The organism is Roseococcus suduntuyensis (assembly GCF_014196305.1).
In the GTDB taxonomy this organism is placed as follows: Bacteria; Pseudomonadota; Alphaproteobacteria; order Acetobacterales; family Acetobacteraceae; genus Roseococcus; species Roseococcus suduntuyensis.
On sequence record NZ_JACIDJ010000001.1, the window covers coordinates 500240 to 722057 of the forward strand.

210 protein-coding genes, 2 tRNA genes, 1 pseudogene and 1 riboswitch (2 of these 214 cut by a window edge) are annotated in these 221818 nt (G+C 71.5%); of the genes and pseudogenes, 114 read left to right on the forward strand and 99 right to left on the reverse strand.

What is annotated here, in order from left to right; all coding sequences use genetic code 11:
- From GGQ83_RS02325 to GGQ83_RS02340, 4 genes are all read left to right on the forward strand, one after another.
- Positions 1 to 6421: the 3' portion of a type I polyketide synthase gene (locus tag GGQ83_RS02325; RefSeq protein WP_184381981.1), read on the forward strand. 680 nt of this gene lie to the left of the window's left edge; only the last 6421 of its 7101 coding nucleotides appear in the window; its start codon lies beyond the left edge, outside the window; it ends in the stop codon at positions 6419 to 6421.
- Positions 6422 to 6483: 62 nt separating this feature from the next.
- The gene (locus tag GGQ83_RS02330; RefSeq protein WP_184381982.1) at positions 6484 to 7731 is read left to right on the forward strand and encodes an aminotransferase class I/II-fold pyridoxal phosphate-dependent enzyme; all 1248 of its coding nucleotides are present in this window, start codon (positions 6484 to 6486) and stop codon (positions 7729 to 7731) included.
- A gap of 16 nt (positions 7732 to 7747) precedes the next feature.
- The gene (locus tag GGQ83_RS02335; RefSeq protein WP_184381983.1) at positions 7748 to 8509 is read left to right on the forward strand and encodes a formyltransferase family protein; all 762 of its coding nucleotides are present in this window, start codon (positions 7748 to 7750) and stop codon (positions 8507 to 8509) included.
- Positions 8506 to 9714 carry a capsule biosynthesis protein gene (locus tag GGQ83_RS02340; protein WP_184381984.1) on the forward strand — a complete coding sequence of 403 codons (1209 nt, stop codon included), beginning with the start codon at positions 8506 to 8508 and terminating at the stop codon, positions 9712 to 9714. The genes GGQ83_RS02335 and GGQ83_RS02340 overlap by 4 nt, the downstream gene beginning before the upstream one ends.
- Positions 9715 to 9723: 9 nt before the next feature.
- Here the strand turns inward: GGQ83_RS02340 and GGQ83_RS02345 are convergent, their stop codons facing one another.
- The 3 genes from GGQ83_RS02345 to bcsD form a co-directional block, all read right to left on the reverse strand.
- Entirely contained in the window at positions 9724 to 10152 is a 429-nt protein-coding gene (locus GGQ83_RS02345) for a SufE family protein (protein ID WP_184381985.1), read from the reverse strand.
- Positions 10149 to 10898 carry a CarD family transcriptional regulator gene (locus tag GGQ83_RS20005; protein ID WP_311726995.1) on the reverse strand — a complete coding sequence of 250 codons (750 nt, stop codon included), beginning with the start codon at positions 10896 to 10898 and terminating at the stop codon, positions 10149 to 10151. Before GGQ83_RS20005 ends, GGQ83_RS02345 begins: the two co-directional genes overlap by 4 nt.
- A 486-nt stretch (positions 10899 to 11384) precedes the next feature.
- On the reverse strand, positions 11385 to 11870 hold the full coding sequence (bcsD, locus tag GGQ83_RS02355; RefSeq protein WP_184381986.1) for a cellulose biosynthesis protein BcsD: 486 nt from the start codon (positions 11868 to 11870) through the stop codon (positions 11385 to 11387).
- Between the two features lie 170 nt (positions 11871 to 12040).
- Between bcsD and GGQ83_RS02360 the strand changes: the two genes are divergently transcribed.
- Both GGQ83_RS02360 and GGQ83_RS02365 read left to right on the forward strand, forming a co-directional pair.
- Entirely contained in the window at positions 12041 to 13459 is a 1419-nt protein-coding gene (locus tag GGQ83_RS02360) for an MBOAT family O-acyltransferase (protein ID WP_184381987.1), read from the forward strand.
- Between the two features lie 10 nt (positions 13460 to 13469).
- On the forward strand, positions 13470 to 14573 hold the full coding sequence (locus GGQ83_RS02365; protein WP_184381988.1) for an alginate O-acetyltransferase AlgX-related protein: 1104 nt from the start codon (positions 13470 to 13472) through the stop codon (positions 14571 to 14573).
- A 163-nt stretch (positions 14574 to 14736) separates the two neighbouring features.
- On the opposite strand, the gene GGQ83_RS02370 is transcribed toward GGQ83_RS02365, so the two are convergent.
- The 9 genes from GGQ83_RS02370 to GGQ83_RS02410 all read right to left on the reverse strand — a co-directional run bounded on the left by GGQ83_RS02370 (position 14737) and on the right by GGQ83_RS02410 (position 29742).
- Positions 14737 to 15732: an alginate O-acetyltransferase AlgX-related protein gene (locus GGQ83_RS02370; RefSeq protein ID WP_184381989.1), complete on the reverse strand. Its 996-nt coding sequence runs from the start codon at positions 15730 to 15732 to the stop codon at positions 14737 to 14739.
- A gap of 39 nt (positions 15733 to 15771) precedes the next feature.
- Positions 15772 to 16542: a GDSL-type esterase/lipase family protein gene (locus GGQ83_RS02375; RefSeq protein ID WP_184381990.1), complete on the reverse strand. Its 771-nt coding sequence runs from the start codon at positions 16540 to 16542 to the stop codon at positions 15772 to 15774.
- Positions 16539 to 20528: a cellulose synthase subunit BcsC-related outer membrane protein gene (locus GGQ83_RS02380; protein WP_184381991.1), complete on the reverse strand. Its 3990-nt coding sequence runs from the start codon at positions 20526 to 20528 to the stop codon at positions 16539 to 16541. The genes GGQ83_RS02375 and GGQ83_RS02380 overlap by 4 nt, the downstream gene beginning before the upstream one ends.
- On the reverse strand, positions 20525 to 21220 hold the full coding sequence (locus GGQ83_RS02385) for an ABC transporter permease (protein WP_184381992.1): 696 nt from the start codon (positions 21218 to 21220) through the stop codon (positions 20525 to 20527). The genes GGQ83_RS02380 and GGQ83_RS02385 overlap by 4 nt, the downstream gene beginning before the upstream one ends.
- Positions 21217 to 22212 (reverse strand): alginate O-acetyltransferase AlgX-related protein, encoded by a 996-nt coding sequence (locus GGQ83_RS02390; protein WP_184381993.1) that lies wholly within the window; start codon positions 22210 to 22212, stop codon positions 21217 to 21219. Before GGQ83_RS02390 ends, GGQ83_RS02385 begins: the two co-directional genes overlap by 4 nt.
- The gene (bcsA, locus tag GGQ83_RS20255) at positions 22209 to 26921 is read right to left on the reverse strand and encodes a UDP-forming cellulose synthase catalytic subunit (RefSeq protein ID WP_184381994.1); all 4713 of its coding nucleotides are present in this window, start codon (positions 26919 to 26921) and stop codon (positions 22209 to 22211) included. Before bcsA ends, GGQ83_RS02390 begins: the two co-directional genes overlap by 4 nt.
- Positions 26918 to 27718: a cellulose synthase operon protein YhjQ/BcsQ gene (locus GGQ83_RS02400; protein WP_184381995.1), complete on the reverse strand. Its 801-nt coding sequence runs from the start codon at positions 27716 to 27718 to the stop codon at positions 26918 to 26920. The genes bcsA and GGQ83_RS02400 overlap by 4 nt, the downstream gene beginning before the upstream one ends.
- Positions 27719 to 27731: 13 nt before the next feature.
- A complete protein-coding gene (locus GGQ83_RS02405) occupies positions 27732 to 28574 on the reverse strand; it encodes a hypothetical protein (protein WP_184381996.1) in 843 nt (280 codons plus the stop codon).
- Positions 28575 to 28680: 106 nt separating this feature from the next.
- A complete protein-coding gene (locus tag GGQ83_RS02410; protein WP_184381997.1) occupies positions 28681 to 29742 on the reverse strand; it encodes a glycosyl hydrolase family 8 in 1062 nt (353 codons plus the stop codon).
- A 145-nt stretch (positions 29743 to 29887) separates the two neighbouring features.
- Between GGQ83_RS02410 and GGQ83_RS02415 the strand changes: the two genes are divergently transcribed.
- A complete protein-coding gene (locus tag GGQ83_RS02415; RefSeq protein ID WP_184381998.1) occupies positions 29888 to 30796 on the forward strand; it encodes a fumarylacetoacetate hydrolase family protein in 909 nt (302 codons plus the stop codon).
- Here GGQ83_RS02415 and GGQ83_RS02420 read toward each other — a convergent pair.
- A complete protein-coding gene (locus GGQ83_RS02420; RefSeq protein ID WP_184381999.1) occupies positions 30729 to 31469 on the reverse strand; it encodes a TetR/AcrR family transcriptional regulator in 741 nt (246 codons plus the stop codon). The genes GGQ83_RS02415 and GGQ83_RS02420 overlap by 68 nt on opposite strands.
- A 68-nt stretch (positions 31470 to 31537) precedes the next feature.
- Between GGQ83_RS02420 and GGQ83_RS02425 the strand changes: the two genes are divergently transcribed.
- Genes GGQ83_RS02425 through GGQ83_RS02435 form a run of 3 tightly spaced genes read left to right on the forward strand, consistent with a single transcriptional unit; the run spans position 31538 to position 34493 of the window.
- Positions 31538 to 32656, forward strand: a complete 1119-nt coding sequence (locus tag GGQ83_RS02425; protein ID WP_184382000.1) for an HlyD family efflux transporter periplasmic adaptor subunit — start codon at positions 31538 to 31540, stop codon at positions 32654 to 32656.
- Positions 32656 to 33822 carry an FtsX-like permease family protein gene (locus GGQ83_RS02430; protein ID WP_184382001.1) on the forward strand — a complete coding sequence of 389 codons (1167 nt, stop codon included), beginning with the start codon at positions 32656 to 32658 and terminating at the stop codon, positions 33820 to 33822. Before GGQ83_RS02425 ends, GGQ83_RS02430 begins: the two co-directional genes overlap by 1 nt.
- Positions 33822 to 34493 carry an ATP-binding cassette domain-containing protein gene (locus GGQ83_RS02435; RefSeq protein ID WP_184382002.1) on the forward strand — a complete coding sequence of 224 codons (672 nt, stop codon included), beginning with the start codon at positions 33822 to 33824 and terminating at the stop codon, positions 34491 to 34493. Before GGQ83_RS02430 ends, GGQ83_RS02435 begins: the two co-directional genes overlap by 1 nt.
- Here the strand turns inward: GGQ83_RS02435 and GGQ83_RS02440 are convergent.
- Positions 34480 to 35241 (reverse strand): N-acyl homoserine lactonase family protein, encoded by a 762-nt coding sequence (locus GGQ83_RS02440; protein WP_184382003.1) that lies wholly within the window; start codon positions 35239 to 35241, stop codon positions 34480 to 34482. The two genes, GGQ83_RS02435 and GGQ83_RS02440, sit on opposite strands and share 14 nt — an antisense overlap.
- Before the next feature lie 89 nt (positions 35242 to 35330).
- Between GGQ83_RS02440 and GGQ83_RS02445 the strand changes: the two genes are divergently transcribed.
- Entirely contained in the window at positions 35331 to 36461 is a 1131-nt protein-coding gene (locus GGQ83_RS02445) for an alcohol dehydrogenase catalytic domain-containing protein (protein ID WP_184382004.1), read from the forward strand.
- 253 nt (positions 36462 to 36714) lie between these two features.
- On the opposite strand, the gene GGQ83_RS02450 is transcribed toward GGQ83_RS02445, so the two are convergent.
- The 4 genes from GGQ83_RS02450 to GGQ83_RS02465 all read right to left on the reverse strand — a co-directional run bounded on the left by GGQ83_RS02450 (position 36715) and on the right by GGQ83_RS02465 (position 40377).
- Entirely contained in the window at positions 36715 to 37902 is a 1188-nt protein-coding gene (locus GGQ83_RS02450; protein ID WP_184382005.1) for a vWA domain-containing protein, read from the reverse strand.
- Between the two features lie 3 nt (positions 37903 to 37905).
- Positions 37906 to 38751 carry an AAA family ATPase gene (locus GGQ83_RS02455; protein WP_242534834.1) on the reverse strand — a complete coding sequence of 282 codons (846 nt, stop codon included), beginning with the start codon at positions 38749 to 38751 and terminating at the stop codon, positions 37906 to 37908.
- Positions 38752 to 38929: 178 nt separating this feature from the next.
- Complete coding sequence (locus tag GGQ83_RS02460; protein ID WP_184382007.1) at positions 38930 to 39415, reverse strand: RNA pyrophosphohydrolase; 486 nt, start codon at positions 39413 to 39415, stop codon at positions 38930 to 38932.
- Positions 39412 to 40377, reverse strand: a complete 966-nt coding sequence (locus GGQ83_RS02465; RefSeq protein WP_184382008.1) for a divergent polysaccharide deacetylase family protein — start codon at positions 40375 to 40377, stop codon at positions 39412 to 39414. The genes GGQ83_RS02460 and GGQ83_RS02465 overlap by 4 nt, the downstream gene beginning before the upstream one ends.
- Positions 40378 to 40549: 172 nt before the next feature.
- On the opposite strand from GGQ83_RS02465, the gene GGQ83_RS02470 reads away from it, so the two are divergent.
- Entirely contained in the window at positions 40550 to 41062 is a 513-nt protein-coding gene (locus tag GGQ83_RS02470; RefSeq protein ID WP_184382009.1) for a hypothetical protein, read from the forward strand.
- A gap of 156 nt (positions 41063 to 41218) precedes the next feature.
- Here the strand turns inward: GGQ83_RS02470 and GGQ83_RS02475 are convergent, their stop codons facing one another.
- On the reverse strand, positions 41219 to 42613 hold the full coding sequence (locus GGQ83_RS02475; protein WP_184382010.1) for a S41 family peptidase: 1395 nt from the start codon (positions 42611 to 42613) through the stop codon (positions 41219 to 41221).
- Positions 42614 to 42817: 204 nt separating this feature from the next.
- Here GGQ83_RS02475 and GGQ83_RS02480 point away from each other — a divergent pair, with 204 nt between their 5' ends.
- Together GGQ83_RS02480 and GGQ83_RS02485 are read left to right on the forward strand one after the other, a co-directional pair.
- On the forward strand, positions 42818 to 44365 hold the full coding sequence (locus tag GGQ83_RS02480; protein ID WP_184382011.1) for a serine hydrolase domain-containing protein: 1548 nt from the start codon (positions 42818 to 42820) through the stop codon (positions 44363 to 44365).
- Positions 44366 to 44442: 77 nt separating this feature from the next.
- Entirely contained in the window at positions 44443 to 45084 is a 642-nt protein-coding gene (locus tag GGQ83_RS02485; protein WP_184382012.1) for an acyltransferase, read from the forward strand.
- Positions 45085 to 45088: 4 nt separating this feature from the next.
- On the opposite strand, the gene GGQ83_RS02490 is transcribed toward GGQ83_RS02485, so the two are convergent.
- Positions 45089 to 46300, reverse strand: a complete 1212-nt coding sequence (locus tag GGQ83_RS02490) for a pyridoxal-phosphate-dependent aminotransferase family protein (protein WP_184382013.1) — start codon at positions 46298 to 46300, stop codon at positions 45089 to 45091.
- A 136-nt stretch (positions 46301 to 46436) separates the two neighbouring features.
- Between GGQ83_RS02490 and GGQ83_RS02495 the strand changes: the two genes are divergently transcribed.
- Positions 46437 to 47369: a class I SAM-dependent methyltransferase gene (locus GGQ83_RS02495; RefSeq protein WP_184382014.1), complete on the forward strand. Its 933-nt coding sequence runs from the start codon at positions 46437 to 46439 to the stop codon at positions 47367 to 47369.
- A gap of 3 nt (positions 47370 to 47372) precedes the next feature.
- Here the strand turns inward: GGQ83_RS02495 and GGQ83_RS02500 are convergent, their stop codons facing one another.
- Positions 47373 to 47675, reverse strand: coding sequence for a hypothetical protein (locus GGQ83_RS02500; RefSeq protein ID WP_184382015.1), 303 nt, complete (start codon positions 47673 to 47675; stop codon positions 47373 to 47375).
- 52 nt (positions 47676 to 47727) lie between these two features.
- Between GGQ83_RS02500 and GGQ83_RS02505 the strand changes: the two genes are divergently transcribed.
- Positions 47728 to 48141, forward strand: coding sequence for a DUF3574 domain-containing protein (locus tag GGQ83_RS02505; RefSeq protein ID WP_184382016.1), 414 nt, complete (start codon positions 47728 to 47730; stop codon positions 48139 to 48141).
- 24 nt (positions 48142 to 48165) lie between these two features.
- Here GGQ83_RS02505 and GGQ83_RS02510 read toward each other — a convergent pair whose 3' ends face one another.
- From GGQ83_RS02510 to GGQ83_RS02530, 5 genes are all read right to left on the reverse strand, one after another.
- The gene (locus GGQ83_RS02510; protein ID WP_242534835.1) at positions 48166 to 49251 is read right to left on the reverse strand and encodes a malate/lactate/ureidoglycolate dehydrogenase; all 1086 of its coding nucleotides are present in this window, start codon (positions 49249 to 49251) and stop codon (positions 48166 to 48168) included.
- A 47-nt stretch (positions 49252 to 49298) separates the two neighbouring features.
- A complete protein-coding gene (locus GGQ83_RS02515) occupies positions 49299 to 50399 on the reverse strand; it encodes an ABC transporter ATP-binding protein (protein WP_184382017.1) in 1101 nt (366 codons plus the stop codon).
- 76 nt (positions 50400 to 50475) lie between these two features.
- On the reverse strand, positions 50476 to 51372 hold the full coding sequence (locus GGQ83_RS02520; protein WP_184382018.1) for a carbohydrate ABC transporter permease: 897 nt from the start codon (positions 51370 to 51372) through the stop codon (positions 50476 to 50478).
- Entirely contained in the window at positions 51372 to 52304 is a 933-nt protein-coding gene (locus GGQ83_RS02525; protein ID WP_184382019.1) for a carbohydrate ABC transporter permease, read from the reverse strand. Before GGQ83_RS02525 ends, GGQ83_RS02520 begins: the two co-directional genes overlap by 1 nt.
- A 63-nt stretch (positions 52305 to 52367) precedes the next feature.
- A complete protein-coding gene (locus tag GGQ83_RS02530; protein WP_184382020.1) occupies positions 52368 to 53726 on the reverse strand; it encodes an ABC transporter substrate-binding protein in 1359 nt (452 codons plus the stop codon).
- Between the two features lie 123 nt (positions 53727 to 53849).
- Between GGQ83_RS02530 and GGQ83_RS02535 the strand changes: the two genes are divergently transcribed.
- Genes GGQ83_RS02535 through GGQ83_RS02545 form a run of 3 tightly spaced genes read left to right on the forward strand, consistent with a single transcriptional unit; the run spans position 53850 to position 57072 of the window.
- Complete coding sequence (locus GGQ83_RS02535; RefSeq protein WP_184382021.1) at positions 53850 to 54959, forward strand: NAD(P)/FAD-dependent oxidoreductase; 1110 nt, start codon at positions 53850 to 53852, stop codon at positions 54957 to 54959.
- Positions 54956 to 55924: a threonine ammonia-lyase gene (locus GGQ83_RS02540; RefSeq protein WP_184382022.1), complete on the forward strand. Its 969-nt coding sequence runs from the start codon at positions 54956 to 54958 to the stop codon at positions 55922 to 55924. Before GGQ83_RS02535 ends, GGQ83_RS02540 begins: the two co-directional genes overlap by 4 nt.
- 2 nt (positions 55925 to 55926) lie before the next feature.
- Positions 55927 to 57072: a mandelate racemase/muconate lactonizing enzyme family protein gene (locus GGQ83_RS02545; RefSeq protein ID WP_242534887.1), complete on the forward strand. Its 1146-nt coding sequence runs from the start codon at positions 55927 to 55929 to the stop codon at positions 57070 to 57072.
- A gap of 97 nt (positions 57073 to 57169) precedes the next feature.
- Here GGQ83_RS02545 and GGQ83_RS02550 read toward each other — a convergent pair whose 3' ends face one another.
- Positions 57170 to 57328: a hypothetical protein gene (locus tag GGQ83_RS02550; RefSeq protein WP_184382024.1), complete on the reverse strand. Its 159-nt coding sequence runs from the start codon at positions 57326 to 57328 to the stop codon at positions 57170 to 57172.
- Positions 57329 to 57352: 24 nt separating this feature from the next.
- Positions 57353 to 58669 carry an isocitrate lyase gene (aceA, locus tag GGQ83_RS02555; protein WP_184382025.1) on the reverse strand — a complete coding sequence of 439 codons (1317 nt, stop codon included), beginning with the start codon at positions 58667 to 58669 and terminating at the stop codon, positions 57353 to 57355.
- Between the two features lie 151 nt (positions 58670 to 58820).
- On the opposite strand from aceA, the gene GGQ83_RS02560 reads away from it, so the two are divergent.
- Both GGQ83_RS02560 and GGQ83_RS02565 read left to right on the forward strand, forming a co-directional pair.
- The gene (locus tag GGQ83_RS02560; protein WP_184382026.1) at positions 58821 to 60224 is read left to right on the forward strand and encodes a helix-turn-helix domain-containing protein; all 1404 of its coding nucleotides are present in this window, start codon (positions 58821 to 58823) and stop codon (positions 60222 to 60224) included.
- Entirely contained in the window at positions 60221 to 60934 is a 714-nt protein-coding gene (locus GGQ83_RS02565) for an aspartate/glutamate racemase family protein (RefSeq protein ID WP_184382027.1), read from the forward strand. The genes GGQ83_RS02560 and GGQ83_RS02565 overlap by 4 nt, the downstream gene beginning before the upstream one ends.
- Here GGQ83_RS02565 and GGQ83_RS02570 read toward each other — a convergent pair.
- A complete protein-coding gene (locus tag GGQ83_RS02570) occupies positions 60912 to 61916 on the reverse strand; it encodes an NAD(P)-dependent oxidoreductase (protein WP_184382028.1) in 1005 nt (334 codons plus the stop codon). The genes GGQ83_RS02565 and GGQ83_RS02570 overlap by 23 nt on opposite strands.
- A 125-nt stretch (positions 61917 to 62041) precedes the next feature.
- Between GGQ83_RS02570 and GGQ83_RS02575 the strand changes: the two genes are divergently transcribed.
- Positions 62042 to 62548, forward strand: coding sequence for a GNAT family N-acetyltransferase (locus GGQ83_RS02575; RefSeq protein ID WP_184382029.1), 507 nt, complete (start codon positions 62042 to 62044; stop codon positions 62546 to 62548).
- Between the two features lie 98 nt (positions 62549 to 62646).
- Positions 62647 to 64431: an ATP-dependent nuclease gene (locus GGQ83_RS02580; protein ID WP_260170361.1), complete on the forward strand. Its 1785-nt coding sequence runs from the start codon at positions 62647 to 62649 to the stop codon at positions 64429 to 64431.
- On the opposite strand, the gene GGQ83_RS02585 is transcribed toward GGQ83_RS02580, so the two are convergent.
- Positions 64432 to 64515: transfer RNA gene (locus GGQ83_RS02585), tRNA-Leu, on the reverse strand.
- Positions 64516 to 64646: 131 nt separating this feature from the next.
- Here GGQ83_RS02585 and GGQ83_RS02590 point away from each other — a divergent pair.
- From GGQ83_RS02590 to GGQ83_RS02615, 6 genes are all read left to right on the forward strand, one after another.
- The gene (locus GGQ83_RS02590) at positions 64647 to 65351 is read left to right on the forward strand and encodes a DJ-1/PfpI family protein (protein WP_184382031.1); all 705 of its coding nucleotides are present in this window, start codon (positions 64647 to 64649) and stop codon (positions 65349 to 65351) included.
- Between the two features lie 42 nt (positions 65352 to 65393).
- Complete coding sequence (locus GGQ83_RS02595; RefSeq protein ID WP_184382032.1) at positions 65394 to 66386, forward strand: helix-turn-helix transcriptional regulator; 993 nt, start codon at positions 65394 to 65396, stop codon at positions 66384 to 66386.
- 258 nt (positions 66387 to 66644) lie between these two features.
- Positions 66645 to 67514, forward strand: coding sequence for an SH3 domain-containing protein (locus tag GGQ83_RS02600; RefSeq protein WP_375781508.1), 870 nt, complete (start codon positions 66645 to 66647; stop codon positions 67512 to 67514).
- A 60-nt stretch (positions 67515 to 67574) separates the two neighbouring features.
- Positions 67575 to 68231: a glutathione S-transferase family protein gene (locus GGQ83_RS02605; protein WP_184382034.1), complete on the forward strand. Its 657-nt coding sequence runs from the start codon at positions 67575 to 67577 to the stop codon at positions 68229 to 68231.
- 4 nt (positions 68232 to 68235) lie between these two features.
- Entirely contained in the window at positions 68236 to 70119 is a 1884-nt protein-coding gene (locus GGQ83_RS02610) for a transglycosylase domain-containing protein (protein WP_242534836.1), read from the forward strand.
- Between the two features lie 51 nt (positions 70120 to 70170).
- Positions 70171 to 70563 carry a hypothetical protein gene (locus GGQ83_RS02615; protein WP_184382035.1) on the forward strand — a complete coding sequence of 131 codons (393 nt, stop codon included), beginning with the start codon at positions 70171 to 70173 and terminating at the stop codon, positions 70561 to 70563.
- Here the strand turns inward: GGQ83_RS02615 and GGQ83_RS02620 are convergent.
- Genes GGQ83_RS02620 through GGQ83_RS02640 form a run of 5 tightly spaced genes read right to left on the reverse strand, consistent with a single transcriptional unit; the run spans position 70533 to position 73809 of the window.
- On the reverse strand, positions 70533 to 71093 hold the full coding sequence (locus GGQ83_RS02620) for a hypothetical protein (protein ID WP_184382036.1): 561 nt from the start codon (positions 71091 to 71093) through the stop codon (positions 70533 to 70535). The two genes, GGQ83_RS02615 and GGQ83_RS02620, sit on opposite strands and share 31 nt — an antisense overlap.
- A gap of 3 nt (positions 71094 to 71096) precedes the next feature.
- Positions 71097 to 71864 (reverse strand): hypothetical protein, encoded by a 768-nt coding sequence (locus GGQ83_RS02625; protein WP_184382037.1) that lies wholly within the window; start codon positions 71862 to 71864, stop codon positions 71097 to 71099.
- A gap of 40 nt (positions 71865 to 71904) precedes the next feature.
- Positions 71905 to 72279, reverse strand: a complete 375-nt coding sequence (locus tag GGQ83_RS02630) for a hypothetical protein (RefSeq protein WP_184382038.1) — start codon at positions 72277 to 72279, stop codon at positions 71905 to 71907.
- On the reverse strand, positions 72264 to 72875 hold the full coding sequence (locus GGQ83_RS02635; RefSeq protein ID WP_184382982.1) for an RluA family pseudouridine synthase: 612 nt from the start codon (positions 72873 to 72875) through the stop codon (positions 72264 to 72266). Before GGQ83_RS02635 ends, GGQ83_RS02630 begins: the two co-directional genes overlap by 16 nt.
- A 40-nt stretch (positions 72876 to 72915) precedes the next feature.
- Positions 72916 to 73809 (reverse strand): branched-chain amino acid aminotransferase, encoded by an 894-nt coding sequence (locus tag GGQ83_RS02640; protein ID WP_184382039.1) that lies wholly within the window; start codon positions 73807 to 73809, stop codon positions 72916 to 72918.
- Positions 73810 to 73974: 165 nt separating this feature from the next.
- Here GGQ83_RS02640 and GGQ83_RS02645 point away from each other — a divergent pair, with 165 nt between their 5' ends.
- Together GGQ83_RS02645 and GGQ83_RS02650 are read left to right on the forward strand one after the other, a co-directional pair.
- Positions 73975 to 74259 (forward strand): UxaA family hydrolase, encoded by a 285-nt coding sequence (locus GGQ83_RS02645; RefSeq protein ID WP_184382040.1) that lies wholly within the window; start codon positions 73975 to 73977, stop codon positions 74257 to 74259.
- Between the two features lie 10 nt (positions 74260 to 74269).
- Positions 74270 to 75445 carry a UxaA family hydrolase gene (locus tag GGQ83_RS02650; RefSeq protein WP_184382041.1) on the forward strand — a complete coding sequence of 392 codons (1176 nt, stop codon included), beginning with the start codon at positions 74270 to 74272 and terminating at the stop codon, positions 75443 to 75445.
- A gap of 136 nt (positions 75446 to 75581) precedes the next feature.
- Here the strand turns inward: GGQ83_RS02650 and GGQ83_RS02655 are convergent, their stop codons facing one another.
- Both GGQ83_RS02655 and GGQ83_RS02660 read right to left on the reverse strand, forming a co-directional pair.
- Positions 75582 to 76346 (reverse strand): HpcH/HpaI aldolase family protein, encoded by a 765-nt coding sequence (locus GGQ83_RS02655; protein ID WP_184382042.1) that lies wholly within the window; start codon positions 76344 to 76346, stop codon positions 75582 to 75584.
- A gap of 142 nt (positions 76347 to 76488) precedes the next feature.
- Positions 76489 to 77418: a Bug family tripartite tricarboxylate transporter substrate binding protein gene (locus GGQ83_RS02660; RefSeq protein ID WP_184382043.1), complete on the reverse strand. Its 930-nt coding sequence runs from the start codon at positions 77416 to 77418 to the stop codon at positions 76489 to 76491.
- A 103-nt stretch (positions 77419 to 77521) separates the two neighbouring features.
- On the opposite strand from GGQ83_RS02660, the gene GGQ83_RS02665 reads away from it, so the two are divergent.
- Both GGQ83_RS02665 and GGQ83_RS02670 read left to right on the forward strand, forming a co-directional pair.
- Positions 77522 to 78925 carry an FAD-binding oxidoreductase gene (locus tag GGQ83_RS02665; RefSeq protein WP_184382044.1) on the forward strand — a complete coding sequence of 468 codons (1404 nt, stop codon included), beginning with the start codon at positions 77522 to 77524 and terminating at the stop codon, positions 78923 to 78925.
- Entirely contained in the window at positions 78922 to 80097 is a 1176-nt protein-coding gene (locus GGQ83_RS02670) for an MFS transporter (protein WP_184382045.1), read from the forward strand. Before GGQ83_RS02665 ends, GGQ83_RS02670 begins: the two co-directional genes overlap by 4 nt.
- A 110-nt stretch (positions 80098 to 80207) precedes the next feature.
- Here GGQ83_RS02670 and GGQ83_RS02675 read toward each other — a convergent pair whose 3' ends face one another.
- From GGQ83_RS02675 to GGQ83_RS02685, 3 genes are all read right to left on the reverse strand, one after another.
- Entirely contained in the window at positions 80208 to 80570 is a 363-nt protein-coding gene (locus tag GGQ83_RS02675; protein WP_242534837.1) for a phasin family protein, read from the reverse strand.
- A gap of 214 nt (positions 80571 to 80784) precedes the next feature.
- Positions 80785 to 81492 carry a TetR family transcriptional regulator gene (locus GGQ83_RS02680; RefSeq protein WP_184382046.1) on the reverse strand — a complete coding sequence of 236 codons (708 nt, stop codon included), beginning with the start codon at positions 81490 to 81492 and terminating at the stop codon, positions 80785 to 80787.
- 40 nt (positions 81493 to 81532) lie between these two features.
- On the reverse strand, positions 81533 to 82657 hold the full coding sequence (locus GGQ83_RS02685) for a PQQ-dependent sugar dehydrogenase (protein WP_184382047.1): 1125 nt from the start codon (positions 82655 to 82657) through the stop codon (positions 81533 to 81535).
- 103 nt (positions 82658 to 82760) lie between these two features.
- Here GGQ83_RS02685 and GGQ83_RS20260 point away from each other — a divergent pair, with 103 nt between their 5' ends.
- The 4 genes from GGQ83_RS20260 to GGQ83_RS02705 are packed head-to-tail and all read left to right on the forward strand — an operon-like array spanning position 82761 to position 88403.
- A complete protein-coding gene (locus GGQ83_RS20260) occupies positions 82761 to 83969 on the forward strand; it encodes a TonB family protein (RefSeq protein WP_184382048.1) in 1209 nt (402 codons plus the stop codon).
- Entirely contained in the window at positions 83966 to 84472 is a 507-nt protein-coding gene (locus GGQ83_RS02695; RefSeq protein WP_184382049.1) for a prolyl-tRNA synthetase associated domain-containing protein, read from the forward strand. The genes GGQ83_RS20260 and GGQ83_RS02695 overlap by 4 nt, the downstream gene beginning before the upstream one ends.
- Before the next feature lie 26 nt (positions 84473 to 84498).
- A complete protein-coding gene (lysA, locus tag GGQ83_RS02700; RefSeq protein ID WP_184382050.1) occupies positions 84499 to 85836 on the forward strand; it encodes a diaminopimelate decarboxylase in 1338 nt (445 codons plus the stop codon).
- A gap of 2 nt (positions 85837 to 85838) precedes the next feature.
- Entirely contained in the window at positions 85839 to 88403 is a 2565-nt protein-coding gene (locus GGQ83_RS02705; protein ID WP_184382051.1) for a DUF4175 domain-containing protein, read from the forward strand.
- 4 nt (positions 88404 to 88407) lie between these two features.
- Here GGQ83_RS02705 and GGQ83_RS02710 read toward each other — a convergent pair whose 3' ends face one another.
- The 5 genes from GGQ83_RS02710 to hemE form a co-directional block, all read right to left on the reverse strand.
- A complete protein-coding gene (locus tag GGQ83_RS02710; RefSeq protein ID WP_184382052.1) occupies positions 88408 to 88638 on the reverse strand; it encodes a hypothetical protein in 231 nt (76 codons plus the stop codon).
- A 125-nt stretch (positions 88639 to 88763) separates the two neighbouring features.
- Positions 88764 to 89018 (reverse strand): hypothetical protein, encoded by a 255-nt coding sequence (locus tag GGQ83_RS02715; RefSeq protein WP_184382053.1) that lies wholly within the window; start codon positions 89016 to 89018, stop codon positions 88764 to 88766.
- 25 nt (positions 89019 to 89043) lie between these two features.
- Positions 89044 to 89652, reverse strand: coding sequence for an HAD family hydrolase (locus GGQ83_RS02720; RefSeq protein ID WP_184382054.1), 609 nt, complete (start codon positions 89650 to 89652; stop codon positions 89044 to 89046).
- Between the two features lie 13 nt (positions 89653 to 89665).
- Complete coding sequence (hemH, locus tag GGQ83_RS02725; RefSeq protein WP_311727033.1) at positions 89666 to 90757, reverse strand: ferrochelatase; 1092 nt, start codon at positions 90755 to 90757, stop codon at positions 89666 to 89668.
- Between the two features lie 63 nt (positions 90758 to 90820).
- Positions 90821 to 91858, reverse strand: coding sequence for a uroporphyrinogen decarboxylase (hemE, locus tag GGQ83_RS02730; RefSeq protein WP_184382056.1), 1038 nt, complete (start codon positions 91856 to 91858; stop codon positions 90821 to 90823).
- A 304-nt stretch (positions 91859 to 92162) separates the two neighbouring features.
- Between hemE and GGQ83_RS02735 the strand changes: the two genes are divergently transcribed.
- A complete protein-coding gene (locus GGQ83_RS02735; RefSeq protein WP_184382057.1) occupies positions 92163 to 93053 on the forward strand; it encodes a pyruvate, water dikinase regulatory protein in 891 nt (296 codons plus the stop codon).
- Positions 93050 to 93643, forward strand: coding sequence for a Maf family protein (locus GGQ83_RS02740; RefSeq protein WP_184382058.1), 594 nt, complete (start codon positions 93050 to 93052; stop codon positions 93641 to 93643). The genes GGQ83_RS02735 and GGQ83_RS02740 overlap by 4 nt, the downstream gene beginning before the upstream one ends.
- Here the strand turns inward: GGQ83_RS02740 and GGQ83_RS02745 are convergent.
- Positions 93630 to 95216, reverse strand: coding sequence for an ABC transporter substrate-binding protein (locus tag GGQ83_RS02745; RefSeq protein ID WP_184382059.1), 1587 nt, complete (start codon positions 95214 to 95216; stop codon positions 93630 to 93632). The two genes, GGQ83_RS02740 and GGQ83_RS02745, sit on opposite strands and share 14 nt — an antisense overlap.
- Before the next feature lie 56 nt (positions 95217 to 95272).
- Positions 95273 to 95382: riboswitch (TPP riboswitch) on the reverse strand.
- 97 nt (positions 95383 to 95479) lie between these two features.
- Here GGQ83_RS02745 and GGQ83_RS02750 point away from each other — a divergent pair.
- The 3 genes from GGQ83_RS02750 (at position 95480) to GGQ83_RS02760 (ending at position 98144) form a co-directional block, all read left to right on the forward strand.
- Complete coding sequence (locus tag GGQ83_RS02750) at positions 95480 to 96607, forward strand: Acg family FMN-binding oxidoreductase (RefSeq protein WP_184382060.1); 1128 nt, start codon at positions 95480 to 95482, stop codon at positions 96605 to 96607.
- Positions 96604 to 97050 (forward strand): MarR family winged helix-turn-helix transcriptional regulator, encoded by a 447-nt coding sequence (locus GGQ83_RS02755; protein WP_184382061.1) that lies wholly within the window; start codon positions 96604 to 96606, stop codon positions 97048 to 97050. Before GGQ83_RS02750 ends, GGQ83_RS02755 begins: the two co-directional genes overlap by 4 nt.
- A 98-nt stretch (positions 97051 to 97148) precedes the next feature.
- Complete coding sequence (locus GGQ83_RS02760; protein ID WP_184382062.1) at positions 97149 to 98144, forward strand: MBL fold metallo-hydrolase; 996 nt, start codon at positions 97149 to 97151, stop codon at positions 98142 to 98144.
- Here GGQ83_RS02760 and GGQ83_RS02765 read toward each other — a convergent pair.
- Both GGQ83_RS02765 and GGQ83_RS02770 read right to left on the reverse strand, forming a co-directional pair.
- Positions 98141 to 98653: an OmpA family protein gene (locus GGQ83_RS02765; protein ID WP_184382063.1), complete on the reverse strand. Its 513-nt coding sequence runs from the start codon at positions 98651 to 98653 to the stop codon at positions 98141 to 98143. The genes GGQ83_RS02760 and GGQ83_RS02765 overlap by 4 nt on opposite strands.
- A complete protein-coding gene (locus GGQ83_RS02770; RefSeq protein ID WP_184382064.1) occupies positions 98650 to 99876 on the reverse strand; it encodes a cupin domain-containing protein in 1227 nt (408 codons plus the stop codon). The genes GGQ83_RS02765 and GGQ83_RS02770 overlap by 4 nt, the downstream gene beginning before the upstream one ends.
- A gap of 143 nt (positions 99877 to 100019) precedes the next feature.
- Here GGQ83_RS02770 and GGQ83_RS02775 point away from each other — a divergent pair, with 143 nt between their 5' ends.
- Positions 100020 to 104645, forward strand: coding sequence for an NAD-glutamate dehydrogenase (locus GGQ83_RS02775; RefSeq protein WP_242534838.1), 4626 nt, complete (start codon positions 100020 to 100022; stop codon positions 104643 to 104645).
- Positions 104646 to 104654: 9 nt separating this feature from the next.
- Here GGQ83_RS02775 and GGQ83_RS02780 read toward each other — a convergent pair whose 3' ends face one another.
- Complete coding sequence (locus tag GGQ83_RS02780; RefSeq protein WP_184382066.1) at positions 104655 to 105452, reverse strand: sulfotransferase family 2 domain-containing protein; 798 nt, start codon at positions 105450 to 105452, stop codon at positions 104655 to 104657.
- 72 nt (positions 105453 to 105524) lie between these two features.
- On the opposite strand from GGQ83_RS02780, the gene GGQ83_RS02785 reads away from it, so the two are divergent.
- Entirely contained in the window at positions 105525 to 106778 is a 1254-nt protein-coding gene (locus tag GGQ83_RS02785) for an MFS transporter (protein ID WP_184382067.1), read from the forward strand.
- Between the two features lie 36 nt (positions 106779 to 106814).
- On the opposite strand, the gene GGQ83_RS02790 is transcribed toward GGQ83_RS02785, so the two are convergent.
- From GGQ83_RS02790 to GGQ83_RS02825, 8 genes are all read right to left on the reverse strand, one after another.
- Positions 106815 to 107501, reverse strand: a complete 687-nt coding sequence (locus tag GGQ83_RS02790; protein WP_184382068.1) for a DUF2939 domain-containing protein — start codon at positions 107499 to 107501, stop codon at positions 106815 to 106817.
- 146 nt (positions 107502 to 107647) lie between these two features.
- A complete protein-coding gene (locus GGQ83_RS02795; RefSeq protein WP_184382069.1) occupies positions 107648 to 108298 on the reverse strand; it encodes an ABC-type transport auxiliary lipoprotein family protein in 651 nt (216 codons plus the stop codon).
- Positions 108295 to 109299, reverse strand: coding sequence for an MlaD family protein (locus tag GGQ83_RS02800; protein WP_184382070.1), 1005 nt, complete (start codon positions 109297 to 109299; stop codon positions 108295 to 108297). The genes GGQ83_RS02795 and GGQ83_RS02800 overlap by 4 nt, the downstream gene beginning before the upstream one ends.
- Positions 109300 to 109302: 3 nt before the next feature.
- A complete protein-coding gene (locus GGQ83_RS02805) occupies positions 109303 to 110094 on the reverse strand; it encodes an ABC transporter ATP-binding protein (RefSeq protein ID WP_184382071.1) in 792 nt (263 codons plus the stop codon).
- Positions 110094 to 111185, reverse strand: a complete 1092-nt coding sequence (locus GGQ83_RS02810; protein WP_184382072.1) for an ABC transporter permease — start codon at positions 111183 to 111185, stop codon at positions 110094 to 110096. Before GGQ83_RS02810 ends, GGQ83_RS02805 begins: the two co-directional genes overlap by 1 nt.
- 34 nt (positions 111186 to 111219) lie before the next feature.
- The gene (locus GGQ83_RS02815) at positions 111220 to 111999 is read right to left on the reverse strand and encodes a TrmH family RNA methyltransferase (RefSeq protein WP_184382073.1); all 780 of its coding nucleotides are present in this window, start codon (positions 111997 to 111999) and stop codon (positions 111220 to 111222) included.
- A complete protein-coding gene (locus GGQ83_RS02820) occupies positions 111980 to 112993 on the reverse strand; it encodes an Ldh family oxidoreductase (protein WP_184382074.1) in 1014 nt (337 codons plus the stop codon). The genes GGQ83_RS02815 and GGQ83_RS02820 overlap by 20 nt, the downstream gene beginning before the upstream one ends.
- Positions 112994 to 113055: 62 nt before the next feature.
- Positions 113056 to 114033, reverse strand: a complete 978-nt coding sequence (locus tag GGQ83_RS02825) for a Bug family tripartite tricarboxylate transporter substrate binding protein (protein WP_184382075.1) — start codon at positions 114031 to 114033, stop codon at positions 113056 to 113058.
- A gap of 130 nt (positions 114034 to 114163) precedes the next feature.
- Here GGQ83_RS02825 and GGQ83_RS02830 point away from each other — a divergent pair, with 130 nt between their 5' ends.
- Positions 114164 to 115279 (forward strand): serine hydrolase domain-containing protein, encoded by a 1116-nt coding sequence (locus tag GGQ83_RS02830; protein ID WP_184382076.1) that lies wholly within the window; start codon positions 114164 to 114166, stop codon positions 115277 to 115279.
- Here GGQ83_RS02830 and GGQ83_RS02835 read toward each other — a convergent pair.
- The 6 genes from GGQ83_RS02835 to GGQ83_RS02860 are packed head-to-tail and all read right to left on the reverse strand — an operon-like array spanning position 115269 to position 121055.
- Complete coding sequence (locus GGQ83_RS02835) at positions 115269 to 116120, reverse strand: ParB/RepB/Spo0J family partition protein (protein ID WP_184382077.1); 852 nt, start codon at positions 116118 to 116120, stop codon at positions 115269 to 115271. The two genes, GGQ83_RS02830 and GGQ83_RS02835, sit on opposite strands and share 11 nt — an antisense overlap.
- On the reverse strand, positions 116117 to 116935 hold the full coding sequence (locus tag GGQ83_RS02840) for a ParA family protein (RefSeq protein WP_184382923.1): 819 nt from the start codon (positions 116933 to 116935) through the stop codon (positions 116117 to 116119). The genes GGQ83_RS02835 and GGQ83_RS02840 overlap by 4 nt, the downstream gene beginning before the upstream one ends.
- Positions 116922 to 117530, reverse strand: a complete 609-nt coding sequence (gene rsmG / locus GGQ83_RS02845) for a 16S rRNA (guanine(527)-N(7))-methyltransferase RsmG (protein ID WP_184382078.1) — start codon at positions 117528 to 117530, stop codon at positions 116922 to 116924. The genes GGQ83_RS02840 and rsmG overlap by 14 nt, the downstream gene beginning before the upstream one ends.
- Positions 117517 to 119394: a tRNA uridine-5-carboxymethylaminomethyl(34) synthesis enzyme MnmG gene (gene mnmG / locus GGQ83_RS02850; RefSeq protein WP_184382079.1), complete on the reverse strand. Its 1878-nt coding sequence runs from the start codon at positions 119392 to 119394 to the stop codon at positions 117517 to 117519. Before mnmG ends, rsmG begins: the two co-directional genes overlap by 14 nt.
- 18 nt (positions 119395 to 119412) lie before the next feature.
- The gene (gene mnmE / locus GGQ83_RS02855) at positions 119413 to 120705 is read right to left on the reverse strand and encodes a tRNA uridine-5-carboxymethylaminomethyl(34) synthesis GTPase MnmE (RefSeq protein ID WP_184382080.1); all 1293 of its coding nucleotides are present in this window, start codon (positions 120703 to 120705) and stop codon (positions 119413 to 119415) included.
- Entirely contained in the window at positions 120702 to 121055 is a 354-nt protein-coding gene (locus tag GGQ83_RS02860; RefSeq protein WP_242534839.1) for a (2Fe-2S) ferredoxin domain-containing protein, read from the reverse strand. Before GGQ83_RS02860 ends, mnmE begins: the two co-directional genes overlap by 4 nt.
- A gap of 129 nt (positions 121056 to 121184) precedes the next feature.
- Between GGQ83_RS02860 and GGQ83_RS02865 the strand changes: the two genes are divergently transcribed.
- Both GGQ83_RS02865 and GGQ83_RS02870 read left to right on the forward strand, forming a co-directional pair.
- Positions 121185 to 121655 (forward strand): methylated-DNA--[protein]-cysteine S-methyltransferase, encoded by a 471-nt coding sequence (locus GGQ83_RS02865; RefSeq protein ID WP_184382082.1) that lies wholly within the window; start codon positions 121185 to 121187, stop codon positions 121653 to 121655.
- On the forward strand, positions 121652 to 122626 hold the full coding sequence (locus tag GGQ83_RS02870) for a quinone oxidoreductase family protein (protein WP_184382083.1): 975 nt from the start codon (positions 121652 to 121654) through the stop codon (positions 122624 to 122626). The genes GGQ83_RS02865 and GGQ83_RS02870 overlap by 4 nt, the downstream gene beginning before the upstream one ends.
- 61 nt (positions 122627 to 122687) lie before the next feature.
- Here GGQ83_RS02870 and GGQ83_RS02875 read toward each other — a convergent pair whose 3' ends face one another.
- Complete coding sequence (locus GGQ83_RS02875; RefSeq protein ID WP_184382084.1) at positions 122688 to 123059, reverse strand: hypothetical protein; 372 nt, start codon at positions 123057 to 123059, stop codon at positions 122688 to 122690.
- 74 nt (positions 123060 to 123133) lie between these two features.
- On the opposite strand from GGQ83_RS02875, the gene GGQ83_RS02880 reads away from it, so the two are divergent.
- On the forward strand, positions 123134 to 123643 hold the full coding sequence (locus tag GGQ83_RS02880) for an AAA family ATPase (RefSeq protein WP_184382085.1): 510 nt from the start codon (positions 123134 to 123136) through the stop codon (positions 123641 to 123643).
- A 22-nt stretch (positions 123644 to 123665) separates the two neighbouring features.
- Here the strand turns inward: GGQ83_RS02880 and GGQ83_RS02885 are convergent, their stop codons facing one another.
- Both GGQ83_RS02885 and GGQ83_RS02890 read right to left on the reverse strand, forming a co-directional pair.
- The gene (locus tag GGQ83_RS02885; RefSeq protein ID WP_184382086.1) at positions 123666 to 124085 is read right to left on the reverse strand and encodes a CBS domain-containing protein; all 420 of its coding nucleotides are present in this window, start codon (positions 124083 to 124085) and stop codon (positions 123666 to 123668) included.
- A gap of 119 nt (positions 124086 to 124204) precedes the next feature.
- Positions 124205 to 124687: a peroxiredoxin gene (locus GGQ83_RS02890; RefSeq protein ID WP_184382087.1), complete on the reverse strand. Its 483-nt coding sequence runs from the start codon at positions 124685 to 124687 to the stop codon at positions 124205 to 124207.
- Positions 124688 to 124797: 110 nt separating this feature from the next.
- Between GGQ83_RS02890 and GGQ83_RS02895 the strand changes: the two genes are divergently transcribed.
- Positions 124798 to 125394: a YqgE/AlgH family protein gene (locus GGQ83_RS02895; protein WP_184382088.1), complete on the forward strand. Its 597-nt coding sequence runs from the start codon at positions 124798 to 124800 to the stop codon at positions 125392 to 125394.
- A gap of 113 nt (positions 125395 to 125507) precedes the next feature.
- Here GGQ83_RS02895 and GGQ83_RS02900 read toward each other — a convergent pair whose 3' ends face one another.
- On the reverse strand, positions 125508 to 126374 hold the full coding sequence (locus GGQ83_RS02900) for a TIGR01459 family HAD-type hydrolase (RefSeq protein ID WP_311727049.1): 867 nt from the start codon (positions 126372 to 126374) through the stop codon (positions 125508 to 125510).
- Entirely contained in the window at positions 126371 to 127417 is a 1047-nt protein-coding gene (locus GGQ83_RS02905) for a quinone-dependent dihydroorotate dehydrogenase (protein WP_184382089.1), read from the reverse strand. The genes GGQ83_RS02900 and GGQ83_RS02905 overlap by 4 nt, the downstream gene beginning before the upstream one ends.
- A gap of 105 nt (positions 127418 to 127522) precedes the next feature.
- On the opposite strand from GGQ83_RS02905, the gene GGQ83_RS02910 reads away from it, so the two are divergent.
- Positions 127523 to 128398, forward strand: a complete 876-nt coding sequence (locus GGQ83_RS02910; protein WP_184382090.1) for a DMT family transporter — start codon at positions 127523 to 127525, stop codon at positions 128396 to 128398.
- Here the strand turns inward: GGQ83_RS02910 and GGQ83_RS02915 are convergent.
- From GGQ83_RS02915 to GGQ83_RS02925, 3 genes are all read right to left on the reverse strand, one after another.
- Entirely contained in the window at positions 128371 to 128727 is a 357-nt protein-coding gene (locus GGQ83_RS02915) for a DUF952 domain-containing protein (protein ID WP_184382091.1), read from the reverse strand. The two genes, GGQ83_RS02910 and GGQ83_RS02915, sit on opposite strands and share 28 nt — an antisense overlap.
- Before the next feature lie 178 nt (positions 128728 to 128905).
- On the reverse strand, positions 128906 to 129382 hold the full coding sequence (locus tag GGQ83_RS02920; RefSeq protein WP_184382092.1) for a cell wall hydrolase: 477 nt from the start codon (positions 129380 to 129382) through the stop codon (positions 128906 to 128908).
- Positions 129379 to 129687, reverse strand: coding sequence for a hypothetical protein (locus GGQ83_RS02925; RefSeq protein ID WP_184382093.1), 309 nt, complete (start codon positions 129685 to 129687; stop codon positions 129379 to 129381). The genes GGQ83_RS02920 and GGQ83_RS02925 overlap by 4 nt, the downstream gene beginning before the upstream one ends.
- Before the next feature lie 72 nt (positions 129688 to 129759).
- On the opposite strand from GGQ83_RS02925, the gene GGQ83_RS02930 reads away from it, so the two are divergent.
- The gene (locus tag GGQ83_RS02930) at positions 129760 to 129990 is read left to right on the forward strand and encodes a hypothetical protein (RefSeq protein ID WP_184382094.1); all 231 of its coding nucleotides are present in this window, start codon (positions 129760 to 129762) and stop codon (positions 129988 to 129990) included.
- 244 nt (positions 129991 to 130234) lie between these two features.
- On the opposite strand, the gene terL is transcribed toward GGQ83_RS02930, so the two are convergent.
- Positions 130235 to 131647 (reverse strand): phage terminase large subunit, encoded by a 1413-nt coding sequence (gene terL, locus GGQ83_RS02935; protein ID WP_184382095.1) that lies wholly within the window; start codon positions 131645 to 131647, stop codon positions 130235 to 130237.
- Entirely contained in the window at positions 131631 to 131831 is a 201-nt protein-coding gene (locus GGQ83_RS02940) for a hypothetical protein (protein WP_184382096.1), read from the reverse strand. Before GGQ83_RS02940 ends, terL begins: the two co-directional genes overlap by 17 nt.
- A 369-nt stretch (positions 131832 to 132200) precedes the next feature.
- Between GGQ83_RS02940 and GGQ83_RS02945 the strand changes: the two genes are divergently transcribed.
- Positions 132201 to 132854 (forward strand): S24 family peptidase, encoded by a 654-nt coding sequence (locus GGQ83_RS02945; protein WP_184382097.1) that lies wholly within the window; start codon positions 132201 to 132203, stop codon positions 132852 to 132854.
- Positions 132855 to 132870: 16 nt separating this feature from the next.
- On the opposite strand, the gene GGQ83_RS02950 is transcribed toward GGQ83_RS02945, so the two are convergent.
- Complete coding sequence (locus GGQ83_RS02950; RefSeq protein WP_311727054.1) at positions 132871 to 134784, reverse strand: lysylphosphatidylglycerol synthase domain-containing protein; 1914 nt, start codon at positions 134782 to 134784, stop codon at positions 132871 to 132873.
- A 10-nt stretch (positions 134785 to 134794) separates the two neighbouring features.
- A complete protein-coding gene (locus tag GGQ83_RS02955) occupies positions 134795 to 136417 on the reverse strand; it encodes a lysine--tRNA ligase (protein ID WP_184382098.1) in 1623 nt (540 codons plus the stop codon).
- Between the two features lie 181 nt (positions 136418 to 136598).
- Here GGQ83_RS02955 and GGQ83_RS02960 point away from each other — a divergent pair, with 181 nt between their 5' ends.
- The 4 genes from GGQ83_RS02960 to GGQ83_RS02975 all read left to right on the forward strand — a co-directional run bounded on the left by GGQ83_RS02960 (position 136599) and on the right by GGQ83_RS02975 (position 139201).
- Entirely contained in the window at positions 136599 to 136799 is a 201-nt protein-coding gene (locus tag GGQ83_RS02960) for a DUF4089 domain-containing protein (RefSeq protein WP_184382099.1), read from the forward strand.
- Positions 136796 to 138199 carry an AtzE family amidohydrolase gene (locus GGQ83_RS02965; protein ID WP_184382100.1) on the forward strand — a complete coding sequence of 468 codons (1404 nt, stop codon included), beginning with the start codon at positions 136796 to 136798 and terminating at the stop codon, positions 138197 to 138199. Before GGQ83_RS02960 ends, GGQ83_RS02965 begins: the two co-directional genes overlap by 4 nt.
- Complete coding sequence (gene hpxZ / locus GGQ83_RS02970; RefSeq protein WP_184382101.1) at positions 138192 to 138578, forward strand: oxalurate catabolism protein HpxZ; 387 nt, start codon at positions 138192 to 138194, stop codon at positions 138576 to 138578. The genes GGQ83_RS02965 and hpxZ overlap by 8 nt, the downstream gene beginning before the upstream one ends.
- An 83-nt stretch (positions 138579 to 138661) precedes the next feature.
- Positions 138662 to 139201 carry a glycine zipper family protein gene (locus tag GGQ83_RS02975; protein WP_184382102.1) on the forward strand — a complete coding sequence of 180 codons (540 nt, stop codon included), beginning with the start codon at positions 138662 to 138664 and terminating at the stop codon, positions 139199 to 139201.
- Between the two features lie 36 nt (positions 139202 to 139237).
- Here the strand turns inward: GGQ83_RS02975 and GGQ83_RS02980 are convergent, their stop codons facing one another.
- Entirely contained in the window at positions 139238 to 140476 is a 1239-nt protein-coding gene (locus tag GGQ83_RS02980) for an RsmB/NOP family class I SAM-dependent RNA methyltransferase (RefSeq protein ID WP_184382103.1), read from the reverse strand.
- A gap of 149 nt (positions 140477 to 140625) precedes the next feature.
- Between GGQ83_RS02980 and GGQ83_RS02985 the strand changes: the two genes are divergently transcribed.
- Positions 140626 to 141231, forward strand: a complete 606-nt coding sequence (locus tag GGQ83_RS02985) for a DedA family protein (RefSeq protein WP_184382104.1) — start codon at positions 140626 to 140628, stop codon at positions 141229 to 141231.
- On the opposite strand, the gene GGQ83_RS02990 is transcribed toward GGQ83_RS02985, so the two are convergent.
- The 4 genes from GGQ83_RS02990 to GGQ83_RS03005 are packed head-to-tail and all read right to left on the reverse strand — an operon-like array spanning position 141201 to position 144629.
- Positions 141201 to 142106: a metal ABC transporter permease gene (locus tag GGQ83_RS02990; RefSeq protein ID WP_184382105.1), complete on the reverse strand. Its 906-nt coding sequence runs from the start codon at positions 142104 to 142106 to the stop codon at positions 141201 to 141203. The two genes, GGQ83_RS02985 and GGQ83_RS02990, sit on opposite strands and share 31 nt — an antisense overlap.
- Positions 142103 to 142942, reverse strand: coding sequence for a metal ABC transporter permease (locus GGQ83_RS02995; protein ID WP_184382106.1), 840 nt, complete (start codon positions 142940 to 142942; stop codon positions 142103 to 142105). Before GGQ83_RS02995 ends, GGQ83_RS02990 begins: the two co-directional genes overlap by 4 nt.
- Complete coding sequence (locus GGQ83_RS03000) at positions 142939 to 143679, reverse strand: metal ABC transporter ATP-binding protein (RefSeq protein ID WP_184382107.1); 741 nt, start codon at positions 143677 to 143679, stop codon at positions 142939 to 142941. The genes GGQ83_RS02995 and GGQ83_RS03000 overlap by 4 nt, the downstream gene beginning before the upstream one ends.
- Positions 143676 to 144629, reverse strand: a complete 954-nt coding sequence (locus tag GGQ83_RS03005; protein WP_184382108.1) for a metal ABC transporter solute-binding protein, Zn/Mn family — start codon at positions 144627 to 144629, stop codon at positions 143676 to 143678. The genes GGQ83_RS03000 and GGQ83_RS03005 overlap by 4 nt, the downstream gene beginning before the upstream one ends.
- A 98-nt stretch (positions 144630 to 144727) precedes the next feature.
- On the opposite strand from GGQ83_RS03005, the gene GGQ83_RS03010 reads away from it, so the two are divergent.
- From GGQ83_RS03010 to GGQ83_RS03050, 9 genes are all read left to right on the forward strand, one after another.
- Positions 144728 to 145054 (forward strand): ArsR/SmtB family transcription factor, encoded by a 327-nt coding sequence (locus GGQ83_RS03010; RefSeq protein WP_184382109.1) that lies wholly within the window; start codon positions 144728 to 144730, stop codon positions 145052 to 145054.
- A 288-nt stretch (positions 145055 to 145342) separates the two neighbouring features.
- Complete coding sequence (gene coxB / locus GGQ83_RS03015; RefSeq protein ID WP_260170362.1) at positions 145343 to 146149, forward strand: cytochrome c oxidase subunit II; 807 nt, start codon at positions 145343 to 145345, stop codon at positions 146147 to 146149.
- Positions 146150 to 146184: 35 nt separating this feature from the next.
- A complete protein-coding gene (gene ctaD, locus GGQ83_RS03020; protein ID WP_184382111.1) occupies positions 146185 to 147774 on the forward strand; it encodes a cytochrome c oxidase subunit I in 1590 nt (529 codons plus the stop codon).
- Between the two features lie 28 nt (positions 147775 to 147802).
- A complete protein-coding gene (locus tag GGQ83_RS03025; RefSeq protein ID WP_184382112.1) occupies positions 147803 to 148780 on the forward strand; it encodes a heme o synthase in 978 nt (325 codons plus the stop codon).
- Positions 148777 to 148926, forward strand: coding sequence for a hypothetical protein (locus tag GGQ83_RS03030; RefSeq protein ID WP_184382983.1), 150 nt, complete (start codon positions 148777 to 148779; stop codon positions 148924 to 148926). Before GGQ83_RS03025 ends, GGQ83_RS03030 begins: the two co-directional genes overlap by 4 nt.
- Positions 148926 to 149561 carry a cytochrome c oxidase assembly protein gene (locus tag GGQ83_RS03035; RefSeq protein WP_184382113.1) on the forward strand — a complete coding sequence of 212 codons (636 nt, stop codon included), beginning with the start codon at positions 148926 to 148928 and terminating at the stop codon, positions 149559 to 149561. Before GGQ83_RS03030 ends, GGQ83_RS03035 begins: the two co-directional genes overlap by 1 nt.
- Before the next feature lie 96 nt (positions 149562 to 149657).
- On the forward strand, positions 149658 to 150494 hold the full coding sequence (locus GGQ83_RS03040) for a cytochrome c oxidase subunit 3 (RefSeq protein WP_184382114.1): 837 nt from the start codon (positions 149658 to 149660) through the stop codon (positions 150492 to 150494).
- A 58-nt stretch (positions 150495 to 150552) separates the two neighbouring features.
- Positions 150553 to 151278 (forward strand): SURF1 family protein, encoded by a 726-nt coding sequence (locus GGQ83_RS03045; protein WP_184382115.1) that lies wholly within the window; start codon positions 150553 to 150555, stop codon positions 151276 to 151278.
- Positions 151275 to 152753: a carboxypeptidase M32 gene (locus GGQ83_RS03050; protein WP_184382116.1), complete on the forward strand. Its 1479-nt coding sequence runs from the start codon at positions 151275 to 151277 to the stop codon at positions 152751 to 152753. The genes GGQ83_RS03045 and GGQ83_RS03050 overlap by 4 nt, the downstream gene beginning before the upstream one ends.
- 9 nt (positions 152754 to 152762) lie before the next feature.
- Here the strand turns inward: GGQ83_RS03050 and GGQ83_RS03055 are convergent, their stop codons facing one another.
- Together GGQ83_RS03055 and GGQ83_RS03060 are read right to left on the reverse strand one after the other, a co-directional pair.
- The gene (locus GGQ83_RS03055) at positions 152763 to 153425 is read right to left on the reverse strand and encodes a class I SAM-dependent methyltransferase (RefSeq protein ID WP_242534842.1); all 663 of its coding nucleotides are present in this window, start codon (positions 153423 to 153425) and stop codon (positions 152763 to 152765) included.
- 96 nt (positions 153426 to 153521) lie between these two features.
- On the reverse strand, positions 153522 to 154307 hold the full coding sequence (locus GGQ83_RS03060) for a creatininase family protein (RefSeq protein ID WP_184382118.1): 786 nt from the start codon (positions 154305 to 154307) through the stop codon (positions 153522 to 153524).
- Positions 154308 to 154373: 66 nt separating this feature from the next.
- Between GGQ83_RS03060 and GGQ83_RS03065 the strand changes: the two genes are divergently transcribed.
- From GGQ83_RS03065 to GGQ83_RS03085, 5 genes are all read left to right on the forward strand, one after another.
- Positions 154374 to 155906 carry a cryptochrome/deoxyribodipyrimidine photo-lyase family protein gene (locus GGQ83_RS03065; RefSeq protein ID WP_184382119.1) on the forward strand — a complete coding sequence of 511 codons (1533 nt, stop codon included), beginning with the start codon at positions 154374 to 154376 and terminating at the stop codon, positions 155904 to 155906.
- Positions 155907 to 155968: 62 nt separating this feature from the next.
- On the forward strand, positions 155969 to 156394 hold the full coding sequence (locus tag GGQ83_RS20035) for an antitoxin Xre/MbcA/ParS toxin-binding domain-containing protein (protein ID WP_184382120.1): 426 nt from the start codon (positions 155969 to 155971) through the stop codon (positions 156392 to 156394).
- Positions 156391 to 156873 carry an RES family NAD+ phosphorylase gene (locus GGQ83_RS03075; RefSeq protein ID WP_184382121.1) on the forward strand — a complete coding sequence of 161 codons (483 nt, stop codon included), beginning with the start codon at positions 156391 to 156393 and terminating at the stop codon, positions 156871 to 156873. The genes GGQ83_RS20035 and GGQ83_RS03075 overlap by 4 nt, the downstream gene beginning before the upstream one ends.
- Before the next feature lie 37 nt (positions 156874 to 156910).
- A tRNA-Gly gene (locus GGQ83_RS03080) sits at positions 156911 to 156985 on the forward strand.
- 364 nt (positions 156986 to 157349) lie between these two features.
- A complete protein-coding gene (locus GGQ83_RS03085) occupies positions 157350 to 157958 on the forward strand; it encodes a DUF4145 domain-containing protein (RefSeq protein ID WP_184382122.1) in 609 nt (202 codons plus the stop codon).
- 40 nt (positions 157959 to 157998) lie between these two features.
- Here GGQ83_RS03085 and GGQ83_RS03090 read toward each other — a convergent pair whose 3' ends face one another.
- From GGQ83_RS03090 to GGQ83_RS20265, 3 genes are all read right to left on the reverse strand, one after another.
- On the reverse strand, positions 157999 to 162030 hold the full coding sequence (locus GGQ83_RS03090) for a chromosome segregation SMC family protein (RefSeq protein WP_311727056.1): 4032 nt from the start codon (positions 162028 to 162030) through the stop codon (positions 157999 to 158001).
- A gap of 80 nt (positions 162031 to 162110) precedes the next feature.
- Positions 162111 to 162722, reverse strand: coding sequence for a DsbA family protein (locus tag GGQ83_RS03095; RefSeq protein ID WP_184382123.1), 612 nt, complete (start codon positions 162720 to 162722; stop codon positions 162111 to 162113).
- 90 nt (positions 162723 to 162812) lie between these two features.
- Positions 162813 to 163427: an Ada metal-binding domain-containing protein gene (locus GGQ83_RS20265; RefSeq protein WP_184382124.1), complete on the reverse strand. Its 615-nt coding sequence runs from the start codon at positions 163425 to 163427 to the stop codon at positions 162813 to 162815.
- A gap of 68 nt (positions 163428 to 163495) precedes the next feature.
- On the opposite strand from GGQ83_RS20265, the gene GGQ83_RS03105 reads away from it, so the two are divergent.
- Entirely contained in the window at positions 163496 to 164395 is a 900-nt protein-coding gene (locus tag GGQ83_RS03105) for a DMT family transporter (protein WP_242534843.1), read from the forward strand.
- Positions 164396 to 164419: 24 nt separating this feature from the next.
- On the opposite strand, the gene GGQ83_RS03110 is transcribed toward GGQ83_RS03105, so the two are convergent.
- A complete protein-coding gene (locus GGQ83_RS03110; protein ID WP_242534844.1) occupies positions 164420 to 164902 on the reverse strand; it encodes a DUF721 domain-containing protein in 483 nt (160 codons plus the stop codon).
- A 1-nt stretch (position 164903) separates the two neighbouring features.
- Here GGQ83_RS03110 and GGQ83_RS03115 point away from each other — a divergent pair, with 1 nt between their 5' ends.
- From GGQ83_RS03115 to GGQ83_RS03155, 9 genes are read left to right on the forward strand one after another with little or no spacing between them, the layout of a single operon-like run.
- Positions 164904 to 165944, forward strand: coding sequence for an A/G-specific adenine glycosylase (locus GGQ83_RS03115; RefSeq protein WP_184382927.1), 1041 nt, complete (start codon positions 164904 to 164906; stop codon positions 165942 to 165944).
- A gap of 52 nt (positions 165945 to 165996) precedes the next feature.
- On the forward strand, positions 165997 to 167058 hold the full coding sequence (locus GGQ83_RS03120) for a flagellar motor protein MotB (RefSeq protein ID WP_207017891.1): 1062 nt from the start codon (positions 165997 to 165999) through the stop codon (positions 167056 to 167058).
- Positions 167055 to 167921 (forward strand): flagellar motor stator protein MotA, encoded by an 867-nt coding sequence (motA, locus tag GGQ83_RS03125; protein WP_184382126.1) that lies wholly within the window; start codon positions 167055 to 167057, stop codon positions 167919 to 167921. The genes GGQ83_RS03120 and motA overlap by 4 nt, the downstream gene beginning before the upstream one ends.
- 32 nt (positions 167922 to 167953) lie before the next feature.
- Positions 167954 to 168412: a PaaI family thioesterase gene (locus GGQ83_RS03130; RefSeq protein WP_184382127.1), complete on the forward strand. Its 459-nt coding sequence runs from the start codon at positions 167954 to 167956 to the stop codon at positions 168410 to 168412.
- A gap of 59 nt (positions 168413 to 168471) precedes the next feature.
- Positions 168472 to 170079, forward strand: a complete 1608-nt coding sequence (locus GGQ83_RS03135; RefSeq protein ID WP_184382128.1) for an ABC transporter substrate-binding protein — start codon at positions 168472 to 168474, stop codon at positions 170077 to 170079.
- Between the two features lie 4 nt (positions 170080 to 170083).
- Positions 170084 to 171124, forward strand: coding sequence for an ABC transporter permease (locus GGQ83_RS03140; protein ID WP_184382129.1), 1041 nt, complete (start codon positions 170084 to 170086; stop codon positions 171122 to 171124).
- Positions 171121 to 172047 (forward strand): ABC transporter permease, encoded by a 927-nt coding sequence (locus GGQ83_RS03145; protein WP_184382130.1) that lies wholly within the window; start codon positions 171121 to 171123, stop codon positions 172045 to 172047. The genes GGQ83_RS03140 and GGQ83_RS03145 overlap by 4 nt, the downstream gene beginning before the upstream one ends.
- Positions 172044 to 172871: an ABC transporter ATP-binding protein gene (locus GGQ83_RS03150; protein ID WP_184382131.1), complete on the forward strand. Its 828-nt coding sequence runs from the start codon at positions 172044 to 172046 to the stop codon at positions 172869 to 172871. Before GGQ83_RS03145 ends, GGQ83_RS03150 begins: the two co-directional genes overlap by 4 nt.
- 4 nt (positions 172872 to 172875) lie before the next feature.
- Entirely contained in the window at positions 172876 to 173649 is a 774-nt protein-coding gene (locus tag GGQ83_RS03155) for an ABC transporter ATP-binding protein (protein ID WP_184382132.1), read from the forward strand.
- A gap of 37 nt (positions 173650 to 173686) precedes the next feature.
- Here the strand turns inward: GGQ83_RS03155 and GGQ83_RS03160 are convergent, their stop codons facing one another.
- Entirely contained in the window at positions 173687 to 174622 is a 936-nt protein-coding gene (locus GGQ83_RS03160; protein ID WP_184382133.1) for a glucokinase, read from the reverse strand.
- Between the two features lie 165 nt (positions 174623 to 174787).
- Here GGQ83_RS03160 and GGQ83_RS03165 point away from each other — a divergent pair, with 165 nt between their 5' ends.
- Positions 174788 to 176815, forward strand: coding sequence for a PhoX family protein (locus tag GGQ83_RS03165; RefSeq protein ID WP_184382134.1), 2028 nt, complete (start codon positions 174788 to 174790; stop codon positions 176813 to 176815).
- Between the two features lie 46 nt (positions 176816 to 176861).
- Here GGQ83_RS03165 and GGQ83_RS03170 read toward each other — a convergent pair whose 3' ends face one another.
- The 3 genes from GGQ83_RS03170 to GGQ83_RS03180 form a co-directional block, all read right to left on the reverse strand.
- Positions 176862 to 177821, reverse strand: a complete 960-nt coding sequence (locus GGQ83_RS03170; protein WP_184382135.1) for a Bug family tripartite tricarboxylate transporter substrate binding protein — start codon at positions 177819 to 177821, stop codon at positions 176862 to 176864.
- Positions 177822 to 177912: 91 nt separating this feature from the next.
- Complete coding sequence (locus GGQ83_RS03175; protein ID WP_184382136.1) at positions 177913 to 178863, reverse strand: acetamidase/formamidase family protein; 951 nt, start codon at positions 178861 to 178863, stop codon at positions 177913 to 177915.
- 75 nt (positions 178864 to 178938) lie between these two features.
- On the reverse strand, positions 178939 to 179949 hold the full coding sequence (locus GGQ83_RS03180; protein WP_184382137.1) for an MBL fold metallo-hydrolase: 1011 nt from the start codon (positions 179947 to 179949) through the stop codon (positions 178939 to 178941).
- 102 nt (positions 179950 to 180051) lie between these two features.
- On the opposite strand from GGQ83_RS03180, the gene GGQ83_RS03185 reads away from it, so the two are divergent.
- Positions 180052 to 181065 (forward strand): zinc-binding alcohol dehydrogenase family protein, encoded by a 1014-nt coding sequence (locus GGQ83_RS03185; protein WP_184382138.1) that lies wholly within the window; start codon positions 180052 to 180054, stop codon positions 181063 to 181065.
- Positions 181062 to 183479 (forward strand): ATP-dependent helicase HrpB, encoded by a 2418-nt coding sequence (hrpB, locus tag GGQ83_RS03190; protein ID WP_375781501.1) that lies wholly within the window; start codon positions 181062 to 181064, stop codon positions 183477 to 183479. Before GGQ83_RS03185 ends, hrpB begins: the two co-directional genes overlap by 4 nt.
- Positions 183480 to 183547: 68 nt before the next feature.
- Here hrpB and GGQ83_RS03195 read toward each other — a convergent pair whose 3' ends face one another.
- Positions 183548 to 184561, reverse strand: a complete 1014-nt coding sequence (locus tag GGQ83_RS03195) for a TerC family protein (protein ID WP_184382139.1) — start codon at positions 184559 to 184561, stop codon at positions 183548 to 183550.
- A gap of 339 nt (positions 184562 to 184900) precedes the next feature.
- On the opposite strand from GGQ83_RS03195, the gene GGQ83_RS03200 reads away from it, so the two are divergent.
- The 25 genes and pseudogenes from GGQ83_RS03200 (at position 184901) to GGQ83_RS03320 (ending at position 207692) form a co-directional block, all read left to right on the forward strand.
- Entirely contained in the window at positions 184901 to 185176 is a 276-nt protein-coding gene (locus GGQ83_RS03200) for a twin-arginine translocase TatA/TatE family subunit (RefSeq protein WP_184382140.1), read from the forward strand.
- 40 nt (positions 185177 to 185216) lie between these two features.
- Positions 185217 to 185831, forward strand: a complete 615-nt coding sequence (locus GGQ83_RS03205; protein ID WP_184382141.1) for a methylthioribulose 1-phosphate dehydratase — start codon at positions 185217 to 185219, stop codon at positions 185829 to 185831.
- Positions 185832 to 185856: 25 nt separating this feature from the next.
- Positions 185857 to 186396 (forward strand): 1,2-dihydroxy-3-keto-5-methylthiopentene dioxygenase, encoded by a 540-nt coding sequence (locus tag GGQ83_RS03210; protein WP_184382142.1) that lies wholly within the window; start codon positions 185857 to 185859, stop codon positions 186394 to 186396.
- Positions 186396 to 187085 (forward strand): acireductone synthase, encoded by a 690-nt coding sequence (gene mtnC / locus GGQ83_RS03215; RefSeq protein ID WP_184382143.1) that lies wholly within the window; start codon positions 186396 to 186398, stop codon positions 187083 to 187085. Before GGQ83_RS03210 ends, mtnC begins: the two co-directional genes overlap by 1 nt.
- A 54-nt stretch (positions 187086 to 187139) precedes the next feature.
- Positions 187140 to 188114: a magnesium transporter CorA family protein gene (locus tag GGQ83_RS03220; RefSeq protein ID WP_184382144.1), complete on the forward strand. Its 975-nt coding sequence runs from the start codon at positions 187140 to 187142 to the stop codon at positions 188112 to 188114.
- Between the two features lie 139 nt (positions 188115 to 188253).
- Positions 188254 to 190530 (forward strand): hydrogen gas-evolving membrane-bound hydrogenase subunit E, encoded by a 2277-nt coding sequence (gene mbhE / locus GGQ83_RS03225; RefSeq protein WP_184382145.1) that lies wholly within the window; start codon positions 188254 to 188256, stop codon positions 190528 to 190530.
- Between the two features lie 3 nt (positions 190531 to 190533).
- Complete coding sequence (locus tag GGQ83_RS03230; RefSeq protein ID WP_242534845.1) at positions 190534 to 190932, forward strand: MnhB domain-containing protein; 399 nt, start codon at positions 190534 to 190536, stop codon at positions 190930 to 190932.
- 4 nt (positions 190933 to 190936) lie between these two features.
- A complete protein-coding gene (locus GGQ83_RS03235) occupies positions 190937 to 191371 on the forward strand; it encodes an NADH-quinone oxidoreductase subunit K (protein WP_184382146.1) in 435 nt (144 codons plus the stop codon).
- On the forward strand, positions 191371 to 192885 hold the full coding sequence (locus tag GGQ83_RS03240; RefSeq protein WP_184382147.1) for a Na+/H+ antiporter subunit D: 1515 nt from the start codon (positions 191371 to 191373) through the stop codon (positions 192883 to 192885). The genes GGQ83_RS03235 and GGQ83_RS03240 overlap by 1 nt, the downstream gene beginning before the upstream one ends.
- Positions 192882 to 193235 carry a Na+/H+ antiporter subunit E gene (locus tag GGQ83_RS03245; RefSeq protein WP_184382148.1) on the forward strand — a complete coding sequence of 118 codons (354 nt, stop codon included), beginning with the start codon at positions 192882 to 192884 and terminating at the stop codon, positions 193233 to 193235. The genes GGQ83_RS03240 and GGQ83_RS03245 overlap by 4 nt, the downstream gene beginning before the upstream one ends.
- Positions 193232 to 193522 (forward strand): monovalent cation/H+ antiporter complex subunit F, encoded by a 291-nt coding sequence (locus GGQ83_RS03250; protein ID WP_184382149.1) that lies wholly within the window; start codon positions 193232 to 193234, stop codon positions 193520 to 193522. The genes GGQ83_RS03245 and GGQ83_RS03250 overlap by 4 nt, the downstream gene beginning before the upstream one ends.
- Positions 193515 to 193808 (forward strand): annotated as a pseudogene (gene mnhG, locus GGQ83_RS20380) (monovalent cation/H(+) antiporter subunit G); the annotation flags it as partial. The gene GGQ83_RS03250 and the pseudogene mnhG, both read left to right, overlap by 8 nt.
- 106 nt (positions 193809 to 193914) lie before the next feature.
- Positions 193915 to 194715: a hypothetical protein gene (locus tag GGQ83_RS20055; RefSeq protein WP_260170363.1), complete on the forward strand. Its 801-nt coding sequence runs from the start codon at positions 193915 to 193917 to the stop codon at positions 194713 to 194715.
- Between the two features lie 54 nt (positions 194716 to 194769).
- Positions 194770 to 196194, forward strand: a complete 1425-nt coding sequence (locus tag GGQ83_RS03265; protein ID WP_184382152.1) for a sensor histidine kinase — start codon at positions 194770 to 194772, stop codon at positions 196192 to 196194.
- A complete protein-coding gene (locus tag GGQ83_RS03270) occupies positions 196191 to 197501 on the forward strand; it encodes a sigma-54-dependent transcriptional regulator (protein WP_184382153.1) in 1311 nt (436 codons plus the stop codon). The genes GGQ83_RS03265 and GGQ83_RS03270 overlap by 4 nt, the downstream gene beginning before the upstream one ends.
- Positions 197502 to 197510: 9 nt before the next feature.
- A complete protein-coding gene (locus tag GGQ83_RS03275; protein ID WP_184382154.1) occupies positions 197511 to 198494 on the forward strand; it encodes a calcium/sodium antiporter in 984 nt (327 codons plus the stop codon).
- 20 nt (positions 198495 to 198514) lie between these two features.
- Complete coding sequence (locus GGQ83_RS03280) at positions 198515 to 199846, forward strand: TrkH family potassium uptake protein (protein ID WP_242534846.1); 1332 nt, start codon at positions 198515 to 198517, stop codon at positions 199844 to 199846.
- Positions 199839 to 200507 (forward strand): potassium channel family protein, encoded by a 669-nt coding sequence (locus GGQ83_RS03285; protein WP_184382155.1) that lies wholly within the window; start codon positions 199839 to 199841, stop codon positions 200505 to 200507. Before GGQ83_RS03280 ends, GGQ83_RS03285 begins: the two co-directional genes overlap by 8 nt.
- Positions 200508 to 200704: 197 nt before the next feature.
- Positions 200705 to 201667, forward strand: a complete 963-nt coding sequence (locus tag GGQ83_RS03290) for a Bug family tripartite tricarboxylate transporter substrate binding protein (RefSeq protein WP_184382156.1) — start codon at positions 200705 to 200707, stop codon at positions 201665 to 201667.
- Positions 201668 to 201675: 8 nt separating this feature from the next.
- Complete coding sequence (locus GGQ83_RS03295) at positions 201676 to 203013, forward strand: hydrolase (RefSeq protein WP_184382157.1); 1338 nt, start codon at positions 201676 to 201678, stop codon at positions 203011 to 203013.
- Positions 203010 to 203627, forward strand: a complete 618-nt coding sequence (locus GGQ83_RS03300) for an HAD family hydrolase (RefSeq protein WP_184382158.1) — start codon at positions 203010 to 203012, stop codon at positions 203625 to 203627. The genes GGQ83_RS03295 and GGQ83_RS03300 overlap by 4 nt, the downstream gene beginning before the upstream one ends.
- A gap of 118 nt (positions 203628 to 203745) precedes the next feature.
- On the forward strand, positions 203746 to 204765 hold the full coding sequence (locus GGQ83_RS03305) for an ABC transporter substrate-binding protein (RefSeq protein ID WP_184382159.1): 1020 nt from the start codon (positions 203746 to 203748) through the stop codon (positions 204763 to 204765).
- Between the two features lie 77 nt (positions 204766 to 204842).
- Positions 204843 to 205523, forward strand: coding sequence for an ABC transporter ATP-binding protein (locus tag GGQ83_RS03310; protein WP_184382160.1), 681 nt, complete (start codon positions 204843 to 204845; stop codon positions 205521 to 205523).
- A 40-nt stretch (positions 205524 to 205563) separates the two neighbouring features.
- The gene (locus GGQ83_RS03315; protein ID WP_184382161.1) at positions 205564 to 206358 is read left to right on the forward strand and encodes an ABC transporter permease; all 795 of its coding nucleotides are present in this window, start codon (positions 205564 to 205566) and stop codon (positions 206356 to 206358) included.
- Positions 206355 to 207692 (forward strand): cytosine deaminase, encoded by a 1338-nt coding sequence (locus tag GGQ83_RS03320; protein WP_184382162.1) that lies wholly within the window; start codon positions 206355 to 206357, stop codon positions 207690 to 207692. Before GGQ83_RS03315 ends, GGQ83_RS03320 begins: the two co-directional genes overlap by 4 nt.
- Here the strand turns inward: GGQ83_RS03320 and GGQ83_RS03325 are convergent.
- From GGQ83_RS03325 to GGQ83_RS03340, 4 genes are read right to left on the reverse strand one after another with little or no spacing between them, the layout of a single operon-like run.
- Positions 207681 to 208262: an NAD(P)H-dependent oxidoreductase gene (locus GGQ83_RS03325; protein WP_184382163.1), complete on the reverse strand. Its 582-nt coding sequence runs from the start codon at positions 208260 to 208262 to the stop codon at positions 207681 to 207683. The genes GGQ83_RS03320 and GGQ83_RS03325 overlap by 12 nt on opposite strands.
- Positions 208262 to 209659 carry an FAD-binding oxidoreductase gene (locus GGQ83_RS03330; protein ID WP_184382164.1) on the reverse strand — a complete coding sequence of 466 codons (1398 nt, stop codon included), beginning with the start codon at positions 209657 to 209659 and terminating at the stop codon, positions 208262 to 208264. Before GGQ83_RS03330 ends, GGQ83_RS03325 begins: the two co-directional genes overlap by 1 nt.
- A complete protein-coding gene (locus tag GGQ83_RS03335) occupies positions 209656 to 210465 on the reverse strand; it encodes a creatininase family protein (RefSeq protein ID WP_184382165.1) in 810 nt (269 codons plus the stop codon). The genes GGQ83_RS03330 and GGQ83_RS03335 overlap by 4 nt, the downstream gene beginning before the upstream one ends.
- Before the next feature lie 18 nt (positions 210466 to 210483).
- On the reverse strand, positions 210484 to 211764 hold the full coding sequence (locus tag GGQ83_RS03340) for an O-antigen ligase family protein (RefSeq protein ID WP_184382166.1): 1281 nt from the start codon (positions 211762 to 211764) through the stop codon (positions 210484 to 210486).
- Between the two features lie 146 nt (positions 211765 to 211910).
- Here GGQ83_RS03340 and GGQ83_RS03345 point away from each other — a divergent pair, with 146 nt between their 5' ends.
- The 4 genes from GGQ83_RS03345 to GGQ83_RS03360 are packed head-to-tail and all read left to right on the forward strand — an operon-like array spanning position 211911 to position 215872.
- Positions 211911 to 212852 carry an NAD-dependent epimerase/dehydratase family protein gene (locus tag GGQ83_RS03345; RefSeq protein WP_184382167.1) on the forward strand — a complete coding sequence of 314 codons (942 nt, stop codon included), beginning with the start codon at positions 211911 to 211913 and terminating at the stop codon, positions 212850 to 212852.
- The gene (locus GGQ83_RS03350; protein WP_184382168.1) at positions 212849 to 213805 is read left to right on the forward strand and encodes a glycosyltransferase family 2 protein; all 957 of its coding nucleotides are present in this window, start codon (positions 212849 to 212851) and stop codon (positions 213803 to 213805) included. The genes GGQ83_RS03345 and GGQ83_RS03350 overlap by 4 nt, the downstream gene beginning before the upstream one ends.
- Positions 213802 to 214953, forward strand: coding sequence for a Gfo/Idh/MocA family protein (locus tag GGQ83_RS03355; protein ID WP_184382169.1), 1152 nt, complete (start codon positions 213802 to 213804; stop codon positions 214951 to 214953). Before GGQ83_RS03350 ends, GGQ83_RS03355 begins: the two co-directional genes overlap by 4 nt.
- Entirely contained in the window at positions 214943 to 215872 is a 930-nt protein-coding gene (locus GGQ83_RS03360) for a DUF6492 family protein (RefSeq protein WP_184382170.1), read from the forward strand. Before GGQ83_RS03355 ends, GGQ83_RS03360 begins: the two co-directional genes overlap by 11 nt.
- Before the next feature lie 144 nt (positions 215873 to 216016).
- Here GGQ83_RS03360 and GGQ83_RS03365 read toward each other — a convergent pair whose 3' ends face one another.
- Positions 216017 to 218140 carry a GumC family protein gene (locus GGQ83_RS03365; RefSeq protein ID WP_184382171.1) on the reverse strand — a complete coding sequence of 708 codons (2124 nt, stop codon included), beginning with the start codon at positions 218138 to 218140 and terminating at the stop codon, positions 216017 to 216019.
- Complete coding sequence (locus GGQ83_RS03370; protein ID WP_184382172.1) at positions 218140 to 219411, reverse strand: MATE family efflux transporter; 1272 nt, start codon at positions 219409 to 219411, stop codon at positions 218140 to 218142. Before GGQ83_RS03370 ends, GGQ83_RS03365 begins: the two co-directional genes overlap by 1 nt.
- Before the next feature lie 104 nt (positions 219412 to 219515).
- On the opposite strand from GGQ83_RS03370, the gene GGQ83_RS03375 reads away from it, so the two are divergent.
- Complete coding sequence (locus tag GGQ83_RS03375) at positions 219516 to 220457, forward strand: glycosyltransferase family 2 protein (RefSeq protein ID WP_184382173.1); 942 nt, start codon at positions 219516 to 219518, stop codon at positions 220455 to 220457.
- A gap of 7 nt (positions 220458 to 220464) precedes the next feature.
- Here GGQ83_RS03375 and GGQ83_RS03380 read toward each other — a convergent pair whose 3' ends face one another.
- Together GGQ83_RS03380 and GGQ83_RS03385 are read right to left on the reverse strand one after the other, a co-directional pair.
- Positions 220465 to 221553 carry a BMP family ABC transporter substrate-binding protein gene (locus tag GGQ83_RS03380; RefSeq protein ID WP_184382174.1) on the reverse strand — a complete coding sequence of 363 codons (1089 nt, stop codon included), beginning with the start codon at positions 221551 to 221553 and terminating at the stop codon, positions 220465 to 220467.
- Between the two features lie 60 nt (positions 221554 to 221613).
- Positions 221614 to 221818, reverse strand: partial view of an ABC transporter permease gene (locus GGQ83_RS03385; protein ID WP_184382175.1) — the end only. The gene runs 710 nt beyond the window's last position; only the last 205 of its 915 coding nucleotides appear in the window; its start codon lies off the right edge, out of view — the gene reads right to left on this strand; the stop codon is at positions 221614 to 221616.

The window sequence follows — 221818 nt, forward strand, 5'->3', positions numbered from 1 at the left end:
CGCGCGCGGCCGCTGTCAGGCCTTCGGCGCGGGCGCGGATGGCTATGTGCGGGCCGAGGGCGGGGTGGTGCTGGTGCTCAAGCCACTCGCCGCCGCGCTGGCCGATGGCGATGCGGTGCGTGGCGTCATCCTCGCCAGCGGGGTGAACGGGGCGGGGCGCACCAATGGCATCTCCCTGCCCGATGCGGGGGCGCAGGCGGCGCTGATCGCCTCCGTGCTGCGGGCGGGGCGCGTGAAGCCCGCCCAGCTTGGCTATTTCGAGGCACATGGCACCGGCACCCCGGCGGGCGACCCCATCGAGGCCGCGGCCATCGCCCAGGCGCTGCCGGGGCGGCGCGGGGTGCTGCCCATCGGCTCGGTCAAGAGCAACATCGGCCACACCGAGGCGGCGGCGGGGCTGGTGGGCCTGCTGAAGGCGCTGGTGGTGCTGGAGACGGGGCGCATCCCCGCCACGCTGCATTGCGAGACGCCCAACCCCAACATCCCCTTCGACCGGCTGGGGTTGATACCCGCCACGCAGCCCATGCCCTTCGCGGGCGGGGCGGTGGCGGTGAATTCCTTCGGCTTCGGCGGCACCAATGCCTGCGCCCTGCTGGGCGCCGCGCCCCCTGCCCCCGTGGCGCGCGCGGACAGCGGGGAGGCACCGCCCCTGATCCTCTCGGCGCAAAGCGCCACCGCACTGCGAAGGCTGGCGGGCGACTGGGCCACGCTGCTGGCCAAGGCCACGCCCGCCCGCGCCGCCGCGCTGGCGCGCGGCCAGGCCCGGCACCGTGCGCTGCGCCCGCATCGCCTCGTGCTGCGCGGCCCGCGCCCCGCCCGCGCCCTGGCCAGCTTCGCGCGCGGCGAGGAGGTTCCGGGCCTCGCCACCGGCAAGGCCGGGCATGGGGCGGGGCTGGGCTTCCTCTTCACCGGCAATGGCGCCGCCTGGGCCCGCATGGGCGCGGCCGAGATGCGCGGCAGCGCCCCCTTCCGCGCCGCCGTGGAACGCGCCGATGCCGCGCTGGCGCCGCATCTCGGCTGGTCCGTCGCCGCCCTGCTGGAGCGCGGCGTGACGAAGGCGGAACTCGCCCGCACCGCCATCGCCCAGCCGCTGCTCTTCACCATCCAGAACGCCATCGTCGCCGCCCTGGCCGAGGAAGGCATCACCCCCGCCTTCTGCCTCGGCCATTCGGTGGGCGAGGTGGCGGCGGCCGAGGCGGCAGGGCTGCTCTCGCTGCGCCAGGCCGCCCGCCTCATCGCCGCGCGCAGCCGCCACCAGGAGGCGCGGCGCGGCGTGGGCCGCATGGCGGTGCTGGGCGCCTCGCCGGAGGACGCGCTGCCTGTCCTGGCCGAATGTTCCGCCGGCGAGGACTGGCCCATCGAGATCGCGGCGGTGAACACGCCCACCTCGCTGACCGTGGCCGGGCCGGAACCCGCCCTGGCGCGGCTGGCCGAGGCCGCCGCCGCACGCCGCTGGGCCTGGCTGGCGCTCGACCTCGACTACGCCTTCCACTCGGCGGCCATGGACCCGGTGCGGGCCGACCTGCTGCGGGATTTGCGCGGGCTGCGCGGCCGGGAGGGGGGTGTGCCCCTCATCTCCACCGTGACGGGCCAGGCGCTGGACCCCCACGCCTGCGACGCCGCCTATTGGTGGCGCAACCTGCGCGAGCCGGTGCGCTTCGCCGATGCCATGGCCACGGGGCTGGCCCGCAACCCCGCCCTGCTGGTGGAGATCGGGCCGCGGCCGCTGTTGCAGGGCTATCTGCGCACGCTGCTGCGCGCGGCGGGGCGCGAGGTGCCCAGCATGGCCACGCTGCGCCCGCACCGCGCCCGCCAGGCAAACCCCTTCCCGGCCCTGACCGACGCCGCCACGGCCCAGGGGGCCGATCCGCGCGCCAGCCGCGCCTTCCAGGGCCCCGCGGAATTGCGCGCCCTGCCCGCCCTGCCGCTGGAGCCCCAGCCGCACTGGCTGCCGCGCAGCGTCGAGACCCGCCCCCTGTTGCACACGCCGCCCGAGGGCGGGCTGCTCGGCTACCGCCATGGCGAGGCCGGGGAGGAATGGCGCAACACCCTCGACACCTCCGGCGCCCCCTGGCTCGCGGACCATGCGCTTGGCCATCAGCCCATCATGCCCGCCGCCGCCATGGTGGAGATGGCGCTGGAGGCGGGTTTCCTGCGCCATTCCGCCACCCCCTGGCTGGAGGTGACGGATTTCACCATCCTCCGCCCCCTGCCGCTGGTGCCCGATGCACTGCGGGAGCTGCGCACGCGGCTCGACGAGGAAGGCACCTTCCGCCTGGAATCCCGCCGACGCCTGGGCACCGAGGCCTGGGCGCTGCACGCCACCGCCCGCCTCTCCGCCCTGCCGCCCCCGCCCGAACCCGAAGGCCCCACCGAAGCTGTTGGCGAATGGCAGGACGGCGCGGCGCTGACCCAGGCCGCCGCGCGGCTCGGCCTCGACTACGGCCCGGCCTTCCGCCCCGTCACGCGCTTCGCCACCTGCCGCGAGACGGGCCAGGTGCGACTGGAACTGGACCTGCCCGCCACCGCCCCGCCGGACGACGCCTTCCACCTGCACCCGGTGCGGCTGGATGGCGCGCTGCAAGGGCTGCTCGGCCTGCTGGGCGGCGCGGAGGATGGCCCGGCGCGCGACGGCTTCCTGCCCGTGCGCTTCGGCCGGGTGCTGGCGCGCCGCGAGGGCGGGGTGGCCGTGGCGGCGGAGATCGCCATCACCGCCCCCGGCGAGCGCGGCGTGGCCGCACGCATCACCCTGCGCGACGCGCTGGGCCGCGCCGTGGCCCGGCTTGAGGAAGCCACCTTCCAGCGCGTGCCGCTCGGCGAACGCGCCGCGGCACCTCCCGTCTTCCACGGCGAATGGGTGCCCGCGGCGGTGCCGCTGGGCTGGCCCGAGGCGGCCCCCGCGCTCGACCCCGCCGCGCTGGACCTGCCGCCCGCCGGCGCCCCGCTGGAGGAGGCCGCGCTGCTGCTCTCCGCCCATGCGGTGGCGGCGGCGCAGGAGGCCGGGCTCGCCACCGCCGAGGGCCCGCTGGCCATGGCCCTGCGCGCCCATCTGGGGCCGGCCGCGCAGGAACTGCCCGCCGCCCATGCCATCTGGCAGCAGGTGATGCTGGACGCGCCCGCCCTTGCCCAGGAACTCGCCACCCTGGCCGAGGCGGCGGAGGCCCTGCCCGCCGCGCTGCTGGGCCTGCCCATGCCGCCCGCGCGCCTCTCGCCCGATGCGGAAAGCCTGCACCGACTCGGCGCGGCCCTGGCCCATGGCGCGGCCCGGCTGCTGGAGGGCTGGCCCGCCGCCCGGCCCTGCCGCGTGCTGCTGGCCGGCGCCACGGAAGGCCCGCTGCTGCCCGCGCTGCGCGCCGCCCTGCCGCCCGCCGCGCGCCTCATCGCCACCCACCTGCCCGGCCAGCGCCCGCCGCCCGTGCCGCCCGGCGTCGAACTAGCGGAATGGGACCCCGCCGGCCCCGACGCCCCGCCCGCCGAGGCGGAACTGGTGCTGGCCCTCGCCCTCTCGCCCCGCCGCGCGGGCGGCCAGGCCCTGGCCGAGGGGCTGCGCCGCGCCGCCGCCCCCGGTGGCGCCCTGCTGCTGGCCGAACCCCTGCCCGCCCTGTTCTGGGACATGACCGAGGGGCTGGCCGCCGAGTGGTGGACCACGCGCCGCCTGCTGGACGCGGCAGGCTGGAACGCCGCCCTATTGGGTGGGGGCTGGGACCGGCCGCGCGTGCTGCCCCTGCCGCCCTTGCCCTGGCCCGCCGCGCTGGTGGCCGCCGCCATGCCTGAAAGCGGCCAGTTGCTGCCCGCCGCCATGGGCCGGCATTTCGCCCTCTGGAACGGCCCGGCGAAGCAGGAATGGGCCAATGCCCTGGCCGAGGCGCTGGCCGCCGCCGGCGCACGCGTCACCCGCCTGCCCGAACACCCGGCCCCCGCCGCGCTGCGCGGCGCGACCCTGCTGGCCTGGCCGGAACCCGGGCCGGAGGGGCTCGCCGCCGCCGCGCAGCTCGCCGCCACGGCCGAGGGCGTGGCGGAGGGGCTGCACCTCATCACCCGTGGCGCCACCACACGCCCGGGTGCCGCGGGGCTGCTGGCGCTGGGCCGCGTTCTGGCCAATGAGATGACGGGGCTGCGCCCGCGCCGGCATGATCTGGATTTGGGGCTCGACCCCCAAGCCGCCGCCCGGCGCCTCGCCGCCACCCTGCTCACGCCCCCCGACGCGGAGGCCGAGCAGCTTCTGACCCAAGCCGGGCGCCTGGTGCCGCGCGTGGCCGCCGGGGTGCCCGCCCCGCCGCCGCCGCCCGGCCCGCTGCGCCTTGGGGTCGGCGTGCCGGGGCAGCTCGGCACGCTGGGCTGGCAACCGGCGCCGGAGGTGGCCGCCCACACGCTCGGCCCCGGCGAGGTGCGGATTTCCGTGCAAGCGGTCGGCCTCAATTTCCGCGACGTGATGTGGGCGCAGGGGTTGCTGCCCGAGGACATTCTCCGCGCGGGCTTCGCCGGGCCGGGCCTGGGCATGGAACTGGCCGGCGTGGTCGAGGCGGTGGGTCCCGGCTGCGCCCTGGCGCCCGGACAGGCCGTGCTGGGCGTGGCGCCCCGCGCGCTGGCCACCCGCGCCGTGACGCGGGAAGAGGCGCTGGTCCCCCGCCCCGGCTGGCTTCCGCCCGAGGAGGCGGCGGGCCTGCCCGTGGCCTTCCTCACCGCCGTGCACGCGCTGGAGGAACTCGGCCGCATCGGCCCCGGTGATCGCGTGCTGATTCATGGCGGGGCCGGCGCCGTGGGGTTGGCCGCGTTGCAGGTGGCACTCGCCGCCGGCGCGCGCGTGGCCGCCACCGCCGGCACCGAGGCCCGGCGCGCCCTGTTGCGGGCGGCGGGCGCGGAGGTGGCGCTGGACAGCCGCTCCGCCGGCTTCGCCGAGGAACTTCGTGCGCATTGGCCGGCACCGCCCGGCGAGGGCTGCGTGGACCTCTGCCTGAACTCCCTCTCCGGCGAGGCGATGGAGCGCAGCCTGTCGCTGATGGCGCCCTTCGGCCGCTTCCTGGAACTGGGCAAGCGCGACTATGCCGAGGCGCGCCGCGCGCCCCTGCGGCCGCTGCGCCGCAATGTCAGCTATTTCGCGGTGGATGTGGACGAGCTGGCCCGCGCCCGCCCGGCCCTGGCCCGCCGCCACCTGGAGAGCTTCATGCGCCGGCTGGAGGAGGGGGTCTTCCGCCCCCTGCCCGTGCGTGTCCACGCGGCCGCGACGGTGGAGGACGCCTTCCGCCGCCTCCAGGCGGGCGGGCATGTGGGCAAGCTCGTCATCCGCCCGCCGGAGGAAGCCATCGAGGCCAGCGCCCACCCCGCCTGGACGCCCCTCCAGGCCCGCATGGGTGATGGCTGGGTGCTGGTGGTCGGCGGCACCACGGGCTTCGGGCTGGAAGCGGCGCGCTGGCTGGCCGGGCAGGGCGCGCGGCGCCTCGCGCTGCTCTCGCGCCGGGGCGCGGCGGCGCCGGGTGCCATGGAGGCTGCCGCGAGCCTCGGCCCCATGACACGCCTGCTCGCCTGCGACGCCACCGATGCCGAGGCGCTGTCCGCCGCGCTCGACACGCTGCGCGCCGAGGCGCCCATCACGGGCGTGGTCCATGCCGCCGCCGTGCTGTCGGACGGCGTGGCCGCGCGACTCGACATCCGCGCCGCCCGCGCGGTGTGGGACGCCAAGGTGACGGCGGCCGAACACCTCGACCGGCTGACCGAAACCGATGCCCCCGGCCTGTTCCTGCTGTTCTCCTCGGCCACCGTGCCCATCGGCAGCCCGGGCCAGGCGGCCTATGTCGCGGCCAATGCGGGCATGGAGGCGCTGGCCCGCCGCCGCCGCGCCCAGGGCCGCCCGGCGCTGGCCGTGCAATGGGGCCCGATCTCCGATGCCGGGATGCTGGCCGGCCAGGAGGCGCGCGCCGAGGGCCTGGCCCGCCGCCTGGGCGCCGTGGCGCTGACCGCGCGCGAGGCGCTGGACCGCCTACCGGCCTTGTTCGCCTCCGGGGTCGCGGTGGCGGGCGTGGCGCGGCTCGACTGGCCCGCCGCCCGACGCAGCCTGGCTTTGCTGGCCGAACCGCCCTTCCTGGCCCTGGCCGGGCAGGTGGGGGCGGAGGGCGATGTGGAGGAGATCACCCTCCCCGCGCTGCGCGCCATGGCGGAAGATGCCGCACGGGAGGCGATTCAGCGTATGGTGGGCGTCGAAATCGGACGGATCCTGCGCTTGCCCGCCCATAGCATCTCCCTCGACGCGCCGCTCGCCGGCCTCGGCCTCGACAGCCTGGGCGGGCTGGAACTGCGGACGGCGTTGGAACGGCGCTTCTCGGTGTCATTGCCCCTTCAGGGCGTGGGCGAGGGGCTGACGGTGCAGAGGGTGGCGCAATTGCTGCTGGATGGATTGAAGCCCGGCCGCGAGGCGGCGGAATGAGCGGCGGTCCCCCACGCCGCCGCGGCCTTTCCCCGCAGGAGCGCACGGCGCTGCTGGGGCGCATGAACACGCCCACGGCCGCGCCCAGCGGCACCAGCAGCAGCACCAGCGCCCGCGACTTCTCGACGCTGCCCGCTTCGCGCGAGGTGGCGGCGGTGCGCAACCTCTCGCGCCAGACCGGCATCAGCAGCCCCTATTTCCACAGCCATGAGGGCATCGCGGGCGCGCATACGCGCATCGCGGGGCGGGAGATGATCAACTTCTCCTCCTACAACTACCTCGGGCTGAACGGAGACCCGCGCATCCATGCGGCGGCGGCCGCGGCCATCGCGCGCTATGGCGTCTCGGCCTCGGCCTCGCGCTACGTCTCGGGCGAGCGGCCGGTGCATGCGGCGCTGGAGGCCGCGCTGGCCAGGCACCATGGGGTGGAGGATGCGGTGGCGATGGTCTCGGGCCATGCCACCAACGTGACCACCATCGGCCACCTGGTGGGGCCGGCCGACCTGATCCTGCACGACGCGCTGATCCACAACAGCGCGGCCGAGGGCATGCGGCTGTCCGGCGCGCGGCGCATGGCCTTCCCGCACAATGACGTGGCCGCCGCCGGGGCGGTGCTGGCGGCGGAGCGCGGGCGGCACAACCGCGCGCTGATCCTCATCGAGGGCCACTACTCCATGGACGGCACGGTGCCGGAGCTGGCCGCCTTCGTGGCCCTGGCCCGCAAGCATGACGCCTGGCTGATGGTGGACGAGGCGCATTCGCTCGGCGTGCTGGGCGCCACCGGCCGCGGCATCGCCGAGGCGCAGGGCGTGGACCCGCGCGAGGTGGATATCTGGATGGGCACGCTGTCCAAGTCGCTCGCCTCCACCGGCGGCTACATCGCGGGCAGCCACGCGCTGGTGGACATGCTGCGCCACACGGCACCGGGCTTCGTCTATTCCGTGGGCCTGCCGCCCCCGCTGGCCGCGGCGGCCGAGGCGGCGCTGGGCCTCATCGCGGCCGAGCCCTGGCGGGTGACGAAATTGCAGGCCAATGCGCGCCGCTTCCGCGACCAGGCGCGCGCGGCGGGCTTCGACGCCGGGCAATCCACAGGCTTCGGCATCGTGCCCATCGTGCTGGGGGATTCCTATACGGCCATGCGCGTGGCGGACCGGTTGGTGGCGGCGGGCATCAATGTGCAGCCCATCTGCTTCCCCGTGGTGCCGGAGGGCCAGGCACGGCTGCGCTTCTTCCTCTCCTCCGAGCACAGCGAGGCCGATCTCGACCGCACCATCGAGGTGCTGCGCGCCGCCGCCCGGGAGGCGGCGTGAGGAATTGCGGGTCGCGTTGTTCACCCTGGAGGGCGCCGCCAGCGCGGAGGCCACGTTGCGTTTCGCCGAAAGCCTGGGCCCGCGCCTCGTGCTGGTGGGGCACTCCTCCCCCTTCCGCGCCACAAGCGCGACCTGGCGCGCGCTACGGCGGGGCGGCCTGGGGCTGCTGCCCTATCTGATGGTGAACCATGCCCTGCCCATGCTGGGCGGGGCCTTGCGAAGGCCGCCCCGCCTTTCCGCCCTCTGCGCCGCGCGCGGCATTCCCGCGCTGCGCCTGGACGCGCCCGCGGCGATGCGGGCGGCGCTGCGCGCCTCCGGGGCGGAGCTGCTGGTCTGCTACCACCTGGACCGCATCCTGGACGCCGAGACCTTGGCCCTGCCGCCGCGCGGTGCGATCAACGTGCATCCTTCGCTGCTGCCGCGCCACCGCGGCCCCATCCCCGCCTTCCACGGCCTGGCCGAGGGCGCCACGGGCGTCAGCATCCACCAGATGGCACCGCGCATTGATGCGGGCGGCGTCTGGGCCCAGCGCGCCGTGCCGCTGCCGCCCGGCACCAGCGCCAGTGCCGCCGCCCGCGCCCTGCACCTGGCCGCCCTGCCGCTGCTGGAAGAGGTGCTGGCGCGCATCGCCGCCGGCGAGGCCCCGCCCGCGCCGCCGCAAACCCTGCCCTATCGCGGCTGGCCCAGCCCCACCGCCCGGCGCGTGGCGGGCGTGAAGCTGCTGGGAAAGGGTGATGCCGCCGCCGCCTGGCGCGCCCCGGCCGGGGGGTGGCGGTGAAGCGCTTCCTCTTCCTGCAAGGCCCCATCAGCCCCTTCTTCGACCAACTGGCGGCGGAGCTGCGCCGGCGCGGCCACGCCACCCACCGCATCAACCTCTGCCTGGGCGACAAGCTGTTCTGGCGCGGGCCGGGGGCGGTGGACTTCACCGGCACGCTGACCGACTGGCCGCGCTTCGTCAGCGATTTCCTGGACCGCGAGGCCATCACCGACCTGGTGCTGCTGGGCGAGCAGCGGGTCTATCACCGCATCGCCATCGGGGCGGCGCAGGCGCGCTCCATCCCGGTCGCGGCCACCGACTACGGCTATCTCCGGCCGGACCGCATCATCCTGGAGCGGGACGGGCACAACGCCATGTCCCATTTCCCGCGCGAGCCGGCGGAGATCCTGCGGCTGGCGGAGGCCTCGCCGCCGCTTGCCACCCCCTCGCCCTTTCGCGACAGCTTCGCGCGGCAGGCCAGCTGGGACATGGCCTTCCACATGGCCAACCTGCTGCCCTGGCCCTTCCGCCATTTCGAGACGCATCTGCTGAACTCGCCCATCCCGATCTATCTGGGGACCGGGGTGCGGCTGGCGCTGCGGCCACTCGCGCGGCGGCTCGGCCAGCGCCTGCTGGACCGGCTGCCGGCGGAGGCACCGCTTTTCGTCTTCGCCATGCAGATGGAGATGGATTTCTCGCTCCGCGCCTATTCGCCCTTTCCCGACCAGGACACGCCCATGCGCGAGACGGTGGCGAGCTTCGCCGCCCATGCGCCGCCGCATGCCCACCTGGCCTTCAAGGTCCATCCGCTCGACCCCGGGCTGAAATGGTGGTCGCGGCGGGTGGCGCGCATGGCGCGCGCGGCCGGCGTCGCGGGGCGGGTGCACTTCGTGGACGGCGTGCCGCTCGGCGCCCTGCTGGCACGGTCGGCGGGGGTGATCACGGTGAACAGCACCGCCGGCATGAACGCGCTGGAGGCCGGCAAGCCCCTGCTGGCACTGGGCGAGGCGGTGTATCGCGTGCCGGGACTGACGCATGAATCGGGCCGGGACCGCTTCTGGACCGCCCCCGAAGCGCCCGACTGCGCCTTGTTCCAGGCCTTCCGCCGCGCCATCAGCCATCATCTGCATGTGGTCGGCGGGTATTACGATGACGAGGCGCTGCGCCACGCCATCCAGGGCACGGCCGACCGGCTGGAGGCGGGGCTGCCGCTGCTGGGGGCGTGACCGTCGCCTTCAGCCCGCGGCCTCGGCCCCCATGCGCTGCGCCGCGGCCTGGATGCGCCCGACCACCGCGGCCGCCCCGTTGCGGCGCGACATGCTCAGCGCCTCGTCGAGGCCGAGGCGGCCCAGAAATTCCGGCCCCGTGGCCATGATCTCGGCGGGGCTGCGGCCGTCATAGACCCGCAGCAACAGGGCCAGGATGCCCTGCACGAAGGCGGCATCGCTGGCGGCGCGCAACCGCAGCCGGCCGCCCTCCGCGCGCGTGGTCAGCCACACGCGGGACTGGCAGCCGGAGACGCGATTGGCCTCCACCATCTCCTCGGGCGCCAGCGGTTCCAGCTCGCGGCCCAGTTCCATGAGGTAGCGGTAGCGGTCCTCCCAGTCGTCGAAGAGGGCGAAGCCTTCCTCGAGTTCGGCGATGACCTCCTCCGCTGCGCTCATGCGCTCGACTTGGCGAAGGCCACCAGGCGGTCGCTGGCCTCCAGCCGATCGATCTTCTCGATGGCGGCGTATTCGGCGGCCAGGCGCTCCAGCGCCTGCTCGTAGATCTGCCGCTCGCTGAAGGACTGGTCGGGCTGGCCGGCGTTGCGCTGCAGGTCGCGCACCACCTCCGCGATCTGGATGGGGTCGCCCGAGTTGATCTTGGCCTCGTATTCCTGGGCGCGGCGCGACCACATGGTGCGCTTGATGCGCGCGCGTCCCTTCAGCGTATCGATGGCCTGCTCGAACTCCTTGGGGGTGAACAGCTTGCGCAGCCCGGCCGTCGCCACCTTGGTGACGGGCACGCGCAGCGTCATGCGGTTTTCCTCGAAGGTGACGACGACCATCTGCAAGGCATGGCCCGCGGCCTCGATGGTCTCGATGCCCTGCACCATGCCCACACCGTGCGTCGGGTAGACCACATGGTCCCCGGCCTTCAGCTCGATCTTGGCGGCGGGCGGGCGCGGGGCGGGGTTCTGCCCCTCGGCGAAGCCAGGGCGGCCCGGGCTGCGGACGGCGAAGGAGGGCGGCATGTTCGGCCGCCCCGCCGCCGCGCGCGCGGCCATGGACCCGCCCCCGCGCGAGGGCGTGTCGGTCGGCGCCGCGATCACGATGGAGGGCCGGGGCGTCGCCGGGGCCTCCGCGGCCGGCTCGGAAGCGGGGCTGTTGGTGTCGGGTGCGGTGGTGGACGCCTTGGACTTGGTCACGGGACGGGATGATACCTTGCTGTGGGATTCGACGGGGCGCTGGGGCTGCGCTGGCGGCGCCGCGGGCGCCTTGACTTCGGGGGCCCGGACTTCGGGGACAGGGACTTCGGGGGCCGGGGCTACCTTCGCAACCCTTGCCCGGGGCGGTGGTTCCTTCGCGGCCGGGGCCGGCTTGGTCTTGGCGGCCGTCTTGGCCGGAGGGGACGTCACGGGCGCCGGCTTCTTGGCCTTTGCCTGGGCCTTCGCCTGGGCCGCTGGCGCCTTCGGCGCGGGAGGTGCGGTGGCCGGCTTGCCGCGGGAAGGGGTGGCCATGGCGTTCGCTGCTCCTGCCGTCCGACAGATATGGCAGCGTCACCGACCTCAGCCTGCGCCCCGGGCACTTAACATCCGGTGCATCAGGCCCTGGCGCACGCCGACCATCCTCACGAATCTTGGAACCCTAGCACAAAAATGGCGCGCCGTCACGCGCGCCCCCGATGGAGCGCCTTACGCCGCCTGGGCGTAGCGCAGCACCACCAGCGCGCCCTCATGCGCGGCCTGGCGCACGGGCACGCCCTCCACCGCGCCGGGCTGGGCGTCGAGCCAGGCCTGGTAGAGCCCCTCCAGCACCGGGATGATCCAGGCGCCGGCGGGATCCTCGGGCAGGGAGACCAGGGGGGCGGCGGCGTGGCGCAGCACCATGGCCGCCTGCGCCTCGTCCAGCGAGACCTCCACATAGCCCCATTCGGCCTCGGCCAGGGCGGCGTTCATCGCGGCCTCCAGCGCCGAGAGGCTGTCGCAGGGCGGCAGCGTCATCTCCCGCGCCATTCCCTCGCCCAGGGCGCGCAGGAAGGTCTGGCGCGCCTCACCGGGCAGATGCGCCTGCGCGATCCCCATCAGGGCACGGACGAAGCCGCGCCATTGCGGCGAGACGCCCCGCCGCGCGAGGTAGGAAAGCGCACCCTGGTCCGCCATCTGCAGCTTCACCTTCACGCCCGCATTCCCGCTATTTCCTTGCGACAAGTTCATCATAGGCTGCCCGCGCCGCGGGGTCATCAACGATTGCGGCGCGCGGCGTTCTGTTCTAGCCCAAAACCCCAGGTTTTCCGAGGCCGGACCCCACCCATGCGCCCCCCTTTCCGCCCCGTGCGGGCCCGCCGCGCATGATCTTCGCCTCCTTCGAGTTCCTGTTCCTGTTCCTGCCGGCCTTCCTGGTCGCCTATTTCCTGAGCCCCACCCGCGCGCGCAACGCCGTCATCCTGGTCTTCTCCTGGGGCTTCTACGCCTGGTGGCGGGTGGATTTCCTGGCGCTGCTGGTGGGTGTCACGCTCTGGAGCTTCTGGCTGGCGCAGGCCATGGAGGGCCGTGGCGAGGCCGCGCGCACCCGGCTGATGGTGCTGGGCCTTGTCGGGCAGCTCGGCGTGCTGGGCTGGTTCAAATACGCCAACTTCGGCGTGCAGACCTTCAACGATGCGGTGATGGCCTTCGGCGGCACGCCCATGCCCTGGGCGCAGATCATCCTGCCCGTGGGCCTGTCCTTCTACGTGCTGCAATCGGTCAGCTACCTGGTGGACGTGTATCGGCGCGACGTGCCCGTCAGCCGCGACTTCGTGGCCTACGCGGCCTACAAGGCCATGTTCAGCCAGCTCATCGCCGGGCCCATCGTGCGCTATGCCGAGGTGGCGGAGGATCTGCGCGCCCGCAGCCACTCCTTCGAGAAATTCGGCCTGGGCGCGCGCCGCTTCATGGTGGGCTTCGCCATGAAGGTGCTGGTGGCCGACACGCTGGCGCCGCTGGTGGATGCCGTCTTCGCCCTGCCCGCCGCCACCACCACCGAGGCCTGGGTGGGCGCCATCGCCTACACGCTGCAATTGTTCTTCGACTTCGCGGGCTATTCGGCCATGGCCATCGGGCTGGCCATGATGTGCGGCTTCCGCTTCCCCGAGAATTTCGACAACCCCTACCTCGCCGGCAACATCCAGGAATTCTGGCAGCGCTGGCACATGACGCTGAGCCGCTTCCTGCGCGACTACCTCTACATCTCGCTCGGCGGGAACCGGCACGGCCCCGTGCGGACCTATGCGAACCTGCTGCTGACCATGGTCATCGGCGGGCTGTGGCATGGGGCGAACTGGACCTTCATCGTCTGGGGCGTCTGGCATGGCGCCCTGCTGGCGCTGCACCGCTTCTGGCGCGCCTCGGGCGGCGGGCCGCTGCCCTGGCTGCTGGGCCACGCCCTGCTGATGCTGGCCGTCATCCTGGGCTGGGTCGCGTTCCGCGCGCCGGATTTCGCCACGGCCTTCGCCTTCTACGCCGCCATGTTCGGCGCGAACTGGGGCGGCATCTCCGATGCGCTGGCCTGGCAGGTCACGCCGGACCAGTGGTGGTTCCTCTGGCTGGCGCTCGGCCTGGTCTATCTGCCGCTGCTGTCGGGGCGCCTGCCCTTCCTGCGCCTGCACCCCACGGGGCTTTCGGGCCTGTCGCGCCCCGTCTGGATGTGGTGGCCCTTCCTGGCCTTCCTGCTCGGCCTCGTGCTGCTCTACAGCCGCGCGGCCGTGCCCTTCCTGTATTTCCAGTTCTGAGGGGGCGCCGATGCAAAGCTGGACCCGCACCCCCGCCACCGCCCTGGCCCTGCTGACCACGGCGCTGCTCGGCTGGGGCGTGTACCAGGGCGTGGCGGCCCTGCGCTCCGATGCCGGGCAGGCGCGCCTCGCGCCCACCTTGAACCTGGAGGCCTTCCTGGACGGCCGCACCACGGCGGCCGTGAACCACGTCCTCGCCCACCACCTCCCGGCCGACCCCTGGGTGCGCGCGGCGGGCGGGCTGTTCCGCTGGGGCCTGTTCAACTCCGGCGGGCCGGCGGTGCGGGTGGGCTGCGAGGACTGGCTGTTCCTGACGGAGGAACTCCGCCCCTTCGACGGCGCCGAGACCGCCATGGCCGAGCGCGTGGAGGCGCTGCGCCGCATCCAGGCCGCGCTGGCCGCGCGCGGCATCGCGCTCGTGCTGGCCGTGGTGCCCGACAAGGCGCGGGTGCATCGGGACATGCTCTGCGGCGCCCCCCGTTCCGCCCAGGCCGAGGCGCGGCTGGCGGCGCTGGAGGCCGCCCTGTCCGGCCTGCCCCAGGCGCCCCTGCTGCCGGCGCTGTCCTCCCTCGCCGCGCGCGAACCCGCCTATTGGCGCACCGATACGCATTGGAACCAGCAGGGTGCCACCGCCGCCGCCGCGGCCATCGCCGAGGCCACCCGGGCGCTGCCCTTCGAACGCCGCGTCGGCATCGCCACCACCCAGGCCCCCACCGAGACCGAGGCGCCGGCCGACCTGCTGCGGCTGATGGGCCTCGACCTCCTGCCCGACCCCTGGCGCCCCCACCGCGACCGCCAGCACGACGCCACCACCACCGTGCCGGCGGCCGAGGGCGGCGGCCTGCTGGACGAGGCGGTGCCGGAGGTGGTGCTGCTCGGCTCCTCCTATTCGCTCAACGCCAACTTCCATGGCGCCCTGCAACAGGCGCTGGGGGCGGCCATCACCTCGCTGGCCCAGGCGGGCGGCGGCTTCCACGGGGCGGCGGCGGCCTTCTTCGGCGGCGCGACCTTCCGCGAGACGCCGCCGCGCCTCGTCATCTGGGAATTCCCGGAGCGCGTGATGGGCCAGCCCATCACCCCGGCGGAACGGGCATTCCTGGACGGGTGGCGATAGCGCCACGGCGTTGCCAAGCGGCTGATTCACGCCTTTGGTATCCACCAAAGGCGATCAGACGCTGCCGCGCGGCTGATTCACGCCTTTGGTATTTACCAAAGGCGATCAGACGCTACCGGGCGGCTGATTCACGCCTTTGGTATTCACCAAAGGCGATCAGACGCTACCCGCCCAACGCGGCCCGCACCCCGCCCAGGAAGGCGTCCGTGCTCATGGCGTGCTGCGGAAATGCGGAGCGGTTGCTGGGCAGCAGGACCATCGCGCCCTCCAGCAGGCTCAGCACCAGCAGCAAAGGCCGCTGGCGCTGGAAGGTCTGGGAGCGCAGGTAGGACAGCAGCGTCTCGTAGGGGCCGAAATTCGCCGTCTTCCAGTCCAGCGCGACCGGCCGGCTCAGCCCGGCCGAGAGTGCAGCGGCGAAGTTGAACTCGGGCGCCAGGAAGCTGCTGCCCACAACCGCCACATCCGAGCGGTCCTCCTGCACCAGCGTCGCGCCCCCGCGCGGCACGGGCGCGCGGATCAGGAAGGATTCGGCCGGGAAGGCGCGGCGTTCCTCGGGCGGGACGAAGTCCAGCAGGTCGTTGCGGCCCCTGACGCGCTGCACCGGCGGCCCCAGCCGCTCACCCGGACCGGGACTGGCGGGAAAACGGAACGCCGCCTGGATGGCCGAGGCCATGACCCCCGCGGCCAGTTCCGCGCCGGCCGGTGTCCAATGCGTGTCGGCCTTGAAGAAGAGGCGCGGTTCGGGCCGGGCGGCGGCCTCGCGCGCCATGGGCGTCATCAAATCCGGCACCAGCCGCACGCCCCCCTGGGTCAGGGCGGCGCGGGCGGCTTCGTAGCGCCGTTGCGCCACGGGCGAGGGCGCCATGCCAGGCGGCAGCATGTTCCGATAGACCATGGCCTTGGACGGGATGAGGGTGATGACCGTCTCGACATGGGCCGCGCGCAGCATCCCCACCGCCTCGGCCAGGATTTCGCAAACCCGGGGCAGGTTGGTGGTGTCGGCCTGCTGCACATTGTCCCAGGGCGCGAAGAGCCACCCATCCCGGCCCCGGATGGCCGAAAGGCGCTGCGCTTGCGCGGCGGGCGCGGCCAAGGCGGTGCCGGCCGCGAGTGCCACGAGGCCGCGGCGCGTCAGTACAGGCGTGGGCGATGGGTTCATTGGTGGCGCTTCCCCTCGTGATGGACCTCGGATGCCGCCCTACCGGGTGGCCGGCGCGGGCACCTCCAGGGCGGCGCGCAGGGCGCTTTCCAAGGCGGTGGAAAGTATCGCGTAACCATAGGGCGTCAAATGCAGCTGGTCGTAGGACACCAGCGAGGTCAGGCGCTGCCTGCCATCGAGCAGCACATCCGCGGCATCCAGCCCGAACAGCGTGCGCCCATCCGGGCAGGGGGCCAGGAAGCGATTCACCTCCTGGTTGAACGTGCGCCCGGTGTCGTCGGGCTCGGTCCCGCGGGGCAGCAGTCCGACCAGCACCACATGCACGCCGGGGGCACGCGCCCGCACCTCCTCCACCACGCTCAGGATGGCCTGGGCCGTGGGCAGGGCATGCCAGCCGAAGCCCGCATTGTTGGTGCCCACCAGCACCACCACGGCGCGCGGGCGCAGCGCGGCGGGCCAGCCGCCCTGGCGCAGGCGCCACAGCAGCGTCTGCGTGGTGTCGCCCGCGACGCCCATGTTCAGTGCCCGGCGGTGGCCGTAGAAATGCTGGAACAGGGCGGGCGTCCAACCCGCCACCAGGGAATCCCCCAGGAAGACCAGTTCCACCTCCTCCAGCCGCGTGGCCGAGAGCCGCCGCGACAGCGCCCGGTTCAACTCCGCCCATTGCGGCCAGGGGTGGGGCGCGGGCCGGGCCTCTGGCGGCAGGGTGCGCATGTCCAGCGGGCCGGGGCAGGACGCCAGCGCGGGAGGGGCCAGCGCCGCCAGCCCAGTCAGGACCAGAAGGGCGCCGACGGCGCGAAGCCAACTCACCATACGGGACGGGTCGCGCCCGAGGGCATCCGCACCAGTTCCGGCGCGCCGGCGCGATAGCTGCTCACCATCGGGTCGTTCACGTTGGGATAGACGGTGGGCGCGCCCGCGAACAACGGCTCCAGGTCGGCGCGCGGCCGGTCAAGCCGGTAGCGCAGATAGAAGAAGCCCGCCGTGTCCGCGAAATTCCCCACCCGCTCATACCGGGCCGCCGCCCCCAGGCGCAGGTTGGGCGTCATGGCGTATTCCAGATTGGCGAAGATGCTGCCCGTGGGCCCGCTGCTGCGCTGCCCGCCGATATGCGTGTCGAAGACGCCCGGGTTGGCCGCCGCCTGCGCCTCCAGCGCCGCCTGGTAGCCCCGGTTGGTCGGGAAGACGGGGGCCAGCGCCGTGCGGAAGCTCTGCCACCCCACCGCGCCGATGCCGCGGAAGGTCCAGTCGCCCCATTGCGCCCGATACTCGCCCTGCAAGGAGCCGACGAAGGACCGCGCGGGGCTGAAATACCCACCATGGCCGAAGGTGAAGCCGCCCGCGTTGCGCGAATGGCCCGTGTGGCGCAGGTCCACGCCCACCGTCACCTGCTGCCCCGGCTGGCGCAGCACGGCGTAGTAGACGCCGCCGAACACCTCCCACCGCGTGTTGTCCACCACATTGGTGCCGCGCAGCATGTGGGCGCCGCCGCCACCATAGAAGCCCAGCCGGTCGCTGGTGGAATATTCCAGCGTGACGCGCCCGCCCGTGCGCGTCACCGCGCCCCAGAAGGGCCCGTGCGAAGGCGATTGCTGGTAGCCCGCGTAGGAGAGCATGGAGCTGGTCTCGGGCGTGCGCTCCGCCGTCAGGCGCAGGCGCAGCCCCTCCGTGATCCGCGGCACCGCCTCCAGCATCCCGGTGAAGGTGGGCCGGTGGAAGCCGAGCGGCGTGGAACCCACCTCCGCCCGCATGTTCTCGCGCAGCCAGGTCATGCGCAGGGCCACGCCGTCGATGTTGCCCTGCGGCCGCTGGAAGGCGGGCGCGGTGACGTCCCGCTGGAGAAAGAGCGGGTTGGTGCCGAAGGATTGCTGGTCCCGGAAGCCCGAGCCAAGCCGCCCCGATTGCAGCGCCACCATGTCCGCGCCCAGCGTCAGCCGCCCCCCCACGCCCGGCAGCGGGGCCGAGACCTCGGTCGGCGCCGTCAGCGTGGTCAGGCGCGAGGTGCCGCCCGAGCCGGGCCGGGCATGGATCTGCAAGCCGCTCTGCAGCCACACCGCCGCCTCGTCCCGCGCGCGGATCAGCTCCTGCGCGATCTGTGAGGTCAGCGCATCGGTCAGGCGCACGGCGCGCGCGGCCCCCGCGCCGGGGCGCATGGCCTCGGCGGCCGCGGCGGCGGCCCCCACCTCGCCATCGGCGCGGAGTGCCGCGAGGCGCCGCGAGGCCGCGGCCTCCATCAGCCGCAGGGTCGCGGCCTGGTTGCCCTGGGCGCGGTTCAGCCGCGCCTCGGCCAGCGTCATCCGCAAATCGCCGGGCGAGAAGAAGGCGCCTTCCACCAGCGCGGCATGGGCGGCGGCCCAGTCGCGCTGCTCGACGGCGATGTCCACCAGGGCGATGCGCGCCTCATGGTTCCGCGGGTCCTCGCGCAGGATGTCCTCCACGATGCGACGCGCCTCGGGCAGGCGGCGACGCGCCATCAGCAGCCGCACCATGGCGAGGTTCTGGTTGCGCGCGGCGGGTGCCGCGCCGCGCTGGGCGTCGCGGGCGGTCAGCGCGGCCTCGGCCTCGGCGAAGCGGCCCCGCAGGGTGGCATCGTCGGCCACGGCCATGGCCTCGAAATCCAGCACGGCGTTCAGCTCGCGCCGCTCCTCCGCCGTCAGGTTCTGCGCGCGCGTGAGCGGCGAGGTGATCTCCTGCGCCACCGCCGGCCGCTTGGCCTGGATCAGCGCGCCCGCGATCAGGATGCGCGACATCACGCTGGCATCGGGGTTGGCGCGCAGCGCGGCCTGCGCCGCCTCCACCGCCGCCTGCGGTTCGTCGAGGCGCCCCAATGCCCGGATCACGGCCGGCGCCAGCAGCCCGCCCGGGTCACGCTGGCCGGCGGCGGCGACCATCGCGCGAAGCGCGTCGGGCTGTGAAGCGCGCAGCGCGTCGGGGGGTGAGGCGCGCCGTGCGTCGGGCTGCCGGCCGCGCGCATCGGGCCGGCGGGCGCGCACCGCGTCCTCCAGCTGCTGCACCTCGAATTCGCGCCGTGTCAGCGCCGCGATGCGCGCCATGTCCGGGTTGCGAAGGCGGGCCGGCACGCGCTCGAACAGCGCCAGCGCATCGCCGAAGCGCTCGTCGTCGAAGGCCAGAAGGGCGGCGGCCATGGAGGATTCGGCGTCGGTGCGCGCCTCCAGCCCGCGCTCCAGCCGGCGCGCCTCCTCAGCCTGGCCGAGTGTCTTGAGGCGCCGCACCAGGTCCACCGTGGGCCAGGGATTGGCGGGGTTCAGCGCGATGGCCGCGCGCAGCTGCTCCAGCGCCTGCTCGGGATGGTCGAGGCGGCGCGCATTCTCCACCAGCGCGCCGGCATGGGCGACGCGCGCGGCCTGGCTGGGGGCGAGGCCCGTCTCCCGCCGCAGGCTTTCGGCCTCGGCGAAGCGGTTCTGGCGTTGCAGGGCGGTGTAGAGGCCCTGCAGCGCGTCCTCCTGCCGCGGGCGCAGGGCCAGCACGGCGCGGAAGCGCTGTTCGGCCGCCGGCAGGTCGCCGCGTTGCAGCGCGATCGAGCCCAGGATCAGCTCGCCCTGGATGCGCTCCTCCCCGCGCTGCCGCGCCGCCACACGGGCCAGCCGGTCGGCGCGGTCCAGGTCGTTGCGGGCCATGGCACGCCAGGCCAGCACCGAGGCCGGCACCGGCGGCGGGCCCTGCCGCACGCCCACCTCCACCGGGTCGAGGCTGCCCACCGAACGCTCGAACTCCTCCTGCCGGTCGGGGGCGAAGGCGATGGCGCGGTCGAGGAATTCCCGCGCCTCGGCGAAGCGGTTCTGGATCTTGCGGATGACGGCGAGGCCCACCAGCGCCTCGGCATCCTCCGCGTCCTCCAGCAGGGCGCGCTCGAACTGCACCTCGGCATCCATGAGGCGCTGCTCGGTGATGCGGGCCCAGGCCAGCGCGCGCGCCTCCTGCCCCGGCGTCACGCCGGCGTCCTGGATGCGTTCCAGCTTGGCGTCCAGGTCGCCATCCTGGCCCGTGAAGACCAGCAGGTAGGCGTTGATGCGCGCGGCCGTCTCGGGGTCGTCGCCGCTCCAGAGCAGGGCCTGGCGCCAGGGGTTGCGCGTGGCGTCACGGATGCCCGGCCGCGCCGAGAGGTACTGCATGCGGTCTATGCCCTCCGACCGCGTGTCCTCACGATAGGTCAGCAGCTCGGCCAGCAGCAGGGCGAGGCGGCTTTCATTGGGGTCGGCCGAGACGCGGTCCTGCAATTCCGCCACGGCGGTGCGGTAGCCCTGCTCCGAGGTGGCGGCCAGTGCCTGGTAGTATTCGTTGGCGATGGCCACCGGCACCGCCCGCCCGCCGGCCAGCTGGCGGTAGCGCTCCACCGCCTCCGCCTGGCGGCCGGCGGTGGCGAGCTGCCGCGCCGCGATCAGCGTCGCGGCGTCGTCGGAGAGCAGGCGCGCCACCTCCTCCGCCGTGGCCAGCCGCGGGTCGCCGGGAATGAGGCGGCGCATGCTGTCCAGGTGCCGCTGCACGGTGGCGGGCTGCGCGGCCAGGGCGGCGGCCTCGATGCTGGCCACCATCGCGTCCACATTGTCGGGCTCGACCAGCAGGATGCGGTCCAGCGTCTGCAAGGCGCGCTCGGGCTGGTTCTGCGACAGCCAATAGAGCGCCTGCTCGAACAGGGCGGCCGTGGCGCCCAGCGTGCCGCTCAGCCGGTTGTCCTCCGGCCGCTGCGCCTGGGCGCCCGCCACGGGCATGAGCAGCGCGAGGCCCAGCGCGGCCATGGCGCGGCGCATCCGGCGGCGGGGCGCGGCGCGGGTCATCGGCGGAAGGGCGCCGTGCTGTCGCGCAGCAGGAAGGCGAGCGGCGCGGCGCCGGGGCCCGGCACCAGCCAGATGGAATACATGCCGCCCGCCTCCAGCCCGTGCAGGCCGAATTCGGGCGAGACGCGTTCGCCGCAGACGGCCCGCACCTGGGCCTGCACCGGGTTCACGCTGCGCGCGCGGTTTTGCAGCGCGGGCACGTCGCTGAACACGGCCTGCCCACCGGGCAGCAGCGCCAGCCCCGCCGCCGGGCAGTCCGGCAGGGCGTTGTAGAAGGCGATGCGGGCGCGGGCGCGGTTGAAGTCCGTGTCCTCGACCAGCGCCGTCATGGCCGGGTTGCCGCCCGGCCCGCGATGCACCAGCACCGTCACGAAGCTGCCCGGCGCCACGGTCAGCGTGCCGCTGCCCCGCCGCGACCCTTCCGTGAGTTCGAGGCGCAGCGTGCGCCCCGCCACGTTCTCCACCACCGTATAGGCCGTGACGCGCTGGTGCGGCAGCGCGACGCCCAGCCGCTGCGGCGGCAGGAAGTCGGGCCGCACCGCGACCTCGGCCGGCAGCGTGTTCATCAGCCGCACATAGGCCGAGCCGGGCGGCGGCGCGGGCTCATAGACCTGGCCCTGGGCGCGGGCCTCGTGCGGCTGCGCCAGGGCCAGCCCCAGCGCGGCCAGGAGGGCGAGAAGCGGGCGCCTCATGCCAGCACCGCCTGCCGCAGGCCATTGAGGAAGCTCTCGGCGTTGAGGCCCGATTGCCGCCAGTTCGGGTTGTTGATGGGCGTGGACATGTCGCTCTCGAGGTGGTTCCAGACGATGACGCGCGGGCGGCGCTGGCGGAACTCGCTGCCCCGCACATACTCCAGCAGCGCCGCATAGGGGCCGACATTGTTCGGCAGCCAGGACAGGCCCACCGCGCGCTCCATCTGGTTGGACAGCACGGGCACGAAGTTGAAGCGCGGCTGGACGTTGCTCGTGCCCACCACCTGCATGTCCGAGGCATCCTCCTCCAGCAGCGCGGCCGCGCCGGCGGTGGCGGGCAGCACGTTGCGGATGGGGCTTTCCTCCGGCCCGAAGGCGCCGCGCTGCTCGGGCGGCAGGTATTGCACCAGGTCGCCCACCGCCAGGCGCAGCATGCGGATGCTGCCCAGCCGCACCCCGGCCTGCGGCGGCGCCGGCAGGCGGAACTGCGCGCGCATGGCCGTTGCCAAAGCGACCGCGCAGGTCTCGGCGCCCACCGGCGTCCAGTGGGTGTCGCTGCGGAAGAAGACCGGCCAATGCGGGTCGATGGCGGAGGCCTGGGCCATCACCTCCGCGAGGTCCGGCGCCAGCGCGCCCGCCGCCCGCAGCGCCGCGACGAGGTTGGAATAGCGCCGCTCCACCACCGGGGCGAAGCGCCGCCCGGCCGGCAGGAAGCGGCGATAGATGCGCGCCTTCATGGGAATGAGGCAGTAGGCCACCTCGATGTTGCCGCGCTTGAGCAGGGCGATCACTTCCGTGTGCAGGCCCAGCACTTGGCGCATCGCCACCTCGTCCAACTGGGTGAGGTTGTCCCAGAAGGGAAACAGCCAGCCTTGCTGCCCAGCGAGCACCAGGGAATCCCCGGTGCCCTGGGCCCAGGCGCTCCGGGCGCGCGTCGCGCCGGCGGCCAGAACCAGGGCGGGCGCGGCCAGCAGGGCGCGGCGCGGCGTCACAGCGAACGCTCCCTCAGGCGGCGCGCGGCGCGGCGGCGCAGCACCCAGTAGAGCGGGGCCGCCAGCAGGATCAGCGCCAGGGTCGTCATCAGCACCAGCGTCCAGGGGTTGTTGCCCAGGTAGTATTCCGGCCAGAGCCAGGGCGGCAGCAAGCCCACCGTATAGGTCGGGCCGATGCGGAAGGCATCCACCCGCCCGCCCGAGAGCAGTGCCAGGTCCCCCTGCACGCGGGGCAGCTGCTCGCGGTCGCGCAGCGCCACGATCATCGCCTCCACCCCTTCCTGGCTGGAGCCCGTCAGCGCCACCACCGAACGGCCGGCGCGCAGCGGGCTCTGGAAGCCGATCAGCGCGCCCAGCGCCTCGCCGGGGGCGGCGAGCTGGGCGGAGACGCGGTCCACCATCTCCTGCCGCTCACCGCCGAAGATGTGCCGGAAGGCGGGCAGCCCGTCATTGACCCGCACCGTCAGCCGGTTGCCTTCCATCTGGATGGGGCCATCGGCCAGCAGCCGCGCCAGGGCGGGCTGGCGGGAGAGCTCACCGAACACCAGCAGGTCGCGGTCGGCCAACGCCTGCAGCCCGTCGGGTCGGGCCACCTGCATGCCGATGGGCGGATAGCCCACGATGGCCGACAGCTTGCCCATCAGGGTGAAGACCGATTCCAGCTCGGCCGCCGTGGGGCGTTCCGGGATGACGGCCGCCGTCTGCGCGAAATCCGCGAGCCGCGTGAAGGGAAAGCCCGAGCTGACGAAATGCGCGAGGTTGGGCAGGGTGGCGAAGCGGTGCGCCCGCGTCAGGTCCAGCGTGCTGTCCGGGTCCACCGCCGCGCGGATGTCGCCCGGCACGGCCACGCAGTCGCCGCGGTGCAGCGGGCGCATGTCGAAGCGCAGCTGCAGCTCGTTCTGGCCGAACATCAGGTAGGTGGGCATGCCCACCGTGGACTGGCCGCGATCGGTCGAGAAGAACTGCTCGCGCACCCAGCTCAAAGGCCAGCCCGGATCGGAACCCGCCAGCGGGACCGAGCGGAGGAAGACGTCGTTGATGGCGACATCCATGCGCGACACCGCGACATCCAGGATGGGCCCGGGCGGCGCGCGGAAGCGGATATCGGCCTGCAGGGGCCGCCCGCGCCAGGTGTAGAGGTCGGGCGCCGTGCGGAAGGGCACCTGAATGGGGCCGGGCACATAGCCGAAGGCCTGGAGTTCCGACGGGTCCATCAGCTCGCCGAAGCGCACGGGGCGGTCGGTGCGGACCCAGCGCGGCGCGTCATAGGGAAGGCGCGCCGGGATATCCTGCGCGCTGACCAAGGCGAGTTCGCCCGTCAGCGCCTCGCGGCCCGCGCCCAGCGCCGTGGCGGCGGCCACCATCTCGATGCCCGTGCGCCCCGCCACCACCAGCAGCAGCCCGAGCGGATCATTGGGGTTGTCCACCACCGCCAGCGTCGGGCCATCCAGGCGCGGAATGGCCAGCCCCGGCACGCTGTCCAGCCCCGCCAGGAAGACCACCGCATTGCCCTGCATCGGGATCTCGGAGGCCACGGGGAAGGTGGCGCCACGATAATCCGCCTGGATGGCGAACCAGGATGAGACGATGGCCCCGGCGCGGATCATGTCGTCGGACGGCGCGCCGGGCATGATGATGGGCAGGACCAGCGGCTCGCGCAGCAGGCGCGGGTCGAAGAAGGGCTCGGGCAGGCGCGCCAGGTCGCGCACGGTGGGCAGCCGCTCCAGCGTCAGCGTCAGCGTGGAGTTATTGGAGATGGAGGCCCAGAGCAGGCCGGAGACCGGGTCGTTGCACTCGATGGCGTAGCGGCCGGAGAAGCGGAAATTCAGCCGGTTCGCGTCCGAGAAGAAGGCCGGGTTGATCGGGAATTCCAGCGGGCCGAAGGCCGGGCGGCCGCGGTCGGGCTGCACCGCGCCCACGAACTGCTCGTTCATGGTGATGGCGATCTGGCTGAGCTCGGGGATCAGCGCGGGCGAGGTGGCGCCTTCCAGCAGCAGCACCGCCTGCGTCACCACCTCGTCGCCGCGCACGCCGAAGAGCACGCCCTGCAGGTCCGACACGCCGCGCAGCTGCATGGGCCCGGCGAGGCCGAGCTGGCTCAGCGTGCGCGTCTCCTGCCGGATGCCCGTGGCGGGCGCCGCGCCGAACAGGCCGGGCAGGCCGAAGGGCTGGGCGGCGGGCGGCGGTTCGGACGGGGCGGCGAAGGGCTGGGCCGCGGGCGGCGGCGCGGCCAAGGGGCCGCCGAGGGGTATGGCCGGCGCGGAGGGGCGCGGCACCAGCGTCAGCGGTGCGGCCGGGGGCGGGACGGGCGCCAGGCTCGGCGCCGGCGGGGGCGCGAGGCTGGGCGCCGCGGGCGGCGCCGCCTGCGGGCGGGTGGCGCCCGGCGGGGGCGGCAGGGGCGCCAGCGGCGGCGGCGCGCCCTGGGCCAGCGCGAAGCCCGGCACCAGCAGCCCCAGCACCAGCGTGGCAGTGGCGGCGGTGCGGTGCCAGAAGCGGCGGCGGCGCGGCGGCGGGGCCTCCTCCTCGTCCTCCTCCTCCTCCTGGAAGGTGGCGACGGGCGGCGCGGCCTGGACGGGCTTGGCCGCAACGGTGCGCGGGCGGGAGAACTGGGATTCACCGGCGAAGAGCCCGCCGATGGTGAAGACCACGTCGCGCAGCGAGCGCAGGGGGCGGTCGGCCGGCACGTCGTCCCAGTCCACCCAGGCATCGGCCCGGCCCAGCACGACGCGCACGATGGCGCCCTCGTCCCGCATGTCCTGGGGGGCGAAACGCACCTGCAGCCGGCCTTCCTGCCAGCGCAACACCTCGGCCGGCACGCGGGTGCGGTCCATGCCGGTATCCACTTCGATGGTCACGAGCGCGTCATCCTCCACGCCCTCCGGGCGGTCCAGGCGCAGGGCGGCACCGCCCAGGGAAAGGTCTTCGGTCACGCCCTCGACGCGGCGGCCATCGGGCAGGATGGCGGTGGCCAGAACGGTGGCGCGCACCCGCGCGCGTTCGCGCAATTGCCGCCGCTCACGCCCCACCGCGATGCCGGCCAGCACCGAGATGAGGCACAGCAGCGCCCAGAACACGTTCAGCGCGTAGGCCTGGAATTCCAGGCTGGCCGGCGGGTTGGTGGAGAGGCCATAGACCCCCAGCATCAGCCCCGTGATCAGCGCCAGCGCCAGGATCATGCTGGGGCCGACGGCGCGGATGTCGAAATAGCCTTCCTCCAGCGTGCCGCCCTTGTCGGTCACGTTGAACTTGCCGCGCTTCGGGTCGAGCAGCGTCGCGAGCATCACGGGCAGGAGATAGACGGTCAGCACCGTCTCGTAGATCTCGGACCAGAAGGAATGGCGCGTCGTGGTCTGCATGCGCGAGGCGGTCACGATGGAGTGGATGATGTGCGGCCCCGCATAGGCCACGATCGCGAGCGGCGAGGCCGCGATGACGTTCTCCTGGAAGATGAGGAAGGCGAGCGGCGCCGTGAGGAACACGAAGCGCGGCAGAGGAAAAAGGTAATGAATGGTTGACAAAAAATAGCAGATTCTCTGCGGAAGGTTGAGACCCCGGGCAAATAGCGGGTTCTCGATCCGCAGGATCTGAATCATGCCGCGCGCCCAGCGCATGCGCTGGCCTATGTGCAGCACCAGGCGCTCCGTCGCGAGGCCCGCCGCCAGCGGCACGCGGAGATAGGCCGTGCGCCAGCCCGCCATCTGCATCTTGAGCGAGGCGTGGCAATCCTCGGTGACCGTCTCGGTCGGCACGCCGCCAATCGCTTCCAGCGCCGTGCGCCGGATCACGGCGCAGGAGCCGCAGAAGAAGGCGGCACCCCAGAAGTCGTTGCCCTGCTGGATCAGCCCGTAGAAGAGCAGGCCCTCATTGGGCACCTTGCGGCCGACCACGAGATTCCGCTCGAAGGGGTCGGGGCTGTAGAAGTGGTGCGGCGTCTGCACCATGGCCAGGCCCTTGTCGCGCAGCATCCAGCCCATGGTGAGCTGCAGGAAGCCGCGCGTCGCCACGTGGTCGCAGTCGAACACCACGATGTATTCGCCATCGGTCTGCGCCATGGCGTGGTTGATGTTGCCGGCCTTCGCGCCCTTGTTGTCGGGGCGGATGATGTAGTTGCAGCCAGCCTCGGCGGCGAAGCGCCGGAACTCCTCGCGTCGTCCGTCATCCAGCAGGTGGACGCGCAGCTTGTCGGCCGGCCAGTCCATGGCCAGGGCGGCGAAGACGGTGGGGCGCACCACCTCCAGCGCCTCGTTGTAGGTGGGGATGAACACGTCCACGACCGGCCACTCGTCCGGGTCGTCCGGCATGGCGGCGGGCTTGCGCTCCAGCGGCCAGACCAGCTGGACGTAGGACAGCACCAGCACCACCAGCGCATAGAGTTCCGCCAGCACCAGCCCGGTGCCGAGGAAGGTCTGCCAGAAGCCCGTGAAGTCCAGCGTCTCGGTGATGCGCCAGTAGATGTAGCGCAGCGACACCAGCGCCGAGAGCACCGCCAGCATGATGGTGACGGTGCGGCCCGGCAGGCGGTTGAAGATGAGGAAGACCAGGAAGCCCAGCAGGCCGAACACCGCCTGCTGCTCGGCCTCCATCGGCACGACGATGACCAGCAGCGCGAAGACGCCGCCAAACAGGGCCATCAGCGTGCCGAACAGCTTCGTGCGCGCCAGCGGCAGCCGGGCGAGCCATTCGGACCTGCGGGAAGGAGCCGCGCTCAACGCGCGCCCCAGCCGGCGCTGAATGGGTCGGGCCCGCTGGGCAGCGCGGCCTCGATCCCGCGCGCGATCTCGCGCAGGTCCTCGGCGGCCTGACTGGTGGGCGCGAGGTCGAGCACCAGGCGCTGCGCGGCCAGCGCCTCCGCCACCAGCTCGTCGCGCGCCACGGCGCCTAGCAGGCGGGGGCCGATATGCCGCGCCACCGTCTCGGCCGCCGCGCGCGAGAGGCGGGCATTGGGGTCCACCGCGTTCAGCACCACGCGCAGCCTTCCGGCGAACAGCGTCGCCATGGTGCCCGCGCCGAGGAAACGACCGCTCTCGATGTCCGGGATCAGCGCCGCACTGGTGGCATCGGGCAGCAGCACGGTGCAGACCAGGCTCGCCATGGGCGCGATGATGTTGAGCGCGTGCGAGGCGCCCGGCGGCGTGTCCGCCACCACCAGCAGGTTGGGGTCGCCCAGGATGGAGCGCATGGGTGCCGCCAGCAGCTCCGGGTCGCGCTCCAGCGCATGGGCGAGGCCGAGCGTGCCGCGGATGTCGCCCGAGCCGTGCGGCAGCAGCATCACGCCCGAGGCGGTCTGCCGCACCAGGTCGCGCCAGTCCGGCCGCTTAGGCAATTCCACCATGAAGCCGCCCGTATCGGTCAGCGGCACGCCGAAATGCAGGCGCAGCGTGTTCTGCGGGTCGAAATCCATGACGAGCACACGGCGCCCCTGGCGGCGCAGCGCATCGGCGATATTCGCCGCGAGCGTCGTCTTGCCGACACCACCTTTGGGCGAGGCGAAACAGAGAAGGGGCATGGAGGCTCCAGGACTAGCGTGCGGGGGGTGCCATGGCGGCACGCGCATCCTGCCTTGCGGCGAGCCCCTCGGCTATCATTCGCATCACCTCCGCGAGCGGCGTCGTGACCTCGGCCGCGGGCAAGGGTTCGGGCGGCGGCGGGGGCGGGGGCGCGTCCTCGGCCGCCACGGCGCCACGCAACAGGGCCAGCGTGCTGCGCGGGGCGGGAGGAGGCGCGGGCGCGCCCATGTCCTGGCTCGACAGCGCATCCAGCAGGGAGAAGCCGCTGCTGGTGGGCGTGGGCGCCGGGACCGGCGTGGGACGAGGCGGCGGCGTGGCCATGACCTGGACCGGAGGGGATGGCTGGGGCGGCGGCGGGGCGGGCGCGAGGTCCAGCAGCGGCGGCGGGGGCGCGGGCGGCACGGCGTTGGCGACCGGGTTGGCGACTGGGGCGTTGGCGACTGGGGCGATGGAGACCGGGGCGATGGGGGGCGGCGACGGCGCGGGTTCAGGCTCGGCCGCCGCCGCGGCGAGTGCGGCCCAATCGATCATGGGTTCGACCATGGGCTCCGGCGCGACGGGAGGGGCGGCCAGTTCGACCACGGCGGCAGGCGCGGTCTCGGACGGCGGCGGGGCGGGCTCGGCATGGGCGAGCGGTCCGAACGGCCCCATCCCCGCGCCCACCGGACCAAAGGGGCCCATGGCGGGACGCGGCTCGGGCATGGTTTCGGAAGGCCCTTCCGCATTCGGGGCGGGCACGGTCTCGGCGGGAGGCGGGGCCTCGGGCTCACCGCGCACGGGTTGATTGCCGAAGCTGCGATACTTCAGCCCAGGGGTATTCAGGGCCGCGCGAATACGGGCGACGTCATTCTCCATGGCGATGCTGGCTTTCGAACCCTCGGTGCCCGTCTAACATGGACGGGAAACCCCCATCGGGAAACAGCAATTTTCGTCATCTTTGCACAAAAATGTTGACGTTTGATCAGCATAGGCCCGAATCCCTTGCAGTCAATGCAACCAACAAGGACAGCGAGGCGGAGTAATAATCGGAAACAGCGCCGCCTTCTTGTACAGGGCACGCCTGGATTGTGGCTGGTGATCGCAACACGCGGATCAGTTGCGCGACCGCCGCGATGCCGGGCGAGGCCGCATAGGGCGATACAACATCATTGGTGAGATCGGCCCAGGCAGGAAGATGCCGGTGCGTCCGGTCGGACCAGAAGCGCGCCGCCGCGGTCAGCGCCGGCTCTTCGGTCAGCCCCACCCAGGCGAAATAGAGCGGCACCCGCACCGCGTCGTAGGAAAAGCGGGGCGGCCAGCCGGAAGCGGGGCGGAGCCGCCCATTCTCCCGCTCCAGCTTCAGCCAGTCGGGCGGCAGGCCCCAGCGGCCGAAGCGCGCCCGGCGCAGCAGCCCGAGCCCGTCCGCCGCCAGCCGCAGCCAGGCGGGGTCCGGCACGGCGGCGGCCAGGGCGCGGATGGCGGGGAAGGCATAATAGGATGGGTTCAGCACCACATGCGCCTGGTGCTCGAAGCCGCGCAGGCCGGGCATCAGCACCAGGTGCGCCCCTACCATGCGCACCAGCCGCCGGAGGATGTCGCGCGCCAGCGCCGCGCCCTGCGCCGCATGCCCCGCATCGCCCCAGCGCGCGCCGGCCTCCAGCAGCGCCCAGGCGATGAACAGGTCGCCGTCGGTCGCGTTATTCGCGTCACTCACCGGCGTGGCGAGGGCGGGGGCATAGCGCCAGGAAAACAGCTCATCCTGCGGGCGCTTCAGCACACGCATGGTCCAGCCGTGCAGGCGGTGGAAGCTGATGGGGTCATCGGCCCGGACGGCGCAGAGCATGGCCCAACCCTGCCCCTCGGAGTGGGAGACGCCGCCATTGCCCGTGTCCACCACCCGGCCCTCCGGCGCCATGAACTGGTCGCGGAAGCGGGACCATTGGCTGCGCAGGGCGTCCTCCGGGTTGGCCACGGCCTGGCGGGCGAGCAGCAGCGGGCCCGCTTTCAGCACGGCACGCCGCGGGGCCAGGAAGCGCGAGGTCATGGGCTGGCAGCTCCTTGGGGGCGGGAAGATGTCGGCCACGCCCTTCCTGCGCGCCCCGCCTTGCCAATCCATGAACACCCCCCCGGCTTGCCAAGCCGCGCCGGGCGCGTCCCTATTCGGGAAACCCTTCCGGAAGGATCACGACATGGCGCTTCGTCTCGTCACCTTTGCCCCGCATGGCGCCCCTTTGGGGGGCGGCCCGGCCCGCGCCGGCGCCCTGCTCAATGACGGCGAGGTGCTGGATTTCGCCGCCGCCGGCCTGCCCTATGCCGAGATGACGCAGGTGATCGAGGGGGGCGCCGAGGCGCTTTCCGCCATCCGCGCCGCCATGGCCGCCCCCGCCGCCACCGCCCGGCTGCCGCTGTCGGAGGTCACGCTCTGCGCGCCCATCCCGCGCCCGGCGCGCAACGTCTTCTGCGTGGGCCGCAACTACATGGACCATGTGGCCGAGGGCGACCGGACCCGCGGCATCACGAACAGCGAGCTGCCGAAATTCCCGCAATTCTTCACCAAGGCGCCGGACACGGTCATCGCCCATGGCGCCACCATCCCGGACCACGGCGCCACCGGCATCACGAAGTGGCTGGACTATGAGGCGGAGCTGACCATCGTCGTCGGCACCGCCGGCACCAACATCGCACCCGAGGACGCGCTGAAGCACATCTTCGGCTGGACCATCGCGAATGACGTGACGGGGCGCGACCTGCAGCGCCGCTACGGGCAGTGGTTCAAGGGCAAGTCGCTGGACGGCTCCTGCCCCATGGGCCCCTGGATCATCCCGGCCGATGAGCTGGACGCCTCCGACATCGCCATCCAGCTCTGGGTGAATGACGAGATGCGGCAGTCCTCGCGCACCAGCAAGATGATCTTCGACGTGGGGCAGATCATGCACCACCTCTCGCTCGGCTTCACCCTGCGCCCCGGCGACTTGATCATGACCGGCACGCCCGAGGGCGTGGGCTATGCCATGGACCCGCCCCAGGTGCTCAAGACCGGCGACGTGGTGAAGATCGCGGTGGAAGGCATCGGGGAGCTGGTGAACCCGGTGGGCTGAGGTCTTGTTCCTTCGCGGCTGATCCGTCGGGGCCAGCAGGTGGCCTCGGCGCATCGGACGCCAGCGCGCCGAACACCATCTCGAGGTGCCCCTCCAGCAGGGCCTGGCGGGGCACGGGGTCGAGCCGCTCGAAGTTCAGCCGCCACATCGCGGCCATCAGCGCGGGCGCCATGATCAGCATGGGCGCCCGCAGCAGGGCGCTGTCCCGGAACTCGCCCGCCGCGACCCCGCGGGCGAGCACCCGCTGGATCACCTCCTGGCCGCGCGCCATGGACAGGCGGTGATAGGCCTCCAGGAGTTGCGGGAAGCGCGGCCCCTCGGTCAGGACCATGCGCATGATCAGCGGCATGTCGCTGTCCATCACGCCGCGATGCGCCTCGATGATGAGGGCGCGCAGCATCTCCGTGGCCGTGCCGGGGGGGTCGGCCAGGGCCGCCTCGGCGCCGGCCAGCACGGGGGCCAGGCGCGACTGCACGGCGGCCTCGAACAGCGCCTCCTTCGTCGGGAAATAGCGGAACACGGTGCCCTTCGCGACGCCGGCGCGGCGCGCGATGTCCTCCATGCGCGCCGGGCCGAAGCCACGCTCGGTGAATTCGGCGAGGCCCGCCTCCAGGATTTCACCCGGCCGCGCCTCCTTCCGCCGGCGACGCGGCTTTGCTGACCCGTCGGTCATTAATGCTTCCCCTCACGCCCGCACCATGATAATGACCAGAGGGTCAATATCGCAAAGGAACATGGTGCGTGGCCCTCGATACCACCCGTGACGGCGACTTGCCGATGGAGGTGGCGCGTCCCCTCGCGCGCCGCCGCCTCGGCTGGCTCGGCGGGCTGCTCGCGGCGCTGGCCGTGGGCGCCGTGGCCGTCATGGCCTGGCCACGCCCCGCCCCCCCGCCCGCAGCCCCCGCTGCGGACAGCGGCCCAGCCCGGTCCGTGGAGGGCGGGCCCTCCCCCGTGCTCGCCATCGGCAGGCTGGTGCCGCGCAGCCGCGTCATCACCATCGCTCCCCCCTTCGGCGGTGGTGATGCGCGGCTGGCGGAGCTTCGGGTGCGCGAAGGCGACACGGTGGAGGAGGGCGCCATCCTCGCCACGCTCGACAGCGCGCCTTCCCTCGCCGCCGCCCTGGCCGCCGCCGAGGCGCAGCGCGCCCAGCGCGAGGCGGCGCTGGCGCAGACCCTGCTCGCCGTCGCCACCAGCCTGGCCGAGGCGGAGGCCGCCCTGGCCCGCGCCGAGGCCTCGCTCCCCGTGCTGCGCCGCGACCTGGAGCGCGCCGAGGCCCTGGCCGCGCGCGGCGCCACCCCCGCCCAGACGCTGGACCAGCGGCGCCTGGCCCACGCCCAGGCCGAGCAGGACGCCGCCCGCGCCCGCGCCGCACTGGCCCGCCACGCCGGCCCGCCCGAGGCGCAGCCGGATATCCTGCTGGCGCGCCGCAACCTCGACACCGCCGCCGCCGAGCGCGACCGCGCCGCCGCCGACCTGGCCCGCGCCACCATCCGCGCCCCCAGCGCGGGCACGGTGCTGACCCTGCACGCCCGCCCCGGCGAGCGGCCGGGCAATGCCGGGCTGATGACCTTCGCCCGGCTCGACGACATGATCGCGGAGATCGAGGTGCATGAGGACCGCGTGGCCCGCCTGCGCCCGGGCGCGCCGGTCACGCTGGTCTCGCCCGCGCTGGAGGCGCCTCTGCACGGCACGCTGGACCATCTGGGCCGCGAGGTGCAGCGCCAGACCGTGACGGACCCCAGCCCCGCCGCCGCCACCGATGCGCGCGTGGTGCGCGCCGTGGTGGCGCTGGAGGGCGAGGCGGCCCGGCGCGCCGCAACGCTGGTCAACCTCCAGGTCACGGCGCGGATCGGGCCGTGATGGCGCTCGCCACGCGGCTGCTGGGGCGGCTGCCCATCGGCTGGCTGCAGCTCGCGCACCGGCGCGGGCGTTTCCTCGCCGCCATCCTGGGCGTGGGCTTCGCCAACCTGCTGGTCTTCATGCAGCTGGGCTTCATGGGCGCGCTGACCAGCACCGTCGGCCTTCCCTATGCTGCGCTGGACGCCGACATCCTGATCCAGGCCCCCGACGCAAACACGCTGACCGATGGCAGCCCCCTGCCGCGCCAGCGCATGCTGGACGCGCTGGCCGTGCCCGGCGTCGCCGCCGCCGCGCCCGTCTTCATGGGCAAGCTGGAATGGCGCTCGGCCGATGGGTCGGCCCGCTCGCTCGACGTGATGGGGGTGGACCCGCGCCTGCCCTCGCTGCGCGCGCTGGAGGGGCGGCGCGACGTGCTGACGCTGCCCGGCGCGGCCTTCATCGACCGCGCCACGCGCAACGTCCCGCCCGAGGTCTTCGCCGGCCTCGATGCCGGCACGCCGCAGCGCTTCGAATTCCAGGGCCGCGGCCTGACGCTGCACGGCAGCTTCACCATCGGCGGCAGCTTCAGCGGCGATGGCTGGCTGGTGATGTCGGACCAGAGCTTCGTGACCCTGTTCCGCAATCGCTCGCTCCCTGCGCCGAACCTGATCCTGGTGCGCGCCGCGCCGGGGCAGGACGTGCCGGCGCTGGCCGCGCGGATCAACGCGGCCCTGCCCGGCCCCGACGCGGTGGCCCGGCCCATCGCCACGGCGCTGGCGCGCGACCAGGCCTTCCAGACCACGCAGCGCCCGGTCGGCATCATCTTCGGCATGGGCGTGCTGATGGGCGCGCTGGTGGGCATCATCATCGTCTACCAGGTGCTGTCCTCGGACGTGGCGGACCATCTGCGCGAATACGCGACGATGAAGGCGATGGGCTACCGGCAGGGCTTCTTCCTCGGCATCATCATGGAGCAGGCGGTGGTGCTGGCGAGTCTGGGCTTCATCCCCGGCAGCCTCATGGCCTACGGCCTCTACGCGCTGCTGACGGCGGTGACGGGCATTGACGTGCTGATGCCGCCCGAACGGCTGCTGGGCGTCTTCGCGGGCACGGTGGTGATGTGCGTGGCCTCCGGCGCCCTCGCCACGCGGCGCCTGGCCCGCGCCGATCCGGCGGAACTGTTCTGATGGAACCGGCCATCATGGTGCGCGGCCTCGACCACCATTTCGGCGCGGGCGAGGCGCGGCGGCAGGTGCTGTTCGGCCTCGACCTGGACATCGCGCGCGGGGCGCTGGTGGTGCTGATGGGTGCCTCCGGCTCCGGCAAGACCACGTTGCTGACGCTGCTGGGCGGGCTGCGGTCCGTGCAGGCCGGCTCGGTGCGGGTGCTGGGGCGCGAGATGGCCGGCGCCTCCGCCACCGCGCTGGCCGGGGCGCGGCGCCGCATGGGCTTCATCTTCCAGGCGCACAACCTGCATGAGAGCCTGACGGCGGTGCAGAATGTCCGCCTCGCCCTCGACGTGCACGGCGCGGTGCCGCAAGCCGAGGCCGCCGCGGCCCGCGCCCTGTCGCTGGTGGGGTTGGAAGACCGCCTGCATTACCACCCGGCCCGGCTTTCCGGCGGGCAGAAGCAGCGCGTGGCGGTGGCGCGCGCGCTGGCCGGCAGCCCCGAGATCATCTTCGCCGACGAACCCACCGCCGCGCTGGACGCGGAGAACGGCCTGGCCGTGGTGGCGCTGCTGAAGCGGCTGGGCGCGGCGCGCGGCACCACCACGCTGATGGTGACGCATGACAACCGCGTGCTGGACCTGGCCGACCGCATCGTGACGATGCGCGACGGGCGGCTCATGCCAGCCTGACGATGCCCGGCGCCACCTCCTCGTGCCGCGCCATCACCTCCGGGTCATGCCCCGGGATGACGTGTTCGCCCAGCCTGGGCAGCAGGGCCAGCGCGTCGAGGTAGTCCTTCACGTTCACCACCACCGGGAAGGGGTTCCCGGTGCGCGCATTGGCCGCGAAGTGCATGGCGTCCGAGGCCAGCACCACCCAGCCCTTCCGCGTGTGCACCCGCACCACCTGCAGCCCCGGCGCATGCCCGCCCACCTGGCGGACGGTGATGCCGGGCGCGACCTCGCCCTCCTGCTCGTGGAAGCACACGCGGTCGGCGTAGAGCAGGCGGACGAAGCCCACCACATGCTCCACGTCATAGGCGCGGCGCAGGAAGGGTTGGCACATGCAGGGGCCGGTGGCGTGCGCGATTTCGCAGGGCTGGGCGTGGAAGCGCGCACGGGGAAATTTGCCGAAGTTGCCGGCGTGGTCCCAGTGCAGGTGGGTGGAGACCACATCCTCCACTTGCGTCGCGTCCACGCCGATGGCGGCCAGGCTTTCCGCCGGGCAGCGCAGGAAGTCATTGCCGCGCGCGGCGCAGGTGGCGGCGTCGGCGCCGCTGTCCACCACCACCGCGCGCCCATCCTTCACCGCGCACCAGATGAAGAAGTCCATCGGCATGGCGGCGTCATGCGGATCACCGCTGGCGGTGATGAAATTGTCCCGCGCAAGCCGGCGCGGGTTTGTGGCGTAGCGGATGGCGTAGAGGTCCCAGGTCATTGGCGCGTTCTCCCCACATGTCTCCCTGGGCGTGATGCTGGACAGCCGGGCACTCGACGTCCAGCCTTGTGGGCAGGAAGGAAACGAACATGCGAATGAAGGCCGCCGTGCTCTATGCCCAGGGGCTGCCACGCCCCTATGCCGAGACCCATCCGCTTTCCGTCGAGGAGGTGGAACTCGCACCCCCCGGCCCCGGCGAGGTGCTGATCGAGATCGCGGCCGCCGGCCTCTGCCATTCGGACCTTTCCACCATCGAGAACCAGCGCCCGCGCCCGCTGCCCATCATCATCGGGCATGAGGGCGCGGGCATCGTGCGCGAATGCGGGCCTGGCGTGACGGGCCTCCAACCCGGCGACCATGTGGTGGCGCTGTTCGTCACCAGCTGCGGCGAATGCCGGGACTGCGCGCGCGGCAAGCCCAATATCTGCGGCGCCTCCTTCGACGCGCGGGCGCGTGGCACGCTGATGTCCGGCGCGCGGCGCCTGGCGCGGCTGAACGGCGGGGCCGTGAACCACAATTCCGGCCTGTCGCTCTTCGCGCAATATGCGGTGGTGATGCGCGACAGCCTGGTGAAGATCGACCAGGACATCCCGCTGGAGGACGCCGCCATCTTCGGCTGCGCGGTGATGACCGGCGCGGGGGCGGTTTTCAACACCGCGCGCCTGCGCCCGGGCGGCGAGGTCGCCATCGTCGGCCTGGGCGGCGTGGGGATGAGCGCGCTGCTGGGTGCCGTGGCCGCCGGGGCCGCGCGCATCGTGGCGGTAGACCGCAGCCCAGCGAAGCTGGCGCTCGCACGGCAATGGGGCGCCACCGACGCCTTCCTGGCGGATGACGACTGCGTGGCCACGGTGCGCGAGGCGACGCGCGGCGGGTTGGACACCGTGATCGAGACGGCCGGCGTGATCCCCGCGCTGGAACTCGCCATGGCCATCACCGCGCGCGGCGGCGAGACCATCACGGCCGGGCTGCCCAATGTGAATGCGCGCCTCTCCGTCGCACCCGCCGCCATGGTGAGCGAGGAACGCAGCCTGCGCACCAGCTACATGGGAAGCTGCGTGCCCAAGCGCGACCTGCCGCTGATGCTGGACCTCTACCGGAGGGGGAAGCTGCCGGTGGACCGGTTGCGGTCGGGCTTCGTCACGCTGGAAGGAATGAACGAGGGCTTCGATCGGCTGGCGGAGGGGAGTGTGCTGCGGCAGATCCTGCGGCCGAACGGGTAGTTGTTCTGGACTTTCCCGCGCGCGCGGGGGCATGGTGACGGCCGCGAATGGGCGCGCTGCGCCCGCCGCGACCATCACGGGTAAGATGGTAAGATGGTAAGATGGTAAGATGGTAAGATAGTAAGATAGTAAGATGGTAAGGCGCGGCCGGCGCTATCGCAGCGGCCGATTCACGCCGCCGGCTGCGCCAGCGACGATCGGACGCTACCGCAGCGGCCGATTCACGCCCCGGCTGCGCCGGCACGATCGGACGCTACCGCAGCGCCCGCGCCACCCCATCCAACCCCTCCAGCGTCATCGGGAACATACGCCCCTCCACCGCGTCGTGGATGAGGTTGATGGAGGTGGTGTAGCCCCAATGCTTCTGGGGCGTCGGGTTGATCCAGGCGACGCGGCGGAAGTGCGACGTGATGCGATGCAGCCAGACCTTTCCCGCCTCCTCGTTCCAATGCTCCACGCTGCCGCCCGGCTCCACAATCTCATAGGGCGCCATCGAGGCATCGCCGACGAAGACCACGCGCCAGTCGGGGCCATAGGTGCGGAGCACGTCCCAGGTCGTCACCGTCTGCTCGGCGCGGCGGCGGTTGGACTTCCAGAACCGCTCATAGGGGCAGTTGTGGAAGTAGAGGTGGACCAGGTGCTTGAACTCGGACTTGGCCGCGCTGAACAGCTCCTCGGACGCCATCACGTGGTCGTCCATGGACCCGCCGATGTCCAGCAGCAGCAGCACCTTCACGGCGTTGCGCCGCTCGGGCCGCATCTTGAGGTCGAGCGTGCCGGCATTGCGCGCGGTGGCGCCGATGGTGCCGTCCACGTCCAGCTCATTCGCCTCCCCCTGGCGGGCGAAACGGCGCAGCTTGCGGAGCGCCAGCTTCATCGCGCGCGAACCGAGCGCGGCCTCGTCGTCCAGGTCGCGGAACTCGCGCTTGTCCCAGACCTTCACGGCGCGGCGCTGGCGCCCGCCCTCCTGGCCGATGCGCACGCCCTCGGGGTTGTAGCCCTCGGCACCGAAGGGCGAGGTGCCGTTCGTGCCGATCATGCGGTTGCCGCCCTGGTGGCGCTTCTTCTGCTCGGCCAGGCGTTCGCGCAGAGTCTCCATCAGCTTCTCGAAGCCGCCCATGGCCTTGATCTTGGCCATCTCCTCGGCGGTGAACATGCGCTCGGCCAGCTTCTTCAGCCATTCCTCGGGCAGTTCGCGCTGGATGACTTCGCCGGTCAGGGTGGTGGGCGGTTCGAGGCCCTTGAACACCTCACCGAAGACGCGGTCGAAGCGGTCCAAATGCCGCTCATCCTTCACCAGCGTGGTGCGCGCCAGATAGTAGAAATCATCAATGTCGTAGTCGGCGACACCCGCCTTCATCGCGCCCATCAGCGCCAGCCATTCCGTGATGGAAGCGGGCAGGCCGGCCTTTCGCAATTCCAGGATGAAGGGCGCGAACATGGCCTATCTCCGCGCGCGGGAGAGGAAGGCCAGCCGCTCGAACAGGTGCACGTCCTGCTCGTTCTTCAGCAGCGCGCCATAGAGCGGCGGGATGGCGACCTTCGCATCGCTGGTCCGCAGCGCCTCGGGGGGCATGTCCTCGATCATCAGCAGCTTCAGCCAGTCCAGCAATTCGCTGGTGGCGGGCTTCTTCTTGAGTTCGTTCACCTCGCGGATCTGGAAGAAGACGTTCAGTGCCTCGCGCGCGAGATCACTCCGCAGGTCGGGGTAGTGCGAGGCCAGGATGCGCTCCATCGTCTCGCGGTCGGGGAAGCGGATGAAGTGGAAGAAGCAGCGGCGCAGGAAGGCGTCCGGCAGCTCCTTCTCGTTGTTCGAGGTGATGATGACGATGGGCCGGTGCCGCGCCACCACCGTCTGCTTCGTCTCGTAGACATGGAACTGCATGCGGTCGAGTTCGAGCAGCAGGTCGTTCGGGAATTCGATGTCCGCCTTGTCGATCTCGTCGATCAGCAGCACCACCGGAGTCTCGTACTCGAAGGCCTCCCAGAGCTTGCCCTTGATGATGTAGTTGGAGATGTCGCGCACCCGCTCATCGCCCAGCTGCCCGTCGCGCAGACGGCTCACGGCATCGTATTCATAGAGCCCCTGTTGCGCCTTGGTGGTGGACTTGATGTGCCACTCGATCAGCGGGATGCCGAGGCTGCGCGCCACCTCCTGCGCCAGCACGGTCTTTCCCGTGCCGGGCTCGCCCTTCACCAGCAGGGGGCGTTGCAGGGCCACGGCGGCGTTGACGGCCACCTCCAGCTCGCGCGGGGCGATGTAGCGCTCGGTGCTCTGGAATTTTTGCAAGGCGGGGCGTCCTTCAGGCTTCGCCCCCATGTTCGCGCGTTGCGCGGCGGCCGCAAGTGCCGGCCTTATCCAAGCGACGGATTCACCGCTCCGGCGTGGCCGCCTCCGCGGATCCGGCGCTACGCTGTTTGAGCGACGGATTCACCGCTCCGGCGTGGCCGCCTCCGCGGATCCGGCGCTACGCGGCAAACCGCGCGAAATCCACCGCCAGCCGCTCATAGATCGCACGCTTGAAGGGCACCGCCATGGACGGCAGCTCGGCCAGGGGCGCCCAGCGCCAGGCGTCGAATTCCGGGTGCGGGTCCAGGTCGAGGCGGATGTCCGCATCCACCCCCAGGAAGCGCAGCGCGAACCATTTCTGCTTCTGCCCGCGCCATTTGCCGCCCAGCGCCTTGCCCAGCAGCTCGGGCGGCAGGTCATAGGTCAGCCATTCGGGGTGCTCGGCCAGGATTTCGGCATGGGCGGTGCCCACCTCCTCCTCCAGCTCGCGCAGGACGGCCACGGCGGGGTCCTCGCCCTCGTCCATGCCGCCCTGGGGCAATTGCCAGCCGCCGGCCGCGCCCTCGGCATTGGGCATGTCGGCGCGGCGGGCCACCAGGATCAGGCCCTGCGGGTTGAACAGCACGGCGCCCACATTGGGGCGGTAGGGCAGGCTCACGGTCAATTCTCCGGACGGGGCGGCAACATCAGCGCCGAGGGCGGCACCAGCACAAGCCCCCGCGCGGCCACGGCCGCCGCCCAGGCCGAGACACGCTCCACCGCCACCGGCGTCGCCTCGCCCAGATAGCCCATGGCCGAGCCCCGCTCGCGTGCCGCGCGTTCCAGCTGGGACAGGCGCAGCTCGATCTCGGCGCGGGTGGAGGGCGCGTCCAGCACCACATCCACGCTGCGCCCCCAGACGAGGGGCGGGGCCGGCTGGCCCGGGCGCGGGTCTATGTAGAGAAAACCCGCCGCCTCCACCCCGCGCTGCATGGCCTCGAACTGGTCGGGCAGGGCGGCGAAGCGCTCGCCGCGCAGGGGGCCCAGCGCGCCCACCACCCCCACATGCCCGCCATGGCGCCGCAGCAGCCATTCGAGGCGCTGGGCATTTTCGGCGCGCGGGAGGCCCGTCAGCAGGGCGCGGGGGCCGGGGTCGTTCAGGGGGAAGCCGGTGGGCTCAAGCGGCAGGGCCAGCAGCGTCTCGAAGCCGCGCAGCCGGGCCTGCTGCAGCAGGGGCCCTGGCTCGGTCGCATAGGGGCTGAAGGCGAGGCCCACCGCCACGGGCAGGGACTGGATGGCCTGGGCCGTGACCTCCGTGCTCATCCCCAGGCCGCCGGCGATGATGGCGACCGGAATGCGCCCCTGGGCGGCGGGGGCGGGGCGCGCGAAGGCAAGGCGCGGCGGCGTGGCGGGCGGGGCCGCGACGGGGGGTGGGGGTGGCGGCTCGGGCGCGGCCTCCGGCGGCGGCTCCGGGGTCATGGTGTCCGGCGGCGACTCGGTGACCACCTCCTCCCCGGCCGGCGGGGGGCCGAGCGCGACCAGCACCACCCCGCCGCCCAGCAACGCCACCAGAAGGGCGGCCCAGAACAGGCCCAGCAGGCGCCAGCCCGATGTGCGGCGCGCCACGGGTTCCGGCCCTTCAGCCACGGCGCGGGTCGGGCGGGGTCAGGAGTGGGCGCATGGGGCTGGATTCACCGGATTGCGTGAAGATTTTCGCAACGGCGGCGCTGAAACACCAGCCCGGCGGCCCGCCCATGATATCGTTCCATGACACGGAGCCACGGCGCCGGGCCACCACCGGCGCCTGATCGGAACGCCCATGGACCCGCAGATTTTCGCAGACGCCCTGCTCTCGCCCGCGCCCCATGCCGGGATTCCGCGGGACCAATGGATCTTCGAGCCCTTCATCGGCAGCTGGGCGCTGGAGGTGCGGTGGTACGGACCCGACAAGGCCCTGATCCGCGAGGAGGAGGGCGAGTGGCATTTCGCGCGGGTGCTGGAAGGCCGCGGCATACAGGATGTCTGGGTCGTCCCGCCGCGCGGCCAGCGTGAGGTCAGCGCCTATGAATACGGCACCAGCCTGCGCTTCCATGACCCGGCCCTCGGCGCCTGGCGCTCCACCTGGATCGGCCCCATGCACGGCGCCGTCCTGACCTTCACGGCCCGGCGAAACGGCGATGCCGTGGTGCTGGAGACGACGCCGGACGTGGCACCCGCCCGCCGCTGGAGCTTCCGCGACATCACACCCTCCGCCTTCACCTGGGTGCATGAGGCGCTGGAGGGTGGGGAATGGCGCCTGGTCCAGAGCTTCGCGGCGCGACGCACGGCTTAGGGCGCCCGCTTCACGCCCCCGGCGAATGCCGAAGGCAATCGGACGCTTGCCCTGCGGCCGATTCACGCCTCCGGTGATTCCACCGAAGGCGATCGGATGCTGGCCTCGCGGCCGATTCACGCCTCCGGTGTTCCACCGAAGGCGATCGGACGCTGGCTAGCGCTGCGCCCGGCGCGGCGGGTTGGCCACCAGGCCGCGCACCAGAACCAGCCCCTGCTGGAGCTGGAAATCCGTCTCCGGCCGGGTCAGGTCCAGCGTCGGGAAGCCCTCGGGCGGCTCGCGCTGGATGCGGTCGGCCAAGCCAGCCGGCAGGTTCAGCGGTGCCGGCTGCACGGTGGGCGGGGTGGCGGGCGTGGTCGTCTCGGCCCGCAGCGCGCGGCGCAGGTTGGATTCCCGGTCGCGCTCGCGCTGGGGGTTGGCCTCGGCCGTCGTGGTGGCGGCGCGGCTGGCCAGCACCTCCACATCCGGCTCGATCCCCGTCGCCTGGATGGAACGGCCCGAAGGCGTGTAGTAGCGCGCGGTGGTGATGCGGATAGCGCCGTTGTTGCCGCCCAGCGGCATAACGGTCTGCACCGAGCCCTTGCCGAAGCTGCGCACGCCCAGGATGACGGCGCGGCGGTGGTCCTGCAGCGCGCCGGCCACGATCTCGCTGGCCGAGGCGCTGCCGCCATTCACCAGCACCACCATGGGCAGGCCGTTCGCGATGTCGCCGCTGCGCGCGTTCCAGCGCTGCGCGTCCTCGCTGCGGCGGGCGCGGGTGGAGACGATCTCGCCCTGGTCGAGGAAGCTGTCCGTCACCTGCACCGCCTGGTCCAGCAGCCCGCCCGGATTGTTCCGCAGGTCCAGGATCAGGCCGCGTAGGTTGTTGCCGGCCTGCTGGCGCAGGGTGGACAGGGCGCGGCGGACATTGGCCTCGGTCTGCTCGTTGAAGGAGGTGACGCGGATGTAGCCGATGTCGTTCCCCTCCATCCGGAAGCGGACGATCTGCGGCCGGATCACGTCGCGGACGATGGTGAGCTCGATGGCGGTGGGCGTGTTCTCGCGCCGGATGGTCAGGCGCAGCGAGGTCCCGCGCTCACCGCGCATGGTGTCCACGGCCTCCTGCAGGGTCATGCCCTGGGTGGAATTGCCGTTGAGGTGGGTGATGTTGTCGCCGGGACGGATGCCCGCGCGCGCCGCCGGCGTCTCGTCGATCGGCGAGATGACGCGGATGTAGCCGCCCTCCTGCGTCACCTCGATGCCCAGGCCGCCGAACTCGCCGCGCGTCTGCACCTGCATGTCGCGGAAATTGCGGGGGTTGAGATAGGCGCTGTGCGGGTCGAGCCCAGTCAGCATCCCGTTGATGGCGTTCTCCACCAGGTCCCGGTCCTGCACGGGCTCGACATATTCGGCGCGGACGCGGGCGAAGACGTCGCCGAAGAGCTGCAACAGCCGGTAGGTCTCGGCCCGGCCGCCATCCGGCTGCGCGATGGCGCCCACGAACGGCCCGGCCAGGATGCCGGCCGCGAAGGCACCCGCGAGGGCGGTGGCAGTGCGCAGCTTCAACTTCATCGGGCAGGCCCCATTTCTTCCGTGAACACGACGGTCGGTGGGCAGGATATACCTCCGGGCCGGTGGCGGGAACGGCGCAGTTGCAGGCAACCCTCCGCCGCAGCATGTGGCCCGGCGGTCCGGGCGCACAACCCCGCCGTGTTTCCGCCATGGCGCGTGTGGCGGGAAACATTGTAAGGATTTGTTGCCTGGGAGTTTACATGAATGCGTGATCTCGACCTGCTGCGGCTGGAGCGGCGCGTCGGTCAAATGCTGGTGCCGCTGGTGGAGACGCCGGGCGCCACGGTGGGCGTCTCGCGCGACGGCATGCTGCTGCTGCGGCGGTCCGCGGGCCTGGCTTCGCTGGAGCTGCATGCGCCCATCGGCATCCCCACCACCTTCCGCATCGCCTCCGTTTCCAAGCAGTTCACCTGCGCCGCCATCCTGATGCTGGCGCGCGATGGGCTGCTGCGGCTGGACGACACGCTGGGCAGCCACCTGCCCTGGCTGCCCGCCGCACTCGGCGCCGTGACGCTGGACCAGGCCATGCGCAATGCCGGCGGGCTGCGCGACGTGCTGGAACTGGCGCGGCTGGGCGGCGCGGACCTGGCCACGCCGGTGACCGAGGTGGAGCTGGACGCCCTCATCGCCCGGCAGGAGGGGCTGAACTTCGCCCCCAACACCCGCTTCCTCTATTCCAACACGGGCTTCCGCCTGCTGGGCCAGGTGGTGGAGCGCGTGGCGCGGCAGTCGTTGGCGGTGTTCCTGGAACGGCGCATCTTCGGCCCGCTGGGCATGACGCGCACCCGCCACACGCCGGACCTCGCGGTGCCCGTGCCGGGGCTGGCCACCGGTTACCTGCCCGATGGCGCCGGGGGCTGGCGCCGCGCGCCGCATGGCTTCCCGCTGGGGGGCGAGGGCGGCCTGGTCTCCGGCGTGGAGGATCTGGCGCTCTGGGCGCGCTGTCTCTCCCTCGGTTCGCTCCAGTCGGAGCTGGAGGGGATGATCGAGGAGACGGCGCCCTTCGCCAATGGCGCCATGAACCGCTACGCGCGCGGGCTGGAGGTGGAGAACTGGCGCGGCATCCAGACCGTCAGCCATGGCGGGCTCTGGCCCGGCTACAAGACCGCCTTCCTGCGCGTGCCGGAACGGCGGCTGACCGTCATCGTCATCACGAACAATGCCTCGCTCGATCCGCACCACATGGCCCTGCAGGTGCTGGAGGCCGCCCTCCAGGGCGACCCCGCCCTGCGCCCGCCGCCGCCGCACATTCCCAGCGACGGCATGGCCGGGACCTGGCTCTGCGAGGAGGCGGGGCTGTCGCTGGACATCGCGGCGGACCTCCAGGCGCGCATGCATGGCGTGTCCTTCACGCTGATTCCGGGCGAGGATGGCCGCTTCGTCGCGCGGCGCGGCGCCTTCCCCTTCCACGTGGCACCCCCGCGCGACGGCGTGCTGGAAGTCGAGATGGATGCCGGCCAGGTGCTGCGCTTCCGCCGCGCCGAAGCCGCGCCCCTGCCCGCGCTGGACGGCGACTGGCATTGCGCCGAACTCGGCGCGCGCTGGTGCATCGAGGGCGAGGCGCTGCACGCCCATGGCCCGCTGCGCAATGCCGGGCCGTGGCGCCTCTCGGCGCTGTCGCCGCGGCATCTGCGGGTGCACATGCCCTCGGTGCTGTTCGAGGGCTGGGCGGATGCGGTGCTGGCCGCGGATGGCCGTTCGCTGGTGGTGAACACCGCCCGGACGCGCGGCCTGGTGTTCGAACGCCGCTGAGCGCCCGCGGGGGCGTTTCCCCGGACGCGAAGCTTCGCTAGGTTGTCCGTGTGGCCGACCTAGACGCCTTCAAGTTGATGTCTCGCCCGCCCCTTGTTCGGCCGCGCGCCCGCGCGTGGCTGCCCTGGCACCCGGCGGTGCTGCCGCTGCGCGGCAACCGGGTGCGCGGGCCGGGCCTGGGCCCCTTCCTGCTGCGCGCCGCCACCCTCTTCGACCATGGCGCCACGAACAACCGCATCACCGTGGGGCCCGGCTTCCACAACCGCGGCCTGGTGGTGATGGTGGTGGGGCATGGCAACGAGTTGCGCATCGGCGCGGACGTGGCCTGGGGCGGCCTCATCAGCCTCTATGGCGACGGGCTGGTGGTCGAGATCGGCGACCGCTGCGACGCCAAGGGCGTGCGGCTGATCGCGCACCATGCCGATGTGCGGATCGGCGCGGATTGCCTGTTCGCGAAGGGCATCGAAATCCGCTCCTCCGACATCCACAAGCTGCGCGACCGCGCCAGCGGTGAGCGGCTGAACCCGCCCGCGCCGGTGGCCATCGGCCGGCAGGTGTGGGTGGCCGGCGGCGCCTTCATCGGCAAGGGCGTCACGGTGCCCGATGGCTGCGTGGTGGGCGCCCACGCCGTACTGACCCGCCCCTTCACCGAGCGGGATTGCGTGCTGGCCGGACAGCCGGCGCGCGTCGTGCGGCAGGGGGTGGTCTGGGAGCGGTGAGGCCTCAGGCCGACTTCGCGTAGACCTCCAGCGCCACCTGCACGCCGCCCTTGGCGTGCGGCACGCCGGCGATCTCCATGGCCATCTCGACCGCGCCCAGCGCGCCGATCACCATGGGTTCGTTCAAATCGCCCAGGTGGCCGATGCGGAAGACGCGGCCGCCCAGCTTGCCCAGGCCGCCGCCCAGCGAGACGTTGAAGCGTTCGAGCGCCACGCGCCGCAGGTCGTCGGCGTTGTGGCCCTCGGGCATCAGGATGGCGGTGACGCTGTCCGACCAGCGCTCGGGGTTCTGGCAGAAGAGCTGCGGGCCATTGTTGCCCGACCAGTGCTGCACCGCCGCGCGCACGCCGGCCGCCAGGCGCGCATGGCGGGCGAAGACGTTCTCCAGCCCTTCCTCCTCCAGCATCAGGCGCAGCGATTCCTGCAGGCCGTAGAAGAGCGTGATGGGAACGGTGCCGACGAAGCTCTTGTGGCGGCGGCCGAGCATCTCAGTCCAGTCGAAATAGTGGCGCGGATGGGTGCTGGCGCGGTGCGCGGCCAGGGCCTTTTCCGAGGCGCCGTTGAAGCTGAAGCCGGTGGGCAGCATCAGCCCCTTCTGGCTGCCGCCCACGCAGACATCCACGCCCCATTCGTCCATCCGGAAATCATAGGAGCCGAGGGAGGAGATGGTGTCCGCCATCAGCAGCGCCGGGTGGTTCACGCGGTCCATGGCGGCGCGGATCTGCTCGATGGGCAGGCGCGTGCCGGCGGCGGTCTCATTGTGGACGGCGCAGACGGCCTTGATGCGGTGCTGCGTGTCGGCGGCCAGCGCGGCCTCGATCGCCGCGATGTCGCAGCCGCGGCGCCAGTCGGCGGCCACCATCTGCACCTCGAAGCCCAGCGTGCCGCACATCTTGGCCCAACTGTCGGAGAAATACCCCGTCTCCGGGATCAGCACGAGGTCGCCGGGCGACAGCGTGTTGACCAGGGATGCCTCCCAGGCGCCATGGCCCGAGGCGGTGTAGAAGAAGATGTGCTGCTCGGTCTTGAGCACCTTCTTGAGGCCCGCCACGCAGGCGTCATAGACGGCGAGGAAGTTCGGGTCGTTGAAGTCCATGCTGGCCCGCGCGGTGGCGAGCAGGACGGAATCGGGGATGTTGGTCGGCCCCGGATTGGCGAAGAACAGGCGCCCGCGGGCCGTGGGGCGCGCGGGCTTGTGGGGGGTGCTTCCGTCCATGGGGGCTGTTCTTTCTGCGTGCGGCGTTCCGCCCAGTTAAGGACGGAACGCGGGCCGGTTCAACGGCCGCCTACCTGCTTCCCGTCGGGTGCGAAATACTTGGCGCGGGCCGGCCGCTCGCCTGTAGGCTCAACTTATGGTCACAGATTCGCTTGCCCATCCTCGCCTCTATGTCTCCCCGGAAGACGATGCCCGCCAGGACATCGAGGTGGGCGATTTCCGGGGCCGTTCGCTGCTGCTGGCGCAGCCTGGCGCGAAGGTGCTGGAAATCGGCGCGGGCTACGCGCCGCTGTTCCGGAAGGCGGACGGGTATGACGTCCGCATCATCGACCACCTTCCCACCGCCGCGCTGATCGAGAAGTATCGCGGGCTGGGCGTGGATACCTCGCGCATCGAGCAGGTGGACCATGTGTGGCATGGGGAGCCCATTCCCGAACTGGTGGGCGGCCGCCGCTTCGACATCGTCTACGCATCGCATGTGGTCGAGCATTCGACCGACCTCGTGGCCTTCCTGACCGGGGCGATGGAGGTGCTGGAGGAAACCGGCGCCATCGTGCTGCTGGTGCCCGACAAGCGCTATTGCTTCGACTATTTCCAGCCGATGACCGACACCGCCAAGGTGCTGGCCGACGCGCACCGCAAGGCCACGCGGCACAGCTTCGAAAGCCTCTACCGCGAGGAGATGCAGGTCGTCGCGCAACAGAGTGGCGCGCAGCACATCGCCTGGTGGCCGGGCCCGGTGAGCGATTTTCAGCTGATGCGGTCGGACCCGCGCGCGCGGCTGGCTTCCACGCGCGCGCATGTGGCGGGCACGGACTACGTCGACGCGCACGAGTATTTCTTCATCCCGTCCACCTTCAACCTGATCGTGGACGAGCTGAACTTCCTGGGCGTGCTGCCGCTGCGGCTCTCGCTGCTGACGCGGGCGCGGGGCTGCGAGTTCATGGCGGTGCTGACCCGCGCGCCGCTCGGCCGCATGACGGCCGAGGAGTTCCTCGCCGCCAAGCGGATTCTGGCCCTGCGCGCGGTGCGCGAGCAGCTGGAGGCCTTCCGGGAGGTCTCCGGCTGAAGCTCAGCGCTCCAGCCGGATGCCCGTCTGGGCCACCACGGCGCGGTACTTCTCCAGCTCCGCCTGCAGGAAATCCCGCGTGACCTCGGGCGTGTTGGGGCCGGTCCAGGGCGCCACGCCGGCCTGGATGAGGCGCGAGGCGATGTCGGTGGACCCACCTGGCGCGAAGCCCACCGAGATGGAGACCGGGCGTTCGGGAAATGCCTGCGCGGCCGCCACGAGGGGCGTGAGCAGCAGGGAACAGGCGAGGGCCGCGCGGCGCAGCAGCATGAAGGTTTCTCCCTTGGTGATTTCTTCTGTCCGCACCAAAGCGCGGGATGGTGGGCGGGGCAAGCCTGGACGCGCTAGGCTGCCGGCCATGACGCCCTTCCGCTGCCTGATCCCGCTGCTGCTGCTGGCCGCCTGCGCCACGCCGCAGCCCCCTGCCGCCTGCCCGCCCGGCCTGCAACAGGCCACGGTGGCGGAGGCCTATTTCGGCCGCACCTCGCCCGCCCGCGCCGAGATCACGGAGGAGGAATGGCGCGGCTTCCTGGCCGACACCGTCACCCCCGCCTTCCCCGACGGGCTGACGGCGCTGGACGGCGCGGGCCAGTGGCGCGACGCCCGGGGCCGCATCCTGCTGGAGCGCAGCAAGGTGCTGGTCCTGGTGCTGCCGGGCACCGACCCGGCCGCCGCACGGGCGCGGCTGCTGCCCGTGGAGAATGCGTGGAAGGCGCGCTTCAACCAGCAATCCGTGTTGACGGTGCTGCGCGGGGCCTGCGTGTCGTTCTGACGCGCCGCCCCGAACGGGGTGGATTTACGGCCCGTTGATGCCCAGCCCCGCCGCCGTGTCGAGGATGCTCTGCCAGGTCTCACGCGTGATGGGCACGCCGCTCACCATGCGTTCCGCGCGGCGGGTCTTCTCCGGCTCGCCGGGGGCCAGCACGGGGGCGTCGGCGTCAATGGGCCGGCAGGACTTCACCCAGTCCAGGTAGTTCTGCGCGGCCTCGTGGAAGGCGGCTTCATCGGCGAAATGGCTGGGCGAGAGGTAGATGGACAGCATCCCGTTCGCGATGCGCCCGCGCTCCGTGATGGGGCCGGAGCAGCCGCCGCCCGTCAGCGCGCCCGCCAGCAATTCGCACATGAAGGCGAGGCCAGACCCCTTGTGGTCGCCGAAGGCGCGGATGGCGCCGGTGCCGCCCGAGGGGTTGCGCGGGCCGACCTCGGGGTAGTCGCCATAGAGGGTGTGCGGGTCGCCGGACATCCGCCCATCGGCCGTGACCAGCGCGTTCTCCGGCAGCGCCTTGCCGCCATTGCTGGCCACCAGCACCTTGCCCTCGGCCACGAAGGAGGTGGCGAAGTCCAGGATCACGGGGCCGGAGGGCAGCTTCACGCCCACGCTGAAGGGGGCGGTCGAGAAGCGGCGTTCCGCGCCGCCGAAGGGCGCCACCAGCACGCTGCCCGCCACGTTCACGAAATGCACCGAGATCAGGCCCTGTTCCGCCGCCATCTCGGCATAGTCGCCGGTGCGGCCGATATGGCCGGCGTTGCGCAGCCCCACGATGCAGCAGCCCTGGGCCAGCGCGCGCGCGATGCCGAATTCCGCCGCCTGCTGCGCCACCGTCTGGCCGAAGCCGAACTTGCCATCCAGCAGGGCGAAGGCGCCGCCATCGGTCACCACCTCGACCTTCTGGCCCGCGACGACATGGCCCGCCTTCTGCCATTCGACATAGCGCGGCACGCGCACCACGCCGTGGCTGTCATGGCCCGAGAGGTTGGCGCCCACCAGGTGGTTCGAGATGCGCGCCGCCTCGGTGGCGCTGCAGCCGGAGGCCGCGAAGATGCGCGTGACGAAGCCTTCCAGCTCCTCCACCGGGATGTACATGTAGTCGGGCTCGGCCATGGGTGTTTCCTCCTGCCGCGGAGACTGCGCCGTGCAGGGTTGCGGGTCTAGACCACCCGCCCGCTCTCCGGGTCCAGCAGGTGCATGTGCGCCATGTCGGCCGTCAGGCGCAGCGGCGCGCCGGGGCTGGCGCTGAGTGTGGGGTCGATGCGCGCGCAGAGGTCGCGCGCCTCGCCCATGTGGAAATGCACCAGCGTCTCCATGCCCATGGGCTCGATCACCTCGGGCTGTATGGCGATGTCGGCATAGGTGCCGCGGCCCTCGCGCGGTTCGGTCAGGTGCTCGGGGCGCAGGCCCAGCAGCACGGCGCGGCCGGCATGGGGCTTGTAGCGCGCGGTGCGATCCTCCGGCACGGGCAGCACGCTGCCATCGGCCAGCACCAGGTTCAGCGCCGCTGCGCCATTCTCCAGCCGCGCGGGGATGAAATTCATCGCCGGGCTGCCGATGAAGCCGGCCACGAAGCGCGTGGCGGGACGGTGATAGAGTTCCTGCGGCGGCCCCACCTGCTCGATGATGCCGTGGTTCATCACCACCACGCGGTCCGCCAGCGTCATCGCCTCCACCTGGTCGTGGGTGACATAGACGGTGGTGGTCTTCACCGTCTGGTGCACCTTCTTGATCTCTGTCCGCATCTGCACGCGCAGCTTGGCGTCGAGGTTGGACAGCGGCTCGTCGAACAGGAACACCTTCGGGTCGCGCACGATGGCGCGGCCCATGGCCACGCGCTGACGCTGCCCACCCGAGAGCGCCTTGGGCTTGCGGTCCAGCAGCACCGTGATGTCGAGGATGCGCGCCGCTTCCTTCACGCGGCGGTCGATCTCGGCCTTGGGAAATTTCCGCAGCAGCAGGCCAAAGGCCATGTTGTCGTAGACCGACATGTGCGGATACAGCGCGTAGTTCTGGAACACCATCGCGATGTCGCGGTCACGCGGCGGGATGTCGTTCACCACCGTGCCGCCGATGGAAATCTCGCCGGAGGTGATCTCCTCCAGCCCCGCGATCATGCGCAGCGTGGTGGACTTCCCGCAGCCGGAGGGGCCGACCAGCACGCAGAACTCATGGTCCGCGATCTCGAGGTCGATGCCCTTCACGGCCTGCACGTCGCCCTCATAGGCCTTGACGATCTTTCGCAGCGAAACCTCAGCCATGGAATGTCCCTATTCTTGCGCCGGCCGATTCACGCCTCCGCGCCATGCGGCGCTATGACGATCGGACGGCAGACGCTCAACCCTTTGTCGCGCCGGCCGTCAGGCCCGCGATGTAGTAGTCCATCAGGAACGCGTAGATGACGACCGGCGGCAGCGCCGCCATCAGCGCGCCCGCCATGATCTGCCCCCAGGCGAAGGTGTCGGCGCGCACCAGCTGGGACACCACGCCGATGGTCAGCGGCATCTGGTCCGGCGTGGTGACGAAGGCGGTGGGATAGACGAAGGCCGCCCAGGACACGGTGAAGGCGAAGATGGTGGCCGCGATGATGCCGGGCAGCGCGACGGGGATGAAGATCTTGATCAGCATCTGCGGCCAGGTGGCGCCATCAATCAACGCGGCCTCGTCCAACTCCTTCGGGATGGAGGCGAAGTAGCCGATCATGATCCAGGTGCAGAAGGGCACGGTCAGCGTCGGATAGACCAGCACCAGCCCCCAGATGGAGTTCAGCAGCCCCAGCCCGCCCACGATCTGATAGAGCGGGATGAACAGCAGCGTGTCCGGCACCAGGTAGGTGAGGAAGACGCCCGTCGCCAGCGCCTGGCTGCCCCAGAAGCGCATCCGCGCCAGCGCGAAGGCCGCCAGCACCGAGACCACCATCGTGATCGCCACCACGCAGCCCGTGATGATGAGGCTGTTCAGCATGAAGCGCTGGAACATCGGGCTGGTGAGGATGGCGACGAAATTGTCCAGCGTCGGGTTCCGCACCAGCCATGGGCTGCCCGTCATCCCCGCGATCTCGGCGCTGCCCTTCAGGCTCGTGATCAGCATGTAGAAGGGCGGCGCCAGGAAGATGATCGCGGCCACCGTCAGGCTGGCATAGGCCACCCACAACGCCCAGCGCCGCTCCGCCCGCAGGCTGCCGGCCTTGTGGTAGATGCCGGGTAGTTCCCGGTTGGCGGCGGTGGCCGACATCACATCTGCTCCTTGTTGCGGCGGACCACGCCGCGCAGGACGAAGAAGGCGCACAGCGCCAACAGCGGCAGCATGAAGAGCGACACCGCCGCCCCACGCGGGATGTTCCCCGACAGGATGCCCACCTGGAAGGCGTAGGACGCAAACACGTGTGTCAGGTCGCGCGGGCCTCCATTGGTCAGCACGCGCACGATGTCGTAGTTCGCGAAGGTGACGATGAGGCTGAACAGCACCGTGATGGAGATGATGTTCGCCATCATCGGCAGCGTGACGTAGCGCAGCCGCTGGAAGCCCGTGGCGCCATCTATGGCCGCCGCTTCATAGAGCTGCTCCGGCACCGATTTCAGCGCGGCCAGGTACATGATCATGAAGAAGGGCGCGCCGATCCAGACGTTCACCATGATGATGGCGATGCGCGCCCACCAATGGTGGCCCAGCCACGGCACCTCCGGCACCGAGATCACGGCCAGCAGCCAGTTGATCGAGGAGTAGGAGGGGTCGAACATCCACCACCAGCCCAGCGTGGACAGCGCGGGCGGAATCACCCAGGGCACCAGCAGCATGCCGCGCCACTTGCGCTGCCCCTTGTCGGGGATGTCGTGCAGCATGTGCGCCAGCCAGAAGCCGATCAGCGCCTTCAGCAGCACCGCCGTGATGGCGAAGAAGCAGGACTGGAAGGCGACCATCCAGAAGGTCTCGCTTTCCAGCAGGATCTCGTAGTTCAGCGTGCCGACGAACTCGGTCATGCGCCGGTTCAGCATGGACAGGTAGATGGCGTAGAAGGCCGGATAGGCGACCAGGCCGATGATGATGACCAGCAGCGGCGTGGTCATCAGCAAAGCGATCGAGGAGCGTCGCCGCGCGAAGCGCTGCAGGCTGTTGGGCGCGCCGCGCCGAAGGGCCACGCCGGCCAGGCTGCCATCGGCTGCCATGCTCAATTCCCCTTGCTGCTGCGGGGGCGCGGGCGGGCCTGTCCCGCCCGCGCCATGGGGCACTCAGCCGCCGCGGCGGATGGTGTTCAGCTCGCGCTCCAGCCAGGCCAGCGCCTGGTCCACCGTCTCGCCGCCCTGGTTCACGCGGGCCACGACCTTGGTGTTCAGCGCCTGCTGGTAGGCCTGCACCGCGAATTCGGCGGGTGCCGGCGCCTGGGCCACGCTCGCGCGCGCGTTGTGGTGCTCGCGCAGCGGGTAGTTGTAGACAGTGCCGACGGGCGGGCCCTCATTCGCCCACACCGCGAAGTCGCTCATGCTGCTGAAGGGCGGGATGTCATACCCGTTCGAGGTGTTGGTCTGCTTCTCGGCCGAGGACCGCTCGCTCAGGAATTCCAGCAGTTGCTTCGCCGGCCCCTTGTTGCGGCTGAAGGCCCAGATGCCCCAGAAATACGGCAGGTAGGGCACGAAGCGGCCCTCCGGCCCGGCCGGCATCGGCACCGTCCAGCACTTCTCGGCCACCTGCGGCGCGTCGCGCTTCGCCACCGCCCAGGCCGAGGGCGGGTTGAAGATCAGCGCCGAGCGGCCGGAGATCAGCGCGCGGTTGTTCGCCCCGTCATCCCAGGCCCAGACATCGTTGGGCAGGAAGCGCGACAGGCGCACCAGGTATTCCACCGCCGTCTTGAGCTTGGCGTTGCCCCGCACGGTCACGTTGCCGCGCGCATCCATCATGGACGCCCCAAACGAGGCGAGGATGGCGCCCACCGTGTCCACCGCATCGGTGAAGCTGCCCATGGGCATGCCGAAGGGCACGCCGGCCGCGTGGCATTTCTCGGCGGCCGCCAGGAAGGTGTCCCAGTTCCAGCTGTCGGCGCCGGGGCCGCGGCGGTTCTCGGCCGGCCACATGGCGCGGATGTCGATGCCCGCATGCTGCTCCAGCAGGTCGAAGCGGACGCAGGCGGGCTTCATCTGCGTGCCCGAGACGGCGGGGATGGCGCGCCAGGTGCCGCGGATCTTGCCCAGGTATTCCGCCGCGTCGTTCACCGGGCCGTATTTGCCGATGAGGCGGCCCATCACATCGTCCACCGGCTCCAGCAGGTCCGCCTTCGCGGCCGGCTCCCAGGTCGGGAAGGAGAGCAGGTCATGCCCCGAGCGGCTCTGCGCCTGGGCCGCGATGGTCAGCAGGTTCTGGTTGCCGACCGAGGTGATGAAGTCCACCTGCACGTTCACGCGGTTCTGCTGGCCCCATTCGGCGCAGAGCTCACGGATGGCGCCATTGCCGGCGGGCACCCAATGGTCCCAGAAGCCGCAGCGCAGCGTGGTGGTGGGCTGGGCGAAGACGGCGGGCGCAGAGAGCGTGCCCGCGGCAAAAGCAGTCGCACCCGCGCCCAACAGGGCACGGCGCGACAGATCCTTGTCTGCCATCTTGAACTCTCCTCCAGTGCTTTTTCTTCCGCGGTCTTCGCCGCTGGAACGAAGCCTAGTCATGCCGTGATCCCCATTGCAACGGCTTGCTGCAATTTCATGGTCCGACCAGGATGCGCGCCCATGAGCACCCTGTTTTCCGACGCGCTGGTCATCGGCGCGGGCATCGCCGGCGCGACCGCCGGCGCGCATCTCGTCGCCACGCACCGCGTGGCCCTTCTGGAGGCGGAGGAGGTGGCGGGCTACCACACCACCGGCCGCTCCGCCGCCATCTGGATCCTGAACTATGGCACCGCGGATGCGCGCATCCTGACCGGCGCGTCCCGCGCCTTCTTCGAGGCGCCGCCGGAGGGCTTCGCGGACGCGCCCCTGGCCCATCCCCGCGCCATCCTGAACCTGGCCGACGCCGCGCAGCTTCCCCACCTGGAGGGGACGCTGGCCGAGGGCATCGGCCTGGAACGCCTCAGCGTGGATCAGGCCCGCGCCCTGGTCCCCGCCATCCGCGCCGACTACGCGGTCGCCGCCACCATCGAGCGCGATGCCTTCGACATTGACGTGGCCGCGCTGCACCAGGGCTTCCTCAAGCAGATCAAGGCGGCGGGCGGGGTGCTGGCGTTGCGGCACCGCGCGGGCCGCATCTGGCGCGCGAACGGCCTCTGGCATGCCGAGGCCACCACCGGCGAAATCCACGCCGCCCCCGTTCTGGTGAACGCCGCCGGCGCCTGGGGCGATGTGGTGGCGGGCCTCGCCGAGGTCGCGCCCATCGGCCTGCAGCCCAAGCGCCGCACCGCGCTGATCGTGGACCCGGGCCAATACGACAGCACGCAGTGGCCGCTGGTGGGTGATGTGGGTCACAGCTGGTATGTGCGGCCCGAGGCACGGCGCAAGCTGATGGTCAGCCCTGCCGACGAGACCGACACCGAGCCCTGCGACGCCCAGCCCGACGAACTCGACGTCGCCATCGCCGTGGACCGGATGCAGCAGGCGCTGGACATTCCCGTGCACCGCGTGGAGCACCGCTGGGCCGGGCTGCGCACCTTCACGCCCGACCGGGGGCTGGCCATCGGGGCGGGCGCTGCGCCCGGCTTCTTCTGGCTGTGCGGGCAGGGGGGCTATGGCATCCAGACCGCGCCCGCCGCGGGCCGCCTGCTGGCCCACCTGGTGCGCGGCACGGAGCCCGAGCCCGACATCAAGGGCGCCATCCGCCCCACCGACCCGAGGCGCTTCGCATGAGCCTGCCCGAATTCTCCGACGTCCAGGCCGCCGCCACGCGCCTCGCTGGCCGCATCCGCCGCACCCCCATGCTGCGCCACCGCGCGCTGGACGAAGCGGCGGGCGGCGTGATGCTGGTGAAGCCCGAACCGCTCCAGATCACGGCCAGCTTCAAGCTGCGCGGCGCCACCAATGCCGCGCTGCAACTGCCGGAGGGCGCGCGCGGCGTGGTGACGCATTCCTCCGGCAATCACGGCCAGGCGACGGCGGCGGCGGCGCATGCGCTGGGCCTGCGGGCGCTGATCGCCATGCCCGCGGACGCCGCGCAGGTGAAGGTGGACGCGACCCGCGCCTGGGGTGCGGAGATCCATCGCTTCGACCGCCACGGCACGGACCGCGAGGCGATGGTGGAGGAACTGGCGCAACGTCACGGCCTGCACATCATCCCGCCCTATGACCACCCGCATGTCATCGCCGGCCAGGGCACGGCCATGCTGGAACTCATCGAGGATGCTCGGGCGGCGGGCCTCACGCCCGAGCAATTCGCCATCTGCACGGGCGGCGGGGGCTTGCTGGCGGGTAGCGCGCTGTCCATTGCCGCGCTGTGCCCCGAGGCGCGCATCTTCGCGGTGGAGCCGGAGGGGTGGGATGACACCACGCGCTCGCTCCGCGCCGGCCAGCGCCTGCCCAATGACCTGCGCGGCACCAACTACTGCGACGCGCTGCTGGCGAAGGAGCCGGGCGTGCTGACCTTCGCCATCAACCAGCGCCTGGTCAGCGGCGGGCTGGTGGTCAGCGAGGCCGAGGTCCGCGCCGCCATGCGCTTCGCGTTCACGCACCTCAAGCTGGTGGTGGAGCCGGGCGGGGCGGTGGCGCTGGCGGCGGTGCTGGCCGGGAAGCTGCCGACGCAGGGGAAGACCACCGCCATCATCCTCAGCGGCGGCAATGTGGACCCCGCCGTGTTCAGCGAAGCGCTGGCGGCGTGAACATGCGCATCGCCGCGCTGGACTTCCTGGGCGTGGCGGTCACGCCCAAGACCAACTGGTGCTTCATTCTGCTGCGGACGGAGGGCGGGCTGACGGGCCTCGGCGAATGCACGCTGTCCGGCCAGGAAGCCCTGCTGGCGGCGGAGGCGGCGCGTCTCGCCGCCGAGGTGGTCGGCCAGGACGCGCTGGCGCGCAACCGCCTCGCGCGGCTGTTGCCGCACGCGCCGGGTGGGCTTGTCACGCATACGGTATTGTCCGGTTTCGAGCAGGGGCTGTGGGATGTGGCGGCGCAAGCGGCGGGCGCGCCCCTCCATGCGCTGCTGGGCGGCGCGCTGCGGGGGCGCATTCCGCTCTACGCCAACATCAACCGCGGTGTGGCACCTCGCACACCGGAAGGCTTCGCCGCCGCCGCGCGGCGGGCCGTGGCGGCGGGCTTCGGCGCGGTGAAGCTGGCGCCCTTCGACCCGATCATCTGGGAAGACCATGAAGGCTGGCGCGCGGGCTACGCGCAGGGCCTGGCGCGCGTCGCGGCCGTGCGCGACGCCATCGGACCCAAGGTCGCTCTGATGGTGGACGCGCATTGGCGCTTCTCGCCCGGGGCCGCGGCGGCGCTGATCCGCGACGTGGCAGGGCTCGACCTGTTCTGGCTGGAATGCCCGGTGGCCGAGGCCAACCATGCCGAAATCCGCCGCCTGCGCTCCATGGCCAATGAGCGCGGGATGCGGCTGGCCGGCGCGGAAACGCTGTCGGGCCTGGCCGCCTATCGGCCGCTGGTGGAGGGCGGCCTCTATGACGTGCTGATGCCCGACATGAAGCATTGCGGCGGACATGAGGAGATGCGGCGCATCGCCGCCCTCGCGCTCACGGCGGGTGTGGAAATTGCGCCGCACAACCCCACCGGCCCTGTCTGCCACGCCCATTCCCTACACGCCTGCGCGACGCTGCCGAACCTGCTGCCGCTGGAGGTGCAGTTCGGCGAAACGGAGCGGTTCTTCAGCCTCTGCGAGGGGGCCTCGCTGCACTTCGACGCGGGCGCGGCCGATGTGCCGGTCTTGCCCGGCCTCGGCGTGGTGCTGGACGAAGAAGGGGCGCGCGCCACGCCCTGGCAGGCGCAGCGCGTGCCCTGGCTTGACCCCCGGCTGGGGTAGCCCGCCGGGGAAACCCCCGGCGGGCGGTGCGGCCCGGGCCGGTGGGAGGGGCATCCTCCACGCCCACCCCCGGCGATGTCATGGGCCGCCTGGCGTATCAGTGCGCGGGGCGCCCGCGCTCGCCACAGGCGTAGTTGTGCGCGTGGACCAGCCCGTCGTCGAAATCCTCGGGGTGGTGGACCATCGGGCGCTCGGCCTGGCCACGCATCTCCTGGCGTTGATGGATGGGGGTGTCGTTGCGGGTGTCGGGGTTCATGGTTCGGTCCTCCTTGTGTGGGTTTCAGGCGTGGTGGAATTGGGCCGCCTCGGTGCTGTCCTTCATGGCGGTGGTGCTGGCGGTGCCGCCGCTGGCGGCCTGCGCGACGGCGTCGAAGTAGCTGACGCCCACCTCGCGCTGGTGGCGCACGGCGGTGAAGCCTTCCGCTTCCGCCGCGAACTCGGCCTGCTGCAATTCGCTGTAGGCGCCCATGCCGCGCTCGGCATAGCCGCGGGCCAGCTTGAACATGGACAGGTTCAGGCTGTGGAAGCCGGCCAACGTGACGAACTGGAACTTGTAGCCCATGGCGCCGATCTCGCGCTGGAACTTCGCCGCGGCCTCGACACCCATCTTCCGCTGCCAGTTGAAGCTGGGCGAGCAGTTGTAGGCCAGCATCTTGCCGGGGAACTGGCGATGGATGGCCTCGGCGAAGTCGCGCGCGTCCTGGAGGTCGGGGTCGGAGGTCTCCCACCACAGCAGGTCCGCGTAGGGCGCGTAGGCCAGGCTGCGCGCGATGGCGTACTGCTTGCCCATGCCGGGGCGGATGCGGAAAAAGCCCTCGGGCGTACGGTCATTGCCGATGAAGGGGCGGTCGCGCTCATCCACGTCGGAGGTGAGGAGTTGCGCGCTCTCGGCATCCGTGCGGCAGAGCAGCACGGTGGACACACCCTCCACATCCGCCGCCAGCCGCGCCGCGTTCAGCGTGCGGATGTGCTGGCTGATCGGCACCAGCACCTTGCCGCCGAGATGGCCGCACTTCTTCTCACTCGCCAACTGGTCCTCGAAATGCACGCCGGCAGCGCCCGCCTCGATCATCGCGCGCATCAGCTCATAGGCGTTCAGCGCGCCGCCGAACCCCGCCTCGGCATCGGCGATGATGGGCGCCATGTAGTGCGTGGCGTCATCGCCCTTGCCGTCCAGGCGTTCCATGGTCGCGATCTGGTCGGCGCGGCGCAGCGCGTTGTTGATGCGGCGCACGACGCCCGGCACGCTGTCCACCGGGTAGAGCGACTGGTCGGGATACATCTGCCCCGCCGAATTCGCATCCGCCGCCACCTGCCAGCCCGAGAGGTAGATGGCCTTCAGCCCCGCCTTCACCTGCTGCAGCGCCTGCATGCCGGTCAGCGCGCCCAGCGTGTTCACGAAGGGCTCGGTGCGGAGCAGGTGCCACAGCCGCCGCGCGCCCATCTCGGCCAGCGTGTGCTGCGTGCGGAAGCTGCCCGAGAGGCGCACCACATCGGCCGGCGTGTAGTCGCGGCGGACACCCTCGTAGCGGCCAGGGTCGCGGTCACGGCCGCCGCCGCCATCGGGGGCGAGGTTCGGGGTGGGGGTGGGGCGCATGGGCGTGTCTCCGTGGGTGCTGTTCGCTGTGTGAATAATTGACATTGCGCCCGCCGAAATCACGCGCAGAATGGCGCTTTACACGGCAAGACTGTGAAGGCCGCGACGTGACATCCCGCAAACCCGTGAAGCTTGTGAAGGACCGCGCCCCATGTCCCGCCCGCTGATCGGCCGCACGGCCCGCCGCCTCCGCCTGGAGATGGGCCTCACCCAGCAGGCGCTGGCCGCGCGGCTGGGCATCTCGGCCAGCTACCTGAACCTGATCGAGCACGACCAGCGCGCCGTCACCGCCACCGTCCTCATCAAGCTGACCGAGGCGCTGGGCGTGGACCTGGCGGCCCTTTCCGGCCACGCCGAACGGCAGCTGGAAGCGGGGCTGCGCGAGGTGCTGTCCGACCCCATGCTGGGCCTGGAGGTGATGCCCGAGAACGAGGTCCAGGCCATCGCCGCCAGCGCGCCCAATGCCGCGCGCGGCGTGCTGGCGCTGTATCGCGCCTGGCGCGTGGCGCGCGAGGATGCGTCCGGCATCGCGCTGCCCTCCGGCCGCCGCCTGCTGCTGCCGAACGAGGAGGTGCGCGACTTCTTCCACGAGCGCGGCAACCACTTCGCCCGCATCGAGACCTTCACCGAATCCCTCGGCGCCGAGTTGCAGGCGAGCCCGGCCGAGATGAACCACGCCATCGCCCAGCGCCTGCGGCAGAAGCACAACGTGACCGTCACCGTCACCGCCATGCCCGAGGCCGACCGCCGCTATGACCCCCGCACGCGCGAGCTCTGGCTGGCGGAATCCCTCCCGCGTGAATCCCGCGGGTTCCGCATGGCCTTCCAGCTGATGCTGCTGGAGGCGCGCGAGGCGGTGGACGCCACGCTGGCCGACACCAAGCCCAGCACCAGCGAGGCCGAGCAGCTCATCCGCATCGGCCTGCTGAACTACGCCGCCGCGGCGCTGCTCATGCCCTATGCGCCCTTCCTGCGCGCGGCGCGGGAGTTGCGGCACGATGTGGAACGCCTCGCCGCGCGCTTCGGCACCAGCTACGAACAGGTGGCGCAACGCCTCTCCACCCTGCAGCGCGAGGGGGCGCGCGGCCTGCCCTTCTTCTTCCTGCGCGCCGATACGGCGGGCAACGTCACCAAGCGCTTTTCGGCCGCCGGCTTCCCCTTCGCCCGCTTCGGCGGAAGCTGCCCGAAATGGATCGTGCACCACGCCTTCGCCACGCCAGGTGTCACGCGCGTGCAGGCGGCGGAGCTGCCGGATGGCGCGGCCTTCCTCTGCATCGCGCGCGCCATGCACGGCACCTCGCCGCGCTGGGGCGAGCCTCCGCCCACCCATGTCGTCGCCATCGGCTGCGACATCACGCGTGCGGAGGAGGTGGTCTATGCGGACGGGCTGGACCTGATGGCCGCACGGGTGGGTATCGGCCTCTCCTGTCGTCTCTGTGACCGGGCCGATTGTCGCAGCCGTGCCTTTCCGCCATTGGAGCACCGCCTGCGCCTCGACGCGAACGAGGACAGCGCATCCCCCTGGCGCTTCGACCGCAAGGACCCCCCGCGTTGAAACTGCTGCTGCTGAATGGCAACACGGACGAGGCCATCACCGCGCGCCTCGCCACCGCCGCGCGCGGGATGTGCGCGCATGAGATCACGCCCGTCACCGCACCCTTCGGCGCGCGCTACATCGCCAGCCGCGCCGCCGTGGCGGTGGCCGGGCATGCGGTGCTGGAGGCCCTGGCGCAGCACATCGGCCCCGACAACGCGGCGGGCTATGACGCCGCCATCATCGGCTGCTTCGGCGAACCCGGGCTGGACGCGGCGCGCGAGACCTTCCCGCTGCCCGTGCTGGGCATGGCCGATGCCTCCATCCGCGTGGCGCTGCGCGCGGCACCATGCGTCGCCGTGCTGACCGGCGGCGCCGCGTGGGTGCCGATGCTGGAGGAATTTTTCCTGGTGCGCGGGCTGACGCGCGACCAGGTGCGGGTGGCCGCCATCACACCCACGGGCGATGCCATCGCGCGCGACCCCGACGCCGCCGCCCTGCTGCTGGCCGAGACGGCGCGCGCCGAGATCGCGCAGGGCGCCGGCGCCGTGCTGCTGGGCGGCGCCGGGCTGGTGGGCCTGGACGCGCGGCTGCAACCACTGCTGCCCGTGCCCGTGATCTGCGGGCTGCGCGCCACGCTCGACACACTGCCCGGTGCGCGGGTGCCGCGCGGGGGTGTGGCGCCGAGTGTGGGCCTTTCCGCCGCGCTCAGTCGCTGTCTGGCGGGATGACGTTGGTGTCGAGGCCGCGCAGCAGCACGTCGCGCATGGTCTCGATGCCCTTGAGGCGGATGTCGTCCCAGGCCTCGGGGCTGTGGAAGGCGGCGTGCGGCATGATGACCAGGCGGCCGCGCAGCCACTCCTCCCGCGCGCGATAGGCGGCGAGCAGCGGCGGTTCCGGCACGGGCGGTTCCACCGGCAGCACGTCGAGGCCCGCGCCCGCGATGCGGCCCGAACGCAGCCCGGCCTCCAGCGCGTCCAGATCGAGGATCGGCCCGCGCGCGGTGTTGATCACCACCGCGTTCTCCGGCAGCGCGGCCAGCGCCGCCGCATCCACCAGGCCGCGCGTGTGGCGCGTCAGCGGGCAATGGATGGAGAGCACGTCGGATTGCGCCATCAGCGCGTGCAGGCTGTCCGCGCGGGCGATGCCCAGCGCGCGGTCGGCGCCCTTGGGCAGATACGGGTCGAAGAACGTCACGCGGAAGCCCAGCGCCTTGGCGCGGAGTGCGGCCGCCGTGCCGATGCGCCCCAGCCCCAGCACGCCGAAGCCCTGCACATCGAAGCGGCGCACGATCTTGTTTTGCAGCACACCCCAGGGGCAGGGCGGGTTGTCGCGCATGGCGTCGTGGTAGAGCACCATGCCGCGCCGCAGCGCGAGGGCCATGGTGATGGCGGTGTCCGCGACCTCGGCCGTGCCGTAGTCGGGGACGTTGCAGACCTTGATGCCGCGGCGCGCGCATTCGGCGCGGTCCACGCGGTCATAGCCCACGCCCATGCGCACCACGACCTTGAGCTTCGGAAACTTCGCCAGCGCCTCGGCGGGGACGGCGAGGCGGAGCGTCATGAGGCCGTCCACCTCGGCGCAGAGTTCGTCCGGCAGTTCCAGCAGCGATTTTTTCGCATTGCCTTGCAGGAGGCGCACGCCCTCGCCGACGATGCGGCGTTCGAGGGCGGTGTCGGGGTAGAGGGATTCGGGTTCGAGGATGGTGGGCATGTTGGGGCGCTTCCTCCGGTTGTTGCCGCCATCCTGCCCGAGGCGGGGGCGAGGGCAAGCCGCACCCCCTGACAGGCCGCGCCACCGGGCCTAGGCTTTTCCCCGCAAGGCATCGGGACGGCACCATGGACGCGCTGCACATCCGGCAAGGCGAAGCCCGCGACCTTCCGGCGCTGGTCGAGATCTTCAACCACTACGTCGCGCACGGGCATGTCACCTTCACGACCGTGCCGCACACGCTGGAATCCCGGACCACCTGGTTCGCGACCTATGGCACGGGCCGGCACCAGTTGCTGGTGGCGGAGCATGAGGGCGCGGTGGTGGGCTGCGCCTATAGCAGCCCCTATCGCCCCGGCCCCGCCTTCGACACGACGGTGGAAACCAGCATCTACCTGGACCCGGAGCGGCGCGGGCTGGGCGCGGGGAAGCGCCTCTACGCGGCGCTGCTGGAACGGTTGGCGGCGCAGCCCGTGCACCTGGCGGTGGCGGGGGTGGCGCTGCCCAATGAGGCCTCGCTCGCGCTGCACCGGAAGATGGGGTTCGAGGAGGTGGGCACCTTCCGCGAGTATGCGCGGAAGAATGGGGTGTGGATCAGTTCGACCTGGTTTCAGCGGAGGGTGGGGACGGCGTAGAGTGCGATCCGCGGAGGCGGAATTGTCATGTTAGCCGCGAAAATTACGGTGCGGCAGACCATTAATATTTAGCGAACGCGACCGAAGGAAATAAAGATATGATACTACATCTAAGAATAACCAATTTCAAAAGATTTGACCGATATCATGTGAAACTGACAAATGGAAATATTTTGGTTGGACCCAATAATTCAGGTAAATCTTCTGTTTTAGATTGTTTCAAGATTTTGGATTCTGCCCTGAGATATGCTAAGGGAGCTTCTCCAAAATTAAAGTCTATTGAGGGTAAAGGCGTGGTTTCTTATTTTGAGCTTCCAATGAGAATTGTTGACTTTCTAAATGATAATTTAAGTAATAATTATAGTGAAGATGATTCTATATTAGAATTTACGCACGCCAATAAGAATAAAATTGTGATTACTTTTTCAGAAACAAGAGCGCCTATAATGCATATGGAAACTAGTGCGCGTCTCCCGCGGAAGAGTTCCGAATTTCGGTCGCTTTTTCCAGTTGATCTTGTTATTATCCCTCCTATTTCACCTCTCGAAGAAAACGAAATTTATCTGAAAGATGAAACAGTAAAAGCAAATGCTCGAACTCGCCTCGCAAGTCGATCTTTTCGTAATTTCTGGCTTAGGCAGTCGGAAGAAGATTTTCAAAAATTTAGAGCTGATGTTGAGAGGGTGTGGCCAAACATAGTGGTGCAGTTTCCCAATCAACCTACTATTACAAGCAAAGTTGTAACTATGTATTTTGAAGAAAGAAGGATTCCACGAGAAATTTATTGTTCTGGATTTGGTTTTCAAATTTGGCTTCAGCTAATGACGCATCTTCAAAATTGTACATTAAATAGTATTCTCGTTCTTGATGAACCAGATGTATACCTTCATCCTGATCTTCAGCGCGCTCTATATCGACTCATAAAGGAACGTTGTGGTCAATTTGTTATTGCCACCCATGCAATTGAAATAATAAATGAGGCCGATACCGAGGAAGTTGTTACAATAAATTCCTCATATAGGGCAGCTCGGCGCATCAGTTCGGAAGACGAATTTTTAGCCCTTCACCGCTATCTTGGCTCACATGAGAACGCTGAATTTGCTCGCATCGCAAAATCTCGGCGAATAATTTTTGTTGAAGGCAAGGATGGTAGGCTGTTACGGAAATTTGCGCAAATACTTGGCTTAGTTATGCTTCACGAAACTAATAATGTTCCAATTATGAAGCTGGGCGGCTTTTCTGAATGGCGCAAAGCCCAAGCGGCGGTCTGGGCATTTCAGGAAATTATCAAAATAGAAATGGATGCGTTCTGTGTTTTTGATCGTGACTTCAAATCTGACGCAGAAGTAGCCGATTTTTTGGCTGAGTTTGATGCACCACGTTTAAAAGTTCGAATTCTAGAAAGGAAAGAAATAGAAAATTATTTATTAATTCCTGAAGCTATTGCTGCCGCCGCGAATTTACGCCTGCGCGAGCGAACCTTACCTGCCTCAGTTTCTGCCACTATGATCAGGGATATGTTAAGAAAGATCGCGTCTGAACTTGAGACAGAGGTTGGTAGCCAACTGTCGTCGCAAGAAATTAGATATAGATCCAGGCGTAAGAATAAATACGATGAGTCGACAGTAATTAAAATTTCTATGAATTTGGCTAGAAAAATGACGATTGATGACGATTTATTGCTCCGTCTTCTCCCGGGAAAAGAGGCTCTATCTAGACTCTTTGAGCGCCTCAAGTCAGATACGGGCGTGTCCCTCACCGAGGCTATGATTTTGTCTCAAGTTCGTATCGGGCAGGTCGCTCCTGATCTCGTAGAGATTTTATCTGCGATTGACGCGTTTTGTAACTTGGCCGTTTGTAACTTGGCCGATGGAAAAGAATAATACGGGCGGCGGGACTCGAACCCGCACGGTCCCAAGGACCGAGGGCTTTTAAGGCCCTTCCGTCTACCATTCCGGCACGCCCGCGCACGCCCGCGCACGCCCAACCGCAGATTACGCGGGCGCAACCCACCCCGTAAAGCAGGCTGCCGCAGCTATTGCACCGGCGCGCCCATCCGCGAACATGGCGACAACACCCCGTCCAGGAAACACCCGCCATGTCCCAAGCCACCAAGACCGCCGGCCTGCTGCTCTTCCCCGGCCTGACGCAGCTCGACCTCACCGGGCCCTATGAGGTGCTGGCCAATCTCCCCGGCTGGAAGGTCGAGATCGTGGCGAAGCAGGCCGGCCCAGTCCGCACCGCCAAGGGCATGGTCATCCACGCCGACCAGGGCTTCGACACCGCGCCCCAATACGACCTCTTCGCCATCCCCGGCGGCCCCGGCACCGATGACGCGCTGACCGATGAGGCGACGGTGGAATTCGTCCGCCGCCAATGCGAGGGCGCCGAGAACGTCTTCGGCATCTGCACCGGCTCGCTGCTGATCGGCGCCACCGGGCTGCTGCGCGGCCGCCGCGCCGGCTCGCATTGGGCGGCGCGGCACCTGCTGGCCCGCTTCGGCGCCGAGGTGCGGGATGAGCGCATGACGAAGGACGGCAAGTTCTACACCGCCGGCGGCGTCACCTCCGGCATCGACATGGCGTTGCGGGTGGTGGCCGACATCGCGGGCGAGGAGGCGGCGCAGCAAATCCAGCTCCAGATCGAATACGACCCGGAGCCGCCCTTCCGCAGCGGCACGCCCTTCACGGCAGCCCCGCACATCCTGGCCCGCGCCCGCGCGGCGGGCGAGGCGCGCCGCCCCATCCGCGAGGCGGCGGTGGAGGCGGCTGCGGCACGGCTGGCTTCTGGCACTCCTGGTTGAGCGAGGCTTGCCCCCTATAACTATTGCACTATCATGCAACCCATGGCGGAACGGCATGCGAAGCTTGCGGACGGCCTGCGCCTCATTCTGCTGCTGACGGGCACCCGCACCGGCCGCACGCTGAATGAGCTGGCCGAGGAAATGGGCGTCGGGCGCCGGACGGTCGAGCGCATGCTCGCCGCCATCAAGGAGGTCTGCGGCGGCCTGGAGCAGGTGCCGACGGATGAGGCGCAGAAGCGCTGGCGCCTGCCGGCCTCCACCCTCTCGCGCGTGAAGCCGCTGACGGCGGCGGAGGCGGCGGAGATGGACCTCGCCGCCCGTCGCCTGGCCGCCGAGGGGCTGGAGGAACGCGCCGCCCTGCTGCGCAACGCGGCCGAGAAGCTGCGCGCCGCCATGGACGCCCGCGCCCTGCAACGCGCCGAACCCGATGTGGAGGCCATGCTGGCGGCGGAGGGCCTGGCCATGCGCCCCGGCCCGCGCGTGCATGTGCCCGAACGCCTGATCGCGACGCTGCGCGAGGCCATCCTCGCCAACCGCCGCATCCGCCTGGCCTACCGGCCCAGCCGGGGCGCGCTGCGCGAGCATGTGGTGGAACCCTACGGGCTGCTCTACGGCACGCGGCCCTACCTGCTGGCCGCACGGGTGGACAAGCCCGATGCGGCGGTGTGGCGGCTGGACCGCGTGCTCTCGGCCGAGCCGATGAACGAGGCCTTCTCCCCCCGCCCCGGCTTCACCCTGCCCGCGCTCGCGGCGCAGAGCTTCGGCGTGTGGCGCGAGGCGCCGCACCAGGTGGTGCTGCGCTTCACCGGCAGTGCCGCGGTGGAGGCGCGCCACTGGGCCTTCCACCCCACCCAGCGCTTCGAGACGCAGCCCGATGGCGCCCTGGTGCTGCGCTTCGAAGCGGGGGGCCTGGACGAGATGGCCTATCACTTCGCCACCTGGGGCGAGGCGGTGGAGGTGCTGGAACCCCCCGCCCTGCGCGAACGCCTGGCGGCGCTGGGCGCGGCGCTGGTGAGGCGCCACGGCGCGCCGTGAGGCGGCCATGGTGGCGGCCGATCGCCGGCACCATGCGGGAGACATCAGGGATTCCTCCGCGGCGGCGCGAAGTGCCGCAGGAAAGCGCGCCGCGCCGCGCTTTGCACGATGCAGCGCCGCGGGAGGCTTGACCCGCACGCCCCCGGCTTGGCATCGAAGGGCATGCGCGTTGCCCTCCGCCTTGTCGCCCTGGCCGCCCTCCTGACCGGGGCGGCCGAGGGGCGCGCCGAAACCGCCCCGACCGGGGGGCGGAACTTCATGCTGGCGCAATCCTCGCTGGGGGGTGCGGGATCGCTGCCGCCCCCCACGCCGCCGCGCGCCGCCACGCCGGCCCAGCGCCCCACCAGCCAGGGCCAGGCGCGCCCTACCCCCGCGCAGCGGCCCGCCACGCCGCAGGCCCAGCGCCCGGCGCAACGGCCGGCCGGCCAGGCCCAGCGCCCGCCCGCACAACGCCCGCCCGCCCAGCGCCAGCCGCCCACCGTGCAGCGCCCCGACGCCAACCGGCCCAATGCGGTGCGCCCGCCGCAGCGCCCCGCCCCGGCGGCAGCGACCGCCGCCGCTGCGGCCGCGGCGGCTGCGGCGGCCGCTGCCGCAGCCGCCGCGAATGCCGCGCCCCCCACCCCGCCGCCGCCCGAATGGCCCGCCCCCGGCACCGGCACCAGCACCGGCCTGCCCCTGCCGCGCTTCACCGCGCTCGCCTCCAACCAGGTGAATTTGCGGGTGGGGCCGGGCCTGCGCTTCCCGGTGGAATGGCGCTACCAGCGCGCCGACCTGCCGGTGATGATCGTCCGCGAGCATGAGGAATGGCGCCGCGTCCGCGACCCGGACGGCACCGAGGGCTGGCTCGCCGCCTCCACCCTGCGGCCTGGGCGCCGCACCTTCATCGTGCGCCAGCCGCAACCGGGCGTGACCCAGGCCAATACCTCCGCAGTGGCGGGAGAGGTGCTGCTGCGCCGCCGCCCGGAGGAGGGCGGGGCCGCCGTGGCGCGCCTGCAGCCCGGCGTCATCGGCCGGCTGCGGCTCTGCGAGGCCGGCAGCGAATGGTGCGAGGTGCAGGTGCAGAACCGCCGCGGCTATGTCCGCCGCGCCGAGATCTTCGGCGTGCTGCCCGATGAGGAGTTCCGCTGACCCGTTGACGCCGCGCCCCGGCCGTGCGGAGCATTCGCGCGTCCAGGAGAACACCGCTTCATGCTGACCATCTATGGCTGCTTCCGCTCCCGCGCCTCGCGCAACATCTGGCTGGCCTATGAGCTGGGGGTGGATTTCAAGCACATCCCCGTGATCCAGGCCGGGCGCCTCGCGGACCCGCTGGCGACGACCGCGCCGATCAACACCAAGTCGCCGGAATTCCTGAAAGTGAACCCGAACGGGCTCATCCCGGCCATGGAGATGGATGGGCTGGTGCTGGCCGAATCGCTCGCCATCAACCTGTTCATGGCGAAGAAGTTCGGCGGCGACCTCGCCCCGCGCGACCTGAACGAGGACGCGCTGATGACCCAATGGGCCATCTGGGCCATGACCGAGGCCGAGATCCACACGATCCAGATCCTCTACCACAAGGTGATGTTCCCCGAGGCGGCGCGCGACCCCGCGCGGCTCGCCGAGGCTGTGGCGGCGCTCGCGCGGCCCTTCCGCGTGCTGGACGAGGCGCTGGCCGCGACGGGCTATCTCGTGGGTAGCCGCTTCACCGTGGCCGACCTGAACATGGCGGAGGTGATCCGCTACGCGCAGCCCGTGCCCGAGCTGTTCGAAGCGGCACCCCGCGTGAAGGCCTGGCTGGCCGCCTGCCAGGCGCGCCCCGCCTTCCAGAAGATGGTGGCGGGCCGCAACGCCGAGCCGGCGTGATGTGATGCGTGGGCCCGCCCGCCTGCTGGCCGTCCTGGCCCTGCTGGCGGGCGGCGCCTGGGCGCTGGACCGCGCCTTACCGCCCAATTTGCTGCGCTACGAACTGCGCGCGCGCGAGGTGCCGGCGCGCGATGGGCGGCTGCTGGCCGTCTGGCCCGCGCCGGGTGGCGTGTGGCGCATGCACACGCGCGCGGCCGACGCGCCGCCGCACCTGATCGAGATGCTGATCGCCGCCGAGGATGGCCGCTTCCACCACCACCCGGGCGTGGACCCGCTGGCCATCACCCGCGCGGCGGCGCAATGGGCGCGGGCGGGCAGGGTGGTCTCGGGCGGCTCGACGCTCGCCATGCAGGCGGCGCGGCTGCTGGAGCCACGGCCGCGCACCCTCCGCAGCAAGATGATCGAGGCGGCGCGCGCCTTGCAGCTGCAATGGCGGTATGGCCGTGCGGGCGTGCTGGACATCTGGCTGACGCTGGCGCCGCAGGGTGGGAATATCGAGGGGCTGCGCGCGGGGGCGCTGGCCTGGTTCGGGCGGCCGCTCTCCACGCTGGACCCGGCGGAATCCGCGCTGCTGGTGGCGCTGGCCCGGCGCCCCGAGGCGACGCGCCCCGACCGTTTCCCCGACGCCGCGCGGGCCGCGCGCGATGCGGTGCTGCTGGCCCGCGCGCGCGGCGTGGCAACACAGGCCGAAATCGCGCTGGCGGGCGAGGTGCCCAGCCAACGCCACGCCCTGCCACGCCACGGGCCGCATTTCACCCGGGATGAGGCGGCGCCGCCCACGCTCGACCTGGACCTGCAGCGTTCCATCGAAGCACTCGCCGCGCGCGCGCTGCACGGGCTGCCGCCGCGCGTCTCGCTGGCCATCATGGTGACGGACATCGCCACGGGCGAAACCCGCGCCGCGTTCGGCGGCGACTGGATGGCGGAGGGAAGGGCGGGCGCGCTGGATCTGACGCGCGCCGTGCGCTCGCCGGGCTCGGCGCTGAAGCCCTTGGTCTATGCGCTGGCCTTCGAGGCCGGCGTGGTGCGCCCCGACACGCTGCTGGAGGACCTGCCGCGCCGCTTCGGCACCTACGCCCCCGAAAACTTCGACCGCGAATTCCAGGGCCGCCTGCGCGTGGCCGACGCGCTGCGGCAAAGCCTGAACCAGCCCGCGGTGGCCCTGCTGCAGGAGGTGGGGCCCATGCGCCTCGTCACCGCCATGAAGGCGGGCGGCGCCCTGCCGCGCCTGCCACCGGGCGCGGAACCCGCGCTGCCGCTGGCGCTGGGCGGGGTGGGGGTGACGCTGCGGGAGATGGTGGGGCTCTACACCCTTCTGGGGCGCGAGGGCGGTGGCGCCATCGAGGCGCGGGCCGCCCGCACCACCGCACGCCTGCTGGTGCAGCCCCTGCCGGGTGGCGGCCCCTCCGGCATCGCCTGGAAGACGGGCACGAGCTGGGGCGGGCGCGATGCCTGGGCCATGGGGCTGGACGCGCGCCATGTGGTCGGCGTCTGGGTCGGGCGGCCCGATGGCACGCCCATGCCGGGGGCCACGGGCGCGCGGCTCGCCTTGCCGCTGCTGGCGCAGGTCTTCGCCCGGCTGCCCCCGGCGCCGTTGGAGCCCTGGCCGCTGCGCCCCGGCCCGACCGTCGCGGCGGCCGCCCCCCGCGCCGACCCCGTCCGGCTGCTGTTTCCACCGCCCGGCGCCACCCTGCCCGAGGCTGGGCGCGTGGTGCTGCGCGCCGCCGGCGGCCAGCGCCCGCTGACCTTCCTGGTGGATGGCGCGCCGCTGGCGCTGGACCGCGCGCGGCGCGAGGTGGGCTGGGTGCCGCCGGGGCCTGGCTTCTACCGCATCACCGTGCTGGACGCCGAAGGCACCAGCGCGGGGGTGGAGCTGCGGGTGCGATGAGCGTCATGCGGGAGGCGTGCGGGCGATGAGTCGTGGGGGAGCCGCGCGGGCATGAGTCGCGAACTGCGTGCCGCCCTGGTCTATGTGCTGCTGGCCTTCGCGCTCGGCTTCGTGCTGGGCCCGGTGCGGGAGTTGCTGCTGGCCCCGGCGCTGGGCCGCGTGGGCGCACTGCTGGTGGAGTTGCCCCTGCTGCTGGCGGCCTGCTGGTGGCTGGCCCCGCGCGTGATGCGCCGCGTGCCGCCGGGCGTGGGGCGGCTGCGCGCGGGCTTCGCGGCGCTGGCACTGCTGCTGTTCCTGGAATTCACGCTGGGGATGGTGCTGCGCGGCTGGGATTTTCCCACCTGGCTGGAGAGCTTCTGGACCGCCCATGGCGCGGTGACGCTGGCGGGCTACTGGCTCTTCGCGCTGATCCCCTATTGGCGGGGGGTGGGCGCGCGCGGCTGAGACAGCGCCGCCAGCACCGCCGCGCGCAGGGCGGCATCGCGCGTCGCCAGTTCGGCGAAGTCGCCATCGGTGCCGGGGCGCAACAGGCCGGTGCAGGCGGCGGGCAGCGCTGCCGGCGGGTCCTCTTCCATGGTGGCGAGGATCTCCGCATCGGCGCAGGGCGGCGCATCGGGCGGGAAGAGCCACACCATCTGCCCGCGCTGCGTCCAGTCGAAGCCCGGCTGGTCGAAGAGGGTGGCGATCAGGGCCGGGTCACGCGTCCGCACCAGGCCGATGACGGCGGGCGCGCCCTGGCGGCGCAAGGACCAGGGCGCGGGCAGGCGGCGCGGCGCGGCGGCGGCCTCGGCCAGGAAGAGGGTGTCGGCCACCGCGCCCAGCGCCGCGGCCAGCGCCGCCACCGTGGCCGCCGGCGGCCCCGCCTCGCCATCCGCGCGGCGCGGCCAGAGCAGGTGGTCGCATCGCCAACCCGGCAGTTTCAGGGGCCGCCAGGCGGGGTCGGGCGGGTTGTCGGCGAGGGTGATGGCTTCCATGGCCTATTGCGCCCGCCCCGCGCTGGGCACGGCCGAGCCGCTGCTGGGCCGGGGTCCGCCCAGGGGGGAATTGTCGCGGTATTCGCGCGCGGAGATTTCCTCGACGATGCGGCGGACCACCTCCTCGCCCAGCTCGATGGCCTCGGTGGTGAGGACCTTGCCGGCCCAGTAGCCGCTGGCGCCGCCGACCAGGCAGCCCAGCAACCCGCCCACCGCGGTGCCGCCGCCGGGCTTCACCAGCGTGCCGCCCGCGGCACCCGCCGCGCCCACCAGCTTGCACCCCGCCCAGGCCCCGGCCCAGCCGCCGGTGACGATGGCGAGCTGGCGGAAGGGCCGGTCCGACACCACCACGGAATAGGTGTCGGCCGCCACGCCCACCACCATCAGCAGCCGGCCCGCATGGCGGAAATAGCGCGCGCCGTGGTAGAGCGCCCCACCCCCCGGCCCGGCCGGCGCGTGGTTGCCCAGGCCGAATTGCTGCGCCACGCCCTTCTGGTTCCAGTGGAAATCCACCCGCCCGGTCGCGACGTTGTGCCCGTAGTCCAGCCGCAGGTGCCGCCGCCCCGTCGCATCCTGGATGAAGAGAGTGGAGGTGGTTCCGCCCCTTGGGCGCCAGCCGCGCGGCGTCAGCTCGACGGCCAACCCATTGGTGCCGGGCACCGGGATACGAACCGTCGCCGCCATGCCCGCCCCCACCGGGACCGAACCCGTGATCTCGCCACCGGCGTCAATGATCGCGCCCGCGGCCTCCCATTCCACCAAGGTGTCCATCTGGCCCTCCCGGAAGGGGGAAGGATAGCGAATAGCGCGCTCAGCGGCAGCCCTGGCGGTCCATGTGTCCCTGCGCCATGGAAATCCGGAACCGCGCCTGTTCCTGCATGGGCGCGATCTGCGCGGCGCTGGTGGCGCCCGTCATGTTGGCGGCCAGCCCCGCGGCCTCGGCGGTGTGGGCGGCCAGGGTGGCGCAGCCGCAGCCGATGAAGACGGGCACGGCGGCGCGCAGGCGGGTGGACATCTCCTCGCCCCGGGCGCGGCCGTCCAGCAGGCCGGGCGGAGGCAGGGCGGCGAGGCGTGCGGCATCGCGCAGCGCCTCGACGCCCGCGCCGAAATCGCAACGCGGGCGGGGCAGGCCGGATTGCGCCATGAGCAGTGGCGAGAGCGCCAGCAGGATTAGACCACGCCGCATCGCGCCAGGGTCTCCGTCATGTGGGGTGGGATGGCGGCTGTCGCGGCACGCGGCGGGTCGAGCGGCAGGGTCAGCGCGCGCGCCAGCAGGTGCAAGGCGCCCGCGCCGCCGCCATAGCGCGCATCGCCCAGGATGGGGCAGCCCAGATGCGCCATGTGGACGCGCAGCTGGTGGGTGCGGCCGGTGCGGGGTTGCAGTTCCACCGCCGTCAGGTCGCCGTCGCGGCCCAGCACGCGATACTGCGTGCGCGCGGGCTGGCCGGCCGGGTCCACCACCATGCGCCAGCCCTCGGCCTTGGTGCTGCGCTTGAGCAGGGGGGCGTTCACTTCGCCGGCCAGCGCGGGCGGGGCGCCGCGCAGCACGGCCCAATAGGTCTTTCGCGCACGGCCTTCCGCGAAAAGCGCGCCCAGTGCAGCCAGCGCGGGCTTGGTGCGGCCGAGCGCCAGGCAGCCCGCCGTGTCCTGGTCCAGCCGGTGCGCCGGCTGGGGCAGATGCCGCTTGCCCTGTTGCAGCAGGGGGAGCCAGCCTTCCAGCGAGGCACCACCGCGCGGGCCGGCATGCACCGCCAGGCCCGCGGGCTTGTCGAGGATGATCACCTCGGCATCCTGGTGCAGGATGCGGGCCAGCGGGTCCGTTCTATTCAGCCGCCGCCGCCGGAATTTTGGCCGGTTGGGGCTCCACCACGCGCGGCTGGCTGCGCATCCAGGCGAAGTAGAGGTCGCGCGCCTTGGTAGTGACCGGCCCGATGGGCAGGTCGCGGCCATTGTAGCGCGTGCAGGGCTGCACCTTGCCGTAGTTGCCGGTGGAGAAGATCTCGTCGGCCGCCTCCAGCTCCTCCGGGCGCACGGCGCGTTCCTCGACGGGGATGCCCGCCTCGGCCAGCAGCCTGATGACGCGCTGACGGGTGATGCCGTTGAGGAAGGTGTGGTTCACCGCCGGCGTGATGGCCACGCCATCCTTCACGAACCAGAGGTTCGAGCTGGCGAATTCGGCGATGTTCCCCGCCACGTCGCTCATCACCGCCATGTTCGCGCCCCGCTCCACCGCCCAGGCCGTGGCGCGGGAGCCGTTGGGGTAGAGGCAGGCGGCCTTGGCATCCGTCGGCGCCATGTCGGTGGCCGGGCGGCGGAAGGGCGTCAGCATGGCCGAGAAGCCGGCCCATTCGGGCATGGGCGCGTCGTAGAGGGAGAGGATGAAGTCCGTGCTGTCCGGATCGGGCCGCGCCGCCCCCAGGCCGCGGCGGATGAAGAACATCGGCCGGACGTAGAGGGTGGCGCCCGCGCCCATGCGGCGGATGCCTTCCTCGCAGAGTTCCTGGATGCGCTCGGCCGTCACGCTCGGCTTCATGCCCATGACGTGCGCGGAGCGGATGGCACGGGCGCAGTGGCGGTCGAGGTCCGGCGCCCAGCCCTCGATGGCGCGGGCGCCGTCGAAGATCACGGAACCCAGCCAGAAGGCGTGGTCCATGGGGCCCAGGATCTTGGGCTCCTCGGTGAACCATTGCCCGTCATACCAGAACACGCCCGCCATGGTGGCCTCCTTCGCAAGGCATGAGATTGCCACGGCGACGGGCCGGCTTGAACCCCCGTGCTTGAACCCGCGTGCTTGACCCCCCTCATGGGCAACCCCTGTTGTAGGGGAATGGGGCGCGGTCTAGCCTTCCTGCCATTGCGAATTGAGGGAGGTACCCAACAGATGACGATCCATTTCGTCGTGCATGACGAGGGGGATTCCGTGGGGGTCGTGGTGGTGGAGGGGCTCAAGGCCTCCAACCGCATCAGCGGCTGGATCATGGACCAGGACAAGATGATCGACTTCGACGCGAAGTCCGATATTCCCATCGGCCACAAGCTTGCCGTGAAGCCCATCAAGGCCGGCGACGCCATCATCAAGTATGGCGTGGACATCGGGAAGGCCATCGCGGACATCGCCCCGGGCGAGCATCTGCACGTCCATAACGTCAAGACGAAGCGTTGGTGAGGGCAGCCACATGGGCATCAATCTGAAGGACGCCAGCTTCGAAGGCTGGCGCCGCGAGAACGGCCGGATGGGCGTGCGCAATTACGTGCTGATCCTGCCGGTGGACGACATCTCCAACGCCGCCGCCGAGGGCGTGGCCCGCAACATCCAGGGCTGCCTCGCCATCCCGCACGCCTATGGGCGCTTGCAGTTCGGCGCGGACCTCGACCTGCACTTCCGCACCATCATCGGCACGGGCTGCAACCCGAACGTGGCGGCCGTGGTCGTCATCGGGATCGAGCCGGGTTGGACGGGCAAGGTGGCCGAGGGCATCGCCGCCACCGGCAAGCCCGTGGAAGCCTTCTCCATCGAGCAGAATGGCGACATCAACACCATCGCCGCCGCCTCCCGCGCCGCCTACCGCATGGTGCGGCACGCGACGGGGCTGAAGCGCACGCGCGCGCCGCTGCAGGACCTCTGGGTCTCGACCAAGTGCGGCGAGAGCGACACGACGAGCGGCCTCGCCTCCTGCCCCACGGTCGGCAACAGCTTCGACAAGCTGTGGGAGAACGGGAACACGCTGGTGTTCGGCGAAACCTCCGAAATCACGGGCGGTGAGCACCTGGTGGCCGCGCGCTGCAAGACGCCCGAAATCCGCGCCGAGTTCATGCGGATGTTCGACCGCTACCAGGCGGTGATCGAGGCCAACAAGACCAGCGACCTGTCCGAAAGCCAGCCCACCAAGGGCAACATCGAGGGTGGGCTGACCACCATCGAGGAAAAGGCCCTCGGCAACATCCAGAAGATCGGCAAGAAGTGCACGGTGGATGGCGTGCTGGACAAGGCCGAGATGCCGACGCACCCCGGGCTGTGGTTCATGGATTCGTCGTCCGCGGCCGCCGAGATGGTGACGCTCTGCGCGGCCTCGGGCTTCGCGGTGCACACCTTCCCGACGGGCCAGGGCAACGTGATCGGCAACCCCATCGTGCCGGTCATCAAGCTGACGGCCAACCCACGCACCATGCGCACCATGTCCGAGCATGTGGACGTGGACGTGACGGGCCTGCTGCAGAAGACCATGAACATGGACGATGCGGGCGAGGCGCTGCTGGACTGCATCCTCCGCACGGCCGATGGGCAGGCGACGGCGGCGGAAATCCTGGGCCACCGGGAATTCAGCCTGACGCGGCTCTACGAGAGCGCGTGAACGAAAAGGGGCGGCGCCTTCCAGCGCCGCCCCACCTTCTACGCGGCCGATTCACGCCCGGGCTGACGCCGGGGACGATCGGACGCGGGCTGCGGCCGATTCACGCCCCCGGCTGACGCCAGGGGCGATGCGCGGTTCAGCCCCGCGCCACCTTCACCGCATTCTTCGACGCCGCCACCATCAGCCCGACTTCGTTGGCGATGGTCACCAGCTTGAAGCCCATCTTGATCATCCGGTTCGCGTATTCCGGCGTGCCGTTGTGCAGCCCCGCCGCGATGCCGCGCTTGGACGTCTCCTTCAGCAGCTTTTCGTAGATGTCGAGGATGAAGGGGTCCTCCACATCCAGCTTCGGCGTCAGCCCATAGCTGAAGGAGAGGTCCGAAGGTCCGATGTAGATGCCATCAATGCCCGGCACGTCCAGGATGGCCTCGATGTTCTCGATGGCCTGCTTCGTCTCGATCATGGGAATGACCAGGATCTCGTCATTCGCCGTCGCCTGGTAGCCGCCAGCGCTGCCATAGGCGCCGGCGCGGATGGGGCCGTTGCTGCGCGTGCCGGCCGGCGGGTACTTGGCATACTGAACCAGGTTCGCCGCCTCCTGCGGCGTGTTCACCATGGGGCAGATCACGCCGTAGGCGCCGGCGTCCAGCACCTTGCCCACGATGCCCGGCTCGTTCCACGGCACGCGCACCATGGGCGTGGCGCCGGAGCCCGAGGCCGCGATGCCCTGGAAACACGCCACGCAAGACAGGTAGTCCTGCACGCCATGCTGCATGTCCACCGTGACGCTGTCCCAGCCGCACTGGCTGTACATCTCGGCGGAGAAGGCGTTGGGAATGGCCAGCCAGCCATTCACCACCGCCTTGCCGGCCTTCCACGCTTCCTTGACCTTGTTGGGCATCGTGCGCTTCCTCTCCCGCGTTTCGAAGGCGAGGCTAGAGCGGTTTCCACGGGCGTGGAACCCGCTCCAGCTTCTCTCGCCGGAGCATCTTCACGCGCCCGCAAGCGGGCGCGATCTGCTCCGAGCGCGCCGCCCTTCGCCATCAATCCCCGGGGCGGATGCCCGCATCGCGCATCACCACGCGGAACTTCTCCAGCTCCGTGTCGCGGAAGGCGCGGAAGGCGGCGGCGTCGCGATAGACGATGGGCGTCGCCAGCCGCCGGAAGCCCTCGATCACGGAGGGCTGCTGCAGGGCGCGCTGGCACGCCGCATCCATGCGCGCGATCACCTCGGGCGCCGTGCCCGGCGGCGCGAAGAGGCCGGACCAGATGCTGTAGACCAGGTCCGTCCCCAGCTCGCGCAGCGTGGGCGTGTCGGGGAATTCCGACGAGCGCTGCTCGGCGAAGATCGCGATGGGGTGCAGGTTGTTGGCGCGCAGCGTGCCCGGCTGGTCGGCGAAGATGCCCACATCCTGGCGCAGCAGGCTCACCACCGCCTCGGCATTGCCGCGATAGGGGATGTGCGTCATCTCCGCACCCATCGCGCGCGCCATCGCGACGGTGGCGATGTGCGGCATGGAGCCTGGCCCGGTCGAGGCGAAGTTGAACCGCCCCTGCGCCTCGCGCGCGCGGGACGCCACCTCGGCCAGCGTGCGCGGGCCACCCGGCGCCGACATCAGCACCACCGGCGTGTCCGCCACCTGGCAGACCGGCACCAGGTCATGCGGGCGATAGGGCAGGTCGTTGCGGAAATTGGGCTGGATGGCCATGGCGCCGATGGGCGAGAGCAGGAAGGTCTGCCCATCAGGCCGGGCGCGCGCCACCTCCGCCGCGCCGATCACACCCGCGGCGCCGGCGGAATTCTTCACCACGATGGGTGCGCCCAGGATTTGCGAGAGCTCGGGCGCGAGGAAGCGCGCCATCAGGTCCGACGGGCCGCCCGCCACGAAGTTCACGACGAGGGTGATGGGGGCCTGCGCCCGCGCCGGCAGCGCGAGCAGCACGAACAGGCCGAATAAGGCCAGCACACGCATGGTGTTTCCTCCGGTTCATTTTTTGTCCGGACAGGTTAGGCAGCTTCCGCGACCAGGGACAACCATTCCCGCACGCCGCCATCGCGCGCATGATGGGGGGGCCATGAACACCCTCGCCCCCCGCGCCCACGACCACGTCATCACCGCCGCGCGCGCCTTCCTGGGCGAGCGCATCACGCTGAACGACGCCATCCGCCAGCAGCACAGCCGCGGCGAGGACACCACGCCGCCCACCATGCCCGATGCCGTGGTCTTCGCGGAAACCACGGAGGAGGTGAGCCGCCTGCTGGCGCTGTGCCACCAGCACGGCGTGCCGGTGACGCCCTTCGGCGCCGGCACCAGCCTGGAAGGCCATGTGAACCCGGTGCGCGGCGGCATCTCCCTCGACCTCAGCCGCATGAACGCCATCGAGGAGGTGAACGCCGCCGACATGGACTGCCTCATCGGCCCCGGCGTCACGCGGCAGCAGCTGAACGAATATCTGCGCGACCAGGGGCTGTTCTTCCCGGTGGACCCGGGCAGCCACTGCACCATCGGCGGCATGTGCGCGACGCGCGCCTCCGGCACCAATGCCGTGCGCTACGGCACCATCCGCGAGAATGTGCTGGGCCTGGAAGTGGTGCTGGCGGATGGCCGCGTGGTGCAGACGGGCGGGCGCACCCGCAAGGCGGCCAATGGCTATGACCTGACGCGGCTGTTCATCGGCAGCGAGGGCACGCTGGGCGTCATCACGCGCATCCGGTTGCGGCTGCACGGCATTCCCGAAGCCACCAGTGCGGCAGTGTGCCAGTTCCCGGACCTCGCCTCGGCGGTGAACACCGTCATCGCCACCATGCAGCTCGGCGTGCCCGTCGCGCGGATCGAGCTGCTGGACGAGGTGCAGATGGCCGCCTGCATCGCCTATTCGAAGCTGGAGGGGTTGGCGCCGGTGCCCACCCTCTTCCTGGAATTCCACGGCACCGAGGCCGGCGTGGCCGAACAGGCCGAAAGCGTGGAGGCGCTGGCCACCGATCATGGCGGCTCCGGCTTCGCCTGGGCGCGCGATGCCGAGGCGCGCAACAAGCTGTGGAAGGCCCGGCACGACGCCTACTGGGCCGGCATCGCCTGGCGGCCCGGAAAGCGCGGCATCACCACCGATGTCTGCGTGCCCATCTCGCGCCTCGCCGAAGCCCTGCTCGGCGCCAAGGCCGACATCGAGGCGAGCGGCTTCGAAGCGCCCATCGTCGGCCATGTGGGCGACGGCAATTTCCACACCATCATCCTGGTGGAGGAAGGCAATGCCGAGGAGATGGAACGCGCCTGGGCGCTGGACCGGCAGATCGTTCGCCGCGCACTGGCACTCGGCGGCACCTGCTCGGGCGAGCATGGCGTGGGCCTGGGCAAGCGCGAATTCCTGCGCGAGGAACATGGCGAGGCGGCGCTCTCCGTCATGCGCGCGCTCAAGGCCAGCATGGACCCCAAGGGCATCCTGAACCCGGGCAAGATGTTCCTCGACACCAATACGTGACCACCGCGCCCTTCGTCCTGCCCCTGCTGGCGCTGACGCTGGGGCATGTGTTCTCCAACGCCGTCCGCACCCTGCCCGCCGTGGCGGCGGACGTGCTGGCGGCCGACCTCGCCATCACGCCCGAGACGCTGGCCGCCATCACCGGCGCCTTCCCGGCCGCCTTCGCGCTCGCCATGGTGCCGGTCGGCGTGGCGCTGGACCGCTACGGGGTGCGCCCGGTGGCGCTGTGGCTGCTGGCCATCGCGGGCGTGGGGGCTGCGCTTGCCGCGTTGGCGCCCTCGGCGGGCACGATGCTGCTGGCGCAGATCGTCCTGGGCGCGGGCTGCTCGGGCATGCTGATGGCGCCCATGACCCATGCGGCGCAGGTGCTGGACCAGAAGCGTTTCGGCCTCTGGTCGGGGCTGATCCAGGGCATCGGCAATTCGGGGATGCTGCTGTCCGCGAGCCCGCTGGCCTGGCTGGTGGAGGTGGCGGGGTGGCGCGCCGGCTTCTGGGCCTGCCTTGGCCTGGGGGCGCTGGCCTTCGCCGCGGTGGCGCTGACGCTGCGTGCCCGCCCGCCCCTGCCCCAGCCCGGCCGCACCATCCTGGGCGACACGCGCGCGGTGCTGGGCTTCGCGAGTTCCCCGCGGCTGATGGGCATCTTTGCCCTCGCCTTCGTCTCCTTCGGCGCGGTGCTGGGGTTGCGCGGCCTCTGGGGCGGACCCTGGCTGATGGAGGTGAAGGGCATGGCCCGCATCCCCGCCGGGCATGTGCTGCTGCTGGGCACCTTCATGCTGGTGTTGGGGCCGGCGTTGGCCGGTTGGGTGTCTTCGCGCATGGGCCGGCTGCCGGCGTTGCTGGCGGCGGGGCATCTGCTGGCGGCGCTGTGCATCCTGGCGCTGCTGGCGGGCGGGCCGCTGGGCACGCCGGCCTGGGCGGATGCGGGGCTGATGGCCCTCTTCGGCCTGGCCATCAGCTTCCAGGTGCTGTGTTTCGCCATGCTGCGCGCGCGCGTGCGAGCGGAGGAGAGCGGACGCGCCCTCTCCGCCATGAACATCTATTTCTTCGGGGGGGCCGCGGTGCTGCAGGCCTTGAGCGGCCTCGCTTTCGCGGCGGGCGGCGTGGGTGCCGCCCTGCTCACCTTCGCGGTGGCCCTGGTGGTGGGCACCGCGTTGTTCTGGCGGTGGCGCTAGAGCATGCTGCGTTCACATGCGTTCACGCCGCCTGCTCCAGCCATCCTTGAGAGCGGGGTTCAGCGTTTTCGGTGCTTCCACCTCAACGCATCCCGCTCCAGGGAAGGGGGCTACGCGCCCTTCTTCACCATGGACTGCATTTCCTCCAGCGCCTCGGCGAAGCGACGGTTCAACACTTCCAGCGCCTCGCCATTGGACTTCTGGATGAGGTCCGCCAGTTCCTTCATCGAGGCCACGGCGCGCTCGTAATTCGCCTTCATCAGCTCGGCCTGCTGGGCGGCCTTGGTGGCGGGGTTGCCATCCATGGCGGTCAGGCCGCGCATGGCCTCGCTCATCTCCGCCATGGTCTGCTGCATCAGTTCCATGTTGCGGCGGGCGACGGCCTGGGCGCCTTCCATGGCCACGCGGTTGGCGGCGGCCATGGCTTCGAGGTTCCGGCGCTGGGCCTCGGCCAGGGCTTGGAAGTCCATCATGTTCGGCATCTTCATGCTGCTGAACATCCGCATCATGTCTTCAGGGTTGAAGCCTTGGCCCGACATCCGTGATCTCCCGGGGGGTGATTCGCTCGACCCTACAGGCGCGGCCGTGGCGGGGTCAAACGCCGTTTCTGTTGCAGTCGCAACAGTTTCCGCGGCCTCGTCCAGCGCGGCTTGCAGCGCGCGCGGCAAGGGTTCCGCCTGGGGGGGCTCAGGTGGGCTGGGTTCCGGCGGGGGCGTCGGTTTCGGGGTCAATTCGCGGGCCACCTTCAACGCCACTTTCGGAGCCGGCTTCGGGGGCCTCGTGGTCGGTGTGCGTGCCATGTCGCCCTGTCTCCTCGCGCCCAAGGCCCAGGCTGCGCGCCGCCTTGTCGGCCTGATCCAATGCGCGGTCCAAAGCGGCCATGGTGGCCGAGAGGTCCTCGCTCTCATCCTTCTCCCAGGCCCGCAAAGTGGCCAGCCAGATCACGCCAAGGCCATGGGCCCGCAGCGCGCCCTTGGGCCCCGTCGCCTCCAGCCCGGCCGCCTCCAGCATCCAGCGCATGGTGCGCGGCTGCTCGGTGGCGAGCCAGAGCGCCAGGAACGGGTCCCGCGGAAGGTCGTGCATGAGGCGAACCACGCCGGCGCGGTTTGGTTGCAGCATGTCCAGCCGGCGCATCAGCACGTCGAACAGCCGGTCGCGCGCGGTGGAGGTGTCGTCCTCCATCGTGCCTTCGATCACGGCCGCATCCACCGCCGCCGCATGCGCGCGCAGCATCTCCAACGGAGAGGCGAAGCGCGCGCGCAATTCAGCGAGCGTGATGCCCGCCTCCGCCGCCACGGCGCGCATGGTCAGCGCGGACCATCCCCCCCCGGCAAGCACGCGCCAGAAGGCCTGGAGGGCGGGGTCGTTCATATCGGGGGCGCTGGTGCTGCTCATCCTTTCCAGATTGGCGCAACGGCGGCCCGTGGGAAGGGGATCATGCGGCGGTGACGCGCAGAATCCGCCCATCGCCCCGGTCGGTCAGCAGCCACAACGCGCCATCGGGGGCGAAAATCGTGTGACGGATGCGGTCCTCGTCCCACAACAGGCGCTCTTCCTCGCCGGGCGTGTCGCCCTGCATGGGCAGGCGCAGCAGGCCCATGGGGTTCAGGCAGCCCAGGAAAAGACTGCCGCGCCAGGGGGCGGGCGCGTTGCCGGGCGCGAAGGCCATGCCGGAGGGGCTGATGGCCGGGTTCCAGTGGCGCAGGGGTTGTTCGAAGCCCGGGCCCTCGGTGCGGCCGCCGGCAATCGCGGGGCCCCAGTATTCGCGGCCATAGGTCACTTCCGGCCAGCCATAGTTCAGCCCGGGGCGGATCAGGTTCAGCTCATCCCCGCCACGTGGGCCGAATTCCGCCGAGAACAGCGTCCCCGTCGCCGGGTTGAAGGCGATGCCCTGGGGGTTGCGGTGGCCATAGGACCAGATTTCCCCACGCGCGCCCTGGCGGTTCACGAAGGGGTTGTCGGCCGGGATGCGGCCATCCCGCGTCAGGCGGATGATCTTGCCCGCCAAATCGTCCAGCCGCTGGGAGCGCTGGCGGTCCACGTTGCGGTCGCCCGTGGTCAGGAAGATGTGCGCGCCATCGGGGCCAAAGGCCAGGCGCCCACCGAAATGGTGCCGGCCGCGCGATTGCGCCGGCGTGCAGTCCAGCACCGGCGTCACGTCGCGCAGCGCGCCGTCCACCAGCCGCGCGCGGGAAAGGCGCGTCAGCGCGCCGCCCTGCACCAGCGTGGCGGTCACGAAGAAGATTTCCTGGGTGCGGGCGAAATCGGGCGCGGGCTGGATGTCGAGCAGCCCGCCCTGGTTCGCGGCCTCGACCGGCGGCACCCCCTGGAGCGGCGCCGAGACCCGGCCCTCGGGCGAGACCAGCCGCGCGCGGCCCGGCCTTTCGCTGACCAAAAGGCGGCCATCGGGCAGGAAGCCGCCGCCCCAGGGGTGTTCCAGCCCCTCGGCGAGGGTGCTGACCCGGAATTGCCCGTCGCGGGCACGAAAGCCCTGGGCCCCGGCCGGCAGGGCCAGCAGCAGGGCAGGGGCGGCGAGGAGGGTGCGGCGTTCCATCGTCATGCCCACGCATGTGGGGGCGGCGGCGCCCCGCTCAACCGTCCACCCCCTTTCGCCCCCGCGGGGAAGTGCGGTAAGGCGCCCCCATGCCCGGCCGAACGGCGCCATGAGCGTCCCGCACCACCGGCCCGCCTCGGGGCCTCCCGGGCCGCTGCCACGGTTCGGCCGGCGCCGGCAGGGCGCGCGCCGGACCCCCCTGCCGCCCACACCCCCGCCGCCGCGACCGGCGGGCGCCAGCCATGGCCGCTGGGCGCTGACCCGGCCCTCGGCCCGCACGGTACTGGCCTGGCTGCTGGGCTCGCTGCTGCTGCACGGGCTGATCCTGGCGGTGCTGCTGGCCTGGCCCGACCCCCGGCCCCGCCCCCCGGCCGAACTGCCCGCGCCGTCCTTCGACATCGTCTTTGACGGCGCCTCGCCGGAAGCCGCCTCGGGCGAGGCGCCGCCCGGCGAGGAGGTGGCGCCCAGCCAGCCCAGCGAACCCACCCCGCCACCACCCCAGGCCGAGGTGCCGCCCACGCCACCCACGCCCACGCCGGCGGCCCCACCCGCCCCGGAACCACCCGCCCCGCCGCCGCCCGCCCCGGCCCCGGCGCCCAGCCCGGTGGCGCCGCCGGCCGCGCCGCCACCGCCGGTCACGGCCGCGCCACCGCCGCCCTCTCCCCCGCTGCGCGCGGAAATCCCTGCCCTGCCCGCGCCGCCCCCGGCCCCGCCGCGCCCCGAGACGCCGCCGGCCGAGGCCGCCCCCACGCGCTTGCCCGAGGCCGAGGAATTCCTGGCCCCGCCCACCGACCTCCGCCTGACCGAACGCTTCGCCCTGCCCCTGCCGCCGGCACAGACCCCGCCCCAGCCGCCTCAGGCACGTCCACTGCCCGGCATCATGCTGCCCCAGGGGGCGCAGCTGGGCGGCGGCGCGCCTTCACCCGCGGGCCGGCCGCAGGGCAGGGGGCTCGACCTCTCGGTGGACCCGCGCTTCGCCGAGGGCGATGCCCGCACCGACCCCTCCGTGCGCGTCCAGGGCGCGCAGGTCGGCGCCAATTGGCGCGCCGCCTTCCGCCGCTGGCTGGAGCAGAACATCCGCTACCCGCAGGACGCGGCGATGCGCGGCGAGGACGGGACGGTGCGCGTGCAGATCCTGGCCAACCCGGACGGGACGGTGCGCTCGGTCCGGATGATGCTGCCCTCGACCTCGCCCTCGCTGAACTACGCCACCACCTTCCCGTTCCAGGGCGCGCAGATCCCGGCCTTCCCGCCGCCCGCCGACCCCAATGGGGTGACGGTGGACCTCACCGTGAACTATGTGCTGCGCCGGAGATGACCCCCGAGACCCTGCTGCAAGCCCTGGCCGATTTCGGCATCGAAGCCCGAACGATCCACCATCCGGCCGTCTTCACGGTCGCGGAATCCCGGGCGCTGCGCGGCGAATTGCCCGGCGCGCACTCCAAGAACCTGTTCCTGCGCGCGGCCAAGGGCGAGGGCTTCTTCCTGGCCGTGCTGGAGGAACACCGCCAGGCCAGCGTGAACGCGCTGGCCCGCGCCGCCGGCTGGCCGAAGGTGCGGATGGCGAGTGCCGAGGAGCTCCGCGCCACGCTGGGCGTGGAGCCGGGCAGCGTCACGCCCTTCGGCCTGGTGAACGCCCCGCCCGGCGGCGTGGGCGTGGTGCTGGACGCGGCGCTGGCCGATGCGCCGGGCCTCGCCTGGTTCCACCCGCTGGTGAACACGGCCAGCACGGGGCTGCGCCCGGCCGACCTGCTGCGCTTCCTGGCCGCGCGCGGCCATGTCGTGCGCGTGCTCGATCTGGACGCGCCGGCCTTGGCGTGAGGCCACGCCATCCCTTATCTGCAGGGATGGCCGCACCCGCCCCCGTCTTCGACACGCCCGACCCCGGCTTCGCCGACCTCCTCGCGCAGCGCCCCGCCCTCTCGCTGGACCCCATGGCGGGGCTGATGCTGGAGGAGGTGCCGCTGGCGCGCATCGCCGCCGCGCATGGCACGCCCGTCTGGGCCTATTCCGCCGCCACGCTGCGCCGGCGCGCGGGCATGCTCAAGGCTGCGCTGTTCAATGCCGGGCTGGACGCCAGCATCCATTTCGCCACCAAGGCCAACCCCTCCCTGGCGGTCGTGAACCTGCTGGCGGGCGAGGGCCTGGGCGCCGACGTGGTCAGCGAGGGCGAACTCCATGCGGCGCTGGCGGCCGGCGTGCCTGCCTCCGGCATCGTCTTCTCGGGCGTGGGCAAGACGCGGGGCGAGATGCGCCGCGCGCTGGAAGAGGACATCCTCCAGCTCAACATCGAAAGCGCCGAGGAGGCCGCCATCCTGAGCGAGGTGGCCGTCTCCATGGGCCGCCGCGCCCGCTGCGCGCTGCGCGTGAACCCCGATGTGGACGCGCGCACCCACGCCAAGATCACGACCGGCCTGACCGAGAACAAGTTCGGCGTGCCCATCGCCATGGCGCCCGACCTCTACGCGCGCATGTGCGCCATGCCCGGCCTCGAACCCGTGGGCATCGCGGTGCATATCGGCAGCCAGATCACGCAGGGCGTGGCCTCCTATGCCGCCGCCTACCAGCGGCTGGGTGACCTGGTGCGGGAACTGCGCGCGGCTGGCCACCCGGTGCTGCGGGTGGATTGCGGCGGGGGCCTCGGCATTTCCTATCGCGACGAGACGCCGGCCTCGCCCGAGGCGCTGGCCGGCGCCATCCGCGCCGGGCTGGGCGGGCTGGATGTGCGGATCATGCTGGAACCGGGCCGCTGGATCTGCGGGCCGGCGGGGGTGCTGCTGGCGGCGGTGGTGATCGAGAAGCAGTCCAGCGACCGGCGCTTCGTCATCCTGGACGCGGCCATGAACGAATTGCTGCGCCCGGCCATGTATGATGCCTGGCATGGCATCCTGCCCGTGGCCGCCGCGGCCTTCCACGCGCCCGTCTCGCCGGCCGACGTGGTGGGGCCGGTCTGCGAAAGCAGCGACACCTTCGCGCGCGACCGCGCGCTGCCGGCGCTGCCGCCTGAATCCCTCGTCGCATTTCTCGATGCCGGGGCCTATGGTGCCTCCATGAGCAGCACCTACAACGCGCGCCCCCTGGCCGCCGAGGTGATGGTGGACGGCGCCCGCTTCGCCCTGATCCGCGAACGGCAGGACCACGCCGCCCTGCTGCGCGGCCAGCGCCTGCCCGACTGGACCGGCTGAGCATGGCCCCACCCCCCGCCCTGCACCGCAAGCGCCTTCTGGCGCGGATGGCGCTGTGGTGGGAGGGGGCCTGGCCGGCGCTCTGGCCCACCCTGGGCGTCCTGGGGCTTTTCGGCGTCTTCGCCCTGTTGGGCGTGCCCGCCCTGTTGCCGGGCTGGCTGCACGCGCTGGTTCTGCTGGGCTTCGTGCTGGCCCTGGTGCCGGCGCTGCGGCATGCGGCGCGCGGGCTGCGCGCGCCAGCCCTTTCGGCGGCGGACCGGCGGCTGGAGGCCGCCTCCGGCCTGAAGCACCGCCCCTTGGCCGCCTTGCAGGACCGCCCGGCCACCACGGGCGCGGAGGGCGAGGCGCTCTGGGCCGCGCATCAGGCGCGCATGGGCGCGCTGATCACCCGGCTGCGGGTGGGGCTGCCGCGGCCCGGGCTGGCGGCGCGCGACCGGAAGGCGCTGCGCGGCGGCCTTCTGGTGGCGCTGGGTGCCGCCCTGGGCGTGGCCGGGGCCGATGCGCCCGCGCTGCTGGCGCGCGGCCTGACGCCGCAGCTGATGGGCAGCGCACCGGCCGCGCCCCTGCGCGTCGAGGCCTGGATCACCCCGCCCGCCTATACCGGCGCCCCGCCCATCTTCCTCGACACGCGTGGCGGGCAGGTGATGGCGCCGCTGGGCAGCCGCTTCCAGGCGGCGGTCTCGGGCGGGACGGGCGTGCCGGACATCAGCGGCCTACCGGGCGCGGCCTTCGCCCCGCTGGGCGGCGGCAGCCATGGCGCCCAGGCCGTGCTGGACACGGCCGGCCGCGTCACCCTGCGCCAGGGCGGCCGCGAGGTGGCCAGCTGGGAGATCGGCGTGCGCGCGGATGCCCCACCCAGGGCCAGCTTCACCGAAACCCCCGCCCGCGCCCCGCGCGGCCTGGCGCTTCGCCTGCCCTGGGCGGCGGAGGATGACTGGGGGGTGGTGGGCCTCCAGGCGCGGCTGCACCTGGACGTGCGGCCGGACGAGGCGCCCATCACCCTCGACATCCCGCTCCCCTCGGCCGCCCCGCGCGAGGCCACGGGCCTCTCGCAGCCCGACTTCTCGGCCCATCCCTGGGCGGGGCTGGAGGTGCGCGTCAGCCTGGAGGCGCGCGACGGCGCCGGCCAGACCGGCCAATCCGAGACGGTGCTGCTGACCCTGCCCGAGCGCAGCTTCACCCACCCCGTGGCGCGGGCGCTGATCGAGCTCCGCCGCGTGCTCTCGCGCGATCCGGGGGCGCGGATGGAGGTCATGCGCGGCCTCGACGCCCTCGCCGCCGACCCCGAGGCCTTCGAGCACGACTTCGCGACCTATCTGGGCCTGCGGGTGGCGCGGTCCTTCCTGCACCGCGACCGCCGCCCCAGCGCGGTCGCCGAGGCCCAGGCCGTGATGTGGGAAACCGCCCTGGCACTGGAGGAGGGCCGCGACAGCCGGACCGCCCGTGCGCTGGCCGAGGCCCAGCGGGCGCTGCGCGAGGCCCTGCAGGAGGCCGAGCGCAACCCCGAGGACGAGGCCGCCCGCCAGGCCGTGCAGGAACGCATCCAGGAGCTGCGCGAGGCCATCCGCCAGCACCTCGAAGCCCTGGCCGAACGCCTGCGCCAGGAAAACGCCGAAGCCCTGCCCTACGACCCCCAGCAGCGCATGCTGGACCAGCGCGACATGGAACGCCGCACCCAGCGCATGGAGCAGGCCACGCGTGAGAACCGCATGCAGGATGCCCAGCGCGAGCTGGCGGATCTGGAGGAGATGCTCCGCGCCCTCCAGGAAGGCCGCATGGCCCGCGGTGAAAGCCCCGAACGCCAGCGCCAGCGCGAGCGCGGCCAGCAGCAGATGGGCGCCGTGCAGGACATGGTCCGCCGCCAGGCCGAAATGCTGGACCAGGGCCAGCGCCGCGCCGAGCAGGAAGACCAGCGCCGCGCCCAGGAACGCCGCCTGCAATCCCCCTGGAGCCAGCGCCCCACCCAGCCCGGCCAGCCCACGCCGGAGTCACGCGAGCAGGCGCAGGCGGAAACCCGCCAGCAATCCGAGGCCGAGGCCCGCATCCAGCGCGCCCTGCGCCGCGCGCTGGGCGAACTCATGCAGCAATTCGGTGATTTGACGGGCGAAGTGCCCGAGGCCCTGGGCCAGGCCGACCAGGCCATGCGCGAGGCCATGGAGGCCCTGGGCGCCGCCCGTGACGCCCGCCCCGCCCAGCAGGAGGCCATCCGCCGCCTGCAGGAAGGCGGACGCCAGATGGCCCAGCAGATGCAGCGGCAATTCGGCCAGGGCCAAGGGCAGGGCGAGGGCCAGGGGGATGGCGAGGGCGGCCCCGACGCCAATGGCGAATTCGGCCAGGGCCAGGACGGGCAGGGCGGGGAGCTGGGGATGGGCGAAGGGCGTGACCCCTTGGGCCGCCCGCGCGATGCCGCCGGCCAGGCCGAGCATGGCAGCGACACCCGCGTGCCCGACGAGGCGGAACTGCTCCGCACCCGCCGCCTGCAGGAGGAACTCCGCCGCCGCGGCGCCGAACGCGAGCGGCCGGTGGAGGAGCTGGACTACATCGAAAGGCTCTTGCGGCGGTTCTGACCCGTCACCGCATATCGGCGCGGAAGCGCATCTGCTGGCCGAGCAGGTGACGCCGCGCGGCCCAGAAGGCCCCGCTGAACAGCAGCAGCAGCGCCACCACGCCAAGGATGGCCACCTTGCTCCAGACCGAGGCCACGGTCAGTGCCGCCACCATCACCACCAGCGCCCAAAGCCCGCGCCGTGTCCGTGCCTGATGGGCGCGCAGCGCCTCGCGCGCGGCCCGTCTGTCTGTCATGTCCATGTGGAAATCGCCCCGGCGGGCGGCGCCCGGAATAGGGCTGGGCCGCTTTCGCCTCTTGGCCTGGACATGGGCCCGGACGGGCGGGGTGCCAGATCCGGAACGGCGGCGGAAGAAGCGGCTCAGCCCAGCTTGGCGCGGGCCGCGCGGGAACGTTCCAGCCGAGCCATCGCGATGCCGTAGCGCTTGCCGCCATAGATGATGACGCCGGCGACGACGAGGATGAAGGCCACGAAGCCGCCGATGGGCACGCCATAGGCGATGGCGGCCCAGGTCAGCCCCAGCGCGGCGGCGAAGAGCGCCAGCATGGCCAGGAAGGCGCCGCGGATGGCGCGTTGTTCCGCCTGCCAGAGGGGGTCGTTCGCATCCAACATCATGGCCCCCAGATGGGGCGGCATGCGCTCAATGGAAGGTGTGCAGCCCCACTACCGGCACGCCGAGCCCGGGCAGCAGGCCCACCACCTGGCAGCCGGCGGCCAGCCCGGCGGCCACGCCCGTGGCGCTGTCCTCCACCACCAGGCACTCCGCCGGCGGCAGTCCGCAGGCGGCGGCGGCGTGGGTGTAGAGGTCGGGCGCGGGCTTGGGGCGGGGCACGTCCTGGAAGCTGAAGACCCGGCCCTCGAAGAAGGGGGCGAGGCCCAGCACGGTCATCTTCATGGCCAATTCCTCCCGCCCGGAATTGGAGCAGACGGCCATGGGCACGCCCCGTGCCGCCAAGGCCGCCACGGCCTCGATCGCGCCCGGCATGGGACGGACGCTGCGGGCCAGTTCGGCGGTGATCCGCATGGCGACGGCCTCCGGCCAACCGGGGGGCACGAAGGGCACCCGGGCCGCGATGCGCGGCAGCATGTCGGGCAGGGAGACGCCCAGGAATTCACGTTCGGCCGCATGCGGTGTCAGCGCCCAGCCGAGTGCGGTGATCTCCTCCGCCACGATGGTGTTGGCGATGCTCTCGCTGTCCGCCAGCACGCCGTCGCAGTCGAAGAGGACGGCCCTGAAGGGGGGTAGCATCAGGGCGGCAGCATCAGGCGGAAACGGGCATGCCGGCGGGCCTCGCCGGGGCGTCGGCGCGGGCGCGGGCATGCGGGCAATCGCCGTGCTGCTTCGGGCATTGCCGGGCGCCGGCGAAGCTGCACAAGGCGCGGCCGCCATTCCGGGCGCGCAGCACCAGGTCCGTCAGCGCCGTGATGAAGGCGAGGTCGCTGTTCTGCGCCGGCACGCGGAAATACCCGGGAATGCCGAGCTTCTCGGCCTCCTCGCGGTATTCCACGTCCAGCTCCACCAGGGTTTCCGAATGCTCGGAGACGAAGGCGATGGGGCAGATCAGGATGGCGGTCTTCTCATGCGCCGCGCGTTCGATCTCGTCCTCGGTGGAGGGGCTGATCCATTTCTGCGGCGTCACGCGCGACTGGTAGCAGACCACGCTGTCCAGCTCGGGCATGTTCAGCTGGCGCAGCACGGCTTCCACCGTCTGTTCCACCTGCCACTGGTAGGGGTCGCCGGCCTTCACGATGCTCTCGGGCAGGCCATGGGCGGAGAACAGCACGCGCAGCGGCACGCCGAGTGGCAGGGTGTTGCGGGCATCCTCGATGGATTGGCGCACCAGGCGCGCGGTGGCGGCGGCGAAGCCCTCATCCGAATGGAAGCAGCACAGCGTGGTGGTGGGCAGCGAAAGCCCGATCTTCGCCGCGGCCTCGTTCCAGGCGATGATGGAACTGCCCGTCGTGGTGGTGGAGAATTGCGGGTAGAGGGGCACGAGAAGCACCTCCTCCGCGCCCCAATCCTTCACCGCGCGCGCGCATTCGTCGGACATCGGGTGCCAGTAGCGCATGCAGACGAAGGATTTGTACTCGGCCGAGGGGTCGCGCGCGGCCAGGATCGCGTCCAGCGCCTCGCCCTGCGCGATGGTCAGTTCCAGCAGCGGGGATTTCCCGCCCAGCACCGCGTAGTTCTCCATGGCGGGCGCGGTGCGCCGCCAGGCGATCAGCTTGCCGAGCCAGGGGCGGATGAAGCCCGGCACGCGCAGGATGGCGGGGTCGGTGAAGAGGTTGACCAGGAAGGGGCGCACGCTTTCGGGGGCGTCAGGCCCCCCGAGATTGAACAAGACCACCGCCACGCGCCGCGCCATACCTGAGTTCCCCGGTTCCGTGCCCCCGACATGCCCTCGATTGGCGTCGAATCAACCCGCGCGTAGCACGTCCATGAGTTGCGCGACATGCTCGGGCGGCGTGGGCGGGACAATTCCATGGCCCAGGTTGAAGATGAAGGGCCGCCCGCGCATGGCGGCCAGGATGGCGCGGGCCTCCTCGTCCAGCGCCGGGCCGCCGGCCACCACGGCCTGCGGGTCCAGATTGCCCTGCAGCGCCATGTTGGGCGGCACATGGGCGGCGGCCCATTTCGGGTCCATGCCCGTGTCCATGGCCACCGCCTGGATGGGCATGGCGGCCGCGTATTCCTGGAGCAGCGGGCCCGCGAGGCGGGGAAAGCCGATCAGCGGAATGTCCGGCCGCGCGGCGCGCAGCGCCGTGGCGAGCCGCACCGAGGGCTCGATCACCCAGCGCCGGAACCCGCTGGGCGAAAGCAGCCCGGCCCAGCTGTCGAACAGCATCAGCGCCTCAGCCCCGGCATCGGCCTGGGCGAGCAGGTAGGTGAGGGTGGCGGCCTCCAGCTTCGCCATCACGGCGGCGAACAGCTCGGGGTTGCGGAAGGCCATGCGGCGGGCCTCGGCGAATTCGCCGCCGCCGCGGCCCTCCACCATGTAGCAGGCCACCGTCCAGGGACTGCCCGCGAAGCCGATCAGGGCGGTGTTGGGGTGGTCGGCCTCCAGGGCGGCACGCACCCGGCGCACCGTCTCCATGATGGGGGCGGCGCGTTCCGCCACACCCTCCAGCTGCAGGGCGTCCAGACCCGCCTGGTCCCGCACGGGGTCCAGCAGTGGGCCCTCGCCTTCGGCGAAGCGCAGCCCCTGCCCCATGGCCCAGGGCACCATCAGGATGTCGGAGAAGAGGATGGCCGCGTCGAAGCCATAGCGCCGGATGGGCTGCAGCGTGACCTCGGCCGCCGCTTCCGGCGTGGTGCAGAGCTTGATGAAGCCGCCGGCCTCGTTCCGCACCGCGCGGTATTCGGGAAGGTAGCGCCCGGCCTGGCGCATCAGCCACACGGGGGGCGGCCAGACGGCCTCGCCAGCGAGAGTCCGGAGGAAGGGCTTTGTCGTCATGCCCGAACCATCACACCAAAAGGAAAAGAGAAGAAGAGGCTGTGGTGGTTGTAGGGCCTGTGAATCACGGGGAGGCAGCCTGTCCCGGAAATATCCACAGCTTTTCGCCGGGGCTGGACAGCGCCGCGACTCGCGCACCCGCCTGCCCCCGGCGGCGCTATCCTCCGCGCGCACAACCATGGCCCCGGATTTCTCCCCTGTGCCGGCTGCTGTCCGCTTCATCCCCGCTGTGGATGTCCGGGACGCTGGCGGGGGCGGTTCATCCCCGTTATCCCCTGTGTGTCCAGGAACGGTCCACAGATCCATGCCCATCCGGAACACCAACCTGCACCTCGTCTCCGACAGCACGGGCGAGACGCTGAACAGCATCGCCCGCGCGGCGCTCGCGCGGTTCGAGCAGCCGAGCGTGATCCAGCACCGCTGGTTCCTGGTCCGCTCCCGCCTCAACCTCGACCGCGTGATCGAGGGCATCGAGCATGAGCCTGGCCCCGTGATGTTCACCCTGGTGGACCGCAGCCTGCGCCTCGCCCTGGAGGAGACCTGTTCGCGCCTGGGCATCCCCGCGCTCTCGGTGCTCGACCCCGTGATGGAGATGCTCCAGATGGAGATCGGCACCACGGCCAAGGAAAAGCGCGCGGCCCAGTATGTGATGGACGCCGACTACTTCCGCCGCATCGACGCCATGCACTATGTGCTGAGCCATGATGACGGGCAGGGCACGGCCGGCATCATGAACGCGGACGTGGTGCTGGTGGGCGTCTCGCGCAGTTCCAAGACACCGACCTGCTTTTATTTGGCGAACCGTGGGGTCAAGGCGGCCAATGTGCCGCTGGTACCCGGCGCGCCCCTGCCGCCCGAGCTGGACACCGCGCCCTGCCCCATCGTCGGCCTGACCATAGACCCGCTTTCATTGCTGGAAATCCGGCGGCACCGGCTGCGCATCCTGGGCGCCGAGGGCGTGCGGATGGGCGAGAACGACTATGTGGACGCCGATGCGGTGAAGGCGGAAATCCTGGCCGCGCGGCGGCTGTGCACGGCCAAGGGCTGGCCGGTGATCGACGTGACCCGCCGTTCCATCGAGGAGACGGCGGCCACCGTCATCCAGCAGATGGAGCTGTGGCACCAGCGCCAGGGCACGGCCCGCGCCGTGCCGCCGCATGACCCGGCCGCACCCATCCTGGGGGCGAAACGATGAGGTTGGTGCTGGCCTCGCAAAGCGCCTCCCGCCGGGCGCTGCTGGAAGCGGCGGGCCTCACTTTCGAGGCCCTGCCCGCCGCGGTGGACGAGGCCACCATCAAGGAATCCGCCCGCGCCGAGGGCATGGCGGTGGCCGAGGCCGCCACCCTGCTGGCCGATGCCAAGGCCGCGCGCATCGCCCGCAAGCACCCGGAGGCCGTCATCATCGGCGCCGACCAGATCCTGGTCTGCGAGGAGGAATGGTTCGAAAAGCCCGAGGATGTGGAGGGCGCCCGCGCCCATCTGCGCCGCCTTCGCAACAGGCCGCATGAGCTGGTGACGGCCGTGGTGGTCTGGCGCGAGGGCGAGCGGGCCTGGCACCATGTGGCCCGCCCGAAACTTGTGATGCGCGACTTCTCCGACGCCTTCCTGGACGACTACCTGGCGCGCGAGGGCGGCTTCGTCACGCAGAGCGTGGGGGCCTATCGCCTCGAAGGGCTCGGCCTCCAGCTCATGCGCGACATCAAGGGGGAGCACACGGCCATTCTCGGCCTGCCCATGCTGCCCCTGCTGGCCTATCTGCGGGACAGCGGCGTCATCCCCGCCTGAGGTTCCACAGCATCGGGCTCGGCGCCTGGAGCACCCCCGTCAACTCGCGGCGGAAGGCGGTGCGGAGGCGGAACAGGCCGGTGGGGGCGAAGGGGACGGACTCCCAGGCGGCGTCCTGCAGCTTCGTCATCGCGGCCTCCTGCCCCGCGCGGTCGGGCGCGGCGAGCCAGGCCTGCACCTGTTCCTCGATGGCGGGGTCTTCCGGCCAGCCGAACCAGGCGCTCGCGCCATGCGCGCGGATGATGGGGCTGAGGCCCGGATTCGCGATACCGGGCGAGGGGAAGTTGGTGTTGTGCAGGCTCCAGCCGCCCTGGGTGGGAGGGGCCCGGTTGGCGCGGCGCGCGACGATGGTGGCCCAGTCGCTTTCCACCGCCTCGATGGTGACGCCGAGGCGGCGCATGAGGTCCACGGTCAGGCGGCCCTGCTGGGTGACGGCGGGGAAGTCGCTGGGGTTGATGTGGACCAGGGTTTCGCCGCGATAGCCGGCTTCGCGCAGAGCCGCGCGCGCGCGGTCCATGGCCGCGGCGTTGCGCGGGGCAGCCTCGAATTCGCGGATGCCCGGCAGGCTGCACGGGAACATGGCGTGGCATTCCTGCCAATCGCCCGGGATGGCGACGGCGGACATGAAGTCGCTCTGCACGATCAGGTCGCGGATGGCGCGGCGCACGCGCACATCGTCGAAGGGCTTGTGCAGGTGGTTGAAGCGCAGGAATCCTAGGAAGCCCAGCGGATCATAGATCTGGGTGCGGGTGTTGCGGTCGCGGTCCAGCACGGGAACCAGGTCCGGCAGGGGGTATTCGATCCAGTCGATCTCACCGGTGCGGAGTGCCGCGGCGGCGGTGCCGCCATCCGGGATCCAGACCATCTCCAGCCGGTCGAAATGCACACGCTTGCCGCCGGAGGAGAGTTCCGCCGGTTCGTCGCGCGGGATGTAGCTTTCGTTCTTCGCATAGGCCGCGAAGGCGCCGGCGTTGAACTCGCCTGGCAGGAAGCGCCAGGGGCCGGAGCCGATGATCTCGGTGATCGCGCGGTCGGCCGGGGTGGCGGCGATGCGCGCGGGCATGATGAAGCAGGGGATGGTCATGATCTTCGCCAGCCCGTCCAGCAGGCTGGGGAAGGGGCGGTGCAGGCGGAAGATGATGCGCCTGTCGTCGGGCGCTGACAGTTCGGCGGTGGCCTGCATCAGCACCTGGCCGAAGCCGTCGCGCACCGCCCAACGGCGGATGGAGGCCACGCAGTCCCGCGCCAGCACGGGTTCGCCGTCATGGAAGCGCAAACCTTCGCGCAGGGTGATGGTCCAGGTGAGGCCATCGGGCGCGACCTCATGCCCCGCCGCCATCTGCGGCCGCGGGCGCAGCTGCGCGTCCACGCCATAGAGCGTGTCGAAGACGCAATTGCCGTGCGTGGAGGTGATGGTGGTCAGGTTGAACACCGGGTCCAGCGCGGCGAGGCCCGCCTGCGGCATGAAGCGCAGGGTGCGGGCGCGGGCATTCTGGGCGGTGGCGGGGGCGGCCAAGCCGGCCGCCAAGGGCGCGGCCAGGACGTGACGGCGATTGAGGCGAAGGGCGTTCACGCATTTCCTCCATGCGGCCCGGAACGCACGCAGGAAGGGGGTCGCGCGGCGGGATGCCGCGCCTCGTCCACCGCTCCCTTCGCCGGTCCGAACCGGATCAGGTTCCAAGGCTCGCGGGATGCATCCCGCCTCTCAGCCCAGCGTCAGGGCTCACCCAGGTGACGGAATGAGGTTTGCGCCGGTTGCGGGCGGGCGACAAGAGGCTTGCACGAAGTTAGATGTCGAACTAGATAGTAAGATATCGAACGAAAGGAGCCTGCCCCATGTCCCCCACCCGTCGCTGTTTCCTGGCCGCCTCCGGCGCCACGCTGATGACCCTCCAAGCCGGGATGGTCCGCAGCCAGCCCTTGGTCGGGCCGCTCGCGCCCTGGGCCGTCGCCGGCGCCACCGCCGCCGACCCGCGCGTCGCCGCCATGGCCTGGGCGGTGCTGGCCCCCAACCCGCACAACCGCCAGCCCTGGGCTCTGCGGCTGGTCGGTGAGAACAAAGCCCTGCTGTTCTGTGACCTGGACCGCCGCCTGCCCGCGACCGACCCCTTCGACCGGCAGATCGTGATCGGCCTGGGCTGCTTCCTGGAACTCTTCCGCATGGCGGCGGCCGAGCGCGGGCTGCATGCCGCCCTCACCCCCTTCCCCGAGGGCGAACCCGCCCCGCGCCTCGACGCCCGGCCCGTCGCGCGCATTACCCTGCGGCCCGGCGGCGCGAAGGATCCGCTGTTTGCCGCCGTGCCCCAGCGCCGCAGCGCGAAGCAGCCCTATGACGTCGCGCGGCCCCTGCCCGAGGGCACCCAGGCGCGCCTCGCCACCGCGCTGCTGGAACCGTCGCGGCTTGGGCTGGCCGATGGCGATGTGGCGGCCCTGCGCGACCTCACCTGGCGCGCGTGGGTGATCGAGGCGAACAGCCCCGAGGCCTGGGGCGAAAGCGTGGAACTTTCGCGGCTTGGCTCAGCAGCAGTGGCGGCCCGGCCGGACGGCATTTCCCTCTGGGGTCCGCAATTCGACGCCATGCTGGCACGGGGCGAACTCAGCCATGCGGCGATGCGCCCCGGCCAGCCCGGCCACGCCTTCGCCATGCGGCAATACGAGGCGATGCTGGGTGCCACCAACGCCTATGTCTGGCTGACCACGCCGGGCAACAGCCGCGCCGAGCAACTCGCCGCCGGCCGTGACTGGCTGCGGCTGAACCTGGCGGCGACCGCGGCGGGCCTCGCCATGCAGCCCGTCAGCCAGGCCTTGCAGGAATTCCCCGAGATGGCGGAGCCCCATGCCGAGATGCCGCGCCTGCTGAACGCCACCGGCACGGTGCAGATGCTGGGCCGCGTCGGCTTCGCCACGCGTCCCGCCCCCCCCACCCCCCGCTGGCCCGCGGAATCGCGTATCCTGCCTGGGTGAATGACCAGGACCCCGCCCTCTTCGCCCTGCTGAACGAGATCGGCATCATCGAGCAGCTGGCGCGCAACCGCTTCGAACGCGCGCAGCCCGACGGGCTGCGCCTGCCCCACTTCACCGTGTTGAACCACATGGTGCGGCTGGGCGATGGGAAGACGCCGGGCCAGCTCGCCCGCGCCTTCCAGCTCACCAAGGCCACCATGACCAACACGCTGCAACGGCTGGAGGCACGGGGTTTCATCCGCCTCGAACCCGACCCGGACGACGCGCGGGCCAAGCGCGTCTTCCTCACGCCCGAGGGTCGCGCCCGGCGCGAGGAAGCCGTGGCCTTCACCGCCACCGACCTCGCGGCGCTGGCGCAGCGCGCCGATATTCGGGCCGACGCCCTGCTCGCTCCGCTGCGCGCGCTCCGCACCGCGCTGGACCGGGACCCGCGGCGCAACTGAAACAGGCGCCATCATGCGCGCAATGGTGGCAAGTCTTGCCTGATGATTGATAGGCTCCCCCGTCGGCCCCGGAATGAGGGCCGCTCGGGAGAACGTCCATGACCTTGTCTCGTCCCACCCTGTCGCGTCGGGGTGCCTTGGCCCTGCCCGCCCTGCTGGGCCTGCCCACCCTCGCCTCGGCCGCCGCGCCGCCGGTCGGCACGCAGGTGCCGGCCTGGTATCGCTTCCGCATCGGCAGCTTCGAGGCGACCGTCATCTCCGACGGCCATTTGCCGCTGGGCAAGCCCGCCGACGGCTTTCCCACCGCCCCCCCGCAAGAACTGGCGCAGGTGCTGCAGGACGCCTTCCTGCCCTCCGAGTCCGTGGTGCTGGAACAGAACCTGCTGGTGGTGAACACCGGCACCCAGATGGTGCTGTTCGACACCGGCATGGGCGAAAGCATGGGCGATGCCAGCCGCATGTTCGGTCCCACCACCGGGCGCATGGTGGCGAACCTTCGCGCCGCCGGCATAGATCCCGCGCGCATCGACATGGTGGTGCTGACCCACGCCCATTGCGACCATTGCTGGGGCCTGGTGGACGCGCAGGGCGCCAAGGTCTTCCCCAACGCCCAGGTGGCCCTGCACGAGGCGGACCTCTCCTTCTGGACCAATGACGCGAACAAGCGCGGCCCGGCCTTCATGGAGGTCTTCATCGAGGGCGCGAAGCGAAACCTCAACGCCTATCGCGACCGCATGGTGATGCTGCGCAACGAACAGCCGGTGCTGCCCGGCATCATCGCGCTGCACACGCCGGGGCACACGGTGGGGCACACCACCTTCGCCATCTCCAGCGGCGGGCAGACGGTGGTGAACTGGGGGGATCTGGCGCACCACCACGCCATCATGCTGCGGCATCCGGGCTGGGAATTCGCCTATGACACCGACGCCGCGCAATCGGCCCGCAGCCGCACCCGCATGCTGGACCGGCTGGCGACCGACCGGCACGCGGTGCTGTCCTACCACTTCCCCTGGCCGGGGCTGGGGAACATCGCGCGGCAGGGCAATGCCTTCGCCTGGGTGGCGGCGCCGATGAACGTGACGGGGGTGGGTTAGGGCGAGTAGCGGATGGGAATGCCCGGGTCTGGTTCCGGCGCCGGCGCAGGCGCCGGTGCCTCCGGCCGCGCCGGGCGGTCGAGGCTCGGCAGCACGATCACACGCACGCCGGCCTGCCGGTCGCCACGGCCAGGGGTGAAGCCGCGGGTGCGCGCCTCGGCGCGGATGCGGTCCCGCTCCACGCCCAGGCGCGAGAGTTCCTCCGCCACGGCCCGCGCGCGGCGGGCGGCCAGGCGGCTCGCGGTCTGGGCGCCACCCTCCTCGGCGGCGGCATAGCCCAGCACGCAGATGTTGCGGTGATGGTCCTCGCGCGCCGCCTCGGCCAGCGGCGCCAGGGCGGCGGCGGCGCCCTCCGGCAGCCGGTCGGCGTTGCGGGCGAAGCGCAGGCTGGCGGTGTCCTCCTCCAGCTCCTCCACGCCCACGCAGCTGAAGTCGCGCGGCTGGGCGCCCAAAGGGGTGACGCCGGAGCCGGCCAGCAGCAGCAGGGCCAGCGCCAGCCGCAGCCTCATGTCGGCACCAGCAGCCCGGCCTCGCGCAGGCGGGAGAGAAGGGCGGGCGCATCGGCGCCAGGATGGGCGCCGCGCAGCTCGGCCTCGGTCACGTCGGGGCGGCCCAGCAGCCATTGCGCGGCCTCGGCCTCGGGCGGTGTCAGCGGCATGACGCCCGCGCCGGTCTTGAGCACCCATTCCGCGCCGCGCCGCACCGGCTTCGCGCCACCGGCCACCACGCGGAAGGCGCCGCCCTCCTCGGCGGCGCCGGCGCCGCTGGAGGCCGCGGCCAGGCCGCGCCAGGCCAGCAGGTCATTGCCGCCGCGGTGGAAGCGGTAGTTGGCGACGAAGCCTTCCAGCACCTCCATCACCTTGGGGTCCTTGGCGAGTTCCGCGAGCCGCGCGCCCAACTGTCCCGCGCGCTGCGTCAGCGCGAATTTCGCGGGGGCCGAGCCATCCTGGCGCGGCAAGGGCTGGCGGAAGAGCGGTTCGTAGAGGATGCGCTCCATCAGGATGTTCAGGATGTCCATGCCCACCGGCGCGTGCGCGCCATAGGCGACATGGACGCTGGTGGGCGCCTCGGCCAGGGCGTCGTGATACCAGCCGCGCGGCAGATAGAGCAGGTCACCGGTCTTGATGGTGACCTTGGCGCGCAGCTTGCCCTTGGCCTTCTCGTGGTGCTCCTGCGGCTGGCCCCGGAACAGCGGGTGGGCGATGGGCCATTCGGCGCGGCCTTCCCAGATGTTCCAGGCCTTCTCGCCCTCCACCTGCACGGCCCAGACGTCATGGGTGTCGTAATGGGCGTGGAAGGCCTTGTGGCTCTGCCAGGAGATGTAGACGTTTGCCTGGGCCTTCCCCAGCCCCGCGCCCTCGATCGCCTCGCTGACCGAAGCCAGGCCCGGCGTCAGGCTGTCCACGTCGTTCATCACGACCGAGGCGCCCTTGGCCACCCAGTCGCGCACCTTGGCGGCGACGGGCTGGAGAAGCTGCTGCGGGGTGTCGCGGGCGGTGGCCGGCGTGCAATAGGCCTCGGCCGGGATGGAGCCGCTGTCCAGCACCAACTTCAGGCTCTGGCTGGTCCAGATATGCGTCATGTCCAGCAGCCGGTTGATCTGCCGCCAGGACAGCACCGAGGCGAATTTCGCCGGGTCCCCGCGCAGGTGCAACGGCTGCTTGTCGTGATATTCGGCGAAGAACTGCTCCACGCTCATCGGCGCCAGCAGCTGGGCGAGGGTCATGGTCATGCGGGCAGGATAGACCATCCGCCCCGCATCGCGCCATGCCGCCACCGGGAGGGTTGCAGCCCGGGGGGCGGCGGCCAAGATCAGGGCTGTTACCGGCCAGCCGGCCGCAAGAACGGGCCAATCGCGCCCAGGAAGGAATGCATATGCCAGAAGCGCCGCACACCCCGGACCCGGTGCGCGAGGAGGTCTTCCATGGCGCGCTGGGGGTGCTGCATGGCGCGCCACGCGGCGCCCAGCCCCTGCTGCGCCCGCTCTTCGAGGGCATCCCCACCGCCGAACTCGCCGCGCGCTCGCCCGAGGCGCTGGCGGCTGCCGCCGCCTCCCTGGCCGGCCTCGCCGCCCAGCGCGCCCCAGGCGAAATCCGGCTGCGTCTCTTCCCGCCCGGCGGCGGGCGCGGGCCGCATGCGGTGGTCGAGATCGTCAATGACGACATGCCCTTCCTGGTGGACAGCGTCCTGGCCTCGCTGAACCGCTCCGGCCGGGTGGTGCGGGAATTCCTGCACCCCATCCTGGCCGTAACGCGCGACGGCGCCGGCGCCCTGCACGCCCTGGGCGAGGGCGAGGCGCGCGAAAGCCTCATGCGCGTCACCATCGCCGGGACGCCCGCGCACATGCTGCCCGGCACCGAGCCCGGAGACTGGGCGGAGGTGGAGGCCGCGCTGCGCCGCACCCTGGCCGACACCCAGCTCGCCGTGCGGGACTTCCCCGCCATGCTCTCCCTGCTGGACCAGGCGGCCGAGGAGGTGCGCGGCCATGGCGAGGCGGCGGAATTCCTGGGCTGGCTGCGCGACGAGAACTTCGTGCTGCTGGGCCACCGCCGCCTGATGCTGGACGCGGATGGCGCGCGCATGGTGGCCGAGGAAAATCTCGGCCTGCTGCGCGACATGACGCTGCCCGTCTTCGACGCGCTGCGCGGCCTGCCCGAATTGCCGGAGGCCATCCGGACCTCGCTGCTCGGCGTGCAGGCCGTGCGGGTGGCCAAGGCCAATATGCGCAGCACCGTGCATCGCCCACAGCACGCCGATGTGGTGGCGACGCGCATCCAGGATGCGTCAGGGCGCGTGCTGGGCGTGCGGCTCTTCGTGGGGCTGTTCGCGGCGGCCGCCTACAACCGCAACCCGCGCTCCATCCCGTTGCTGCGTGGCAAGGTGGAGCGCATCCTGGACGCCTCCGGCATCCGGCCCGACAGCCATGACGGCCGCGCGCTGCGCAACGCGCTGGACACCTGGCCGCGCGACGAACTGTTCCAGGCGAGCGAGGAGGCGGTGCTGGAAGGCGCACGCATCGCACTCGACCTCGCCATCCGGCCGCGTCCGGCGCTGTTCACGCGGCGCGACCCCTTCGGGCGCTTCGTCTCCATCATCGCCTGGCTGCCGCGCGAGGGGTTCGACACGAAGCAGCGCGAGAAGGTGGGCGGCATCCTGGCCCGCGCGCATGGCGGGCGGTTGTCCGCCTTCCACATTGCGCTCGGGGATTCGCCGCTGGCGCGCATCCACTACATCGTGGGCACGGACCCCGCCCATGCGGTGATGCCCGACCACGCCGCGCTGGAAGCCGCGATCGCCCAGGCCGTGCGCGCCTTCCCAGACCGCCTGGCCGAGGCGCTGAGCGAGGAGCTGGGCGAGGCCCGCGCCACCACCCTGCTGGGCCGCTGGGGCGATGCCTTCCCGGCCTCCTACCGCGATGGCGTGACCGCCGCCCAGGCCCTGGCCGACCTGCATCTGGCCGAGGCCGCGCTGGCCGCGCAGCGCCCGCGCGCGGAGCTGCACCACCTGCCCGGCGAAGGCCCGCGCCGCCTCACCCTGCGCCTCGCCAGTCCCGGCCATGCGCTGGCGCTGGCCGACGTGCTGCCGCTGTTCGAGAGCCTCGACCTGCGCGCCATCGAGGAGCAGCCCTATCGGCTGGCCCCGCGCGGGGTGGAGGGGCTGGTGCTGCACATCTTCCAGCTTGAGGCCGGGGCGGATTGCCCGGAGGAACGCTTCGCGCCCCTGCTGGACGCGCTGTCGGCCCTGCTGGAGGGCCATGCGGAGACGGATGGCTTCAACCGCCTGGTGCTGCGCGCGGGCCTGTCCTGGCGGGAATGCTGGGTGCTGCGGGCGATGTTCCGCTGGCTGAAGCAGGTGGGCTTCGCCTTCTCGCAGGGCTCGGTGGAGACGGCGCTGGTGGCGAACCCGCAGGCGGCGCGGCTGCTGCTGGAAATCTTCGCCGCGCGCTTCGACCCTGAGGCCGCCGCGCGCGACGAGGCCGCGCTGGAAACCCGGTGGGACGCGCTGCTGGACGCGGTGGCGGACCCCGATTGCGACCGCATCCTGGCCCGGCTGCGGCACATGCTGGACGGCATGCTGCGGACCAATTTCTACCAGGGCAAAGCCTACCTCGCCTTCAAGCTGGACAGTGCCGCGGCGGGCGACATGCCGCAGCCCCGCCCCTGGCGGGAAATCTTCGTGCATTCGCCGTCCATGGAGGGCTGCCACCTGCGCGCCGGCCCCGTGGCGCGCGGCGGCATCCGCTGGTCCGACCGGCGCGAGGATTTCCGCAGCGAGGTGCTGGACCTGATGAAGGCGCAGCGCCTGAAGAATGTCGTCATCGTGCCCACGGGTGCGAAGGGCGGCTTCGTGTTGAAGGGCACGGTCCCGTCCCAGCGCGAGGCCTTCATGGCCACCGGCATCGCCGCCTATTCCACGCTGATCCGCGGCATGCTGGACGTGACCGACAACCTGCACGGCACGGAGGTGGTGCCGCCGCCTTCCGTGGTGCGGCGCGATGGCGACGACCCCTACATCGTCGCCGCCGCCGACAAGGGCACGGCCACCTTCAGCGACATCGCCAATGGGCTTTCCGCCGAATACGGCTTCTGGCTGGGCGATGCCTTCGCTTCCGGCGGGTCGGCGGGCTATGACCACAAGGGCATGGGCATCACCGCCCGCGGCGCCTGGGTGATGGTGGAACGCCATTTCCAGGAGGCGCTGGGCCGCTCCATCCACGATGCGCCCTTCACCTGCGCCGGCGTGGGCGACATGTCGGGCGACGTGTTCGGCAATGGGCTGCTGGTCTCGCGCCAGACGAAGCTGGTGGCCGCCTTCGACCACCGGCACATCTTCCTCGATCCCGACCCCGATCCGGCGCGCAGCTTCGAGGAACGCGAGCGGCTGTTCCGCCTGCCGCGCTCCTCCTGGGCGGATTACGACACCGCGCTGATCAGCACCGGCGGCGGCGTGTTTCCGCGCGGGGCGCGGAGCATCCCGCTTTCCCTCCAGGCGCAGCGCCTGCTGGGGCTGAAGATGGACCGCGCGGAGCCCGCGCTGGTCATGCAGGCCATTCTCCGGATGGAGGTGGACCTGCTCTATTTCGGCGGCATCGGCACCTATGTGAAGGCCGGCACCGAAACCCAGGCCCAGGCGGGCGACCGCGCCAATGACGCGCTGCGCGTGGATGGGCGGGAACTCCGCGCCCGCGTGCTGGGCGAGGGCGCCAATCTCGGCATCACCCAGGCGGGCCGCATCGAGGCCGCGCATGCCGGCGTGCGCCTGAACACCGATGCGCTGGACAATTCGGCCGGCGTCAGCACCTCCGACCACGAGGTGAACATCAAGATCCTGCTGGCGGCGGCCGAGGCGGAAGGCGGCTTGACCCGCCGCAGCCGCGACGCCCTGCTGGCCGAGATGACCGACGAGGTCGCGGCCATGGTGCTGCGCGACAACGCGCTGCAATCGGTGGCCGTCTCGCTGGAGGCGCTTTCCGGCGCGGCGGGCCTGCCCGGCCAGGCCACGCTGATGGCGCGGCTGGAGGCGGAAGGGCTGCTTGACCGCCAGCAGGCCGTGCTGCCCGGCGCCGAGGCGATGGCGGCGCGCGAGGCCGAGGGCGCGGCCCTGACGCGGCCCGAGATCGCGGCCCTTCTGCCGGTGGCCAAGCTCTGGCTGACCGACGCGCTCGCGGAGAGCACCCTGCCCGACGCGCCCGTCTTCGCGCCCCTGCTGGAGGCCTATTTCCCCACGCCGCTCCGCGTCCCGCCTTTCGCGGAGTTCCTGGCCGGCCACAAGCTGCGCCGCGACCTGACGGCCACCGCCCTGGCCAACCAGGTGGCGAACCGGCTGGGCTGCGCGGCACTCGGGCGCCTGACCGCCGAGGCCGACCCGGTGTCCGTGGTGGGCGCGGCCTGGCTGGCGAGCGAACTCTACGGTCTGGAGGAGCGTTTCGAGGAAGCCGAGGCCGCCGAACCCGGCCCGCGTCTCGACGCCCAGCGCGTCCTGCGGGACCTGCTGGAGGCGGCGACGGTCGAACTGCTGGAGGGCGGGGACATCGCGGAGCGCCTCGCCGCGCTGCGTGAGGGTGTGGGCGCGCTGATCGCCGCCGAGACCGCCCTGCCCGACGACGCCCATTGCCGCACCGACCTCCCCGCGGGGTTGGCGGCCTTCGTGGCGGCCGCGCCGCGCCTGGCCTCGGCGCCCAGCATCGTGGCCCTGGCGGCGCGGGCCGGCGTCACGCCCGGCGAGGCTGCCCAGGCCTGGGCCGAGGCAGGGCATCGCTTCGCCTTCGAACCCCTGCGCGAGGCGCTGCGCCGCCTGCGCATCGGCGGGCCCTTCGGCGACCGGGCGCGGGCCGCGCTTCTGGCCGACCTGCGCGCCACGCAGTCGCGGCTGGCGGCGGCCATCCTGGCCGGGCAGAAGGTCGAGGGGCCGCAGGCCGTGGCGCTGGCGCGCGAGGCGGCGCGGCAGGCGGACCTCGCCTCGGCCACCGTGGCGGCGCGGGCCCTGGCCGCGCTGGCCTGAGGGGCGCCTTCAGGGCGTCCAGACGATGTCCTCGCCCGCCCGGGCGAGGGCGTAGTCCCAGACCCGCCGGTCGAGCCGGGTGACGCGATCCAGCTCCACCTGCGTCTCGGGCGGGATGGGCTCGTCCGGGACGGCGTAGAGCCCCGGCACCTCCTGGTCATGGCCGTTGGTACGGGGCAGGCGCGCGGGGCCGGACCAGCCCATGCGGTCGCAGACGGCGGCGTGGAAGCTGTCCAGCGCGCCGGTGAAGCCCACCAGGTCGAAGCTGGAGAGGTTGCGGCAGGCGGTCTCGACGATCGCCTCCTCCGCCAGGGGCGCCCGGTCGTTCCAGGCCCAGCGGGTGTAGAGGCCGGGCGAGCGGGCCCGGCAATCCCCCGCCAACTGCCGCGCCAGGGCGTTGTCGAAGGCTTCCAGCACCTCCAGGTGGTCCGAGCGCAGGAAGTCCCGCAGGCCCAGCTCCTGCGCCAGCCGCACGCCTTCGTTCTTTTCCCCGGCTGATGGCCAATGGCGGCGCCAATGCTGCCAGAGGGACACGACCCGGGCGCGGGGCTCCCGCAGGACCGTGACGGTCACGCGCGGCGTGGGCGTCAGCGCCAAGTGCTCGAAGCGGTAATGGCCGGAGAAGAAACGGTAGCGCGCGAGCTTGTCCGCCGGCAGCAATTCCAGGCGGTTGAGGCGCATGGGGCAGATCTCGTCTGGCGCATGGTGTCGGGACAGGGCCTCATGCAGCGTGGTGCCGCCGGTTCGGGGCAAATGGAGAAAGACGAGAATGGCAGGGTGCTCGCGCAGCAGGTCCGGGGCGGTCATGCATTCTTCCGCTGGGGTGGGGGGGCACAATCGGCAGAGGCTTCGCGCCGCGTCAACTCGGAGGCCCGTGGCATGAACCGGCGCGAATGGGCCTGGGCGAGCTATGACTGGGCCAACAGCGCCTTTCCTACCGTCATCTCCACCTTCGTCATCGCGGCCTATTTCACCCAGGGCATCGCGCCCGACCCCGTGACGGGCCAGGTGATGTGGGGCTGGATGCAGGCGCTGGTGGGGCTGGGCATCGCCGTCCTGTCGCCGCTGATGGGCGCCATCGCGGATGCGGGGGGGCGCAGGCGGGCCTTGCTGGCCATGAGCACGGTGCTGATGGCGGCCTTCACCGCTTCCATCTGGTTCGCTGAGCCCGCGCCGGGCTACGCGCTCTGGGCGCTGGCCTGCGTGGCGCTGGCCACCCTGGCCTTCGAGGTCGGCACCGTCTTCTACAACGCCATGCTGCCGGATGTGGCGAGCCGCGCGCGCATCGGCCGTGTCTCGGGCATCGGCTGGGGGCTGGGCTATGCGGGGGGGCTGGCCTGCCTCGTGGCCTGCCTGGTGCTGCTGGTGCAGCCGGACCCGCCCATCCTGCCGCTCGACCGGGGCGCGGCCGAGCATGTGCGCGCCACGGCGCTGCTGGTGGCCGTCTGGATCCTGGTCTTCGCCTGGCCGGTGCTGGTCTGGGTGCCCGACCCGCCGCGGGTGCGCCGCGGCTGGGGTGCGGCCGCGCGGGCGGGGCTGGCGGAACTGCTGGCGCTGATCCGCCGCCTGCCTGCCCGCCCGCCCGTGCTGCGCTTCCTGCTGGCGCGATTGTTCTACACGGACGGGCTGAACGTGCTCTTCGTCTTCGGCGCGGTCTTCGCCGCCGGCGTCTTCGGGATGGGGTTCGAGGAGATCCTCCTCTTCGGCATCGCGCTCAACGTCACGGGCGGCATCGGCGCCGTGGCCGGCGGCTGGGTGGAGGAGCGCATCGGCGCCAAGCCCACCATCCTGGCCGCGCTGCTGGCGCTGATGGTGGTGGGCGGGGCCATGCTGACGGTGGAGAGCAAGGCGGTGTTCTGGGTGCTGGGCGTCAGCCTGGGGCTGTTCTTCGGGCCCGCCCAGGCAGGGTCGCGCAGCCTGATGGCGCAGCTGGCGCCGCCGGCCGAGATGGCGGCGCATTTCGGGCTGTTCGCCCTGTCGGGCCGCGCCACCAGCTTCCTGGGCCCCGCCGCGCTGGCCATCGTGACGGAGGCCACCGGCAGCCAGCGCTGGGGCATGGCGGTGGTTCTGGTTCTGCTGGGCGTGGGGCTGGCCCTGCTGCTGACGGTGCGTGCCCCGCCGGTCGCGCGGTGATCAGGGCGGGGTCCGCTAAGGTCAGGGCCGCGAAGGTCAGGGCCAGGGCCCCAGCCGGCCGGGCAGTTCCACCGCCACCACGGCCCATTGCAGCGCCAGCGGGTCCGTCAGGCGCAGCGTCAGCCGGACAGGCTGGTGCGGCGCATGGGGCGAGGCGAGGCTCACCTGCCACAGCCCGGGCGAGATGGGCCGCGCCTGCCGCATCGCCTGGCCGAAGCCCGTTCCGCCCTCGGGCGGCAGGTGATGGGCCAGGACGCGCGCCAGCCCCTCGGGCGAGGCCAGCCGGTCCGCCAGCGAGGATTTCAGCTCCTCCAGGAAGGCCGGCGGCGGGCCGCTGATATGCGTGGACGCGATCTCGGTCAGCCTTGCCTCGATGCCGGGGCGCAGCAACGACCAGTCCACCCGTGAGGCCAGGGTGGCCGGGTCGGCGCGTTGCACCGCGACGGCGAACTGCACGGCCGAGGCGATGGGCGAGCCCAGATAGAGGCAGACCAGCGCCACCAGGGCCAGGGCCGAGCGGCGCCAGCCCCAAAGACGGCGCGGGATGAAGTGTGAGAGGAGGCGCCAGGGCCGGCGGGGCGCGGCCGGGCTTTTCGGGGGGGTGGATGGCCTGGGCGTGGGGGCGCTGGGCCGATGCGGCGCACCATGGACGGCCGCGCGCCGGTCATAGTCATTCCACACCTCGTCCCAAAGGCTGCGATCCGGACGGATATCCGCCGTCATGCCCCCATGCCCGCCTGAGACAGGCGCCGCGAAAGGTCAGCCCACAAGGGGCTGGCAGGCACTTGGGTCCTGTCAGACATTCACGTCTCTCCGGTGGAGGATTGTCTCGTCCGGTGAGATTTAGGGTGGGAATCCTGACGTATTCGTTAACGCCGTCTCGATTCCGGAACGGCGGCGGTGATCCAGGCCTCCATCTCCGCGAAGACGCGGCCCAAGGCGGCGGTCATGGCGGCCGCCTGGGCCAGGCCTGCTTCCTCTGCCGTGCTCGCGGCCAGGGGGGCGGTGGCGACGAAGCTGCGCTGGGCCAGCACCTGGGCATCGGCCAGGGCGCCCGTCTCCCGCAGCAGCAGCGCGGCGACGCCGGCCCGGGCCTGTCCTTGGGCGGGCAAGGCTTCCAGCGCGGTGAGCTCCGCCTCCAGCACGAGTGGCGTGGCCAGCCGCGTGCCGGGGGCGGCCACCGCGGAAAAGCCACCACCGGCGATGAGCCATTGCCGCAGCGCTGCCTCGGCCAGCTCGGCGGGCGGGGCCAACCATTCCTCGTAGAAGGCGATGTCCAGTGTGCCGTTGGCGGCGATGCGGCGCAGCCCGCGGACCTCCTGGCCCGGGGCGGCGCGCACCGTGCGCAGCAGCAGCACCTGGCCCGTCGCGTGCGGGCGCGGCAGGCCGGCCGGGCGCTCGGGCGAGAGGGCATGGCGGCGCGTGGGCACGAAGGGGCGGTCGGGCAGCACGGAACACCCGCCGAGGCCGACCAGTCCCAGCAGGGCGCCACGGCGCGGGAGGGAGAGGTGGCGCGTCATCGGGGGGGCGGCGCGCCAAGGAGGGTCTGGGATGGCGAGCGGCGCAAGGCTTCCGTGGTCTCCCGCAAATTGCTGGTGGTGGAGCGCAGGTCGCGCAGGATGGGGGCGAGTTCGGCCTGCAGGTCGGTGGTGGTGCCGCGCGCGGCGCGCAGCGTGGCCTGGATCTGCGTGATGGTGGCCGGCAGGCGCTGTGTGGTCTCGCGCAGGGCGGCCGTCGTTTGCGTCAGCGCGGCCAGCGTTGCGCGCAGTTCCTCGCCTTCCAGGATGCCGCGCGTGGCGGTGGTGGTGGCGCGCAATTCCTGCATGAGGCCAGGAACGTCGCTGGCGGTCACCACGTTGCGTGCCTCACGGACCAATTCCTGCAACTCGGCCATGGCCGGGCCCACATCCACGCCCTGGGCCACGCGGCGCAGGTCGGTCAGCAATCCGTCGACGTTGGACACGAAGCCCACGATATCCACGTTCTCCACCTGGCGCATCACCAGTTCGAGGGTGGATTGCGCCTGGGCCACGGTGGAGGGTGTCGCGGGGATGAAGTCGAAGCGCGGCGTCCAGGGCAGCGTCGGGACCGGGGAGCGCGTGGGGTCCACGAAGTCCATCTCGATATAGACGACGCCCGTGATGCCCTGGCTGGCCAGGCGGGCGCGCAGGCCCTGGGCCACGGCGTCGCCGATGCTGGGAATTTCGCCCACACGTTCGAGGCTGACGGCGAAGCGCACCACCACCAGCTGGAAGGCGCCGGCGAAGGGCTGCCCCTCCGCCCGCCGGTATTCGGAGGAGGCGAGGCGGATTTCCGTCACGCGGCCGATGGCGACGCCGCGGTAGCGCACGGCCGAGCCCACTTCGAGGCCCTGCACGCTCTCGCGCAGATAGGTCTCGAACAGTGCGTCCTGCGAGCGGATGCGGTCGCGCGTGAGGAACAGCACGAAGCCGACCGCCAGCACGAGGCCGGTCAGGACCAGCAGGCCCACGGAGAATTGGGTGCGGCGGGACTGGGGCATGCGTCAGACCCCCGCCCGCGCCTCGCGCCGGAAGAAGGCGCGGACGGTGGGGTGCTCGCTCTGGTCGCGGAGATGCTTGGGGTTGCCCTCGGCGATGAGGCCGCGGGCCTCCTTGTCCAGCATGATGCAGCGGTCCCCTATAGCCAGGATGGATTGCAGTTCGTGCGTCACCACCACGAAGGTGGTGCCGGTCTCCCGCGCGAGTGAGAGGATCAATTCGTCAAGCCCCGCCGAGGTGATGGGGTCCAGCCCCGCGCTGGGTTCGTCCAGAAACAGGATTTCGGGGTCCAGCGCCATGGCGCGGGCGATGCCGGCGCGCTTGAGCATGCCGCCCGAGATTTCGGCCGGCAGGCGATCGGCCGCGTCGGAGAGGCCGACTAGGCCGAGCTTCGCCATGGCGATCATGCGCCGGGCCGCCTCGGGCAGCTTGGTGTGGGCCTCGATGGGCAGCATGACGTTCTCGGCCAGCGTCAGGCTGCCCAACAGGGCGCCCGACTGCCACATGACGCCGATGCGGCGCAGCAGGTCGCGGCGGGCGGCGCCTTCCAGCTTGGCCATCTCCTCGCCCAGCACGGTCATGGTGCCGGCGGAGGGCGGCATGAGGCCGATGAGCAGCTTCAGCAGGGTGGATTTGCCGCAGCCCGAGCCGCCGAGGATGACGAAGACCTCGCCGCGTCGGACCTCGAAGGTCACGTCCTGGAAGACGGTGTTGGTGCCGAAGCGCATGGCGACGCCCTCGGCGGTGATGACGACATCCGTCTTCGCAGTATCGGCCTTTACGACGTCCTGGGCCATCACCAGCCCAGCCGGAAGAAGAGCACGGCGAAGATGCCGTCCAGCACCACCAGGGCCACGATGCCGCCGACCACGGCCGAGGTCGCGGCGTCGCCCACCGCGCGGGGACCACGCCCGGCCGACAGCCCCGCATGGCAGCCGATATAGCCGATGACCAGTCCGAAGCAGGCCGCCTTGCCCAGGCCCCCCATGATGTCGCCGACCGACATCCATTGCACCAGCTGGTTCATCACGGCCGTGGGCGGGAAGCCCAGCAGCGCCATGACGAAGCCCATGCCGATGAGGCCGGTGATGTCCATGACCAGCGCCAGCACCGGCATGACCAGCATGGCCGCCAGCACGCGCGGCAGCACCAGCCAGGCCATGGGGTCGAGGCCCATGGTGCGCAGCGCGTCCACCTCCTCGTTCACCCGCATGGTGCCGAGTTCGGCCGCATAGGCCGAGCCGGTGCGCCCGGCCAGGATGACGCCGGCCAGCAGCGGCCCGAGTTCCCGCGTGAGCGAGATGCCAACCAGCTGCGGGATGAAGATTTCCGCGCCGAATTGCCGCATGGGGATGGAGGACTGGAAGGCCAGGATCACGCCGATCAGCACGCCCAGCAGCATGCACAGGCCGAAGGCGCGGGTGCCGGCCTCGTCCAGGTGGCGCAGCACCTCCACCCAGCGCAGCCGCCAGGGACGGGGAGCGAGGGCGGCGGCGGTCATAGTGGTCTCGCCCAGGAAGGTCAGGCGGGTGCGCATGTTGCGGACCATGCCCAGCACGGCGCCGCCGAGGCTGGTGATGGGCCGGAAGGGGGCGGCGGGCTTGGCCGGGCGGGGTTCGCCCAGGCCGGAGCGGAAGCGGCGCAGCACGCCGGCGGCGCCCGCATCCTCCGGTTCGCGCCATTCCGCCTCGTTGCCCGCCACGGAGACGAGCAAAGCGGCCCCCGCGGAGTCGAGCTCCGTCACGCCGCTCGCGTCCAGCAGGAGGCGGGATTGGCCGCGGCTTGCCTTATGCGCCTCGTTCCAGAGGCGCGCGGCGTCCGCGGCGCTGAGGCTTCCGGTGAAGCGGAGCCTGGTGGCGCCGTCCGTGCTGTCGGCCTCGAAACTCATTCGCAGGTGCAAATGGGGCGTGGAGGGCGCCGGATCAAGCTTTGGGGGCCATCAGGGCATGCATCAGCACGGCCGTGGCGGCGGCCACGTTCAGGCTTTCCACCAGGCCGCTGCCCGAAAGTGTGACGCGGGCCTCGCAGCAGGCCAGCACCTCGGGCGAGGGGCCGCTCTCCTCATTGCCCAGCACCAGCGCGATGGGCTTGCGGCGCGGCAGTGCCTCGGGCCGCTGCCCGCCCGCCGCCACGGCCGCCGTGACGAGCAACTGGCCCGAGAGGCGGCGCAGCAGGCTGGGCAGATGCTCGGCGCGGAAGACGGCCATGTGCTCCAGCCCGCCCTCCGAGGTGCGGTAGGCGGCATCCGACAGGTCCGCCTGGCGCGAATCATCGGACAGGATCATGGCCTTGGCGCCGAAGAAGGCGGCACCCCGGGCGATGGCGCCGAGGTTGTGCGGGTTGCCGATGCCGTCCAGCACCGGCAGCACCGGCCCGGCGAAGAGGATGGGCGGCGGCGGGTTGGGCATGGGGAGCGCCCGGCGCGGCTCGGCGAGGGCGACGATGCCGCCATGGTGCTCGGTGCCCGCGATGCGGGTGAGCTCGTCGTCCAGCACCTCGCGATAGGCCTTGTGATGGCGCGCGAGATAGCGGCAGAGCGGGCCGGCCACGGGGCGGCGCTCGGCCAGGTAATGCAGGCGGATGACCGCCTCCGGCCGGCGGATGAACAAGGCGCGCACGGCATTCACGCCACAGATGCGGGCGGGTTCCGGCCGGCGGGGACGGGGCGCCTCGCCCCAGCCTTCAGGAATTTGCGAGGGCATGGAGTTGATCCAGCACGGGCTGGGGCACGGCCAGGCCCTGGGTGACGGCGTTGGCGCGCAGGATTTCGCGCCGGGCGCCGGGCAGGCGCACGCCCTCATCCCCCAGCATGGCGGTGATCAGGGCCTCCACGCGGTCCAGATAGGCGGCGTGGCCGGCCAGCGCGCCCGGGTCCACCGCCAGCAGGGTGTGGCCGAGGCGCGGCGGGTTGGAGGAAGGGGCGAAGAAGCTGTCGGCCTCGAAGCCGAAGGCGGCGGCGCCCAGCGAGACGCAGAGGAGTTCCACCACCAGGGCCAGCGCCGCGCCCTTCGTGCCGCCCATGGCCAGCATGGCGCCGTCCAGCGCGGCCTTGGCGTCGGTGGTGGGGTTGCCCTCGGCGTCCAGCGCCCAGCCCTCGGGGATGGGGCGGCCTTCCTTGGCGGCGACCATGATCTTGCCGCGTGCGACCTCGGACAGCGCCAGATCCACCAGCAAGGGCGGCCCCTTGCGGCGCGGGAAGGCGGCGGCCACGGGGTTGGTGCCCAGCAGCGGGCGCCGCCCGCCCGGCACCGGCATGGCGTAGGGCGAATTGGTGAAGGCCAGCGCCACCAGCCCGCGCTCGGCCAGCCGCCGCACGGGCAGCGACATGGCGCCCGCATGGTGGCTGTTGGTGACGGTGACGAAGCTGACGCCATGGGCGATGGCGCGGGCGGCCGCTTCGGCCTCGGCCAGCGCGAGCGCGGGGTAGGCCAACCCGTTGCCGGCATCCACCAGGGCGGCGCCGCCACGCTCGGCCGTCACGCGCGGGGTGGCGTCGCCCTTGGCGCGTCCCTCGCGCAGATAACCCGCATACATGGCCACGCGGGAGAGGCCGTGCCCGCCCTGCCCCTCCGCCTCGGCGGCGACCAGGGCGGCGGCGGTGAGGCGGGCCATCTCGGGGTTCGCCCCCGCGGCGGAGAGCGCGCGGGCGGCGAGGGTCTCGGCTTCGCCGAGGCTCAGGCGTGGCTGGTCATTCATGCGCTTCCTTGAAGCGCGGATGGGCCGCCGCGTCCATCACGGCGGCCCGGAGCGTGGCGGTGTCAGGCGTCCACGCGGATATTCGCCTCGCGCACCAGCTGCGCCCAGCGGTCCACCTCCTGGGCCATGAAGCCCTTGGAGCGGTCGGGGTCCCAGCCCAGCACGTCGAAGCCGCCTTCCTCGGCGCGGCGGCGGGTGTCGGCGTGCTGGATGGCGCCCTGGGTGGCGCGACTGATCTCCGCGAAGACGGGCGCAGGGACGGCGGCGTTGGTCAGCACCGCGGTCCAGTTGGTCATGGTGAGTTCCGGCGCGCCGGCCTCGGCCACGGTGGGCACGTCGGGGATGAGGCGGTGCCGTTCCGTGCCGGTGGTGGCCAGCGCGCGCAGGCGGCCGCCCTGGATCTGGCCCAGGCATTCGGGAAGGTTGGAGACGATCAGGTCCAGGTTGCCGCCGGCGAGGTCCGTCACCGAGGGCGCGCCGCCGCGATAGGGCACATGGGTGATGTTGGTGCCGGCGCGCGAGGCCTGGCGGAACAGCTCCAGCCCCAGATGCGGCGGGGAGCCATTGCCGGACGAGCCGCCATTCATGGTGCGCGACCGCGCCTGTTCCATCAGCTCGGCCAGGGTGCGGGCGGGATTGTTGGCGTTCACCACCACCACCAGCGGCAGCGAGCCCAGCACCGAGACGGGCGCGAAGTCTCGCATCAGGTTGTAGGGCGCGTTGGGGAAGAGCGAGACATTGACCGTGTGGGTCATGGTGATGGCCAGCAGGGTGTGGCCATCGGGCGGCGACTTGGCGGCGGCGTCGGCGCCGATCAGCGCGTTGCCGCCGGCGCGGTTCTCGACCACCACCGGCCGGTTCCAGGTGTCGGACAGGCGCTGGGCCACGAGGCGCGCCATGATGTCGGTCAGGCCGGCCGGCGGGAAGGGCACGATGTAGCGCAGGTTGCGGTCGGGGAAGGCCTGGGTCTGGGCCTGGGCGGCGAGGGGCAGGGCAGCGAACGGCAAGGCCGACAGCGCCATGCGGCGGGTCAGGGACATGAATTCCTCCATTCACGGCGCTTGCTGCGCCGCATTGCCGCTGAGCATGGCAGGGGGGGATGGGGGCGCCAAGCCCAAAGACTTCCCGCCGGGCCGCCGCGGGTGGAGGATGGCGGCCGGAGGATGATCAATGACCGTGCCCTTTCCTTTGCCAGACGCCAGCCCCGCCGAACTCGGCCTCGACCCTGGGCGGCTGGAGGCGCTCTGTGCCCGCATCGAGGCCGATATCGCGGCCGAACACCATTCCGGCGCGCAGCTCGCCATCGCGCGGCATGGACGGCTCGCGTTGCACCGCAGCTTTGGTGAGGCGCGCCCTGGCGTGAAGGCGACGGCGGAGACGCTGTGGCTGCTCTATTCCAACACCAAGGTGCTGACGGCGGCCGCCCTGTGGCTGCTGGCCGAGCGGGGCGCGCTGCGCTTGAGCGACACCGTGGCCGAGCACCTTCCGGGCTTCGAGACGGGCGGCAAGGGTGCCATCACCTTCATCGAGCTACTGACCCACCAGGCGGGTTTCCCCAGCGCCGAAGTGCCCGCCGAGGCCTGGGAGGACCCCGCCAAGCTGCGCGAGGTGGTGTGCGATTTCAGCCTGGAATGGGCGCCTGGCAGCCTGGTGCGTTACCACCCTGCCGCGGCCCATTGGGTGGCGGCGGCGGTGATCCGCGCCGTGACGGGCGAGGATCACCGCGCCTTCCTGCGCCGCAACATCATCGAGCCGCTGCGGCTGGAGCGGGAACTCTTCGTGGGCCTGCCCGAGGCCGAAGCGCCCCGCGTGGCCGACATGCGCGACGTGGACGGCAGCGTGCGGATGCCCGAGGGCAGCCAGGCGCACCGCGCAGCGGGCATCCCGGGCGGGGGAGGCTATGGCACGGCGCGCGCCATGGCGGCCTTCTACCAGGCGCTGTTGGGTGGGGGTGCCTTGGCGGGGCGGCGCATCCTGTCGCCGCGCAGCGTCGAATATGCCGTACGGAACTACACGGGTGACCGGCCGGACGAATACAACGGCATGCCCATGCACCGGGGCCTGGGGCCGCATCTGCGGGGCACCACGCCTGCCATCCGGGGGCTGGGCGCCATCGCACACCCCTCCACCTTCGGGCATGGCGGCGTGGGGTCGTCCTATTGCTGGGGAGACCCGGCTTCGGGGGTGAGCTTCGCCTTCCTGTCGAACACGCGGCAGAGCGAGGAATTCCATGGGCCGCGCATGGACACGCTCAGCACCATGGCGCACGCCGCCATCATTTCGTGAGGAGGCGGACGATCCCGTCGAGCTGGTCGAGGTCCTTGTAGGACAGCACCACCTGCCCCCCGCGCGGCCCGTGCTTGATGGCGACCTTGAGGCCGAGATGCGCGATGATCTTCTGCTCGATCGCGCGGGTGTCGGCGTCCGAGCGGGGCGCGCGCGGGGCCGGGGGCAGGTTGCGGCTGGCGGCCAGCGCCTCGGCCTGGCGCACGTTCAGGCCGCGGTCCACCACCTGAAGGGCCAGGCCGACCGGGTCCTTGGCGGTGAGCAGGGCGCGGGCGTGGCCGGCGGTCAGCGCGCCCTCTCGCAGCAATTCGCGCACACGGTCGGGCAGTTGCAGCAGGCGTAGCGTGTTGGCGATGTGCGGGCGGCTCTTGCCGACGGCGCGGGCAAGGGCGTCCTGCGTCAGGCCGAACTGCTCGACGAGGCGGCCATAGCCTTCGGCCTCTTCCAGCGCGTTGAGGTCCTGGCGCTGGAGGTTTTCCACGAGGCCCGCGGCCATGGCTTCGCGGTCCGACAGGTCGCGCACCAAAGCCGGCACCTCGTGGAGGCCGGCGGCCTGGGCGGCGCGCCAGCGACGTTCGCCACCGATGATCTCGAAGCGCTGGCCGCGGCTGGATTTCAGCGGGCGCACCAGGATGGGCTGCAGCACGCCATGCTCGCGGATGGAGCCGGCGAGTTCGGCCAGGGCCGCTTCGTCCATGGCCTCGCGCGGCTGAAAGGCGCCGGGTTCGATGGACGCAACGGGGAGGTGGCGCAGGCCTGGGGTGTTGGCCCCGGTACTGGCAGCCGCGGCATCGCCCAGCAGGGCCGAAAGGCCACGGCCCAAGGCGGGGGGCTTGCTCATGTGGTGGCCTCCTGGCGGAGCCGCGCGCGATGGCGGCGGAGGAATTCGGCGGCAAGGCGGGTGTAGGCATCGGCCCCGGGCGAGCGCGGGTCATACAGCGTCACGGGCAGGCCGTGCGAAGGCGCCTCGGAGACGCGGACGTTGCGCGGAATGACCGTCTCATAGACCTGCTGCTTGAAGAAGCCGCGGACATCGTTCTCCACCGCCTCGGAGAGGTTGTTGCGGCGGTCCAGCATGGTCAGCACGATGCCTTCCAGGCGCAGCGCGGGGTTGAAGCCGCCGCGCACCCGCTCCAGCGTCTGCATGATCTGGGACATGCCTTCCAGCGCGTAGAATTCTGCCTGGAGGGGGACCATGACGGCCTCGGCCGCCACCAGCGCGTTCAGGGTCAGCAGGCCGAGCGAGGGCGGGCAGTCCAGCAGCACCCAGTCCACGCCGCGCAGACGTTCGGCGCCGGCCTCGATCGCGGTCTTCAGGCGGGATTCACGGCGGGAGAGGTCGGCCAGCTCCAGCTCGGCACCGGCCAGGTCCTGATCGGCGGGCACGAGATGGAGGTTCTTCACGGCGGTGGGACGGATGACCTCGGCCAGGGGGCGGCCATCGATCAGCAGGGCGTAGCTGCCCGCGCCACGATCCGCCCGTGCCACGCCGAGGCCGGTGGAGGCATTGCCCTGCGGATCGAGGTCGATCAGCAGCACCTTCTGCCGCGCGGCAAGGGCGGCGGCCAGGTTCACGGCGGTCGTGGTCTTGCCCACGCCACCCTTCTGGTTGGCGAGGGCGAGGATGCGCGGCGGCGGGGTGTCAAACGACTTCAGGGCGAATCTCGCTCAGCCGGAAAATGGTGGCGGCAGCGTCCGTCCGGCTCGCGAACCGCTCGACCCGCATAAACCAATGCGGCGCGGCGGCCGTCAACTCCGCTTCAGCGGTTCTGCCCTTTGGAAAGACCGCAACGCCGCCTGGGGCCAGCAGGCGCGCGGCGTGCGGCAGCAAATCCGTCAGTGGCGCAAGGGCGCGGGCGGTCAGGACGGTGAGTGGCGGCAGTTGCGCGGCCTCGATGCGGCGTGCGTGGACGCGCACATGGGGCAGGCCAAGCTGGCGCGTCGCCTCCATCAGAAAGGCGGATTTGCGCCGATCCGATTCGACGAGGTGCGTTTCCTGCGCGCGCCCTATGGCGATGACGAGGCCTGGCAGTCCGCCACCGGAGCCGAGGTCCGCCAGGGGGCCGTCGGGTAGGAGCGGAAGAAGTTGCCAGCCATCCAGGATGTGGCGCTGCCACAGCACCTCTTCCGGCGCGGCGGCCACGAGGTTGATGCGGCCGTTCCATTCCAACAGCAGGCGCAGATATGCACGCAGCCGCGCTTCTGTTTCACGTGAAACAGGGTGCTCCGGGGGCGGGTCAGGCTGTTTCACGTGAAACACGCATTTGGCGCCGGAGGTGGACGGCAAGGGCCGCGAGGGCTGCGGGCGTCACGCCCGGGAGGCGGCCAGCGCTGCCCAGGGTGGCGGGGCGGGCGTGGTGCAGACGGTCCCGCATTTCGTTGGACAGGCCGGCGATGGCGGCGAAGTCAATGTCGGCCGGGATCGCGAGGGCCTCCTCCCGTTCCAGCATCGCGCGCTCCGCCGCGTGGCGGTCGAGGTAGGGGGCATAGAGGGCTTCCGCCTCCAGATAGGCGCGGACGCGCGGTGGCAGGTCGGTCAGCCAGGGGAACAGCACTTCGATCGCGGCTGCCGCGGCGGCTGGCAGCGCCAGCACGTCGAAGAGGCTGCGCCAGCGGCCGTCCTGGTTGATGGGCATGCCGGCAGCCAGATACTGCGCGGGGGTCGCGCCTTCAGAGCGGGCGCGGGCCAGGGCGTCCTCCACCGCCCGCGCGAAGCTCCGGTGGGCGGCGGCGCGGGCCGGGCCGATGCAGCCCCAGGCCAGGCCATGGGCGGTCAGGCGCATCCCCGCATTGTCCGCCCGCAGGCTGAGCCGGTATTCGGAGCGCGCGGTGAGCATGCGGTAGGGTTCGCTGACGCCATGCAGGGTCAGGTCGTCCACGAGCACGCCCAGATAGGCGTCGGCCCGCGTCAGCGTTGCCGGCGTATCCCCGCCGCCCGCGCAATGCGCCGCGTTCACGCCGGCCAGCAGCCCCTGGGCCGCGGCCTCCTCATAGCCCGTGGTGCCGTTGATCTGCCCCGCCAGGAACAGGCGCGGCAAGGCGCGGCATTCCAGCGTGGGCCATAGCGCACGCGGGTCCACGTGGTCGTATTCGATGGCATAGCCGGGGCGCAGGATGGTGGTACGCTCCAGCCCCGGAATGGACGCCACCAGCGCGGCCTGGACCTCCTCAGGCAGGCTGGTCGAGATGCCGTTGGGGTAGACGGTGGGGTCGTCCAGCCCCTCGGGTTCCAGGAAGATCTGATGGCGCGGCTTGTCGGCGAAGCGCACCACCTTGTCCTCGACCGAGGGGCAGTAGCGCGGGCCCACCCCCTCGATCCGCCCACCATAGACAGCCGAAAGGTGCAGGCTGCCGCGGATGATCTCATGCGTGCGGGCGGTGGTGTGGGTGATGCCGCATTCCACCTGGCGGTTGGTGATGCGCTCCGTCATCCAGGACAGAGGCTCCGGCTCCGCATCGCCCGGCTGAGATTCGAGGGCGGCCCAATCGATGGTGCGGCCATCCAGCCGCGGCGGTGTGCCGGTCTTGAGGCGCGCCAAGGGCAGCCCCAGCCGCTCCAGAGCAAGCGCCAACCCCACCGCCGGCGCCTCGTCCACGCGCCCGGCCGGAATGCGCCTCTCGCCGATATGGATCATGCCGCGCAAGAAGGTGCCGGTGGTGATGACCAGCGCGCCACAGCCGATGCGACGGCCGGAGGCAGTCAGCACGCCAGTCAGCGCGCCATCTTCCAGCAGCGGGTCCTCGGCGGGATCACCCAGAACGCTCAGCCCCGGTGTTTCGGCCAACAGCGCCCCCACCGCCTGGCGATAGAGCTTGCGGTCCGCCTGGGCGCGCGGCCCGCGCACGGCCGGGCCCTTGCTGCGGTTCAGCAACTTGAAGTGGATGCCGGCGGCATCTGCGGCGCGGCCCATGATGCCGTCCAGCGCGTCCACCTCGCGCACCAGATGCCCCTTGCCGATGCCGCCGATGGCGGGGTTGCAGGACATCTCGCCCAGCTTGGCGGGATCATGGGTCAGCAGCAGCGTGCGGGCGCCGCAGCGCGAAGCGGCCGCCGCCGCCTCGCAGCCGGCATGGCCGCCGCCCACCACCACCACGTCATAGCGCATGTCGAACATGCGGGGGCTATAGCACCGCTACTTGCCGATGCAGAACTCGCCGAACACCAGGTCCAGCACCTGCTCCACATCCACCCGTCCCGTCAGGCGCGACAACCCGCGCAGCGCGCCGCGCAGCGCCTCGGCGCGCAACTCGGGCATGGGGGCGATGGGCAGGCGGTCGAGCCATTCCACCGTCTCGCCCAGGGCGGCGCGGTGGCGGGGGCGGGTCAGGCCGGCGGCTTCCGAAAGCCCCGCCCTGTCCCGCACCGCCGCCTCCAGCGCCGCGCGCAGCGCGGGCAGGCCGGCACCTGTGTGGGCCGATACGGCCAGCGCGCCCATCATTGTCGTCCCACCCAGATCAGCCTTGGTGGCGACCAGGATGGCGTCCGGCCCTTGCAGTGCCAGGGTGGCGGAATCCGGCGCCGCGTCGCTTGCGAAGGCCAGCAGGCGCAAATCGGCTGCCTCGGCGCGGGCCAGAGCGCGGCGCACCCCTTCGGCTTCGATCTCGTCCGCCGTTTCGCGCAGCCCGGCCGTGTCGGCCAGCGTCACCGGCACGCCGCCCAGTTCGAGGCGCACTTCCACCACATCGCGCGTGGTTCCGGCGCGGGCGGAGACGATGGCGGCCTCGCGCTCCGCCAGCGCGTTCAGCAGCGAGGATTTTCCCGCGTTCGGCGCGCCCAGTATGGCCACGGCCACGCCTTCGCGCAGACGTTCGCCGCGCGGCGCCTCGGCCAGCAGGGCGGCCATTTCCTCGCGCAAAGCCAGGGCATCGGCCGTGACCTGGGCGTCGAGGTCCGAAGGCAGGTCCTCCTCCTCGAACTCGATGAAGGCTTCCTGTCGCGCCAGCAGCCGGGTCAGCCGAGCGGCCCATTCCGCATGGCGCGCGGCCAGCCCGCCCTCGGCCTGGCGCAAGGCCTGGCGCCGCTGCGCTTCGGTCTCTGCGGCGATGAGGTCCGCGATGCCCTCCGCCGCCGTCAGGTCCAGCTTGCCGTTCAGGAAGGCGCGGCGCGTGAATTCGCCCGGCTCGGCCGGGTGCATGCCCAGCGCCACCAGGGCATCCGCCACCGCCGCCACCACCGCCGGCCCGCCATGCAGGTGCAACTCCGCGCTGTCTTCGCCGGTGTAGGAGGCCGGGCCCGGGAACCACAGCACCAGCGCCTGGTCCAGCACCACGCCGCCATGCCGCAGCCGCCGCAGGCTGGCCATTCGCGGTGTCGGGAGCCGGCCCACCAGGGCTTCCAGCACCGCGCCCGCCCCAGGCCCCGAGACGCGCATCACCGCCACCGCTGCCCGCCCCGCCCCGGAGGCGAGGGCGAAGATCGTCCTCACGACTTCGGCGGCGGCACGTCCTTCTCGGTCAGCATCAGCCGCGTGGCGCGGCCGCCCGCCACGAGATGCGCCGAGAGGATCTCATCCACATCCGCTTCCGTTTGCGGGCGATACCAGACGCCCTCGGGATAGATGACGACGGCCGGGCCGAACTCGCAGCGGTCCAGGCAGCCCGCCATGTTCACCCGCACCCGCTTGAGGCCGAGTTCCTTCGCCCGCGCCTTCATGTAGTCGCGCAGCTTCTCGCTGCCCGCGGCCGCGCAGCTGCCGCGCCGATGGCCCTCCGCGCGGCGGTTGCAGCAGACGAAGACATGCGCGTCGAAGTAGAGCGGGGGATCGGCCTCGGCCATGGCAAGCTCCTGCATTCCCCCATGCATGTAGCGGCGCCATGGCCCTGCGCCCAGGGGCTTGAAAACCCCCGCTTGACGCGCGCCCCCGCGGGGTGCTGCATCCCTCCCGTCACTGCAATCTAGGGAAACATGCCTCAGCTCTCGCTGATGACACCGCTGGGTGAACTCACCCTCTCGGAGGAGGACGGCGCCCTTGTCGCCCTCGACTGGGGGCGGGGTCGGGACCAGTCGGCGACAGCGCTGCTGCGCGAGGCAAGGGACCAGCTGCAAGACTATTTTGACGGGCGCCGCCTGCACTTCCAGCTGCCGCTGGCGCCGCACGGCACCCCCTACCAGCGCCGGGTCTGGGCCGCGCTCACCCGCATCCCGCCCGGCGAGACCCGCAGCTATGCCGACATCGCGCGCGAGGTGGCCTCCGTGGCCCGCGCGGTGGGCCAGGCCAATGGCGCGAACCCCATCCCCATCCTGATCCCCTGCCACCGCGTCGTGGCGGCGGGCGGGAAGCTGGGGGGCTATTCCGGCCTCGACGGCCCCAACACCAAGCGCTTCCTCCTCGACCATGAGGCGCGCCATCTCAATCCAGGAGCTTCCGCCCCGTGAACCACAGCATCCGCATCCATGAGCATGGCGGCCCCGAGCAACTGGTGTGGGAGGAGGTGCCGCTCCCCGCGCCCAAGCCCGGCGAGGCGCTGGTGCGCCACAAGGCCGTGGGCCTCAACTTCATTGACGTCTATTTCCGCACCGGCCTCTACAAGCTGCCCAGCCTGCCCGCCACCATCGGCATGGAGGGCGCCGGCATCGTCGAGGCGATCGGCGAGGGCGTGACCGAGGTCGCGGTCGGCGATCGCGTGGCCTATGCCTCCGGGCCCGTCGGCGCCTATGCCGAGGCCCGCACCATCAAGGCCGACCGCCTGGTGAAGATGCCCGACGCCATCGGCTTCGAGGACGCAGCCGCCATGATGCTCCAGGGCATGACGGCGCAATACCTGCTGCGGACCACCTACCGCGTGAAGGCCGGCGAGACGATCCTGGTGCACGCGGCGGCCGGTGGCGTCGGCCTCATCATGTGCCAATGGGCGAAGCATCTGGGCGCCACCGTCATCGGCACCGTCAGCACCGAGGCGAAGGCCGAACTCGCCCGCGCGCATGGCGCCGACCACGTCGTTCTGACGGGCGAGGACCTGCCCGCCGCGGTGAAGAAGATCACCGGCGGGGCCATGCTGCCCGTGGTCTATGACAGCGTGGGCCGCGACACCTTCATGCCCTCGCTCGATTGCCTGGCGCCGCTGGGCTACATGGTCAGCTACGGCAATGCCTCGGGCCCCGTGCCGCCGATTGATATCGGCGTGCTGGCCGCCAAGGGCTCGCTCTACCTGACGCGCCCCACGCTGGCCTCCTACACCGCCAAGCGCGAGGATCTCGTGGCCGTGGCCGAGGACCTGTTTGACGTCGTTACCAAGGGCGCGGTGAAGATGAACGTGAACCAGCGCTACCCGCTGAAGGAGGCCGCCCAGGCGCATCGCGACCTGGAGGCGCGCAAGACCACGGGCAGCACCGTCCTGCTGCCCTGAGCGTCTGATCGCCTTCGGCGCTCCGCGAAGGCGTGAATCAGCCGCCCGACAAAGCCGAAGGCTATGCCTCGGCGCGCTTCGCCGCGCGCCGCAGCACCGCGCAGAGCCGCGAAAAGCTTAGCCAGAAGGCGCCATGGCCCGGCGCATCGTCGGCGCGGCCATTCACCAGCGGCTCGCCCCGCCGCAGCATGCCCAGCCGCGCCTCGACGCGGCCGCGCATGTTCTCCAGGAAGGCATCGGTCGCGGAGAGATACTGCTCCAGCACCTCCGCGGTGATCTCGATCTCGGCATTGGAGCGGCCGGCCGTGGTGAAGCGCTTCAGCGCGCGCGTCTCGGCCAGCAGGGTCAGATGCAGCTTGTGCAGCTCGGTCAGGTGGCGGGTCAGGCGCATCCGGGCCTCCCGCACCTCCTCCGCCGTGGCGTCGCCGGTCATGCTGTCCTCCATTCCCCCGCGAGGGTGCGGCAGCAGGCTTAACGGATGCTTATGATCGCCCCAGGAACACCATCATGCTCATCGTCTTCAGCGGCCTGCCGGGAACGGGCAAGACCACGATCTCGCGGGGGATCGCGCGTCGTCGCCATGCGATGCACCTCCGCATCGACGTGATCGAGCAGGCCATCCGCAACGCCGGGGTGTTGGCTGGCGAGGTGGGCACCGCAGGCTATGGCGTGGCCAATGCCCTGGCCGAGGCCAACCTCGCCGCCGGCCTCGCCGTGGTGGCGGATTGCGTGAACCCCGTGCGGGAAAGCCGCGCCGGCTGGCAGGCGGTGGCCGCGCGAAGGAGCGTTCCGCTGGTGCAGGTGCTGGTGGTCTGTTCCGACGTGGCGGAACACCGCCGCCGGGTCGAGGAGCGGGTCTCGGACCTGCCGGGCCTTGTCCCGCCGGACTGGCACTCTGTGACCCACCGCCGGTTCGAGGCCTGGGAGGGGCCGCATCTCCGCCTCGACACGGCCATGCTCAGCCCCGCCGAGGCCATCGAGCGTGTCGAGGCCCATATCGCGGCCTTGCGGGCGTGACGATCGCGGGGCTGCTGCGGCGCTACCGGATCACCTCGAAATACCCCGTCTCCTCGTCCATCCGCCCATGCTCTTCCGTGCGGAAATCGTAGCGTGACACGATGCCCAGCACCCGGCCTTCTTCCACCACCGGCAGGTGACGGAAGCCGCCATCATTCATCAGGCGCAGCGCCTCTATGGCGCGATCCTGTGCGCGGAGCGTGGTGGGGGATTTGGTCATCACCTGGCCGAGCGCGGTGCGGGCGGGGTCCATCTCCCGCGCCAGGCAGAGCACGGCGTCACGCCCGGTGAAGACGCCGGCGAGCTTGCCGTGCTCCACCACCAGCACCGCGCCCACGCGGCGGCGGTGCATGGCGATGCAGGCTTCCTGCACGGTGGCGCCCGGTGGCATCGCCAGCGGGTCCTGGTGGCGGACCATCTCCGCCATGGTGCGCGTCTTCATGTCTTGGCCCTCCCGAATGCACTGTCCGGAAGGATAACATGACAGGCGCGTGAAGGTTCTTGCGTTGCCGCAAGACCCCCACCGCTTTTCAATTCCAGCGCATGAAGCGCTGGATGCGCTCAGAGCGCGGCGAGAACCGCCTCGGCGCTGCTGACCTCGAAGGCGCCCGGCGCCTCCACGGCCACATGCGTCACCACGCCGTTCTTCGCCACCAGCACGAAGCGCTGCGCGCGCACGCCCAGGCCGCGGGCCGTCAGGTCGAACTCGAGGCCCATCGCCTTGGTGAAGGCGGCGCTGCCATCGGCCAGCATGGCCACGTTCTCGCCCACGCCCTGGTCCTTGCCCCAGGCGCCCATGACGAAGACGTCGTTCACCGCCATGCAGGCCACGGTGTCCACGCCCTTGCCCTTGATGGCGGCGATGTTGGTCACGAAGCCCGGGAGATGCTTGGCCGAGCAGGTGGGGGTGAAGGCACCCGGCACGCCGAACAGGACCACGGTCTTGCCGCCGAAGAGCTCCTCGGTGGTCACCTCCTTGGGGCCTTCGGCGCTCGCCATCATCAGCTTGGCCGAGGGGATGCTGTCACCGACCTTGATCGTCATGGGGGATTTCCTCCTGTGCGGAGTGGCCCGTTTAGAACAGAACCGGCGCCAAGAGAATGCGGCGCCGCCCGCGGCTTGCAGCCGGCCCGCCCGCGCGCCATCTCTGTGCCATGGCACAGCAGGACTCCCTCGACCCCCTAGACCCCGTTGGCGGCGACACCCTCTCTGGGCAGCTGCTCATCGCGATGCCCTCCATGCGCGACAGCCGCTTCGCCCGCAGCGTGATCTGCATCTGCGCCCATTCGCCCGAGGGGGCCATGGGCCTCGTCCTCAACCGCCCCATCCAGAAGCTCAGCTTCGATGCGCTGCTGCGCCAGGTGGGGGTGGAGGCGGTGCCGCCGCAGCGCGACATCCGCCTGCTGAATGGCGGGCCGGTGGATGAGGGGCGCGGCTTCGTGCTGCACACCAATGAATGGCGCGAGGAGGGCTCGCTGCCCGTCGAGGGCGGCTTCGCCATCACCGCGAACGTGGACATCCTGAAGGCCATCGCCGAGGGCAGCGGCCCGCGCCAATGCGTGCTGGCGCTGGGCTATGCCGGCTGGGGCCCGGGGCAGCTCGACGCCGAGATCGCGGAAAACGCCTGGCTCATCGCGCCCCCGGACGAGGCGCTGCTGTTCGACACGGAACTCAAGACGAAGTGGGACCGCGCCATGTCGAAGCTGCGCGTGGACCCCAGCCGCATCGTGGGCGCGGCCGGGCACGCCTGACCGCGTCCGATCCGTCGCGGCGCAGGCGCGGCGGTAAAGCGGCCGCGCAAAAGCCCGTCCGATCCGTCGCGGCGCGGCCGCGGCGGTGAATCGGCCGCGCAGAAAGCCCGCCCCTACCAGCGCAGGCTGCGCAGCGCCCCCAACGGGCGCACGCCCTCTTCCTCCGCCACGCGCGCCAGGACCTCCGACGACGGGTCATCGCCATGGGCATTGGCCGTCAGGCCCGTCATGGCCCAGAGGCTGTCCATCCCCGCCGCGGCGGCGCCGGCCAGGTCGGTGTGGGGCGTGTCGCCCACCGCCACCACGCGGGCGCGGTCGGTCATCTCCAGCGCCTCCATGACGGGGCCATAGACGGCCGGGTCGGGCTTGCCGACCTCGAAGACATCGCCACCCCAGCCCAGGTAGATGTCGGCCAGCGCGCCCGCGCAGATCAGCTTGTCCGTGCCCACCATCACCGCGCGGTCGGGGTTCACGCAGACCATGGGCAGCTTGGCCGCGAAGCAGCGTTCCAGGGCGGGGCGATAGGCCTCGACGGAATGCGAGCCGCGGTCCGGGTCGGGGCCGGTGTTGAGCAGGAAGTCGGCTTCCTCAGGTGTGGCGACCAGCTCGGCCGCGCCGTCCTCGGCCACCGAGAGATCGCGCTCCGGCCCGATGTGGAAGCCGCGCGGGCCGAACTTGCGGAACCAGCCCTCCGGCCGGTGCTTCAGCCAGAGCCAGGAGACCTCGCCCGAGGAGATGATGCCGTCATACAGCCCGCGCTCCAGCCCCATCTTGTCCAGCATGCCCTGGATGAACCAGGCGCGGCGCGGCGCGTTGGTCAGGAAGACGATGCGCTTGCCGCGCTGCCGCAGCATGGCCAGGCATTCAGACACGCCCGGGTAGAGGGCGCGGCCATCATGCACCACGCCCCAGAGGTCCAGCACGTAGCCGTCATAGCGGTCGGCCAGGGGTTCCAGGCCTTCGTAGATCTTGATCGTCACGCGTCCACTCCCACGGCATCGGCCACGCGCGCGAAACCGTCGCGCGCCAGCAGCCCCGCCAATTCCCGCTTGATCCGTCCCACCAGGGCCGGGCCGCCATAGGCGAAGCCCGTGTAGAGCTGCACCAGGGTCGCCCCCGCGCGGATCTTCGCATAGGCCTGTTCGCCGCTGGCCACGCCGCCGGCGCCCACCAGCACCAGCCTCCCGCCCGCCAGCCGCCGCACGGCCCGCAGCACCTCGGTGGAGCGCTGGAAGAGCGGCGCGCCGGAGAGCCCTCCCGCCTCGCCCCTGGCCGCGCCGCGCAGCGTCTCCGGCCGGGCGATGGTGGTGTTGGAGATGATGAGGCCCGCCACACCCGCCGCCACGCAGACCTCGACCAGCGGCCCCAGGGCATCGTCGGCAAGGTCCGGCGCCAGCTTCACCAGCACGGGCTTGCCCAGCGTCGGCGGCGCAACGGCGGCGAGGATGGAGGCGAGCCTCGCCTCCCCCTGCAAATCCCGCAGCCCGGGCGTGTTGGGGGATGAGATGTTGATGGTGACGTAGTCCGCCAGCGGCGCCACGGCGCGGCAGAGCGCGGGGTAGTCGCGCTCCGGGTCCGCGCCCTCCTTGTTCACGCCCACATTGGCGCCCAGCACGCCTGGCAGTGGGCGCGGCAGGGCGCGCAGGCGGCCCAGGTAGGCGTCGAGGCCCCCGTTGTTGAAGCCCATGCGGTTGATCACCGCCGCGTCCTCCGCCAGGCGGAACAGGCGCGGGCGCGGGTTGCCCGCCTGGGGGCGGGGGGTGACGGTGCCGGCCTCCACGAAGCCGAAGCCCAGGCGCAGCAGGGGCAGCACCGCCACCGCATCCTTGTCGAAGCCCGCCGCCAGCCCGATGGGGTTGCGGAAATCGAGGCCCAGGGCCTGGACCGCCAGTGACGGCGCATCGGGCGCGGAATCCGTCCCCGCCAGCCCCGCCGCCAGCCCGCGCAGGGCGAGGCCATGGGCGGTCTCGGCGTCGAGCAGCCGCAGCGCGGGGGTCAGGGCGGAGGCGAGGGCGGGTGTCATGTCGCGGGGCAGATACCGCAGATCCGTGCGTTGACACAGGGGCAGGCGGGCCGGACATGCTGTCCTTCACACGGCAGGAAGGAACGGGATGTGAAGGGGCCGGTCATGCTCATGACCGGGATCGCGATGTTCGGCGTGCTCGACGCCAACAGCAAGATCCTGTCGGCGGAATACAGCGCGGCCCAGGCCATTTTCCTGCGCCATGTCACCCTGCTGGCGCTGCTGCTGGGGCTGCGCGCCCTGTGGCGCGAGGCGGGCGGGTCGCTCCGCACGCGCCACCCCTTCCTGCACGGGCTACGGGCGGTGGCCATGCTGTTCTCGGGCCTGCTGTTCTTCCTGGCCTTCCGGCATTTGCCGCTGGCGCTGGGCTACCTGGTCTTCTTCACCGCCCCCTTCCTGACATTGGTCATGGCCGCGCTGTTCCTGCGCGAGGAAGTGCCGCGCGCGGCCTGGATCTGGTCCGGCGTGGGGTTCGGCGGCGTCATCATCGCGCTGGTGCCGCAGATCGGCGGAGGGGCGAGCCTGCTCGGGTTGGGCTATGCGCTGTTGGGCACGGTCTGCTACGCCACCAACATCACCATCAACCGGGGCCTGCGCGCCGAGGCGGGGCTGGCGCGGCTGATCTTCTGGCCCTCGCTGCTGGGGCTGCTGGCCATGGCGCCCTTCGCCTGGGGCGCCTGGGTGCCGCCCGATGCCGAGGGCTGGGCGCGGCTGACGGTGAACGGCGTGATCGCGGGCGGCGCGACGCTGCTGCTGGCGCTGGCCTTCCGCCATGCCTCGCCGGCGCGGCTGGCGCCCTTCGAATTCATCGCCCTGCCCTGGTCGGTGGTGCTGGACTATGCGGTGTTCGGCAACACGCCGGGGCTGGCCGTCATCCTGGGCGGGGCCGTGGTGGTGCTGGCCTGCCTGATGAGCGAACGCGCGGTGATCGCGGCCGCGCGAAGGCCGTCGCGTCAGGGAACATCCTCCGGGAAGGCGTGACGGCCTTCCGCGTCCAAGGGCACATGCAGCGCCCGCCGCACGGCCGAGAGCGGCAGGGGCGCGTAGAGATGCGGGAACAGGCCGGGGCGCGAACTGCCGGAGGCCGGCTCCCAGCGCAGCGCATCGCCGAGCGCCGCGCATTCGGCCTCGATCATCCAGAGATCCGCCTCGCCCGCGCGGTGCTTGGCGGCGGTGGCGCGGAGCTGGGCGGCGGTGGAGAAATGCAGGAAGCCGTCCCGCCGGTCATCGGCGCTGCCGCGGTATTCGCCGTGCGTCTCCGCCTCACGCCAATCGGCGCCGCGGATGAGGGTGTAGATGAAGCGTTCCATTCGCGCCGATTAGCGTCTGATCGCCTTTGGCGGAACGCCAAAGGCGTGAATCAGCCGCTTGGCGAGGTCTGATCGCCTTTGGTGGAACGCCAAAGGCGTGAATCAGCCGCTTGGCGAGGTCTGATCGCCTTTGGTGGAACGCCAAAGGCGTGAATCAGCCGCTTGGCGACACAACAGCTCATTCGGCCTCCGCGTAGAAGCACAGGCCCCCCGTCGCCAGCCGCGGCACGCGCCCCATGGCCCAGCGCGGCAAGACTTCCTCGGCATGCCACAGCACCGCACCACCCGTCGCGTCCGGCAGGGTGCCCGCCATGGCGCGGCGCGCGATGCGGCGGCAGACGGCCAGCGCCGGGTCCGCCTCGGGCGGGGCCAGGAAGCGCGCATGGTCCGGGTGGTGTGGGTGGCGCGTGGGGAACTGGAAGGGTGCCCGCAGCACCGCCAGCAGGGCGCGGGCGGTGCTGGAGGGGTGTTCCCCGCCGGCATAGCGCAACGCGGCGTCCGGGCAGGCCAGGGCAAGCCGCGCGCGGGTCAATGCCATGGCGGCCAGCGCCTCGATGGCGCGCGCCGGACGCCCGCCCGCCTCGGCGTAGAGGATGCGCGCCAGCAAGGCTTCCGCGGCCTCGGTCGCGGTCATGGCGGCGGGGGCGGCGCTCATCGGCCGAACCCCCCGTCGCGGCGCAGGTCCTCCAGCTTCTCCTCGATGCGGAGGAGCTGTTCCGTCAGCCGCTGGTCCACGTCGCGGATGAGGGAGAGGGGCACATAGGTCCGCGCCACCTCCAGCTTGAAATCGGTCAGTTCCTGGCGCGTGCGGGCCAGGCCGTCCATCTCGCGCCGGTCGCCATGTTCGATCCGCTGGTCGAGGTCGCGCTTGATGCCCAGGACCAGCCACAGCAGCAGGACCGAGACCGGCGCCTCGGCCAGGCGAAGCAGCATGTGCGGCTCCAGTTCGAGGATGTTCATGACATCTCCTTGCGGTGGGCGCGGGGCCGCCCCACAACGGGGCGGACCCCGGAGAGGGGGTATGGAGGGGCGATGTGGAACGAGCCGTATCTCGAGACCTGCTGCCGCTCGGCCCTGCACCGGCTGACGCTGGTGCGGCAGCACGGCCGCCCGCCGGGCCTGGCGGACGAACCCTGCCTGCGACGGCTTTCCACGATGGGGCTGGCCGGGCTGGGGCCTGACGGACGCTTCGCGATCACGCCCGCGGGGCGGGAGCGCCACGCGAGTGAAATTCTGAAGACACCCCGCGCCCGATCGGCGTAGGCGCGGCCGCAGCCGTGAATCGGCCGCGTGGCAAAGCGCCCGATCGGCGTAGGCGCAGCCGCAGCCGTGAATCGGCCGCGCGGCAAAGCGTCCGATCGGCGTAGGCGCGGCCGCAGCCGTGAATCGGCCGCGCGGCAAAGCGTCCGATCGGCGTAGGCGCAGCCGCAGCCGTGAATCGGCCGCGCGGCAAAGCGTCCGATCGGCGTAGGCGCAGCCGCAGCCGTGAATCGGCCGCGCAACACACCTAACCGCGCCAGCTCGGCCCGCGGGGTTGCGGCGGCAGGGCCGGCATCCGCACCGGTTCGGCCAGGATGGCGCCGGCCACGGCGTCCAGCGCGTCGTCGCGCGCGCCCTTCGCGTCCGGGCGCCATTCCGCCATCTCGCGCGCGAAGGCCGAGGTCATCACGCCCTCATGCGCGTAGAGGCGGCGGGCGGCCAGCAGCGGGTCGAAGGCGGCCAGGATGCGCTCCGCCTTGGGGCGGTGGCTGGCGTGTTCCAGCACCTGGCAGGCGGCCCCGGCGCGCGCCATCTCACGCTTGAGCAAGGCGGGCAGGAAGCGGCCCAGCCCGTTGGTCTCGACCCGCACCACCGGCAATTGCAGGTCCCGCGCCAGCGCCGCCACCTGGCGGCACTGCTGCGTGGCGGGGTCGTCCGGAGCGTCGGCACGCTGGGTGATCCACTCCACGCGATGGATGAAGTGGTGGTTCTCCCCATCCATGTAGGTGGCGGCGAGGACGGAGCCGTCGCCCCCCTTCTCGCGCCCGAAGGCCGGGTCCCAGAAGCCGCCGCCCGAGACCATGCGCCGCCCGAGCAGCCAGAGCTGCGGGCGGCCCTGCGCCTCGACATATTCCGTCTGCTCCGCGTAGCGCAGCAGCAGCGCGGGATCGAGCCGCGCGGCCGCGGCGGGCACGGGTTGCAGCAGCATCTGCCGGGCGAAGTGCATGGGACCCACGCGTCGGCGGATGGCGGCGATGGCGGGCTCGGAAAAGCGCTCGGGCCAGGCGCTGCGGCCCTCGGCGTCCAGGATGGGCACTTCCAGCCGGGCATAGCCGCGCAGGAAGTCGTCGCCGGGGCGGTAGAGGCTCTCCTCCGTGTGCGGCGTGCCGACGTAGAGGATGGCGCCGCCCGGCGTCAGGATGAACTCGGTCTCCGCCAGGCGTTCGCGCAGCTCGTGGCGCTTGCCGGGCGTGTCGCAATTGCCCGGCACCTCCACGTCGTCGCAGATGATGAGGTCCGCGCGCGCGCCGGTGATGTTGCCCTGCAGCCCCTGCGCGAACATCGAGGGGTCGCGCAGGGCGGAGCGCCGCGATACGGTGAAGCGGTCGGTGGCCCAGGCCTCGCCGTCCTCGGGCAGAAGCGGGCGGCAGAGCGGGTGGCGCTCCAGCACGCGGCGCACATGCGCCACCATGCGCGCGGCGAGCGACTGTTCGGCCGCCAGCACCATGATCCGCAGCTCCGGGTTGCGATACAGCGACCAGGCGCAGAGCAGCCCCACCAGCGTGGATTTCCCGCAGCCGCGGAAGGCCATCAGCAGCATGCGGTTCGACGGCCGGCCCTCCAGCCAGAGCAGGATGCGGCGGTGGAGGGCGGGCGTCCTCAACTCCTGGGCGCGGTTCCACATCCAGGTGAATTCCAGCAGGTCAGCCGGCTTCTCCATCGCGTGCGGTGTCCTCCCCCGTGTCGCTGTCCTGGTCCATCTGGTGGCGGGCTTCGTGCAGCAGGTTCTCGGTGTCGGCCTCCGTCGTCTCGGCGGGTGTGTCGGCGAGCTTGATGATCTGTTCGATATGCGACAGCGGGGCATGCCGCGCTCGCCCCAGATGCGGAGGATGCGCGCGTGGCACAGTTCGATGCGCCGCTGGCGGTAGAGGCGGTCGAGGCATTTCACCACGTCATCCGGGTCGCAGGGGCGCAGCGCCGCGCCCTTGCCGGGGCTGATGCGCGCGCCGTCGCGCCGGGCGGTCAGGGCGGCCATGATCCAGAACCAGGCCTCCTCCGCGCAGCGAAAGGGTTCGGCCTTGGCGAGGCTGGCGAAGACGGGCGAATACCCTGGACGGGGGGGAGGCGGACATCAGCGACACATCCTTCTTGGAGGGAGGCTTGGGGGCGTGCAGCGCCATCGGCCATGCACACTCAGGGTTGTGACTCACCTCCCCGACAGAAAGCAAGATTTTCCTATTGCATCCGGACCAACGACCTAACATGTTTTGTATATGCGACACGATGACATTTGGCGGGCGCTCGATTCGCTCGCCGCCGAGAACGGGCTCTCGCCCTCGGGGCTCGCGCGTCGCGCAGGGCTCGACCCCACTGCCTTCAACCCCTCCAAGCGGGTGGGGCCGGATGGGCGGGCCCGATGGCCCTCCACGGAGAGCATCGCCAAGGTGCTGGCCGCCACGGGGGCAGGAATAGAGGCCTTTTCCAGCCTGGTCTCCGGCAGCGCCACCCTGCCCAGCCAGTCACGCGGCGGGCGGGGCGTGGTGCGGCGCGTGCCGCTGATCGGCCTCGCCCAGGCGGGCAGCGAGGGATATTTCGACGATGGCGGCTTCCCGGTGGGCGGCAGCTGGGACGAGATCAGCCTGCCCGAAATCGGTGACCCCAACGCCTATGCGCTGGAGATCTCGGGCGATTCCATGTCGCCGGTGTTCCGCGACGGGGATGTGGTCATCGTCTCGCCCGCCGCCCCCATCCGGCGTGGCGACCGCGTGGTGCTGCGAACCCGTGCGGGCGAGGTGATGGCGAAGGAACTGCGCCGCCAAAGCGCCAAGCGCATCGAGGTGGCGAGCCTGAATCCCGCCCACCCCGACTACAGCTTCGACCTGCAGGACGTGGCCTGGATGCACCGCATCCTCTGGAGCAGCCAGTAGCCGGCAGGCGCGTCCCTCAGGCCGCCTGCACCACCTCCAGGTCGCGCTGCGCGTCGCAGGCGAGATAGCGGCCGGGACGCTTGGCGTCGGGGAAGGTTTGCAGGCCGGTGTCCGCGTAGACGCGCAAATTCTCGGGGCCGATGTCCACGAAGGCCGGGCGCGCGCCGTTCCGCTCGCACAAATCACGGAAGCGCCAGATGGCGGAGACGGCGTCACGCGCCTCGCCCGCCGGGTCCCCATGCGCGATCCAGACAGGGCCGTGCCGGCTGAAGGCAAGGCCCGCGCGCTCGGCCTCGCCCCAGAGCACCGCATCGGCGGTCGCGGGCGGGCGGGCGCCGAAGTTGGCGAGGCGTTGCCGTGCCTCGGCATTCCAGGCCAGCGCCTCGATCCGCGCCGGGCGCAGAAGCTGCACCATGCCGGCCAGCAGCAGCACGGCAGTGATCCCGACCGTGAAGCGCAGCTGCGGCGTAGCGTCTTCCATCAAGACGATCTGCCACCAGCTCTCACCCTGGAGCTGGCCGGCATTGGCCAGCAGCGCCAGCGTGAGGCCGCAGATGGATGTGGCGGCCAGCGGCAGCAGGATTTCGTTGGACAGTGGTTCACGCCGCAGCCGGCTGCCGCGATAGAAGGCCGAGCGCATGGTGGCGAGCAGCACCGACACCACCAGGAAGATGCCCCAGGTCCACCAGGCTTCCTCACGCAGCCAGCCGATCAGCGCGCCGTTCAGCAGCAGGATCAGCCCGCCCCACCAGGCGATGGCCAGCCGCCGCGCCAGGCCGAAGGCCATGACGATCAACAGCGAACCCACCACCGATGCGGCGAACTGCGACGCCACGGCCGCCTCGTAGCCCGCCCATTCCTTCAGAACGGTGGCCGAGGTCGGCAGCCCGCCCAGGAAGATCAGCATCGCACCGCAGATCGCGACCAGCCCCGTCAGCGCCGGTACCTCCAGCGGCATGGCGCCTCGGCCGATGGCGCCGAAGCGCGACAGCAAGTCGCTGCGCTGCGTCACCTCGAAACCCGCGAAGAGCCCACCCGCGATGAAGAGGGGCACGATGTAGTAGTAGAGGCGGAACACCAGCAGCGCCCCCACCACCTCCGCCGCGCCCATGTAGGGCGCGAGGCCCAGCAGGATGGCGCCGTCGAAGACGCCGAGGCCCCCCGGCACATTGGCCGCGATGCCCGCCGCATAGGCCGCGAGGTAGATGCCCACGAAGAGCAGGAAGGTGAGGCCGGGGGCGTCAGGCAGCAGCACGTAGAAGATGGCGGCCGTCACCGCCACGTCCACCGTGGCCAGCAGGGTCTGCACCATGGCCATGCGAACGCCAGGCAGATTCACCCGATGGCCAAAGACGCGGATGTCGCGACGGAACTTGCTGAGCAGCACATAGCCCAGGACCAGGGCGAACATGGGCACGGAGATGAGTTGCAGCGCCCAGCGCGGCAGGTGGTCGCCCGCCCAGGGCAACACCTCCGGCTCGAACAACAGGACCATGCCGCCCAGCGCCAGCCCGCCCAGCCCGAAGGTGAGCGAGGTGAAGCCGATGATCTTGCCGATCTCGATGGGCGAATAGCCCCAGGCCGAATAGAGCCGGTAGCGCACCGCGGCCCCGGACACCGCCGCGAAGCCGATATTGTGCGCGAGCGAATAGCCGCAGAAGGAGGCCAGCAGCGCCCGAGGCCAGGAGGAAGGCCGCCCCGCATAGCGCGCCCCCAGCCAGTCATAGATGGTCAGCACACCATAGGCCGCGACGGTCAGCCCCGCCGCGGCCAGCAGGCCGGACATGGGCAGGGCCGCCAGCGCGGCGCGCACATCCGCCATCGAGAGGTTGCGGAATTCGCGCTGCACCACCCAGATGGCGCCCACCAGCACCACCAGCCCGAAGACGGTGGCGCCATGGCGGCGCACGAAGGGCCACAAGGTCTTCACGGCAGGCGGGTCAAGCGGGCGCGGCCTCACGGGCCAGGGCCGTCTCGATCAGGGCGCAGGTTTCGTCCACGCCCATGATGGCGACGGTGCCGCCGAAGCGCGGCCCCTCGCTCTTGCCCAGCAGCACTTCGTACAGCGCCTGGAACCAGGCGCGGCCGACGCCGAGCGAGCCGTCCTTCTTGTTCACCACCGCGAAGGGCTCGCGCCGGCCGGCGTCGTAGACGGCGTTCTGGATGGCGGCCTCCCGCTCCGGCCCAGCGGGCAGGGCGTCGAACTCGGCGCGCCGCTCGCGCAGCAGGCGGACCAGTTCGCGCATCGCCACGGCTTCCTCGGGCGTGGCGGGGCGGAAGTGGCGCTTCGGCGCCACCCAGTCGCGCCAATAGGCGCAGGCGTTGCGGACCAGGCGGTCCAGCATGGGCTCATGCTCCGGCGCGGCGTCCGGATAGTATTTGCGGATGAAGGCCCAGAGCCGCGCGGGGTCGTCGGTGTTGGCGATGCCCGCCAGGTTCAGCAGCGTGGCGTAGGAGATGGGCGGCAGTTTTTCGTTGGGCGCCACGCCGCCGTGGATGTGCCAGGCGGGGTTCGCGGGGTCGCGCTCGGTGCGCAGCTTCTCCATGCCCGCCATCCAGTCATCCACGGCGCGGGGAATCACTTCCTTGTGCAGGCGCTTGGCACTTCCGGGCGAGCCGAACATGAAATGGGCCAGACTCTCGGGCGGGCCGTATTCCAGCCATTGCTCGATGGTCAGGCCATTGCCCTTGCTCTTGCTGATCTTCTGACCGTTCTCGTCGTTGAACAGCTCATAGGTGAAGGTGACGGGCGGCTCGCCGCCCAGCACACGGCAGATGGCGGAACTCAGCCGCACGCTGTCGATCAGATCCTTGCCGGACATCTCGTAATCCACGCCCAGCGCATACCAGCGCAACGCCCAGTCGGCCTTCCACTGCGCCTTGCAGGCGCCGCCGGTGACGGGGGTTTCGAAGCGTTCGCCGGTCTCGGGGTCGGTCCAGACGATGGTGCCCGCCTCGGGCCGCGTCTCCTCCACCGGCACCTGCATGACGATGCCGGTGCGCGGATGGATGGGCAGGAAGGGCGAATAGGTGGCGCGGCGTTCGGCGCCCAGCGTGGGCAGGATCACCTGCCGCACCTCCTCGTGCAGCGAGAGCATCCGCAGCAGCGCCGCGTCGAAGCGGCCCGAGGCGTAGTAGTCGGTGGAGGAGGCGAACTCGTATTCGAAGCCGAAGGCGTCCAGGAAGGCGCGCAGCCGGGCGTTGTTGTGCGCGCCGAAGCTGGGGTGGGTGCCGAAGGGGTCGGGGATGCGCGTCAGCGGCTGGCCGAGGTGCCGCGCCAGCAATTCCTTGTTGGGAACATTGTCCGGCACCTTCCGCAGCCCGTCCATGTCGTCGCTGAAGGCGATGAGGCGGGTGGGCAGGCCGGTCATGGCCTCGAAGGCACGGCGGACCCAGGTGGTGCGCGCCACCTCACCGAAGGTGCCGATATGGGGCAGGCCGGAGGGGCCATAGCCCGTCTCCAGCAGCGCCTCGGTTTTGCGCGCCGCGGCCAGGCGGTCGGCGAGCTTCGCCGCCTCCTCGAAGGGCCAGGCGCGGACGGAACGGAGGGCAGGGTCGGACATGGGCCTTGGGATGGCAGGGGGCGGGGCGCCGGTCAATGCGGAAGGGGCGGGCTTTGCACAATCCCGCGCCACCTTGCCGAGCAGGGGCGCAGCGGGCGCATGGCGGGCCATGATGCCCCCTGCGCGCCCTCTTGGCGCGCCGGCACCTCCCGGCCGAAACAGGCGGGCTGGAGGTGCCGCCATGCCGGAATTCGACCCCGAAGCCTATGCCCGCCAGGCCGCGGCCGCGGTGGGGCTGCCGCTGCACGAGAAGCATCTGCCAGGGGTGGTGATGAACCTCGCCCTGGCCGCGCGCATGGCCGGGCTGGTGGCGCAGATGCCCCTGACCTCGGCCGACGAGGCCGCGCCCGTCTTCACCCCCGCCCGGACGCCGCCCAAGTGAGCGCGGCCGCCCTCGCCGCCGAAATCCGCGCCGGGCGCCGCCGCGCCATCGAGGTGGTGGAGGCGCACCTCGCCGACATCGCCGCCCGCGACGCGCGCTTCAACGCCTTCACCGAAGTCACCGCCGCCCGCGCACGCGCCGAGGCCGAAGCGGTGGACGTGGCCGTGGCGGCGGGCCAGGACCCCGGCCCGCTGGCCGGTGTGCCCATCGCCGTGAAGAACCTGTTCGACCTGGAAGGCGTGGTGACGCTGGCCGGCGCCAAGATCGAGCGCGACAGCCTCCCCGCCCGCGCCGACGCCTTCCTGGTGCGGAAGCTGCGCGAAGCGGGTGCGGTGATGCTCGGCGCGCTGAACATGGACGAATACGCCTATGGCTTCACCACCGAGAACGCCCATTTCGGCCCCTGCCACAATCCGCACGACCTGACGCGCATCGCCGGCGGGTCCTCGGGCGGGAGTGCCGCGGCGGTGGCGGCGGGGCTGGTGCCCATCACGCTGGGCAGCGACACCAATGGCTCCATCCGCGTGCCGGCCTCGCTCTGCGGCATCTGGGGGCTGAAACCCACCTATGGCCGGCTGTCCCGGCGCGGGGCCTTTCTCTTTGTCGGCGCGCTGGACCATCTGGGGCCGTTTGCCCGCGACGTGGCGGACCTGGCGCTGGCCTACAACGCGCTCCAGGGCGACGACGCCGAGGACCATGCCCAGGCCTGGCGCGGGCCGGAGCCGGTGTCGCTGGAGGGTGGCGCGGAGGGCCTGCGCATCGGCATCCTGGACGACCATTTCGCCCGCAACGGGCACGCCGAGGCCTTCGCGGCCGTCGCCGCCGTGGCCCGCGCACTGGGCGCCACCCACCGCGTGACGCTGCCCGATGCCGCCATCGGCCGGGCGGCGGCCTTCCTCATCACCATGGCCGAGGGGGCGAACCTGCATCTGCCCAACCTCCGCGCCCGGCCCGATGATTTCGACCCCGGCACGCGCGACCGCTTCCTGGCCGGCGCCCTGCTGCCCGCCACCTGGGTGCAGCAGGCACAGCGGGTGCGCGCCGCCTATCGCGCCCGCGCCCTGGCCCTGTTCGACGAGTTCGACGTGCTGATCGCCCCCGCCACACCCTATGTGGCACCCCCCATCGGCCAGGAGATGATCGAGGTGGACGGGCAGATGATCCCGGTGCGGCCCAACCTCGGCGTCTACACCCAGCCCATCTCCTGCATCGGCCTGCCGGTCATCGCGGCCCCCGTCGCGGGCGTGGCGACGCCAGGCAACCTGCCCATCGGCGTCCAGTTGATCGGGGCACCCTGGGCCGAGGACAAGCTGTTCCGCCTGGCCGCGCATCTCGAACGCATCGGCGCCTGCCGCGCCCCCGAACCAAGGAATGCCCCCAATGGGAACCCCCATGCCTGAGATCAACAACCCCGAGGCCCTGGCCGAGCTGACGGCCGCCTTCCGCCGCTACGAGGTGGCGCTGACCACCAATGACGTGGCCGTGCTGGACGAGCTGTTCTGGGTAAGCCCCCACACCGTCCGCTACGGACCGGGCGAGAACCTGCACGGCCATGCCGAGATCGCCGCCTTCCGCGCCGCCCGCCCCGGCCCCTTTGGCCGCGAGCTGCTGCGGACCGTGCTGACCACCTATGGAAGCGACTTCGGCACCGCCAACACCACCTTCCGCCGTGAGGGCAGCCAGCAGATCGGCCGGCAGTCGCAGAGCTGGGTGCGGATGCCGGAGGGTTGGCGCGTGGTGGCGGCGCATGTCTCGCTGCTGCCACCCGGTGTGGGATGATGGGCGTGGGGGAAGTGTAACGAACCCTGGCATTGGCCGTGGGTGGCGCCCAAATCCCGTCCGCAAGGAATTGGGAGAAGCATATGGGCAGGAAAGGCATCGCGGCCTGTGCCGTGGCCGCCTTGGGGCTGGGGGCATGCGCCATCCCGCCCCCCAGCGGGCCGAGCGTCACGGCGCTGCCGCCCGCGGGGAAGGATTTCGCGCAGTTCCAGCGCGAGGATTTCGCCTGCCAGCAGACCGCCTTCCACGCCATCGGCGGTGGTGGGCCGCAGGTGGCGGCCAACCAGGCGGCTTTGGGCTCGGCCGTGGTCGGCACGGCGCTGGGCGCCACGGCGGGCGCGCTGCTGGGCGCGGCCACGGGCAATGCCGGTGCGGGCGCGGCGTTGGGTGCCGGGGTGGGGCTGCTGGGTGGCTCGGCCGTCGGCGCCAACCAGGCCCAGGCCGGCGGCATGGGGCTGCAACACCGCTATGACGTGGTCTACGCGCAATGCATGGCGGCCGCCGGCAACACCATCCAGGAGCCGCGCGCCGTGGTCACGGTGGTCGAGCCCGTGCCCTACTACTATGGCCCCCCGCGCTGGCGCGGCTATTACGGCTATGGCGGCGGCGTGTGGGTGTGGTGAGGAAGCCTTGCTGGCCGGCTGATCCACTGCCTCGGATCAGCCGCCAACCCTGGCCAGCCGCATGACGAAGAACCCGTCCATGCCGCCTTCCGGCCCCTGATCAGGCCGGGTCCGCAGCGCGCCCTGGGGGGTGATGCAGCCCTCCAGCCCTGGCAACTCCTCGGGGCGGATGGGGTCGAGGCGCATCCCCTCGGGCAGGGCGGCCAGGTGCGCCTCGCCCTCCTCGGCCTGGAGCGAGCAGGTGGCGAACACCATCCGCCCGCCCGGCCGCAGCATCCGGGCGGCGGCGTGCAGCAGGCGGCGCTGTTCCTGCGCCAGCTTCGACACATCCTTCGGCCGGCGCAGATGCGGCAGGTCGGGATGGCGGCGGATGGTGCCGGTGGCGGTGCAGGGCGCGTCGAGCAGCACGGCGTCCAGCGGCGCGGCGGGCTGCCAGCGTGCCATATCCTCGCAGACCAGTTCGGGGGCGATGCGAAGCCGCAGCATATTCTCGCGCAGGCGCCCCATCCGGACGCTGTCGCGCTCCACCGCCACCACGCGGGCGCCGGTCAGGGCCAGTTGCGCCGTCTTGCCGCCGGGGGCGGCGCAGAGGTCGGCCACATGTTCGCCCTCGCGCGCCGCCAGCAGGCGCGCGGGCAGGGCGGCGGCCATGTCCTGCGCCCAGAAATCGCCCTCGGCGAAGCCGGGCAGTTCCGTGATGCGCGTGCCGGCGGGCAGGCGGGCGGTGCCGGTGGGCAGCAGGGTGGCGCCCTCGGGCGGGGTGGCGCCGGGGCGCAGGCTGAGGTCCAGCGGCGCCTCCACCCGGTGCGCGGCGGCGATGGGGCGCACCGCCTCGCCATGGGCGGCGTGCCAGGCGGCCCAGAGCCAGGGGGGTGTGTCCAGCCGCTCGGCGTCCAGGCCGTCCAGCGCGGCGGGCCCGGCCTCGGCCAGGCGGCGCAGCACGGCGTTGACCAGCCCGGCCAGCGGGCGTGGGGCCAGCGACACGGCCGAGGCCACGGCGGCATGCGGCGGCGTGCCCAGCAGCAGCAGTTCAGCGGCACCGATCCTGAGGGCGCGCAGGGCGGGGGCCGGGGGCGCGCGGCGCAGCCAGGGCTCCATGGCTGCGTCCAGGCTGCCCAGGCGGCGCAGTACGGCTGCGGCGATGCGGTGGCCGGCGGCCTTGTCGCGCGGGTCCATGGGGGGCACGCCGTCCAGCGCCTCCTCCAGGGGGCGCTGGGCCTCCAGGACGGTTTCAAGAAGATGGGAGGCGGCGCGGCGGGCGGGTGAAGCGGACATCCGCCGGTTTATGGCCGCCCTGCCCCGCCCGTGCTAGAGCGTGATGCGTTGAGGCGGAATCGCCGAAAACGCTGAATCATCCTTTCAGAAAAAGGCTGGGCCAGGCGGCGTGAGCGCAAGCGAACGCAGCATGGTCTGGACGCCGCGCCATGGTGGACATGATCACGGAATGGGTGTCGGCGGCGGGCTATGCCGGCGTGCTGGCGCTCATGTTCCTGGAGAACCTGTTTCCGCCCCTGCCCTCGGAACTCATCATGCCCTTCGCCGGCTTCGCCGCCGCGCGCGGGGAATTGTCGCTGACGGGCGTCGTCATCGCGGGCGTGGCGGGCACGGTCCTGGGCAATGCCCTCTGGTTCGAACTGGCCCGAGCCTTCGGCGCCGACCGCGCCAAGCGCTTCTGCGAACGCTTCGGCCGCTACGCCGGGGTGACGCGCGAGGACCTGGACGCCGCCGAATCCGCGCTTCGCCGCTGGGGGCCGATGGCGGTCTTCATCGGGCGGATGATGCCTGGCATCCGCACGCTGATCTCCGTGCCTGCGGGGCTGATCGAGATGCCGCGCCACATCTTCTATGCCTGGACGCTGGCCGGCACCTTTCTCTGGGTCGGTGGCCTCGCCTTGCTCGGCTACATGCTGGAGGACGCCTACACCCGCATCGAGGAGAGCATCGGCGGCGCGGGCAAGATCTTCGTGGGCCTGGGCGCGCTTCTGCTGGTGTTCTACGGCTACAGAGCCTGGAAGCGCCGGCGCCGCTGAAGGGCGACGGCCACCGTCAGCCCCGCCAGCGTGCCGATCAGCCCCGCCGCGCTCAGGGCGAAGTCCAGCCCCAGCGCCGCCGGCAGCGGCCCGGCCAGCAGCACGCCCGCCGCCCCCAGCCCGGCGCCCAGCGCCGCTCCGCCCCAGACCTGCACGTTGTAGCGGTCGGTCATCAGCCGCAGGGCGGCGGCGGGGCAGACCAGCAGCGCGATGACGAGGATGCTCCCCACTGCCTCGAAGGCCGCCACGGCAGCGGCGGCGATCATCAGGTTCAGCAGGATTTCCCAGCGCCCCACGCGCAGCCCCAGGCTGCGGGCGAAGTCGGGGTCGAAGCAGAGCAGCTTCAGGGGCCGCCAGAAGGCCGCGACGAAGAGGCACGCGGCTAGGGCCACGCCGGCCAAAAGCCCCAATTGGCGTGGCAACCCGGCCAGCGCCGCCGGGTCCAGCAGCGAGGCCAGGCCCGCCGCCTCCAGCCAGACCAGCGTCTCCAGCTGGCCGAACAGCACGCAATCAATGTCGAGGTCGGCATTGCGCGCCCCCGTCACCTCCAGCAGCACCAGGCCCAGGGCGAAGAAGCCGGTGAAGACCAGGCCCGTGGCCGCGCCGGCCTCCATCCGTGCCGCGCGGCGCACCCAGGTGATGGCGAGCGTCGCCAGCAGCGCCGCCCCCAGCGCGCCCAGCAGCATGGGCCAGGCGCTGCGCAACCCGGTCAGCGCGAAGCCGACCACGATGCCGGGCAGCACGGCGTGGGAGAGGGCATCGCCCAGCAGGCTTTCCCGTCGCAGCACCAGGAAGCTGCCCAGCAGCCCGCAGGTGCCCCCGGCCAGCATGGCGGCCAGCAGGGCCGCGAAGTCGAGGCGGAGGAAATCGGTCATGCGCGCCGCAGCCGCGAGACACCCAGCGCACCCGCGAAGAGCACCAGCCCCCCCAGCACCACCGCCGCCCCGGTTGGGATGCTGGCGAAGCGGGTGGACACCAGCGCGCCCCCCGCCCCTGCCACGGCGCCAAAGACCGCAGCCAGGGCAAGCATTCCCGGCAAGCGCGCCGCCAGCAGCCGGGCGGCGGCGGCCGGCACCACCAGCAGCGCCACCACCAGCACCAGCCCCACCGCGGGCAACCCCGCCACGCAGACGGCCAGCAGCAGACCGAGCAAGGTGAGATCCAGCGCCCGCACGGGCAGGCCCTGGGCGCGGGCGAAGGCCTCGTCGAAGCAGAGCGCCCGCAAGGGTTGGAACAGCGCCACGGCCACCGCGACGCAGCCCAGGGCCAGCGCGCCGGCCAGGATGGCGTCGCTCTCGGTCAGGGTGGCCGCCTGGCCCAGGATGAAGCTGGACAGCCCGGCCTGGGCCACGCCCGGCAGGGTCTGGGCGATGGAAAGCCCCACCGTGCCGAGCGCATAGAAGGAGGACAGCACCACGGCGATGGCCGCATCGGGCCGGATGCGGCCAGACGCCGTCAACCGCCGCAGCGCCAGCAGGCCCAGCACGCCGGTCAGCGCCGCGCCCAGCAGCAGCGGCGCCAGCGCCCGGCTTTCGCCGCCCAACAGCGAGACGATCATGGCGGCCAGCACCACGCCGGGCAGGGCCGCGTGGCCGATCGCATCCGCCAGCAAAGCGCGGCCGCGCAGCAGGGCGAAGCTGCCCACCACGCCCGCCGCCACCCCAAGTGCGGCGCAGCCCAGCAGCACCACCAGCGTGTTGTGGCCGATCACGCCGCCGCCTCGGTGGGCGCGCGGCCGGGCAGGCCGCCGAAGGCGCGGGCAATGGCGGGTTCGGTGAAGGCCTCCTCCACCGTCCCGGCGGCCACCACCCGCCCGGCCAGGATCAGCACCTGGTCGAAATGCGCCTGCACCAGCGAGAGGTCATGATGCACCATCAGCACCGACTTCCCCGCGCGAACAAGGCCATGCAGCACGGCGAGGATGGTCTGCTCGGTCACCACATCCACGGCGGCCAGCGGCTCGTCCATCAGGAAAAGGTCCGCCTCCTGCGCCAGGGCGCGGGCCAGGAACACCCGTTGCTGCTGCCCGCCCGAGAGCCGGCCGATCTGCCGGTCGGCGAAATCCGCCATGCCGACGGCGCCGAGCGCGTCGCGGGCGGCCTCGCGCTCGGCGCGCGGCAGGCGGCCGAACCAGCGGGTGCGCGGCAGCCGGGCCATTGCCACCACATCCAGCGCGCTCGCTGGAAAATCCCAGTCCACGCTGGCCCGTTGCGGAAGGTAGGCGAGGCGCGGGCGCGCCTGTTCCAGCGGCAGCCCGAAGAAGCGCACCTGGCCCTCTGCCGTTGGGATCAGCCCCAGCGCGGCCTTGAGCAGGGTGGATTTCCCGGCGCCATTCGGCCCCAGGATGGCGGTGAGGCCGGGCGCGGCTGTCCAGCTCACGCCGGTCAGCGCCGCACGCTCGCCATAGCGGACGGTGAGGCCCTGGATCTCGACCGGGGGCGCGCTCACAGCCGGTTGTTCAGGCCGCGCGGCGGTGGGTTGCCCCCCAGCGCGCGCGCGATGGTGGTGATGTTGTGGTCCATCATGCCCTCATAGGTGCCGGTATAGGTGCCTGGGCGTCCCATCGAGTCGGAGTACAAAACGCCGCCCATGGCAAGACGCTGCCCGCGCGCGCCCGCGCCCTCGATCAGCGCGCGCACCGCGCGGTCCGGCACGGAGCTTTCGGCGAAGACGGCGGGGATGCGGCGCTCCACGATCAGGCGGACCATGGCCTCGATGTTGGCGAGGCTGGCTTCGGCCTCGGTGGAAAGGCCCTGGATGCTCTCGACCTCCAGCTCGTAGCGGGCGCCGAAATAGGCGAAGGCGTCATGCGCCGTCAGCAGCACGCGGGAGGCGGCGGGGATGGGCGCCAGCGCCTCGCGCGCATAGGTGTCGAGCCGGGCGAGCCGCAGTCGCGTGGCCTCGACGCCGCGGCTGAAATCCTCGCCGGGGCGCAGCCGCGTGAGGGTGCGGGCCACGGCGGGCGCGCATTCGGCCCAGAGCGTCGGGTCCATCCAGACATGCGGGTCCGCGGCGTCGGGGTAGTCGTCATTGGGGCGCAGGCGCTCACGGGGCAGGGTCTCGGCCACGGCCAGGATGGGCCGGCCTTGGGTGGCCGCCCGTTCCAGCACCTCGGTCATGCGGCCTTCCAGCCGGTGGCCGTTGTAGAAGACGGCATCGGCCCGCAGCAGACGGGCCACGTCGTTGCGGGTGGGACGGAAGAGGTGAGGGTCCACGCCCTCGCCGATCAATGTCTCGATGTTGAAGCCCTCGCCGGCCACGCCGCGCACCAGGTCGGCCACCATTCCGGTGGTGGCGAGCAGGGTGGGCCGGGGGCCGCGCTGGGCCAGGGCGGGGCTGGCGAGCAGCGTGCCGGCGGCGAGCAGCGCCCTGCGCCCAATAGCTGCATAGCTGTTCATGTCTTCATTTATCCGTTTAAAATCAATCCATTAGTGATGCATGTTGCGTCGGCGCGCGGAAACGTCAAGGTTGATGTGGCGTTGGAGGCGCGGTTGGCATGAAGGCAAGGCTGCGCATCAACGAGGATGAGGTCGTTGAACTCGCGGAAATGTTCCGCCTGATGAGCGACCCCACGCGCCTCAAGATCATCCTCGCCTGTCTGGACGAGCCGGCCTCGGTGGGCGCCATGGCGGACCGGCTGGAAATCTCGGCCAGCCTGGTCTCGCACCACCTGCGCCTGCTGCGCGCGGCGCGGCTTTTGCAGGCCGACCGGCGCGGGCGGATGGTGTTCTACGTGGTGGGCGACCCGCATATCCGCTCGATGCTGACCGACATGGCGGACCACGTGGCCGAAGAGGTCGAAGGCGAGATCGAGCCGGGCTGACGGAAACCGCGCACGAGCGGCCCATAAGCGCACGCTGACCCTTGCCGCGCCTTGGGCCGGAGACTATGGTCCGGCCGCCCTGCCGGGTGTGGGACCTTCGGGAAAGATGCCGCGGGCAGGCGCGCAAAAAGGCGGCCATGGGGCTGCCGGACAGCGCCCCCAGCAGGGTCTGTCTCCAGGTTCGAGGGCAAGGTGCGGCGCGTGATTGGGCGTATCGGACGAATCATCATGATGGCGGCGGTGCTTCTGGCAGGCGCCGGAACCGCATTCGCGCAGACGGCCCCGGCGATGGAGCCCATGGTCGGCGCGCCGGTGCCTTGGGCGATGGGGCTGCAGGCCTCGGGCGGTCCCATCAAGGACGCCATCGGAAGCTTCAACACGCTGGTGTTCAACATCATCGTGGTGATCACGATCTTCGTGGCGCTGCTGCTGGCCTGGTGCATGTGGCGCTACAGCGCCAAGCGCAACCCGGTGCCGTCGCAGACCAGCCACAACACCTTCCTGGAAATCGCCTGGACGGTGGTGCCGGTGCTGATCCTTGTGGTCATCGCCATCCCGTCCTTCCGGCTGATCTATTACCAGGACCGCGCGCGCGACGCCGACTTCACGATCAACGTGACCGGCCACCAGTGGTACTGGAACTACCGGATGCCGGACCACGGCAACTTCGCCTTCGACAGCCGCCCCGTCTTTGACGAGGACCTGACGCCAGGCCAGTTCCGCAACCTGGAAGTGGATGAGCCGCTGCTGATCCCGGTGGGCGCCACGGTGCGCGTGCTGACCCAGGGCGCAGATGTGATCCACAGCTTCTTCATCCCGTCGCTGGGCGTGCAGCGCTACAACATCCCGGGCCGCACGCTCGAGACCTGGATGCGCGCCGACCGTCCCGGCACCTTCTACGGCCAGTGCAACCAGATCTGCGGCACGAACCATTGGTTCATGCCGATCGTGATCCGCGCCGTGCCCCAGGAGGAGTTCAATGCCTGGGCCGAGGCCGCGCGCACGCGCTTCGCCCACACCATTCCGGGGAACAACGCGCCGGCCCTTGCCATGCCCGCCGCCAACCCCATCCGTACCGCAGCGGCCCAGCAGTGACCGCGTAGGCTGAGAAAGAGAAAGGCGACCGGACAATGGCATATGCTGCGGACGCGCATGGTCATGACGACCACAAGCCGAACTTTGTGAATCGCTGGCTGTTCAGCACGAATCACAAGGATATCGGCACCCTCTACATCATCTTCTCGCTCTTCGCCGCGCTGGTCGGCGTGGGGCTGTCCTTCCTGATGCGTCTCGAACTGCAGTCCCCCGGCCTGCAGATCTTCGCTGACGGGCAGATGTGGAATGCCTATGTCTCGGCCCACGGGCTGATCATGGTGTTCTTCGTGATCATGCCCGCGCTGATCGGCGGGTTCGGGAACTGGTTCGTGCCCATCATGATCGGCGCGCCGGACATGGCCTTCCCGCGCCTGAACAACATCAGCTTCTGGCTGCTGGTGCCGGCCTTCCTGCTGCTCGGCGGCAGCCTCTTCGTGGGCGGCGGCGCCGGCGCGGGCTGGACCATCTACCCGCCGCTGTCGGACAGCACCTACCAGCCAGGCCCGGCCATGGATATGGCGCTGTTCGCGCTGCACCTGGCGGGCGCCAGCTCCATCCTGGGCGCGGCGAACTTCATCACGACCATCTTCAACATGCGCGCCCCGGGCATGACGCTGCACAAGATGCCGCTGTTCGTGTGGTCCATGCTGGTGACGGCCTTCCTGCTGCTGCTGGCCGTGCCCGTGCTGGGTGGCGCCATCACCATGCTCATCACGGACCGCAACTTCGGCACGGCCTTCTTCGACCCGGCCGGCGGCGGTGACCCGGTGCTGTTCCAGCACCTGTTCTGGTTCTTCGGCCACCCCGAAGTGTACATCATGATCCTGCCGGCCTTCGGCATCGTCAGCCACGTCATCTCCACCTTCAGCCGCAAGCCGGTCTTCGGCTACCTCGGCATGGCCTACGCCATGGTGGCCATCGGCGTGGTGGGCTTCGTGGTGTGGGCGCACCACATGTACACCTCGGGCATCGACGTGGACACGCGCGCCTACTTCATGGCGGCGACCATGGTCATCGCCGTGCCGACGGGCATCAAGATCTTCTCCTGGATCGCCACCATGTGGGGCGGCTCCATCAAGATGGACACGCCGATGCTCTTCTCGGTGGGCTTCATCTTCCTGTTCACGGTGGGCGGCGTGACGGGTGTGGTGCTCGCCAATGCCGGCATCACGCAGATCCTGCACAACACCTACTATGTGGTGGCGCACTTCCACTACGTGCTGAGCCTGGGCGCGGTGTTCGGCATCTATGCCGGCATCTACTACTGGATCGGCAAGATGAGCGGCCGCCAGTACCCGGAGCGCCTTGGCAAGATCCACTTCTGGCTGACCTTCGTGGGCGTGAACCTGACCTTCTTCCCCATGCACTTCCTGGGCAACCAGGGCATGCCGCGGCGCTACCCGGATTATCCGGATGCCATGACGGGGTGGAACATGGTCGCCTCAGTGGGCTCCTACATCGCGATCGCCAGCTTCCTGTTCTTCTTCTACGTCATGTGGGTCACGCTGCGCCGTGGCGAGCAGGCGGCGCCCAACTACTGGGGCGAGGGTGCCACCACCTTGGAATGGCAGGTCAGCAGCCCGCCGCCCTTCCACACGTTTGACGAACTGCCCCGCATCCGCTGAGCGGGGGAACTGAAACCGGGACCCCGCCATGAGCGATGCGACCATGAGCCGAACGGGGGGGGCGAAAGCCCCCCTCGCCATATCAGCGCCCGCCGCCGACGACCTCATGGGCTCCGAGGTGCGGGACTGGATCACGCTGCTCAAGCCGCGGGTCCTGTCGCTGGTGGTGTATTCGGGCGTGGCCGGGCTGCTGGTGGCGCCGGGCGTTGGCGAGATGCCGCTGGTGCTGGCGCTGACGGCCGTCCTCTGCATCACCATCGCCGCCGGCGCGGCGGGCGCCATCAACATGTGGTATGACCGCGACATTGATGCGGTGATGCGGCGCACGCAGAAGCGGCCCATCCCCTCGGGCCGCATCAGCGCCGATGGCGCGCTGGCCTATGGCGTACTGCTGGCGGTGGGTTCGGTCGCGCTGATGGGGCTGGCCACGAACTGGCTGGCCGCCGCGGTGCTGGCGGGGTCCATCCTGTTCTATGTCGTGATCTACACGATGTGGCTGAAGCGTCGTACGCCGCAGAATATCGTCATCGGCGGCGCGGCGGGCGCCTTCCCGCCGCTCATCGGCTGGGTGGCGGTGACGGGCAGTGTCGAGGCGCTGCCACTGGTGCTCTTCGCCATCATCTTCATGTGGACGCCGCCGCATTTCTGGGCGCTCTCGCTCTGGGCCCATCAGGACTACCAGCGGGCCGGCGTTCCCATGCTGCCGGTGGTCTCGGGCGCGCGGGAAACCCGGCGCCAGGTCGTGATCTACACCGTTCTCCTGGTGCCGCTGACGCTGGTGCCCTGGCTGATGGGCTTCAACTCCTGGGCCTATGGGCTTGCGGCGGCGGTGCTGGGGGCCAACTTCCTCCGCCACGCCTGGGCCGTCTGGCGCGATGCGCAGGATGCGGCGGGCGTGTCCCAGACGCAGGACATGCCGGCCAAGCGCTGCTTCAAATACAGCATCTCCTACCTGTTCCTCCTGCTCGGCGCCCTGGTGGTGGACCGGCTGTGGCTGGTGGCATGACCGCGCCGCTTGACCGGCCGATGACGCCGGAGGAGCGCGCGGTGTTCGACCGCCGCCGCCGTGCGCGGAACTGGGCCATCCTGGCGGCCCTGATGGGGTTGGTGGTGCTGTTCTTCTTCATCTCGACCGCAAGGCTGCTGCGCTGATGCGAATCGAACGCCCCGACCCCGCCATCCTCGCGCGGAAGAACAAGCGCCTCGCCGTGGCCTCCTTTGGCTTCGTGGCCTTCATGGTGGGCGTCTCCTTCGCCGCCGTGCCGCTCTATGACCTGTTCTGCCGGGTCACGGGCTTCGGTGGCACGCCCATGATCGGCCAGGCCGCACCCGCCGCCCCGGGCGAGGCCACCATCACGGTGCGGTTCAACGCCAACACCCAGCCCAACCTGCCCTGGCAGTTCGCCGCCGAGACGCGCGCCATGACGCTGCGCGTGGGCGAGGAGGGCCTGGCCTTCTACACCGCCCGCAACACGGCGGATCGGCCCGTCACCGGCATCTCGACCTACAACGTGACGCCCGAGATCGTGGGCCGCTACTTCCACAAGACCGCCTGCTTCTGCTTCGAGGAGCAGACGCTGGAGCCCGGCCAGCGGGCGGACATGCCGCTGACCTTCTGGGTGGACCCGCGCATCGCCGAGGACCCCGCGACGCGCGACATCCGCACCATCACGGTCAACTACACCTTCTTCCGCAGCCTGCATGATGCCGAGCGTGCCGGAGCCCTGGCGAATGCCGGCCCGCATGTCGGGCCCCAAGGCGGAGCGAGGACCACCACCACCCGCTGAAGCCCGGCCGCGGACTTGATCTTCCGCGGCTTTTCCGGGATTGATGCGGACCATCCAGCGCGGGAACAAACCCGCCGAACGGGTCAGGATTGAGCGATGGCAAGCACCGGCCAGGGCGGCAGCCCTTACAAGCACCCCTACCACCTGGTGGACCCTTCGCCGTGGCCGCTGCTGGCGGCCTTCGCGGCCGGCCTGCTCGTCACCGGCATCATTCTCCAGGCCCATTACGGCATGGTGTGGCCCCTGGTGCTGGGCGCGGCGGGCACGCTGGTCTGCATGTTCGGCTGGTGGCGCGACGTTCTCAAGGAAAGCATGACCCCGGGCATGCACACCTCCGTGGTGCGGCTGGGCATGCGCTACGGCATGATCCTGTTCATCGCCTCCGAGGTGATGTTCTTCGTGGCGTTCTTCTGGGCCTATTTCCACTTCGCGCTGTATCCGGAGCATGTCTCGGGCGCCACGCAGGCCATCTGGCCGCCCCAGGGCATCAAGACCTTCGACCCGTTCCACCTGCCCTTCCTCAACACCATGATCCTGCTGCTCTCGGGCTGCACGGTGACCTGGGCGCACCACGCGCTGCTGCATAATGACCGCAAGGGGCTGATCGTCGGCCTCGCGCTCACGGTGCTGCTGGGCATGATCTTCACCGGGCTGCAGGCCTGGGAATACGCGGTGGCGCCCTTCCCCTTCGTGGATGGCGGCGTCTATCCCTCCACCTTCTACCTCGCCACCGGCTTCCATGGCTTCCACGTCATCGTGGGCACCATCTTCCTCGCGGTCTGCCTGTTCCGCGCCATCGCCGGCCACTTCACGCCGGAGAAGCATTTCGGCTTCGAGGCGGCCGCCTGGTACTGGCACTTCGTGGACGTGGTGTGGCTGTTCCTCTTCGTCTCCATCTACTGGTGGGGCGCGGGCGAGATCGCGCCGCATTGATCGGCGCTTCGCGCACAATCCGGACGGCGCGCCCTCACCGGCGCGCCGTTTTCGGTTCATGACCGGACGTCCCTGGCAGAGGCTCATCCTGCCCTCCTTCCTCGCTCTGCCGGTGCTGGCCCTGCTGCTGGGGCTGGGCAGCTGGCAGGTGCAGCGGCTGGCCTGGAAGAACGGGCTGCTGGCGGACCTCGCCGCCGCCCAGGCCGCCGCGCCCATCCCGGCCCCCCTGGCGCCAGAGCCCTTCGCCCACATCATCGCCACCGGGCGCTTCCGCCCGGGCGCCGAGGCGCTGCTGGGCCTGGAGGTGCGCGGCCCCGTGCTGGGCGCCAGCCTGATCGCGGTGCTGGACCGCGAAGGCGCGCCCCCGCTGCTGGTCGAGCGCGGCTGGGTGCCGATGGAAGGCGGCGCCATCGAGCGCCCGGAGGGCGAGGTCACCCTCACCGGCTTCGCCCGGCCCAGCGAGCGCCGTACCCTCTTCGCCGCCGCCGATGACGTGGCCGGCCGGCGGTTCCTGAACTTCGACGCGCCGGCCATCGCCACCGCGCTGGGCGTGCCGGAGGCGCCGCCCTACGCCCTGACCGTCATCCGCCCGGGCGCGCCGCGCGGGCCTTCGGGCTTTGGCGCCGCGCCGCCGCCCTCGCGCGGGCCGCTGCCCGAGGCCGCCACGGGTTTCCCCGCGCCCAACAACCCCCATCTGGGCTATGCGCTGACCTGGTTCGGGCTGGCCGCGGCCTGGGTCGCCATCTTCGCCCTCTGGGCCAGCCGTCGCATGAGGTCCCCATGAACGCCGCCTATCAGCGCCTGGCCGCCCGCGCCGCCCGCCTCGCCGCCCTGGGCGAGGCGCAGTCCATCCTGCACTGGGATGCCAGCACCATGATGCCGCGCGGCGGTGGCGCGGCGCGTGGCGAGCAGCTGGCGGCGCTGGCCGGCCTTGGCCATGAGATGATGACGGCACCGGATGTGGCCGAGGACCTTGCCGCCGCCGAGGCTGAGGGCGAATGGGCCAGCGCCAATCTCGCCCTGATGCGCCGCGCCCATCGCCGCGCCACTGCCCTGCCCACCGCCCTGGTGGAGGCCACCACCCGCGCCAACGCCGCCTGCGAGAAGGTGTGGCGCGACGCCAAGGCGGCCTCCGACTTCGCCCTGGTCCGCCCCTTCCTGGAGGAAGTGCTGCGCCTCCAGCGCGAGACCGCCCAGGCCTACGCCGCCGCCACCGGTCTCAGCCCCTATGACGCGCTGATGGAAGGCTACCAGCCCGGCGTGACGGCGGCGGAGGTGGAGCCCGTCTTCACCGCCTACGAAGCCTGGCTGCGCGAGGCCCTGCCGCGTGCGGAAGAACTCCAGGCCCGTCGCGGCGCGCCCATCCCCCTGCCGGGCCCCTTCCCCGTTTCGGCCCAGCGCGACCTCTGCCGGCGCCTCTCCCTGCGTGTGGGGCTGGAGGCGGAGCATTCGCGCCTCGACGAAAGCCTGCACCCCTTCTGCGGCGGCACGCCCACCGATGTCCGCATCACCACCTTCTACAGCGACAAGGACCCCGCCAAGGCGCTGCTGGGCGTGCTGCACGAGACGGGCCACGCTCTCTACGAGCGCGGCCTGCCCGCCGCCCATGCCCGCCAGCCCGTGGGTGAGAGCGCCGGCATGGCCGCCCATGAATCGCAAAGCCTGATCGTGGAGATGCAGGCCTGCCGCTCCGACGCCTTCCTGGCTTTCCTCGGGCGCGAGCTGCACAAGGCCTTCGGCGGTGACCCCGCGCCCTATGCGGCGGGGAACCTGGCCAAGCTGTGGCGGCGCGTGTCACGCGGCTTCATCCGCGTGGATGCGGACGAGATGACCTATCCCGCCCATGTCATCCTGCGCTTCCGGCTGGAACGCGCCATGATCGGCGGCGACCTGGCGGTGGCCGACCTGCCCGGCGCCTGGGCCGAGGGGCTGAAATCCCTGCTGGGCATCACCCCGCCCGACGACGCCCGCGGCTGCCTGCAGGACATCCACTGGCATGACGGCGCCTTCGGCTATTTCCCCAGCTACACCCTGGGCGCCATGGCGGCCGCGCAGCTCATGAAGGCGGCGCGCAAGGCCGAGGCGGGGCTGGATGCGGCGTTGGAGCAGGGCGACCTGTCACCCCTGCTGCGCTTCCTGCGGGCGAATGTGCACGCCCATGGCGCGCGTCTGGGCTTCCAGGACCTGATGCGGGCCGCCACGGGCAAGCCGCTCGACCCCGCCGATTTCACCGAACACCTGACCGCGCGCTACCTGTAGCGCGGGGGGTCAGCCCTCGTTGCGGACTTCCACCAGGGTGAAGAGCGCGATGGGGGGGCAGGCCTCCATCCGCTCGATCTGCGTCTCCGGCGTGAAGATGTCGGACAGCTTGAAGTCCGGGTGCCAGCCCAGGATGCGCGCCAGCGGCGAGGTGGTGCGCTCCAGCCACCAGCGGAACCCGTCATCGGCGGCGAAGTGGTTCACGAAGAGCAACTGCCCGCCAGGTCGCACCACGCGCGACATCTCGGCGAACAGCTTCTTCGCGTCCGGCACCACCGAGGCGGTGTACATGGCCACCGCGATGTCGAAGCTGTCATCGGCGAAGGCCATGGACTCCGCGTCCATCTCCATCAGCCCATGGACGGCGGAGAGCTTCTCCTCCGCCACCCGCTTCTTCGCCTTGAGCAGCATGTCGCGCGAGAGGTCGATGCCGACCACCTCCAGCTCAGGCTTGTAGTCGGGCAGGGCGAGGCCCGTGCCCACGCCGACCTCCAGCACCCGCCGCCCCGCCGTCTGGGAGAGGCGGTTGACGGCGGCCACGGCGCGGCGACGGCCAGGCGCGGAGACGCCACCGAACACCACGTCATAGATACCGGCCCATCGGCGATAGGCATCGCGGACGGAGGCGGCATCAAGCGCGGCGCGGGGGTGGGCGCGATCGCCTTCGGACATTCCCAAGCTGGACATCGTGGCGCGGGCGCCTTCTGGTGGAATGGGGGGGTTAACCCGCCCCGTGCCACAGCGCAAGGCAGAGATGACGGCCGCGTTTCATTCTTGGGAAGGTTTCCAGACGGGCTCGGGCGTCGTCCAGAGCACCGGGTCGCGCATGGCGGCGGCAATTCGGGCCGCCAGCGCCGCCATCATGGCCTTGCCCTTCTCGGCCGTGGCGGCGCGCGGGTCGCCGCGGACGCCGGTGCGCGGGGCGCGTTCGGCGAAGGAATAGAAGCGCGAGAAGCCGGGCGGAGCCTGCACGCCCTCATTGTTCGCGCCGGCGGCTTCCTCCAGCCGGTCCATCCGCACCTGGGCGGGGTCGAGTGCCATCCACAGCGCCGTCTCGCCCTCGCAGGCGTGCATGATGCGCGGCTGGGTGGTGAGGATGGCGGCGATCTCGGCCGGCGCGGCCTGGGGCCAGGTGGTGGTCACGACGGGCATGCCGAATTCATGCGCCAACTCGCGCACGGAGACGCCCAGCGGCTCGATATTGCCGCCATGCCCGTTCACGATCAGCAGCCGCTGGAAGCCCTGCGCCTTCAGGCTGCGGACCACGCAGCGCAGCACGGCGTGGAAGGTGGCGTAGTCCAGCGTGATGGTGCCGCCGAAGGGCAGATGATGCTCCGACAGCCCGGTCCAGAGCGGCGGCAGCACCAGCGCCGGCACATCCGTGGCACTTTCCGCCGCCGCCACGGCCACCTGATGCGCGATGAAGCTGTCGGTCCAGACGGGCAGATGCGGCCCGTGCTGCTCCAGGCTGCCGATGGGCAGGATGGGCAGCGCGCCCTCCGCCGCGCGGGCCTTCAGTTCGGGGCCGGTGAGCTTCTCCCAGCGGACTTCCATGGCGTGCCTCCTCTTGCGATCCGGCCGCAAGCTGACATGTCCGGGCGTGATGATCGAGCCAGCGTCATGATCGAAGTCGTCTGGTTCAAGCGGGATCTGCGCGTGGAGGACCACGCGGCGCTGGCCTCCGCCCAGGGGCCGGTGCTGCCGCTCCATGTCGTGGAGCCCGAGTATTGGCGCGGCGAAGACGCCTCCCCCCGGCAATGGCGCTTCACGCGCGATGCGCTGCTCGATCTGCGCGCGGCGCTGGCGGGCATCGGCCTGCCGCTGGTGGTGCGGGTGGGCGATGTGGTGGAGGTGCTGGCCGACCTCCATGCGCGCCATGGCATCCGCGCCCTGCACAGCCATGAGGAGACGGGCAACCTCTGGACCTATGCGCGCGACCGCGCGGTGGGCCGCTTTTGCCGCGCCCATGGCATCGCCTGGACCGAGCACCGGCAATTCGCCGTCTTCCGCCGCCTGGACAGCCGCGACCGCTGGGCCGCCCGCGCCGCCGCGCACCATGCCGCACCGCTGATCCCGGCGCCGCGAGGACTGATGGCGGTGCCGGAGGTGGCCGAGGGCGCCATCCCGGACCAACCCCGCGCCTGGAACCCCGAGGATGGGCTGCTCCGCCCCCAGCCTGCCGGGCGCGCCGCCGCGCTCTCCCTGCTGGACGGTTTCCTCGCCGGGCGCGGGGCGGATTACCGGCGCGGCATGTCCTCGCCCCGCACGGCCCCGCGCGCCTGCTCGCGCCTGTCGCCGCATTTGGCCATGGGCAGCGTTTCCATGCGGGAGGTGATGCAGCGCCTCGCCGCCGCCCGGCAGGACCTGGCGGCCATGGACCCACGCGAGCGCCCCATCCCGCTGGGCGCCGCCGATTCCCTGGCATCGCGCCTGCATTGGCACTGCCACTTCATCCAGAAGCTGGAGAGCGAGCCCGAACTCGAACGCCGCGCCGCCCACCCCGCCGCCGAGGCCGCCCGCCGCCCCACCGCCCCCGACGACCCGCTGCTGCTGGCCTGGGCCGAGGGCCGCACCGGCCTGCCCTTTCTCGACGCCTGCATGCGCAGCCTGATCGCGACCGGCTGGCTGAACTTCCGGATGCGCGCGATGGTCCAGGCCGTCGCCAGCTATCACCTGGCGCTGGACTGGGCCGCCAGTGGGGCGCGGCTGGCGCGGCTGTTCACCGACTACGAACCCGGCATCCATTGGCCCCAGGTGCAGATGCAGTCCGGCGCCACGGGCATCAACACCCCGCGCATCTACAACCCGGTGAAGCAGGGGCTGGACCAGGACCCGGAGGCCAAATTCATCGCCCGTTGGGTGCCGGAGGTGGCGCACCTGCCCTCCGCCCTGCGTCACATGCCCTGGAAGTTGGACGCACCGCCGCCAGGCTACCCCCCGCCCGTGGTGGACGTCACCGCCGCCATGCGCGCGGCCCGCGACCGGCTGACCACGCTGCGCGCCACGCCGGGCTTCGAGGCCGCCGCGCGCGGCGTCTATCGCAAGCATGGCAGCCGCGCCCGCCGCTTCCGCCAGGACGACCCCGCCAGCGAACGCGCCAAGGCCGCCGCCCGTGCCGCCAAGGCGGGGCGTCAGTTGCGGCTGGACGTGTGAGGGCTGGTTTTCCTGGACCCTCTTGCCCATTTGAGCATAGAGTTTGCTCAAAGGAGCCGACCATGACCTACGCCGCCATCTACCACGCGCCCGTGACGGCCCGCATCGGCCGCATCCGCGAGGGCGTGGCCGCGACCGAGGCGAAGGATTGGCTGGACCTGCCCGACCTCGGCCGCAACGCCACCCTCAAGGCACTGGACCTGGCCGTGGCCACCTTCAACCGGAAGGTGAAGGAGCGCGCCAACCTCTCCCCGGCCGAGAGCGAGCGCGTGCTGGGCCTGGCGCGGCTGGTCGGCCAGGTGGAGGCCATGGTGCGCGACGCCGGCGGCCCGGCGGATTTCGACGCCCGCGCCTGGCTCTCCCGCTGGCTGCAGGAGCCGCTGCCCGCGCTGGGCCATGCCCGCCCGCTGGATTTCTTGAACACCATGGAGGGCCAGCGCCTGGTCTCCGACACCCTCGCGAAGGCAGTCAGCGGCGCCTACGCGTGAGCGTCACGGCCTGGCGCATCGCCAGCGACACGCGCGGCTGGGCGGCGGATGACCTTTCGGGCGCCGGCGCCGACGCGACCGGGGGGCGCTGGAACCCGCCGGGGCAGGCGGTGGTCTATGCGTCCATGAGCCGGGCGCTGGCCTGCCTGGAGACGGTGGTGCACCTGAACGCGGGCGGGCTGCCGCTGAACCGCTATCTGGTGGAACTCACCATCCCCGACGCGCTGTGGAAGGCCGCGCGGCGCGAGACGCCGGACAGCCTGCCCGTGGGCTGGGACGCGGAGCCGGCCAGCGCGACCAGTGAGCGCCTGGGCGGGGAATGGCTCTCGGGCGGGGCGAGCGCGCTGCTGCTGGTGCCCTCGGTGGTGGTGCCGGAGGAGTGGAACCTGTTGCTGAACCCGCGCCATGCCGGGACGGCGGGGGTGAAGGCGCGGAAGGTCAGGAAGTGGCTGTATGACCCGCGGCTGCGAAGGGCTTGAGGTGGCGCGGCTGCTCCGGTATCCATGTGCCCCAGGCGCGGGCGTAGTTCAGAGGTAGAACGTCAGCTTCCCAAGCTGAATGTCGTGGGTTCGATTCCCATCGCCCGCTCCACTCTGCTGAAGCCGTAAATGGTTTTAGGAGCGTTTATCGGCGGGCTCGAACGCCAGTCACTAGTGTAATCGTGCGGACGTACCCAGTGACGCGGTGCAATCGCATTTGCGACTAGTTTGGCGTAATCTGCGGGTTACGTTAGTCTGATGCTGGCATCGTGCAGCAGTCAAGAATGGCAAACACCCCGGATCATTGGCGTGAGTGGGTCACTCGGCTCCCAGCGTGGATATGTCCTCGCTGCAAGGAAGGCCGGCTAAAGCCGGCAGAAAATGCCCCGGTTGAGGTGCCTACTGCATCCACGAAGGCAGGCCGGCAAAGCCCCGATTGGGAGCCGGATTGGGATGAGGGCGTTTTTTCGGCCATAATGATTTGCGACAATGAAAAGTGCGCTGAAGCTGTAACTGTCTCAGGGCGCACTTCTGTTGATGTGGATTTTAATCACGAAGGGCATCCTTTTTTAAGTACGTACTATAAGATTTTATTTGCATTTCCCTCGCCCGTGCCAATTTCTATGCCAATACATACGCCAGATGGAGTGAAGTCGGCATTAATCGCAGCAGCAGGTCTTCTTTGGGCGACGCCTGACGCCGCAATGAATAAGTTGCGACAGGCTGTTGAGGCGTTCCTTTCGGCTGAGAAGATTCCATCAACGACAACAAAAAAGCCACGCGGGCGAGTTAGGTTAAGTTTACATTGCCGAATCACTCGATACGGCGAGACTCCAAAGGGTCTGCCGTTGGCGTCGGCTTTACTCGCAGCTAAATGGCTAGGAAATGCTGGCAGCCACGATGATGGAAGCGCCTCGGTGACTCGCGATGACGTGCTTCTTGCATTTCAGGTTGTGGAGCATGTCCTTGACGAACGTTATTCTGATCGCCGTCAGAAATTGCTCCAACAAATAACAGCAGTGAACAAGAAGAAGGGTCCAGTTCGCCCAACAAGGAGAAAGACGAGGGTGAAGCCGCCCTTCTAAGGCCCGTGAGTGGTTTGTCTCGCTTTGCCACTTAATCCCCTCACCCCTCCGCCATCGCCACCGCCTCCCCCAAATCCACGCTCAACAACCGCGACACCCCGCGCTCCTGCATCGTCACGCCGAACAGCCGGTGCATCCGCGCCATGGTCAGCGCGTGGTGGGTGATGATGAGGAAGCGCGTCCCCCCCGCCACCCGCGTCTCGCCATCCGCCGCGTCGTCATCCACCTCGGGCGGGCGTGACATCACGTCCAGCAGGTCGCACAGCCGCTCCACATTCGCGTCGTCCAGCGGTGCGTCCACCTCGTCCAGCACGCAGACGGGCGCGGGGTGGCAGCGGAACACGGCGAAGATCAAGGACAGCGCCGTCAGCGCCTGCTCCCCGCCCGACAGCAGCGACAGCGCGGACAGCTTCTTCCCCGGCGGCTCCGCGTAGATTTCGAGGCCGCCTTCCAGCGGGTCCTCGCTGCCCACCAGCGCCAGATGCGCCCGCCCGCCCCCGAACAGCCGCGTGAACAGCGCCCGGAACTCCCGGTCCACCTGGTCGAAGGTGGCGCGCAGCCGTTCCCGCGCCTCGCGGTTGAGGTGCCCGATCGAGCCGCGCAGCTTCGCGATGGCGGCGCCGATCTCCTCGCGCTCGCGCAGCAGGGTGGCGATGCGGGCGTCCAGCTCCTCCAGCTCCACCTCGGCGCGGAGGTTCACCGGCCCCATCTCCTCGCGTTCACGGGCCAGGCGCTCCGCCTTGCGGCGCGCGCGGTCCTCGGCGGCGTCGGAGAGGTCTTCGGGCGGGTCGGGCAAGGCCGGCTCCTCGCCCAGCCGTTCGGTGATGCGCTCGGCCAGCGCCGCACCGGCGCGCAGCGCGGCCTCGCGCGCCGCTTCGGCCCGCAGCGCGGCCTCGCGCGCGGAAGCCAGCGCCATATCGGCCGCGCGCCGCGTCTCCTCCGCCGCGCGGGCGCGGCTGGAGGCCATCTCCAGCGCCGCCACCGCCGCCACATGGGCCGCCTCCGCGGCGGCGAGGCGTGTGGCGGCTTCCTCGGTCAGCCGCGCCGCCTCCTCGGGGCGGCGGGCCAGTGCCTCGCGGCGTGCGGCGGCCTCGGCCACGCGGGCTGTCAGGGCCTCGCGGCGGGTGGTGGCCTCCGACAGGCGCTGCGCCCAGGCAGCGCGTTCCGCCAGCGCGGCCTCGCGGCGCGCGGCAAGCCCCTCGCGCTCGGCCCGCAGCCCGGCGGCGCGGCCGCGCGCTTCCGCTTCGCGGCCCCGCACATCCGACAGCGCAAGCCGGGCCGCGTCCACCCCGGCCCGCGCCTCCACCAGGTCCGGCAGGGCGGCCCGCGCGGCGCGGGCGGTAGCGAGCGCGGCCTCGGCCTCCGCCAGTTCCGCGCCCAGCCTTTCCTCCTGCGGTGCCAGCGCGGCAAGCTGCGCGGCGGCGGCGGCCTGGCGTTCGGTCAGGCGCTGCAATTCGGTGCGGCGGTTGGCCAATTCGCCCTCGGCCGCGGCTCGGGCGCGGCGGGCGGCCTGTTCGGCGGCCTCGGCGCGAGAGGCGGCGGCGGCTTCATCTGCGGCGCCGCGCGGGGCGGGCAGGGCGGCCAGCGCGGCTTCGGCCTCGCGCAGGGCGGCTTCGGCTTCGTCGCGCTCGGCCTTGGCCCGGCCGGCCTGGGCGGCGGTTTCCGCGAGGCGGCGTTCGGCGGCGTCGAGGTTGGCGGCGAGGCGCGCGGCGCGGGTCTCGGCCTCGCGCGCCTGTGCCTCGGCGACATTTCGGGCGCGGCGGGCGGTTTCCTCGGCGGATTGCGCGGCGCGGTCGGCGGCGACGGCCTCGGCGCGCGCGGCCTCCGCGGCGCGGGCGAGGGGCGCGGTCTCGGCCAGCTTCGCCTCGGCCTGGCGCAGCCGGGCCAGCGCCTGCAGCCGCGCCGCCCCGGCCTGCGCCCCGCCCGGGGCCAGCACATAGCCATCCCAGCGCCACAGCGCCCCGCCGCGCGAGACCAGCGCCTGGCCCGGGCGCAGCGCCGCCTGGTGGGGCGCGCCATCCTCCGCCAGCCCGATCTGCGACAGCGCACGGGCGAGTTCCGGCGGCGCCTCGACCAGGCCGGCCAGTGACGTGACACCGGAAGGCAAGGGCGGCGCCTCGGCCAACGGCGGCAGGGTGCGCCAGAAGCGGTTGCGCCCGCTGCCGCGCCCACCCTCCAGGCCTTCGCCCAGCGCGGCCCCCAGCGCGGCTTCCAGCCCGGCGGGGACGCGCAGGGTGCGGGCGATGGGGTTCGCCTCGGTGGTATCACCCGTGGCGGCCTCCAGGCCTTGAAGCTCGGCCTTCAGGCGGGATTCGGCGGCCAGCGCGGCGGTTTCGGCGGCGCGGGCCTCGGTGGCGCGACGGGTGGCGGCCTCGCGGGCGGGCAGGGCTTCGGCCAGGGCCGCCTCGGCGGCGCGCAGCTTCGCGGCGGCGGTCTCGGCGGCCTCGCGCGCCTGGGCGGCTTCGCCAGCGTCGGGGCGCGCGGCGTCGAGGCGCGCCTGTTCTCCCCGCGCCGCATCGTCACGCGCGCCGGCGGATTGGGCGCGGCTGGCGGCGGCGGCGCGGGCGCGTTCGGCGGCGGCGCGCTCGATCTCGGCGGCGCGGGCGGCGCGGCTGGCTTCGGCCGCCTGTTCGGCGGCGTGGCGGCGGGCGCGTTCGGCGGCCTCCAGCGCGGCGCGGGCCTCGGCCAGGGCGGTTTCGGCGGCGGACAGCGCCTCGGCCGCGGCGGCGCGGAGGGGTTCGGGGACGGATTGCGCCTCGGCGGCCTTCCGCTGGGCATCCAGTTGCGCGCGCTGCTCCTGCAGGCGCCGCGCCCGCTGCTCCGCGAAGTTCAGTTCGGAAGCGAGCTGGTTGGCCCGCGCAGCCAGTTGCGCCGCCGCCTCCGTCGCCTCCTGCAAGCGGACCTCGCTGGTGGCGACCTCGGCGGCGAAGGCATCCGCACCCGCTTCCGCCTCCGCGATGCGGGCGGGAAGCTGGCCCTCGGCGCCGGCCAGCCCGGCGGCCTCGCGTCCGGCACGGGTTTCGGCGGCGCGGGCGTCCTCTTCCAGCTTTTCCGCATCGGCCACGTCGGCCCGAAGCTGGGCGAGGTTGGCCTCGGCCTCGCGCAGCGCCTCGGCGGCGCGGGCGGATTCGGCGGCGAGATTTTCCGCCTCGACGCGCCGGCGTTCCAGCAGGGTGCGGGCCAGGCCTTCCTCGGCGCGGGGCGCCTCGACAGCGGCGGAAAGCGTCTCGGCGGCGCGGGTGGCCTGGCTGGCCTCCGCCTCGGCCCGGCGCAGGGCGTCGCCGCGCTCCTCCAACGCTGCGCTGGCCTGCTGGATGGCGGCCTCGGCACGTGCGACGAGCAGGGCGAACCAATCCCCCTCCGCATCCCGCACCAGGCCCGAGAGGTTGCGGTAGCGCGCCGCCTGCCGCGCCTGCTTCTTCAAGGATTCCTGCTGGGTGGTCAGGCTGCCGAGCAGATCCTCGCTGCGGGCCAGGTTGTTCTCCGCCTGGCGCAGCTTCAGCTCCGCCTCGTGCCGGCGGGCGCGCAGGCCGGCGATGCCCGCGGCCTCCTCCAGCACCGAGCGCCGTTCCTCGGGCTTGGCGCCGATCAGCAGCGCCACCCGCCCCTGGCTGACCATGCCCGAGGCGCGCGGGCCGGAGGCGAGGTCGGCGAACATGGTGTTCACGTCCCGCGCCCGCACCTCGCGCCCATTGATGCGGTAGGAACTGCCCGAGCCCCGCTCGATTCGGCGGATCACCTCCAGATCGGCCGCGCGGTCCATGGGGGCGGGGGCCACGCCCAGCGCGTCCTCCAGGCGCAGCACCACCTCGGCCAGGTTGCGGGCGGGGCGGGTGGCGGTGCCCGCGAAGATGACGTCGTCCATCTCGCCGCCGCGCAAGGACCGCGCGTTGCTCTCGCCCATGGCCCAGCGCAGCGCCTCGACCACGTTGGATTTGCCGCAGCCATTGGGGCCGACAATGCCCGTCAGCCCGGGCAGGACGGGGACCTGCACCGGCTCGGCGAAGCTCTTGAAGCCGGCGATGGAGATGCCCGTGAGCGTGGCGGAGAGGCGCCGCCGCCCCTCCTCCACCGCTCCCGGTTCAGGCGTGTCGGGTCCGGGCGTTTTTGGCCCAGGCGTTTCTGGCCCAGCCGTTTCAGGCGTGGTCTCGCTCACGTGCGCGGGGCGCTGCGGACCTGCCGTTCGAACTCCGCGAAGGACAGTCCGCCCGTGTGCAGCCGCCCGTTGAAGGTGAAGCTGGGCGTGGCGCGGATCTGGTATTGCTGCTCCGCCGCCAGGCGCTGGGACAGGATGCCGCGATGGAATTCCTGGTCGGTGGCGACGGCATTGAAGGCCTCGCGGTCCATGCCGGCCAGGGCCGCGATGCGCGCCAGCTCCTCCGCCTGGCGGCCCTGGGCGAAGGCCCAGCGCGCCTGGGTCTGGAACAGGGCGGTCAGGAAGGCCTCGTAGCGGTCGGCCGGCATGGCGCGCGCCACGGCGGAAGCGAGCAGCGCGATGCCGTCCAGGGGGAAGTCCCGCCACACCATGCGGATCTGCCCCGTCTCGACCAGCTGGCGGCGCACTTGGGGCCAGATGTCATTGTGGAAATTGGCGCAATGCCCGCAGGTGAGGGAGAAGAATTCCTGCACCACCACGGGGGCGTTGGCCTGGCCCGTGCTCCGTTCCGCGAGGCGCGGGTCGGTGGGGGCGGGGGTTTGGGCGAAAGCCGGCGTGGCAAGGACGCCGCCGCCCAGCACGCCCAGATGACGACGCGAAATCCGCATGGAACCAGGTCTCCTGATGCTTTGGGCGGAGTTTACCCGCCGCCGCGCCTGGGCACAAAGCGTCGGCGTGGTGTGAGACAGATTGTGACATTAACCCGTGACGACCGGACCTCGCAGCCGGACGGCACTGGGCGGCCGGCGGTAGGCGGCCGCGAAGGCGGCGTTGAAGCGGCGCAGGCTGCCGAACCCCGCCTGCGCCGCGATGTCCGTCATGGGCAACGTCGTCGTGTCGAGCAATCGCTGCGCGCGCCGGAGGCGGGCCGTGCGGGCGGCCTGCGCCGGCGAGGCACCGACATGACGCGCGAACAGCCGGGCCAGATGCCGCGCGCCGACGCCGAGGCGCGCGGCCAGCGCCCCCACCGTCGCGCCCTCGCCATCCAGCGCCCCCTCCTCGATCAGCCGCAGGGCACGCGCGACCGTCGTGGCCGAACCATTCCAGGCCGGGCCGAAGGGCGCCGTCTCCGGGCGGCAGCGGAGGCAGGGGCGGTAACCCGCGGCCTCGGCCGCCGCCGCGGAGGCCGCGAAGCGCACATTCTTTCGCAGAGGCAGGCGCACCGGGCAGACGGGCCGACAATACACGCCGGTCGTGCGCACCAGGATGAAGAACCGCCCGTCATAGGCCGGGTCGCGCGCCAGCCACGCGCGCTCGCATTCGGCGTCATCGAGGGGGAGGACGGAGTCCGGTTCCGGCGAGCGGGAGGGCACGGCGCGACGCTATCCCACAGCCCATGCGCGATGTGAACGCAAAAGCGATGGGCCCTGTGGAGTGGGCCATGCTCCTTGGCCTCTCCATTCTCTGGGGCGGGTCGTTCTTCTTCGCCAAGATCGCGGTCGCCGAGCTGCCGCCGCTCACCCTCGTCCTCGGCCGCGTCGCCCTGGCCGCGCTCGCGCTGCATGTCGTGGTGCTTCTGTCCGGGCGGCGCATGCCCATCACCCGGGAGGCGCTGCTCGCCTTCGCCGTCATGGGGGTGCTGAACAACCTCATCCCCTTCGCGCTCATCTTCTGGGGGCAGACGCGCATCGCCAGCGGCGTCGCCTCCATCCTCAACGCCACCACCCCGCTGTTCACCGTCATCGTCGCCCATCTCCTGACGCGCGAGGAGAAGGCCAGCGGGGGGCGCCTCGCGGGGGTGCTGCTCGGCATCGGCGGCGTCGCCGTGATGATAGGGCCCGGGGCGATCGGATCACTCGGCCGGGATGGCGCTGCGTGGGGTGAGCTGGCGGTGCTTGGTGCCGCGCTCTCCTATGCCTTCGCCGGCGTCTGGGGGCGCCGTTTCCGCGCTTTGGGCCTGGATCCGCTTGTGTCGGCCTGCGGCCAGCTTTCGGCCAGCGCGCTGCTGGCCCTGCCGGTCATCCTCCTGGTGGATGCGCCCTGGACGCTGCCGCCCCCGGGTGGGGCCACCTGGATGGCGCTCCTGGCGCTCGCCCTTGCCAGCACGGCGCTCGCCTACGTCATCTTCTTCCGTGTGCTGGCGGTGGCGGGGGCTACCGGTATTTCCCTGGTGACGTTCCTCATTCCTGTCAGCGCGATTCTTCTTGGCTTCCTCTTCCTGGGCGAGCGCCTGGAGGGGCCGCATGTCGCGGGCATGGCGCTGATTGGCCTCGGCCTCACCGCCATTGACGGCCGGCCATGGCGCCTGCTGCGGGCTAGGTGGGCGGGGCCTCCCGCCTGACCTGTGCTCGGCGACGGCGCCCCGTCACCCTTTGGCGAAGACGCCCTGTGCCATGCGCTCCAGCGCGGCGCGCAACTCGCCCTCCGGCAGGGTGTCGAGCCGCGCGACGGTGCCCTGGGGCAGTTCGGCGGGCGGGGGCGCGGGTTTGCGGGCGGGCAGGGCGCGCGGGGCGCGCTGGCGGAAGGACAGGCGGCTGACGGCCACCCGGCCCAGATGGGCGTTCACCCGGTCCATCACCACCGGCCCCAGAAGGCTGAGTTCCATGGCCGCCGGCCCGGTGCAGGCGAGCGTCAGCGTGCCGGCCGAGAGCTTCACCGGCTCGGCCATCGCGGCCAGCTCGGGCCCCATGATGGCGGGCCAGTCGGCGATGATCTGGGCCGCGGCGGCGCTGCGGCGGCGGAAGGCCGGGCGGGCCAGGCGCGGGATCAGCGCGCCCAGCTCATGCGGGCCGCGATATGCGGGCGCCGGGCTGGACAGCGGCGCCGGCGCCCCTTCCTTCTTCGTCATGATGAAAGCCTCCGCCCAGGACCTGCTGGATTGGTATGACCGTGGCGCCCGCCGCCTGCCCTGGCGCGGCACGGCCGACCCATACCGCATCTGGATCAGCGAGGTCATGCTGCAACAGACGACGGTGGCGGCGGTCGGGCCACGTTATGCGCGTTTCCTGGCGCGCTTCCCCGATGTGGCGGCGCTGGCGGCCGCCGAATGGGCGGAGCTGGCCGAGGAATGGGCGGGCCTTGGCTACTATGCCCGCGCGCGCAACCTGCACGCGGCGGCGCGCGCCATCATGGCCGGCGCAATACCCGCAACGGTGGAGGGCTGGCGCGCCCTGCCGGGCATCGGCCCCTATACGGCGGCGGCCATCGGCGCCATCGCGCTGGGCGCGCCGGTGGTGCCGATGGATGGCAATGTGGAACGCGTTGTGGCCCGGCTGCACGCGGTGGAGGCGCCGCTGCCGGGCGCGCGGGCGGAGCTGGCGCGGCTGGGCCAGCTTTTCACCACCCAACCCGCCATGCGCGCCAGGCCGGGCGACTTCGCCCAGGCGCTGTTCGACCTGGGCGCCACCATCTGCACCCCCCGCAACCCCGCCTGCGCGCTCTGCCCTTGGCGCGAGGCCTGCCGGGGCTTCGCGCTGGGCCTCGCACCCAGCCTGCCGCGCAAGGCGCCGAAAGCCGCGCGGACGCAACTTCATGGGGTGCATTTCGCGCTGCTGGACGGGCAAGGCCGCCTGCTGCTGCAACGCCGGCCGGAAAGCGGCCTGCTGGGCGGCATGCTGGCCCTGCCCGGCACCCCCTGGCGCGCGCAACCCTGGACCGCCGAGGAGGCCTCGCCCCACGCCCCCCTGGCCGGGGTGAACTGGCGCCCCCTGCCGGGCGAGGCGCGCCATGGCTTCACCCATCGCGACCTGACCATGACGCTCTGGGCCGCCCGCACGCCCCGCCTGCCCGAGGGCGCGGAGGCCCTGCCGCTGGAGGAAGCCCTCCGCCACATGCCGAGCGCCATGCGCAAGCTGCTGGCGCTGCTGGGCCCGGGATTCACGGCCCCTTAACCGGCCGGCGGCAGGATGCCCGCGCGGCAGAAGGCCGCGGACGGGGATCATCTTGGCCAAGCGCGGCAAGGACAAGGGCGGCACGATCGTCATCAAGAAGATCGAGGAAGGCGGCCATGGGCATCATGGCGGCGCCTGGAAGGTCGCCTACGCCGATTTCGTGACCGCCATGATGGCCTTCTTCCTGCTGATGTGGCTGCTGAACGCGACCACCGAGGAACAGCGCCGCGGCCTGGCGGATTTCTTCAACCCATCCAATGCCCTGGCAACCGGCCAATCGGGCATCGGCATGCCCTTCGGCGGCATGACACCGCACAGCGTCGGACAGATGACGGCCGATACGGGCTCGGTCCGGATCGAGCGCGGGCCCCGCCCCACCCAGTCCGATGCCGATGAGGACCAGGAGGAAGTCATCCCGCCCATCGCCGACCAGTCCAACCCCAACGCCCCGCCCGGCGAGGAGAACAGCGCGCCCCCGCGCCGCGTGGCGGAGGGCGAGGCTGGCAGCATCGAGGGAACGGCCGAACCGGGCGCCGGCCCCATCACCGAACTGGGCACGCCCGGCACCGATGGCGCGATGGGCGAGGCCGCCGCCGCCGCGCGCGAACGTCAGATCGCCGCCGTGGAGGCCGAGCAGGTGTCGCTGGAGGAAGCCGCCGACGCCCTGCGCGCCGCCTTCACCGCCGACCCGGCGCTGGCGGAACTGGCCCGGCAGATGCTGGTCGAGATCGTGCCCGAGGGGCTGCGAATCCAGATGCTGGAGAGCGACGGCACGCCCATGTTCGGCACCGGCGGCGCCACGCCCAATGACCGCACGCGCCGCGCCATCCGGGCCGTGGCGGAAGCGGTGGCGGCCCTGCCCAACCCGCTGACCGTGACGGGCCATACCGACAGCACGCCCTTCCGCGGCGGCACCCGCACCAACTGGGACCTTTCCGCGGACCGCGCCAACGCCACCCGCCGCCTGTTGATGGAGGGCGGCGTGGCCGAGGCGCGGCTGCGCGGCGTGATCGGCATGGCCGACCGCGAGCCCCTCCTCCCCGAGGATCCCCGTGCGGCGGGCAACCGTCGCGTGTCCGTCACCCTCCTGCGCCAGGCGGAGATGCCGCGATGACCACGATCGGTGGCTTCATCTTCCTGCTCATCATGGTGTTCGGCGGATATCTGATCGCCGGCGGGAAGTTCGACATCATCATCAAGGCGCTGCCCTTCGAGATGATGATGATCGGCGGCGCCGCCGTCGGTTCCTTCCTGATGGCCAACTCGATGCACGACGTGAAGCACACGCTGGGTGGCATCGGGAAGATCATCAAGGGCGGCAAGTTCAAGAAGCAGGACTACACGGACCTGCTTTCGCTTCTCTACTTCTTCGTGCGGCTGGCCCAGACCAAGGGCGCGATGGCGCTGGAGCCGCATATCGAGAAGCCAAGCGAAAGCGCCGCTTTCGCCAAGTTTCCGCGCATCCTGGCCGATCACCACGCCACCGATCTGATCTGCGACTACCTCCGCATGGTGGGCATGAATGCCGATGACCCGCACCAGATCGAGGACACCATGTCGCGGGAGCTCAAGAAGATCAAAGAGGAGGAACTGCACTCCTCCCACGCGCTCCAGAGCGTGGCCGATGCCTTCCCGGCGCTGGGGATCGTCGCGGCCGTGCTGGGCGTCATCAAGACCATGGCCTCCATCGACCAGCCCCCCGCGGTGCTCGGCAAGATGATCGGCGGCGCGCTGGTCGGCACCTTCCTGGGCGTGCTGCTGGCCTATGGCCTGACCGGCCCCATGGCCTCGCGGCTGAAGGGCGTGGTCGAAGAGGAGTCCTACTATTACGAGGTGATCCGCGCCGTCATCGTCGCCCACCTGCACGGCAATGCCCCGCAGGTCTCGGTGGAGACGGGCCGCAAGGTCGCTCCCACCCAACACATGCCCAGCTTCGCGGAAATGGATGCCGCCCTTCAGGAACTGACCATCACTTGACGGAAGGGCGGGCCGCCCCTCCCCTTCCGGCCATGGACCTGCCCGAACATTTCCGCGCCCAGGCGCATTCCCCCTTCCATGACCTGCTCGGCATCGAGATCATCCTCTGGGAGGAGGGGCTGGCGCGGCTGCGCTGCATCCCCGGCCCCATGCACGGCAACCGCTCCGGCATCGTGCATGGCGGGGTGATGCTGGCCCTGCTGGACCAGGCCAATGCCTTCGCCGGCCTGTTCTGCCCCGCCCCGGGGCGCAAGCGCCATGCCGTGACGCTCGACCTCGACACGCGCTTCACCGGGCAGGGGCGACTGGGCGTGCCACTGATCGCGGAGGGGCGGCTGGTCACGGCCGGGCGCAACGTCTTCTTCGCCCGCGGCGAGGTGCGGGACGAGGGGGGCACGCTGGTGGCTTTTGGCGCCTCCACCCACCGCTACCGCGCCGGCAGCCACGCCCTGGAAGGCGTGCCGGCAATGGGGGCCGACGGCGACGCTTGACGCTGGGGGGCAAGTTATGCGGATTGTCATGGACATCCCTCCATGACGGACGCGAGCCCATGATGCCGAGCCTTCCCAAGCGCGCCCTTCTCACTGGCGGTGGCGCCGCCCTGGCCGCCGCCGCCCTGCCCGGCGCGCGGGAGGCGCAGGCCCAGACGCCGCGCACCGCGCTGGTGATCGCGGCCCAGATCGACGATCTGGTGGCGCTGGACCCGCACCACTCCTTCGAGGTGACGGGCAGCGACCTGCTGAAGAACGTCTATGACCAGCTCTTCGTCCTGGACCCGACCAAGGACACCGCCGAGCTGCAGCCCGGCATCGCCGAGAGCTTCACCGTCAGCGAGGACGGCAAGACCTACACCTTCCGCATCCGCCAGGGCGTGCGCTTCCATTCGGGCAACGCGCTGACGGCGGCCGACGTGGTCTATTCGCTGCGCCGCCCGCTGATGATCAACCGCACGCCCGCCTTCATGTTCCGCAGCGTGGGTCTCACGCGCGACAATGTGGAGCAGAACGTCCGCCAGACCGGCGATTTCGAGGTCCAGGTCACCTTCAACCAGGCCTATGCGCCCACGCTGATCCAGAACCTGTTCACGGCCAACATCGCCTCGGTGCTGGACAGCCGTCTGGTGCAGCAGAATGCCGGCGACGACATGGGCAATGCCTGGCTGAACCGCAACTCCGCGGCGTCGGGCGCCTATCGCCTGGTGCGCTACCAGCCCAATGAAAGCTACACGCTGGAGCGCAACGACCAGTGGTGGCGTGGCCGCGCCAACCTGCAGCGCGTCATTGTCCGCCATGTGCCCGAGGCCGCGACGCAGCGCCTGCTGCTGGAGCGCGGCGACGTGGACGTGGCGCGCAACCTGACGCCGACCGACATCACCGCGCTGCGCGGCCGGCCCAACATCAGCCTCGCGGAATTCCCCCGCGGCACCATCCAGTATTTCAGCGCCAACCTGACCTTCCCGCTGCTGCAGAACCCGAAGGTGGTCGAGGCGCTGAAGTATCTCGTGGACTATGACGGGATCGCGAACAACCTGCTGCCGGGCCAGGTCTTCCCGCACCAGAGCTTCATCCCCCGCGCCATCCTGGGCGCCGTGGACACGCGGCCCTACACCTATGACCCCGACCGCGCGCGCCGCCTGCTGGCCGAGGCCGGGCACGCCAACGGCATCGCGCTGACCATTGATACGGCGAACAGCTTCCCCTCGCTGGACGTGGCGCAGACGCTCCAGGCCAGCATGGCCCGCGGCGGCGTGCGGCTGGAGGTGCTGCCGGCCACGGGCGCCCAGGTGCTGGCCAAGTTCCGCGCGCGGAACCACCAGCTCTTCATCGGCATCTGGGGCCTGGGCTATCCGGACCCGCACTACAATGCGGACAGCTTCAGCAGCAACCCGCCGGGCACGGACAACCCGGGCAAGCTCACCTGGCGCAATGGCTGGGACATTCCCGAGCTGACCCGGCGCACCGAATCCGCGATGACCGAGCGCGACCAGAACGCCCGCGCCGCCATCTACCGCCAGATCCAGGAGGAGTTCATGAACACCTCCCCCTTCGCGATCTTCGCGCAGCAGCAGGTGCAGGTGGCGCACCGTTCCAACCTGCGCGGCTACATGGCGAGCTCGCCGGGGCTGTCGGCCATCTACTGGCTCGCGAACAAGGGCTGATTCCATGAGTGCCTCCATGGGCGGGGCCGGCGCGCTGCGAGGCGCCCGCCGGGGGGGCGAATTCGTCCTCCAGGTGGCGCTGACGCTGCTGGGCCTGCTGGCCGTCACCTTCTTCATCGGCCGGGTCGTGCCCATTGATCCGGTGCTGGCCGTGGTGGGGGACCAGGCACCGCGCGACGTCTATGAGGCGGTGCGCGCGGAGCTGGGCCTCGACCAGCCGCTGTGGATGCAATTCTGGCTCTACGTCCAGAAGATGGCGGTGGGGGATTTCGGCACCTCGCTGGTGACCAACCGGCCGGTGCTGGACGACATCGCCCGCGTGTTCCCGGCCACGCTGGAGCTGGCCACCATCGCCACCATCATCGGCGTGGTGCTGGGCGTGCCCATGGGCATCGCGGGCGCGGTGTACCAGGACCGCTGGCCGGACCAGCTGGTGCGCGTGATCGGCCTGGTGGGCTATTCCGTGCCCATCTTCTGGCTGGGCATCATGGGGCTGCTGGTGTTCTACGGCATCCTGGGCTGGGTCGCGGGGCCGGGGCGGCTTGGTGTGTTCTTCGAGGACATCGTGACGCCCATCACGGGCGTGATCCTGATTGACGCGGCCATCGCGGGCGAGTGGGAGGTGTTCTGGAACGCCGTCAGCCATGTGGTGCTGCCGGCGGCGGTGCTGGGCTATTTCTCCATCGCCTATATCGCGCGCATGACGCGGTCCTTCATGCTGGACCAGCTCAGCCAGGAATATGTCATCACGGCGCGGGCCAAGGGGCTGTCCGAGGCGCGCATCATCTGGGTGCACGCGCTGAAGAACATCTCAGTCCAGCTCATCACCGTGATCGCGCTGTCCTATGCGCGGCTGCTGGAAGGCGCGGTGCTGACCGAGACGGTCTTCGCCTGGCCGGGCCTCGGCCGCTACCTCACCACCGCGCTGCTGGCGGCCGACATGAACGCGGTGCTGGGCGGCACGCTGGTGGTGGGCGCCGTCTTCGTGGGACTGAACCTGCTGTCCGATGCGCTCTACAAACTCATGGACCCGAGGGCCCGATGAATAATCCGCGCACCTCCGGCGCGACGAGCAACTGGCGCGCGCAACTTCTCACCGACACCCCCGCCTCGCGCAATCAGGCGCGGCTGGGGCAGTTCTATCGCGGCTGGCTGCAGTTCAAGCGGAACAAGCTGGCGGTGCTTGGCCTGTTGATCGTGCTGCTGCTGATCGTCGTGGCCGCCTTCGCGCCCTGGATCGCGACGCATGACCCCTACGCCCAGGACCTGTCGCGGCGCCTGCTGCCGCCGGGCACGCCGGGCAACTGGCTCGGCACCGACGAGTTCGGGCGCGACACCTTCTCGCGCCTGGTCTATGGCGCGCGCATCACGCTGATGATCGTGGTGCTGGTGGCGGCCATCGCGGCCCCCATCGGCCTGCTGGTGGGCACGGCGGCCGGTTATCTCGGCGGCTGGGTGGATGCGGTGCTGATGCGCCTCACCGACGTGTTCCTGGCCTTCCCCAGCCTGATCCTGGCGCTGGCCTTCGTGGCCGCGCTCGGGCCGGGCATCGAGAACGCCATCATCGCCATCGCGCTGACCGCCTGGCCGCCCTATGCGCGCATCGCCCGTGCCGAGACCATCACCATCCGCAACAGCGACTACATCGCCGTGGCGCGGATGCAGGGGGCGCGGACGGCGCGCATTCTCTGGGCCTACATCATGCCGCTCTGCATCGCCTCGCTGGTGGTGCGGGTCACGCTGGACATGGCGGGGATCATCCTGACCGCGGCCGGCCTGGGCTTCCTGGGTCTCGGCGCGCAGCCGCCCATGGCGGAGTGGGGCGCGATGATCTCGGCCGGGCGGCGCTATGTGCTGGACCAGTGGTGGGTCGCCACCATCCCCGGCATCGCCATCATCGTGGTCAGCCTCGCCTTCAACCTGCTGGGCGACGGGCTGCGCGACGTTCTGGACCCGCGCAAGTCATGAGCACGCCGCTGCTGGAGGTCGAGGATCTCCGCGTCACCTTCCCCACGCCGACCGGGCCGTTCCGGGCGGTGCGGGGCGTGTCCTTCAGCCTGGGGCGGGAACGGCTGGGCATCGTGGGCGAAAGCGGCTCCGGCAAGTCGGTCACCGGCCGTTCGATCCTGCGCCTGCTGCCGCCGCACGCGCGGGTGGAGGCCAAACGCCTCAGCTTCGACGGCCGCGACCTGCTGACCGCCAGCCCGCGCGAGATGCGGGCCCTGCGCGGCAGCCGCATCTCGCTGGTCATGCAGGACCCGAAATACTCGCTGAACCCCGTGATGCGCGTGGGCGAGCAGATCGCCGAGGCGGTGCGCGACAAGGGCGCCGGCGCCCGCCGCCGCGCGATGGAGATGCTGGAGGCCGTCCGCATCCGCGACCCGGAGCGCGTCTTCAACCTCTACCCGCACGAGGTCTCGGGCGGCATGGGCCAGCGCATCATGATCGCGATGATGCTGGCGCCGGAACCTGACTTGCTGATCGCGGACGAACCCACCTCCGCCCTCGACGTCACGGTGCAGATGCAGGTGCTGGCCATCCTGGACGACCTGGTGGCCAAGCGCGGCATGGGGCTGATCTTCATCAGCCACGACCTCGACCTCGTCTCCTCCTTCTGCGACCGCGTGCTGGTGATGTATGGCGGCCGGGTGATGGAGGAACGCCACGCGCGCGACCTGCGCCAGGCCACCCACCCCTACACCCAGGGCCTGCTGGACAGCCTGCCCCGCATTGATGACGACCGCGCCGAGCTGCCCACGCTCAAGCGCGACCCCGCCTGGCTGAAGGACTGACCGCATGATCCAGGTGCGGAACCTCAACGTGACCTTCGGGCAGGGTGCGCAGGCGGTGCGGGCGGTGCGCGACGTGAACTTCTCCGTGGCCGAGGGCGAGAGCTTCGGCCTGGTGGGCGAAAGCGGCTCCGGCAAGTCCACCGCGCTGCGCGTGCTGGCGGGGCTGAACCCGCACTGGACGGGCGACGCCGCGGTGGCCGGCGTGTCCGTGGGCCAGCGCGACGACCGCCTGCCGCGCCTGGTGCAGATGGTGTTCCAGGACCCCTATTCCTCGCTGCACCCCCGCCACACCGTGGACCGCGCGCTGAGCGAGCCGCTGGAAATCCAGGGCATCGGGGATGTGGGGCCGCGTGTGGAGCGCGCGCTGTCGGATGTGGGCCTCGGCCCCGCCTTCCGCTTCCGCTACCCCAACCAGCTCTCGGGTGGCCAGCGGCAGCGCGTGGCCATTGCACGCGCCTTGATGCTGGAGCCCAAGGTGCTGCTGCTGGATGAGCCGACCTCCGCGCTCGATGTCTCGGTGCAGGCGGAAATCCTGAACCTGCTGCGGCGCCTGCGCCGGGCCCATAACCTGACCATGCTGCTGGTCTCCCACAACCTCGCGGTCATCGCGCATATGTGCGACCGGCTGGCGGTGATGAACCGCGGCGCCATCGTGGAAGAGATGGACGTGGCTACCCTGCGCCGCCAGGAACCGCGCGAGGCCTATACGCGCCAGCTCCTGCTCGCGAGCCGTGGCTATGACCGCGAGGTGGCGGCGAACATCGTCACCTACGACTGAGGGCGCGCCTTGTCGGCGCTCGGTCCTGTGGGCTGCTTTACGGCTGGCGCGCCACGTACCGCGCCAGCCCCATCAGCGCGGGCTGGTCATGGATGATGACATGCACCGGGATGCGGGAGAGATAGGCCTGCATCTTGGGCTTGTCGCGGAAGCGGTTCAGGAAGGCCTCCACCGGCAGCAGGTCGAACAGCTTCTGCGCCGCACCGCCGGCGAGATAGACGCCGCCGCGCGCGCCCAGCAGCAGTGCCGCATCGCCGCAGAAGCCACCCAGCGCGCGCCAGAACATCCCCACCGCTTCCTGCGCCAGGATGTCGCCGCCGCGGGCGGCGTCGGCGATGGTGGCGGCGTTCTTCGGGCTGCGCGTGCCGCCGCGCATCGCGGCCAGCGCGGCATAGAGGCGGGGCAGGCCGCTGCCGGAGAGCAGATCCTCGTTCGAGACCGGCCCATGGGTGCCGCGCAAATGGGCCAGCAGCGCATCCTCCACAGCATCGCCGGGGGCGAAGGCGCTGTGCCCCGCCTCGGTGGCCAGCGCCTGGCCGGCGGCCATCGCCGCCATGCCCAGCCCCGTGCCCGGGGCCACCACCAGCAGCGGCGCGCCGGACACGGCCTCGCCCGCATGGAGGGTGCGAAGGTCATCCGCCACGAGGGCAGGCAGGGACCAGGCGGTGGCTTCCAGGTCGTTCAGGAATTCCACCTGGCCGATGCCGAGTTCCTCGCGCAGTGCCTCGCGGTCGAGCACCCAGGGCGCGTTGGTCAGGCGGATGGGCCCGGCTTCGATGGGTGCCGCCAGCGCGCAGACCAGCCGCGCGAGCGGGCCATCATGCCCGAGGCGTTGCAGCGCCTGGCGGATGGCCGGGGCGGGGCCGTCATGTTCCTTCACGCGCAGGGCCATGATGCGGCCATGCCGGCCGTCCTCGGCCAGGGCGAAGCGGGCATTTGTGCCCCCCAGATCGGCGATGAGGGTATGGGTCATGCCGCCACCCTGCCCCAGGGCGCGCCGTGACCCAAGCCATCCCCTTCCGCAAACACATCATCACGCATTCGTCACGGATCCCGCAGCCCAACCGTCACGGTGGGCATGGATCAACGGCGCGAGGCGGGGCGCGTTGCCGCCGCCAGGCCAGGACGAGGCATCCCGATGATCCACTCCCAGCACGACGCCCTTGTTGACATCGAAGCGGGTGACGAGCCGCTGTCCAACCGCTCCGCCAACCCCTTCTTCGCTGACATCGCGGCGCAGCGCGTGTCGCGCCGCGGCTGGATGGCGGGCGGCATGGCCGCCTTCATGACGGGTTTCCTGCCCGCCGGCTCGGCCGAGGCCTCAGCCACCGCCACCGGCCCGCAGCCCAGCATCGGCTTCCAACCCGTGCCCGTCGCGGTGCAGGACCGCATCACCCTTCCGCCTGGCTATTCCGTGCAGGTGCTGATCCCGCAGGGCACGATGCTGGATGGCAGCACCGGCCGACCCCTGGTCGAAATGTCGGGTGAGGAACAGGGCCGCGCCATCGGCGCGCACCATGACGGCATGCACTTCTTCCCCATCGAGGGCCGGGCGCCGGACCAGGGCAGCAGCACCGAAGGCCTGCTCGTGCTGAACCACGAGTATGTGGAGCCGCGGTTCATGCATGCCCGCGCCGCCGGCCTTAGCCTCGGCGCAGGCCGCATGCCGCTGGAGGATGGCGCCCGCAACCCCGACGAGGCGTTGAAGGAGATCAACGCCCATGGCGTCTCGGTCGTGCGTATCGCACGCGGCGCCGATGGTGCCTGGAACGTGGTGGCCGACTCGCGCAACCGCCGCGTCACCGCCGGCACGCCCATGGAGATCGCGGGCCCGGCGCGCGGCCACGCGTTGATGCGCACCAAGTACAGCCCGGACGGCACCCGCACCCGCGGCACCCTCAACAACTGCGCGCATGGCGTGACGCCCTGGAACACCTACCTTACCTGCGAGGAGAACTGGGCGGGCTATTTCGTGAACCGCGTCCAGGCGGAACAACGCCCGCGTGAGCAGGCGCGCTATGGCGTGCCGGTCCAGCAATCCCGCTACAACTGGGACCAGGCGCGTGGCGGGGCGGATGAATTCGTGCGCTTCAACGCCACCATCCAGGGCGCCGACGCCACCGCCGATTACCGCAACGAGCCCAACGGCTTCGGCTGGGTGGTGGAGATCAACCCCTTCGACCCCGCCAGCACGCCGGTGAAGCGCACCGCGCTCGGCCGCTTCGCGCATGAGGGCGTGGTGTTCGGCCCGGTGGCCGAGGGCCGGCCGGTGGTGGCCTATTCGGGCGACGACAGCACCTTCGAGTACATCTACAAATTCGTGAGCCGCGCGCCGTTCCAGGCCGCCAGCGCGAGTGGCGCGCTGCTCGACGAGGGCACCCTCTACGCCGCGAAGTTCAACGCGGACGGCACCGGCGAATGGCTGCCGCTGGTGCATGGCCAGGGCCCGCTGACCGCCGCCAACGGCTTCGCCGACCAGGGCGAGGTGCTGGTGAACACGCGCCTGGCCGCCGACACGGTGGGCGCCACCAAGATGGACCGCCCGGAATGGGGCGCGGTGGACCCGGTGGATGGCCGCGTCTACTTCACCCTGACCAACAACAGCCGCCGCACCGAGGCGCAGGTGGACGCCGCCAACCCGCGCTCGCGCAACGCCTTCGGCCAGATCGTGCGCTGGCGCGAGGAGGGCGACGACCATGCCGCCACCCGCTTCGCCTGGGACCTCTTCGTGATCGCGGGGCCCGAGGACAACAGCCGCGTGGCCGGCGACGCGGCGCTGACCGCCGACAACACCTTCGCCTGCCCGGACGGGCTGTGGTTCGACGCGGACCGTCGCCTCTGGATCCAGACCGATATCGGCGAGAACGAACAGCTGCGGGGCGCGCTGGCGCCCTTCGGCAACAACGCCATGCTCTGCGCCAACCCCGTGACGGGCGAAATCCGCCGTTTCCTCACCGGGCCTGTCGGCCAGGAGATCACGGGCGTCGTCACCACGCCGGACCGCCGCACCATGTTCGTGAACGTGCAGCACCCCGGCGCCACCACCACGGCGGCGGACTTCGCCGCGGGCCGCGTGAACAGCGCCTGGCCCGATGGCGAGGGGCGGCTGCCCCGCTCGGCCACCATCGTCATCACCAAGAACGATGGCGGCGTGATCGGGACCTGACCCCGCGAAGGTGCCGGCGCCCTGGGCGGGCGCCGGCCGTCTCGCCTCAGCCCGCGGTCAGGTTCGCGGTGCGGACGATCTGGGCATAGGTGGCCGTGTCGCTGCGGATGCGGTCCCGAAGCGCGTCCGGCCCCTGCGCCAGCACGTCGATGCCGATGGCACCCAGCCGCGCCTGCGTCTCCTGCCGCCGGATGGAGGTGAGGAAGGCGTTGGACAGCGCCTCGCGCACCGCCGGCGCCGCGCCCTTGGGCATCACCACGCCATACCAGGTGTCGGAGAGAAGCTGCGGGAAGCCCAGCTCCGCGCAGGTGGGCACCTCGGGCAGCATGGCGTGGCGCGTGGCATTGACGATGCCCAGCGCGACCAGGCGGCCGTCGCGCAGCCCGGGCAGCACGTCCGGCAGGTTGCCGATGGAGTAGTCCACCCGCCCCGCCAGCAGATCCACCAGCATGGGCGCCACGCCGCGATAGGGCACGTGCTCGGCGTTCAGCCCGGCCAGGATCTTCAGGTGCTCCAGCCCCATGTGCTGGCTGGTGCCCTGGCCATTGGTGCCGAAGCTGAGGCCACGGCCCGGCGCCCGCGCCTTCGCCAGGAAGCCCGCGAAATCCGACGCGACGGAGGGGTGACAGACCAGGACATGCGGCGTGTAGACCAGCAGGGCCAGCGGGTCGAAATCCGCCTCGGCGTCATAGGGGCGCGGCTGGTGCAGCGTCTGGTTCACGGTGAAGCTGTTGGCGACCATCAGCACCGTCTGCCCATCGGCGGGCATGGCCTTCACGGCCTGCACGGCGACCAGCGTGCCCGCGCCGGGGCGGTTTTCCACCACGACATTCTGGCCGAGCAGGGAGGCCGCGCCCTCCGCCACCGCGCGCCCGACCGTGTCGAAGCTGGAGCCGGGCGGGAAGGGAACGACGTAGCGGACGGGCGAGGCGGTGCGCCACCCGCCCTGCGCCAGGGCGGGGGTGGCAATCAGGCCGGGCAGGGCCAGCAGGGAACGACGGCGCATGAAACCTCCAGATGAAACAGGAACCTGACCCGCAAGTGCGGGTCATGCTGCAATGCAGCAAATCCTGTGCCAGCCGGGGGCGGTCAGCGCCTCAGAACAGCAAGCCCTTCTTCAGCAGGCCATGAACCCCCTTCTCGCCGTTCACGGTCTGCGTCACGTGGAAATCCACCGCCAGCGAGCAGAACTGGTAGGCATCGGCCGCGCTGAGGTTGGTGCGGCTGGTGATGAAGCCGATCATCTCGCGCAGCGCGCGCTTCATCGCTTCGTCCAGATCCTCGTGCATGCCCATGGAGATGAAGTGGGTGGCGGTCTCGGCGCGGGGGTATTTGAGGTCCATGCCCTTTTCGACCGTCAGGCGGAAATGCCCTGTCAGGCACATTTCCAGGGCGTTGATGCACACCTCGCCATCACCCTGCACGCCATGGCCATCGCCCGCGCTGAACAGCGCGCCGGGGGCATGGACGGGCAGGAAGAGCGTGGCCCCCTCGCCGATCTCCTTGTTGTCGAGGTTGCCGCCATGGGCCCGCGGCTCCTTGGTGGAGATGGCGCCCCATTCGGCCGGGGGGGCCACGCCCATCACGCCGAAGAAGGGCGAGAGCGGCAAGGTGACTCCGGGGCCCACCGGCACATGGCCCGTGCGCTTCTCGCGGTCCACCGGGATGTGCAGCATGCGCTTGTAGGGGAAGTCCTCGGGCAGGGTGCCGCCCAGGGGGCGGAAGCCGCAGAAGCCCCAGTCGCAGCCCAGCTCGATCTTCTCGATGTCCACGCGCAGCACGTCGCCCGGCATGGCGCCCTTCACGGCCACCGGCCCGGTCAGGATGTGCGGCCCGAGGCGGGGCGGGTTGCTGGCATGGATCGCGGCCAGGTGCGCCGGCACCTTCAGGCCCGAGGCCGGGTCCGGCATCACCTCCGGCCCGCCGGAGACGCATTCGAGGATGACGAGATCCCCGCTCTCCACCTCGACCAGCGGCTTGTAGCTGGCGTCGAAGGTGCCCCAGCGGATGGTCTCGGGCGTGGCGGACAGGCGATGGGTGGCGGGCATGCGCGGCTCTCCAGGGTTCCACCACCCTGTTGCCGAGACGCGCGCGCGGGGTCAATCCGCGCGCGCATCGGGGGTTCAGGTGAACTGCGCCGGGCGGGGCACGTAGAGATAGCCCTCGCCATCCCGGATGATGCGGCCGAAGCCGGGCCAGGGCACATGCACGCCGCCCATCAGGATGCCCTCACTCGCCAGCATGTCGAGCGTGCGGACGCGGCTTTCCACCCCCGCATCGGCGTCCACGTCCACGCCCACGCGCCAGCGCGGCCGCGCGAGCTGGATGACCATCTGGTGGGCGATGTCGCCCCAGATCAGCATGGTCTGGTTTTGCGAGGTCAGGCGAAAGCTGACATGGCCGGGCGTATGGCCGGGTGCGGGCTCCATGAACACGCCGGGGATGACTTCGAGGCCCGCGCGCATCTCGACCGTGCGGATGCGGTTCGGATAGGGCGCGATGGCGCGGCGTGCGGCCTGGATGAAGCGCTGCCCCTGGGGCACGCGGCTTTCCATGCCGGGGTCGGTCCAGAACTGGTGGTCCACCTGCGTGACGACGATCTCGGCATTGGGGAAGTTGCGCGTGGTGCCGTCATAGCTGAGGCCCAGCGCATGCTCCGGGTGGATGTGCGTCAGCAGCACCGTGTCCACCTGCTCCGGGCTGTAGCCGGCGGCGCGCAGCGCATCGAGCGTCTGGCCCGTGGTGGGGATGAAGCTGGAATGCCCGCCGCAATCCACCAGCGCCAGGTTGCGGCCGGTGTTGAGCAGATAGGCGCCGACCGGCTGGTGCAGCCCGCCCGTCTCGCTGCGGAAGGCGCGTTCGCGCAGCGGGGCGATCTGCTCGGGCGTGCTGTCGGGGAAGAAGCGCTGGATGCCGTCGGGCTGGCCCTGCATGGCGCCGTCCAGCAGCGTGGTTACCTCCACATCGCCCACCTTCATGCGGTGGAAGCGGGGCGGCATGGGCCCTTGCTGGGGCGGCACGCTGCGGGCCGGCTGGGCCTGCTGTGCGGCGGCGGGGGTCGCGGTGGCGGTGGCCAGGCCGGCCGCGCCGAACAGCGCGGCGCGGCGGGCGAAGGAAAGCAGTTTCAGGTCCATGGGGCCGTCTCCCGTTTCGTCTCGCGGGGGAATAGGGTGGGGGTCGGAACATGTCAGCCAGTTCATGATCTTCGACACAAAACGTTACAAGGGAAGCGCCCGATGAAGGCCATCGCCTACACCCACTGCCTGCCCGTGACTGACGCCAACTCCTTGCAGGAGATGGACTTGCCGGACCCCGCGGCGCCCACCGGCCGGGATGTGCTGGTCGAGGTGCATGCTGTGTCGGTCAATCCGGTGGATGCGAAGCAGCGCGCCAAGTCCGACCCCAAGGGGACCCCGCGCATCCTGGGCTTCGATGGCGCGGGCGTGGTGCGCGCCGTGGGCCCTGACGCCGTGCTGTTCCAGCCAGGTGACCAGGTCTTCTGGGCCGGCGCCATCAACCGCCCAGGCAGCAACGCCGAGCTTCAGCTGGTGGATGAGCGCGTGGTGGGCCGCATGCCGTCCAGCCTGACTTTCGCGGAGGCTGCCGCCATGCCGCTGACCACCCTCACCGCCTGGGAGGGGCTCTTCGACCGGTTGCGCATCGCGCGCGACCCCGCGCCGACGGGCGAGGCGGTGCTGATCGTGGGCGGGGCGGGGGGCGTCGGTTCCATCGCCATCCAGCTCGCGCGGAAGCTTTCGGGCATGACGGTCATCACCACGGCCTCGCGCCCCGAGACGCGGGACTGGTGCATGGACCTCGGCGCGCACCACGTCATTGATCACCGCGAGGACATGGCGGCGCAGGTGAAGGCGCTGAAGCTGCGCGTGTCGCGCATCTTCTCCACCACCAACACGGCCGCGAACTGGCCCGTGCTCTGCGCGCTGCTGGCGCCGCAGGGGATGATCTGCGCCATCGACGAGGGCAGCGCGCTGGACATGAGCCTGCTGCGCGCCAAATCCGCCGGGTTCCATTGGGAGGGGATGTTCGCGCGCAGCCTGTTCCAGACGCCGGACATGGAGGCCCAGCACCGCCTGCTGACCGAGGCGGCGGCCCTGCTGGATGCCGGCACGCTGCGGACCACGCTGACGCGCCATCTCGGCCCCATCACCGCGGAAAACCTCCGCGCCGGGCATGCGCTGGTGGAGGGCGGCACGATGATCGGCAAGGCGGTCGCGGAAGGCTGGGTGTGACCCTTCCCGTCGAGGAGGCGCTGCCCGCCCTGCGCCAGGCGCTGCGCGAGGGGTCGAGCGCGGTGCTGGTCGCGCCCCCCGGCGCGGGCAAGACCACACTGGTGCCCCTGGTGCTGCGCGAGGAACCCTGGGCGCAGGGCAGCAAGATCCTGGTGCTGGAACCCCGCCGCGTCGCCGCCCGCGCCGCCGCCCGCCGCATGTCGGAGATGCTGGGCGAAAGCCTGGGCCAGACCGTGGGCATCACCACGCGCCTGGACCGCGCGACCTCATCCGCCACGCGGGTCGAGGTGGTGACGGAAGGCCTGCTGGTGCGGCGCCTGCAATCCGACCCGGGGCTGGAGGGCGTGGCCGCCGTCATCTTCGACGAGGCGCATGAGCGGCATCTGGACACCGATCTCGGCCTCGCGCTGTGCCTCGACATCCAGCGCGGGCTGCGGCCGGAATTGCGGTTGTTAGCGATGTCCGCGACGCTGGACGCGCAGGGTTTCGCGGGCCTGCTGGGCGGCCCGCTGGTGGAAAGCGCCGGCCGCGCCTTCCCGGTGCGGGTGGAACACCACCGCCGCGACCTGACCGACCCGCGCGACCTGCCCGAGGCCATGGCGCAATCCATCCGCGCAGCCATGGCGCGCGAGCCGGGCGATGTGCTGGCCTTCCTGCCCGGCTGGGGCGAAATCCGCCGCACGGCCGAACGGCTTTCGGGCCTGGACGCCGATGTGCTGCCGCTGCACGGCGAACTCCCGCCCGCCGAACAGGACCGCGCTCTGACGCCGGGGCCACGTCGGCGGGTGGTGCTGGCCACTTCCATTGCGGAAACCTCGCTGACCGTGCCGGGCGTGCGGATCGTGGTGGATGGCGGCTTCCGCCGCACGCCGCGGCTGGATGGCGCGACGGGGCTGACGCGCCTGGTCACCGCGCGCATCAGCCGTGCTGCCGCTGAGCAGCGCGCCGGCCGCGCGGGCCGCACCGAGCCGGGGGTGGCCATCCGCCTGTGGAGCGAGGCGCTGCATCGCGGCCTGCCCTTGCAGGACCGGCCTGAGATCCTGGAGGCGGAGCTTTCCTCCCTGGTCCTGGATTGCGCCGCCTGGGGCGTGGCGCCGCGCGACCTGCCCTTCCTCGACGCCCCGCCCGAGGGCCAGGTGGCCGCCGCCCGCGCCCTGCTGACCAGCCTGGACGCGCTGGATGGCGAGGGGCGCATCACGGTGACGGGCAAGCGCATGGCCCGCATGGGCACGCATCCGCGCCTCGCCCGCATGATGTGCGCCGTGGCCGATGAGGGGGAGGCCGCCTTGGCCGCCGACCTGGCCGCGCTGCTGGAGGAACGCGACCCGCTGCGGGGCCGGGAGCCACCGGCCGACATCACCCTGCGCGTGGACGCCCTGCACGGCCATGGGCGAGAGGAGGCGGACGGCATCGCCTTGCGCAACATCCGTCGCACCGCCGCCCTGCACCGGCGGCGCCTGGGCGTCCATGGCAACACACCGCCCGAGGGCGATGCCGGCGCGCTGCTGGCCGCCGGCTTCCCCGACCGGATCGCGCTGAAGCGCGGCACCATGGATGGCGCCTTCCGCATGGCCTCAGGGCAGGGGGCGCGCTTGTCTGTGGCGGACCCGCTGGCCAAGCAGACCCTGCTGGCCGTGGCGGATTTGGAACTGAAAGGCACCGAGGCGCGCATCCGCATGGCGGCGCCCGTCAGCCGCGCCGTGCTGGAGGCGCGCTTCCCCGACCGCTTCCGCACGGTGGAAGGCGCCAGCTTCGACGCGCGCGCCGGCGCCGTGCTGGCCCGCAAGCGGTTGATGTTCGGCCCGCTGGTGCTGGAGGAATCGCCCCTGCCCGGCGCGGACCCTTCCGTGATCGCGGAGGCCCTGGCGGTCGCGGCGGCGGAACGCGCCTTCCGCGACCTGGACTGGGGCGAATCGGGCCGGCAGTTGCGCGCGCGGATCGCGCGGATGCACGCGCTGGAAGGCGCGCCCTGGCCCGATGTGTCGGAGGCCGCGCTGGTGGCCACCGCGCGGGACTGGCTGGCGCCATATTGCGCGGGCATGTCGAAGCTGAGCGAGTTGAAGGGGGTGGATGTGGCACAGGCGCTGCTGCCCGGTGACTTGCGCCGAAAGCTGGACGCCGCCTTGCCTGCGCGCCTCTCGCTGCCGAACGGGCGGAGTGCGGCGGTGGACTACACCGCCGAGACGCCCACCCTGGAAGCCCGCGCCCAGCACCTGTTCGGCCTGCGCGACATGCCGCAGCTGGCGGGGGGCCGGGTGAAGCTGCAGGTGGCGCTGCTCTCCCCCGCCGGGCGGCCCGTGGCCATCACGGCCGATCTGGCGGGGTTCTGGGCCTCGGGCTGGGCCGATGTCCGCAAGGACATGCGCGGCCGCTACCCGAAGCATGACTGGCCGGAGAACCCGGCTACAGCGTGATCAAACTTGGTTGATCACGCTTTCGGACGTGCTGGGCGGCCGCTCGGAGCCTGGCCCGTGAAGGCCGTTCAGCTGGGCTGGGTCTTTTCCTCGCGCGTTTCGCCACGGGTCTTCCACAGCGAGAACAGCACGCCGCCCAGGATCAGCGCCAGCGTGACGCCGAGCGAGATGGCCGGGTCCATCTTGCCCACCAGGCTGTTCCAGAAAATCTTGAGCCCGATGAAGACCAGCACCATCGCCAGCGCATACTTCAGGTATTCGAAGCGGTGGACCATGGCGGCCAGGGCGAAATACAGCGCGCGCAGGCCCAGGATGGCCATGATGTTCGCCGTGTAGACGATGAAGGTGTCGGTCGTGATGGCGAAGATGGCCGGCACGCTGTCCACCGCGAAGATCAGGTCGGCGATGTTGATGACCACCAGCGCGACAAAGAGCGGCGTGGCGGCGCGCACCAGCTTGCCCGTCTTCTCGTCCACCTCGCGCACGAAGAACTTCTGGCCGTGCAGTTCCTTCGTCACGCGCATGCGCTTGTTCAGGAAGCGCACCACCGGGTTCTTGGACACGTCGGGGTCGGATTCCGGCACCACCAGCATCTTGACGCCGGTCGCGATGAGGAAGGCGCCGAAGAAATACAGCACCCAGCCATAGTTCTGCACCAGGGCGGCACCCACCGCGATCATTAGCCCGCGCAGTACGATGACGGCCAGGATGCCCCAGACCAGCGCGCGGTACTGATATTTCCGGGGAATGGCGAAGTAGCCGAAGATCAGGCTGATCACGAAGACATTGTCGATGGACAAGGCCTTCTCGATGAAGAAGCCCGTGAAATAGGCCATGCCGGCATGACTGCCGTCGCTGGTGGTGATGACGCCGGCCTCATAGGCCCACCAGATGCCGCCGCCATAAAGAATAGCGAAGCCAATGTAGAAGACGGAGAGCAGCAGGCTCTGCTGGATCCCCATCTCCTTGTTCTCACGGTTGAGGACGCCGAGGTCGAAGGCGAGCAGGGCGAGGACGATGGCGACAAAGCCCGTCCACATCCACACAGGCTTCCCCAGCCATTCGAGGGCAATGAATTCCATGAACTTGGACCCCTGGCGTGACCCCGGCATGCGGGGCCGCGACGATGTTGGTGGAATGATCCGACATCACGGAGGGTGGCTGGCTGGGCAGGGCCCTGGACAACCACCGGCCGCCAGAGGGGCCCGGATCGCGGCGAGACATGCCGCAGCCGCGATCGTTTTGCAAGCACGATGTTGCGCCTCGTCCATGTGGATGGGCCCCCTGGATCGGTTCTGGGCATTGCCTCGGGGGGGCGGCCTCCCCACATCGTGATGGATCGGCGAACCGGTGTTTGCGCTCAAGCCGCGCGCGGACTAGGTTCCGCCCCACAGAGTTCCGATAGGGATCGAGGCGCGACGATGGGTACCTTCAGCATCTGGCATTGGGTGGTTGTTCTTCTGGTCGTCCTGCTGCTGTTCGGCAGCGGCAAGATCAGCGGCCTGATGGGCGACCTCGCCACCGGCATCAAGTCGTTCAAGAAGAACATCAAGGACGACGACAAGCCCGCGGACGCCGCCATGACGGCCGACAGCGCGCCGCCGGCGGCGCCGCAGGGCAATATCCCGGGCCCGCAGCCCGCGGCGGCGACCCACACCGAGGCGCAGCAGCCCGCCGGCGGCCGCCCCGCCGCCTGATGCGCCGCGCGCCGGCAAGCCCGGCGCGCCCTTCGCCCCGATGAGCCCCCTTCCTGCCGAGGCGGTGGAAACGATCCGCGCCGCCGGACGTCGCCTGGACCAACGCGGCTGGGTGCCGGCCACGGCCGGCAACATCTCGCTGCGCCTGGCGGATGGGCGCATCGCCATCACTCGTTCGGGTTTTCACAAAGGCTTCATCCCGGAGGACGGGGCGATGGCGGTGGACCTGCATGGGCGGCCCGAGGCGTCCAATTTGCGCCCATCGGCCGAGACGGGGCTGCATTGCGGCATCTACCGTCGCTTCCCCGCCGCCCGCGCCGCGCTGCATGGCCATTCGGTGCCGGCCACGGTCCTGTCGCGCCGCGGCGGCGACCACCTGGAGCTGTCCGGCTACGAGCTGCTGAAGGCCTTCCCGGGCCTTCCCACGCATGAGGCCAGCATCCGCCTGCCCATCCTCGACAACGACCAGGACATCGCGCGCCTCCAGGCCCGCGTGGAGCAGGTCTGGGATGCAGCGCCCGATGTTCCTCCGGGCTACATCCTGCGCGGCCATGGCGTATATGTGTGGGGCGAGGACATGCCCGGCGCCCTGATGCGCCTGGAAGCCCTGGAATTCATGCTGGCCTGCGAGCTGGAAGCCGCGCGCCTGCCCTGACCACCCTGCAAGGGAGTGACCCGCCATGAGCCGCCTCACCATCTGGGACGCCGCCACCAAGGCCGAGCTCCAGCGCACCGAGAACCCGGACGAGATCGCCGCCGCCCTGCGCGAGGTCGGCGTGCGCTTCGAGCGCTGGCCGGTGGCGGACCTGCCGCCCAAGGCCCCGGCCGACGCCGTGCTGGCCGCCTACAAGCCCCGCCTGGATGCCTTCCTGGCTGAGACCGCCGCCGGCACCGCCGACGTCATCCAGCTCACGCCCGAGCACCCTATGAAGGACGCCCTGCGGGACAAGTTCCTGAAGGAGCACATCCACACCGAGGACGAGGTGCGCTTCTTCCACGAGGGCGCCGGCAATTTCGTGCTGCACATCAATGGCCGCGTCTATGACGCCCATTGCACCCAGGGCGACCTGATCAGCGTGCCGGCCAACACCCAGCACTGGTTCGACAGCGGCGACGCGCCGGACTTCACCGTGCTGCGCGTCTTCACCGACACGAGCGGCTGGACCCCCCACTACACCGGGACGGACATGGCGGAGCGCTTTCCCGTCCAGGTGGGCTGATGCCGCCCACCCACATCCTGACGGATATCGAGGGCACCACCACCGCCATCGCCTTCGTCCACCGCAGCCTGTTCCCCTATGCGGCCGAGGCGCTGGAAGACTTCCTCGCCCGCCACGCCGCGCGCGCGGACGTGGCCGCCACCCTTCGCGACGTGCCGGGCGAGGACAAGCTCGCCACGCTGCGCGGCTGGATGGCGGAGGATGCCAAGGTCACGCCGCTCAAGGCGCTGCAAGGGCTGATCTGGCGCCAGGGCTATGCCGAGGGCGCGTTGCGCGGGCATCTCTGGCCTGATGTGGCGCCGGCGCTGCGGGAATGGCAGGCCTCCGGCCTCCGGCTGGCCGTGTATTCCTCCGGCAGCGAGGAGGCGCAGCGCCTCCTGTTCCGCCATTCCGAGGCCGGCGACCTGGAGGGCCTCTTCGAAGGCTTCTTCGACACCCGCATGGGCGCCAAGCGCGAGGCTGCCAGCTATGCGCGCATCGCCGGCGCCTGGCGCGCGTCGCCGGGCGCCATCCTGTTCCTCTCCGACGTGGCCGAGGAGCTGGACGCGGCGCGGGAGGCGGGACTGTCCACCTGCCAGCTCGTCCGCCCCGAGGATGGCACGCGCCCTTCCGGCCGGCACCCCGAGGCCGCGGATTTCATCGGCGTGACACCTTGCCTCCAGCGCTCCGAGGGCGTTGCCCACGGCTGATTTCTTCTCTACCGGCGGCTTCGGCCCCGCACCCTGCCTCAAGGAATCCGGTGGATGCTGACAACCTTTGCCGTGCGTGACGGGTCCCTGCTGCGTGGGGAGAAGGCGGCACCCCTGAGCGGGGCCGTCTGGATCGACCTGCTGGACCCCACGCCCGAGGAGGAGCGGCTGGTCGAGGCGGCGGTCGGCTTCGAACTTCCCTCGCGCGAGGAGATGCAGGAAATCGAAAGCTCCTCGCGCATGTATCGCGAGGGCGATGTGCTGTTTCTCACCGCCAACTTCCTGCATGGCGTGGAGGGCAGCGACTATGAGTCCACCCCCATCTCCTTCGTGCTGGCCCCCTCCGTGCTGGTCACGGTGCGGCATGCCACGCCCAAGGCCTTCTCCGTCTTCACCGCCCGTTGCCAGAAGACGCCGGAGGCGCTGCTGGGCAGCCCCGACGCGGTGCTGCTGCACCTGTTCGGCCAGATCGTGGACCGGCTGGCGGATATCCTGGAGCGGATCGGCCTCGACATCGACCGCGCCAACCAGGATGCCTTCCGCGCCGCCCGCAGCGCCAAGAAGGTGACGCAGAAGGACCAGGACCTGCGCTCGGTCCTGCTGACGCTGGGCCTGGTGGGCGACCTCACGGCCCGGACCACGGACACGCTGCTTGGCCTCACGCGCATCCTCACCTTCATGACCGCGGAGAAATCGGCGGTGCGCAAGGAGAACCAGCACCTCATCAAGACGCTGGTGCGCGACGTGCGAAGCCTGGTCGAGCACGGCAATTCCATGAACCACAAGGCGACCTTCCTGCTCGACGCCGTGCTGGGCATCATCAACGTCGAGCAGATGAACATCATCAAGACCTTCACCGTGGTGAGCGTGGCGCTGATGCCGCCCACCCTCATCGCCAGCATCTACGGCATGAACTTCCAGCACATGCCGGAGCTGGAATGGCCCATCGGCTACCCCCTGGCATTGCTGGCCATGGTGCTGAGCGCGCTGGGGCCCGTGCTCTACTTCAAGCGCAAGGGCTGGCTGTAGCCGGCGCGGCGTCCGGTTTTCCGGACGCCGCGTTCGGCTTTGCGAACAGGCGCTGACGTCAACCGGGCCGCCGCGCCGCGCCTTTCCGCGCTTTCCGCCGGGGCATGCGGTTGGCACGGCTGTTGCAGCATTCGCCACCGTGAACTGGATCCTCGCCCTCATCCCCTGCCTGGCGTTGCTGGCCGTTCCGGCGGTAGCGCTCGGCCTGCGCGCGCGACCCGCGCTCGCCCCCGCGCTGGCGCTGCTGCCGGCGACGCTCTTCGGCCTCATCCTGCTGCTGCCGCTGGGCGCCACCTTCCGCCTGGACTGGATGCCGGCCTTCGGCATCGGCTTCGGCTTCCGCCTGGATGGGCTTTCGCAGCTGATGGCGCTGCTCATCACCGGCATCGGCGCCGGCATCTTCCTGTTCTCGGGCAGCTACATGACCAGCTACCCGAAGCAGCACCGCTTCATGGCGGTGCTGACGCTGTTCATGGCGGCGATGCTGGGCGCGGTGCTGGCCGATGACCTGATCGTGCTGTTCATCTTCTGGGAGCTGACCAGCCTCGCCTCCTTCATGCTGATCGGCTTCGAGGCCCACAAGCCCGCCGCCCGTCGCGCCGCCCAGCAGGGCTTGCTGGTGACGGTCTCGGGCGGGCTCGCGATGCTGGCCGGCATCCTGCTGCTGGGCAGCGCGGCCGGCACCTTCACCATCTCCGAAATCCTGGCGAACCGCGCGGTGCTGGCCACGCACGCCTTCACGCCCTGGATCATCGTGCTGGTGGCGATGGGCTGCTTCGCGAAGTCGGCGCAGTGGCCGCTGCACATGTGGCTGCCCAACGCGATGGCGGCACCCACCCCCGTCTCGGCCTACCTGCATTCCGCCACGATGGTGAAGCTCGGCGTCTATCTGCTGGCGCGGCTGAACCCCGCCTTCCAGGAATGGGCGCTGTGGCAGGGGCTGCTGACCGGCGCGGGCACGCTGACCATGCTGACCGGCGCCGTGCTGGCCCTGCGCGAGCGCGACCTGAAGCGCAAGCTCGCCTGGTCCACCGTGGTGGCGCTGGGCACGCTGGTGACGCTGATCGGGCTGGAGGAACCGCTGGCGGCCACCGCGGCCGTGGTGTTCCTGCTGGTGCACGCGCTCTACAAGGCGAGCCTGTTCCTCGTGGCCGGCATCCTCGACAAGAAGGCCGGCACGCGCGACGCGCTGATGCTGCGCGGCCTCGGCCGGCACATGCCGCTCACCGCCATCGCGGCACTTCTGGCCGCGCTCTCCATGGCCGGCGCGCCGGGCTTCATCGGCTACATGGCCAAGGACCTGCTGTTCACCGTGCAGCTCGGCGTGCCGGGCCTGCTGCCCCTGGTGGCGCTGCTGGTCAACGCGGCCATGGTGGTGGTGGCCGGCGTGGTCGCGGTGCGCCCCTTCTTCGGCAAGCCCATGGAAATGGAGCGCCAGGCCAAGGACCCCGGCTTCACCATGCTGGCCGCGCCGCTGACCCTGGCCATCCTGGGTCTCGTCTTCGGCCTGGCGCCGGCCCTGATCTCGGTGAACCTGGTCGAGCCCGCGGCCGCCGCCATCCTGGGCGAGCCCACCGGCGTCGCGCTCGGCGACAAGCAGGCGACCGAGATCGTCTACTACCTCTCGCTCGTGGTGCTGGGGCTGGGCGTCATCGCCTTCCTCGCCTGGACGCGGTTGCAGCCGCGCCTGGCCGCGCAGACCTGGCTCGACGACTACGGGCCGGATGCCGCCTATGGGCGCATCCTGCGCGGCGTGTCCGTGATCTCCGGCGCGGTGACGCGCCGCGTGCAGACCGGCAGCCTGCGCTTCTACATCGGCGCCAGCGTGGTGCTGATGTTCGGCGGCACGCTGGTGCTGCTGGTGGCGGGCGGTGGCCTCGGCCTGCCCTCGGCCGACCCGTTGCCGCTGCCGCACCAGGCGGTGCTGGTGGGCCTCGTCATCGCGGGGGCGGTGGCCGCCTGCCGGCTGCAGATGCTGTTCGCGCAGGTGATGGCGGCGGCGGTGGTGGGCTTCGGCGTCGGCATCCTGTTCCTGACGCTGGGCGCGGCGGACCTCGCCTTCACCCAGTTCACCGTCGAGACCATCGCCATCGTGCTGCTGGTGGCCATCCTCGCGCGCCTTCCCTTCCGCGAGCTGGACGCGCGCCGGCGGGAGGAGCACCGCCGCGACGGCGCCATCGCCATCGGCGCGGGCGTGGTGGGTTTCCTCACGCTGCTGGCCGTGCTGTCGGTGCCCTTCGACACGCAGATGCCCGACTGGATGGGCGCCGCCGCCTGGCCCGAGGCCAAGGGCCGCAACGTCGTCAACGTCATCCTGGTGGATTTCCGCGCGCTGGACACGCTGGGCGAGATCGCGGTGCTGCTGATCGCGGCGCTGGCGGCCACGGTGCTGCTGCGCCGCGCGCGGGGGAAGTGAGCCATGAAGACCAGCTTCATCATGAACGCATCGGCCCGCTATGTGCTGTGGGCCTGTGTCCTCCTCTCCCTCTTCGTGCTGCTGCGCGGCCACAATGAGCCGGGCGGCGGCTTCATCGGCGGGCTGATCGGTGCGCTGGGCTTCGTCTTCCACGCGCTGGCGCGCGGGGCGGGGGCCACGCGCGCGGTGCTGCGGCTGCAGCCGCTGACCTGGGCGGGCATCGGCCTGCTGTTCGGCATCCTGGCCGGCCTGCCGGCGCTGCTGTTGTTCGGGGAGCCCTTCCTCACGCAGCAATGGCTGGGCGCCACCCCCATCGGCACCACCGTGCTGTTCGACCTGGGCGTCTATCTCGTCGTGCTGGGCTTCGCGCTCGCCTTCGTGCTGCCCTTCATGGAGGCCTGAGCCCATGGAATTCCTCCTGGCGCTCCTCTTCGGCGTGCTGCTCTCCGCCGCCATCTACCTGCTGATGGCGCGTTCCCTCGCGCGGTCCATCCTGGGCCTGCTGCTGCTGGGCAATGCGGCGAACATCGCGATCATCGCCAGCGGCCGCGTGCTGGGCTGGGCGCCGCCGCTCGTGGCGCCCGGCGCCAATGCCCTGGTGGCCGATGCCTCCAACCCGCTGCCCCAGGCGCTGGTGCTGACGGCCATCGTCATCTCCTTCGGCCTCACGGCCTATGTGATGGTGCTGAGCTGGGCGGTCTGGCGCGGCAAGGGCACGCTCGACACCGAGGCCCTGCGCGTCGCCGAACCGCGCGGCCTGCCCGCCGCCGATGCGCGTGAGGCCGCGGAGGCCGAGACTTTGGCCGCCGACCTGCTGCCCACCCGCACGGGAGCCCGCTGATGGCCACCCGCGCCGACTGGCTGCTCGCGCTGCCACTCCTCCTGCCGCTGCTGGCCTGCGCGGCCACGGCGGCGCTGCAATCCCGCCGTGACCTCCAGCGCGGCATCACGGCGGTGACGGCCGTGGGCCTGCTGCTGGCCTCCGCGGCCCTGGTGGCCGAGGTGATCGCGCGCGGCGTCATCGCCTCGCAGATGGGCCAGTGGCCCGCACCCTTCGGCATCACGCTGGTGGCGGACCTCTTTGCCGCCTCCATGGTCGCGATCACGGCGCTGATGTACGCCGCCACCGCCCTCTACGCGCGCGGCGACACGGACGTGCTGGAGAACGAGGCGCTGTGGCACCCGCTGCTGGCCGCGCTGGCCCTTGGTGTCGGCGGCGCCTTCCTGGCGGGCGACCTGTTCAACCTCTACGTCTGGTTCGAGGTGATGCTCATCGCCTCCTTCGGCCTGATCGTGCTGGGCGGCGGGCGCGAGCAGCTGGATGGCGCGGTGAAGTATGCCATGCTGAACCTGCTGGCCACGACGGTGTTCCTGATTTCGGTCGGCATGATGTACGGGCTGACGGGCACGCTGAACCTGGCCGACATGGCCCGCCGCATCCCCGAGATCGAGAACCAGGGCGCGGTCGCGGCGGTGGCCTTCCTCATGCTGGCGGCCTTCGGCGCCAAGGCGGCGGTGTTCCCGCTGTTCTTCTGGCTACCGGCCTCCTACCACACGGCCATCGCGCCGGTGGCGGCCATCTTCGCCGCGCTGCTGACGAAGGTCGGCGTCTACGCGCTGATCCGCATCGTCACGCTGCTGCTGCCCGAGGGCCATGCCTGGGTGGCGCCGCTGATGTGGTTCCTGGCCGCCGGCACCATGGTGGTGGGCGTGCTGGGCGCGGCGGCGCATTGGGAAATCCGGCGCATCCTGTCGTTCCACATCATCAGCCAGATCGGCTACATGATCGTGGGCATCGCCATCGCGACGCCCTTGGCGCTGGCGGGTGCCGTTCTCTACATGCTGCACCATATCGTGGTGAAGGCGAACCTGTTCCTGGTGGCGGGTGTGATCCGCCGCGCGGGCGGCACCTTCTCGCTGGCCACGCTGGGCGGGCTGTGGCGCCGCGACCCGTGGCTCGGTCTGCTGTTCGCCATTCCCGCGCTGTCGCTGGCCGGCATTCCGCCGTTCTCCGGCTTCTGGGCCAAGCTGTTCGTGTTGAAGTCGGGCTTCGACGCGGGGTGGTATGTGCTGGCGGGCATCGCGCTCGCGACGGGCATCCTCACCCTCTACTCCATGCTCAAGATCTGGATGGAGGCCTTCTGGAAGGAAGTGCCCGAGGGCACGCCCGAGCTGCCGCCCATCACCGGCGCCACGCGCTGGTTGCTGCTGGCGCCGGTCGCGGGGCTTGGCCTCATCACCATCACCATCGGGCTCTGGACCGAGCCCTTCGCCGCCTTCGCGCTGGCTGCCGGCGAACAGCTCGCCAGCCGGGAGGCCTACATCACCGCCGTGATGGGAGTGATCCGGCCATGACCGAGAAAGCCCCGACCCCACGCCCCTGGAACATCCTGGCCTGGCTCTGGCTGCTGGTGCTCTTCCTGCGGGAGCTGGTGCTGTCCGCCTGGGCCGTGATCAGCGCCACGCTGGCGCCCAATGTGCGCGCGCGCTCCGGCGTGGTGGCGGTGCCGCTGCGGCTGCGTTCCGCGGCCGGCATCACGCTGCTGGCCGACATGGTGACGCTGACGCCCGGCACCACCGCGCTGCATGTCTCGGAGGACCGCAGCATTCTCTACGTGCATGTCATGGACATCGAGAGCCCCGAAGCCGTCCGCGCCAGCATCGCGCAACGGCTGGAGCGCCCGGCGATGCGGGTGTTGCGATGAGCTTCCTGACCGTCGCCCTCATCTTCTCCGCCCTGATGGTCGCGGTGGCCGTGGGCCTGACCGGCTGGCGCATGCTGCACGGCCCGGGCATCGCCGACCGCGCGGTGGCCATGGACCTGCTGGGCCTGCTGGCCGTGGCGGCCACCGCGCTGGTGGCGCTGGGCGGCGGCTACCTCGCGCTGCTCGACATCGCGCTGGGGCTGGGCCTGGTGGGCTTCATCGGCGCCGTGGGTGTCGCCACCTTCATCAAGCGCGCATCCGAACCGCCGGAGGACCAGGATGTCTGAGATCGTCGCGGCGCTGCTGCTGCTGTCGGGCGCCACCATCTCGTTGATCGCGGCCATCGGCGTGGCGCGCCTGCCCGATGCCTTCCTGCGGATGCATGCCGCCACCAAGGCCGGCGTGGTCGGCGCGGGGCTGACGCTGCTCGGCGTCGCCTTCGCCTTCGACACGGGCGAGGCCTGGTTCCGCGTCACCCTCATCGTGGTCTTCCTGCTGGTGACGGTGCCCATCTCTTCCCACGCGCTGGGGCGCGCGGCCTATGTGGGCGGGGCGCCCATGTGGTCGGGCACGGTGATGGACGACCTCAAGGGCGTGCTGCCCCGCCACGCGATCGACGCGGACCCCGAGGCGCAGCGCGCCATCGCCATGCCGGTGGGCGCGGCCGGCCCCGAGACCGGTGCCCGCCCCGCGCCGCATGCTGCTGGCCCTGGCCGATGGGGCGGGTGCCGCCGCCTCCCTGCGCGCCGCGCTGGAGGTGACCGCCGGCCCGCGCACCGAAGTGACGCTGCTGAGCCTGCTCTGCACGCCCAGCCTCAACCAGACCGGTCCCATGCCCGTGGGCGGCGCGCATTTCGGACGCCGCCTGGTGGAGGGCCGCTTCGCCAAGGCGCGCGAGGCCGCGGCTTCGCTCGCCACCCAGATGGAGACCTTCTGCCAGACCCAGGGCTACCATTTCCGCATGCGCCACGAGGAGGGCGATGCGGGCACCCTGCTGGGCCATGCCGCCGCGCATCATGACCTCACGGTGCTGCCGCGGGGCACCTGGTTCGACCACGCGCAGGCGCTGGAGGAGGGCTATGCCGCCCAGCGTTCGGCGCGCGTGTCGCTGCCCGGGCTGCTGCTGGCCGCGCCCGACTTCACCATGCCCGGCGCGCTGCACTTCCTGCATGAGGGCGACCTGGCCTCCAGCGAGGCGCTGAAGCGCTTCCTCGGCCTCTCTTTCCTCGCGCATCTGCCGTTGACCATCACGGGGCTCGACCTCGACGGCGCGGATGCGGCGCTGGAGGAGGCGGTGGCGCTGGCGGCGGCGCGCGAACGCCCGGTGCATCGCGGCCCCGCGCTGCTGCACCCGGATCGCCCGGTGCCGTTGCCGGCCTTCACGGGTGGGGCCTTGGCCATCATCCCCGCCCGCTCCTCTTCCGGGCGGACGGCGTGGCGCAGCCTGCGCGAGATGGAGGCCTCGGTCCTTCTCGCCTGATTTCGCGGGCGGTCGGGGTGGCGGGCCGCCCCGGCCTGCCCCCATATGGACCGCATGCCGCTTCGCTACTCCCGTGCCTGGAACGCGCTGCCCATCGCGCTCAGCCTGCCGCTGCTGGCGGGGCTGGCGGCCTTCGCGGCGGCGCTGATCGTGGCGCAGGTGGCCACACGCTCATTGGAACGGGAATTCGCGCGGGAGGCGGCGCGGCTGGGCGATGTGTATCTCGACGGCATCTCGGCGGCGCTGATCGAACCCCTCCGCGCGCGCGACCGCCGCGCCATCGAGGCCGCGATGCTGCGCGCCCTGGGGTTCCAGGAGGGCGTGCGGGAACAGCGGCTGGTCGTGGTGCCCGAGCCAGGCGCCGTGCCCATCGTGGTCGGCGCGCGCGAGGACCCGGCCCTGCCGCCCCCCTTCACCCAGGGCCGCCAAGGCGCATGGGAAGTGTCGCCCGATGCCCGCACCGCATGGGCGCAGCGCACTTTGCTGGTGGAGGGCGCGCCCCCCGCCCAGGTCGCCGCGCAGCTGGACTTCGCGCGGTCGCTGGAACGGCGCGCGCAGCTTGGGCCGCTGCTGCTGGGGCTGGAGGGGATGCTCGCCGCCCTGGCCGGCATGCTGGTCGCGTTGCTGACACGCCGGGCCTTGGCGCCGCTGCTGGCCGTCACCGAGGCGCTGGACCGCGCCGGCGCCGGCGATTTCCGCCCGAGCATTGCCGCGCAGCGCCCGCCCGCCGGCACCGAGGCCGCGCGCCTCATCGAGGCGGTGGACCTCATGTCCGCGCGCCTCGCGGAGCGCGAACGCCTCGCCGCGCGCCTCGCGGAACGCGCCCAGGCGGCGGAACTGGGCGACCTCGCGGCCACGGTGGCGCATGAGGTTCGGAACCCCCTGGCGGGCATGCTGACCGCGCTGGGCTCGGCCCGCCGCTTCGGCGAGAGCCGGGCGGCGCGCGAGGAGGCGCTCGATCTTGTGGAGCGGGGCCTCCGGCAAATCCAGCAGGTGGTGCAGACCACGCTGGACGTTCATCGCGGCACCCTGGCCCCTCGCCCCCTGACGCGCGAGGATTTGGAGGATGTGGTGCGCCTGGTCCGCCCGGAGGCAGAGCGGCGCGGCCTGCGCCTGGAACTGGCTGGCGAACTGCCGGAACCCTTCCCCGCCGACGCGCTGCCGGTGCGTCAGGCGCTGCTGAACCTGCTGCTGAACGCGGTGGCGGCGACCGGCGCGGGCGGCGTGGTGTCCCTGGGTGTCAGGCGCGAGGCGGATGGCACGCTGCGCCTGGAAGTGGCCGATGAGGGCGGCGGCCTGCCCGAACCCGCCCTGCGCCAGATCGAGGGGGGAGCGCGCAGCGGGCCGGGCCTCGGGCTGTCGGTGGTGATGGCGCAGTTGGCGCGCCTCGATGGCCGCATCGAGGTGGACTCCCGACCCGGCGAGGCCACGCACATCGCCCTCTTCCTCCCGCCCGCGCCGGAGGGGGCGGCGGCATGAGCGTCCCCGTGGTCATCATCGAGGATGACGAGGTGCTGGGCGGCGCCCTGGTGCAGCGCCTGCGGCTGGAGGGCTTCGCGCCGCGCTGGGCGCGCACCCTGGCCGAGGGCGAGGCGCTGCTGGCGCGCGGCCCCCGGCCACTCTGCGTGCTGTGCGACATGCGCCTGCCCGATGGCTCGGGCGAGGCGCTGCTGCTGCGGCTGATGCCAAGCCTGGGCGCCACCCCCGTCATCGCCATGACGGCCTATGGCGGGGTGGAGCAGGCGGTGCGCCTGGTGCGCGCGGGCGCCGATGACTACCTGACGAAACCCTTCGAGATCGAGGCGGTGCTGGCGCGGCTCTCGGCGCTGAGCCCGCTGGCCGAACCGCCCGCCCCCGCCGGGACGGTGGGCTGGCAGTCGCCCCCCATGCGCGCGCTGGAGAACGACCTCACGCGCCTCGCGCCCGCCCTGGCCCCGGTGCTGCTGCTGGGCGAGAGCGGGGCGGGCAAGGAGGTGGCCGCGCGCCGCCTGCACGCCATGGGCCCGCGCGCCGAGGCGCCCTTCGTCGCGCTCAACTGCGCCGCCATCCCGCGCGACCTGCTGGAAAGCGAGGTTTTCGGCCATGAGCGCGGCGCCTTCACCGGCGCCGCCGAACGCCGGCTGGGCGCCGCCGAGCGCGCCGGCGCCGGCACCCTGCTGCTGGACGAGGTGGCGGAGCTGGAACCTGCCCTTCAGGCCAAGCTGCTGCGCCTGCTGGAGGACCGGCGCTTCCTGCGCGTGGGTGGTGCGAAGGAAATCCCGCTGGAGGCGCGCGTGGTGGCGGCCACCAACGCGGACCTCGCCGCCCGTGTGGCGGAGGCGCGCTTCCGCGGCGACCTCTACTACCGCCTGGCCGTGGTGGAGCTGCATGTCCCGCCGCTGCGCGAACGCGCGGAGGACATCCTGCCGCTGGCCCGCGCCCTGCTGGCCGAAAGCGCCCGGCAGGCGGGGCGCGTTGATCTCTCGCTGACGCCCGAGGCCGAGGCGGCGCTGGAAGCCCATCCCTGGCCCGGCAATGTGCGGGAACTGCGCAACCGCATCGAGCGCGCGGCCCTCCTGGCCCCCGCCGCCGCGCTGACGCCGGCCGACCTGTTCCCCGGGGCTGTCGCGGCTCCCGCGCCGCAGACCCTGGCCGAGGCGCGCGACGCGGCCGAGCGCGCGCATATTCAACGCATCCTGGCGCGCTGCGGGGGCCGCATGGCCGATGCGGCGCGCCTGCTGGGCATTTCGCGCACCACGCTGTGGGAACGCGCGAAGCGCCTGGGCCTTTCCCCTCAAGAGGACTGAGACCTTCCCATGGAACTCGCGCTCTGGCTGCTCGGCGGCCTGGTCATGCTGGTGCTCGGCGGCGAATTGCTGGTGCGCGGGGCGGTGCAGATCGCCGGGCGCCTGGGCATTTCGCCGCTGCTGGTGGGGCTGACGGTGGTGGCCTTCGGCACCTCCACGCCCGAACTCGTCACCAGCGTGCAGGCCTCGCTGGCCGGGTCGCCGGGCATCGCTTTGGGCAACATCGTCGGCTCCAACATCGCCAATGTGCTGCTGATCCTGGGGGTGGCCGCGCTGCTCTGCCCCGTCGCGGTCAATTCGCGCGCCCTGGCGCGGGATGGGGGCCTGGGCTTCCTGGCCGCGCTGGTGCTGCTGGCGGTGGGCCTGTTCTGGACGCTGGACCGCGTGGTGGGTGTGCTGCTGCTGCTGGGCCTCGTCGGCTACATCGTCTTTGCCTTCCGGCAGGAGCGCGTGGCGGAAGGCGCCGATCATGGCGCCGCCTATGACAAGGCCGAGGCCTTCGCCGCCGTGCAGCCCCCCGCCTTCCCTCTGTCGCGCGCGCTGGGCGGGCTGCCGGGCGCCATCCTGCAGCTGGTGGCGGGGTTGGGCCTGATCGTGGCCGGGGGCGCCGTGCTGGTGGACACGGCGGTGACGCTGGCGCGCGCGCTGGAGGTGTCGGAGGAGGTGATCGGTCTGACCATCATCGCGGTCGGCACCTCGCTGCCCGAGCTGGTCACCTCGGTGGTGGCCGCGCTGCGCCGGCAGGCGGATGTGGCGCTGGGCAATGTGCTGGGGTCGAACATCTACAACATCCTGGGCATCGCGGGCGCCACGGCCTTGATCGCGCCCACCGAGGTGCCGGCCGGCATCGCCCATTTCGACGCCTGGGTGATGGTGGCGGCCGCGCTGCTGCTGCTGGTGGTGGCGCGCACGGGCTGGCGGGTGGGTCGGCGCGAGGGCGGGGTTCTGCTCGCCTGCTATGCGGCCTATGTCTGGAGCGCCTGGCCCGCCTGAGCCAGTCTGGAGGAACGCCATTGGGGCGCACGCTGGCCCACCCCGCCCGCATCATCCCGCTGGGCTTCCTGGCGGCGATCCTGCTGGGCACCGCCCTGCTGATGCTGCCCGTCTCGCGCGCCGGGCCGGGGGGCGCGCCCTTCATCACGGCGCTGTTCACCGCGACCTCGGCCGTGTGCATCACCGGTCTCGCGGTGGTGGACACGGCCACCTACTGGTCGGGCTTCGGCCGCGGCGTGATCCTGGCACTGTTCCAGCTGGGCGGCTTCGGCATCATGAGTGGCGCCACGCTGCTGGGCCTGCTGGTGGCGCGCCGGCTGCGCCTCGGCACGCGGCTGATCGCGCAGCACGAGACGCGCAGCCTGGGGCTCGGTGATGTGAAGCAGGTGCTGTGGCTGGTGCTGGGCATCACCGTGGTGGTGCAGACGGCCGCCACGCTGGCGCTGGCGCTGCGGCTGCGCCTCGGCCACGGCATGGGCTGGGAGGATGCGCTGTGGCACGGGCTGTTCCATGCCGTCTCGGCCTTCAACAATGCGGGCTTCTCCACCTTCAGCGACAGCATGGTGGGCTTCGCGCGGGACCCGCTGGTGCTGGCGCCGGTGGGGCTCGCGGTGTTTATCGGCGCCATCGGCTTCCCCGTGGTGGCGGATCTGCTGCGCGACCCCTGGCGGCCCGCGCGCTGGTCGCTGCACGCGAAGCTGACGCTGGTCGCCACGGGTATCCTGTTCGGCGCCGGCCTGCTGGCCCTGCTGGCCTTCGAATGGGACAACGCCGCCACCCTGGGCGCGCTGGAATGGCCGCACCGGCTGGTGAACGCCGCCTTCCATTCCGCCATGCTGCGCTCCGGCGGGCTGAACAGCGTGGATGTGGGGCTGATGCGCGACGAGACGCTGACCGTCAGCTACGCGCTCATGTTCGTGGGCGGCGGCAGCGCCGGCACGGGCGGCGGCGTGCGCGTCACCACGCTGGTCGTGCTGGCGCTGGTGGTCTGGGCGGTGGCGCGGGGCGAGCCGGATGCCAACATCCATGGCCGCCGCATCCCCATCGAGGTCCAGCGCCAGGCGCTGGCGGTGGTGATGCTGGCGCTCGCGCTCTGCGCCGGCGGCACGCTCGCGCTGCAAATCCTGACGGATTTCCCCCTGCGCGACGTGATGTTCGAGGTGATCTCGGCCACCGCCACGGTGGGCCTGTCCACCGGCATCACGCCCGACCTTCCACCGGCCGCGCAATTCGTGCTGTCGGTGTTGATGTTCACGGGCCGGGTGGGCACCGTGACCGTCGTCACGGCCCTGGCCCTGCAACGCGGCCTGAACCCCTACCGCTATCCCGAGGAGCGCCCGATCGTTGGCTAGGATCATCCCGCATGGCGATATCGTCGTCATCGGCCTCGGCCGCTTCGGCGGCGCGGTGGCGGCCGAACTCGCCAAGCTCGGCCATGACGTGCTGGGCGTGGACGAGAATGCCGAGCTGGTCCAATCCTGGTCCGACCGGCTGACCCATGTGGTGCAGGCCGACTGCACCAGCAGCGAGACGCTGCGCCGCCTGGGCATCGCCGAGTTCAGCCACGCCGTGGTCGCCATTGGCACGGATCTGGAGGCTAGCGTGCTGACCGTGCTGGCGCTGAGCGAACTGGGCGTGCCCGACATCTGGGCCAAGGCGTTGGGCCCCAAGCACGGGCGCATCCTGGAACGCACCGGCGCGCACCACGTCGTCTATCCCGAGGCCGAGATGGGCGAGCGGGTGGCGCACCTGGTCGTCGGCGGCAAGATGATGGACTTCATGGAGTTCGACGACGGCTTCGCCATCGGCAAGACCCGCGCGCCGCCTGAGGCCATCGGCAAGACGCTGACCGAATGCGCGCTGCGCCGGAAGCATGGCGTGACGGTGGTGGGGGTGAAGCGCCCGCGCGAGGAATTCACCAACGCCACCCCCGACACGCTGATCCAGGCCGGCGACCTGCTGATCGTCTCCGGCCCCACCGATAAGGTGGAGGCCTTCGCCCGCATCACGTGATTCTTGGCCCTCAATCGCCGGGCGCCGCGCATCCGCGCGGCTTGGCTTCGCGGCACAGGCCGCGGGCCGCATTCGCGGCCTCGGCCCTACGGGCCGCAAGACCAAGCTTCACCCGACGTCGCACATCCATGTGACCCTGCCCCGCTTGCAGCCGCGCGCGGCGCGCCACATCCTGAAAGGGTTCCAGGAGACGCCCCATGCTCAACCGCCGCAATGCCCTCGGGCTGGGCCTGGCCGCGCTCGCCGCGCCGGCCGCGGCCCAGGCCGGCTTTCCCGAACGCCCGCTCCGCTGGATCGTGGGCTATCCGCCCGGCGGCCCCTCCGACGCCTTCGCCCGGCTGATCGGCGCGCAGATGGCGCCGCGGCTGGGGCAGAACGTGCTCATCGAGAACCGGGTGGGCGGCGGCGCGGTGCTGGCCAGCGAGACGGCGGCCCGCGCCGCGCCCAATGGCTACACCTGGCTGCACGTGGACAATGGCATCCTCACCTACAACCCGGCGCTCTACGCCCGGCTGCCCTACAACCCGGACACGGACCTGACCGGGGTGGGCTTCATCGGGCGCTTCCCCCTCTACATCGTGGTGCGGCGGGAGGGCGGGCCGGCCAGCTTCGCGGAATTCCTGGCCGCCGCGCGGACCCGGGCGCCGACCTATGGCTCGCCCGCCGTCGCCTCGCCGCACCATCTGGCCATGGAGATGGTCCGCCGTCGCACCGGGCTCGACGCCACCCACGTCCCCTATCGCGGCGGGCCATCCGCCATGCAGGACCTGATGGGCGGTAGCGTGGACAGCGTGATGATCGACACCGCCACCGGCCTGCCCTTCATCCGCGACGGGCGGGTGCGCGCCCTGGCCGTGCTGAGCGAGGCGCGCAGCCCCCAGGCGCCCGACGTGCCCACCATGCGCGAACTGGGCCATGACGCCGTCGCCTTCGGCTGGCAGGGCATGAGCGTGCCCACCGGCACGCCCACCCCCATCATCGAGCGCCTGGCGCGGGACATGGCGGCGGCCATCCAGTCCGAACCCATCACCCAGCGCATGCAGGACCTGGGCATCCAATACCAGCCCTGGACGCCGGCCGAATTCAACGCCTTCGTCGCCGCCGAGAACGCGCAGTGGCGCCCGTTGATCCGGGAACTGGGCATCCGCCTCGACAGTTGAGAACACCCATGAACATCACCCGCCGCGCCACTTTGGGCGCCTTCCTCGCCACGCCCTTCCTGGCCCGCGCCGCGCGCGCGCAGGACGGGCACACCCCCATCCTCATGGTCCATGGCAATGGCGACCACGCCGCGCTCTGGCTGACCACGCTGTGGCGCTTCGAGGCCAATGGCTGGCCGCGTGATCGCCTGCGGGCGGTGAACATGCCCGACCCCGTGGCGCGCGCGAATGACGCGGTGGCGCAGGAGCACCGCAGCTCCAGCGCCGAGCAGACCGAGCGCCTGGCCGCCATGGTGGCCGAGTTCCGCGCCCGCACGGGGGCCGGCAAGATCGCGCTCATCGGCAATTCGCGCGGCGGCTATCCCATCCGGGACTTCGTGGTGCACCAGGGCGGGCACGCGCAGGTCAGCCACGCCATCCTCTGTGGCACGCCCAACCGCGGCGTCTTCGACTGGGAGTTCAACCCGGGCAGCGAGTTCAACGCCCGCAGCCCCTTCCTGCAGCGGCTGAACGGTGGGGCGACGGATGTGGTGGAGGGCACCGCCTTCATGACCATCCGCTCGGACAATGACCTCTTCGCCCAGCCCGATGGCCGCTTCGTGGGGCGCGCCGGAACGCCCACCGGCATCACGCAGGACGGGCCGGCGCTGCGGGGCGCCACCAATATCCTGCTGCCCGGATTGGATCACCGCGAGGTCGCCTATCACTGGCGCGCCTTCCGCGAGCAGTTCCGCTTCATCGCGGGGCGGGAGCCCGCGCGGCTGGACGTGCCCGCCGATGCGCGGCCGGTGCTGAACGGGCTGGTGACGGGCCTGGCCGGCGGTGCCGCCACCAACCGCCCCGTGGCCGGCGCAGTCGTGGAGGTGTTCCGCACCGACCCCGCGACCGGCGCCCGCATGGGCGAGGCGCTGCACCGCCGCGAGACCGGCGCGGATGGCGTCTGGGGCCCGGTCACGGTGGACAGCGCCTGGACGCTGGAGATCGTGCTGGCCGCGCCCGGCCACCCCATCGCGCATTACTTCCGCTCACCCTTCCCGCGCAGCACCGACGTGCTGCACCTGCGCCCACCCGCGCCGCTGAACGAGGCCGACCGCGCCGCCGCCTGCGTGGTGCGGATGACGCGGCCCCGCGGCTATTACGGCTGGCCGCGCGACGTGGTGCTGCTGGACGGGCGCGAGGCCGCCGAACGGCGCGAGGGCGTGGCGAGCCTGGCCGTCACCACCGCCCGCCTGCCGGCCGAGCGCGCCGGCACGCCCATCCAGGGCCTGTTCAACCAGGAGCGCGTCTCCGGCCGCGTGCTGCCGCTGGGTGAGAACCGCGTGGCCCTGCTGGAAATGACCTGGTGACGCGCTGGATCGTCTTCGACGTGGGCGGCGTGCTGGTGGACGAGGCGCGGGTCTGGCGCGGCTGGGCCGAACTCGTGGGCCTGTCCGAACAGGCGTTCCGCGCGGCGCTGGGCGCGGGCATCCGCGCCGGCAAGGGCATCGGCGGCACGGTGCGGGAGTTGGCGCCGGGCCTCGACATCCGCGCGCACCGGCAGCGCCTGGCCGAGCTGGAAATCCCGCGCGAGGAGGACCTCTACCCCGATGTGCGCCAGGCCCTGGCCGAACTGCGCGCGGCGGGCTTCGCCATCGGCATCGCGGGCAACCAGCCGGAAGGGGTGGCGGAGGCGCTGACGGCATTGGACCTTGGCGCCAATTTCGTCGCGACATCGGCGCAATGGGGCATCTCCAAGCCTGAGGCCGGCTTCTTCGCCCGGGTGACGGAGGCCGCGCAGGCGCCCTCCGAGCGCATCGTCTATGTGGGCGACCGGCTGGACAATGACGTGGCCCCGGCGCGGGCCGCGGGGATGCGCCCCCTCTTCCTCCCGCGCGGCCCCTGGGGCGAGGCGCATGACGAAACCCCCCATGTGGCCGAGCGCGTGGAGAGCCTGCTGGACATCCGGGCAGCGCTGGGCTGAGCCGCCCTTGCCTTGGGCATGTTCAGGCTTGCAACCCGCCGCCCGGCACGGCATCCCTGCTGTTGCAACCCGCGCCGGCGCCAACATGTCCGGTGCCCAGAATGGTCGGAGGCGGTAGATGCGGACTCGCTACAGGATCGAACGGCGCGCGCTTCTTGGCGGCGGCACGGCACTCGCGCTGGCCGCGGTGCCCGGCGCGCGGGTGGGCGTGGCGCAAAGCCTCGACCGCGTCATCTTCCACACGGATTGGCGCGCCCAGGCCGAGCATGGCGGCTTCTACAAGGCGGTGGCCGACGGCATCTACCGCCGCCACGGGATCGAGTGCGAAATCCGCATGGGCGGGCCGCAGCAGAACCCCGCGCAGCTTCTGCTGGCCGGGCGCGTGGACGCCATCATGGGCAACGGCTTCCAGGCGCTGAACTTCGTGCGGGAAAACATCCCCTTCCTCTGCGTCGGCGCCGTCTTCCAGAAGGATCCGCAGATCCTCATGACGCATGAGGGCAACGGCATCACCCGCTTCGAGGAGATGCGCGGCCGCCCGGTGCTGATCGGCGCCGCGGGCCGCGTCACCTTCTGGCCCTTCCTGAAGGCGCGGTTCGGCTTCACCGATGACCAGATCCGCCCCTACACCTTCAACATCCAGCCCTTCCTGGCCGACCGCATGGCCATCCAGCAGGGCTTCCTGAGTTCCGAGCCCTTCAGCGCCATCCAGGCCGGTATCCGGCCGCGCGTCTTCCTCATCGCCGATGCGGGGTATGAGAACTACAACAACACCGTGCTGGTCAGCCGCCGCATGGTGGACACCCGCGGCGAGGTGCTGCAGCGCTTCATGACCGCCAGCATCGAGGGCTGGGCCGGCTACATGGCGGGGCGCGACAATGCGGCGGCCGATGCCGCCATCATCCGCGACAACCCCGAGATGAACGCCGAGCGCATCGCCTACGCCATCCGCGTGATGAACGAGATGGGCATCGTCATGAGCGGCGACGCCGAGCGCCTGGGCATCGGCGCCATGACCGACGCCCGCTGGGAGAGCTTTTATAATTCCTGCCGCGATGCGGGCCTGTATCCGGCCGGGATGGATTTCAAGCGCGCCTATGACCTGCGTTTCGTGAACCAGCGGGTGGGCCTGACCTGAGCGCGCCGCCTCTCGTTGCGCTGAAGGGCGTCGCCAAGCGCTACGGCACGGGCACGCTGGCCGTGCAGGCGGTGGACATGGAACTGGCGCGCGGGGATTTCCTCGCGCTGCTGGGGCCGTCAGGCTGTGGCAAGTCCACGTTGCTGCGGATGATCGCGGGGCTGATCCCGCCCTCCGCCGGCGAGATCAGCTTCCCCGCCGACCCCGCCGCCCGCAAGGGCATCGGCTTCGTCTTCCAGGAGCCGACGCTGATGCCCTGGGCCACCGCCGCGCGCAACGTGGCCCTGCCGCTGGAATTGGCGGGGATGAACCGGCGCGAGGCCCATGCGCGCGCCGTCGAGATGCTCGCGCGCGTGGAACTCGCGGGCTTCGAGGATGCCTATCCCCGCGCGCTGTCGGGCGGCATGAAGATGCGCGTCTCCATCGCCCGCGCGCTGGTGACCAGGCCGCGCCTGCTGCTGATGGACGAACCCTTCGCCGCACTCGACGAGATCACCCGGTTCCGCCTGAACAATGATCTGCTGAACCTCTGGCGGGATGAACGCTTCACCGTGGTCTTCGTCACCCATTCCATCTTCGAGAGCGTGTTCCTGGCCGAACGCGTCGTCGTCATGGCGCCCCGCCCCGGCCGCGTGGTGCGGGAGTTGCGCGTGCCCGCCGAGGACCGCGACACACCGGAATTCCGCACCTCGGCCAGCTACGCCGCGCATTGCCGCGAGGTGAGCCACGCGCTTGCCGCCGCCATGGAGGCGGCATGATGGGCGCCACCGCTTCACACCTCCGGCGATCGGAGGCCGCATGATCTCGCGCGCGCAGGCGCTGCGCTGGTTCGCCCCCGCGGTGCTGGGCTTCCTGGCCCTGGCCGCCTGGGAATGGGCCGTCTGGGCGCAGGGCATTCCCTCCTACATCCTCCCCGGCCCCGTGCAGATCGCGCAGACCCTCGCGCGCGACTGGGATTCACTCTCCGTCTCCCTGCTGGTGACGGTGCAGATCACCTTCGCGGCACTCGCCGTCGCGGCCTCGCTGGGGCTGCTGCTGGCCATCCTCTTCGCGCAGTCCCGCGTGATCGAGATGAGCCTCTTTCCCTATGCGGTGGTGCTGCAGGTGACGCCCATCGTGGCCATCGCGCCGCTCATCATCATCTGGGTGGATGATGTGCGGGCGGCGCTGCTGATCTGCGCCTGGATCGTCGCCTTCTTCCCCATCCTGTCCAACACCACGGTGGGGCTGCAAAGCACGGACCGGAACCTGCTGGACCTGTTCCGGCTGTATGGCGCCTCACGCTGGCAGGTGCTGTGGCGGCTGAAACTGCCCTCGGCCATGCCGTATTTCCTGGCGGGGCTGCGGATTTCGGGGGGTCTGGCGCTGATCGGCGCCATCGTCGCGGAATTCGTGGCGGGGACGGGGGGCACGGCCTCGGGGCTGGCCTATCGCATCCTCGAATCCGGCTACCAGTTGCAGATTCCCCGCATGTTCGCGGCGCTGGTGCTCGTCTCCGGCACGGGCATCGCCATCTTCATGGCGCTGTCGCTGTTGTCCCACCTCCTTCTCCGGCGCTGGCACGAGAGCGCCGATACGGGTGAACACCGATGATGCAGGCATTGCGGGCCGCGCTGGCCGGGGCAGGGGCGCGCTACTGGCTGCGCGATGCGCGGGTGCCCGCTTCCTTGGTCGAGGGCGCGCCGGGTGCGCCGGACGCACAGGACCTGCTGCGGCTGGATGTGCGGGTGGAGGACGGGCGCATCGCGGCGCTGGCTCCTCTCGGCACCGCGCCGGAGGGGCCATCGCTTGATGGCGGGCAGCTCTGGCCCGGGCTGGTGGACGGGCACACCCATCTCGACAAGGGCCACATCTGGCCGCGCCGCCCCAACCCCACCGGGGATTTCGCGGGCGCCATCGAAAGCGTCATGGCCGACCGCGACGCGAATTGGTCCGCGCGCGACATCGCCGCCCGCGCGGATTTCGCGCTGCGCTGCGCCCACGCCCACGGGACGGTCGCCATCCGCACCCATCTCGACAGCTACATGCCCCATGCGCCCATCGCCTGGGAGGCCTTCCGCCGCCTGCGCGAGGCGTGGTCCGGGCGCATCACGCTCCAGATGTCCTCCATCTGCCCGCTGGACCGCTTCGCCAGCGCGGAGGGCGAGGAACTGGCCGATATCGTGGCGCGCACAGGCGGCGTGCTCGGCATGGTGACGCGGCTGACCGGCGGCGTGCATGACGACCTGCCGCCCGACTTCCAGCCCATGCTGGATCACTTCTTCGCGCTGGCCGAGGCGCGTGGCCTCGACCTTGACCTGCATGTGGACGAGAGCGGCGAGACCGGCGCCCGCGCGCTCCGCGAAATCGCACTCACCGCCCTGCGCCGCGGCTTCAAGGGACGCATCCAGTGCGGGCATTGCTGCTCGCTCTCACTCCAGCCGGAGGACTACGCGCGCGAGACCATCGCCCGCGTGGCCGAGGCCGGCATCTCCATCATCGTGCTGCCCATGTGCAACATGTATCTCCAGGACCGGGTGGCGGGCCGCACCCCGCGCTGGCGCGGTGTGACGCTGGTGCATGAGATGCGGGCGGCCGGCGTGAACGTCTCCGTCGCCTCGGACAACACGCGCGATCCCTTCTATGCCTATGGCGACCTCGACATGGTGGAGGTGATGCGCGAGGCCACGCGCATCCTGCACCTTGACCACCCACCCACGGGCTGGGCGGCGGCGGCGGGCGTCAACCCGGCGCGCGCCATGGGCATCGCGGCGGGCGTGATCCGCGTGGGTGCGGTGGCGGACCTCATCGCCTTCCGCGCGCGCGGCCTGACGGAATGGCTCAGCCGCCCGCAGAGCGACCGCATCGTGCTGCGCGCCGGCCGCGTGCTGGACGCGATGCCGCCCGATTACCGGGAGCTGGACGAGGCGCTGGGCCTACCAGGCTGACAGCCGTGCCTTGACCTTCGCCAGGAAGCGCGCGCGGTCCGGTGCCTCGCGCGTGTCCATGCGCGTGAGGTAGAGCCAATCCATCGGGCAGCCCTTCGCGCAGAGCCGTCTTATGCCGCCCGCGATCACCCGCCGGTCCGGCCACAGCAGGAACAACAGCAGCCAGAGCGGCGAGCCATAGGTCGTCACCACTCCCATCCGCTTGATGTTGGTCAGCGCGGGCTGGATGGCGCTGTCGCTGAAGGTGAAGGTGACGCCCGGCACCCAGACCCGGTCGAACCAGCCCTTGAGCATGGCGGGCATGCCATACCACCAGGTGGGATAGACCAGCAGCAGGGCATCGGCGCGGCGCAGCTGCGCGATCTCGTGCTCGATGCCCGCCTGGTTCGCGCTCTCGTCATTGTAGACGCCGCGTTCCTCGGCGCTCAGCACCGGGTTGAAGCCCTCGGCGTAGAGGTCGCGCAGTTCGACCTCATGGCCGCGGGCCCGCAGCGCCTCCAGGGCCGTGTCGCGAAGAGCCGCGGAAAAACTGTCGGCGCGCGGGTGGCAATAGACCATCAGGACGCGCATCAGTCGGCCTCGTCCTCGGCGGCGGGGAAGAGGTAGACCTTGCCGGGACGATCCGGCGTCCAGTCCGGATCGTCCCAGGCCAGCATCTTGCCAGGGTTGAGCAGGCCCAGCGGGTCGGCCTGGCGCTTGAAGGCGAGCTGGGCGGCGTCCACCTGCTTCATGCCGCCCTCCTCCAGCGTGAAGGCGTGCGGGTTGAAGATGGGCGCGCCCGCGTCCTCGTGGATGCGGATGATCTCATTCAGGCGCTCTTCCGTGGTGAAGCGCACCAGTTGCAGCCCGAAGCAGCACACGCGCCCGCCGAGCCGCACATATTCGAGGTGGATGGGCACCTCGTCGCCGAACTCCCGTTCCATCCGCGCGATCAGTGCCAGGTGGTCCGGCGCGGGGAACAGCGTCTGGAGGTAGGTGATGCTCCGGTCCACCTTCAGCGCCTGGAGCGTGGTGTGGTTCCAGGTGAACTCATAGGCGGGGACGGGCGCGTCCTCGGTGCGGATGCGCGCCACCTCGCGGCCCCAGTGCCGCGCCAGCAGTGGCACCAGCGCGTCGAGATAGGGTGGCGCCACCATGGCCAGCACCACCGCCTCGGTTTCGCCCAGTGCCGGGAAGCCCTTGAAATATTGCTGCGCGATGGGCGCGGCCAGCACACAGACCAGCTTCTTCACCACGCCGTCCATGCTGGCCAGCGCATCACCGAAGCGGGCGGCGTCCATCAGGCTGGGGAAGGCCAGCGTCAGGTCCAGCCAATCCTCGGAGGGCGCGAGTGGCATCTCCACCTCGGTGATGATGCCGGTGGTGCCATAGGCGTGGTTGGCGAGGTCCAGCTCCGCCCCGCGCAGTTCCAGCACGCGCGGCGTTTCCTCCATCGTGACCACGCGCAGCCCCAGCACATTGCCCGGCTCGCGCAGGATGCCCCAGGTGCAGGAGCCGATGCCGGAAGACCCGCCGCCGATGAAGCCGCCGATGGTGGCGGTGCGCTTGGTGGAGGGGTGGAAGCGCAGCTCGCCCCCCACCGCCGCGCGGGTGTGGCGGTCCATGTCGATGATCTTCGCGCCGGCCTGGGCGCGCACCAGCCCCGGCTTCGCCCAGAGCACGGCGTCCATGGCCGACATGTCCAGCACCACGCCGCCCAGCAGCGGCATCGCCTGGCCGTAATTGCCCGTGCCCGCGCCGCGCGTGGTGACGGGGATGCGCCGCGCGTGACATTCGGCCAGCAGGCGCACCACCTCTTCCTCGCTGCGCGGCACCGCCACCACATCGGCCCGCGCGCCGTTCAACTGGCGCTTCAGCACGGGGCTGTACCAGAAGAAATCGCGGCTCTTCTGGCGCACCAGGGCGGGGTCGGTGATCCAGTCGAGGCCGGGCAGGGCGGCCATCAGGCCCGTGATGTCATGGGTCATGGCAATCCCTCCGGGGTCTGTTCGAGCCAGGCGGCGATGTCGCAGCGGCGCACCGCCTCCAGCAGCGAGACGAGGCGCGTGGCGCAATGGTCCAGGATCGCGGCGCCGGCCTCGGGTGTCGCGGCCGCAGCATCGCCCACCGCGCCGGCGGGGTTCAGGTCCTGCGCCTGCCAGGCCGGCGCCACCCCGCTTCCAGGGGCGAGCGGCGCGTCGAGACCGGCCCAGGCCGAGCGGAAATCCCGCGCCTGTTCCATCCGCACCCGCGCGGGGTCCAGCGCCCGCATCAGGCTGGTTTCCACGAAGCCCGCATGGATGCCGAAGCGGTCCTCCTCCGCGCCCACCAGCCCGGGCGGGTTCCCCATCCGCCCCGGATTGGCAGCCACCGCGAAGAGTCCCGCCCTGATCCGCAGCCGCCGCGCCAGGATTTCCATGATCTGCTGGTTGCCGCCATGGGTGTTCAGCAGCACCAGCCGCTTCACCCCGGCGCGCCCCACGCCCTCGCCGATCTCGGTCCAGAAGGCGAGCAGCGTCTCGACCGAGCCGGTGAGCGTGCCGGGGAAGCGGATATGCTCGACCGAGCAGCCGACGGCCTGCACGGGCAGCACCAGCACGGGGAAATCCTCGGGCAGCCGGGCCAGCGCCGCGTCCAGCACGCCCTCGTTGATGCGCGTGTCCACCGACAGCGGCAAATGCGGCCCATGCTGTTCGGTGGCGGCCAGCGGCAGCACGGCCACCGTGTCGGGCGGCAGGGCGGCGAAGTCGGTCCAGGCCAGGTCGGCCCAGCGGCGGGAGGGCAAGGGAGGCATGCGTCCGCTTACCGCGGATCAACCAGGGCGTGCCAGTTCCCGCGCGCCCTCCGGTGCCACAAGGCCGAGCCAGCCCAGCACCCACAGGATCAGCAGCCCGTCGCCCCGCAGCAGCGCGGCCTCGGTATTGGCATGGATGACGCCCACCAGCAGCAGGACCAGCACCCAGTAGCCCAGCGCGCGCCGCGGCCCCGCAAGCCGCCACAGCGCCACGGCCAGGCTCAGCGCCGCCGCCGCCGCCAGCACCGCGAAGCCCACCCAGCCCAGTTGCAGCACCACCTCGCGCCAGCCGCTGTGCGAATCGGGCGCGGGCCATTGCAGGTCGAGCCAGATGAGCTCGGCCGGCGTCAGCCCCTGGAGCCAGAAGGCGGCGAAGCCGTGGCCCAACAAGGGGCGCTGCGCGATGGCGCGGTCCACGCTGGCCCAGATGTCGGTGCGGCCGGTCAGCGTTTCCTCCTTGCCCAGCAGGTCGAAGAAACCCTCCGTGCCGAAGGCGCCGGCGAAACCCAGCGCGGCGGCGGTGAACCCGCCCACCCCCAGCAGCAGCAGCGCCAGCCAGGCGCCGCCCGCCCGCGCGGCCAGCCAGGCCAGGGTCAGCCCCAGCACCAGCAGCGCGAGCACCAGTGCGGTCGAGGACCGCGCCAGCACCAGCATCACCAGCAGCAGCAGCGCGATGGCCATGTGCCGCCCCGTCAACCGTCCGGCGGCCAGCATCAGGAAGCTCAGCGCCAGCATCCCGTGCAGCAGCGCCGTGCCGAAGCCGTTCTTCTGGAGGAACACCCCGCGGATGGCGTTGCTGTAGAAGCCCTCGTCGAAGCCGATGGCGGGCCGCAGCAGGGCTTCCAGCAACCCCAGCGCCACCGTCAGCAGCACCACGCCCAGGAAAAAGCGCATCGCCCGGTGCAGGCCCAGCCCGCTGAACATCAGGAAGAGGAACAGCATCTGCGCCGCGACGGCGACACTGCGGCGCAGGCTCTGCCCCGGCGCCTGGGACCACAGGATAGAGGCGCCCGCCAGGGCGAAGAGCAGCAGGAAGGGCCAGGCCGCCAAGGCGAGCCGCGCCACCCGGCCCGGATGGCGCAGGGCGAAGCCCAGGCCCAGCAACAGCACCGCCGCCTGGATGGCCGTGTTCACCGGGTTGGAACCCGAGAGGATGGCGCTCGGGTCGGGCGGCGCCAGGGAAATCCGCGCGCCCAGGTAGTTGAACAGCGCCACGACCATGATGGCCAGCACCAGCCGCCCTGGTGCGGCACTCCCGGCGGTGGTGAAGGGGCTGGCGGATGCGAGGGCCGTGCTCATCGGGCCTTCCCCCCGCGCCAGCGGCGCAATCTGTCCCGCATGTGCCTTCCCGTGATCCCGCCTTCATCCCGCATAGCGGGTGGGGCCGGACGAAATCAAATTCCACGCGGCTGGCGGCGCGGGCGCGCTGCGCTACAAGAAGTTGCATGGGCGTCCAAACCCTTCTCGTGACCGGGGCCAGCGGCTTCATCGGCGGCGCCATCGCCCGGCGGCTGGGCGCGCGCGGGGATATGGCGGTGCGGGCGGCCTCGCGACGGGCCTTGCCGGGCGGTGCGCGGCTGGACCTGACGGACCCCGCCACCCTGCCCCCCACGCTGGCGGGCGTGGACGCCGTCATCCATTGCGCGGTGGGCGACGCGGCCACCACCATCGCCGGCACGCGCCATCTGCTGGCGGCCGCCCGCGCGGCGGGGGTGCGGCGCTTCGTCCATCTCAGCTCCGTCAGCGTCTATGCCGGGACCGAGGGCGCCCTGGCCGAGAATAGCCCGCGCGTCACATCCGAAGGCGCCGGCTACGCCCATTGGAAGGCGGCCGCCGAACGGGAATGCGAGGCCGCCGGGATCGAGACCGTGCTGCTGCGCCCCGCCATCGTCCATGGCCCGGGCTCCATGCTGTGGGTGGGCAAGATGGGCGCGCGGCTGCGCCATGGCCTGGTGGGCGAGATGGGCGCGGCCGGCGAGGGCTGGTGCAACCCCGTGCATGTGGACGACGTGGCGGCGGCGGCCGAGGCGGCGCTGACCGGAAGGCCTGGCGCCTACAACATCAGTGGCGCGGCGCCCCTCACCTGGAACGCCTATTTCGCCGGGCTGGCGGCGGCGATGGGCATCGAGCCTCCGCGCCTTTCGCCCGCGCGGGTCGCGCGCCATGCCTGGTTGTCCTTGCCGCTGAAGGCCTTGGCGCGGGCAGCGCCCGCGCTGCGCCCGGGCCTGCCCGCCTTGGTGGAGGCCCCGGCGCGCGGCGAGCTGGCGCTGTTCCGCCAGCGCGTCACCTATCCGATCGAGGCCGCGGCGGAGGGGCTGGGCTGGCACCCCGCCATCAGCGTCGAGCAAGGATGGGCCGAGGGCGCGGCCTGGCTGCGCGCCGCATGAGCGCGCCCGTTGCCAGCATCGTCATCACCACGCACAGCCGGCCGCTGCTGCTGGAGGCCGCGCTGCGCTCCTGCCTCACCCATGCGACGACGCGCGGCCTGGATTTCGAGGTGGTGGTGGCCGACAACAGCCCGGATGGCCATGCGGCGGCGGTGCTGGCGCGCTTGGACCCGCTGGTGCCCCTGCGCGCGGTGCCCTGCTCACCCCCCAACATCTCGGTCGCCCGCAATGCCGGGCTGCGCGCCGCCCGCGCGCCGCTCGTGGCCTTCCTGGACGATGACCAGGAGGTGGAGCCCGGCTGGCTCGACGCGCTGGTGGACACGCTGGAGCGCACGGGCGCGGATGCCGCGCTGGGCGCCGTGCGGCCCGCCCTGCCGCCCGGCGTGGCGCCCGCGCCCTGGGACCCGGAGAGCCGCCAGTTCAGCCGCCTCAGCCCCATGCCCGACGGCGCGCCCGTCATCGCCGGCGGCCCCGCCCGCACGCGGGACTTCGTGGTGGGTGCGGGCAATTCCCTCTGGCGCGTCGCGACCTGCTTCACCGAACCGGAGCCCTTCGACCTCGACTACGGCGCCTGCGGCGGCGAGGACCTGGAGCTGTTCCTGCGCCTGGAAGGCGCGGGCCGGCGCTTCGTCTGGTGCCCCGGCGCCGTGGCACGGGAGAAGGTGCCCGCCAGCCGCTTCGCCCTGCGCTATGCGCTGCTGCGCGCCTATTCCGGTGGGCAGGTCTTCGCCGCCCTGTCGCGGCGCCATGGCGGTGCCGGCACCACCCTGCGCGGGGTGGCGCAATTCCTGGCCATGGGGCTGCTGGCCCTGCTGCTCTGGCCGTTCCCGGCCGCGCGGGGCCGCTTCGGCCGGGCGGCGCTGGCGGCGGCGGGGGGCCTGGGCAAGCTGACCTGGTGGCGGCGCGTGGCCCTCTACCATGCCGAGTCGGCGCAACGGGCGGGGGCTGCATGAATTTCGCCGTCATCGGCTGCGGCTTCGTGGCCGACTACTACATGGCCTCCCGCCCCGACCATGCCGGGCTGCGGCTGCTGGGCGCCTTCGACCGCAACCCCACGCGGCTGGACGCCTTCGCGCGCTTCCATGGCACGCGCGCCTATCCCAGCCTGGAAGCCGTGCTGGCGGACCCCGAGGTGGCGCTGGTGGTGAACCTCACCAACCCGCGCAGCCATGTGGAGGTCAGCCGCGCCGCCCTGCTGGCGGGCAAGCATGTCTATTCCGAAAAACCCCTGGCGCTGACCATGGCCGAGGCCGAGGAACTCGTGGCGCTGGCCGCCGCGCGCGGCCTCGCTTTGGCCGCCGCCCCCTGCAACCACCTGGCCCCCCCGGTGCAGGAGATGGCCGCGCTGGTCGAGGCCGGGCGCCTCGGCCGCCCCCTCATGGCCCAGGCCGAGATGGATGACGGGCTGATCCCCTACCAGGGCCACGAGGCCTGGCGCAGCGCCTCCGGCGCGCCCTGGCCGGCGGCCGACGAGTTCGAGATGGGCTGCGTGCTGGAACATGCCGGCTACCAGATCGGCCCGCTGGTCACGCTCTTTGGCCCGGTGCGCGAGGTGGTGGCCATGCCCGCCCAGCTGCTGCCCGAGAAGGGCGAGGGGCTTGGCCCCATGAACCCCGACTTCTCGGTGGGCGTGCTGCGCTTCGACCATGGCGTGGTCGCGCGCCTCAGCCTGTCCATCATCGCGCCCCACAACCGGCTGCTGCGGGTGGTGGGCACGGAGGGCTTCGCCACCATCCCTGATGTCTGGGACAACCGGGCCAGGCTGCGCCTCAGCCCCACCGGCAAGGGGTTCTGGCACCGGGCCGCGCGCAAGCTGGAACTCCGGCTGGGGGCCTTCCTGCCCGGCGTCACCCTGGGCCGGGCGCTGCCCGTGGCCTATCGCCCGCGCCCCAAGGGCAGGCCGCCCATGGACTATCTGCGCGGCGTGGCCCAACTGGCCGTCCAGGTCGAGCAGGGGGCGCCGCCGCTGATGGGGCCGGAACTCGCGCTGCACGTGACCGAGGTGACGCTGGCGCTGCAATCGCAAGAGGCCGCTGGCCGCGTCCAGACCATGCGCACCGGCCTGGCCGCCCGACCCAGGGAACCCCGAATTGCCCGCTGACACGCCGCGTATCGGCATCCTGACCTGTTCCTTCGCCGGCGATTTTCCCCTGTGCCGCACGCTGGCGCACAGCGTGGAGCGCTTCGCCGGGCCAGAGGTGCTGCACCGCATCGTGGTGCCGCGCCGCGACCTGGCGCTGTTCGGGTCGCTGGCCGGGCCGCGCACCGAGGTCATCGCGCAGGAGACGCTGCTGCCGCGCGGCTTCCTCAACCTGCCCCGACCGCCGGGCGCGATCCGGCGCTTCATCCCGGCGCTGCGGCGCGAAATCTACCTGACGCCCGTCGGCCTCGTGCGCGGCTGGATCATGCAGCAGATCGTGAAGTTCGCCGCCGCGGCCGCCATGCCATGTGACGTCGTGATCCATGCCGACAGCGACACCTGCCTGATCCGCCCGCTCGACCCCGCGGCCCTCGTGCCCGGGGGGCGGGTGCGCCTCTATGCCCTGCCCGGCGAAGGCAGGCTCGACACCCACCTGCCCTGGCACGCCGCGGCGGCCGAGTTGCTGGGCCTGCCGCCCTGCGACTATTTCGGCGCGGACTACATCGGCTCGCTCATCACCTGGAACCCGGAGAGCGTGCGCGCCCTCCTGGCCCGCCTGGAGTCGGTGGCGGGGGTGCCCTGGACGCGGGCGCTGGCACGGCGCTGGCAATTCTCGGAATACATCCTCTACGGCGCCTATGCCGGGCGGTCGGGGCTGTGCCCTCTGCCGCACGCCCCCTCATCGCGCTCGCTCTGCCACAGCTCCTGGGGGCATGACGTCCACAGTCCGGAGGGCGTGGCGCGCTTCGTCGCGGCGCTGGAGCCGCACCACCTGGGCGCCGACGTACAATCCACCGAAGGGCTGGACGCACCGGCGCGGGAGGCGATCTTCGCCGCGCTGGAGGCGCGGGCGGCGGCGTTCCAGAGCGGGACGCGTTGAGGGGGAATCACCGAAAACGCTGAATCCCGCTCTCAACAAAGGTTGGAGCAGGCGGCGTGAACGCATGTGAACGCCGCATGCTCCAGCCCTTGCCGGGAGGGCGATTCGCCGCTCCGGCAATCCCGCGCCTTCGCGGATCGCGCCCTATGGCCCCAGCGCGGCCAGCGGCCCAGGCAGCACCTGCCGCCGCCCGGTGAAGGCGAGGCCGGGCAGCGCGCCGCCGGCCGCCAGGATCTCGTCGCGCCTGGCGCGCGCGGCGCGCAGCGTCGTCACCTCGCCCCGCACCACCAGCAGGTTCGCGTCCATCAGCCCCGCGAGGCGCCGTGCGGCGTAGCCCGAGCCATCGGCGCCCACCACCAGGATCACGTCGAACTCGCGCTTCAGCAGGGCCAGCATGCGCGTGGCCTCGGCCTCGCTGGCGCGGGGGTCGGTTAACTGGCTGTGCTGGGACTCATAGGCCACCCAGAGGCGTTCATGGGCGGTGGGGAAGGCCAGGACGTGTCCTTCGACGCGCTCTACCGCCTCCGGCGTGCCGCCCAGGGCGCGCAGATGCGCGGCACCATCGGTCTGAAGGTCCAGCAGCAGCACCGTGCGTCCGCGACGTTGCGCGAGTTCCCCGGCCAGGGCGCGCGCCAGCAGCCCGCGCTGGTCATCCCCTTCGCCCGTCAGGTGCAGCACCGGCCGCGCGCCGATCTGGTCCAGCAGCAGGCCGGCCAGTTCGGCCAGCGGGGCCTCCTCATCCGGCCGCGCGAAGCTGGCCAGCACGGGCAGGCGCAGGTTGACCACGGCCTCGCCCGGCGTGGCGGGCGTGGCGCGCAGCAGCGTCAACAGCACGAGGCCGGCGCCGGCCAGGGTGAAGCCCGCCACCAGCCCGGCGGCGGCGAAGAGCAAGGCGCCGCTGCGGCCCTCGAAGGGCGCGGTGGGCGGCTGCACGAGCTGTACGGCGGCCGCCCCGCCGCGTCGGGCGCTTTCCTCCAGCCGCACGCCCGCCTCGCGCGTGGCCAGGCTGCGGGTGATGCCGTCCAGCCCGTCGCGTCGCCGGAACAGGTCGCGCAGCACGGCATCCGCGCCGCGCAGCGTGGTGGCGCGCGCCTCCGCCTCGCCGCGCTGCACGCGCACTTCCTCCAGCTGGCGCGTCAGGCTGTCGAGTTCGATGCGCGACGCGATGACGCGGGCTTCCAGCGCGTCCCGGTTGGGGTTGCGGATCTCGCGGCGGGTGGCGAAGGCCGTGCGCTCGTTGCGCTCCAGCGTCTGCCGGACATTGGCGATGCGCTGGTCCAGCTCCCGCAATTCCGGCGCGCCGGGGGCGTAGTGGGTCGCGATGTGGCGGCGTTCCTGCAGCAATCGGGCCAGCGTGTTCCGCGCCTCGTCATTGGGGGCGAGGTTGGTGGCCTCGCTGCCGGCGAAGACGCGCTCGGGCTCCACGGCCAGGCGTTCCTGTGCGGAGGCCAGCTGCGCCGCCGTCGCCGCCCGCTGTTCGCGCAGGGTGTTCTCGCGCTCCATCAGCGTGTTGAGCCGTGCGTTGGCGAGCGCGATGTCCTGCCCCAGCTCCATCACGCCGAAGCGGGCCTGGGCGTCCTGGATCTCGCGCTCGATGCCGCGGAGTTCCTCGCGCTGGCGGGCGAGGTCGGAGGTGAGCAACTGCGCGCCACCTTCATGGCCGGTTTCCGAACGTTGGCGCAGATAGGCTTCCAGCACCGCCTCCAGCACCAGCGTGGCCCGCGCGGGGTCGGTGGCGCGGTAGCGCAGGCGCAGGATGTTGGTGGAGGGCTCGGTGTCCGCGCGCAGCGCGCGGCCGAGCATCGTGGTCGCGGCCTCGATCTGTTCCTCCGGCGTCATCGCTTGCTGCCACGGGCGGGGGTTGGCGAGGCCGGGGGCGATGGTGGCGGGCCCCAGCCGTTCCACCGCGCGGCGGGCCACGGGGCGGCTGGTGGCGATCTCCATTTCGGAGCGCACGACGCGCAATTGTTCCACCGTCTGTACCGTGGGGCCGAGGCCGGAGAGGTCGGCGGCGCCCACGCTCTCGCGCGTCACCTGGATCAGCATGCTGGTCTCGGCCTCGAAGACCGGCTGGCGCGTCAGGGCCAGCGCCAGCCCCGCCGCGACAGGCAGACCGAACGCCAGCAGCAGCACCCAGCGCCGCAGCCAGAGCGTGACCAGAAGCTGCGCCGGGGTGAGGCGGCGCAGCGCCAGCACATCCGCCCGCTCGGCCTCGACGGGTGCGGTGGCGTGTGGGCGGGCGACGGGGGCGGAAACCGCGAGTGACATCAGGCCCCCGTGGTAGCGCAGCTTGGCCGCGGGGGGGAGGTTTCGCGCGCCACCTCGCGCCACAGCAGCGCGCCCAGCGCCGCCTGGCCCGCCGCCAGCACCATCAGGCTGCCCGGCCCGCCCAGCCACAGGATCATGGGCACCAGCGCCACCACCACCGGCCCCGCGACGATGCCGATGCGCAGCGCCAGTGCGCGGAAGCGCGAGGCCGCCTGCAATTGCCCGGCCGCGATCTCCGTCACCGCCTGCAGCCCGATCACCAGCGTCCAGAGTGCCACCAGCGGCCCGATCCCGTCATAGCGCCCCTGGAGCAGGTGCCGCGCCAGCATGTCCCACGCGGCCCAGAGCAGCAGCGCATAGGCCAGCACCGCGCCGACCAGCACGAGGGTGGCGATGACGGCCTGGCGGCGGATGCGGTGCGCCTCGCCCGCCGCGCGAAGCTGCGCGAAGCCGGGGATCAGGGTGCGGTTCACCCCCACCAGCAGCAGCGCGGCGGGCGTCAGCAGCATGCGGGCGGCGTTGACATCGGCCACCGCGGCCAGGCCCGCCAGCACGCCCAGGATGTAGAAATGCGCCTGGTTCTGCGCCAGCGTCACCGCGACCCCGCCGACCGACCATCGCCCCTGATCCCAGACCGTCCGTAGCCCGTCGCCCATGCCGCGCAGCCCCTGCCGCAGCGGCAGCCGGGCCGTGGCGGCCGCGACCGCCGCCGTCACCGCGCAGGCCGCGCCATGGCCGGCCAGCGCCGCCACCGGCACCGCGAGCCCGAGCGCCAGCCCGGCCAGGGCGAAGCCGGCCCAGAGCACCGCATTCAGCCCATCCAGCGCCAGCGCCGCCTGGGGCCGCAGCAGCGCGAGGCGATGGACCCGAAGGAAATCCTGCGCCACGGCCGCCGGCATGACGAGCAGCATCACCGCGACGAAAGGGTTGGCCCAACCGGCCGCCGCCAGCGCGCCCAGCGCCAGCAGGCAGGCCAGCGCCACGCCCCCCAGCTGCGCCAGCAGCAGGGCGGCGGCGAAGGCGGGCCGCGCGGCCTCGGGCCGCCCGTGCTGGGCCACGATGAACTGGCTGCCGAACATGCCGCCGGCGAAGCTGTTGGCCACCACCACCGCCATGTAGCCCAGCGCGTAGAGGCCGAATTCCTCCTTGGTGCCGAGGCGCAGCACCGCCAGCGCCACCCCGAAATTGGCGAGGCTGATCACCGCCTGGTCCGCGATGCCGGCCAGGGTGCGCCCGCGCGGCCCCGTCAGCAGGCGCGGCAGGGCGGGCATGGAGGAGGGCGGACCTGGGATTGCACCCTTTCCCTCTACAGGCGGGCGCGGCGCGGGGCCACCGCCGCTTGCCGCGCGCCGACCACGCCCACATCCTGCGCGCCATGCCCCCGCCACGCCTGAGCGTCGTCGTCCCCTGCCATGACCGCATGGACCTGCTGGCGCGCACGCTGCACGCCCTGGCCGGACAACGCCTGCCGGGCGGCGTGGCATGGGAGGTGGTGGTGGCAGACAACCACCCCGACGCGCTGGCCCGCCCGCTGGTGGAGGGCTTCGCGGCCCCCGTGCCTTTCCGCCACATCCCGGCCACGCCCCACCGCAACATCGCCGCCGCGCGCAACCGGGGGGTGGTGGCGGCGCGCGGTGAGTTCGTCGCCTTTGTGGATGATGACGAGGCGCCGGAGGAAGGCTGCCTTGCCGCCCACCTGGCCGCGCTGGAGCGCACCGGCGCGGATGCCAGCTTCGGCCCGAAATTCCCGGTCTTTGAAGGCGGCGCGCCACCGGACTGGGACCCGGAAGGTGAATACTTCCGCACCGACCTCGCCCTGCCGGCGGATACGCGGCTGAACCCGCTCCACTGGTGGCATGCCGGTGGGCGGGGCGTGGGCACGGGCAATTCCATGCTGCGCCGCGCCACCTGCCTGCCGGGCGCGGCACCCTTCAACGAAACGCTGGGCCGCGCCGGCGGCGAGGACACGCTGCTGTTCTTCACGCTGGCGAAGGAGGGGCGCCACTTCATCTGGACGCCCGGTGCGCGGGTCGTGGAGGTGAACCAACGCGGCCGCCTGACGCCCGACTACATGCGCGCGCGCCTGGCCCGCAGCGCCCGGCATTCCGCCCTGTTCCGCGCGGCGGTCAGCGACAGGAAATGGGCCGCCTGGGCCATGGCCTGGGGCATCGGCGCGGCGCAGGTGGCGGTGCATGCGCCGCTGTATCTGTTGAAGCGGCGCGGTCCGCCCTCGGCCTGGATGCGCCACCGCTTCGGCATCGCGAAGGGGCTGGGCAAGCTCGGCCTCGGGGCGGATTTGGACTTCGTGCGGGAATAGGCCCCGCTCAGGGCATCTGCACCTCGATGCCCTGGTAGAAGTAGTTTTGGGCGCGGATCTGGTCATCGGTCAGGCGCTGGCCGGCGGGGATGACCAGCGTGCCGTCCTGCCGCGTGATGGGCCCCTCGAAGGGCTGCAGCGTGCCGGCGGCCAGGGCGTCGCGGATGCGCTCGGCCTCGCTCGCTTCCTCGGGCGTCATGTTGGTGAAGGGCGCCAGACGGAACATGCCGGAATCGAGGCCGCCCCAGGTGTCGCTGGGCTGCCAGCCGCCGTCCAGCACCGCGCGGGCGCGGGCCACGTAGTAGTCGCCCCAGTTGTTCACGCTGCTGGTGAGGTGGGCGCGCGGGGCGAAGCGCGTCATGTCGCTCGCCTGGCCGAAGCCGAAGACGTTGCCACGCTGCTCGGCCAATTGCAGCGGCGCGGGGCTGTCCGTGTGCTGGCAGATCACGTCGCAGCCCTGGTCGATCAGCGCGCGGGCGGCGTCGGCCTCGCGGCCCGGGTTGAACCAGGCGCCGGCCCAGACCACGCGGATGCGCATCTGCGGGTCCACGGACCAGGCGCCGCGCATGACGGTGTTGATGGCGTGGATCACCTCCGGCACGGGGAAGGAGGCGACATAGCCGATGGTCTTGCTGCGCGACTTGCGCGCCGCGATCACGCCCTGGACGTAGCGGCCCTCATAGAAGCGGGCGTTGTAGATGGCGAGGTTGCGGGCGGTGGCGGTGCCCGTGGCATTTTCCCAGAACACGTTGGGGTTCTGCGCCGCCACGCGCTGCGTCGCCTGGAAATAGGAAAAGCTGGTGGTGAAGATCAGGCGCGAACCCGTGCGGACCAGTTGCGTCGCCACGCGGTCGAAATCGGGCGGGGCCACGGCCTCGACCTGGGTGGCGCGCACGCGGTCGCCCAGCACCTCCAGCATCCGGCGGCGGCCCTGGTCATGCATGGTGGACCAACCGAAATCGCCCACGGGGCCGATCAGGATGAGGCCGACATTCAGTGGCGCCTGGGCGGCGGCAGGGGGGACGGCGGCGGGCATGGCCGCGGCGGCGCCGATCGCGCCACCGCCGAGCAGGATGTTGCGGCGGGACAGGGTCATGTGGCGAGGGTCTCCTTCAAGCCGGCCACTACACATTCGTGACGCGCCTGTCATCCAGGATCAGCGGTCGGGCACGAAGGGTTGGCCCAGGGCGGCCGGGCCGGCTCCGCCACCGCGCAGCCGCATCACCAGCACCAGCACCAGGATGGTGATGAGGTAGGGCATGGCCGCCAGAAGCTGCGTGGGCAGCGGCACGCCGGCCGATTGCGCGTGCAGTTGCAGGATGGTGACGCCGCCAAACAGATAGGCCCCCACCGCCGCCCGC

What these genes read in the sequence shown, in the direction of transcription:
- GGQ83_RS02780 (WP_184382066.1), bottom strand. Translation starts at nt 105,452, where the DNA reads ATGACCGCCCCGGACCTGCTGCGCGAGCACCCTGCCATTCTCGTCTTT.
- GGQ83_RS02470 (WP_184382009.1), top strand. Translation starts at nt 40,550, where the DNA reads ATGGACCCGCAGATTTTCGCAGACGCCCTGCTCTCGCCCGCGCCCCAT.
- GGQ83_RS02975 (WP_184382102.1), top strand. Translation starts at nt 138,662, where the DNA reads ATGGGCAGGAAAGGCATCGCGGCCTGTGCCGTGGCCGCCTTGGGGCTG.
- hemE (WP_184382056.1), bottom strand. Translation starts at nt 91,858, where the DNA reads ATGACGACAAAGCCCTTCCTCCGGACTCTCGCTGGCGAGGCCGTCTGG.
- GGQ83_RS02920 (WP_184382092.1), bottom strand. Translation starts at nt 129,382, where the DNA reads ATGAGCGCCGCCCCCGCCGCCATGACCGCGACCGAGGCCGCGGAAGCC.
- GGQ83_RS03040 (WP_184382114.1), top strand. Translation starts at nt 149,658, where the DNA reads ATGGCAAGCACCGGCCAGGGCGGCAGCCCTTACAAGCACCCCTACCAC.
- GGQ83_RS03325 (WP_184382163.1), bottom strand. Translation starts at nt 208,262, where the DNA reads ATGCGCGTCCTGATGGTCTATTGCCACCCGCGCGCCGACAGTTTTTCC.
- GGQ83_RS02750 (WP_184382060.1), top strand. Translation starts at nt 95,480, where the DNA reads ATGTCCCCCACCCGTCGCTGTTTCCTGGCCGCCTCCGGCGCCACGCTG.
- GGQ83_RS03200 (WP_184382140.1), top strand. Translation starts at nt 184,901, where the DNA reads ATGGGTACCTTCAGCATCTGGCATTGGGTGGTTGTTCTTCTGGTCGTC.
- GGQ83_RS03155 (WP_184382132.1), top strand. Translation starts at nt 172,876, where the DNA reads ATGATCCAGGTGCGGAACCTCAACGTGACCTTCGGGCAGGGTGCGCAG.
- GGQ83_RS03095 (WP_184382123.1), bottom strand. Translation starts at nt 162,722, where the DNA reads ATGCGGATTTCGCGTCGTCATCTGGGCGTGCTGGGCGGCGGCGTCCTT.
- GGQ83_RS02615 (WP_184382035.1), top strand. Translation starts at nt 70,171, where the DNA reads ATGAGTCGCGAACTGCGTGCCGCCCTGGTCTATGTGCTGCTGGCCTTC.
- GGQ83_RS02575 (WP_184382029.1), top strand. Translation starts at nt 62,042, where the DNA reads ATGGACGCGCTGCACATCCGGCAAGGCGAAGCCCGCGACCTTCCGGCG.
- GGQ83_RS03130 (WP_184382127.1), top strand. Translation starts at nt 167,954, where the DNA reads ATGGACCTGCCCGAACATTTCCGCGCCCAGGCGCATTCCCCCTTCCAT.
- GGQ83_RS02930 (WP_184382094.1), top strand. Translation starts at nt 129,760, where the DNA reads ATGTGGAACGAGCCGTATCTCGAGACCTGCTGCCGCTCGGCCCTGCAC.
- GGQ83_RS20035 (WP_184382120.1), top strand. Translation starts at nt 155,969, where the DNA reads ATGACCTACGCCGCCATCTACCACGCGCCCGTGACGGCCCGCATCGGC.
- GGQ83_RS02515 (WP_184382017.1), bottom strand. Translation starts at nt 50,399, where the DNA reads ATGGCTGAGGTTTCGCTGCGAAAGATCGTCAAGGCCTATGAGGGCGAC.
- GGQ83_RS02530 (WP_184382020.1), bottom strand. Translation starts at nt 53,726, where the DNA reads ATGGCAGACAAGGATCTGTCGCGCCGTGCCCTGTTGGGCGCGGGTGCG.
- GGQ83_RS03055 (WP_242534842.1), bottom strand. Translation starts at nt 153,425, where the DNA reads ATGTCCGAAGGCGATCGCGCCCACCCCCGCGCCGCGCTTGATGCCGCC.
- GGQ83_RS02580 (WP_260170361.1), top strand. Translation starts at nt 62,647, where the DNA reads ATGATACTACATCTAAGAATAACCAATTTCAAAAGATTTGACCGATAT.
- GGQ83_RS02710 (WP_184382052.1), bottom strand. Translation starts at nt 88,638, where the DNA reads ATGACAGACAGACGGGCCGCGCGCGAGGCGCTGCGCGCCCATCAGGCA.
- GGQ83_RS02815 (WP_184382073.1), bottom strand. Translation starts at nt 111,999, where the DNA reads ATGCCCTCGCAAATTCCTGAAGGCTGGGGCGAGGCGCCCCGTCCCCGC.
- GGQ83_RS02525 (WP_184382019.1), bottom strand. Translation starts at nt 52,304, where the DNA reads ATGGCAGCCGATGGCAGCCTGGCCGGCGTGGCCCTTCGGCGCGGCGCG.
- GGQ83_RS02430 (WP_184382001.1), top strand. Translation starts at nt 32,656, where the DNA reads ATGGCGCTCGCCACGCGGCTGCTGGGGCGGCTGCCCATCGGCTGGCTG.
- GGQ83_RS03005 (WP_184382108.1), bottom strand. Translation starts at nt 144,629, where the DNA reads ATGAACAGCTATGCAGCTATTGGGCGCAGGGCGCTGCTCGCCGCCGGC.
- GGQ83_RS03150 (WP_184382131.1), top strand. Translation starts at nt 172,044, where the DNA reads ATGAGCACGCCGCTGCTGGAGGTCGAGGATCTCCGCGTCACCTTCCCC.
- GGQ83_RS03210 (WP_184382142.1), top strand. Translation starts at nt 185,857, where the DNA reads ATGAGCCGCCTCACCATCTGGGACGCCGCCACCAAGGCCGAGCTCCAG.
- GGQ83_RS03180 (WP_184382137.1), bottom strand. Translation starts at nt 179,949, where the DNA reads ATGGACCTGAAACTGCTTTCCTTCGCCCGCCGCGCCGCGCTGTTCGGC.
- GGQ83_RS02400 (WP_184381995.1), bottom strand. Translation starts at nt 27,718, where the DNA reads ATGCCCCTTCTCTGTTTCGCCTCGCCCAAAGGTGGTGTCGGCAAGACG.
- GGQ83_RS02905 (WP_184382089.1), bottom strand. Translation starts at nt 127,417, where the DNA reads ATGACACCCGCCCTCGCCTCCGCCCTGACCCCCGCGCTGCGGCTGCTC.
- GGQ83_RS02835 (WP_184382077.1), bottom strand. Translation starts at nt 116,120, where the DNA reads ATGAGCAAGCCCCCCGCCTTGGGCCGTGGCCTTTCGGCCCTGCTGGGC.
- GGQ83_RS02865 (WP_184382082.1), top strand. Translation starts at nt 121,185, where the DNA reads ATGCCTCAGCTCTCGCTGATGACACCGCTGGGTGAACTCACCCTCTCG.
- GGQ83_RS03030 (WP_184382983.1), top strand. Translation starts at nt 148,777, where the DNA reads ATGACCGCGCCGCTTGACCGGCCGATGACGCCGGAGGAGCGCGCGGTG.
- GGQ83_RS02830 (WP_184382076.1), top strand. Translation starts at nt 114,164, where the DNA reads ATGACCGTGCCCTTTCCTTTGCCAGACGCCAGCCCCGCCGAACTCGGC.
- aceA (WP_184382025.1), bottom strand. Translation starts at nt 58,669, where the DNA reads ATGCGCCCCACCCCCACCCCGAACCTCGCCCCCGATGGCGGCGGCGGC.
- GGQ83_RS03335 (WP_184382165.1), bottom strand. Translation starts at nt 210,465, where the DNA reads ATGCCTCCCTTGCCCTCCCGCCGCTGGGCCGACCTGGCCTGGACCGAC.
- GGQ83_RS02505 (WP_184382016.1), top strand. Translation starts at nt 47,728, where the DNA reads ATGACGCCCTTCCGCTGCCTGATCCCGCTGCTGCTGCTGGCCGCCTGC.
- GGQ83_RS02810 (WP_184382072.1), bottom strand. Translation starts at nt 111,185, where the DNA reads ATGAGTTTCGAGGCCGACAGCACGGACGGCGCCACCAGGCTCCGCTTC.
- GGQ83_RS03010 (WP_184382109.1), top strand. Translation starts at nt 144,728, where the DNA reads ATGAAGGCAAGGCTGCGCATCAACGAGGATGAGGTCGTTGAACTCGCG.
- terL (WP_184382095.1), bottom strand. Translation starts at nt 131,647, where the DNA reads ATGGAGAAGCCGGCTGACCTGCTGGAATTCACCTGGATGTGGAACCGC.
- GGQ83_RS03065 (WP_184382119.1), top strand. Translation starts at nt 154,374, where the DNA reads ATGATCGAAGTCGTCTGGTTCAAGCGGGATCTGCGCGTGGAGGACCAC.
- GGQ83_RS02365 (WP_184381988.1), top strand. Translation starts at nt 13,470, where the DNA reads ATGCAAAGCTGGACCCGCACCCCCGCCACCGCCCTGGCCCTGCTGACC.
- GGQ83_RS02380 (WP_184381991.1), bottom strand. Translation starts at nt 20,528, where the DNA reads ATGACCCGCGCCGCGCCCCGCCGCCGGATGCGCCGCGCCATGGCCGCG.
- GGQ83_RS02770 (WP_184382064.1), bottom strand. Translation starts at nt 99,876, where the DNA reads ATGACCATGACCCTCGCCCAGCTGCTGGCGCCGATGAGCGTGGAGCAG.
- GGQ83_RS02990 (WP_184382105.1), bottom strand. Translation starts at nt 142,106, where the DNA reads ATGACCGATTTCCTCCGCCTCGACTTCGCGGCCCTGCTGGCCGCCATG.
- GGQ83_RS03265 (WP_184382152.1), top strand. Translation starts at nt 194,770, where the DNA reads ATGCCGCTTCGCTACTCCCGTGCCTGGAACGCGCTGCCCATCGCGCTC.
- GGQ83_RS03205 (WP_184382141.1), top strand. Translation starts at nt 185,217, where the DNA reads ATGAGCCCCCTTCCTGCCGAGGCGGTGGAAACGATCCGCGCCGCCGGA.
- GGQ83_RS02925 (WP_184382093.1), bottom strand. Translation starts at nt 129,687, where the DNA reads ATGAACATCCTCGAACTGGAGCCGCACATGCTGCTTCGCCTGGCCGAG.
- GGQ83_RS02915 (WP_184382091.1), bottom strand. Translation starts at nt 128,727, where the DNA reads ATGGAACGCTTCATCTACACCCTCATCCGCGGCGCCGATTGGCGTGAG.
- GGQ83_RS03320 (WP_184382162.1), top strand. Translation starts at nt 206,355, where the DNA reads ATGATGCAGGCATTGCGGGCCGCGCTGGCCGGGGCAGGGGCGCGCTAC.
- GGQ83_RS02675 (WP_242534837.1), bottom strand. Translation starts at nt 80,570, where the DNA reads ATGATGGACTTCCAAGCCCTGGCCGAGGCCCAGCGCCGGAACCTCGAA.
- GGQ83_RS03195 (WP_184382139.1), bottom strand. Translation starts at nt 184,561, where the DNA reads ATGGAATTCATTGCCCTCGAATGGCTGGGGAAGCCTGTGTGGATGTGG.
- GGQ83_RS02910 (WP_184382090.1), top strand. Translation starts at nt 127,523, where the DNA reads ATGCTCATGACCGGGATCGCGATGTTCGGCGTGCTCGACGCCAACAGC.
- GGQ83_RS03135 (WP_184382128.1), top strand. Translation starts at nt 168,472, where the DNA reads ATGATGCCGAGCCTTCCCAAGCGCGCCCTTCTCACTGGCGGTGGCGCC.
- GGQ83_RS03105 (WP_242534843.1), top strand. Translation starts at nt 163,496, where the DNA reads ATGCTCCTTGGCCTCTCCATTCTCTGGGGCGGGTCGTTCTTCTTCGCC.
- GGQ83_RS02590 (WP_184382031.1), top strand. Translation starts at nt 64,647, where the DNA reads ATGTCCCAAGCCACCAAGACCGCCGGCCTGCTGCTCTTCCCCGGCCTG.
- GGQ83_RS02715 (WP_184382053.1), bottom strand. Translation starts at nt 89,018, where the DNA reads ATGATGTTGGATGCGAACGACCCCCTCTGGCAGGCGGAACAACGCGCC.
- GGQ83_RS03110 (WP_242534844.1), bottom strand. Translation starts at nt 164,902, where the DNA reads ATGACGAAGAAGGAAGGGGCGCCGGCGCCGCTGTCCAGCCCGGCGCCC.
- GGQ83_RS02895 (WP_184382088.1), top strand. Translation starts at nt 124,798, where the DNA reads ATGGCACAGCAGGACTCCCTCGACCCCCTAGACCCCGTTGGCGGCGAC.
- lysA (WP_184382050.1), top strand. Translation starts at nt 84,499, where the DNA reads ATGGCCGCACCCGCCCCCGTCTTCGACACGCCCGACCCCGGCTTCGCC.
- GGQ83_RS03145 (WP_184382130.1), top strand. Translation starts at nt 171,121, where the DNA reads ATGAATAATCCGCGCACCTCCGGCGCGACGAGCAACTGGCGCGCGCAA.
- GGQ83_RS03050 (WP_184382116.1), top strand. Translation starts at nt 151,275, where the DNA reads ATGAACGCCGCCTATCAGCGCCTGGCCGCCCGCGCCGCCCGCCTCGCC.
- GGQ83_RS03235 (WP_184382146.1), top strand. Translation starts at nt 190,937, where the DNA reads ATGGAATTCCTCCTGGCGCTCCTCTTCGGCGTGCTGCTCTCCGCCGCC.
- GGQ83_RS02980 (WP_184382103.1), bottom strand. Translation starts at nt 140,476, where the DNA reads ATGTCCGCTTCACCCGCCCGCCGCGCCGCCTCCCATCTTCTTGAAACC.
- GGQ83_RS02665 (WP_184382044.1), top strand. Translation starts at nt 77,522, where the DNA reads ATGAACACCCTCGCCCCCCGCGCCCACGACCACGTCATCACCGCCGCG.
- GGQ83_RS03045 (WP_184382115.1), top strand. Translation starts at nt 150,553, where the DNA reads ATGACCGGACGTCCCTGGCAGAGGCTCATCCTGCCCTCCTTCCTCGCT.
- GGQ83_RS02630 (WP_184382038.1), bottom strand. Translation starts at nt 72,279, where the DNA reads ATGCGGCGTGGTCTAATCCTGCTGGCGCTCTCGCCACTGCTCATGGCG.
- GGQ83_RS02485 (WP_184382012.1), top strand. Translation starts at nt 44,443, where the DNA reads ATGTCTCGCCCGCCCCTTGTTCGGCCGCGCGCCCGCGCGTGGCTGCCC.
- GGQ83_RS02820 (WP_184382074.1), bottom strand. Translation starts at nt 112,993, where the DNA reads ATGAATGACCAGCCACGCCTGAGCCTCGGCGAAGCCGAGACCCTCGCC.
- GGQ83_RS02960 (WP_184382099.1), top strand. Translation starts at nt 136,599, where the DNA reads ATGCCGGAATTCGACCCCGAAGCCTATGCCCGCCAGGCCGCGGCCGCG.
- GGQ83_RS02695 (WP_184382049.1), top strand. Translation starts at nt 83,966, where the DNA reads ATGACCCCCGAGACCCTGCTGCAAGCCCTGGCCGATTTCGGCATCGAA.
- GGQ83_RS02705 (WP_184382051.1), top strand. Translation starts at nt 85,839, where the DNA reads ATGGCCCCACCCCCCGCCCTGCACCGCAAGCGCCTTCTGGCGCGGATG.
- GGQ83_RS03340 (WP_184382166.1), bottom strand. Translation starts at nt 211,764, where the DNA reads ATGAGCACGGCCCTCGCATCCGCCAGCCCCTTCACCACCGCCGGGAGT.
- coxB (WP_260170362.1), top strand. Translation starts at nt 145,343, where the DNA reads ATGGAGCCCATGGTCGGCGCGCCGGTGCCTTGGGCGATGGGGCTGCAG.
- GGQ83_RS02805 (WP_184382071.1), bottom strand. Translation starts at nt 110,094, where the DNA reads ATGGCCCAGGACGTCGTAAAGGCCGATACTGCGAAGACGGATGTCGTC.
- GGQ83_RS02645 (WP_184382040.1), top strand. Translation starts at nt 73,975, where the DNA reads ATGACGATCCATTTCGTCGTGCATGACGAGGGGGATTCCGTGGGGGTC.
- GGQ83_RS02605 (WP_184382034.1), top strand. Translation starts at nt 67,575, where the DNA reads ATGCTGACCATCTATGGCTGCTTCCGCTCCCGCGCCTCGCGCAACATC.
- GGQ83_RS02445 (WP_184382004.1), top strand. Translation starts at nt 35,331, where the DNA reads ATGCGAATGAAGGCCGCCGTGCTCTATGCCCAGGGGCTGCCACGCCCC.
- GGQ83_RS03375 (WP_184382173.1), top strand. Translation starts at nt 219,516, where the DNA reads ATGCCCCCGCCACGCCTGAGCGTCGTCGTCCCCTGCCATGACCGCATG.
- GGQ83_RS20260 (WP_184382048.1), top strand. Translation starts at nt 82,761, where the DNA reads ATGAGCGTCCCGCACCACCGGCCCGCCTCGGGGCCTCCCGGGCCGCTG.
- GGQ83_RS02435 (WP_184382002.1), top strand. Translation starts at nt 33,822, where the DNA reads ATGGAACCGGCCATCATGGTGCGCGGCCTCGACCACCATTTCGGCGCG.
- GGQ83_RS02790 (WP_184382068.1), bottom strand. Translation starts at nt 107,501, where the DNA reads ATGACGGCGGATATCCGTCCGGATCGCAGCCTTTGGGACGAGGTGTGG.
- GGQ83_RS03310 (WP_184382160.1), top strand. Translation starts at nt 204,843, where the DNA reads ATGGAACTGGCGCGCGGGGATTTCCTCGCGCTGCTGGGGCCGTCAGGC.
- GGQ83_RS02880 (WP_184382085.1), top strand. Translation starts at nt 123,134, where the DNA reads ATGCTCATCGTCTTCAGCGGCCTGCCGGGAACGGGCAAGACCACGATC.
- GGQ83_RS02480 (WP_184382011.1), top strand. Translation starts at nt 42,818, where the DNA reads ATGCGTGATCTCGACCTGCTGCGGCTGGAGCGGCGCGTCGGTCAAATG.
- GGQ83_RS03345 (WP_184382167.1), top strand. Translation starts at nt 211,911, where the DNA reads ATGGGCGTCCAAACCCTTCTCGTGACCGGGGCCAGCGGCTTCATCGGC.
- GGQ83_RS02420 (WP_184381999.1), bottom strand. Translation starts at nt 31,469, where the DNA reads ATGACCGACGGGTCAGCAAAGCCGCGTCGCCGGCGGAAGGAGGCGCGG.
- GGQ83_RS02405 (WP_184381996.1), bottom strand. Translation starts at nt 28,574, where the DNA reads ATGGAGAATGACGTCGCCCGTATTCGCGCGGCCCTGAATACCCCTGGG.
- GGQ83_RS03315 (WP_184382161.1), top strand. Translation starts at nt 205,564, where the DNA reads ATGATCTCGCGCGCGCAGGCGCTGCGCTGGTTCGCCCCCGCGGTGCTG.
- GGQ83_RS03185 (WP_184382138.1), top strand. Translation starts at nt 180,052, where the DNA reads ATGAAGGCCATCGCCTACACCCACTGCCTGCCCGTGACTGACGCCAAC.
- GGQ83_RS02945 (WP_184382097.1), top strand. Translation starts at nt 132,201, where the DNA reads ATGCGACACGATGACATTTGGCGGGCGCTCGATTCGCTCGCCGCCGAG.
- GGQ83_RS02625 (WP_184382037.1), bottom strand. Translation starts at nt 71,864, where the DNA reads ATGGACACCTTGGTGGAATGGGAGGCCGCGGGCGCGATCATTGACGCC.
- GGQ83_RS03230 (WP_242534845.1), top strand. Translation starts at nt 190,534, where the DNA reads ATGAAGACCAGCTTCATCATGAACGCATCGGCCCGCTATGTGCTGTGG.
- GGQ83_RS02570 (WP_184382028.1), bottom strand. Translation starts at nt 61,916, where the DNA reads ATGCCCACCATCCTCGAACCCGAATCCCTCTACCCCGACACCGCCCTC.
- mnmG (WP_184382079.1), bottom strand. Translation starts at nt 119,394, where the DNA reads ATGTTCGACATGCGCTATGACGTGGTGGTGGTGGGCGGCGGCCATGCC.
- GGQ83_RS02560 (WP_184382026.1), top strand. Translation starts at nt 58,821, where the DNA reads ATGTCCCGCCCGCTGATCGGCCGCACGGCCCGCCGCCTCCGCCTGGAG.
- GGQ83_RS02775 (WP_242534838.1), top strand. Translation starts at nt 100,020, where the DNA reads ATGCCAGAAGCGCCGCACACCCCGGACCCGGTGCGCGAGGAGGTCTTC.
- GGQ83_RS02685 (WP_184382047.1), bottom strand. Translation starts at nt 82,657, where the DNA reads ATGACGATGGAACGCCGCACCCTCCTCGCCGCCCCTGCCCTGCTGCTG.
- GGQ83_RS02955 (WP_184382098.1), bottom strand. Translation starts at nt 136,417, where the DNA reads ATGTCCGACCCTGCCCTCCGTTCCGTCCGCGCCTGGCCCTTCGAGGAG.
- GGQ83_RS02800 (WP_184382070.1), bottom strand. Translation starts at nt 109,299, where the DNA reads ATGCCCCAGTCCCGCCGCACCCAATTCTCCGTGGGCCTGCTGGTCCTG.
- GGQ83_RS02510 (WP_242534835.1), bottom strand. Translation starts at nt 49,251, where the DNA reads ATGGCCGAGCCCGACTACATGTACATCCCGGTGGAGGAGCTGGAAGGC.
- GGQ83_RS02415 (WP_184381998.1), top strand. Translation starts at nt 29,888, where the DNA reads ATGGCGCTTCGTCTCGTCACCTTTGCCCCGCATGGCGCCCCTTTGGGG.
- GGQ83_RS02640 (WP_184382039.1), bottom strand. Translation starts at nt 73,809, where the DNA reads ATGGCGGGCGTGTTCTGGTATGACGGGCAATGGTTCACCGAGGAGCCC.
- GGQ83_RS02360 (WP_184381987.1), top strand. Translation starts at nt 12,041, where the DNA reads ATGATCTTCGCCTCCTTCGAGTTCCTGTTCCTGTTCCTGCCGGCCTTC.
- GGQ83_RS03250 (WP_184382149.1), top strand. Translation starts at nt 193,232, where the DNA reads ATGAGCTTCCTGACCGTCGCCCTCATCTTCTCCGCCCTGATGGTCGCG.
- GGQ83_RS02610 (WP_242534836.1), top strand. Translation starts at nt 68,236, where the DNA reads ATGCGTGGGCCCGCCCGCCTGCTGGCCGTCCTGGCCCTGCTGGCGGGC.
- GGQ83_RS03365 (WP_184382171.1), bottom strand. Translation starts at nt 218,140, where the DNA reads ATGTCACTCGCGGTTTCCGCCCCCGTCGCCCGCCCACACGCCACCGCA.
- GGQ83_RS02540 (WP_184382022.1), top strand. Translation starts at nt 54,956, where the DNA reads ATGAGCCTGCCCGAATTCTCCGACGTCCAGGCCGCCGCCACGCGCCTC.
- GGQ83_RS03115 (WP_184382927.1), top strand. Translation starts at nt 164,904, where the DNA reads ATGAAAGCCTCCGCCCAGGACCTGCTGGATTGGTATGACCGTGGCGCC.
- GGQ83_RS03220 (WP_184382144.1), top strand. Translation starts at nt 187,140, where the DNA reads ATGCTGACAACCTTTGCCGTGCGTGACGGGTCCCTGCTGCGTGGGGAG.
- GGQ83_RS03025 (WP_184382112.1), top strand. Translation starts at nt 147,803, where the DNA reads ATGAGCGATGCGACCATGAGCCGAACGGGGGGGGCGAAAGCCCCCCTC.
- GGQ83_RS03175 (WP_184382136.1), bottom strand. Translation starts at nt 178,863, where the DNA reads ATGCCCGCCACCCATCGCCTGTCCGCCACGCCCGAGACCATCCGCTGG.
- GGQ83_RS02600 (WP_375781508.1), top strand. Translation starts at nt 66,645, where the DNA reads ATGCTGGCGCAATCCTCGCTGGGGGGTGCGGGATCGCTGCCGCCCCCC.
- GGQ83_RS03170 (WP_184382135.1), bottom strand. Translation starts at nt 177,821, where the DNA reads ATGCGCCGTCGTTCCCTGCTGGCCCTGCCCGGCCTGATTGCCACCCCC.
- GGQ83_RS03270 (WP_184382153.1), top strand. Translation starts at nt 196,191, where the DNA reads ATGAGCGTCCCCGTGGTCATCATCGAGGATGACGAGGTGCTGGGCGGC.
- GGQ83_RS03085 (WP_184382122.1), top strand. Translation starts at nt 157,350, where the DNA reads ATGATTTGCGACAATGAAAAGTGCGCTGAAGCTGTAACTGTCTCAGGG.
- GGQ83_RS02330 (WP_184381982.1), top strand. Translation starts at nt 6,484, where the DNA reads ATGAACACGCCCACGGCCGCGCCCAGCGGCACCAGCAGCAGCACCAGC.
- ctaD (WP_184382111.1), top strand. Translation starts at nt 146,185, where the DNA reads ATGGCATATGCTGCGGACGCGCATGGTCATGACGACCACAAGCCGAAC.
- GGQ83_RS02520 (WP_184382018.1), bottom strand. Translation starts at nt 51,372, where the DNA reads ATGTCGGCCACCGCCGCCAACCGGGAACTACCCGGCATCTACCACAAG.
- GGQ83_RS03370 (WP_184382172.1), bottom strand. Translation starts at nt 219,411, where the DNA reads ATGCCCGCCCTGCCGCGCCTGCTGACGGGGCCGCGCGGGCGCACCCTG.
- GGQ83_RS03380 (WP_184382174.1), bottom strand. Translation starts at nt 221,553, where the DNA reads ATGACCCTGTCCCGCCGCAACATCCTGCTCGGCGGTGGCGCGATCGGC.
- GGQ83_RS03160 (WP_184382133.1), bottom strand. Translation starts at nt 174,622, where the DNA reads ATGACCCATACCCTCATCGCCGATCTGGGGGGCACAAATGCCCGCTTC.
- GGQ83_RS03140 (WP_184382129.1), top strand. Translation starts at nt 170,084, where the DNA reads ATGAGTGCCTCCATGGGCGGGGCCGGCGCGCTGCGAGGCGCCCGCCGG.
- motA (WP_184382126.1), top strand. Translation starts at nt 167,055, where the DNA reads ATGACCACGATCGGTGGCTTCATCTTCCTGCTCATCATGGTGTTCGGC.
- GGQ83_RS02440 (WP_184382003.1), bottom strand. Translation starts at nt 35,241, where the DNA reads ATGACCTGGGACCTCTACGCCATCCGCTACGCCACAAACCCGCGCCGG.
- GGQ83_RS02985 (WP_184382104.1), top strand. Translation starts at nt 140,626, where the DNA reads ATGGTGGACATGATCACGGAATGGGTGTCGGCGGCGGGCTATGCCGGC.
- GGQ83_RS02890 (WP_184382087.1), bottom strand. Translation starts at nt 124,687, where the DNA reads ATGACGATCAAGGTCGGTGACAGCATCCCCTCGGCCAAGCTGATGATG.
- GGQ83_RS02860 (WP_242534839.1), bottom strand. Translation starts at nt 121,055, where the DNA reads ATGGCCGAGGCCGATCCCCCGCTCTACTTCGACGCGCATGTCTTCGTC.
- GGQ83_RS02795 (WP_184382069.1), bottom strand. Translation starts at nt 108,298, where the DNA reads ATGACGCGCCACCTCTCCCTCCCGCGCCGTGGCGCCCTGCTGGGACTG.
- GGQ83_RS02550 (WP_184382024.1), bottom strand. Translation starts at nt 57,328, where the DNA reads ATGAACCCCGACACCCGCAACGACACCCCCATCCATCAACGCCAGGAG.
- GGQ83_RS02885 (WP_184382086.1), bottom strand. Translation starts at nt 124,085, where the DNA reads ATGAAGACGCGCACCATGGCGGAGATGGTCCGCCACCAGGACCCGCTG.
- GGQ83_RS03305 (WP_184382159.1), top strand. Translation starts at nt 203,746, where the DNA reads ATGCGGACTCGCTACAGGATCGAACGGCGCGCGCTTCTTGGCGGCGGC.
- GGQ83_RS02410 (WP_184381997.1), bottom strand. Translation starts at nt 29,742, where the DNA reads ATGACCTCGCGCTTCCTGGCCCCGCGGCGTGCCGTGCTGAAAGCGGGC.
- GGQ83_RS02545 (WP_242534887.1), top strand. Translation starts at nt 55,927, where the DNA reads ATGCGCATCGCCGCGCTGGACTTCCTGGGCGTGGCGGTCACGCCCAAG.
- GGQ83_RS02735 (WP_184382057.1), top strand. Translation starts at nt 92,163, where the DNA reads ATGCCCATCCGGAACACCAACCTGCACCTCGTCTCCGACAGCACGGGC.
- GGQ83_RS02495 (WP_184382014.1), top strand. Translation starts at nt 46,437, where the DNA reads ATGGTCACAGATTCGCTTGCCCATCCTCGCCTCTATGTCTCCCCGGAA.
- GGQ83_RS03290 (WP_184382156.1), top strand. Translation starts at nt 200,705, where the DNA reads ATGCTCAACCGCCGCAATGCCCTCGGGCTGGGCCTGGCCGCGCTCGCC.
- GGQ83_RS02620 (WP_184382036.1), bottom strand. Translation starts at nt 71,093, where the DNA reads ATGGAAGCCATCACCCTCGCCGACAACCCGCCCGACCCCGCCTGGCGG.
- GGQ83_RS03165 (WP_184382134.1), top strand. Translation starts at nt 174,788, where the DNA reads ATGATCCACTCCCAGCACGACGCCCTTGTTGACATCGAAGCGGGTGAC.
- GGQ83_RS02450 (WP_184382005.1), bottom strand. Translation starts at nt 37,902, where the DNA reads ATGTTCGCGCCCTTCATCCTGGAATTGCGAAAGGCCGGCCTGCCCGCT.
- GGQ83_RS02785 (WP_184382067.1), top strand. Translation starts at nt 105,525, where the DNA reads ATGAACCGGCGCGAATGGGCCTGGGCGAGCTATGACTGGGCCAACAGC.
- GGQ83_RS02535 (WP_184382021.1), top strand. Translation starts at nt 53,850, where the DNA reads ATGAGCACCCTGTTTTCCGACGCGCTGGTCATCGGCGCGGGCATCGCC.
- GGQ83_RS02345 (WP_184381985.1), bottom strand. Translation starts at nt 10,152, where the DNA reads ATGAGCGCAGCGGAGGAGGTCATCGCCGAACTCGAGGAAGGCTTCGCC.
- GGQ83_RS03245 (WP_184382148.1), top strand. Translation starts at nt 192,882, where the DNA reads ATGACCGAGAAAGCCCCGACCCCACGCCCCTGGAACATCCTGGCCTGG.
- GGQ83_RS03240 (WP_184382147.1), top strand. Translation starts at nt 191,371, where the DNA reads ATGGCCACCCGCGCCGACTGGCTGCTCGCGCTGCCACTCCTCCTGCCG.
- GGQ83_RS03060 (WP_184382118.1), bottom strand. Translation starts at nt 154,307, where the DNA reads ATGGAAGTCCGCTGGGAGAAGCTCACCGGCCCCGAACTGAAGGCCCGC.
- GGQ83_RS03330 (WP_184382164.1), bottom strand. Translation starts at nt 209,659, where the DNA reads ATGACCCATGACATCACGGGCCTGATGGCCGCCCTGCCCGGCCTCGAC.
- GGQ83_RS02385 (WP_184381992.1), bottom strand. Translation starts at nt 21,220, where the DNA reads ATGAGGCGCCCGCTTCTCGCCCTCCTGGCCGCGCTGGGGCTGGCCCTG.
- GGQ83_RS02720 (WP_184382054.1), bottom strand. Translation starts at nt 89,652, where the DNA reads ATGCTACCCCCCTTCAGGGCCGTCCTCTTCGACTGCGACGGCGTGCTG.
- GGQ83_RS02370 (WP_184381989.1), bottom strand. Translation starts at nt 15,732, where the DNA reads ATGAACCCATCGCCCACGCCTGTACTGACGCGCCGCGGCCTCGTGGCA.
- GGQ83_RS02825 (WP_184382075.1), bottom strand. Translation starts at nt 114,033, where the DNA reads ATGTCCCTGACCCGCCGCATGGCGCTGTCGGCCTTGCCGTTCGCTGCC.
- GGQ83_RS02875 (WP_184382084.1), bottom strand. Translation starts at nt 123,059, where the DNA reads ATGACCGGCGACGCCACGGCGGAGGAGGTGCGGGAGGCCCGGATGCGC.
- GGQ83_RS03350 (WP_184382168.1), top strand. Translation starts at nt 212,849, where the DNA reads ATGAGCGCGCCCGTTGCCAGCATCGTCATCACCACGCACAGCCGGCCG.
- GGQ83_RS02490 (WP_184382013.1), bottom strand. Translation starts at nt 46,300, where the DNA reads ATGGACGGAAGCACCCCCCACAAGCCCGCGCGCCCCACGGCCCGCGGG.
- GGQ83_RS02650 (WP_184382041.1), top strand. Translation starts at nt 74,270, where the DNA reads ATGGGCATCAATCTGAAGGACGCCAGCTTCGAAGGCTGGCGCCGCGAG.
- hpxZ (WP_184382101.1), top strand. Translation starts at nt 138,192, where the DNA reads ATGCCTGAGATCAACAACCCCGAGGCCCTGGCCGAGCTGACGGCCGCC.
- GGQ83_RS02740 (WP_184382058.1), top strand. Translation starts at nt 93,050, where the DNA reads ATGAGGTTGGTGCTGGCCTCGCAAAGCGCCTCCCGCCGGGCGCTGCTG.
- GGQ83_RS03355 (WP_184382169.1), top strand. Translation starts at nt 213,802, where the DNA reads ATGAATTTCGCCGTCATCGGCTGCGGCTTCGTGGCCGACTACTACATG.
- GGQ83_RS02660 (WP_184382043.1), bottom strand. Translation starts at nt 77,418, where the DNA reads ATGCGTGTGCTGGCCTTATTCGGCCTGTTCGTGCTGCTCGCGCTGCCG.
- GGQ83_RS02680 (WP_184382046.1), bottom strand. Translation starts at nt 81,492, where the DNA reads ATGAGCAGCACCAGCGCCCCCGATATGAACGACCCCGCCCTCCAGGCC.
- GGQ83_RS03275 (WP_184382154.1), top strand. Translation starts at nt 197,511, where the DNA reads ATGGAACTCGCGCTCTGGCTGCTCGGCGGCCTGGTCATGCTGGTGCTC.
- mtnC (WP_184382143.1), top strand. Translation starts at nt 186,396, where the DNA reads ATGCCGCCCACCCACATCCTGACGGATATCGAGGGCACCACCACCGCC.
- GGQ83_RS03295 (WP_184382157.1), top strand. Translation starts at nt 201,676, where the DNA reads ATGAACATCACCCGCCGCGCCACTTTGGGCGCCTTCCTCGCCACGCCC.
- GGQ83_RS02475 (WP_184382010.1), bottom strand. Translation starts at nt 42,613, where the DNA reads ATGAAGTTGAAGCTGCGCACTGCCACCGCCCTCGCGGGTGCCTTCGCG.
- GGQ83_RS02595 (WP_184382032.1), top strand. Translation starts at nt 65,394, where the DNA reads ATGGCGGAACGGCATGCGAAGCTTGCGGACGGCCTGCGCCTCATTCTG.
- GGQ83_RS02760 (WP_184382062.1), top strand. Translation starts at nt 97,149, where the DNA reads ATGACCTTGTCTCGTCCCACCCTGTCGCGTCGGGGTGCCTTGGCCCTG.
- GGQ83_RS03035 (WP_184382113.1), top strand. Translation starts at nt 148,926, where the DNA reads ATGCGAATCGAACGCCCCGACCCCGCCATCCTCGCGCGGAAGAACAAG.
- GGQ83_RS02765 (WP_184382063.1), bottom strand. Translation starts at nt 98,653, where the DNA reads ATGAGGCTGCGGCTGGCGCTGGCCCTGCTGCTGCTGGCCGGCTCCGGC.
- GGQ83_RS02655 (WP_184382042.1), bottom strand. Translation starts at nt 76,346, where the DNA reads ATGCCCAACAAGGTCAAGGAAGCGTGGAAGGCCGGCAAGGCGGTGGTG.